This is a genomic window from Actinomycetospora sp. NBRC 106375 (assembly GCF_030269665.1).
GTDB lineage: Bacteria > Actinomycetota > Actinomycetes > Mycobacteriales > Pseudonocardiaceae > Actinomycetospora.
In genome coordinates this window covers 168,661-396,897 of sequence record NZ_BSTS01000001.1, presented here as the reverse complement: position 1 = coordinate 396,897, position 228,237 = coordinate 168,661, and the positions used below count along the sequence as shown (strand labels likewise).

The following is a 228,237-nucleotide window of genomic DNA, read 5'->3' as shown; positions in this document are numbered from 1 at the left end:
GCCACACCCCCGCGCGGTTCTCCCTGCCGTCGGCGACCCAGTCGAGGTCGTCCACCGCGGCGAGGTCGACCGGACCGGGACCGGCGAGGCGGTGGTGCGCGGGCAGCAGGAGGTCGATGACGTCCTCGCAGAGCCGCGCCCGTGAGGTGCCGGGCGGGATGGGGGCGGGGGAGCCCTCCCAGTTCTCGACCACCGCGAGGTCCAGGTCGCCGGCGAGGACCGCCGGGAGGGTCTCCTCGGCCTCCCCGTCGGCGAGCGCGACCCGCAGGTCGGGGTGCGCGGTGCGCAGGCGGGCCAAGGTGGTGGGCGCGAGCGCGTGCACGGAGGTCGGGATCGCGCCGATCCGCAGCTCGCCCACCACCTCGTCGCGCAGACGGTCGAGGTCGAGCCGCGCCGCCGCGACACGGGCGAGGATCTGCGTCGCGTGCTCGGCGAGCATCCGCCCGGCCGGGGTCAGGCGCAGGCCGCGCCCGGCCGGCTCGGTGAGCGGCGCCCCGGCCTCGCGCTCGAGCTTGGCCAGCTGCTGGGACACCGCGGACGGCGTGAGGTGCAGCGACGTGGCCGCGCCGGCCACCGAGCCCTGCGCGGCGAGCGCGTCGAGGGCGCGGAGGTGATCCAGCGCGAACACGGTAGGGAATGTAACGGGTCGAGCGCAGAAATGATCGCTGGTCCTTGACGGTTGCGGAACGCAACATCATGGGCGTGACGCGCTCCCTCGACCGCCGCGCTCCGGCGCCCGGCCCGACCGGGTCCACCGACCGCTCCCGTCTCGACCCGCGCCTCGTCGCCGTCGCGGGCAGCCTCTGCATCGCGTTCTCGCCGATCTTCATCGCGCTCGCGGACGTGAGCCCGGGGACCGCCACGTTCTTCCGTTGCGCGCTGGCGCTGCCGCTGCTCGTGCCGCTGGCGCTGCTCGAGTGGCGCCGCCGGCGCCGCGTCGCAGCCTCCGCCGGCAACCGCCCGGTCGTGCTCCTCGTGGGCGGCGCGCTGCTCGGGCTCGACATGACGCTGTGGGCGGAGTCGGTCCGGGCGGTCGGCGCCGGGGTGTCGACGGTCGTGGTCAACGCCCAGGTCGTGATCCTGCCGCTGCTGGCGTTCCTGGTGCTCGGCGAGCGGGTGCGGCGGACGTTCGTGCTCGCGGTGCCGGTGATGCTGGTCGGTGTCGCGCTGGCGGGCGGGCTGGTCGGCGGCACCGACGCCGTCACGGCGCCCGCCCCGGTGCGCGGGACGGTGACGGCGTTGATCGCCGCGGTCGCGTACGCGGGCTACCTGCTCTTCGTGCGGCTCGGGGCCGGTCCCGGGCAGCGGTTCACGCCCGTCGCGATCGCCACCGTCGGCGCGGCGGCGACGTCCTTCGTCGTCGGCTCGTTCTGGCAGGGCGTCGACCTCGCGCCCGGCTGGCCCGCGCTGGGCTGGCTGATCACGCTCGCGGTCGTCGGGCAGGTGATCGGCTGGGTGCTGATCGCCTCGGCGCTGCCGCGGCTCGCGTCCTCCACCGGCGCCTCGATCCTGCTGCTCCAGCCGGTGGGCGCGGTGCTGCTCGGCGCGCTGGTGCTCGGCGAGGTGCCCGGCGTGCTCCAGCTGGTCGGCTGCGCGGTCGTCCTCGGCGCCGTCGCGGTGGCCGCCCGGACGCGCGCGGCGCCGGAGCCCGCGGGCGAGCCGGCCGGCCCGACCATCCCGGCCGAGCCCGCACCGGAGCGTGGTTGACGCCACCCCGGGCGACGGAGGCTGTCGGGGGCGGGGGCCAGAATGGGTCCGTGTCCGGATCCAGCCACGCCTCCGCCCCGCTCGGCGAGGTGGTGCCCGATCGCGCGGGGTTCCACGCGCTCGCGGCGCACCACCGGGTCATCCCGGTGACGCGGCGGCTGCTGGCCGACGGCGAGACGCCGGTGGGGCTCTACCGCAAGCTCGCGGGGCAGCGGCCGGGCACGTTCCTGCTGGAGTCGGCGGCGCACGGCGAGTCGTGGTCGCGGTGGAGCTTCGTCGGCGCCCGCAGCGCGGCCACGCTCACCGAGTCCGGCGGCCGGGCGACCTGGACGGGCCAGGTGCCGGTGGGGCTGCCCGGCGGGCCGGACGACGAGCACGAGTGGGACGACCCGCTGGCGGTCCTGCGCGAGACGCTGCAGCGCCTGCGCACCGACCCGCTGCCCGGGCTGCCGCCGCTGACCGGCGGGCTGGTGGGCTACGTCGGGTACGACGCGGTGCGCCGGCTCGAGCGCGTGCCCGAGCACGCCGCCGACGACCTGCGGATCCCCGAGACGGTCATGCTGCTCGCCACCGACGTGGCCGCGCTCGACCACCACGAGGGCACGGTCACGCTCATCGCCAACGCCGTGAACTGGGACGACAGCCCCGAGCGCGCCGACGTCGCCTACGACGACGCGCTCGCCCGGCTCGACCGGATGACCGCCGAGCTCGCCGCGCCGGCGCCGTCGACGGTGGCGACGGTCGGCACGCCCGGCGGGCCGGGCGACGTGCGGCGGCGCCGGTCGCCCGCGGAGCACCACGCGGCCATCGAGGTCGCCAAGGAGCGCATCCGCGCCGGCGACGCGTTCCAGATCGTCGTGTCGCAGCGCTTCGAGGCCGAGACCGCGGCCGACGCGCTGGAGGTCTACCGCGTGCTGCGGATGACCAACCCCAGCCCGTACATGTACCTGCTGCGCCTCGCCGACGCCGAGGGCCGGCCGTTCGAGATCGTCGGGTCGAGCCCGGAGGCGCTCGTGACGGTCCGGGACGGGGTCGCGACCACCCACCCGATCGCGGGCACGCGCTGGCGGGGCGCCGACGAGGAGGAGGACACCCTCCTCGCGAAGGACCTCCTCGCCGACGAGAAGGAGCGCGCCGAGCACCTCATGCTCGTCGACCTGGGGCGCAACGACCTCGGGCGCGTCTGCGTGCCGGGCACGGTGACGGTGCGGCGGTTCTTCGAGATCGAGCGCTACAGCCACGTGATGCACCTGGTGAGCACCGTCAGCGGCCGGCTGGCGGCGGGGCGCACGGCGTTCGACGCGGTCGCGGCCTGCTTCCCGGCGGGCACGCTCTCGGGCGCGCCGAAGCCGAAGGCGCTCGAGATCATCGAGGAGCTCGAGCCGACGCGGCGCGGGCTCTACGGCGGCATCGTCGGCTACCTCGACTTCGCCGGTGACGCCGACACGGCCATCGCGATCCGCACCGGTCTCCTGCGCGACGGCGTCGCCTACGTGCAGGCCGGCGGCGGCATCGTCGCCGACTCCGACCCGGTGGCCGAGGACGCCGAGTGCGTCAACAAGGCCCGGGCCGTGCTGGCCGCGGTCGCGGCCGCCGGCACGGTCGCGACGCCGACGCCGACGACGGCCCCCGCCGAGCACGTGCACCGCTCCGATCCCCAGCCGGCCGCGCGATGACCGCCGCGCCCCACCGCCCCGCCGGCGGCCGCTCTCCCGCACACCCGCCGGGTCGGCTGCTCGGGCTGCTGGCGCTGCTGTTGGTGGTCGCGGCGGGCGTGCTGTGGGGGGCCTCGCGGCTGACGTGGGTCAGCCAGGTCGTCGAGGGCGTGACGGGCCAGCGCACCACCACGGCGGACGGCGCGACCGCGGAGCCGATCCTCGTGCCGTGGGCGCTGCTGTGCCTGGCCGCGGTCGGCGGCCTGGTCGCCACCGCCGGCTGGGGGCGCCGGGTCGTCGGCACGCTCGTCGCCGTCGCGGGGCTGTGGGCGGTACTGCGGGGCGCCACCGGGCTGGTGGCGCCCACGGCGGGCGCCCTGCCCGACGGGTTGCGTCCCGGCGACCGCCCGCTGCCGCCCGAGGCCCTCGTGGCGGGGCCGCTGCTGGGGGTGCTCGGCGGCCTGCTCATGGTGGCGGCGGGCCTGCTCGCGGTCCGGTGGGCGGCCGTGCTGCCGCGGATGGGCGCCCGGTACGACGCCCCGGGCGCCGCCGGCGCCGACGGGCGCCGTCCGCGGCCGGCCGACCCCGACCGCGCCTTCTGGGAGGCGCTGGACGAGGGTGAGGACCCCACGCGCGATCCCGTCGAGCACCCGCCGGAGGACGAGCCGTCGTCGGGGCCACGGTCCGGACCGCCCGACGGGGTGGGCGGCGCGCGAGGGGGAGCGGGTTAACATGGAACGAACTCGGACGGGGGAAAGGGGCAGACCCGGCGTGAGCGTCCTGGAGCAGATCCTCGAAGGGGTCCGGGCCGACCTCGCCGCCCGGGAAGCCGCCGTCCCCTTCGACGTCATCAAGGACCGCGCGGCCGCCGCGCCGCCGGCACGCGACGCCCTGGCGGCCCTGCAGGGTCCCGGCATCGGTGTCATCGCCGAGGTCAAGCGCGCCAGCCCCTCCCGGGGCCACATGGTCGACATCCCCGATCCCGCGTGGCTCGCCGGCCGCTACGTCGACGGCGGCGCGCGGATCATCAGCGTGCTCACCGAGGGGCGGTACTTCGAAGGCTCCCTCGACGACCTCGACGCGGTGCGCGCGGCGGTCGACGTGCCGGTGCTGCGCAAGGACTTCGTCGTCGGCACCTACCAGGTGCACGAGGCGCGCGCCCACGGCGCGGACCTCGTGCTGCTCATGTGCTCGGTGCTCGAGCAGAACGCCCTCGACGCGCTCGTCGACCGGGTCGAGTCGCTGGGCATGACGGCGCTGGTCGAGGTGATCAACGAGGAGGAGGCCGACATGGCGCTGCGCGCCGGGGCCAAGCTCGTCGGGGTCAACGCGCGCAACCTCCACACCCTCGACGTCGACCGCGGGGTCTTCGGCCAGATCGCGGCCGGGCTGCCCGGCGAGGTGATCCGCGTGGCCGCCTCCGGAGTGCGTGGTCCGGGCGACCTCATGACCTACGCGGGCCACGGCGCCGACGCGGTCCTGGTCGGCGAGGCGATGGCGACGGCGGAGGACCCGCGGGCCGCGGTGCGCCAGCTCGTCACGGCCGGGTCGCACCCGGCGTGCCCCAAGCCCGCGCGCTGATTCCCCCTCGCTCCGCCTCGTAGCATCTCCGGCGTACGCCCGTCCCCGCGCAGGAAGAAGTCCGTGAGATGACGTCGGCCAGCACGGCCAGCACGGCCAGCACGGCCAGCCAGGGCCTCGCCGGGACCACCCACGAGCCGGACGACACCGGCCACTTCGGGCCCTACGGCGGCCGCTTCATGCCCGAGGCCCTCATCGCCGCCGTGGACGAGGTCGCGGCGGAGTACGACAAGGCCCGCCACGATCCGGCGTTCCTCGCCGAGCTCGACCGGCTCCAGCGCGACTACGCGGGGCGGCCCTCGCCCGTCACCGACGCGCGGCGGCTGTCCGAGCACGCCGGCGGCGCCCGCATCCTGCTCAAGCGCGAGGACCTCAACCACACGGGCTCGCACAAGATCAACAATGTGCTCGGTCAGGCCCTGCTGACCCGCCGCATGGGCAAGAAGCGGGTGATCGCCGAGACCGGGGCGGGCCAGCACGGCGTCGCGACCGCCACCGCCGCGGCGCTCATGGGCCTCGAGTGCATGGTCTACATGGGCGAGGTCGACACCGAGCGCCAGGCGCTCAACGTCGCGCGGATGCGGTTGCTCGGCGCGGAGGTCGTGCCCGTCACCACCGGCTCGCGCACGCTCAAGGACGCCCTCAACGAGGCCTACCGCGACTGGGTCTCCACCGTCGGCCACACCCACTACATCCTCGGGACGGCGGCGGGCCCGCACCCGTTCCCGATGATGGTCCGCGACTTCCACCGCGTGATCGGGCTCGAGGCCCGCGAGCAGGTGCTCGAGGCCTACGGCCGCCTGCCCGACGTGGTCACCGCGTGCGTCGGCGGCGGCTCGAACGCCATCGGCATCTTCCACCCGTTCCTCGACGACGCCGGGGTGCGGCTCGTCGGCTTCGAGGCCGCCGGCGACGGTGTCGACACCGGCCGGCACGCCGCCTCGATCACGGGCGGGTCCCCGGGGGCGCTGCACGGGGCGATGTCCTACCTCCTGCAGGACGCCGACGGGCAGACGCTGGAGACGCACTCGATCTCGGCCGGGCTCGACTACCCGGGCGTCGGCCCGGAGCACGCCTTCCTGGCCGACACCGGGCGCGCGACCTACGAGCCGGTCACCGACGCCGAGGCGATGGAGGCGTTCCGGCTGCTCTGCCGCACCGAGGGGATCATCCCGGCGATCGAGTCCGCCCACGCGATCGCGGGCGCGCTGCGGCTGGGACGCGAGCTCGGGCCCGACGCCACGATCCTGGTCAACCTCTCCGGGCGCGGCGACAAGGACGTCGACACCGCCGCCCGCTGGTTCGGGGTCGTCGACCCGGAGTCGCTGCCGACCGAGGAACCGCTGCCGGCGGCCGACGCCGACGGGGCCGCGGCGAGCGGGGAGCGGGAGCTGTGACCACTTCTGCCGACGCGGAGCGCAGCGGAGCCGGAGCATCGACACTGACGGGCGTGGACCGCCTCGGCGAGCTGTTCGGGACGACCCGGGCCGAGGGCCGCGCCGCGCTCATCGGCTACCTGCCCGCGGGCTACCCGACGGTGAAGGGCTCGCTGGGCCTGCTCACCCAGACCCTCGACGCGGGCGCGGACCTCGTCGAGGTCGGGCTGCCGTACTCCGACCCCGTGCTCGACGGCCCGGTCATCCAGCACGCGGTCGACGCGGCGCTCAAGGCCGGCGTCCGGGTGCGCGACACCCTCGAGGTCGTCGAGCAGCTCTCGGCGCGCGGCGGCCGCGCGGTCGTCATGACGTACTGGAACCCGGTGCTCCGCTACGGCGTCGACGCGTTCGCGCGCGACCTGGCGAACGCCGGCGGGCTGGGGGTCATCACCCCGGACCTCGTGCCCGACGAGGCCGCGGGCTGGCTCGCCGCCGCCGACCGCGAGGGCCTCGCGCCGATCTTCCTCGTCGCGCCGTCGTCCACCGACGAGCGCATCGCCGCGACCGCCGCCGCCACCCGCGGGTTCCTCTACGTGGCCTCGACCATGGGCGTCACGGGCGCCCGCGACGCCGTCTCCGATGCCGCCGCCGGGCTCGTGTCCCGGACGCGCACCCACACCGACCTGCCGCTCGGCGTGGGTCTCGGGGTGCGCAACGGCGCCCAGGCCGGCGAGGTGGCGGGCTTCGCCGACGGCGTCATCGTCGGCTCGGCGCTCGTGAGCGCCGCCGAGCACGGCCGCGCGACCGTCGCCCGCCTGACCACGGAGCTCGCGGCGGGCGTCCGGGGCCAGCACACGGGGCGCTGACCCCGCGTTCCAGCGGAGGGCGCCCCTCGCCCGTCTCGTCGAGCGAAGGTGCCCTTCGCTCAGAGCGGACGCCGGGCCGACGCCCGCTCCCGGCCCCGCAGCACGATCTCGATCTCGTCGGCCGCCACCGCCGCCCCGTCCCGCGCCCGCAGCCGTGCCCCGATCGCGGCCGCGGCACCCCGGTGCGGACCGTCGGCGACGAGCTCCCGCACGGCGTCGCGGATCGCCGGCGGGTCGCTCGCGGCCGGCAGGACCCGCCCTGCGCCGGCGTCGGCGATCGCCGCGCCCACCAGCGGGTGGTCGAGCTGGGGGTGCAGGGGCAGCACGAGCACGGGCAGGTCGTGGGCGAGCGCGAGCATCGCCGTCGAGTGCCCGCCGTGGCTGACGACGAGGGACGCCTGCGGCATCAGCTCGCCGTGCGGGCGGTAGCGGACGATCTCGGCGTTCGACGGGGCGTCGAGGGCGTCGGGGTCGACAGCCGGGCCGGTGGTCACCACCACCCGCAGCGGCAGGGGCGCGAGCGCCTCGAGCAGGCGCGCGAGGAGGTCCTCCTGGCCCGGGTAGAAGATCGTGCTGAGGCTGACGAGCACGAGGGGCTCGGAGCGCACCGCGGCCGGCCGGACCGGTGGCCCGACCGGGCCGACGTAGCGGACGTTGCCGGACAGCGAGCCCGGAGCGCCCGGGTCAAGCACGGGGTCGCTCGCCACCAGCACCCGCCGCGCCGCGTCCCACAGCCGGGTCGGGCGCATGCCGCGCACCGCCGCCGCGAGCCCCATCGGGCCGCGCGCCCAGACCGCGGTGAGGTACCGGCGGAACAGGTGGACGAGCACGACGGTCGGCACGCCGGCCCGCTGCGCCGCCTGCAGGGCCGCGAGGCTCATGGCGTCGGCCAGCACCAGGTCCACGTCACCGACCTCCGCGGCGACGTCGCGCCCCGGCCCGCGGTCGCTGAACAGGGCGACGTAGGCGAGCGCGTGACGCGGCCCCGAGAGCGGGTCGGTCGCCGCCCAGGGGCGGGCGTGCCGATAGGCCACGAACGCCAGACCGGCGGCCTCGACGTCGTCGCGCTGCCCCGCGTGCCCGAGCACCCGCACCTCGTGGCCCCGCCGGACCAGCTGCGTCGCCACACCCAGCAGGGGCGGGACGTTGCCGCCGCCGTCCCACGTCACCGCGAGTACCCGTGCCATCGCTTCCCCCCGGGCGCCGGAACCGGCCGAGGTCATTGGCCCCTCTCACGTTCCCCGCGGGCAAGGCGCCGTTCGCGCGAACCCCGCCGCGTGCCCGGGCCGCCACACGGAGCCACGACGCGCGGGAGATAGCGTGGCCGCCGTGCTCGCCCTGCCCACCTACCTGCCCAGCCCGCCTCAAGGGGTCTGGGAGCTCGGGCCGATCCCGCTGCGGGCGTACGCCCTGTGCATCATCGCCGGGATCGTCGTGGCGATCCTGTGGACCGAGCGGCGCTTCGTCGCGCGCGGCGGCGAGCCGGGCACCGTCACCGACGTCGCGGTGTTCGCGGTGCCGTTCGGCCTCATCGGCGGGCGGCTCTACCACGTGGCGACCGACTGGCGGACGTACTTCGGGCCCGGCGGCAACCCGCTCGCGGCGCTCTACATCTGGCAGGGCGGGCTGGGGATCTGGGGCGCGATCGCGCTCGGCGGCGTCGGGGCGTGGATCGCCTGCCGGCGCCGCGGGGTGCCGCTGACGGCGTTCGCCGACGCCGCCGCGCCCGGCATCGTCACGGCGCAGGCGATCGGCCGGTTGGGAAACTGGTTCAACCAGGAGCTCTACGGCGCCCCGACGACGCTGCCGTGGGGTCTGGAGATCTACCGCCGTGTCGATCCCGCGACCGGTATCCCGGACAACCTCACCGGCGTCGCGGTCGACAGCACACCGGTCGCGATCGTCCAGCCCACCTTCCTCTACGAGCTGGTGTGGAACCTCCTGGTCGCGGCGCTCGTGGTGTGGGCCGACCGGCGCTTCCGCCTGTCCCACGGCCGCGCGTTCGCCCTCTACGTCGCGGGCTACACCGCCGGGCGGTTCGTCATCGAGCTGATGCGCACCGATCCGGCCACGCGGGTGTTCGGCGACGTGCGCATCAACGTGGTCGTCGCGGCCGTGGTGTTCGTCGGCGCGGTCGCCTACATGATCTGGTTCCGCGGCAGGCCGCGCGAGGTGTTCGGCCGCGACGCCGAGACCCCCGACACCGACGGCGGCACGGCCGGTTCGTCGGACGGGGCGTCGGGTACGCCCGCGCCTGTGACGACGAACGACAGCACGGAGGACGAGCGCGCCCGCAACGAGGTCGAGGGTCGCCGCGTCGAGAAGTCGTCGGCGGCGGAGCCGGGCGGCACGGGCGGGGCGTCCAACCCCACCAGTGTCGACGCCGCCCCCGCCGATCCGGCGCAGGAGAACGAGGAGGACGTGACGGCGGAGCCGCCGTCGCGCACCACGAGCTGATCGACCCGGCGGAGCGGGTCGGCCGGGCACGGACGACGCCGGGCGCACGGGCCTGCCCGCGGCGGCGCGACCGTCTAGGATCGGGTGCGCACCGCGCGGGACGTCGGGGTCCGGCGCCGCCGTCGGTGTGTCGTCCCCGTCGTCCGGGACCGAACACGCGCCGTCATCAGGGCCGAGAGGCCGCGCTGCCGGCTGCCGATCGCCGCACCACCGTCCAGGGCCACCGTCGTCCCCGGGTTCCTCCGCACCACCCGCCCGCGCGACGACGAGGAGGCGCCGGATGCCGGCACCGAGCGCACGCCAGGGGCTCTACGACCCCGCCTACGAGCACGACGCCTGCGGCGTCGGCGCGGTCGCGCACGTCCGGGGCGAGCGCAGCCACGCGATCGTGCGGGACGCGCTGGTCGTGCTGCACAACCTGGACCACCGCGGGGCGGCCGGCAGCGAGCCGACCAGCGGTGACGGCGCCGGGATCATGCTGCAGGTCCCCGACGCGCTCCTGCGCGCCACGGTCGACGTCGAGCTCCCCGAGCCCCGGCCGTCCCCGGACGGCGGCGCGCCGGTGCTGGCGTACGCGACGGGCCTGGCGTTCCTGCCGGCCGACCCCGACGACCGAGTCAAGGCGGTCTCGCTGCTCGAACGGATCGCCGCCGAGGAGGGCCTCGACGTCCTCGCCTGGCGGGAGGTCCCCGTCGACCCCGACGGCGCCGACGTCGGCTCCGTGGCGCGCGGCGCGATGCCGCACTTCGGCCAGGTGGTCGTCGCCGCGCCCGACAGGTCGGTGACGGGGATCGCGCTCGACCGTCTCGCCTGGATCGTGCGCAAGCGCGCGGAGCGCCAGTCGCAGGAGGAGGGCTGCGGGCTCTACATCGCGTCGCTCTCCAGCCGGACGATGACCTACAAGGGCATGCTGACCACCGACCAGCTGCCGCTGTTCTTCCCGGATCTGCGCGACGAACGCCTGGTCAGCGCCATCGCCGTGGTCCACAGCCGGTTCTCGACCAACACGTTCCCGAGCTGGCCCCTGGCCCACCCCTACCGCGTCATGGCGCACAACGGCGAGATCAACACCATCCGCGGCAACCGCAACCGTATGCGGGCCCGCGAGGCGCTCCTCGCGACCGACCTGTTCCCCGGCGACCTGCAGCGCGCGATGCCGGTGTGCCCCGAGGACGTGTCGGACTCCGCGAGCTTCGACGAGGTCCTCGAGCTGCTCACGCTCGGCGGCCGCCCGGTCCCGCACGCCGTCATGATGATGATGCCCGAGGCCTGGGAGAACCACGACGAGATGCCCGCCGACCAGCGGGCCTTCTACCAGTTCCACGCGAGCCTCATGGAGCCCTGGGACGGGCCGGCGTGCGTCACCTTCACCGACGGCACGGTCATGGGCGCGACGCTCGACCGCAACGGCCTGCGGCCCTCGCGCTGGTGGCACCTCGACGACGACCGCGTGGTGCTGGCCAGCGAGTCCGGCGTGCTCGACGTGGAGCCCGCCCGGGTGCTGGCGAAGGGCCGGCTGCGCCCGGGCCGCATGTTCCTGGTCGACACCCGCGCCGGGGAGATCGTCGACGACGACGCCTACAAGAGCGGGCTGGCCGCCGAGGAGCCCTACGACGACTGGCTGCGCGCGGGACTGATCCGGCTCGACGAGCTGCCGGCCCGCGAGCACGTGGTGCACACCCACGAGTCGGTGATGCGCCGCCAGCAGACGTTCGGCTACACCGAGGAGGAGCAGCGGATCCTGCTCGTGCCGATGGCGAGCACGGGCGCCGAGCCGCTCGGCTCGATGGGCACCGACACGCCCACCGCGGCCCTCTCGTCGCGGGCCCGCATGCTCTACGACTACTTCGTCCAGCTGTTCGCGCAGGTCACCAACCCGCCGCTGGACGCGATCCGCGAGGAGCTCGTCACCTGCATGGCGCGGGCGATCGGGCCCGAGCAGAACCTGTTCCACCCCGGTCCGGCGTCCTGCCGCCAGGTCGTGCTCCCGGACCCGGTGATCGACAACGACGAGCTGGCCAAGCTCATCCACATCGACGACGACGGCGACATGCCCGGCTTCGCCGCCACGGTCATCGGCGGGCTCTACGAGGTCGACGGCGGCGAGGAGGCCCTGCGCGCTGCGCTCGACCGGGTGCGCCGGGAGTCGTCCGAGGCCATCGCGGCCGGCAAGCGCATCCTCGTGCTCTCCGACCGCGACTCGGACGCGCAGTGGGCGCCGATCCCGGCGCTCCTGCTGGTCTCGGCGGTGCACCACCACCTCGTCGCCACCCGCGAGCGCACCCAGGTCGCCCTCGTCGCGGAGTGCGGCGACGCCCGCGAGGTCCACCACGTCGCCCTGCTGCTCGCATACGGCGCCGCCGCGGTCAACCCGTACCTGGCCTTCGAGTCGATCGAAGACATGATCAACAACGGGTGGCTGCAGGGCGTCGAGTGCGACCGGGCGATCCGGAACTACATCGGTGCCCTGGTCAAGGGCGTGCGCAAGGTCATGTCGAAGATGGGGATCTCGACGATCTCCGGCTACACGGCGGCCCAGGCGTTCGAGGCGCTCGGCCTGTCCCAGGAGCTCATCGACGAGTTCTTCTGGGGGACGTCGTCGAAGCTCGGCGGCGGCGGCCTGGACCTCGTGGCCCGGGAGACCGCCGAGCGCCACCGCCGCGCCTACCCGGACAACCCGGGGGAGCGCACCCACCGCAAGCTCGAGGTCGGCGGGGAGTACGCCTATCGCCGCGAGGGCGAGCTGCACCTGTTCAGCCCCGAGACGGTGTTCCTGCTGCAGCACTCCTCGCGGACGAAGCAGTGGGACGTGTTCAAGCGCTACACGGCCGAGGCGAACCGGCTGATCGAATCCGGCGGGGCCCTGCGGGGCATGTTCCGGCTCCGGACGGAGGAGCGCACGCCCGTCCCGCTCGAGGAGGTCGAGCCCGCCACCGAGATCGTCCAGCGGTTCGCCACCGGGGCGATGTCCTACGGGTCGATCTCCGCCGAGGCGCACACCGACCTCGCGATCGCGATGAACAACATCGGCGGCAAGTCGAACACCGGCGAGGGCGGCGAGGACCCGGTGCGGCTCTACGACCCGTCCCAGCGCTCGTCGATCAAGCAGGTCGCCTCCGGGCGCTTCGGCGTGACCAGCGAGTACCTGGTCAACGCCACCGACATCCAGATCAAGATGGCGCAGGGCGCGAAGCCGGGGGAGGGCGGCCAGCTGGCCGGCCAGAAGGTCTACCCGTGGATCGCCGAGGTGCGGTACTCGACGCCGGGCGTCGGGCTGATCTCACCGCCGCCGCACCACGACATCTACTCGATCGAGGACCTCAAACAGCTCATCCACGACCTGAAGAACGCGAACGAGCACGCCCGCATCCACGTCAAGCTCGTGTCCTCGGTGGGCGTCGGCACGGTCGCGGCCGGCGTGGCGAAGGCGCACTCCGACGTCGTGCTGATCTCCGGCTACGAGGGCGGCACCGGCGCCGCGCCGCTGACCTCGCTCAAGCACGCCGGGGCACCCTGGGAGATCGGCCTGGCCGACACGCAGCAGACCCTCATGCTCAACGGGCTGCGTGACCGGATCACGGTGCAGGTCGACGGCCAGATGAAGACCGGCCGGGACGTCATCGTCGGGGCCCTGCTGGGCGCCGAGGAGTACGGCTTCTCCACCGCACCGCTGGTCGTCAACGGCTGCGTCATGATGCGCGTCTGCCACCTCGACACGTGTCCGGTCGGGGTCGCCACGCAGAACCCGGAGCTCCGCAAGCGCTACACGGGCCGCCCGGAGTTCGTCGAGAACTTCTTCTGGTTCATCGCCGAGGAGGTCCGCGAGCACCTCGCCGAGCTCGGCTTCCGCACCCTCGACGAGGCGATCGGGCACGCCGAGCTGATCGACGGCCGCGAGGCGGTCGAGAACTGGAAGGCCCGCGGCATCGACCTGACGCCGCTGTTCACCGTCCCGGACGTCCCGACCGGCGCGTCCACCGACCGCATCCGGACGACGACCCAGGACCACGGACTCGACCGGGCGCTGGACCGCACCCTGATGCAGCTCGCGGAGGGGGCGCTGGCCGACGGGAGCCCGGTGCGCCTGGAGATGCCGGTCCGCAACGTCAACCGCACGGTCGGCACGCTGACCGGCGCCGAGGTCACGCGCCGCCACGGCCGGGACGGGCTGCCCGACGACACGATCCACGTCGAGTTCCACGGCTCGGCGGGCCAGTCGTTCGGCGCGTTCCTGCCGCCCGGGATGACGCTCGACCTCGTCGGCGACGCCAACGACTACCTGGCCAAGGGGCTCTCGGGGGGCCGGGTGATCGTGCGGCCGCCCGAGGACGCGCCCTTCGCCGCCGGCGTCGAGTCCCGTGGCCAGGACGAGCAGCACGTCATCGCCGGCAACGTCATCGCCTACGGCGCCACCGCCGGCGAGGTGTTCCTGCGCGGGCAGGTCGGCGAGCGCTTCTGCGTGCGCAACTCCGGGGCGCTCGCCGTGGTCGAGGGCACCGGCGACCACGCCTGCGAGTACATGACCGGCGGCCGCGTCGTGGTGCTCGGCGCCACCGGCCGCAACCTCGGCGCGGGCATGTCCGGGGGCATCGCGTTCGTGCTCGACCTGCCCGAGACCCGCGTCAACCCCGAGATGGTCTCGCTGCTCGAGGTCGACGACGAGGACGCGGACTGGCTGCACGGGGCCGTCCTGCGCCACCGCGAGCTCACCGGCTCGCCGCGCGCGGCGGCCCTGCTCGACCGGTGGGACGACGCCGTCCGCCGGTTCACCAAGGTCATGCCCGACGACTTCCGGCGCGTGCTCGACGCGACGCAGCGCGCCCAGGCCGAGGGACGGGACCCCGACGAGGTGATCATGGAGGTGGCGGCCGGTGGCTGACCCGCGCGGTTTCCTCAAGCACGCCCGCGAGGACAACCCGAAGCGTCCGATCGAGGAGCGGCGCACCGACTGGCACGAGCTCTACGCGCCGCTGACCGACCCGGCGGTCCGCGCAGGCACGGAGGTCCAGGCCTCCCGGTGCATGGACTGCGGCATCCCGTTCTGCCACTCCGGCGGCGCGGGCTGCCCGCTGGGCAACCTCATCCCCGAGTGGAACGACCACGTCCGGCGCGGCGAGTGGGCCCGGGCGACCGGCCGGCTGCACGCGACGAACAACTTCCCCGAGTTCACCGGCGCGCTCTGCCCCGCCCCGTGCGAGGCCGCGTGCGTCCTGTCGATCACGAGCCAGCCCGGACCGGTGGCGATCAAGCGCGTCGAGTGGTCGATCGCGGAGAACGGCTGGGCGGACGGCCACATCGAGCCCCAGCCGCCGGCCATCCGCACCGGTCGGCGGGTCGCCGTGGTGGGCTCCGGGCCCGCCGGGCTCGCCGCCGCCCAGCAGCTCACGCGGGCCGGTCACGACGTCACGGTCTACGAGCGCGACGACCGGCTCGGCGGGCTGATGCGCTACGGCATCCCGGAGTACAAGTTCGAGAAATGGGAGGTCGACCGGCGCCTCGAGCAGATGCGCGCCGAGGGCACCCGGTTCGTCGTGAACTGCGAGGTCGGCGGCACCGCGCTGCCCGTCGATCGCCTGCGCGCCGAGCACGACGCCGTGGTCCTCGCGGTCGGCGCGCTCGCCGGCCGCGACGACCGGACCGTCGAGGGGCGCGACCTCGACGGCATCCACCTCGCGATGGAGTACCTCGTGCCCGCCAACCGCGAGCAGGAGGGCGACGGGCCGTCGCCGATCAGCGCCCGCGGCGGCAACGTCGTGATCATCGGCGGCGGCGACACCGGCGCCGACTGCTACGGCACCGCCACCCGTCAGGGCGCGATCGGGGTGCACCAGCTCGACCAGTACCCCCCACCCCCGCAGACCCGCGAGGAGTCCTCGTCGCCGTGGCCGACCTGGCCCTACGTCTTCCGGACGCCCCCGGCCCTGGAGGAGGGCGGCGAGCGGCTGTTCGCCACCGCGGTGCGCCGCTTCGTCGGCGACGACCGCGGCCACGTCCGGGCGGTCGAGCTCTCGTCGGTGGAGGTGCGCCGCGGCGAGGACGGCTCGCGGGAGGTCGTGCCGACCAGCGAGCAGGTGCACGAGATGCCGGCCGACCTCGTGCTGTTCTCCATCGGCTTCACGGGCCCAGACGACACGGCCCTGCTGCCCGCGCTGGGCATCGAGCGGTCCCCGAAGGGCTCCGTCCCGTGCGGGTCGGACTGGCAGACCGACGCCCCCGGTGTCTTCGTGTGCGGCGACGCCCACCGCGGCGCCTCACTGATCGTCTGGGCGATCGCCGAGGGCCGCTCCGCCGCCGCCGCGGTCGACCGCTACCTCGACCCCGACGGCACCACCGACCTCCCCGCCCCCCTCCACCCCGGCGCCCTGCCCCTGAGCCCCGCCGGCTGAGGTGTTGTCAGCGAAGTGCCGTCGCGGACGCTCAGCGTCCGTATCGGTACTTCGATCACCGGCGCGACGGGACGCACCCGCTGTGCACAGCGGCGTCAACCACTCGACACCGGCGTGATGTGGGTGAGCGTGCACCGCCCCCGCCCGTCCCGGCGGACGAAGACGTCCGTGGTCCACTCGTCGGCGTCGATGTCCGCGCCGCCGTACTGCGCGGTGCTCAGGACACGGACGCTGAGCAGCGCCGTGTCCCCGAGCACCCGCACCCGGCGCTCACCCACACCCTCCATCCGCGTGTGCCCCAGCGCGCCCGAGCGGACGAAGGACAGGAAATCGTCCCGGGTCGTGATCCCGGACCACGAGACGATGACCCAGTCGTCGTCCATGTACTCGGCGATGCGGTCGGCGTCGTCGCTGACGATCGCCTCGCTCCAGGCGTCGGTCAGCGCGACGATCTCGTCCTCGGTACCCCGACCCATGCCGGGGACGCTAGGGCGCCACTGGCGCCGGTGACTTGGACGAATCGGAGGTCCGCGGCACCGTTGCCGCCCCCACCGACGCGACGAACGCGACGACGACGTCGTGCACGGCGTCGCGGTCGTGCTCGTTGAGGACGTCGTGCTGGTCGCCCGGGAAGGTGACCACGCACGCGTCCGGGAGCTGGGCCGCCGTGAGCCGCGCGTGCTCCACCGGCACGAGGGGGTCGGCCTCGCCGTGCACGAGCAGCGCCGGCACGTCGGGGCGCCCCGCGGCGAGGCCGTCGGCGATCTCCGGCCAGGTCACCGCCACCGCGGCCAGCGTCTCGCGACGGAAGCCGCCGTGGTGGGTCAGCGGGTCGTGAAGCAGGGTGTCCACGTACTCCGGGTGCGTGCTCAGGCCCTCGCGCGGGTCGTCCATCGGGAGCTCCGGCTCCCCGAGCGCGAGCCACTCCTGGATCCACTCCTGGGCCCGCACAGGCGCCCCGGACAGGACGACGGCGTCGACGATCTCCGGCGACCGCAGCGCGAGCAGTGTCGCGGCCACCGCGCCGCCGGAGTGCCCGACGACGGTCAGCGGGACACCGGGGTGCTGCGCGCGGGCGATGCCGGCGAGCGTGCGGGCGTCGTCGACCAACAGGTCCCACGACGGGATCAGGGCGCGCTCGCCGTCGCTGCGGCCGTGACCGACGGCGTCGAGGTCGTGCACGGCGATGCCGTGCGCGGTGAGCCGGCGGGCGAGCGCGTCGTACAGACCGAGGTGCTCGCCGTAGCCGTGCAGGAGCACGACGACGGCGCGGGCGTCACCGCGCGGCAGCCAGCTGTCGTGGACGACGCGACCGGCGGCGCCGGGGAACGTGGGCATGGCGAGGTCCTCTCGTCGGTCCGCGCCGAGGCCCGGCGCGGTCGCCCGACGGTCGCGGACCCGCGCTGTCAGCCGGCTGCCGGAGCGCTGTCGACCGGTGTCACGGCGTCGGCGTAGCGGGCCGCGAGGTCGCGGACGCAAGCGCATCGGCTCGGACTCCCGGCAGGCCCGGGCGACGGCGGCGACCGTCTCGGGCGCGACGGTGTCGCGGGGGACGCCCTACGGCGCAGGCGGGGCCACGACGGCGCGCTGGATCTGCACCGGGATGCGCGGGGCGCCGCCGCCGGCCTGGTTGGAGCCGTCGTCGCCACCCGCGCCGACCTTGTCGAGCACGGCCAGCCCGTCGGTGGAGATCCGCCCGATCACCGAGTACTCCGGCGGCAGGGCCGAGTCGCCGTAGACGAGGAAGAACTGGCTGCCCGTGGAGCCCGGCTGGGAGCTCTTGGCCATCGCGATCAGCCCGCGGGAGTACGTCGAGGCCTGGCCGCCCGCGCCCGGGAAGGGCGCGAGGCCCTGCGGGGGCTCCTCGGCGTACTGGTAGCCCGGCCCGCCCGCACCGGAGCCGGTCGGGTCGCCGCACTGGAGGACCTCGAGGCTGCCCTTGCTGGTGACCAGGCGCGGGCACGGGGTGTCGTCGTAGAAGCCCTGCTGCGCGAGGCTGACGACCGCGTTGACCGCGCAGGGTGCCGACGCGCGGTCGAGCGTCATCGGGATCGCGCCCTGCGAGGTCTGCAGGGTGACGCCGACTGTGCCGGTCGTCGGCGGGTTCGGCTCGGGCGGGGTGTTGGGCTTCGCCGCCTGCTCGGACGGGTTGTACCGGCACGTCGAGGGCGGCGCCGCCTCGGGCGCGGGCTCGCCGGAGTCGGAGACGAGGAAGTAGATCCCCGCGGCGACCGCGACGACCGCGACGACGGCCACCACGGAGATCACCGTGAGCCGCTGCCGGCGGCGCTTGGCGCGCTCGGCCCGCCGTTCGATCTGGCGTTCCAGCTTGCGCTTGGCGGCTTTCCGGCGCTGCTCGTTCGTCGGCACGGCCGACATCGTGCCGAACCGCGCCGACCGGTCTCCGTGAGGGTCTCGACTAGGGTGGACGGCGCAGGACGACGCGCGAGGAGGACGAGAACGTGCTGGTCGAGGCCTTCGCGGCCGGGGTGTTCCAGACCAACTGCTACGTGGTCGCGCCCGGCCCCGGGGAGTCCTGTGTCGTGGTCGACCCCGGGCAGGACGCCGAGGAGGGGCTGCGCGAGGTGATCGCGCGCCACAAGCTCTCGCCGGTCGCGGTGCTGCTGACCCACGGCCACATGGACCACATGTGGTCGGTGACGCCGGTGTGCGACGGCGACGACATCCCGGCCTGGATCCACCCCGAGGACCGCAGCATGCTCGCCGACCCGTTCGGGTCCGTCGGCCCGATGGGCCAGCAGCTCGCCGCGATGTACCCCGGCCTGGAGTTCCGCGAGCCGCGCTCGGTCGAGCTGCTCACCGAGGGCGCGGAGCTCGACCTCGCCGGCCTGCACCTGACCGTCGACCACACCCCGGGCCACACGCGCGGGTCGGTGGTCTTCCGGTCGGCCACCGAGGACGGCCAGCCGTTCCTGCTCGCCGGCGACACGCTGTTCCAGGGCGGGATCGGGCGCACCGACCTGCCCGGCGGCTCGACCGACGAGATGATGGCCTCGCTGCGCGACAAGATCCTCAGCCTGGCCGACGAGACGGCGGTGCTGCCGGGCCACGGACCGATGACCACGGTCGGTCAGGAGCGTCAGACGAACCCGTTCGTGCAGGGCCTGACGAGCGCGCCGGGACGTCACCTGTGAGCGCGTCGATCCCGCCCGGGGGCTTCGCCGCGCCGAAGGGCATCCCCGAGTACGTCGGCCCGGAGTTCACCGCGATCCGGGACACGTTGATCCGCGAGGCCGACCGCGCCGGCTACGCGCACATCGAGCTGCCGGTCTTCGAGGACACCGCGCTCTACGCCCGCGGGGTGGGCGAGTCGACCGACGTCGTGTCCAAGGAGATGTACTCGTTCGACGACCGCGGCGGCCGGTCGGTGACCCTGCGGCCCGAGGGCACCGCCGGTGTCGTCCGGTCGGTGATCGAGCACGGCCTCGACAAGGGCGGGCTCCCGGTCAAGCTGCGCTACGACGGGCCGTTCTTCCGCTACGAGCGGCCCCAGGCCGGACGGTTCCGCCAGCTCCAGCAGGTGGGCGTCGAGGCCATCGGCGTCGACGACCCGGCGCTCGACGCCGAGGTGCTCGCCGTCGCCGACGCCGGCTTCCGCGCGCTGGGCCTGCGCGGCTACCGGCTGGAGATCACGAGCCTCGGTGACGCGACGACGCGCCCGGACTACCGGAACGCGCTGACGGCCTTCCTCGAGGAGCTCGACCTCGACGAGGCCACCCGCGAGCGTGCGCGGATCAACCCGCTGCGCGTGCTCGACGACAAGCGCCCCGAGGTCCGCGCCCAGCTGGAGGGCGCGCCGCTGATGATCGACCACCTCTCGGACGCCGCGGCCGCGCACCACGCGGCGGTGAAGCGCCACCTCGACGACCTCGGCGTGGCCTACGTCGAGAACCCGTGGATGGTGCGCGGGCTCGACTACTACACGAAGACGACGTTCGAGTTCGTCCACGACGGCCTGGGCTCGCAGTCGGGCATCGGCGGCGGCGGGCGCTACGACGGGCTGATGGCCGAGCTGGGCGGGCAGGACCTCTCCGGCGTCGGCTTCGGTCTCGGCGTCGACCGGGCCCTGCTCGCCTGCCGGGTCGAGGAGGCGGGGCACGCCGCCGCCGCGCGCGTCGAGGTGTTCGGCGTCCCGCTGGGCGAGAAGGCCAAGGACCAGATCGTCGACATCGTCGGGGCCCTGCGCCGCGCCGGCATCCGCGCCGACCTCGCCTACGGCAACCGCGGCCTCAAGGGCGCGATGAAGGCCGCCGACCGCTCCGGAGCCCGGTTCGCGCTCGTGCTCGGCGACCGCGACCTGGAGGCCGGCGAGATCCAGCTCAAGGATCTCGCCGACGGCAGCCAGACCGCGATCGCGCTGGACGACGCGGCGGCGGCCGTCGACCGGGCGCTGCACGACGGTTAGGCCGCCACGGGCTCGCGCTGGGGCGACGGGGGCGCGGCGAGCCGGCGCGACGCGGGCCGGGTCGCCCAGGAGAGCCCGGCGACGACGACCAGCGTCGTGGTCACCACGGGGTGGAAGACCGGGCTGCCCATGACCAGGTGGGACACGGCCGCGCCGCTGAGGTCGAAGACGATTCCGGCGTAGGCCCACTCCTTGAGCCGCGGGTAGCCGGGCACGGTGATCGCCACGGTGCCGAGGAGCTTCCACACGCCGAGAATCGCCGCGAGGTAGGCGGGATAGCCGAGCGCGGTGATGCCGGCGACGGCCCAGTCCGCGCCGAGCAGGTCGGCCAGCCCGCCGGAGAGCAGGACGAATGCGGTGATCGCGGTCGAGATCCAGTAGATGCGCGTGGTCATGGCGGGCTCCTCGGTCGCTCCGGTGTCGCAGGGAGGACCCGCGGCGGCGCACGGATGTGACCGGCTATCGGGCCAGGTGCCGCCGGAGTGCCTCGGTGACGATCTCCGGCGCCTCCTCGGGCAGGAAGTGGCCGCCGGCGACGACGCCCGTGGTCAGATCCGGCGCCCAGCAGGCCCACACCGCGCCGGGGTCGAAGGGCAGCTCGGCGTCGCCCGGGTCCTGCCACAGCGCCAGGGTGGGTGCCGCGACCGTGCGGCCGGCCCGTCGGTCGGCGCGGTCGTGCTCGAGGTCGACGCCGGCGCTCGCGCGGTAGTCGGCGCGGACGGCGTCGATCGACCGCCGGCCCGCCGCCAGGTAGCGGGCCCGCACCTCGGCGGGGATCGCGTCGGGCACGAGGGTCCAGGTGTCGAGGAAGTGCCCGAAGAACGCGTCGGGCGCGGCGGCGAGCATCGTCTCGGGCAGCGGGGCGGGGTGGGCGAGCAGGAACAGGTGGAACGCGAACACCCCGGCCGTGCCGTGGAGGCTGTGCCACAGGTCGAGGGCCGGGAGGACGTCGAGGACGGCGAGACGGGTGACCGCGTCCGGGCGGTCGAGGGCCGCAAGCACCGCGACGAGCGCGCCGCGGTCGTGTCCGGCGACCGCCACGGTCTCGTGCCCGAGGGAACGGGCGAGCTCGGGCGCGACGTGGCGCCAGGCCTCGTGGGTCTGCGGGAACCCGTGCAGCAGCAGGAGCCCGGGGCCGCTCCCGCCGACCCGGGCGACCAGCTCGGTGCCGTGGACCGTCGTCGTGACGCGCTCGAAGGACATGGCGTCACGCTCGCGTCGGTGGCGGACGGGAGCGGTCCGCCTCAGCTCAGCCCGAGCACCCGGACCGCGGTGTCCTTGAGGATGAGCGGCCGCACGTCGTCGGGGATGTCGAGGTCGGCGAAGTCCCGCAGCCAGCGGTCCGGGGTGATCACCGGGAAGTCCGAGCCGAAGAGGACCTTGCCGCGCAGCTGCCGCGACGCGGCGCGGACGAGCTGGGGCGGGAAGTACTTCGGGGACCACCCCGACAGGTCGATGAACACGTTCGCCTTGTGCGTCGCGATCGAGATGGCCGCGTCCTGCCAGGGCACCGAAGGATGGGCGAAGATCATCGTGAGGTCGGGGTGGTCGGCCGCGACGTCGTCGAGCAGCATCGGGTCGGAGTAGCGCAGCTTCAGCCCCGCCCCGCCCGGCAGGCCCGCCCCGATCCCGGTCTGTCCGGTGTGGAACAGCGCGGGGACGCCGGCCTCGGCGATCGCCTCGTAGAGCGGGTAGTACGTGCGGTCGTGGGGCTCGAAGCCCTGCAGCGTGGGGTGGAACTTGAAGCCCCGCGCCCCCTGCGCCACCAGCCGGCGCACCCGTGCGACCGAGGCCCGCCCGCCGTGCGGGTCGACCGAGCCGAACGGGATGAGCACGTCGGGGAACGCGGCGGCCCGCTCGACGATCTCCTCGCTGGACAGCGGCGGGTGCCCGGTCGCGGCCGGGGCGTCGACGGTGAACACGACCGCGGCCATCGACCGCTCGCGGTAGTGCGCGGCGATCGCCTCCACCGTCGGCGTCCGGTCCTGGTCGCTGCGGAAGTACTGCGCCGACGCGTCGAGCAGCTCGTCGGTCAGGGCGAAGCACCCGTGGGCGTCCTGCTCGACGTGGGTGTGGACGTCGATGGCGGTCAGGGCGTCGAGGTCCATCAGGTGCGTGCCTCCAGGGCCGCGCGGATCACCGCGTCGCGGCGGGCGACCAGGTCGTCGGGGTCGGCGGCCACCTCGGTGACCTGGTCGACGAGGCGGGCGGCGAGCTCCGGTGTCATCGTGGGGGATCCGAGGTCGGCCCACAGGGCCTCGGTGCCGGGGTGCAGGTGCTCGAGGACGTGCGCGAGCCCGCCCGCGCCGCCGGAGAGGTGCTGCCCGGTGATCGGGCCGAGCGCGGCCCACCGGAGCCCGGGGCCCTCGGTGATCGCGGTGTCGACGTCGGCGACGGTCGCGACACCCCGCTCGACCAGGGAGTACGCCTCGCGCCACAGGGCGGCCTGCAAGCGGTTGGCGAGGTGGCCCGGCAGCTCGGCGCGCAGGCGCAGGGGCGTGCGGCCGACGCCCGCGTAGAACGCCATCGCCGCGTCCACGGCCGCCTCCGACGTCGCCTCCCCGGGCACGACCTCGACCAGCGGGACGAGGTGGGGCGGGTTGAAGGGGTGCCCGACGAGCACGCGCTCGGGGTGGTGCGGGGCCCCGCGGGCGAGGTCGGTGGGCCGCAGCATCGACGAGCTGCTCGCGATGACGACGTCGGGGCGGGCGGCGGCGTCGAGCACCGCGAGGAGCTGGTGCTTGACCTCGAGACGCTCCGGGCCGTTCTCCTGGACGACGTCCGCGCCGGCGACGGCCTCGGCGGGGTCGTCGGTGAACGCGACCGACCGTCCCAGCGCGTCCTCGAGGCGCTCGCGGGCGCCGGGCGCCGGGTCCGTCGCCACCACGTCGTGCCCGTGCTCGAGGAACAGCCGCGCCCAGCTCGTCCCGATGACGCCCGTCCCGACCACCGCGACCCTCATGGTCGAGCTCCGCTGCGCTTCGTCTCCCGCCTCACCGGGCGAACCCCACGAACGCCGTGAGCGCGTCCGGGTCGACGAGGGAGTCCCGCGAGGCCACGGCGTCGGGGTCGGCCCCGAGCAGGATCCGCTTGGCGGGCACCTCGAGCTTCTTGCCGGTGCGGGTCCGCGGCACGGCCGCGATCGCGTGGATGCGGTCGGGGACGTGGCGCGGCGAGAGCGCCGCGCGGAGCTCGGCGCGGACACGGGCCTCGTCGACCGTGTGGCCCGCGGCCGGCACGACGAACAGCAGCAGCTCGCCGGGACCGCCGCCCGGGTCCTCGAGGTGCACCACGAGGCTGTCGGTGACCTCGGGCATCTCCTCGACGACGGCGTAGAACTCCGCGGTCCCGAGCCGGACCCCGCCCCGGTTGAGCGTGGCGTCCGAGCGACCCGAGACCACGACCGAGCCGGTGGGGGAGAACCGCACCCAGTCGCCGTGGCGCCAGATGCCCGGGTAGGTGTCGAAGTAGGCGGCGTGCCGTCGCGAGCCGTCGTCGTCGCCCCAGAAGAACAGCGGCATCGACGGCATGGGGGAGCGGATGACGAGCTCGCCGCGCTCGCCGACCACCTCGTTCCCGGCCTCGTCGAAGGCGGCGGTGTCGACGCCCAGCTCCCGGCCGGAGATCTCGCCCTCGACCACGTCCTGCCACGGCCCGCCCTGCACGATGCCGCTGCACACGTCGGTGCCGCCGCTGCCGACGAGCAGCAGGACGGCCGGCCCGAACTCCGCGGCCACCCACCGGTAGCCCTCCGGTGGCAGCGGGCTCCCCGCGACGCAGATCTGGCGCAGCGCCGCGAGGTCGTGGTCGCGGGCCGGGTGCACGCCCTCGCTACGGCAGGTCATGAGGAACGCCGGCGAGGTGCCGAAGTGCGTGGCGCGGGCCTGCGCGGCCAGACGCCACTGCCAGGCGAGGTCGGGGTGCAGGGGGTTGCCGTCCACGAGGATCAGCGCGGCGCCGTGGATCAGCCCCGAGAGCAGGGCGTTCCACATCATCCAGGCGGTGGTCGTGAACCAGAGCAGGCGGTCGCCGGGCTGGACGTCCCAGGCGAGGCCGTGGTTCTTGAGGTGCTCGACGGTGATCCCGCCGTGGCCGTGGACGATCGCCTTCGGCGGCCCAGTGGTGCCCGAGGAGAACAGCACCATCAGCGGGTGATCGAACGGGACGGGGTCGTAGGCGGGCTCGGCGGCCGTGCCGACCAGCTCCGACCAGGGGGTCGCGTCGGGCACCGTGCCCGGGCCGTAGGGGATCCCGACGACGTGGCGCAGCGTCGGCAGGGCGGCGCGCAGGGCGGCGACCTCGCTGGTGCGGTCGACGGGTTTGTCGCCGTAGACGTACCCGCCGACGGCGAGCAGGACGGTCGGCTCGATCTGGGCGAAGCGGTCGACGACGCTGCGGGCCCCGAACTCCGGCGCGCACGACGCCCACACCGCGCCGAGGCTCGCCGCGGCGAGGTGGGCGACCACGGTCTCGGGGATGTTCGGGGCGTAGGCGACCACGCGGTCGCCGGCGCGGACCCCGAGGCGCTGCAGGCCGGCGCGGGCGCGGGCGACGGCGTCGCGCAGCTCCGCGCGGGTCCAGGTCTGCTCGTCGCGGGTCTGGGAGTAGGCGAGGATCACGGTGTCGTCGGCGGCGCCGACCCCGGGCGGGCCCTCCACCGCGCGCTCCGCGTAGTTCAGCGTCGCGCCCGGGAACCACACCGCGCCCGGCATCACCGGGTTCTCGAGCACGGCCCGCGGCGCGTCGTGGAACCGCACGGCGAAGAACGCGGCGACCGCCGACCAGAAGCCGTCGAGGTCGGTGACCGACCAGCGCTGCAGGGCGTCGTAGTCGTCGAACGCCAGGCCGCGCTCGCGGGCGAGCCAGTCGACGAAGCGCCCGATCACGGTCCCGGCGGGGGCGGCCATCAGCGGACCTTCCCGGCGCGCCCGTCGAGGAACGCGGACATGCGGCCCTGCGCCTCGGCGCTGCTCGAGGTGATCGCGGCCATGAGGGACTCGAGGAGGAAGCCCTCGTCCTCGCGGGCGGCCGCGATGCGTGGCAGCGCCTGGAGGACGGCGTAGGTGCTGCTCGGCGGGTTGGCGGCGATCCGGTGCGCCAGTTCGAGGGCCTTCGCCGAGGCGCCACCGGGCTCGGTGAGGTAGGTGGAGATCCCGAGCTGCTGGCCCTCGGCGGCGTCGAGGACCCGGCCGGTGAGCATCATGTCGGTCATCCGGGCGACGCCGATGAGCCGCGGGATGCGCACCGACCCGCCGCCGCCGACGAACAGGCCGTGCCGGCCCTCGGGCAGCGCGTAGAACGCGCTCGGGTCGGCGACGCGGACGTGGGTGGCCGCGGCGAGCTCGAGCCCGCCGCCGACGACGGCGCCCTTCAGCGCGGCGACAACGGGCAGCCGGCCGCGTTCGATGCGCTCGAAGACGCGGTGCCAGAACCGGGAGTGCTCGACGCCGGCGACCGCGTCGGTCTCGCCGAGCTCGGCGAGGTCGAGCCCGGCGGAGAAGTGGTCGCCCTCGGCGTCGAGCACCACGGCGCGGACGTCCGCCGGGGGCGAGCCGAAGAAGGTCTCCAGCCCCAGGACGGTCGCGTCGTCGAGGGCGTTGCGCTTGTCGGGCCGCGCGAGGCGCAGCACGGCGACCGGCCCGTCGCGGTGCAGCGCGAGCGACCGCGGCAGGAGGGAGGCCACGGCCTCCACCGGTTCCGGTGCCGCCGGCTCGCCCATCGTGCTCCCTCCTCGGGCGGGCATGTCATGGGTCATGCCCTGTATCAGGGAGCCTGACATTAGGCTGTGGCGCGTCGACGCGAAAGGGAGGGCACCGTGACGCCACCCGGTCCCACGCTGCTCTACGCGATCAAACAGGTGGAGCTCGCCGTCCGTGCCGCGCTCGATGACCTGCTGCGGCCCACGGGGTGCACCGTCCCGCAGTGGACGGCGCTGACGGTCCTGTCCCGTCGCGAGGGCCAGACCGGTGCCGAGCTCGCCCGCAACGCGTTCGTCAGCCCTCAGGCGATGGGCGACCTCCTCGCCGCGCTGGACCGCGGGCACTGGATCACGCGCACTCCCGACCCGTCCCACGGCCGGCGGGTGCTCATCGGCCTCTCCGACGAGGGCCGCGAGCTGCTGGCCCGCGTCGGGCCGGGCGCCGACGCCGTCGAGGAACGCATGATCGCCGGCTTCGGCCCCGACGAGCAGACGGTCCTGCGCGCGATGCTCAACCGCTGCCGGACGAACCTCACCGACTAGTCGACGGCCCCGCCTCTGCCTCGGCCGGCCTCTGCCTCGGCCTCGGCATCGGGCAGGACGTCGAGCGCGGCGACGCCGGCGCGGGCCCCGGGCCCGTACGCGTCGTGGAGCTCGCGGAACAGGGCGTGGGCGGGCTCGGCGGGCCAGTCGCCGGGCAGGTGGCGCCGGGGCAGGCGCGGATCGCGGCGGATCGCCTGGAGCCAGTCGGCCTCCAGCAGCAGCTGCGCGGCCAGGGGGTCCGTCCGGGGCCGCGTGGCCTCGTCGCCCCAGCGGGCCAGGAACGCCTCGTACCGCGCGGCGAGCGCGGGCAGGTCCCAGGCGTCGCGCACGAGGCCGTCGACGTCGGTGGGCTCGAGCGCCCGGGCGGTGAAGGCGCGCAGGCGCCCGTCGAGCCCGAGCCCCTCGCCGAGTTCGCCGAGGTCGGCGCGGCCCGGGGCGATCCACAGCCCGCCCTGCAGCGGCCCGAACCCCGCCCACACCAGCCGGGCGCGCAGCAGGTGGCGCTCGCGCGCCCAGGCGTCGGGCAGCGAGAACGACAGCAGGGTCCAGGAGCCGTCCCATCCCGCGTCGACGACCTCGGAGTGCCACATCCGCGCCTCGCCGCCGAGGAGGATCTCGCGTGTGCCGGGCGTCGGCCCGACGTAGACCTGGCGGCCGCGGCGGGCCCGGTGCAGCTGCCCGCGCCGGGCCATGCGGCTGACCGTCGAGCGCGTGGCGTGCTCCGAGACACCGGCCCGTCCGAGGACGTCGACGAGGCTGCTCGTGGCCACGTGCACCCGGCGCCGCAGCAGGTAGCCGCCCAGGAAGGTCAGCAGGACGGCCTGCGGGCGGGGCGTGTCGACGGCCGCGTCGTCGACGGGCTCGAGGGCCTCGGACACGCCACGAGACTAGCGCTCATGATGTTGGGCACATTGTTGACGGCCGTTCCGCATCTGCCTACATTGAGCGGACTTCCGTGACCCCGACCACACAGGAGAGGTGCGGCGTGGCCGACGCCGACGCGCAGTCCCGGACCCAGCTCCGACGGGCGGTCCTGTCCAGCTATCTGGGCAGCGTCATCGAGTACTACGACTTCCTGCTCTATGCGACCGCGTCGGCCGTGGTCTTCGCGAAGGTGTTCTTCTCGACGCTCGACCCGCTCGTCGGCACGGTGGCCAGCTTCGGCACCCTCGCCACCGGCTACCTCGCCCGCCCGCTCGGCGGGGTGCTGTTCGGGCACTTCGGCGACCGCGTCGGTCGCAAGAAGATGCTGGTCGTGACCATGGTCATGATGGGGACGGTCAGCGTCCTCATCGGCGCGCTGCCGACCTACGCCCAGATCGGGGTCTGGGCCCCGGTGCTCCTGGTGCTCCTGCGCGTCCTCCAGGGTGTCGCGGTCGGCGGCGAGTGGGGCGGCGCGGTGCTGATGTCCGCCGAGCACGCGTCGTCGCGCCGGGGGCTCTGGGCCGGTTTCACCAACGCCGGCGCTCCGAGCGGGATGGTGCTGTCGACCGCCGCCCTCGCCGGGGCCGCCGCGATCGCCGGCGAGGCGGGCTTCCTCGAGTGGGGCTGGCGGCTGCCGTTCCTCGCGTCCGCGGTGCTGCTCGCGGTCGGGCTGTTCGTGCGGGCGCGGGTCGAGGAGACCCCGGTGTTCGCCCGGGCCCGGGCCGAGGCCGGACCCGCGGCGCCCCCGCTGCTCGAGGTGCTGCGTCGTCATCCGCGCAACCTGCTGCTGTCGGTCGGCATCGGCTTCGGGGCCTTCGTCGCGCAGGGCGTGCTGACGACGTTCGTCATCGCCTACGCGGTGCAGGCGGGGATCCCGCGCGCGACCGTCCTGAACGCGTTGACCGTCTCGTCGGTCGTCGCGGTGGTCGGCATCCTCGGCTTCGCCGCGCTGTCCGACCGCGTCGGCAGGCGTCCCGTCGTGCTCGCCGGCGCCCTGGCGATGACAGTGTGGGGCTTCCTGCTCTTCCCGATGGTCGACTCGGGGTCGACGGCGCTGCTCGTGCTCGGTGTGGTCGTCGGGCAGGGCGTGGTGCACGCCGCGATGTACGGCCCGCTCGCCGCGCTGTACACCGAGCTGTTCTCGACGCGCGCCCGCTACACCGGTGCCTCGCTGGGCTACCAGGTCGCCGGTATCGGCGCCGGGCTCGGCCCGGTGGTGTTCGCGGCGCTGTTGCAGGGCACCGGCAGTGCGCTCTGGGTCTCCGTGGTGATCGGGGCCTGCTGCCTGGTCACCGTCGCGTGCGTCATCGCCGCCGGCGAGACCAGCCGCCGCGGCCTCGACGAGGTCGACGCGACGGACGCCGACGCCGAGCGCGCCGCCGTCGGCTGAGCCTCGACGACCGTCGGCGATCGCAACCCGTTCGTCACCCACGGGCTTCACACGTGTCTCACGCTGTGCGTCCACCGGTGGGCGAAAGGGGACGGGGATGGCGGAGCATGTCGAATCGTCCTCCGGGACGGGCGCGTCGAGCGACTACCTCGCCGCGCGCCAGCTGAAGGCCGGATCGGCCAGCTGGGTGCTGCTCGCGGGCCTCGGCGTCGCCTACGTCATCTCCGGTGACTACGCGGGCTGGCACTTCGGGCTCGCCCAGGGCGGCTGGGGCGGGCTCGCGGTCGCCGCCGTCCTCATGGGCGTCATGTACGCCTGCATGGTGCTCGGGCTCGCCGAGATGTCGTCGGCCCTGCCGGCGGCGGGCGGCGGGTACACCTTCGCCCGGGTGGCGATGGGCCCGTGGGGCGGCTTCGCGACGGGCGCGGCGATCCTGCTCGAGTACGCCGTGGCCCCGGCCGCGATCGCGACGTTCATCGGCGGCTACGTCGAGTCGCTCGGGCTGTTCGGGATCACCGACGGCTGGTGGGTCTACCTGACCTGCTACGTCGTCTTCGTCGGCATCCACCTGCTCGGCGTGGGCGAGGCGCTCAAGGCGACGTTCGTCATCACGGCCATCGCGCTCGTCGGGCTGATCCTCTTCGCGGTCGGCGCGATCGGGTCCTTCGACGCCGCCAACCTCACCGACATCCCCGTCACCGACGCGGCCGGCGCGTCGCCGCTGCTGCCGTTCGGCCTGGTCGGCGTGTGGGCGAGCTTCCCGTTCGCGATCTGGTTCTTCCTCGCGGTCGAGGGCGTCCCGCTGGCCGCCGAGGAGGCGCGCGACCCGGTGCGCGCCGTGCCCCGCGGGATCATCGTCGCGATGGCCGTGCTGGTCGTGTCCGCGGCGGCCGTGCTGCTGCTCGGCCCCGGCTCCCAGGGAGCGCAGGGGCTCTCGGAGAGCGACAACCCGCTGGTCAGCGCCCTCGAGGCCGGGGCCGGGGGATCGACGTGGCTGTCGACGGTCGTGAACTACATCGGTCTGCTCGGCCTCATCGCGAGCTTCTTCTCGATCATCTACGCGTACTCGCGGCAGACCTTCGCCCTCTCGCGCGCGGGCTACCTGCCGCGGGCGCTGTCGAAGACCAACGCCCGCAAGGCGCCGACGCTCGCGCTCGTCATCCCCGCCGCGATCGGCTTCGTGCTCGCCGCCACCGGCAACGGCGACATCCTCATCAACCTCGCCGTGTTCGGGGCGACGCTGTCCTACGTGCTGATGATGGTGGCGCACCAGGTCCTGCGCGTCCGCAACCCCGACCTGCCCCGGCCGTACCGCACGCCCGGCGGGCGCATCACCACCGGCGTCGCCCTCGTCCTCGCCCTGGCCGCCGTCGTGGCGACGTTCCTCGTCGACGTCGTCGCCGCGCTCTGCGCGCTGGCGGCCTTCGCCGTGTTCATGGCCTACTTCGGCTTCTACTCGCGGCACCACCTCGTCGCCGCCGCTCCCGACGAGGAGTTCGCGGCGCTGGCGAAGGCGGAGGAGGAGCTCGAATGAGCTGGTCGACGTCGCTGGGCGGGCACTCGTACTCCTTCGCGGACCTCCGGGAGCTGCTCGCGAAGGCCACGCCGCTGCGCTCCGGCGACGTGCTGGCCGGTGTCGCCGCGGCGTCGGCGGCGGAGCGGGTCGCCGCGCAGACGGTGCTGGCCGACCTGCCGCTGTCGCACTTCCTCGACGAGGCCGTCGTGCCCTACGAGGACGACGACGTCACCCGGCTGATCATGGACACCCACGACGCCGCGGCGTTCCGCCCCGTGCGGTCGCTGACCGTCGGCGGGTTCCGCGACTGGCTCCTGTCGTGGGAGGCCGACGACACCGCGCTCGCCGCCCTCGCCCCCGGGCTCACGCCGGAGATGGTGGCGGCGGTCAGCAAGCTCATGCGGGTGGGCGACCTCGTCGCCGTCGCCCGCAAGACCCGGGTCGTCACGGGCCTGCGGACGACGATCGGCCTCGAGGGGCGCCTCGCGACGCGGCTGCAGCCCAACCACCCGACCGACGACGCCGTCGGGATCACCGCGTCGCTGGTCGACGGGCTGCTGCACGGGGCGGGCGACGCGGTCGTCGGCATCAACCCGGCCACCGACCGGCCCTCGACGGTGCGCGCGCTGCTCGACCTCATCGACGACGCGCGGCTGCGGCTCGCGGCGCCGATCCAGTCGTGCGTGCTCACCCACGTGACGACGACCCTGGAGCTCCTCGAGCAGGGCGCGCCGGTGGATCTCGTGTTCCAGTCGGTGGCGGGCACGCAGGCCGCCAACCGGGGCTTCGGGGTGACACTCGACCAGCTGGTCGAGGCCCACCAGGCGGCGCTGGCACTCGACCGCGGCACGGTGGGATCGAACGTGACCTACTTCGAGACCGGCCAGGGTTCCGCGCTCTCGGCCGACGCCCACCACGACGTCGACCAGCAGACGCTCGAGGCCCGGGCGTACGCGGTGTGCCGCCGCTTCGACCCGCTGATCGTCAACACCGTCGTCGGCTTCATCGGCCCGGAGTACCTCTACGACGGCAAGCAGATCTTGCGTGCCGGGCTCGAGGACCACCTCTGCGGGAAGCTGCTCGGCGTCCCCATGGGCGTCGACGTCTGCTACACCAACCACGCCGAGGCCGACAGCGACGACACCGACACCCTGCTGCTCACCCTCGGCGCCGCGGGCTGCGGCTTCGTGATCACCGTGCCGGGCGGCGACGACATCATGCTCAACTACCAGTCGCTGTCGTTCCAGGACGTGCTCCAGGTGCGGCAGACCCTCGGGCTGCGTCCGGCGCCGGAGTTCGAGACGTGGCTCGGCTCGGTCGGGCTCCTCGACGACGCGGGGCGGGTGCCGCAGCTGGTGCCCGAGCCGATCCGGGCGCTGATGGGATGAGCACCGATCCCTGGGAGACCCTCCGCGCCGCCACGCGGGCCCGCGTCGGCCTCGGCCGGGCCGGCGACGGGCTCACCACCGCCGAGAACCTGCGCCTGGCCGCGGCCCACGCGCAGGCCCGCGACGCGGTGCACACGGCGCTCGACACCGACGCCGTCGTCGCGGCGCTGGGGGAGCGCGCCGGGCCTGTCGTGCACTCGCAGGCGGCCGACCGCGCCGAGTACCTGCAGCGCCCCGACCTCGGGCGCCGGCTCTCCCCGGACGCGTCGCTGGAGGCCGGCGACCACGACCTCGCCGTCGTCGTCGCCGACGGGCTCTCCGCGACGGCCGTGGCGGAGCACGCGGTCGGCCTGCTCGACGCGCTGCTGCCGCGGCTCGAGGGGTGGACGGTCGCGCCGGTCGTCGTCGCCGAGCAGGCGCGCGTGGCTCTGGGCGACGAGATCGCGGTGGCGCTCGGCGCCCGGATGGTGCTCGTGCTCATCGGCGAGCGGCCCGGGATGTCCGCACCCGACTCCCTCGGCGCGTACCTGACCTGGGAGCCGCGGCACGGGCGCGTCGACTCCGAGCGCAACTGCGTCTCGAACATCCGCCCGCCCGACGGGCTGACCTACGACGCCGCCGCGGAGGTCCTCGCCGCGCTGATGACGGAGTCCTTCCGCCGGCAGCTGTCGGGTGTCGAGCTCAAGGACACCGGCGCGGCGCTGCCGTCGGCGGCGGGCTGAGCGGTCCGCTGGGGGGCGCGGCGGCTATCAGGAGCGCGTCACCCACCTCTACCGACCCGGTGAGGTGCGTGGTGCGCTCCTGATCTTCGTCGCGGACGCCGATCGCGTGATTGGGCGCTGCTGGGGTGCACGCGGCGTACCAACGGTCGATCTTGAGCGCCCGTTCGGAGGAATTGCCTCGTCACTCGTCTGTGTCCTCTTCGTTACCTCTGAGTTGTGGCTCACACGAACCACATCTCCAAAGGGCGGAAGGACACCACACGGATGGGTCTTCACAGGGCGACACTCGGGCGGCGGGGGATGGTCGCGCTGGCGGCCACCGGGGCCCTGATCGTCGGCGGCGGGGCCGCCGCGATGGTCGGGACGGGCAGCGCGGAACCGCTGCTCCCGGTCCCGGCTCCGGTCGTCGGGACGACGCACGTGCTGCCGGACCTGGCGCCGTTCGCGCAGACCGACGACGACCCGAAGGGCGGGACGGTCGGGGTCGACGACGACCTCACGCCGCCGGCTCCGCCTCTCGGTGGCGACGCCGCGCTCCGGCTCGAGACGCCGGACGGTGACGGGAAGGCCGCCATCGCGAAGGCGGAGGATTCCGCGCTGGGGGAGTGGATCGCGACCGCCGCCTACTCCGCGTACCAGAACGCGGCGGACAACGCCGACCAGTTCCCGAGCATGCAGCTCGTCATCGATTACGACCCCGACTCGTCGGCGGGCTTCTCGACCCTCACCTACGAGCCGATCTACAACGCCGGCGACAGCCGGACGCCGAACGCCTGGCACCGCTACGAGGCCGGCATGGGCCGGTGGTGCTCGACGCGCGCGATCCCGGGTGTGATCGACGAGTCGCAGCGCTCCTGCTCGAACGGCGGTACGAAGCTCCTCAGCGAGTTCGTCGCCGCGCAGCCCGGTATCCGCGTGACCGGTCTCGTGATCAACCAGGGGCGCGGCAACCCCGGTCTCGACGCGGGGGTCGACCTCGTCTCGACGCCGACCACGACCTACGACTTCGAGCTCACGAAGCCGGCCGGTCCCGAGATGCCCGGGAACCCGTGCGAGGAGCCGACCACGCCCCCCGCACACCCCGGTGACGACCACGGCAACGGCGACGACCACCCTCAGGGCGGCGACAACGGCAACAGCGGCCACCCCGAGGGCGGTGACAACGGCCACGAGAAGCCGGACAACGGGGGTCACGAGCCGTCCCACGGCGACGAGCACCCGCAGCCGGACAACGGCGGGCACGAGCAGCCCGGCGACGGCGGCCACGAGCCGCCGCACTGCCCCGGCTCCTAGGATCGGCACGCCGGCCTGACGGTCTACGGTCCGCGGACGAACGAACGGCGCCTTCGCTGCTACCGAAGCAGCGAGGGCGCCGTTCGTTTCTCGGCGGCGGGCGCGCCCTGAGGTGATCAGCAGTCCGAAAGACACCCCGAGTGTCGTCGGGAAGTGCCTCGCGACCTGGTGATCTCCGTTCAGCCCTCGCCGGAGCGCTTCCGGCCCGGGAGACGGTCGACGACCCGCCCGAGACGTTCGGTGGTGCCCTGCAGCGGCGCCAGGGCGTCGGCGAGCACCTTGATCTGCTCGTCGAGGTTGTCGATGCGCCCGGCGAGGGTGCGCAGGTCCGGGCTGACCTTCTGCAGCTCGCCCGCGGCGGTCGCCAGCGCGGCGTCCAGGTTCGCCAGGCGCGGCGGGACGTCCGGGAACGTGGTGTCGGCGTGACGGGCGAGCACCTCGACGTGCCCGATCGCCCCGGTCAGCTTCTCGACCTCGCCGATCGCGCCGGCCATCTGCTCCAGCGCCGGCGCGGCGGCCGCGAGGCGACGCACGTCGTCGACGGCTGCGGCGAGGGCCTCGATCGTCGGCACGGCACCCGCGAGGACCTCGACGGTCGGGACCCCGTCCGCGATCCGCTCGACGGTGCCGGTGGCGCCCGCGATCGTGCGCACGTCGCCGGTGGCGGCGGCGATCTCCTGCAGCGCCGGGACCGCGGCCGCGATCTCGGTGAGGTGCGGTGCCGCGTCACCGAGCTGCTGCAGCGCGGGGGCGGCCTCGGCGAGCCGCTCGAGCGTCGGGGCGGCCGCCCCCAGCTGCTCCAGGGCGGGCACGGCGCGGGCCAGCGCGGCGATGTCGCCGCGCGCCGCGCCGATCTCCTGCAGGGCCGGCACGGCCTCGGCGAGCCGGGCGATGTCGCCCCGCGCCTCGCCGATCCGCTGGAGCGCGGGGACGGCCTCGGCGAGGGCGGCGATGTCCCCCCGGGCCTCGCCGATCCGCTGGAGCGCGGGCACGGCCTCGGCCAGCGCGGCGATGTCGTCGCGCGCCTTCCCGATCTCCTGCAGGGCGGGGACGGCCTCCGCGAGCCGGGCGATGTCGCCGCGGGCCTTCCCGATCTCCTGGAGCGCCGGGACGGCGCGGGCGAGGGTGTGGAGGTCGTCGACGGCGCCGGCGAGCCGGTCGAGGGCGTCGGTCGCGTAGGACAGGCGCGTGAGGTCGGGGCCGAGCTCGGCGAGCGTGTGCTGCAGCCCGGACGCCACGGGCAGGAGCTGCTCCAGCATCGAGACCAGCCGCGGCACGGCGCGCAGGGCGTCGGTGACGAGCGGGCTGAGCTCGGCGGTGGTGCGGGCGCCGTGGGAGGCGATGTCGGCGATGCCGCGCACGATCGCGGGCCCGTGGAGGGTCAGCTCCACGGCCGTGCGCGTCGACGCGACGACGAGGGCGCGGGCGGTGTCGAGGATCCCGCTCGGCGCCGGCTCGGAGGCCCGCGGCAGCACGCGGGGGGCGGGGCGGCTCATGTCGCGCCCCTCGCGCCCCGGGCGCTGATCGCACGGACCACGACGGCGGCCAGCAGCGTCGTCAGCGGCACCGACGCGACGAGCCCGATGCTGCCGACCAGGGTGCGCACGACCTCCTGCGCCACGTCCTCGGCCGTGAGCAGGTCACCGAGACCCCGTCCCGCGAGCGCGAAGAGCAGCAGCAGGGGCAGCGCCGCCCCGGCGTAGGCGAGCACCAACGTGTTCACCGCGGAGGCGACGTGGTCCCGACCGACACGCATGGCGGCACCATAGAGGTCCGCGAGCCGGGCGGCCGGGTTCGCACGGTGCAGCTCCCACACCGCGCTGGTCTGGGTGACGGTGACGTCGTCGAGCACGCCGAGCGCCCCGATGACGACGCCCGCGAGCAGCAGCCCGCGGACGTCCAGCCCGGGACCGAGCACCCCGGCGAGCTCCGAGGCCTCCTCGCCGAGCCCGGTGAGCCGTGACAGGGCGGCGAACAGCAGCGCGAGGACGCCGATCAGGGCGAGGCTCGCGAGCGTCCCGAGCGCGGCGGTCGCCGTCCGGGCGGAGAGCCCGTGGGTCAGCGGCAGCACCACGCCGACGATCAGTCCCGAGGCCGTGAGGGCGACCGGGACCGGGGACGCGCCGTTGGCGAGCGCCGGCAGCACGAAGAGCGCGAGGACCCCCAGCGTGATCCCGAGGGCGGCGAGCGCGGCGAGGCCCTGCCAGCGACCGAGCAGCAGCACCGCCAGCGCGAAGACGCCACCGAGCAGGAGCAGCGGCGGGCCGCGCTGGAAGTCGACGATCGTGTAGGTCAGCGGGTCGGCGGGGTCGCCGCCCGCCCAGCCCAGGACGATCGGGTCGCCGACGGCGAACCGCGGTGAGCCCGCGGTCGCGGGGCTGAGGGTGGTGATCGTCGTGCCGGCGGCCGGGCCGTCCTGGAGGCGGGCCGTGACCGCGAGGCAGCCCTCCCCCGGGCCGGGGGAGGGCAGGTTCGGGTCGGTGCAGTCGGACTCGCCCGCGGAACGCACGACCTCGGCGTCGACCGGGGTCTGCGCGCCCAGCCCGGCGCCCTGTGCCTGCCCGGCGCGGCCCTGCTCGGCGACCTGCCGATACTCGGCGGGCGACGGCGTCAGCAGCACGAGCCCGGCGAGGACGGCGAGCGCGCAGGGCACGAGCAGCAGGGCGAGCAGCCGCCGCACCCGCTGCGCCGACGCCCCCTCGAGCGCCCCGCCGCCGTGCCCGTGACCGTGCCCGTGGCCGTGCGCCGCCGGCGATTCGGCCGGCTCGCGAGTCCCCGCCGCGCGCTGCCGCCGTGGTCGCCCGGGAGTGTCAGCCTGGCGTCCACGTCGGCGTTCGGCGTCAGGAAAGCCATCCGCTCGATCCGCCGGCGCCCGTTCGCGCGTCCGGGCCCCGGTGTCGGGCACCCGGATCGGCCCGGTGGCCGCCTCCGCGCCCTCGTCGGCCGCCTCCGGCTCCGGGAGCGCCCGGGACCGCGCACGGCGTACCGGCGGCCGCGGGGAGGTCACGCGGCCATCATCGCCGGACGCCGACCGGACCCCGGCACGGGGGACCAACCGGACGCGGACGGCCACAGCGGGCGAGCTGGTCAGGTGCCCGGCGAGGCCAGGCGGCCGCCGAGGCGGAGCACGGAGTCCGGGGCCTTCTTCGCCAGCTTGAGGAACGCCTCGCCGGCGCGGGCGCGGGCGAGCGAGCCGTGGCCGAACTTCCGGCTGACGCCGCCGTGGTTGCCGGGGAGGTGGTGGTGCAGCGGCGTCGACGTGGCCTCGGGGTCCGCGAGCGCCCGGCTCATGACGAGGCGCTGGATCTCGCTGGTGCCCTCGAAGATCGTGTAGAGCTTCGCGTCGCGGTACCACTTCTCGACCGGCAGGTCGTCGACGTAGCCCCACCCGCCGCAGGTCTGGACGGCCTGCTCCGCGGCCCGGACGGCGACCTCCGAGGCCTTGAGCTTGGACATCGAGCCCTCGCCGAGCTGGAACGGCACGCCGTTCGCGGCCATCCACGACGCGCGCCAGCACAGCAGCCGGGCGGCGTCGATGTCGGCGGCGAGGTCGGCGAGCGGGAACGAGACGCCCTGGTTGTCGAGGATCGGCCCGCCGAACGCCTCCCGTTCCCGGGCGTACGAGCACGCGTACTCGAACGACGCCCGCGCCACGCCCAGCGCCATCGCCGCGACCATCGGGCGGGTCTGCTCGAAGGTCCCGAGCGCGGCGGGCTTGCCCTCGCCCCGGCGCGCCTTGTCCAGCTTGTGCTCGAGCTTGTCCTCGCCGCCGAGCAGGTGGTCGGCGGGGATGCGGCAGCCGGTGAAGGAGAGCTCGGCGGTGTGCGACGCGCGGTGCCCGAGCTTGTTGAGGCGCCGGACCTGCTCCATGCCCGGGGTGCCCTTCGGCACGACGAACATCGCCTGGCCCTTGGTCCCGAGCGACGGGTCGACGACGGCGTTGACGATGGTGACGTCGGCGATCCCGCCGTTGCCGATCCAGATCTTCTCGCCGTCGAGCACCCAGCCGTCACCCTCGCGACGGGCCCGCGTCTGCAGGTTCGCGACGTCGCTGCCGCCCTGCGGCTCGGAGACCGCGAGCGCCGCGAGCTTGATGTCACCGGGCTCGCCGAACATCTCCGGCGCCCAGCGCGCGACCTGCTCGGGCGTCCCGGCCTGGTTGAGCGCCGAGAGCGCGAGGGCGGGCAGGACGACCGTCAGCCCGATGCCCGCGCAGCCCCAGAAGATCTCCTCGAGGAACAGCGGCAGCGAGAGACCGGTGGGGTCGGCGATGAGGTCGGCGTAGAAGAGCGCGTTGTAGAAGCCCTCCTGCGCGGCCCGGTCGACGATCTCCCAGGGGCACTCCTCGGCCGCGTCGTACTTCGGCGCGGCGGGGCGGATGACGTCCTCGGCGAAGGCGTGCGCCCGGCGCACGAGCTCGTGGTGGGCCGGCGTCAGCTCGAGGGTGAAGGCGCTCATCGGTACTCCGTTCTGGTGTTGTCACCTGGTACCGCGTACCGACGGTACCGAAACCAGAACGAACCGTGACGTCGACCCGTGACGTCGTCAGTGGCGCGGCAGTCCGATCGGGTTGCCGGGCGGGAATGCGTGACCGGCGACGACGGCCGTCGTCAGCGGGTCGAGGAGCTGGGCGAGCCGGTCGGTCCGCTCGCGGCCCAGCACCACCCACGGACGCGCCGCGGCCCGGTCGGTGGCGGTCTCGATCTGCTCGTGACCGGCATGGCCCGCCTCGGTGAGCCCGCCGTCGGCGTCGAGCCACCCACGCTCGCGCAGCTCGGCGGCCCCGGCGGCCCACTCCTCCTCGCCGAACCGGCGCGCCTGGCGGGTCGTGGAGCCGCTGAGCTCGCCCGCGGCCGCCTTGAGCTGATGGGCCGCGACCGGCCCGAGCCCGGACGCGACGAGCACCGCGACGTGCCCGTCGCCCCGGTGCTCCCGCAGCGTCGTCGCCGCCTGCCAGAGGGCCCGCAGCGGCTCGGACGAGCGGGGGAGCGCCTGGTTCCCGGCGCCGAGCACCCGGCCCTCGGCGTCGGCGGCGTCCGCGGCCGCCCCGGCGAGTGCTGCGGCCTCCGCGACCTCGGTGCCCGTGGCGACGTCCTCGCCGAGCAGGCGGCGCAGGGCGGCGTCGGCACCGACCACCCGGGCGTTCAGGCAGGACGCCGGGTCCGCGTACGACCACGCGTCGGGCAGCGCGCGCGTGAGCCGGGCCCGGTGGAACCCGTGGAAGCAGGCGTGCGCGACCTCGGGGCCGACCGCCCCGAGCGGCGCGACGCGCTGGGCGACGTACGCCATCCAGAACCCCTGCAGGCCGGCCGCGTCGGACGCCGTACGCGCCTCCGCGGTGAAGTAGGTGACCGCGTGCAGCGGCTCGTACAGGCTCCAGAGGCGGCGCGCGTCGTCCACGAGCAGAATCGTGCTCCGCCGGAGCGCTTGCCGCACCATCGAACACGTGTTCGAATGGATGGCGTGCGGTGGGACGAGCAGAAGGTGGCCGGGGGCCCGGAGGAGCTGCCGGGGATGCCGGCGCTCAAGGGGCTGGTCCGCAGCGTCCGCACGCCCGAGTTCGCCGGCATCACCTTCCACGAGGTGCGCGCCCGCTCGGTGCTCAACCGGGTGCCGGGCGCCTCGCCGATGCCCTTCTCCTGGACGGTCAACCCCTACCGGGGCTGCAGCCACGCCTGCACCTACTGCCTGGGCCCGGACACCCCGGTGCTCATGGTCGACGGCACCAGCGTGCGGTTGGCCGACGTGCGCGTCGGCGACCTCGTGGTCGGCACCGAGTTCCGCGGCGACACCCGCAGCCTCGTGCCCACCCCCGTGCACGCCGTCTGGAGCACCACGAAGCCCGCGTGGCGGGTGCGCCTCGTCGACGGCACGACGCTGGTGGCGAGCGCGGAGCACCGGTTCCTCACGCCGCGCGGCTGGGTGCACGTGCGCCCGGAGGGTTGCGCCGGCACCGAGCGCCCGCACCTGCGTCGGGGCGACGCGCTGATCGGGGCGGAGTCGCTGGCCGACGAGGCGTTCCGCCGGCCCGGCTCGCCGCCGGTGGCGCCGGCGCCGCCGGACGACGTGCCCGGCGGGCGGGTCGTCGTGACGATCGAGGAGGTGCCGGGCGAGCACGCGCTGGTCGACCTCACCACCGGCACCGGCGACTTCGTGGCCGACGGCGTCATCAGCCACAACTGCTTCGCCCGCAACACCCACACCTACCTCGACCTCGACGCGGGTGACGACTTCGACCGTCAGGTGGTGGTCAAGCTCAACGCCCCGGAGGTGCTCGCGCGCGAGGTCCGGTCTCCGCGGTGGGGTCGCGAGCACGTCGCGATGGGCACCAACACCGACCCGTACCAGCGCGCAGAGGGCCGCTACGCCCTGATGCCGGGCATCATCCGGGCGCTCGGCGGCAGCGGTACGCCGTTCTCGATCCTGACCAAGGGGACGCTGCTGGCCCGCGACCTGCCGGAGCTGACGGCGGCGGCGCGCGACGTGCCGGTGGGCGTGGGGGTGTCGCTGGCGCTCCTCGACCCGGAGCTGCACCGGCGCGTCGAGCCGGGCACGCCGACGCCCCGCGCGCGGCTCGACCTCGTGCGCCGCATCCGCGACGCCGGGCTGCCGTGCGGGGTGTTCGTCGCCCCGGTGCTCCCCGGGCTCACCGACACCGACGAGGCGCTCGACGCCCTGCTCGGGGAGATCGCCTACGCCGGCGCCAGCGGGGCCAGCGTGCTGGCGCTGCACCTGCGGCCGGGCACACGCGAGTGGTTCCACACCTGGCTCGCCCGCGAGCACCCCGAGCTGCTCGAGCGCTACGCCGCGCTCTACCGCCGCGGTGCCTACGTCGACGCCGCCTACCGGCGGGACCTCGCCGCCCGGGTGCGCCCGCTGATCGAGCGCCACGGGCTCACGGGCGGCGGGCACGCCATGGGCGGGCGCCAGGGGTCGTCGCCGGAGGGCCGCGACGACGAGGGCCGCGACGACGAGGGCCGCGAGACGGAGCGGTCCTGGCCCGCCGGGGCGGTCCCCGAGGTCCCGGCGCCGGTCGTCCACACCCCGCCCGAGCAGCTGTCCCTGCTGTGAGCCGCGGCCTAGCCTCGGGTCATGGACCTCGACGAGGCGCGGCAGGTGCTGCGCGAGCAGCACCACGCGGTACTGGCCACCCGGCGCTCCGACGGCGCACCCCAGCTCTCGCCCGTGGCGGTCGGGGTGGACGACGCGGGCGCGGCGACGATCAGCACGCGCGAGACGGCGATCAAGACCAGGAACCTGCGCCGCGAGGGCCGCGCGTGGCTGTGCGTGCTGCCCGACGGGTTCTTCGGCCGCTGGATCCAGGTCGAGGGCGACGTCGAGATCGTCACCCTCCCGGACGCCCTCGAGGGCCTGCGCGCCTACTACCGCCAGGTCGCGGGCGAGCACCCGGACTGGGCCGAGTACGACGACGCCATGCGCCGCGAGCAGCGCGTGCTCCTGCGGGTGCACCTCGACCGCGCGGGCCCGACCGTGAGCGGCTGAGATCGTGCTGGTCGGCGGTCGATAACCTGACGGGGACGTCCCACGGCCCGACCCAGGAGCACCACCACAGATGATGCGCACGCACCCCGCCGGCACGCTGCGCGCCGAGAACGTCGGCGCCACGGTCACCCTCGCCGGATGGGTGGCCCGCCGCCGCGATCACGGCGGCGTCGTGTTCATCGACCTGCGCGACGCGTCCGGCGTCGTCCAGGTGGTGTTCCGCCTCGGCGACGTCGCCGCCGAGTCGCACCGTCTGCGCTCCGAGTTCTGCGTGCAGATCACCGGCGTCGTCGAGCAGCGCCCCGCGGGCAGCGAGAACGCCGACCTGGCGACCGGGGCCGTCGAGGTCAGCGCCACGACGCTCACCGTGCTGTCCGAGTCGGCGCCCCTGCCGTTCCAGCTCGACGAGCACGGCTCCGAGTCGGGGAGCGTCGGCGAGGACGCCCGCTTCCGCTACCGCTACCTCGACCTGCGCCGCGAGGGCCCGGCGTCGGCGATCCGGCTGCGCAGCCGCGCCAACAAGATCGCCCGCGACGTGCTCTCCGACCGCGACTTCGTCGAGATCGAGACGCCGACGCTGACCCGGTCGACGCCCGAGGGCGCCCGCGACTTCCTCGTCCCGGCGCGCCTGAAGCCCGGCAGCTGGTACGCCCTGCCCCAGTCGCCCCAGCTGTTCAAGCAGCTGCTCATGGTGTCGGGCCTCGAGCGCTACTTCCAGATCGCGCGCTGCTACCGCGACGAGGACTTCCGCGCCGACCGCCAGCCCGAGTTCACCCAGCTCGACATCGAGGCGAGCTTCGTCGACCAGGACGATGTCATCGCGCTCGGCGAGGCCGTGATCGCGGCGCTGTGGTCCGAGCTCGGCGGCTACACGATCGAGACCCCGATCCCGCGGATCCCGTACCTCGAGGCGATGGCCCGCTACGGCTCGGACAAGCCCGACCTGCGGTTCGACCTCGAGCTGGTCGAGCTCACCGAGTACTTCGCCGACACCCCGTTCCGGGTGTTCCAGGCGCCCTACGTGGGCGCGGTCGTCATGCCCGGCGGCGCGTCGCAGCCGCGGCGCACCCTCGACGGCTGGCAGGACTGGGCCAAGCAGCGCGGCGCCAAGGGCCTCGCCTACGTGCTGGTCGGCGAGGACGGCACCCTGAGCGGGCCCGTCGCGAAGAACATCAGCGAGACCGAGCGCGAGGGCTTGGCCAAGGCCGCGGGCGCCAACCCCGGCGACTGCATCTTCTTCGGCGCGGGCACGCCGGCCGAGGGCCGCGCGCTGCTGGGCGCGACGCGGGGTGAGATCGCGCGGCGCCTCGACCTCATCCCGGAGGGTTCCTGGTCGTTCGTCTGGGTCGTCGACGCGCCCCTGTTCGAGGCGGCCGGCAGCACCGACGACGTGGCCGTCGGCTCCGGGCAGTGGACGGCGGTCCACCACGCCTTCACCTCGCCGAACCCCGACTGGATCGACTCGTTCGAGGACGACCCGGAGCACGCGCTCGCCTACGCCTACGACCTCGTCTGCAACGGCAACGAGATCGGTGGGGGGTCGATCCGTATCCACGACAAGACCGTGCAGCAGCGGGTGTTCGCCCTCATGGGACTCACCCCCGAGCAGCAGGAGGAGAAGTTCGGCTTCCTGCTCGACGCGTTCGCCTACGGGCCCCCGCCCCACGGCGGCATCGCGTTCGGCTGGGACCGGATCTGCGCCCTGCTCGCCGGGGTCGACTCGATCCGCGAGGTCATCGCCTTCCCGAAGACCGGCGGCGGGTACGACCCGCTGACGGCCGCCCCGGCGCCGATCACGGCCCTGCAGCGCAAGGAGGCCGGCGTCGACGCCCCGGCGAAGCCGGCGGCGCCGGTGAAGCCGCCGGAGCGCCCCGTCCAGTGACACCAGGGGTGACGGACGGGCTCCCGTGAACCGCCTGCGGGTGCTGTGCCCGGACGCCGACACGGGGCTCACCGACCGCGTGCTCGGCGTCCTGGCTGTCGAGCCCGGCGCCGTGCACGTGGTCCGGCTGCGCGGCGCCGCGGTCGATCCCCCGGGCGACGTCGTCGAGGCCGACCTCGCCCGGGAGTCGGTCGACGACGTGGTCGATGCCCTGCGCCGGCTGGGCTGCGCGCAGCGGGGCGGCATCGTGCTGGAGACGCTGGACACCGTGGTCTCCGACGCCGCCGACCACGCCGAGGCGACCGCCCCGGGCGAGGGCGTCGACGCCGTCGTGTGGGCGGAGCTCCTGGCCCGGACGGGGCAGGGCGCCCGTCTGTCGATCACCTTCGTCGTCATGCTGACGATCGCGTGCCTCCTGGGCGCGATCGGCGTCGTCACCAACTCGCCGGTCACCGTGGTCGGCGCGATGGTGCTCGGCCCGGAGTTCGGGCCGCTGGCGGCGCTCGCCGTCGCCGCGGTGCGGCGCGACGGGCCGCTCGCGCGCGAGGCCGGGCTCGCCCTGGGCGTCGGGTTCGGGATCGCGCTGCTCGTGACGGCCGCGGCGGCGGCCGCGCTGCGGGGGATGGGCGCGATCCCGGACGACGCGCTGACCGACCTGTCCGGGGTCGCGTTCGTCTACCAGGTCGGGCCGTTCTCGTTCGTCATCGCGCTGCTGGCCGGCGTCGCCGGCATGGTCGCGCTGGTCGCGGGGGAGGGCTCGGGTGTGCTGGTCGGGGTGTTCATCTCCGTGACGACGGTGCCGGCCGCCGGTTTCGCGGCGGTCGCCGTGGTGCTCGGGGACTGGCCCGGCGCGGGGAGCTCGCTGCTCCAGCTGGTGGTCAACGTCGTCGGCATCGTGGTGGCCGGCGTGCTGGTCCTGCTGCTCGTGCGCGTCACCCGCCGACGCCGCGGCTTGCCCGAATCCCTCCCGACCAGCCGTCCGGGCGGGTAGAGTTCACCGGCTGATGGCTCCCCTGACGACGGACGACGCAGGCACCCCCGACGGTCACACGGCCCGGGCGGGAGGGGAGGGCGACGACGTCGCGCGGGTCGTCGGGCTCGCCGAGGAGCTGCTGACACGGCGCCACGGGGCCACCGTGCGTCTCGCCGACCCCGTGGACCTGGGTGGCAGCACCCGCTCGCTGGTGGTGCGCGTGCGCGTCGCCGAGAACCCGTTCTCGCTGCCCCGGACGCTCGTGGTGAAGCACTACCTCGACGAGGTCGGGGGCGGCGAGCAGAGCGCCGACCGGTTCCGGTACGAGGCCGCCTCGTGCCAGCTGCTCACGGCGATGCCCGCCGAGGAGCGCTCGAGCCCCATGCTCGTCGCGAACGACCCGGACCACCGGCTGCTCGTGCTCGAGGATCTCGGACGGTGCGCCACGCTCGCCGACCGCCTCGACGAACGCGACCCCAAGGGCGCGGAGCGCGCGCTGCTGGGGTGGGCGCGGGCGCTCGGGCGCATGCAGGCCGCCACGGCGGGCCGCGAGGACGACTTCGGGGCCCTGCTGCGCCGCTTCGGCGAGCGCACCTGGCGCGACCCGCTCGCCGACGACGCGCGCGCCGCCCTCGCCGAGGTGCCCGACCAGCTCGCCCAGCTCCTGCGGGTCGAGACGGCGCCGGCCGCCGTGGCCGAGGCCCGCGCGGCCGCCCGGCTGCTCGGCGGCTCGGGCTACCGGGCGTTCAGCCCCGCCGAGGTCCGCCCCGACAACTGCCTCATCACCGGCAGCGGCTCGCGGTTCCTGGACTTCGAGTGGGCGTGCTTCCGCGACGTCGCGCTCACCGGGGCGTCGCTGCGGCTGCCGCTGCCCAGCGGCGGGGCCGCCCACGCGCAGCCGCCCGGCATGGCCGAGGCGATGGTGGCCGCCTGGCAGGCCGAGATCACCCCCGTGTGGCCGGACCTCGCCGACCTCGAGCTGCTCCGGGAACGCCTGCTGCACGCCGAGGTGCTCTGGGTCTGGCTCTCGACCCGTGCCCTGGTGCCCGGCGTCGTCGGGCGCACCGATCGGGAGCGCTCGGCCCGCGTCGTCGTGGCCGACCCGGGCGAGGACGCCCCGGCCGTGCTCACCGCGCTGTGGCGCCGTCTCGGCGTCGACGCCGAGCGCGCGGGCCACGTCGCCACCGCCGAGATGGCGGCCGCGGTCGTCGGGGCCCTCGGGCGCCACGGCGGCGACGTCCCGCTGCCCCCGTACCCGGCGTTCTCGCCGACCGGACGCTGACGCCGGACGCGGGACCCGTCAACCGACGAGCCGCGCCCGGTGCACGAACGCGTCGGCGGCGTCGCCGGACCACGCCGCGGTGCCGTCGGCGGCCAGGGTCTCGGCCGGACACCGGCCCGCGAGCAGGAGCAGCAGCGCGTCCGCGTCGATCTCCACCACGTCCGGCTCGGTCTCCGGCGCCACCGTGCTGCAGCGCCCGTCGACCACGTGCACGGTGCGCTCGAGCGCGGCGCCGCGCCCGGGACGTCGGACGACCAGGCGCACCGTCGCCTCGGTCGGACCCAGCGCGGAGACGATCAGGCGGGGCGCCACGTCGATGATCAGCCGGCAGGCCTCGAGCGCCGCGGTGGCGTGGTGGGCGAGGTCCACCGGCGCCGCGAGGGCCGTCGTCAGGTCGTGGGTGTGCAGGCAGAGATCGAGGCAGTCGGCCCCGCGCACGCGGTCGCCGGCCGGGCGCCCGTCGAGCCGCAGGACGGTGCGGCGACGGGCCGCCGCGAGCGAGGCCGCGAGACGGTCGGGACCCGCGAAGTGGATCCCCGCGTGCATGCCGGCGAGGTGCCCGACGAGGTCACCCACGGTCGGTTCGGGGCCCGGTGCGGGGCGCGACCAGTCGGTCGGGTCCAGGCCCGCCACGGCGTCCTCGGCGACGTCCCACAGCTCGAGCACCGCCTGTGTCGCGTCGTCCATGATTCTCGCCGCCCGTCGGTCGCCCCACCGCACTGCTTGTCGGACCGCTCGCTGGAGAGGACACTATGTGATCACCACCACACGAGCAACGGTCCCTCCACCACCCCGGGGACCGGGGCGGAGTACGCCATGGGCGAGTGCGAACCGCGGAACTTCCTCCGACCCTGCCTCCTCCTGTTGCTCCAGGAACGGCCTGCTCACGGCTACGACCTCGTCGAGCGCCTGCACACCTCGTTCATCGACGACACCGACGCGGGCGGCGTCTACCGGACCCTGCGCTCGTTCGAGCGCGAGGGCCTGGTCTCGTCGTCCTGGTGCCTCTCGGAGTCCGGCCCGGCGCGGCGCACGTACGCGCTGACCGCCGAGGGCAAGGAGGCCCTGCGCCACCAGGTCGAGACGCTCGAGGCGACCCACCACCTCGTCCACGCGTTCCTGGAGCGGTGCGGATCGCTGCCGGCGGGTGCGCGATGAGCTGCCACGACGGGGAGGTCTGCCTGACCTGCTCGGACGAGGCGCTGCCCTTCCCCGTGGTCGCCGTCGACGGCGACCTCGCCCGCGTCGACACCGGTGCCGGGACCGAGGAGATCAGCATCGCCCTCGTCGACGCGGCCGTCGGCGACGTCGTGCTCGTGCACGCGGGGGAGGCGATCGCTCGGCTCGACGACGCAGCGACCCGGAGCTCGACCTCCGGGACGAGCCGGAACGGGCCCGGCGGCGGTCCGGGGGGGCGACCCGGCGTGATGCTCGCGGCCGACACCGTGCGGGCTCGGTTGGTGGTCACCGGGATCGTGCAGGGCGTCGGGTTCCGCCCGTTCGTCCACCGGATGGCGGCGGAGCTCGGGCTGGCCGGGTTCGTCGGCAACGACGCGAGCGGCGTCGTGGTCGAGGTCGAGGGGCCGCCCGCCGCCGTCGACGTCCTCACCGCGGCCCTTCGGGACCGGGCGCCCGCCCTCGCCGTCGTCGAGGCCGTGGCGCGGGAGGACCGGCCACCGACCGGGCGGCCCGGGTTCGTCATCGCCGCGAGCGACCCGGCGGCCGGCGGACCGCGCACCCTCGTCTCGCCCGACACCGCTCCGTGTGCCGACTGCCTCGCCGAGCTCGGCGATCCCGGCGACCGCCGTTACCGGCACCCCTTCGTCAACTGCACGAACTGCGGGCCCCGGCTCTCGATCGTCTGCGACGTGCCCTACGACCGGATGACCACCACGATGGCGGGCTTCGCGATGTGCGCCGCCTGCGCCGCGGAGTACCACGACCCGACCGACCGACGCTTCCACGCGCAGCCCGTGTGCTGCCCCGACTGCGGCCCGACCCTGCGGCTCGACGGCGCCTCACACGGGACATCGGACGGCGCCCTGGCTCGCGCGGTCGCCCGCCTCGCCGCCGGGGAGATCCTCGCGGTGAAGGGTCTCGGCGGCTACCACCTGGCTGTCCGTGCCGACGACGAGACGGCCGTGGCGCGGCTGCGAGCGTCCAAGCACCGCGAGGACAAGCCGTTCGCGCTGCTCGCCGCCGACCTCGACGCCGCCGAGCGCCTCGTCCGTACCGACGCCGTGACGCGCGCGGTGCTCGGCGGGGCGCGGCGTCCGATCGTGCTGCGGCCCCGTCGTGCCGGCGCGGCCGTGGCGCCGTCGGTGGCGCCGTGCACCCGCGAGCTGGGCGTCATGCTGCCCGCGACCCCGCTGCACCACCTGCTGGCCGCCGACCTCGGGTACCCGCTCGTACTGACCAGCGGCAACGTCTCCGACGAGCCCATCGCTCACCGCGACGACGACGCCGCGACCCGGCTCGCCCCGATCGCCGACGGCATCCTCACCCACGACCGGGCCATCCGCACGCGGGTCGACGACTCGGTGGTGCGCACCGCGCGGGGACGGGTCCTGCCCGTGCGCCGGGCCCGCGGGTACGCCCCGGAGCCGGTGCCGCTCGGGTTCGCCGTCGGCCGGCCGGTGCTCGCCTGCGGCGGCGAGCAGAAGGTCACGATCGCCCTCGCCTCCGGGCGGCGCGCCTTCGTGTCGTCGCACGTCGGCGACCTGGAGAACCTGGCGACCCTGCGTGCCTTCACCGACGCGATCTCCCACCTCGGCCGGCTGTTCGCGATCACGCCCGAGGTCGTCGTCCACGACCTGCACCCCCAGTACCGCTCGACCGCCTACGCACTCGAGCGTGACGACCTCGAGCCCGTCGGCGTGCAGCACCACCACGCCCACGTCGCGGCCTGCCTCGCCGAGCACGGCTGGGGCCCCGACGACGGCCCGGTGCTCGGGGTGGCCTTCGACGGCACCGGCTGGGGCCCCGACGGCACGGTCTGGGGCGGCGAGCTGCTGCTCGCGTCGCTCCGCGGGGCCCGCCGCGTCGGGCACCTGCGGACGGTCGGGCTGCCCGGCGGCGCGGCGGCGGTGCGCGCGCCGTGGCGGATGGCGGCCGCGTGGGTCGATGCCCTCGGCCTCGACGCACGCGGGCTCGCCGTCGCCGCGCGGCACCGCGCGGAGTGGGACCCGGTCGTGGCGCTCGCGCGGGCGCCGTCCACGCTCGCGACGTCCAGCGCCGGCCGGCTGTTCGACGCCGTCGCCGCGCTGGCCGGCGTCCGGGACACCACCAGCTACGAGGGTCAGGCGGCCGTCGAGCTCGAGCAGTGGGTGGACCCCGAGGAGCGCGCGGGGTACCCGGTACCCGCCGCCCGCGACGGCGTCCTCGCCGTCGACGCCCTGGTCGCCGCGGTCGTCGAGGACGTGCGCGGCGGGATCGACGCCGGCCGCATCGCGGCGCGGTTCCACCACGGGCTGGCCGACGCGACCGTCGCCGCCGTCGCCGCGGCGGCCGCCGAGCACGGCGTGGAGACCGCCGCACTCTCCGGTGGTGTGTTCGTCAACCTGGTGCTGCTCGAGCGAGTCCGCGCCGGTCTGGAGGCCGCCGGGCTGCGGGTGCTGGTGCACGAACGCGTGCCCTGCACCGACGGCGGGATCAGCCTCGGCCAGGCGGTGGTGGGGGCGAGTGGGGATACAGGGGAGGTGGTGTCGTGAACACCGGTGCGGTGACGCTCACGGCGCGGGACGCGGCGGATGCTGTCCGCCGGCGAGGAGAGCCGACCCGCGCGCTGGCCGGGCAGGACGAGCGGATCGCCGCGGCGTGCCGCGACATGGCGGTCCGCTTCCGGCGCGGCGGGCGGCTGCTCACCTTCGGCAACGGGGCGGCGACCGCCGACGCGGCCCACCTTGCGGTGGAGTTCGTGCACCCGGTCATCGTCGGCAAGCGGGCGCTCCCGGCGCTCTCGCTGGTGGGCGACCCGGCCACGCTGACCGGCATCGCCCGGCGCCGCGGGTTCGACGACATCTTCGCCGCGCAGCTGCGGACGCAGGCCGACCGCGACGACATCGCCGTGGGGATCTCCGCCGACGGCGCCTGCACCAACGTGGCGCGGGCGCTGACGGAGGCCGCCGGTCGCGGTCTCCTCACGGTCGCCCTGGTGGGCGGCGACGGTACGGGCGCGGTGGTTGCCACACCCGGGCTGGACCACCTGCTGGTCGTGCGCTCGACGGACCCCGCGATCGTGAAGGAGCTGCACGTGACGATCTATCACGTCCTCTGGGAGCTCGCGCACGTCTTCCTCGAGCAGACCGAGGACCGGCGGGCGGGAGCCGGGCGGTGAGCGGGATCGAGTCGCTCTACCCGTTCCTCTACGGCGAGGCGGAGGCCACCTCCCCGGCGGGTGACACCGGCGGGTCGGTGTTCGACGACGTGCGCCGCTCGACCCGCGAGAAGGTCGCCGAGATCGCAGCGCTGCGCGAGCAGGTGATCGCCGAGTACGCCGAGGCGCTCGCGTCCTGCGCGATCGCGATCGCGGCCTCGTTCGCCGGCGGTGGTCGCCTGTGGGCGTTCGGCAACGGCGGCAGCAGCACCGACGCGCAGGCGGTCGCCGCCCTCTTCGCCGCACCCGAGACGGAGGGAGCGGTCTGCCTGCCGGCCGTCGCCCTGACCGCGGATGTCGCGGCGCTCACCGCCCTGTCCAACGACGTCTCGTTCGACGTGGTGTTCGCCCGCCCCCTCGCGGCCGCCGGCCGGCCCGGCGACGTCGCCTTCGCCCTGTCGACCAGCGGGGGGTCGGCCAACGTCCTGCGGGGCCTGGCCGAGGCGCGCCACCGCGGGCTGGTGACCGTCGGGCTCGCCGGCTACGACGGTGGCGCCATGGCCGAGCCCGGCGCCGTGGACCATCTGTTCGTCATGCGCTCGAGCTCGGTGCACCGCATCCAGGAGGCCCAGACCACCGTGTACCAGGTGCTGGGCGAGCTCACCCGCCGGGCGCTCGGCGCCCCGGCCGGGCCGGCGACGGACGGCTGAGGGCGGGACACCTCCTGCCCGGCGTCAGCCGCCCTGGTCGCCGGTGGGGAGGTCGGGGCTGCCCTCGGTCACCGGAGGGTTGGGGTGCACCCCGCGGGGCTCGTTCCCGCTCCCGTGGCCGTAGGGGCGCCCGGAGGCCCCCTTCTCCCCGGCCTTCTCCTCGTTCTCCCTCGCGATGTCCTCCGCGCGGGCGTTGATGCTCTCGCCGACCCCGAGCGGCGGCTGGGGAGCGGTCTCGGTGTCGGTCATCCCGTCGCGCTCCTCGCTCGACGGCTCGCGGCCGGGCCCGGGCTCAGGGGCGTTGGTGGCGTCGAACGCCTTGTTCGCGCCCTTCTCGGCGTCCTTCACGACTGTCCTCCTCGTGCTCAGCAGATGCGCGGCAGCGGGTCGCCGACGAGCAGGTCGACGATCCGGGTGCCGCCGAACGCGGTGCGCAGCAGCACCAGCCCCGGCGGGTCGTCGCCGACGTGGCCGATCACGGCGGCGCCCTCGCCCAGCGGGTGGGCCCGCAGGGCGGTCATCACCGCCTCCGTCCGGGACGGGTCGACGACCGCGACGAGCCGTCCCTCGCAGGCCACGTAGAGCGGGTCGATGCCCAGGAGCTCGGCGGCGCCGTTGACCTCCTCGCGCACCGGGACCGCCGCCTCGTCGACGACGATCGCGCCCTGCGAGGCGGTCGCGATCTCGTTGAGGATCGTGGCGACCCCGCCGCGGGTGGCGTCGCGCAGGACCCGGGCCCCGTCGCCGGCGGCGTCGAGCACCCCGGCGGCGAGCTCGTGCATCGGCGCGGTGTCGGACACGACGTCGGCCTCGATGTCGAGCTCCCCGCGCGCGAGCATCACGGTGACGCCGTGGTCGCCGATCGGCCCGGACACGATCACGGCGTCGCCGGGCCGGGCGGCCCCGGCGCTCAGGGTGACGGCGCGCTCGCGGACCCCGATGCCCGCCGTGGTGACGAAGCAGCCGTCGGCCTGCCCGCGGCGCACGACCTTGGTGTCACCGGTGACGATCGTGACCCCGGCCGCGGCGGCGGCGCGGGCCATCGAGGCGGCCACCCGTCGCAGGTCGGCGATCGGGAAGCCCTCCTCGAGGATGAACCCCGCCGACAGGTGCAGCGGCCGGGCGCCGCACACGGCCAGGTCGTTGACCGTGCCGTTCACCGCGAGGTCGCCGATGTCCCCGCCGGGGAAGAACAGTGGCGACACCACGAAGGAATCGGTGGTGAACGCCAGCCGGGCGTCGCCGACCTGCACCGACGCACCGTCCTCGAGCTGCTCGAGCACCGGGTTGCGGAAGGCCTCGACGAACACCGCCTCGATGAGGGTCTGGGTGGCCTTGCCGCCGGCGCCGTGGGCGAGGGTCACACGTTGCTCCCGGACCCGGGGTCTGCGACGGCGGGCCCGCTCGATGCGTTCGAGTACCTGCTCCTCGCTGCGCAGGTGCTCGGCGCCGGCGTGGGTCGCCACCGCCTCCTCGGCCCACCCGGCACGACGCTCGGTGCCGTTCCCGATCTCGTCGGTCATCCCGTTCGTGATCCCGTCCCGCGCGCTCATCGCAACACCACCGGGTCGGCCAGCGGGGTGGGCCCGGCCGAGCCGGCCCGGACCCGCGAACGGCTGAAGCGCCCGAAGTTGTAGTAGGCGGCGCAGGCGCCCTCCGAGGACACCATGCAGGTGCCGATCGGTGTCTCCGGCGTGCACGCGGTGCCGAAGACCTTGCACTCCCACGGTTCGAGGACGCCTTTGAGCACCTCTCCGCACTGGCAGGCCTTCGGATCCGCCACCCGCACGCCCGGCACGGCGAAGACCCGCTCGGCGTCGAAGCGCGCGTACGCCTCACGCACCTGCATGGCGGACTGGGAGATGAAGCCCAGGCCCCGCCACTCGAAATACGGTCGCAGCTCCATGACCTCGCCGATGACCTCGAGGGCCCGGCGGTTGCCGGCCCAGGGCACCACACGGCTGTACTGGTTCTCGACCTCGCAGCGTCCGTCGTGCAGTTGGCGCATCAGCTGGTACACCGACTGGAGGATGTCCAAGGGTTCGAAGCCGGCGGTCACCAGGGGCTTGCCGTGGCGGGCGGCGATGAACTCGTAGGGCCGGCAGCCGATCACGGTCGAGACGTGGCCAGGCCCGAGGAACCCGTCGAGGCGCAGGTCGGGGGAGTCCAGGATCGCCTTGATCGCCGGGATGATCGTCACGTGGTTGCAGAAGACCGAGAAGTTCTCGAGACCTTCGCGGGCCGCCCGGAGCACGGTCATGGCGGTGGAGGGCGCCGTGGTCTCGAAGCCGATGGCCATGAAGACCACGCGCTTGTCCGGATGCGCGCGGGCGATCTTGAGGGCGTCCAGCGGCGAGTAGACCATCCGGATGTCGGCGCCGGCGGCCTTGGCGTCGAAGAACGACCCGTCGCCGCCCGGGACCCGCATCATGTCCCCGAACGCGGTCATGATCACGTCGGGCTCCCCGGCGATGGCGATCGCGTCGTCGACCCGGCCCATGGGCAGCACGCACACCGGGCAGCCCGGGCCGTGCACCAGGCGGATCGACTCCGGCAGGTGGTCCTCGAGCCCGTGCTTGTAGATGGTGTGGGTGTGCCCACCGCACACCTCCATGAAGGCGTAGCGGCGCCCGGGCACGCAGAGCTCAGCGATCCGGGCGGCCAGCGCGCGGGCGGTGTCGGCGTCGCGGAACTCGTCGACGAACTTCATAGTCCCTCCCTCCCGACCGACGAGCCGGTGAACTCCGCGATCTCCTGGTCGTAGGCCGGTCCGAGGCCGTGCAGCATCTCCAGCGCCGCCCGGGCCTCCTCCTCGTCGATCTTGGCCAGCGCGAAGCCGACGTGGATGAGGACCCAGTCGCCGACGGCGAGGTCCTCCTCCTCGGTGATCAGCCCGACGTTGACCCGCCGCCGGACCCCGGCGACCGACACCAGCGCCAGGTCGGTCTCGTCGACGGGCATCTCCACCAGCTCACCCGGGATACCGAGGCACATCAGCCCACCTCCTGCGGTGTCGGAGCGACAGTGATCGATTCCAGGACCAGGTCGTCGCCGGTGACGAGCTCGAGGTCGTGGCCGCCGCAGCCGTCGCAGGTGACGACGAGCTCGTCCGCCCGCGTCGCCGCCCCGCAGTCGCGGCAGCGGACCTCGACGGGCACCTCGACGATCTCGACGCTCGCCCCGTCCGCGACGCCGCCGTCGGCGACGAGGGCGAAGGCCTGGTCGAAGACGGGGCGGTCGACGCGCTGCAGCACCCCGACCTGCACCCGCAGCGCGCGCACGGGCCGTCCGCGCGCCCGGGCCTCGACGGCCTCGAGCAGCGCGGCGGCCACCCCGAACTCGTGCATCGGGAGTTCACATGTCCCGGAGGCGGCGGTAGCGCTCGACGTCCTCGCGGTTGCGGTACACGGCCCACGCCCCGGCGCCGAGGAGGGCGAGCAGCAGAATCTTGATCATCGGATGGCTCCCGTGTCGGTGGTGGCGGTGAAGGGCTCGCCCGCGCGCAGGCGGGCGACGATGCGTCCGAGGACGTCGACGGCGTCGTCGACCGCGGCGGCGACGGGCGGGGTGAGCCCCATGCCGGCGCCCGTGGTCGCGGGCTCGCAGCCGAGGACCAGGACCCGGCGGAGCTCGGACGCGTCGACCCCGCGGGCCAGGGCGCCGACGAGGTCGAGGACGGCGTCGGGCTCCATGCCGTGCGGGTCGAAGGCGGCGTCCCCGCCGGCGCCCGCGAGGTCGTGCTCGTGCAGGGTCAGCGTCCCCGGCGCGCGGCCGCCGGGGTGGGCGTCGACGACGACGAGCACGTCGTAGCCCTCGAGCACCTGGTAGGCGAGGTGCATGCCGCGGATGCCGACGTCGACGACCTCGACGCCGGCGGGGAGGCCGCCGGCCGCGAGGAGGCGCCGGGCGACCTCCGAGCCGAACCCGTCGTCGGAGAAGAAGACGTTGCCGACGCCGGCGACGAGGATCCTCACGACGCCCCGTCCCGATCGCTCCGGCTCCGCTGCGCGTCCCGTCGCACCTCCAGCTCGTCGGGCCGGAAGTAGCGGTGGCGGCCGTGGGTGGCCTGCAGGTCGGCGCCGGGGTCGTCGACGAGCGACACCGCGACGTGCACGCCGCCGTCGACGTCGTGCAGGACGGCCTCGACGGTGGCGGCGGCGCCAGCGAGGAATGAGTCCTGGGCGTCGCCGCCGGGTCCGGGGCGCAGGACGACGGTGCTGCCGCGGGCGATCTCCACGCCGCCGACCAGGGCGGTGTCGGACGACGGGTCCACCGACGCGTCGGCGCCGGGGTCCCACCACGGGGTGCCCGGGGTCGCGAGGGTCGGGACCGGCTCGGCGCGGCCGCCCGGGCGGAACGTCCCGTGCAGCCGCTCGAACATCTCGGGGCCCATGGCGTCGAGCGCGTCGAGCAGGTCGGCGGCGCGCGGATCGGTCGCCCGCGCCTCCCGCTTCTCGGTGTCGGTGAGCGCCAGCGTCCGCAGGCTGAGGATCTCGTCGTTCTCGGTGCCGTCGAACAGGTCGGTCGGGCTCTCGGGCGCGAGCTGCGGGTGGTCGGACAGGATGATCGGCGAGGCGAGGACGAGGCGGGCGGTGCCGGGCGCACCGGCGAGCACCGGCCAGCTGTGCTCGTTGACGCAGTCGGCCACGGCGGGCGCCGCCCACTCCGGCGGGTCGGCGCTGGAGACGAACGCGCCGACGTCGAGACCCAGCACGGTGTGGGTCGCGACGAGCGAGCGCCGCAGGGCCTCGTCGCGGGGCAGGTCCGGGTCGGCCACGGTGTCGTTGACGACGTCGAGCCGCAGGCGCAGGACGCGGTACGGGCCGGGCACGGGCGTGGCGGTGAGCCGGGCGTGCCCCGCGATCGCCCGGGTCCGCCGCACGTACGCGCCCGGCTCGACCCCGCGGGCGTCGTGGATCGGCGTGCGGACCTCGGTGGCCTGCCCCGTGATCGGCATGGTGATCGGGCGCTGCCCCAGCGCGTCGACGGGCACCGCCGCGTGCAGCTCGCGGGTCAGGCCCTCGTCCCAGCCGAAGTGGGGGACGTCGTCGACGGTGAGCCGGTCGCGCACCCGGCCCCCGCGGTCGACGACCACCCGCTCCTGCACCTGCAGGAACCGCACCCGGACGCGCAGCACCGCGCCGGCCCGCGGCTCGAGGAGCAGCTCGGTCCGGCTCCGGGAGGGCTCGGCGAGGCGCTCGGACGTCGCGGGCGGCACCAGCACGCCGAACTGCCAGCGCAGCGCGTTCTTCTGCGCCGACGCCCGGTACGGGTAGAGCAGGTAGCCCTCGAGGAGGACGGCGTCGGCGACGGCGGCGACCTCGGCCAGCGGGTCGCGGGGGTCGGCGGGCGCGCTCACGGGTCACGCTCCAGGAGCGCGTCGACCGTCTGCTCCCAGCTCGGCAGCGCCCGGGCGGCCCGCCAGGCGGCCAGCGCGTCGAACGTGCGTGCGGGCAGCGGCAGCCACGTCGTCCCGCCGTAGTGCGCGGTCATCATCGCCGTCCACACGGCCACCGGGAGCCGGAACGCCGCCTCGCTGCTCCACGGCACGAGACCCACCTGCACGCCGGTGCCCCCGTCGTAGAACACCGTCCCGCTGAACAGGAGCAGCAGCGGGATCTCGCCGGCGTCGAGCCCGCGCAGGTAGCGGGTCGAGGCGATCTCGGCGTCGCTCGTCAGCGGCACCTCGAGGACGGCGCGGTGCTCGCCGGCGAACCCCGGGGTCACGGTCGCGACCGTCGCGAGCTGCATCGGGTTGAGCGTGCGGCCCCAGCGCTCGGGGTCGCCGAACACCTCGACCAGCCGGGCCTGCTCCTCGGCGGCGTAGCGGCGGCGGGCGGGCTCGATGCGGATCTGGGTGCGCAGGGCCAGGGCGTGGATGCGGGTGCCGGTGGTCTCGGTGACGGTGAGGTGCAGGCGCAGGGTCGGGGTCAGCGCGCTCGCGTCGTGGTCGGCACCGGTGACCGCGAAGCGCAGCTCCGGACCGGGGTCGGGGCGGGGGAAGGGCAGGGTCACGGCGTCACCTCGCGGGCGCGCGCGAGGGCGTCGTCGAAGAAGCCGTCGATGTGGGCCCAGGCCTCCGCGCCGCCGTCGAAGCCGCGCCAGTGCCGGCGCACGAGCCCGACGAGCCGGTAGCAGGCGTCGATCGGCACGAGCAGGCAGGCGGCCGGCTCGCGGCGCACGAGCAGGGCCTCGACCTCGGGCTCGAGGAGCCCGGCGAGCGCACCGGCGCCGACGCCGTCGGCCCAGGACGCGAGATCCAGGTCGCTCTCCGTGGCCCCCGCCGGGCTCGGGTAGCAGGCGAGGACCCGGTCGTCGGTGCGCAGGAAGAACGCCAGGCCCACGGGGATCTGCAGGGCGTCCCACTGGGCGTCGGTGAGGACGAAGGCGGGGTCGACGAGGTGGCGGTCGGGCACGCGGCGGTAGCCGCCCGCGCCGTGGTCGAACAGCAGCGCGCAGGCCCGGCAGGCACAGCGCAGCGAGCGCTCGGCCGGGTGGACGAGGTGGGGGTGCTCGGCGGGGACCTCCTCGGCGCACAGCTCGCAGCGCTCCACCGGCGGGGCGGTCACCCGTGGCGTGAGGTACCGGCGCAGCCCGCCCACCTCGGCGGTCATGCCCCGGCCGCCGGGGTGTTCTCGGGCGGCCGCAGCCCGATCTGGAGCAGGGCGGGCCCCGGCTCCCCGGCCGAGAACTCGACGGCCGCGATCTCGGGCGCGAGCTCTGCGACCGCGGTCCGCACGACGTCGCGCACGGTCTCCGAGGAGGCCCCGCACCCGGCGGCGAGGACGACGTGGACCGTGCCGGTGTGGGCGTCGACGCGGTCGAGGGCGACGCCGCTGCCGTGGCTGCCCAGGCGCCGCCGGGCGGTGTCGAGCGCGTGGCCGACGCGGTCGGTGAGCTCGACGGGGTGCAGGTCGTGCAGCGCCAGCAGGGCCGCGACGAGCGGGTCGGCCGCCAGCCGGTGCACCAGCGCGTCGCCGGCCCCGAGGCGCGCGATCGCGACGACCCGCTCGAGTCCCGCCCCGTAGAACTCCATGAGCACGCGCACGAGGTCGTCGCCGATCTCGCGGGCGGCGGGCTGGGCCGACAGCTCGTCGAGCAGCGCGGCGATCTGCTCGGCGACGGCCCCGGGGTCGGGGCTCGCCATCTCAGGGCAGGTTGAGCTGGGTGGGGGAGGTCTCCCGGTGCAGCTGCTTCCCGCCGCCGAGGTACATGTGCACGCCGCAGGGCAGGCACGGGTCGAAACTGCGGACCGCCCGCATGATGTCGATGCCCTTGAAGGTGTCCGGGCTGTTCTCCTCGAAGATCGGGGTGTTCTGCACCGCGTCCTCGTAGGGCCCCGGCGTGCCGAACTTGTCGCGGACGCTGCCGTTCCACGGCGTCGGCGGGTAGGGGTGGTAGTTCGCGATCTTCCCGTCGCGCACGACCATGTGGTGGGACAGGACGCCGCGCACCGCCTCGGTGAAGCCGCAGCTCACGGACTCGTCGGGGACGACGAACGATTCCCAGGTCTTCGTGTGCCCGCCGCGGACCTCGGCCAGCGCCTTCTCGAGGAAGTGCAGCGCGGCCGCCGCGGCGTAGGCCTGGAAGTAGGTCCGGGCGCGGTCGCGCTCGATGGCGTTCGAGAGCGGGCGGCCCTGTTTGTCGGTCGGCGGGGTCCAGGTGAAGGTGCGCTCCGGGCGGTTCACCGTCCGCGGGAGGTTGATGTCGACGCTGTGGCCGGTGGCCGTGACGTAGCCGATGTCGACCAGACCGGCCAGCGCCGTGGCCCAGAGCCGGGCGATCGGGCCGCCGCCGGTGTCGAGCGGGAGGTGGTCGGTGCCGTCGAACCAGCGCGGCGACATCGTCCACGAGTACTTGTCGTCGAAGTCGCGCTTCTGTGGCGCGGGGATCGTGTGCTGGTTCCAGGGGTGGTCCTGCGAGACCGGGTTGCCGAGCGGGTCCTGCCGCACGAACAGCGGCTGGTCCTCCCAGCCCCGGTAGAACGAGCTGCCGAGCAGGATCCGGATCCCGAGGTTGATCTCGACGAGGTCGGTGGTGACCAGCTTCCCGTCGACGACGACGCCCGGGGTGACGAACATCTTGCGTCCCCAGTTCGTCATCGTGCGGTAGTCGAAGTCGCAGTGCTCGGGGTCGTTCAGCGAGCCCCAGCAGCCGAGCAGCACCCGACGGCGCCCGACCTCCTCGTAGCCGGGCAGCGCCTCGTACATGAAGTCGAAGAGATCGTCGTGCATCGGCACGACGCGCTTCATGAACTCGACGTACCACATGAGCCGGGTCATGTAGTCGGTGAACAGCTGGATGGTCGCCACCGTGCCGACGCCGCCCGGGTAGAGCGTCGACGGGTGGACGTGGCGGCCCTCCATGAGGCAGAACATCTCGCGCGTGTACCGGCTGACCTTGAGGGTCTCGCGGTAGAACTCGCCGGTGAACGGGTTGAGCGCCCGCATGATGTCGCCGATGGTCCGGTAGCCGTGCTCGGCGGCGCCGCGGGCCTCGGTGCGGTTCGCGAGCTCCAGCACCCCGGGGTTGGTCTCCGCGATCATCTTCTCGCAGAAGTCCACACCGACCAGATTGTCCTGGTAGAGGTTGTGGTCGAACATGTACTCGGCGGCCTCGCCGAGGTTGATGATCCATTCTCCGAGGTGCGGCGGGCGCACCCCGTAGGCCATGTTCTGGTTGTAGACCGAGCAGGTCGCGTGGTTGTCGCCGCAGATGCCGCAGATCCGGCTCGTGATGAAGTGCGCGTCGCGCGGGTCCTTGCCCTTCATGAAGATGGAGTAGCCGCGGAAGATCGACGACGTGGAGTGGCACTCCGCGACGCGCTTCGCCGCAAAATCGATCTTCGTGTAGATGCCGAGGCTGCCGACGATCCGGGTGATCGGGTCCCACGCCATCTCGACGAGGTCGGTCTTCTGGCCGGTGCTGCTCTTCGGTGCGGTGGCGGTCATGGCGGGCCTCCTCAGAACGCGACGGGCTGGTAGCCGGTCCGCAGCGAACGCCCGGGGGCCCGCCAGCGCGGCTCCTGGTCGACCTTCTTGGCCGTGATGTCGCGCAGCTTGCGGATCGCCACGCCGTAGGCGCCGCTGGCGGCGCCGGAGACCTTGCTGCCGGGCGGGGCGTCCATGAACGGCATGAACTTGTCGGGGAAGCCGGGCATCGTGCAGCCGATGCAGATGCCGCCGACGTTGGGGCAGCCGCCGACCCCGTTGATCCAGCCGCGCTTGGGCACGTTGCACTTCACGACCGGGCCCCAGCAGCCGAGCTTCACCAGGCACTCCGGCGAGCCGTACTCCGTGGCGAACTGGCCCTGCTCGTAGTAGCCGCCACGGTCGCAGCCCTCGTGCACGGTCTTGCCGAACAGCCACGTCGGGCGGCCCGCCTCGTCGAGCGGGATCATCGGCGCCGAGCCGACGGCCTGGTAGAGCAGGTAGAGGATCGTCTCGGAGAGGTTGTCGGGGTGCACGGGGCAGCCGGGCACGTTGACGATCGGCAGGCCGGCCGTGGACGTCCACCCGTGGCCCAGGTAGTCGGCGACGCCCATCGCGCCGGTCGGGTTGCCGGCCATGGCGTGGATGCCGCCGTAGGTCGCGCAGGTGCCGACGGCGAGGATGCCCAGCGCCTTGGGGGCGAGGCGGTCGATCCACTCGCTGGTGGTCATCGGCTGCCCGGTCTCGGGGTTGTTGCCGAACCCGCACCAGTAGCCCTCGGGCTTGATCGCCTCGTTGGGGATCGAGCCCTCGATCACGAGGACGAAGGGGCCGTCGAGCTCGCCGCGCTCGGCGCGGAAGAACCACTCGATGAACGTGTCCGCGCCCTTGTCCGGCCCCGACTCGAAGTCGATCAGCGGCCAGTGCACGGCGACCTTCGGCAGACCGGGCAGGGCGCCGAGCGCGATCTCCTCGATGCTGGGCTGGGTGGCCGCCGTCAGGGCCACCGAGTCGCCGTCGCAGCTGAGCCCGGCGTTGATCCAGAGGATGTGGACCGTGGTGTCGTCGTGCGAGGCGAATGAGGTCACGGCGTTTCCCCCGGCCGGTCGACGGCGGTGGGGCAGGTGGTGGTCCGCCGAGGTCAGCCAGGCTGCCAGCGGCCCCGGGACCCGGTAAGTGACCGGATCACGTAGGGGCCGGACGCAGTGTGGGTGCCCTCTCCCGGGGTACGGGGACCTCCATGAGCACCGCTGACAAGGCCGCCGAGCTCCGGCGCCTGCACACCGATCCCGAGCTGCTCGTCGTCGTCAACGTCTGGGACGCGATCACCGCGACGACGGTCGCGAACACCCCCGGGACGAAGGCCCTCGCCACCGCCAGCCACGGCATCGCCGCGTCGCGCGGCTACCCGGACGGCGAGGTCATCCCGCGCGACGAGATGATCGCCGAGGTCGGCCTCATCGCCCGGCAGACCGAGCTGCCCGTCACCGCCGACCTCGAGGCCGGCTACGGCGATCCGGGCGGCACGATCGCCCGCGCCATCGACGTCGGGATCGCCGGGGCGAACCTCGAGGACCAGCTCAAGCCGCTGCCCGAGGCCGTGGCGGCCGTCGAGGCCGCGGTGGCCGCCGCCGAGAAGGCCGGCGTGCCGTTCGCGCTCAACGCCCGCACCGACGCCTGGGTGCGCGGCGGGGACCGCGACCCGCAGGTCATCCTCGACGACGCGATCGAGCGCGGGCGCGCCTACCTCGAGGCCGGCGCGACCTCGTTCTTCGTGCCGGGCAGGCTGTCCGAGGAGACGATCGAGGCGCTCGTCGCGGCGCTGGGGGAGCGGACGGTCAACGTCATCGGCGTGCCCGGGATGCCGGGGACGCGCCGGCTCGCCGAGCTGGGCGTCGCACGGTGCTCGTTCGGCCCGTGGAGCCAGAACGTCGCGCTCACGGCCCTCGCGCAGCTCGCCGAGGACGCCTACGCCGGCGGCGGCCTCCCCGCGGGCACCCGCAAGTTGAACTGAATCGTATGTGAGCAGTTGGCGCCCCTCCCGGAGCGCCAACTGCTCACGTACGGGAGGCGAGGAAGCGGCCCACGCGCTCGAGGGCCTCCTCGAGGAGGGGGAGGGCGGTGGCGTAGGAGCAGCGGACGTGGCCCTCGCCCGACGGCCCGAAGACGTCGCCGGGCACGACGGCCACCTTCTGCTCGTTCAGCAGCTGCTCGGCGAAGTCCTGCGACGACAGCCCGCTGGCCCGGATCGAGGGGAACGCGTAGAACGCCCCGCCCGGCTCCGGGCACGTCAGGCCGAGCTCGTCGAGGCCCTTGACGAACAGCCGGCGGCGCCGGTCGTAGTCGGCGACCATCTCGGTGACGTCGGCGTCGGCACTCTTGAGTGCCTCGATCGCCGCGACCTGGCTGACGTGCGGGGCGCACAGCATCGTGTACTGGTGGATGCGGTGCATCAGCGCCGCCAGCGGCTCCGGCGCGCACACGTAGCCCACGCGCCAGCCGGTCATCGCGTACGACTTCGAGAAGCCGTTGAGCACGACCGTGCGGTCCCACGCCCCGTCCACCGCCGCCGTGCTCGTGTGCGTGCCGGTGTAGGTCAGCCGGTCGTAGATCTCGTCGCTGATCAGCCAGAAGTCCTCGCGCTGCGCCAGCGCGGCGAGCGCGGTGAGGTCCGCGGCCGACTGGGCCGCGCCCGTCGGGTTCGACGGCGAGCCGAACAGCACGGCCTTGGTCCGCGGGGTCACGGCCTGCGCGATGCGCTCGGCGTCGATCCGGTAGCCCTGCGCCGGGTCGGCGGCCACCGGCACCGGCACGCCGCCCGCGAACGCCACGCACGGCTGGTAGGCCACGTACGACGGCTCCGGGACGATGACCTCGTCGCCGGGGTTGAGCAGCGCCCGCAGCGTGAGGTCGAGCCCCTCGGACACGCCCGACGTCACCAGGCACTCGTCCTCGGGCCGGTAGGTCGTGCCGTGCCGCGCGGCGAGCTCGGCGCAGATCAGCTCGCGCAGCTCCAGCAGCCCGGAGTTGCCGGTGTAGGTCGTGGCGCCGCGGCTCAGCGCGTGGATCGCCGACTCCCGCACGCCCCACGGCGTCGGGAAGTCGGGCTCGCCGACGCCGAGGGTGATGACGCCCTTCATCGTCTGCGCCAGGTCGAAGAACTTGCGGATGCCCGACGGCGGGCAGGCCTCGACGACCCTCGAGAACGGCTTCTGCGGCTTCACGGCATCACCGAGAGACGCTGGTCCGGCTCGGGCTCGGTCAGGAGCTGGCCGTCGTCCTTGTAGCGCCGCAGCAGGAAGTGGGTGCTGGTGGCGGTCACGCGCTCGACGCCCGAGAGCTTCTGAGCGACGAAGTCGGCCACCTCCTTCATCGAGGCGCCCTCGACCTCGACCCGCAGGTCCTGCGCCCCGCTCACCAGGTGCACCGCGCGGATCTCGCGGAACTTCGCGATCCGCTCGGCGACGTCGTCGAACCCGCGGCCGCGCTCGGGGGCGACGGTGACGTCGACGAACGCGGTGACGCGGTCCTCGCCGAGCCGGTCGCGGTCGATCACCGTCTTGTACCGGCGGATGACGCCCTCGGCCTCCCACGCCGCGATCTGCGCGCGGACCTCGTCCTCCGCGATCCCGGTGAGCGCCGCGATGCGGTCGGGTGTCGCACGGGCGTCGGACTCGAGCACGCTGAGGATCTCGCGCATGGCCACCGACCCTAGTCGGCACCCGGGGAGCCCGCGGGACGGCCGGGCCCGGACGACTCGCGGGCCATCAGCCGCGGCCGCAGCCGGACCGAGCGCACCGTCCGGCCCGCGGCGCGGTCGAGCAGGCGCGCCATCCCGACGCGGCCCATCTCGGTCATCGGGGACGCGATGGTGGTCAGCGGGATCGGCAGCTCCGCGGCGAGCGGGACGTCGTTGTAGCCGACCACCGCGACGTCGTCGCCGATGCGCAGCCCGGCCGAGCGCACGGCGCCCATGACGCCGATGGCGGTGAAGTCGTTCACCGCGAACAGCGCGGTCGGGCGCGGCCGCACGGCGAGCAGCGCGTCGGCGACCTCGCGGCCCCCGGACACGTCGTAGCGGCTGGGCAGCACCAGCTCCTCGGGCACCGGGAGGCCGGCCTCGGCGTAGCGCTCGCGGAACCCGCGGGTGCGCTCGACGCCGGTGCTGGAGTAGGTCCGCCCGGCGACCACGCCGACGCGCTCGTGGCCGAGGGCGAGCAGGTGCTCGGCGACCAGGCGTCCCCCGCGCAGGTCGTCGGTGGTCACCGACAGGTGTCCGCGCGAGCGCCGCGAGACGAGCACGTAGGGCAGGCCGTCGGCGGCGAGCCCGGCGAGCAGGTCGTCGTCGGTCAGGCGCGCGTCGCCGAGGACGACGCCGTCGACGCGCCGGTCGCGCAGGGTGGCGAGGCGGCGCCGGCGGGTCTCGGGGTCGTCGCCGGTGTTCGCCACGAACGTCTGGAAGCCGGCCTCCGCCGCGGCGGCGTCCAGCCCCTCGTAGATCGTCGCGAGCACCACGTCGGTGAGGCGGGGGACCAGGACCCCGATGAGCCCGCTGCGCCGCGTGCGCAGGCCGACGGCCGCCGGGTCGGGGCGGTAGCCGAGCTCGTCGGCCACGCGGCGTACCCGCCCGACGGTGTCGGCGGCGATGCCGCTCTCGCCGCGCAGGGCCCGCGAGACCGTCGACGCGTGCACCCCGGCGACCCGGGCGACCTCGGCGATCGTCGGGTGCCGGCGGGGGACGCTGCGGGGGACCACGGACTCGGTTCTACCGGATGCCGCGGGCCCGGCGTCGTCACGCCACGTCACGGGTTCGTCGCTCTCTTGTGTTCATCGCAATCGTTTGCTTAATGTCTGACGAAATCGATTGCAACCGCCGAACGGGAGGTGCGATGTCCGTCCTCCTCGTCGCCACGGGCGGCACGATCGCGAGCACGGCCGACGGCGGCGCCGGGCTCGCGGCCCGCCTCGACGGCGCCCGGCTGCTAGCGGCGGCGGGGGGAGCGCCGGCCGGAGCCGGGCCGGTGGAGGTCCTCGACCTCGCCACCGCGCCGAGCTTCGCGCTCGGGATGGATGACGTGCTGCGCCTGCGCGCGACCGTCGCCGAAGCCCTCGAGAACGGCGCGGCCGGCGTCGTCGTCACCCACGGCACCGACACGATGGAGGAGACCGCCTATGGGCTGGACCTCCTGCTCGACGACCCGCGCCCGGTGGTCCTCACCGGCGCGCAGCGGGCCGCCGACGAGCCGGGTGCCGACGGGCCGGCCAACCTGCGCGACGCCCTCACCCTCGCCGCCGACCCCGGTGTCCGCGACGACGGCGTGCTGCTCTGCTTCGACGGGCGGGCGCACGCCGCCCGCGGCGTCGCGAAGCGCCACACCCTCGCGACCGGGGCGTTCGCGTCACCGCTCGCGCTGCACCGCGTCGTCGACGGCACGGTCCACCGGCTGGCCCGGCCGGTGTCGCGTCCGTCCCTGCCGGTCCCGACGTACGCGCCGCCGCGCGTCGACGTCGTCGCCTGCCACCTCGGCGCCGACGGGACGTTCGTGCGCGCCGCCGTCGCGGCCGGGGCCCGGGGGGTCGTGCTCGCCGCCACCGGCGCCGGCAACGCCACGCCCGCGGTCGTGGACGCGGTCGGCGCGGCGGTGGACGCCGGCGTCACCGTGCTCGTGGCCAGCCGCGTCGCCGAGGGCCCCGTCTCGCCGCGCTACGCCGGCGGGGGCGCCGCCCTGGCCGCGCACGGCGCGCGCTTCGCCGGCGACCTCGGCCCCTGGCAGGCCCGGGTGCTGCTCGCCCTCGCCCTGGCCGCCGATCCCGACGATCCCGGCCGGTTCCTCGACCCCCACCTGTGACCAGGAGGAGAACCCGCATGCCCAAGGACATCCTCGTCGCCCTCGGGACCGACGTCGACGCCGTCGGCGGCTGGCTCGGCTCGTACGGCGGGCAGGACTCGCCCGACGACATCTCGCGCGGCGTGTTCGCCGGCGAGGTCGGCGTGCCCCGCCTGCTCGAGCTCCAGCGCCGCTTCGGCCTGCGCCAGACCTGGTTCTGGCCCGGCCACTCGATCGAGACGTTCCCCGACGAGTTCGACGCCTGCGTCGCCGCCGGCCACGAGATCGGCGTCCACGGCTACAGCCACGAGAACCCGATCGCCATGAGCCGCCAGCAGGAGGAGACGATCCTCGACTACTGCGTCGAGCTCATCGAGCGCCGCAGCGGGCGCCGGCCCACCGGCTACGTCGCGCCGTGGTGGGAGTTCAGCCCGGTCACCAACGAGATCCTGCTCGACCGCGGCATCCGCTACGACCACTCGCTCATGCATCGCGACGTCACGCCCTACTACGTGCGGGTCGGCGACTCCTGGACCCCGATCGACTACGACCAGCCCGCCGAGACGTGGATGAAGCCCCTCGTGCGCGGCCACGAGACCGACCTCGTCGAGATCCCCGCGAACTGGTACCTCGACGACCTGCCGCCGATGATGTTCATCAAGACCAGCCCGAACAGCCACGGCTTCGTGACCCCGCGCGACATCGAGTCGATGTGGCGCGACCAGTTCGACTGGACCTACCGCGAGTGCGACTACGCGGCCTTCACGATGACCATCCACCCCGACGTCTCGGGCCGCCCGCAGGTGCTGCTCGCGCTGGAACGGCTCATCGAGCACATCAACGGCCACGACGGCGTGCGCTGGGCGACCTTCGACGAGATCGCGCAGGACTTCCAGGCCCGGTACCCCCGGAGCGGCTCGTGAGCGCCCCGTGGGAGCGGCCCGTCACCGGCCGCACGATCGCGTTCGTGTCGGCGGTGTGCTTCGCCGCCTGGGTGTTCTCGGTGTACGACTTCACCCTGTTCGGGACCCTGCTGCCGGTCATCGCCGAGGACTTCGGCTGGAGCACCGCGTTCTCGACTGCGGTCAACACCTGGGTCTCGGTCGGCGTCTTCGTGGTCTCGCTGGTGGTCGGGACGCTGCTCGACCGCCAGGGCCGCCGCCGGGCGCTGATCATCACGGTGCTCGGCGCCGCGCTGAGCAGCGGGCTCACGGGCCTCGCGGTCGGCGCGGTCTCGCTGGTGCTCATCCGGTCGCTGTCGGGCTTCGGGTTCTCCGAGGAGGTCGTCAACGCGGTCTACCTCAACGAGATGTACGCGAAGGCCAAGCGGCGCGGGTTCCTCTACAGCCTCGTGCAGTCCGGCTGGCCGATCGGGGCGCTGGTCGCGGCCGGGCTCACCGCGATCCTGCTGCCGCTGCTGGGGTGGCGCTGGACGTTCGTCGTCGCCATGGTGCCGGCGATCCTGGTCGCGGTCGTCGCCTCGCGGCTCCCGGAGTCGCCGGCGTTCCTGGCGCTGAAGGAGGTCCGGCGCCGCCGCGAGGCCGGCGACGAGACCGGCGCGGGCGAGCTCGCCCGGTCCCAGGGCCTCGACGAGGGCGCGACACACGCCGGGGTCCGCGACGTGTTCACGCCGGCGCTGCGCCGGCACACGATCTGCCTCGCCGCGGCGTGGCTGTTCAACTGGATGGCGATCCAGGTCTTCTCGGTGCTCGGCACGACGGTGCTCACCGACGCCAAGGGCATCAGCTTCGACAACTCCCTGCTGATCCTCGTGCTCGCCAACGCCGTCGGCTTCTGCGGCTACCTCGTGCACGGCGCGATCGGCGACCGCCTCGGGCGTCGCCGCACGATCATCGGCGGCTGGCTGCTCGGCGGCCTCGTCAGCCTCGTGATGCTCTTCGGCCCGTCCTCGGCGGGCTTCGTGATCGTCACCTATGCGCTCACGCTGTTCTTCCTCACCGGCCCCTACGCGGCGCTGCTGTTCTACATGGGCGAGTCGTTCCCGGCCGAGGTGCGCGGGGTCGGCACCAACGTCGCGCACGTCATGGGCCCGGTCGGCGGCATCGCCGGCTCCGGGGTGCTCAGCGCGCTGCTCGCCGCGGGCATGACCGCCGGACCGGCCGCGGCGATCGCGGGCTCGGCGTTCCTGCTGCTCTCGGCGGTGGTCATGCTCGGGACGCGCCACGTGCCCGCGCCGGTGGCGGCGCCGGTCGCGCCGGTCGGGGGCGCGGCGTGAGCCCCGCCCGCGACGACGGCCTGGAAGGGCGCGTCGCCCTGGTGACGGGCGGCGCGAGCGGCATCGGGCGGGCCCTGGCCGTGGCCTACGCCCGCGCCGGCGCGCACACCGTCGCCGGCAGCTTCCCCGGTGACCCGCACAACGTGGGCGAGACCGTGGCGGCGGTCGAGGCCGTCGGCACCGGGGCCCGCTGCGTGCCGGTGGACGTCGACGTCGCCGACACCGCCCAGGTCGACGCGCTCGCCCGGCGGGCGGTCACCGAGTTCGGCCGCCTCGACATCGCCGTGGCCGCGGCGGGCATCCTGCGGGTCTCGCCGCTCGCCGAGCTCGACGACGCGTCGTGGAACACAATGCTCGAGGTGGACCTGACCGGGGTCATGCGGACCTTCCGGGCGGCCGCCGCGGTGATGGACGGGCCGGGGGCGTTCGTGGCGACCTCCTCGATCTCGGGCGGCGTCTACGGCTGGGACGACCACGCGCACTACGCCGCGGCGAAGGCCGGGGTGCTCGGCCTGTGCCGGTCGCTCGCCGTCGAGCTCGCCGGGCGCGGCATCCGGGTCAACGCCGTGATCCCCGGGCTCGTGGAGAGCCCCCAGTCGCTGGACCCCGTCAACTCGCTGGGCCCGGACGGGCTCGCCGCGGCGTCGCGGGTCATCCCGGCGGGCCGGCCCGGCACCGTCGACGAGGCGGCGCGGGCGATCCGCTTCCTCACCTCGGACGACGCCGCCTACGTCACCGGCGCCCAGCTGGTGGTCGACGGCGGGCTCACCGTGGGCTGGCCGGCGTGACGGGGCGCCTCGCCGGGCGTACCGCCCTGGTCACCGGGGCGGCGAGCGGCATCGGGGCGGCGACCGCGGCGGCGTTCACGGCCGAGGGCGCGACGGTGGTGGGCGTCGACCGCGCCGAGGTGGACGTCGCCGACGCGGCGTCGGTCGAGGCGCTGGCGACGTCCGTCCTCGCCGACCACCCGGTGGTCGACGTCGTCGTCAACGCCGCCGGCATCCTCGACGAGACGCCCTTCCTCGAGATGGACCCGGCGACCTTCGACCGCACCGTCGCGGTCGACCTGCGCGGGGTGTTCCTCGTGAGCCGGGCGTTCGCCCCGGCCATGGTCGCGCGCGGCGACGGGCGCATCGTCAACATCGCCTCCCAGCTGGGGCTCAAGGGCGGCGAGGGCCTCGCGCACTACTGCGCCGCCAAGGCCGGCGTGCTGGGGCTGACCAAGGCGATGGCCCGCGAGCTCGCGCCGCACGGCGTGCTGGTCAACGCCGTCGCCCCGGGCCCGATCGAGACGCCGATGGTGGCCGGGCTCTCCGACGCGTGGAAGGCCGCGAAGCGCGCGGAGCTGCCCCTGGGCCGGTTCGGGGCCGCGGACGAGGTGGCGCCCACGATCGTCATGCTCGCCGCGAGCCCCGACGGCGACCTCTACGTCGGGCAGACGCTCGGTCCGAACTCCGGGGACGTGATGCCCTGATGTGCGGGGCGTGCGGCTCGGGGCGGGTGCGGGCGCCCTGGGAGGACCTCGTGGGCGCCCCCGGACCGCGCGGTCCCGCCCGTCGTGCGGCGGCACTGACCCGCCTGCTCGCGCCGTGGCGCTGGACGGTCGCGGCGTGGGCGGGCGGCTACACGGTGACCGGACCGACCGGTGCCCTCGCGCCCGCGGGCTCGCTCGACGAGGTCGTGGAGCGGGCGTGGGCGGCGCGGCCGCAGTGCCTGCGGGAGAGGTGGGAGGACACCGCGCCAGCGCAGGAGCTCGGGTTGGCGGACGCAGTTGTTCGGGCCTCAGTAGCGGCGCTGTACCGAGAGCACTTGGTCCTGACCGGGCCGGAGCCCCACGGGCGGCGGTCGCTCGTCGTCCACGGCGACGTCTCCGTCGACGTCGTGCCGCGACCGGGTACGGGGTGGACCCTGGACTGAGACGTAGCTCAGTTCGCGACGATGATTTCGGCTCGTTGCTGGGCGGTGAGGGACTGCGCCGCAGCCTGGGCCGGGGTGAGCACAGTGTTGTGAAGAACGGCAGCGCGCGAGAGGTCGACCCCGCCGATGTCGGCGGTACGGAGATCGACGCCGGAGAGATCGGCACCGGAGAGATCGGCAGGTCCCAGCTGCCAGCACGCGAACGGCGGGTTGGGGCAATACGCCCCCCGACGTCCCGTGTCCGTCGCGCCGAGTCTCGCGCCGGCGAGGTTCGCCTGGGAGAGATCCGCGCCAGACAGGTCGACCCCGGCCAGCCAGGCTCGTGAGAGGTCGGAGCCAGCCAGGGTCGCGTGGGCCAGATTCGCGGCGCGCAGGTCGGCCCCAGAGAAGCGGGAGCCGTCGAGCGTCGCGGAGATCAAGCTCAGCGAAATCCCGACGATGCCGGAGAAGTCGGCGTTCTGCAGGCGAGCGCCACGAAGCGACGTGCCAGCCATGTCCGCGTTGACGAACAGGGCCCGTTGCCCTCCGAGGTCGAGGTTGCGCAAGCAGGTCCCTCCGAGCACGACCCGCCCCGGTAGGTGGTCGGCGAAGATGTCGCGACTACCCAGGGCTGCCATCGCCGCCACGACCTCGGGATAGGGCGCGGAGTTGTCGGGACGACCAGGTGGCATGGGGCAGTCGTCGGGCGTGGGAAGCCAGTAAGAGTTCTGATCTTGCGCACCGCTGCGACCGTGGTTGCGGCCCGACATCCCGTGCGTCGTGATGTATGTCGACAGGACGGTGATGACGACTCGCTGACGTGTCGGGTCGGAAGCCATCACCTGCTGGAGACCGATGACCCCGCCGACGTGCTGCGCCTCGGCCGCGGTGTCGTGTCCATCATCCGAGGACGGCGACACGTCGTTGCTGGGGGTCGCGAACCCGTCGCTGCGTTCCACGAGCGCCTCGAGCGCCGCAGTGAACGATGCACCGACCTGTGCGTCTTTCGCAGTCGCACCCTGTTGTGCCGCGAGGACCAGCGCCACGAACGCCGCGATGCCCGCGAGGGCTGTACCCACCTGCGCCGCGAGTCCGATGCCCTCGACGGCCTTCCGGCGCGTCTCCCCGCCTGTCGACGCTCGGGTTGACGACTCTCCATCTTCCGCCACGAAGCATTCCCCCCGGATGGACCAGACCGCTCGGGCATCGCGGGAACATGGGCCCGCGTTAGCGGGTCGCCGCCGCGAGGTGAGCTGTCGGGGGCGTCAGTACCGTTCGGGGCATGAGCGAGGAGGGGCTGTTCGACGTCGAGGTGCCGGAGGCCCCCGCCCCGGGCCCCGATCCCGACCGCCCCGTCACGCGCGGGGTCGTCGAGGACCGGCCCGCCCCGACCAGCGGGGTGGCGGCGCCCCTGGCGGTCCGGATGCGCCCGGCGAGCCTCGACGAGGTCGTCGGCCAGGACCACCTGCTCGCGCCCGGGGCGCCGCTGCGGCGTCTCGTGGAGGGGGCCGCGCCGGCCTCGGTGCTCCTGCACGGCCCGCCCGGCACCGGCAAGACCACGCTCGCGCGCCTCATCTCCCAGGCCACCGGACGGGCGTTCGAGGCCCTGAGCGCCCTCAACGCCGGGGTGAAGGAGGTGCGCGGGGTCATCGAGGTCGCCCGGCGGCGCCTCGCGGCCAGCGAGCCCCGGCGCACGGTGCTGTTCATCGACGAGATCCACCGGTTCTCGCGGACCCAGCAGGACGCGCTGCTCGCCGCGGTGGAGGACCGCGTCGTCCTGCTGGTCGGCGCCACCACCGAGAACCCGTCGTTCTCCGTCGTGGCGCCCCTGCTGTCGCGGTCGCTGGTGCTCGGCCTGCACGCCCTCGACGACGAGGCGGTCGGCACGCTGCTCGACCGTGCCGTGGCCGACCCGCGCGGGCTCGGGGGCGCGGTGACGCTGCACCCCGACGCCCGCGCGCACCTCGTCCGGCTGGCCGCGGGCGACGGTCGGCGCTCGCTGACCGCCCTGGAGGCCGCGGCGGACGCGGTGGGCGGGGCGGGGGAGGTGGGCCTCGACGACGTCGAGCGGGTGGTCGACGAGGTCGCCGTCCGCTACGACCGCGCCGGCGACCAGCACTACGACGTCATCTCGGCGTTCATCAAGTCCATCCGCGGCTCCGACCCGGACGCCGCCCTGCACTACCTCGCCCGGATGATCGTCGCGGGGGAGGACCCGCGGTTCATCGCCCGACGCCTCGTCGTGCACGCGAGCGAGGACGTCGGGCTCGCCGACCCCACCGCGCTGCCCGCCGCCGTCGCCGCCGCCCAGGCCGTCCAGCTGATCGGCCTGCCCGAGGCGCGGATCAACCTCGCGCAGGTCACCATCCACCTCGCGACGGCGCCGAAGTCCAACGCGGTCATCACGGCGATCGACGAGGCGATGGGCGACGTCCGCTCGGGCGCCGCCGGGCCGGTGCCCCCGCACCTGCGCGACGGGCACTACGCGGGTGCCGAGGCCCTCGGCAACGCGGTCGGTTACGTCTACCCGCACGGCGAGCGCGCCGGCGTCGTCGCGCAGCAGTACCCGCCCGACGAGCTCGTGGGCCGCGACTACTACCGGCCGCCGGGGCGCGGCGACGAGCGCGAGCGCGCCGAGAGGGTCGCTCGATTGCGCGACGTGGTGCGGGGACGGCACCCGGACTGAGGGGTGCCGCGGGCGCGCCCCCCGGCCGCCCGCGGCACCCGACCAGTGTCGGGGAACGATCACAGCGGGGCCGGTCCGGCGCGTCCTGAGGCCGTCCGGGACACCGGCCGGACGCAGGGGTGCGTCGCGCGCCGCCGTGCCGGACGATCGGTCGGGTGCCGGGTCCGGGGGGGGCGTCAGGGGACCGAGGGGGAGTCATCGACGGCGACGGTGCAGGTCAGCAGGGCGGGGTCGTGGAGGACGGCGACTCCGCGGCGCGGTACTGCGCGGACTTCCGTGACGTCCTGCGCGAGCGGGACGTGTCGTTCCGCCGCGCCGAGGAGCTGTCGGGGTGGGGCAAGTCGACGATCGCCGCCGCCACGCGGGGCCCGGGCCTGCCCAACGCCGATCTCGTCGGCGACGTGCTGGGCGCGATCGGGCTCGCCCCGGAGGACGTCGCACGGTGGCGCGAGCGGCACGTGCGTCTGCGCGAGGTCGCGACCGCCCCGCCCGTCCCCGACCCGGCGCGCGACCCGTCGGTCCCACGTCGCTCGTCCCGCCGCCGGGCCGAGATCGCGGTGTTCGCCGCCCTGGTCGTGCTCGTCGTCGCCCTGGCGGCCGCCCTGGTCGTGGTGCTGGCCGCCCGCCCGGCGCCCCCGGCCCGGACCGTCGTGGTGCAGAACCGGGTCGCCATCGGCGACGGCATGCTCGTCGAGGACCGGACGCCCTCGTACCTCGCCACCCGCCCCGTCGCGCACTGCGCGAACATGCCCGACTGCAAGATCGCCGGGACCGAGGTGTGGAGCGGCGCCACGTTCGTCGCCGTGTGCCAGCTGACCGGCGAGGTCATCACCAACGCCGACCTCACGTCCACGAACATCGGGCGGAACCCGAACGCCGCGGTCTCGGAGGTCTGGCTCGGCGCGCGGGCCCCCGACGGCCGGGTCGGCTACATCTCCGAGGTGTACCTCGCGCCGGCCTACCGTGGCGGTCTCGGACTGCCCGCCTGTTGATCAGTGCTGATCATCGCGGCTGACCCCTCGGCGATCGCCGGGGCCGGAGAGGCGGTCGGGGCCGCACGGTAACCTGCCGCCACCTGCGCCAGGTGTCGTCCCGGATACCTCCCACGGGGGGTGTCGGCGGGCGGCGGTCCGGGGACCTGTATCGCACCCAGCACCCGAGGAGGAGACCGTGTCGGTCGGCCAGATCGCGGCGATCGTCGCCGCGGTGGCGTTCGTGATCCTGGTGGTGCTGCTCGCCATCCCGCTGGTCAAGCTCGGGCGCACGCTCGACGAGGCCACCATCGCCATCCGCAAGGCCCACGAGGGCACCGAGCCGCTGCTCTCGGACGCCAACGTCACGCTGACCTCGGTGAACACCCAGCTCGAGCGGGTCGACGGGGTCACCGCCAGCGCCCAGGCCGTCGCGGCCAACACCAAGGCGCTGAGCACGCTGTTCACCGCCACGCTCGGCGGCCCGCTGGTGAAGGTGGCCGCCCTGTCGTACGGGCTGCGCAAGGCCCAGCAGGCCCGCAAGCTGAAGAACGGGCCGCCGGCGAAGAAGAAGTCGAAGCGGAGTGTGCGCGCATGAGGCGTCTGTTCTGGATCGGCGTCGGCGTGGCCGTGGGCGTCACGGCCACCCGCAAGGTCAACGAGGTGACGCAGAAGGCCACCCCGGCGGGCATCGGCACCAGCCTCGGCGAGGGCCTGCGTGAGCTCGGCGCCGGCCTCGGTTCGTTCGGCGCCGAGGTGCGCGCCGGAATGAACGAACGCTCCGAGGAGCTGTACGCGATGGTGGAGGACACGACCGAGATCCCCGTGCGGCCCGACCCGCCGTCGTCGGCCCGTCACGCGCGAGCGCCCCGGCGGGGAGCCTCGCACGCCCGCTGAGGGCTGGTTCCGAGTCAGGCCCCGCGCTCTGCGCCCCCACCCGTACCTCTTTCCGAGCAGGACACCGTGCAGACCCACGAGATCCGCCGACGCTTCCTCGCCCACTTCGAGAACGCCGGTCACACCCCCGTCCCCAGCGCCTCCCTGATCCTCGACGACCCGACGCTGCTGTTCGTCAACGCCGGGATGGTGCAGTTCAAGCCGTACTTCCTCGGTGACGCCCCGGCGCCGTACCGGACGGCGACGTCGATCCAGAAGTGCGTGCGCACCGGCGACATCGAGAACGTCGGCCACACCACCCGCCACAACACGTTCTTCCAGATGGCGGGCAACTTCTCCTTCGGCGACTACTTCAAGGAAGGCGCGATCCGCCACGCCTGGTCGCTCGTGACCGGGAGCCTCGAGGACGGCGGCTTCGGCTTCGACCCCGAGCGCATCTGGGTCACGGTCTACGAGAACGACGACGAGGCCGAGCGCCTGTGGCAGGAGGTCGCCGGCCTGCCGCCCGAGCGCATCCAGCGCCGCGACGGCCGCGACAACTACTGGGACATGGGCGTGCCCGGTCCCGGCGGCCCGTGCTCGGAGATCTACTACGACCGCGGGCCCGAGTACGGGGTCGAGGGCGGCCCGGTCGCCGACGAGGACCGGTACCTGGAGATCTGGAACCTCGTCTTCATGCAGGACGTCCGCGGCGAGGCCAGCCCGAAGTACGGGGCGGCCCCGGTCGGCGAGCTCCCGCAGAAGAACATCGACACCGGGCTGGGCGTCGAGCGCGTCGCCTTCCTGCTCCAGGGCGTCGACAACGTCTACGAGACCGACCTGCTGCGCCCGGTGATCGACCGGACGCAGGAGCTCACCGGGCGTCGCTACGGCGTCTCGGAGGCCGACGACGTCCGCTTCCGCGTCATCGCCGACCACGTCCGCACCGCCGCCATGATCATCGGCGACGGCGCGACGCCGGGCAACGAGGGCCGCGGCTACGTGCTGCGCCGGCTGCTGCGCCGCGTGATCCGCAACGCCCGGATCCTCGGCTGCACCGACCCGCTGCTCGTCGACCTCGTCGGCGTCGTCCGCGACGCGATGGGCCCGTCGTACCCGGAGCTCTACACCTCCTACGAGCGCATCGCGGCCGCCTGCCGCGCCGAGGAGGAGAGCTTCCTCGCCACGCTCGCCACCGGCTCGAAGATCTTCGACAGCGCCGTGGCCGACACCCGGTCCGGGGGCGGCACGACGATCCCGGGCAGCAGCGCCTTCGCCCTGCACGACACCTACGGCTTCCCCATCGACCTCACGCTGGAGATGGCCGCCGAGCAGGGCCTCGACGTCGACGAGGGCGCCTTCCGCTCGCTGATGGAGGAGCAGCGCACCCGGGCCAAGGCCGACGCCGCCGCCCGCAAGACCGGCGGGGGCGACACCCACGCCTACCGCGAGATCCTCGAGCGCTCCGGGCTCACGGAGTTCCTGGGCTACGAGCTGCTCCACGCCGACGCCACGATCGTCGGGCTGATCGTGGGCAGCGAGCCCGTGTTCGCCGCCGGCGAGGGCAGCGAGGTCGAGGTGATCCTCGACCGCACCCCGTTCTACGCCGAGGGCGGCGGCCAGCAGGCCGACACCGGGCGCATCGTCGGCGACGGCTTCGTCATCGCCGTCGAGGACGTCCAGACCCCGGTGCCCGGGCTCGAGGTGCACCGCGGCCGCGTGGTGTCCGGCGAGGCCCTCCGGGACGCCACGGTGCACCCCGAGGTCGACATCGAGCGTCGGCACGCCATCTCGCGCTCGCACACCGCGACCCACCTCGTCCACGCCGGCATGCGCCGGGCCCTGGGCGACGCCGCCGCCCAGGCCGGGTCGCTCAACGCCCCCGGCCGGCTGCGGTTCGACTTCACCTCGCCGGGCGGGGCCGTCCCGGCCTCGGTGCTCACCGACGTCGAGGACGAGGTCAACGCGGTGCTGCTCGGCGACGACGAGGTGCGCCCATACGTCACGTCGATGGACGAGGCCCGCAAGCTCGGGGCCATCGCGCTGTTCGGCGAGCGCTACGGCGACAACGTCCGCATCGTCGACATCGGCGACTACTCCCGCGAGCTCTGCGGAGGCACGCACGTGGGCCGCACCGGGCAGCTCGGGCTGGTCAAGCTGCTCTCCGAGGGCTCGGTCGGCTCCGGGGTGCGGCGCGTCGAGGCCCTCGTCGGCCTCGACGCCTTCCGGTTCCTCGCCCGCGAGCACGTCCTGGTCAACCAGCTCGCCGAGCAGTTCCGCGCCCAGCCCGAGGAGCTGCCCGAGCGCATCTCCGGGGTCGTCGACCGGCTGCGCGCCGCGGAGAAGGAGCTCGAGTCCGTGCGGGCCCGCGAGGTGCTCTCCTCGGCCGGCTCGCTCGCCGACGGCGCCGAGGACGTCGGCGGCGTCGCGGTCGTCGCCGCCCGCACGCCCGAGGGCGTCGGCGGGGGAGACCTGCGCTCGCTGGCCCTCGACGTCCGCGGCCGTCTCCAGGACCGCCCGGGGGTCGTGGCCCTGTTCGCCCCCGACGGCGACAAGGTGTCTTTCGTCGTCGCGACCACCGAGGGCGCCCGCGACCGCGGCCTCGCGGCCGGCGACCTCGTGAAGGCCTTCGCCCCCGCGGTCGACGGCCGCGGCGGCGGCAAGCCCGACCTGGCCCAGGGCGGCGGCAGCGGGGTCGCCGGGATCGACGACGCCGTCGCCGCGCTGCGGGCGGAGGTGGCCCGCGCTGGCGGGTGACGCCGGCCGGCGCCTCGGCGTCGACGTCGGCAGCGTGCGGGTGGGGGTGGCCCTGTCGGATCCCGGCGGGGTCCTCGCCACGCCGCTCGTTACCCTCGATCACGATGCAGGGGCCGGTACCGACCTGGACCGGCTCGTGGCGCTCGTCGACGAGCACGAGGTGGTCGAGGTGGTCGTGGGCCTTCCCCGCACGCTCGCCGGCCGGGACGGCCCGGCGGCGCAGACCGCGCAGACCTACGCGGCCGCGCTCGCCGAGTTGCTCGCGTCGCGTGACGTGCCGGTCGTGCTCTCCGATGAGCGCCTGACCACCGTCGCCGCCACCCGCACCCTGTCCGACCGGGGTGTGAAGGGCCGCAAGCAACGCCGCGTGATCGACCAGGCCGCGGCCGTCGGGATCCTCCAGGGCTACCTCGACGCCCGCCGTGCCCGCCGCGACCCCGATCCCTCGGTGGACTCGTGACCGGACGTCGCGGCGGCCCGGAGGAGGCCTCGTCAGGCGGGTCGGGCGGGTCGTCCAGCCGTGCCAAGCTGGTGCAGATGCAGCCCGTCGTCCGTGGCGGAGGCGCGGGGCGGTCCGCCGGGCCTGCGGCAGCGTCCGGGCCGTCCTCGGTTCCGGGAGCGGCGTCGCCCGCGGGACGGGCCGGGGCGTCGTCGGGGCCGTCCTCGCCCTCGGGACGGGCCGCGTCGACGGGGCCGGCACAGCCGGTGGGGCAGGTCGGGCCGTCCGCCCCGGCGAGGCCGTCGACCCCGGTTCGGTCGCACGGCGCACCGTCCCCGGCGCGGCGGGTCGTCGCCGGGCGCCGTGGGGTCTCGCCGCCGCCCGGCGGCCGCCCGGCCCAGCGCGAGCGTCCGGGCGTCCACCCCGACGCCGAGACCGATCGGCACTACGCGGCCGCCTGGCGGCGCCCCGAGGAACCCGCGGCGGTGGAGACCGATCCCGAGGCCGGAGCCTCCGGCGGTACTGGGTGGTCCGACGGCGACGGACGGGGCGAGCGGGTCGACGAGTCCGGGTGGGGCGAGGCCTCGGCGGCCGACGCGACCGACCGGGACGGCGGGACCGAGCGGGCGGACGGGAGCGAGCGGGCGAACGGGAGCGAGCGAGCCGGCGGGGTCGAGCGGGCGGGCGGGGTCGGGTGGAGCCGCGGGGTCGACGACGCCGAGCCGCCCGGCGGGACCGACGGCGCCGACGCCGGGTGGCTGCTCGGCGACGACCCGCCCGGCGGGGACGCCCGGACCGAGGCCCTGCCCCAGGGACGCCCCCCGCGGCGGCGCCGGTTCCTGTGGCCGGCGGTCGCGGCGGTGCTCGTGCTGGCCCTGGTCGGCGGCGCGTTCCTCGCGCGCGATCTCTGGCCCGTCCTGTTCCCGCCCGACTACGACGGCCCGGGCTCCGGGCGGGTGGTCGTCGAGGTCTCCGAGGGCTCGTCCACCCGCGAGATCGGTGAGGAGCTGGCGACCGCCGACGTCGTCGCCTCGGCCCGCGCCTTCGGCGACGCCGCCGAGGAGAACCCGGACGGGCGCGGCATCCAGCCCGGCTTCTACGAGCTGCGCAAGCAGATGTCGGCGGCCGGGGCGGTCGCGGAGCTGCTCGACCCGGCCAGCCGCGTCGGACGCCTGGAGATCCGCAGCGGGACCCAGCTCGACGACACCGTCGGCGTCGGCGGCGCGGTCGTCCCCGGCGTCCTGTCGCAGATCTCGCGAGCCACCTGCACCGTCGACGACGCGGGCGCCGAGCGCTGCGCCTCCGTCGCGGAGCTGCGCACGGCGATGGCCACCACCGACCCCGCGCAGCTCGGGGTGCCGTCGTGGGCGCTGGACAGCGTGCGCCTCGCCGACCCGAACCGCCGGCTCGAGGGCCTGCTCACCCCCGGGACCTACGACATCGCCCCGGGCACGAACGCGAAGGACGCGCTGACCCAGGTGGTCCGGACCTCGGTGCCGCGCCTCGAGGCGGGCGGGCTGGTGCGCGAGGCCGACGCCCGCGGGGTGAAGCCCTACGACGTGCTCGTCGTCGCCTCCCTGGCCGAGCGCGAGGGCGTCGCGGCGGACTTCGGCAAGGTCGCGCGGGTCATCTACAACCGGCTGGCCGTCCCGATGCGCCTCCAGTTCGACTCGACGGTGAACTATCCCCTCGACCGCCAGACGCTCCTGACCAGCCCCTTCGACCGCGCGCGGCCCGGCCCGTACAACACGTACCTCAACCTCGGGTTGACCCCGACCCCCATCGGCGCCGTGAGCCCCGAGGCGCTGCGTGCCGCGCTGGAGCCCGAGCCGGGCCCGTGGGTGTACTTCGTGAAGTGCCAGACCGACGGGATCTCCTGCTTCGCCGTGACGCCCGCCGAGCACGACGCCAACCGGCGGCTCGCGCAGACGCGGGGGGTCTACTGACGGTGCGGGCCGCCGTCCTGGGCTCGCCGGTCGCCCACTCCCGCTCGCCGGCGCTGCACCGGGCGGCCTACGCGGCGCTCGGGCTCGACGACTGGACCTACGAGGCCGTCGAGTGCACCGCCGAGGAGCTGCCCGCCTACGTGCGCGCCCGGGACGGATCCTGGGCCGGGTTCTCGGTGACGATGCCGGGGAAGCGGGCGGCCCTGGAGATCGCGACCACCGTCAGCCTGCGCGCCCGCCGCGTGGGCGCCGCCAACACCCTCGTGCACCACGGCGACGGCTGGGCGGCCGACTGCACCGACGTCGACGGCGTCGCCGGCGCGCTGCGGGCCGCCGGGGTCCGGGACGTCCCGCCCACCGTGTTCGCCGCCGACGTCGTGGTGCTGGGCAGCGGGGCGACCGCGAGCGCGGCCCTCGGCGGCGTGTACGACGTCGGCTGTGAGGGCGTGACCCTGGTGGTCCGCGACCCGGACCGGGCGGCGGGCACCCTCGACGTCGCGCGCGGCTTCGGCTTCGCCCGCCGGGCCCTGACGTGGGACGACCTGCTGCCGGGCGACCTGTCGTCGGCCAAGGCGCTGATCAACACGACGCCGGCGGGCGCGATCGACCCGGCGGTGGCGGAGCGTCTTGTCGCGGCCCTGCCCACCTGGTCGGTCGTCCTCGACGCCGTCTACCACCCCTGGCCCACGCCCCTGGCCGCCGCGGCCGCCGACCGTGGCCTCACCGTCGCCACCGGCCTCGACATGCTCCTGCACCAGGCGTTCGGGCAGGTCGAACAGTTCACGGGCCTGCCGGCGCCCCGCGAGGCCATGCACGCCGCCCTCGCCGCCACGACCGACGTCACCCTCCTACCCCTGCCCTGACCCCCCGGACGGCCGGGCGGCGTGCGTGGTCCGTGGCCGGCGTGGTTGTCAGCCTGGCGTCCACGCTGACGTCCGACGTCAGAAACCACCCATCTCGAGCGCACGGGTGCGGCGTGTGCGGCGGGGTGGGCGGGTGCGCGGGAACCGCGGGGTCGGCGGGTGCGCCGGAATCGCGAGGTCGCGGGGTCGGCGAGGTCTTCGAGCAATGCGGCTTTGCTGGCGTCTGACGCCAGGATCGCCACAGGCTCGCCGATACGACACGCCGAGTGGGCCCTCCAGGGGCTTCCCAGCGCCCGGGGGAACGGGCGAGGGGCACGGTCGGCATGATCGAGAGGGTTCCCGACCTGCGGAACGTGCCGGTCGCGGCCGACGCGCCGGGAGCCGCCGTGCGAGGGCGGCGTCGCGCATGATCACCGCACGCTGCCGGAGATCCGGGTCGCCCCACGGCGACGGTCGACGCTGCTCGCGGGTGTGGATCGCGCCCGCGTGCTCCGTCCGCCGTCCCCATCCGCCGGATGCGTCCCCAGGGTTCCAGGTTCATCCGTGACGCCGATGCCGACGTCGCCCCACGCTCGTCGGTGTGGCGATGACGGTGCTCCTCGCGGCGGCGGCCGGCGGGGGAGCGGGCGCGCTGACGGGGTGCGGCGTGCGTACCTGGCTCGCGCGGATGCGGCGCGGGGTGCTGGTCCCCGGGCTGCCGTGTGCCGCCGCGCTGGCCGTGCTCTGGGCCGCGTCGTGCGGTGTCGTCGGGGCCGGCGTGGTGTCGGCGCTCTGGCTCCCGGCCTGGTTGGTGCTCGGTGCGCTCGGGGTGGCCGGCAGCGCCACCGACCTCGCTGAGCACCGCTTGCCGGACGCGCTGACCCTGCCCGCGGCGGGGCTCGCCTGCGCGTCCCTCGTCCCGCTCGGCCCGTCGGCGCTGGTCGCCGGCGTGCTCGGGGCGCTGCTGCTCGGCGGGGTGTTCGCGGCGGTGCACCTCGCCGCGCCGCGGGCCCTCGGGGCCGGGGACGTGAAGCTCGCACCGGCCGTGGGCGCGCCGCTGGCCGCGGCGTCGTGGGGTGCGCTCGCGGCCGTCCCGGTGATCGCGGCCGGCGGGGTCCTCGCCCTGCTCGTGGCCTCGTCGCTCACCCGAGACGGCCCCGTTCGCGCCGTGCCCTACGGCCCGCCGCTGCTGCTGGCGGCGTGGTCGGTCCTCACGGTCTCCCTGTCGGGCGGGTGAGCGGTGGCGACGTGGAACGATGGGCGGCGTGTTGCGGTGGTTGACGGCGGGAGAGTCGCACGGTGCGGCGCTCACGGCCCTGCTCGAGGGCATGGTCGCGGGTGTCTCGGTGAGCTCGAAGGAGGTGTCGGCGGAACTCGCGCGGCGCCGCCTCGGCTACGGCCGCGGCGCGCGGATGAGCTTCGAGGCCGACGAGATCGAGATCTCCGGGGGCCTGCGGCACGGTGTGACGCTCGGCAGCCCGGTGGCGATCCGGATCGCCAACTCCGAGTGGCCGAAGTGGGAGACGGTGATGGCGGCCGATCCCGTCGACCCGGCGCTGCTCGACGGCCGCGCCCGCAATGCGCCGCTCACCCGGCCCCGGCCCGGCCATGCCGACCTCGCCGGCATGACGAAGTACGACTTCGACGAGGCCCGCCCGGTGCTCGAGCGCGCGAGCGCCCGCGAGACCGCGGCGAAGGTCGCTCTCGGCGCGGTGGCCAAGGCGTTCCTCGAGCAGGCCCTGGGTGTCGAGGTGCTGTCCCATGTGGTCAGCCTCGGCACAGCCGACGCCACCCCCGAGGCGATCCCGATGCCGGGTGACGGCGAGCGAGTCGACGCGAGCCCGGTGCGCGCGGTCGACGAGGCCTCCACCGCGGCGATGGTGGCCGAGGTCGACGCCGCCAAGGACGACGGCGACACCCTCGGCGGCGTGGTCGAGGTCGTCGCGCACGGGCTGCCCGTCGGCCTCGGCTCGTACGTCCAGGCCGACCGCCGGCTCGACGCCCGCCTCGCCGGGGCGCTCATGGGCATCCAGGCGATGAAGGGTGTGGAGATCGGCGACGGGTTCACCACGGCGCGCCGGCGGGGGTCGGCGGCGCACGACGAGATGCACGTCGCGGCGCGGGGGATCAGCCGGGCGTCCAACCGCGCCGGGGGCATCGAGGGCGGCATGACCAACGGCGAGCCGCTGCGCGCGCGAGTGGCCATGAAGCCGATCTCAACGGTGCCCCGCGCGCTCGCGACCGTCGACACGGCCACCGGCGAGGCCGCGGTCGCCCACCACCAGCGCTCCGACGTGTGCGCCGTCCCGGCGGCCGGTGTCGTCGCCGAGGCGCTGGTGGCCCTGGTGCTCGCGGACGCCGCGCTGGAGAAGTTCGGCGGCGACTCGCTCGGCGAGACCCGCCGCAACGTCGCGACCTACCTCGAGGCGATCGACCCGACCCTGTTGCGGAGCACGGAGTGAGTCCGGTCGCCGTGCTCGTCGGGCCTCCCGGGGCGGGCAAGTCGACGGTCGGCGCTCTCCTCGCCGAGCGGCTCGGGGTGGTGTTCACCGACACCGACACGATCGTCGAGACCACGGCCGGCCGCGCCATCAGCGACATCTTCCTCACCGACGGCGAGCCCGCCTTCCGCACGATGGAGCGCGACGCCGTCGCCGCGGCGCTGAGCGAGCACGACGGGGTGCTCGCCCTCGGCGGCGGCGCCGTGATGACCGAGGCCGTTCGCGACCTGCTCGACGGCCACCCTGTGATCTTCCTCGGGGTCGGACTCGCGGCCGGTGTCCGCCGCGTCGGGCTCTCCACGGCGCGCCCGCTGCTCGCCGGGGTCAACCCGCGCGCGACGTTCTCGTCGCTCCTCCAGGAGCGCCTGCCCGTCTACCGCGCCGTCGCCCGCCACGAGATCGCCACCGACGACCTGGAGCCCGCGGCCGTCGTCGACGCGGTCCTCGCCGCCCTGAGCCCGGAGGCTGCCGACCGTGCCAACGGATAGCTCCACGGGGCAGCGGCTGCACGTCGCCACCGCCTCGCCCTACGACGTCGTCGTCGGCCGCGGGGTCACCGGCGCCGTCGCCGAGACCCTCGCCGGCACCGCGACCGTCGTGATCTGCCACCAGCCCGCGGTCGCCGGCATCGCCACGACCATCCGCGACGCCCTCGACGCCGCGGGCACCCGCACCCACCTGTGGGCGCTGCCCGAGAGCGAGGACGGCAAGGACCTCGCCACCGCGGGGGCGTGCTGGGACGAGTTCGGTCGGCTGGGGCTCACGCGGTCGGACGCGGTCGTCGCCGTCGGAGGCGGTGCCGCCACGGACCTCGCCGGGTTCGTCGCAGCGGGCTGGATGCGCGGGGTGCGGGTGGTGCAGGTCCCTACGACGCTGCTCGCCATGGTCGACGCGGCGGTCGGCGGCAAGACGGGGATCAACACCGCGGCCGGCAAGAACCTCGTCGGCGCGTTCCACGAGCCCACCGCCGTCGTCGCCGACCTGGACGCCCTGCGGACCGTGAGCCGCGCGGAGCTGGCGGCAGGCCTCGCCGAGGTGATCAAGACCGGCTTCATCGCCGACCCGGTGATCCTCGACCTCGTCGAGGCCGACCCCGAGGCCGCGCTCGACCCGGACGGCGACGTCCTCGGTGAGCTCGTCGTCCGGTCGGTGCGCGTCAAGGGCGACGTGGTCGCCGCCGATCTGCGCGAGTCGCACCTGCGCGAGATCCTCAACTACGGGCACACCCTGGGCCACGCCGTCGAGCGCCGCGAGAAGTACCGCTGGCGTCACGGCGAGGCCGTCTCCGTGGGCCTGGTGTTCGCCGCGGAGCTGGCCCGTCGTGTCGGGCGCCTGGACGACGCGACGGCCGACCGCCACGCCGCCGTGCTCCGCTCCGTCGGGTTGCCCACGAGCTATCCCGCCGAGGCGTTCGACGAGCTCGCCGACACCATGCGCCTGGACAAGAAGTCCCGCGGCGCGCTCCTGCGCTTCGTCGTGCTCGACGGCCTCGCGAACCCCGGGCGGCTCGAGGGCCCTGACCCGGCGGACCTCGCCGCCGCCTACGCCGCGCTCGCCGGCTGACCTCCCCCGCGCCCGTCCGCACCGCGCTGCCTGCGTGGACGGACGGAGCGAGGGTCACCCTCGCTCCCCCCGCGCAGCGAGGGACGCCCTCGCTCCCATCGCACAGCGAGGGCGCCGAGCCCCCGACACCGCTCCGCCCGCGAGCATGATCACGGGCGCGTGGTCCACCTGGGCCGACCCGGCGAGGTGCACAGCGCGCTCCTGATCACCACGCGCGGCGCCGCCGCGGCACGCGCGACCCGCGACCGGCACGTTCCGCATCCCGCGGAGCCTGTTGACCATGCGCAACGTGCCGCTCGCCGCGCCCGCCGGCCCGGGCCCCACGCACGCTGAAGGGAGCGAAGGTCACCCTCGCTGCCTCCCGCGCAGCGAGGGACGCCCTCGCTCCCACCGCGGCGCCGAGCACGCCGAGCCCCCCGACACCGCTGCGCCCGCGAGCATGATCACGGGCGCGTGGTCCACCTCGGTGGACTCGGCGAGGTGCACAGCGCGCTCATGATCGCCAGGCGCGGCGCCGCCGCGGCACGCGCGACCCGCGACCGGCACGTTCCGCATCCCGCGGAGCCTGTTGATCATGCGCAACGTGCCGCTCGCCGCGCCCGCCGGCCCGGGCCCCACGCACGCTGAAGGGAGCGAAGGTCACCCTCGCTGCCTCCCACGCAGCGAAGGACGCCCTCGCTCCATCAGGCCCACGCCCACCACCCGCGCGCCGACCGCCCGAATCGGCGTCAGGACTTCGGGCGACGCAGACCGAACTTGCGACGTGGACCCCGCTTCTGCTCCTCCGGTTCCGCGTCCTCGCCACTGACGACCGGCTGCGAACCCGTCGGGTCGAGGCGCCCGCCCGGCATCGGGAAGGACGGCAGGACGGCGACGACCGGGGGGTCGACGGGCTCCGGCACGTCGGAGTCGGTGGGGCGCGGCGCGGAGGCATCCGGCTGCCCGAACGGCGAGGACACGGGAGTGGACGACGTCCCGGACGACGTCTCGGACGGCGCTCCCGCCGCCCGCACCGTCGAGACCCGGCGCTGCTGCGCGAGGCGCGGCGCCTCGGGCATCCGCTCGCGCTCGGCGACCTCGGGGGTCCGGCGGCCGGGGGTGCGGACGCCCGCCACGGACGGTGCCCCCGCGGTCGCCGCGGCCGGGCGCACGCCGGCGCGCGCCGCGGCACGGGCGGCCGCCGCCGCGCGCTCCTCGGCCAGGGGGTCCACGTCGCCGCGGTCGATTGCCGCCTGACGTGCCACGGCCTCGTCGTCGGCGTCGAGGAACGGGTCCTCGGTGCCCTCGCCGTGGCGGCGCATCGACAGCCAGCCGAGACGCGACCCGACGAACACCGCCACCAGGATGAGCAGCGCGACGAACGACGCGCGGCCCACGAGGGCGGTCTGCAGGTCGGCGACGCCGGTCTCGTCGACGAACGCCGCGAGCAGGATCCAGCTCAGCAGGCCGGCCGCCGGCGCCGTGACCAGCGCGGTGATGAACCACGTCCACTCCGGGGGGCGGCGGCCGAGCACGATCTCGGCACCCACCCAGCCGATCACCACGACCGACACCACCAGCAGCAGGACGATGCTCCAGAGCCGCAGCAGGTCGGGCGACCACGAGCGCAGGGCGACGAACAACGCCTCCGCGACGCCGAACACCACGGTGAGCACGAGTGTTCGCAGGACCCAGGGCTGCAGCCGGACCGTCGGGACGGGACGCACCCCGACACCGTACGACCCGCCCTCACCTAGGCTGACGCCCATGCTGACTCCGGGGGTCCCGACCCGTCCGGAGCGTGCCCCCGGCGGTCACGCTCGGCGTCGCGACGCCCTGCGCGCGGCCCTGCGGGAGGCGGGGCTGGACGCGCTGCTCGTCACCGACCTCGTGAACGTCCGCTACCTGTCGGGGTTCACGGGCTCGAACGCCGCGCTGCTCGTCGATGCCGGCGACGACGCCGACCGCGGCGAGGAGCACACGGTGCTCGCCACCGACGGCCGCTACACGACGCAGGCCGCCGCCCAGACGCCCGACCTCCCGGTGCTCGTCGAGCGCGCCTGCGCACCGGCACTGCTGAACGATCGACGAGGACGGATCGGGTTCGACAGCGCCCACGTCACCGTCGACGGGCACGACGCGCTCGTGGCCGCGCTGGAGGACGGGGAGCTCACGCGGGCACCGGGCCTCGTCGAGACGCTGCGGGCGATCAAGGATGCGGGCGAGGTCGACGCCCTGCGCCAGGCCTGCGCCGCCGCGGACGCCGCGCTCGCCGGGCTGATCGCCCACGGGGGCCTGCACGCCGGGCGCACCGAGCGCGAGGTCGCCCGCGACCTCGAGGAGCGCATGCGCGAGGCGGGCGCCGAGGGCCCGTCGTTCGACACGATCGTCGCCGCCGGCGCGCACGCCGCGATCCCGCACCACGAGCCGACCGACGCGCCCCTGGCCGACGGCGACCTGCTGACCATGGACTTCGGCGCGCTCGTCGACGGCTACCACTCGGACATGACGCGCACGGTGGTCGTCGGGACCCCGGCCGGCTGGCAGCGGGACCTGCACGCCCTCGTCGCCGAGGCCGCCGCGGCCGGGCGGTCGGCCCTCGCGCCGGGCACCGCGACACGCGACGTGGACGCCGCCGCCCGCGACGTCATCACCGCGGCGGGGTTCGGCGAGCAGTTCGTGCACGGCCTCGGGCACGGCGTCGGGCTGGTCATCCACGAGGCTCCGGCGGTGTCCGCGACCGCGACCGCTACCCTGGATGCGGGGATGACGGTCACCGTCGAGCCGGGGGTGTACCTGGCCGGGCGGGGCGGGGTCCGGATCGAGGACACGCTCGTCGTCACCGACGACGGTGCCGTGCCCCTCACACAGAGCCCCCGGGACCTCGTGCCCGAGTAGACGACCCGTAGGAGAGAGCGCTCCCGTGGCGACGACGAACGACCTGAAGAACGGCATGGTGCTGCGGATCGACGGCAACCTGTGGTCGGTCACCGAGTTCCAGCACGTCAAGCCGGGCAAGGGCGGCGCCTTCGTCCGCACGACGCTGAAGAACGTCATGACCGGCAAGGTCGTCGACAAGACCTTCAACGCGGGCACCAAGGTCGAGACCGCCAACGTCGACCGCCGCGACATGACCTACCTGTACCGCGACGGCGACGACTTCATCTTCATGGACGCCGCCGACTACGAGCAGGTCCCGGTGAACGCCGCGACCGTGGGCGACCAGTCACGCTTCCTCCTGGAGAACCAGGAGGTCCAGGTCTCCTTCAACGACGGCGTGCCGCTCTACATCGAGCTGCCGGCGTCGGTCGAGCTGGAGATCACCCAGACCGACCCGGGCCTGCAGGGCGACCGCTCGACCGGCGGCACGAAGCCGGCCACGGTCTCGACCGGCGCGGAGATCCAGGTCCCGCTGTTCCTCGAGACCGGCACCAAGGTCAAGGTCGACACCCGTGACGGGCGCTATCTGGGTCGCGTGAGCGGCTGAGGTGTCCGGACCAGCCTCACCCCCCACACCCCGCAAGGGCTCCCGCTCCAAGGCCCGCAAGCGGGCCCTGGACATCCTCTTCGAGTCCGAGGCCCGCGCCGAGGACGCGCAGGAGGTGCTCGCCCGGCGCATCGCGGGCGCCGATGCCCCGCCGGTGTCGGACTTCGCCGCCTCGCTCGTCGAGGGGGTGATCGAGCACCGCGACGAGATCGACGCGGTGATCTCGTCCTACTCGCGCGGCTGGACGATGGCGCGGATGCCGGCGGTCGACCGCATGATCCTGCGCATCGGGGTCTTCGAGATCCGGTACTCCGACGACGTGCCGGACCCGGTCGCCATCGACGAGGCCATCGACCTGGCCCGCGAGCTCTCGACCGACGACTCGCCGCGCTTCGTCAACGGCGTGCTCGCGGGGGTGTCCTCGGGGCAGCCCGGCACGGTGGCGCCGCCGTCGCCGGACCGCGTGGACGTCCCGGCGGGCGTCGAGCTGGCGCCCGCGGACGGGGACGCGCCGGCCGACGACGAGCCCACCGAAGGCTGACGGCGGGGCTGACGGCGGCGCGAACGGGGAGTTCGTGCGCATAGAAGCAGCGAACGTCCACTTGAGCACGCCGATAGGGCGTTCGCTGCGACGACCTCGCCCGCTAGTCCTCCATCGCCCGCGCGACGCGCGCCTCGGGCGGGAGGACGCCCCAGTCGACGAGCTGGTCGGACAGCTCGCCCGGGCTCATGTCGTAGATGATCGCGAGCGAGCGCAGGTCCTCGTTGCGGATGGAGAGGACCTTGCCGTTGTAGTCGCCGCGCTGGCTCTGGATGGCCGCGGCGTAGCGGGCCAGCGGGCCGGCCTTCTCGGCGGGCAGCTGCTGCAGTCGCTCGAGGTTGATCACGATCTTGGCGGCGGGCTCCGAGCCGGAGGGCACGCGGCCCTCGGGGAGCAGCTCGGCCACGGGCACGCCGTAGAAGTCGGCGAGCTCGGCGAGCTTCTGGACGGTCACGGCACGGTCGCCACGTTCGTACGAGCCGACGACGACGGCCTTCCACCGGCCCCCGGACTTCTGCTCGACCCCGTGCAGCGACAGCCCCTGCTGCTGGCGGATGCCCCGGAGCTTCGACCCCAGCGCCTTCGCATAGTCACCCATCTGGCGGACACCCCGTCCTTTCGCGTCGCCCGTGTCGCCCCGCCCGTGCACCCAGCGAAGTCGATACGGAGAGTGATGATGCGCCCCCGGTGCTCACATGGTCAAGCCGGGGATCGTGTGGATCGTCGCCGGTGTGGCTCGTGGCACCTCGTCCGGGCACGGACCACGGGGCGTAGCGCCCGAACGGGCACACCCGGCGGCGAACCGGGTGACACGCCCCAGCGGGCGGGTCCGTCGTCGCTGATAGTGTGCAAGTAGTCCTGACCGACATCCTTTAAGAGCCGTCCGGCGAGGCGGAGAAGGAGGGTCGCCCGCGTGCCGTCACGGCGCCGGGGCGCATCCGGGTCGGGTGACGCGAGTGCCGAGGGTGAGCGCGAGCTCCTCTCGGCGGCCGATCTCGCGCGCACCGTGGCCCGGGTCGCCCACGAGATCATCGAGCGCACCGCCCCCGACGGCGGTACCGATCCCGTCGTCCTGCTGGGTCTGCCGACGCGCGGGACGTACCTCGCCCGCCGGCTCGCCGACCGGATCTCCGAGATCACCGGGGCCCGCGTGCCGGTCGGCACGCTCGATCCCACCCTCTACCGCGACGACCTCCGCCTGCGCCCGACGCGCGCGCTCGCGGAGACCGAGCTGCCCCCGGGCGGCATCGACGAGGCGATCGTCGTGCTGGTCGACGACGTGCTGTTCTCCGGGCGCACCGTCCGCGCGGCCCTCGACGCGCTCCGCGACCACGGCCGCCCCCGCGCGGTGCAGCTCGCCGTCCTCGTCGACCGCGGCCACCGCGAGCTGCCGATCCGCGCGGACTACGTCGGCAAGAACGTGCCGACCAACCGGACCGAGGACGTCGCCGTCCGGCTGGTCGAGGTCGACGGCGAGGACGGGGTGAGCCTGCGATGAGCACCCCGGAGAGCACAGCCCACGACGAGACCGGCATCGGCCTGCGCCACCTCCTGTCGACCGAGGGCCTGCGGCGCGCCCAGGCCGAGGCGCTGCTGGACACCGCCGCGGGCATGGAGCAGGCGCTCACCGGCCGCGCCGTGCGCAAGCTGCCGACGCTGCGCGGACGCACCGTCGTCACGCTGTTCTACGAGAACTCCACCCGCACCCGGGTCTCCTTCGAGGTCGCCGGCAAGTGGATGAGCGCCGACACGATCAACGTCAGCGCCTCGGCGAGTTCGGTCAGCAAGGGCGAGTCCCTGCGCGACACGGCCGCGACGCTCGGCGCGGCCGGCGCCGACTGCCTCGTCGTGCGCCACCCCGCCTCGGGCGCCCCGCACCGCATCGCGGCCTGGCTCGACCGGGTCGGGCACTCCCACCTCGGCCGCGAGGGCCACGTCGCGGTGATCAACGCCGGCGACGGCACCCACGAGCACCCCAGCCAGGCGCTGCTCGACGCGGCCACCCTGCGCACGCGGCTCGGTCAGGTCGACGGCGCGCACGTCGCGGTCGTCGGCGACGTGCTGCACAGCCGCGTCGCCCGCTCCAACGCCCACCTGCTGGCGACGCTCGGCGCCCGGGTGACGCTCGTGGCGCCGCCGACCCTGCTCCCGGTCGGGGTCGCCGACTGGCCGGTGACCGTCGCGCACGACCTCGACGCCGTCCTCGACCAAGGTCCGGACGCCGTCATGATGCTGCGCGTCCAGGCCGAGCGGATGCACGGCGGGTTCTTCCCCTCCGCCCGCGAGTACGCGGTGCGGTTCGGGCTGTCCCAGCCGCGCGCCGACCGCCTGCCCGACCACGCCGTCGTCCTGCACCCGGGTCCGGCCGTCCGCGGCATGGAGATCGCCAGCTCGGTCGCCGACTCGAGCCGCGCGGCGATCACCGAGCAGGTCACCGCCGGGGTGCACGTGCGGATGGCGATCCTCTATCACCTGCTCGCCGGGGAGGACGTGGCGTGACCACCACCAGGATCCGGGGCGCGCGACCGTACGGGGAGGACGCAGCAGACCTCCACGTCCGCGACGGCCTGCTCGTCGACGCGGTGGACGACCCCGACGAGACCCTCGACGCCGACGGCCTGATCGCGCTCCCCGGCCTCGTCGACCTCCACACCCACCTGCGCGAGCCCGGCGGTGAGGAGGCCGAGACCGTCGGGACGGGGTCGGCGGCCGCCGCGCTGGGCGGCTACACCGCCGTGTTCGCGATGCCGAACACCGACCCGGTCGCCGACTCGCCGGTGGTCGTCGAGCACGTCTGGCGCCGCGGACGCGAGGTCGGCCTGGTCGACGTCCACCCCGTCGGCGCCGTCACCGTCGGGCTCGAGGGCGCCAAGCTCGCCGAGATGGGCATGATGGCCGCCTCGCCCGCCCGGGTGCGGATGTTCTCCGACGACGGCCGCTGCGTGAACGACCCGCTGGTGATGCGACGGGCCCTCGAGTACGCCCGCGCCCTGGACGCCGTGGTGGCCCAGCATGCCGAGGACCACCGGCTCACGGTCGGGGCGCAGGCGCACGAGGGTCCCGTCGCGGCGCGGCTGGGGCTCGCCGGCTGGGACCCGGCGGCCGAGGAGTCGATCGTCGCGCGCGACGTGATGCTCGCCGCGGCCGCTGGGGCGCGGCTGCACGTCTGTCACCTGTCGACGGCACGCTCCGCGGAGATCCTGCGGTGGGCCCGGGAGCGCTACGACGTCCGGGTGTCCGCCGAGGTCACCCCGCACCACCTGCTGCTCACCGACACCGCGGCGCAGGACTACGACCCGGTGCACAAGGTCAACCCGCCGCTGCGCCCCGACGCCGACACGCAAGCGCTGCGTCGCGCACTCGCCGACGGGACGGTCGACTGCGTGGCCACCGACCACGCCCCGCACGCCGTGGAGGCCAAGGACTGTGAGTGGTCCGCGGCCCGACCCGGCATGCTGGGGCTGCAGACGGCGCTACCGGTGGTGGCGACGACGATGGTCGCCACCGGCCTGCTCGACTGGCGCGGCGTGGCGCGGGTGTGCAGCGAGGCCCCCGCGCGCATCGCGGGGCTGGGAGACCAGGGCCGCCCCCTGAGGGCGGGCGAGCCGGCGACGCTGACACTGGTCGACCCGGACGCCGCCTGGACGGTCCGGGGCGCCACGCTGGCGAGCCGGGCGGAGAACACCCCTTATGAGGGGACGGAGATGCCGGTCTCCGTGGTGCACACCATGCTGCGGGGCCGGTGGACGGTGCGGGACGGTGCAGTGAACGGAGTGGAGAACCATGGATGAGGCGGTGCTCGTCCTCGAGGACGGCAGCCTCCACCGCGGCGAGGCGTTCGGGGCCCGCGGACGCACGCTGGGCGAGGCGGTGTTCGCCACGGGGATGACTGGCTACCAGGAGACGCTGACCGACCCCAGCTACCACCGGCAGATCGTCGTGGCCACCGCGCCGCACATCGGCAACACCGGGTGGAACGACGAGGACGACGAGTCGGGCGCGATCCAGGTCGCGGGCTACGTGGTGCGCGACCCCGCCCGCCGCCCGTCGAACTGGCGCTCCCGGCGCGGCCTGCCCGAGGAGCTCGCCCGCCAGGGCGTCGTCGGGCTGGCCGGCGTCGACACCCGCGCGATCACGCGGCGGCTCCGCGAGGCGGGCTCGATGCGCGCCGGGATCTTCTCCGGCGACGCGCTCGGCGACGCGACGACGATGCGCGCGGAGGTGCTCGACAGCCCGCCGATGGCCGGCGCGGACCTCGCGGGCGCGGTGACGACCCGCGAGCCCTACACGGTCCCGGCCGCGGGGGAGACCCGCTTCCGCGTCGCGGCGCTCGACCTCGGCATCAAGGCCAACACACCTCGGATGCTCGCCGCGCGCGGCATCGAGACCCGCGTGCTGCCGTCGTCGGCGACCATCGAGGAGCTGTTGGACGGCTCGCCGGACGGCGTGTTCCTCTCCAACGGCCCCGGCGACCCCGCGACGGCCGACCAGGCCGTCGCCCTCACCGCCGAGGTGCTCCGCCGCGAGGTGCCGCTGTTCGGCATCTGCTTCGGCAACCAGATCCTCTCCCGCGCGCTCGGGCTGGGGACCTACAAGATGCGCTACGGGCACCGCGGGATCAACGTCCCGGTCGTCGACCACACGACCGGCGCGGTGGCCATCACCAGCCAGAACCACGGGTTCGCCGTCGCCGGCGAGCCGGGGGCCCGGGTGGACTCGCCGTTCGGCACCGTCCACCTGAGCCACTCCTGCCCGAACGACGGCACCGTCGAGGGCGTGACCTGCGAAGGCGTCCCGGCCCTCAGCGTCCAGTACCACCCGGAGGCCGCGGCCGGTCCGCACGACGCGGCCGACCTCTTCGACCGATTCGCGGATCTGATGGGGAAGTAACGCATGCCGCGCCGCGAGGACATCCACCACGTCCTGGTCATCGGCTCCGGCCCGATCGTCATCGGTCAGGCCTGCGAGTTCGACTACTCGGGCACCCAGGCCTGCCGCGTCCTGCGGGAGGAGGGCCTGCGCGTCTCGCTGGTCAACTCGAACCCGGCGACGATCATGACGGACCCGGAGTACGCCGACGCCACCTACGTCGAACCGATCACCGTCGAGCACGTCACCAAGGTCATCGAGGCCGAGCGGCCGGACGCGCTGCTCGCCACCCTCGGTGGTCAGACCGCGCTCAACACGGCGATCGCCCTGCACGACGCCGGGGTGCTCGAGCGCTACGGCGTCGAGCTGATCGGCGCCGACATCGACGCGATCCAGCGGGGCGAGGACCGCCTCAAGTTCAAGGACATCGTCCGGCAGATCGGCGGCGACGTGCCGCGCTCGGAGGTCTGCCACTCGATGGCCGAGGTCCGGGCCACCGTCGAGGAGGTCGGGCTCCCGGTCGTCATCCGCCCCAGCTTCACCATGGGCGGGCTCGGGTCGGGCCTGGCCTACACCCCCGAGGAGCTCGAGCGCCTCGCCGGCAACGGCCTGGCCGCGAGCCCGGTGCACGAGGTCCTCATCGAGGAGTCGGTGCTCGGGTGGAAGGAGTTCGAGCTCGAGCTCATGCGCGACGGTGCGGACAACGTCGTCGTCGTCTGCTCGATCGAGAACGTCGACCCGATGGGCGTGCACACCGGCGACTCGGTGACGGTCGCGCCCGCGCTGACGCTGACCGACCGCGAGTACCAGGTCATGCGCGACACCGGCATCGCCGTGCTGCGCGCGGTGGGCGTCGAGACCGGCGGCTGCAACATCCAGTTCGCGGTGCACCCGACCACCGGGCGCCTGGTCGTCATCGAGATGAACCCCAGGGTCAGCCGGTCGAGCGCGCTGGCGTCCAAGGCCACCGGCTTCCCGATCGCGAAGATCGCCGCCCGGCTCGCCGTCGGCTACACGCTCGACGAGATCACCAACGACATCACCGGCGAGACCCCGGCGAGCTTCGAGCCGACCCTGGACTACGTCGTGGTCAAGGTGCCGCGGTTCGCCTTCGAGAAGTTCCCCGGTGCGGACCCGACCCTGACCACCACCATGAAGTCGGTCGGCGAGGCGATGGCGCTGGGCCGCAGCTTCGGCGAGGCGCTGAACAAGGCGCTGCGCTCGGCGGAGACCAAGGCGCTGGGGTTCTGGACGCTGCCGGACCCCTCGGACGATCCCGCGCCGGGAGACGAAGGGCCGCGGAGCTCGACCATGGAGGCAGCGCTGCACCAGGCGTCGCTGCCGCGCGACGGGCGGCTCTACGCCGTCGAGCGCGCCCTGCGGCTCGGGGCGAGCGTCGACCAGGTCAGCGAGGCCTCGGGCATCGACGCCTGGTTCGTCGAGCAGATCGAGGGGCTCGTGGCGCTGCGCGCCGAGATCGCCGAGGCCCCCGTGCTCGACCAGGCGCTGCTGCGCCGGGCCAAGCGCTCCGGGCTCTCCGACGCCCAGATCGCCGCCGTGCGCCCGGAGCTCGCCGGCGAGGAGGGCGTCCGGGCCCTGCGCCACCGCCTCGGGGTGCGCCCGGTCTACAAGACCGTCGACACCTGCGCCGCCGAGTTCGCCGCCCGCACGCCGTACCACTACTCGGCCTACGAGTCCGACCCCGCGGCCGAGACCGAGGTCGTGCCGCAGACGGTGAAGCCCAAGGTGATCATCCTCGGCTCGGGGCCGAACCGGATCGGGCAGGGCATCGAGTTCGACTACTCCTGCGTGCACGCCGCGACCTCGCTGCGCGCGGCGGGCTTCGAGACCGTGATGCTGAACTGCAACCCCGAGACGGTCTCCACCGACTACGACACCTCCGACCGCCTCTACTTCGAGCCCCTCACCGAGGAGGACGTGCTCGAGGTGGTGCACGCCGAGCAGGTCTCGGGGGAGGGCGGCCCGGGGCTGGTCGGGGTGGTCGTGCAGCTGGGCGGCCAGACCCCGCTGAAGCTCGCCGCCGGCCTGGAGGCCGCCGGGGTGCCGGTGGTCGGCACGCCGCCCGCGGCGATCGACCTCGCCGAGGAGCGCGGCGCGTTCGGTCGGGTGCTCGACGACGCCGAGCTGCCCGCGCCGCCCTACGGCACGGCCACCAGCTTCGACGGGGCCCGCGAGATCGCCGCGTCGATCGGCTACCCCGTGCTCGTCCGCCCGTCCTACGTGCTCGGCGGGCGCGGCATGGAGATCGTCTACGACGACGAGACCCTCCGCGACTACATCGCCCGCGCCACCGAGGTCACCCCCGACCACCCGGTGCTGGTCGACCGCTTCCTCGACGACGCCATCGAGATCGACGTCGACGCGCTGTGCGACGCCGACGGGGAGGTCTACCTCGGCGGCGTGATGGAGCACATCGAGGAGGCCGGGGTGCACTCCGGCGACTCCTCGTGCGCCCTGCCGCCGATCACGCTCGGCGTCGCGGAGCTCGAGACGGTGCGGGCCTCGACGGTCGCGCTGGCCCGCCGCCTGGGCGTGCTGGGGCTGATGAACGTCCAGTACGCCCTCAAGGACGACGTCCTGTTCGTGCTCGAGGCGAACCCGCGGGCCTCGCGCACCGTCCCGTTCGTCTCCAAGGCCACCGGCGTGCCGCTGGCCGGCGCCGCCTCGCGGATCATGCTCGGGGCGACCGTCGCGGGGCTGCGCGCGGAGGGCGTCCTGCCCGCCCTCGGCGACGGGGCCGACCTGCCCCGCGAGCACCCGGTGGCGGTCAAGGAGGCCGTGCTGCCGTTCCACCGCTTCCGGCGCCCGGACGGGCGCGGCGTGGACTCGCTGCTGGGTCCCGAGATGAAGTCGACCGGTGAGGTCATGGGCATCGACCGCGCCTTCGCGACGGCGTTCGCGAAGTCGCAGGCCGCCGCGTCGGGCCCGCTGCCGGTGCGCGGCACGGTGTTCGTCTCGGTGGCCAACCGGGACAAGCGCTCGCTGATCTTCCCGGTCAAGCGCCTCGCCGACCTCGGGTTCGCCATCCTCGCGACCGCGGGCACCGCCAGCGTGCTCGAGCGAAACGGCATCCCGTGCGAGGTGGTGCGCAAGCACTTCGAGGGCGCCGAGGGGCAGTCGACGATCCTCGACAAGATCGCCGCCGGCGAGGTCGACCTCGTGGTCAACACCCCCGTCGGCCACTCCGGGCCCCGCATCGACGGCTACGAGATCCGCGCCGCGTGCCTGGACCTCGGCATCCCGTGCGTCACGACCGTCCAGGGTGCGGCGGCCGCCGTGCAGGCCGTCGAGGCCGCGATCCGGGGCGAGGTAGCGGTGACGCCGCTCCAGACCTTCCACGAGCGGCTCGCCAAGGCCCGGGCGGAGCGGGTCGCGTCCAACGGCGCCGGGCCGGCGCCGTCGCGGGTCACGGTGGCGGGCTCGTGAGCCCCACCGGTCCGAGGGCGGCGTTCCGCACGCGGCTGCGCGAGGCCGTCGAGGCCCACGGGCCGCTGTGTGTCGGGATCGACCCGCACCCGGGCCTGCTGTCGGCGTGGGGTCTCGACGCCGACCCGGCGGGCGTCGAGCGGTTCGCCCGCGGCGTCGTCGAGGCGCTCGCCGGGCACGTGGCGCTGTTCAAGCCGCAGGTCGCGCTGTTCGAGGTGTACGGGTCCGCCGGCCTCGGCGCCCTCGAGCGCGCGCTGGCCGACGCCCGGGAGGCCGGGGCCCTCACGCTCGCCGACGCCAAGCGCGGCGACATCGGCTCGACGATGGCCGGCTACGCCCGCGCCTGGCTCGGCGACGACGCGCCGCTGGCCGCCGACGCGGTGACGCTCTCGCCCTACCTCGGGGTCGGCGCGCTCGCCCCGGCGCTCGACCTCGCCGTCGCCACCGGCCGTGGCGTGTTCGTCCTGGCCCGGACCTCGAACCCGGAGGCGTCGGGGGTCCAGTCGGCCCAGGCGTGGGTGGCGGGGCCCGGGGGGTCTCCGCCTGACACGCAGCGCAGCGGAGCTGGACATCGCCGCATGCGGGAGGTGGCCCAGTCGGTGGTGGACGCCCTCGCCGACCACAACGCCGCGCACGCGGGCGGGCTCGGCGACGGGTCGGCCGGCGCGGTCGTGGGGCTCACCCGCGGCACGACCGGCCGCGACCACGGCCTGGATCTCGCCGCGCTGGGCGGCCCTGTGCTCGTGCCGGGGCTGGGTGCCCAGGGGGGCACGCCCGCCGACGTGGCCGCGGTGTTCGGAGCCTCGGGTCCGTCCGGCGCGCTCGGGGAGGCCGGTGGACCGGTCGTCCCGGTGAGCGCACGGGAGGTGCTCACCGCCGGCCCCGACCACGGAGCGCTGAGAGCCGCGGTCGGCGCGCTGAACGGGTCGCTCACCGGGTAGACCGTCCGCGTGGGTGCCCTCCGTCCGACGATCACGGCCGGTGGGCGCGACGGCCGTCCGACCTGCGGACACTCCGGCCCCACGGACTGTCGACGTCGGCCGCGCGCGGTACGTTCGCCATCACTGGTCAAGCCATTCGCCACCACGGCGCCCGGTCCGCGAGGGCCGGAGCCCGTCGTCACGACCCCCGGAGGAGAACGTGGCATTACCCGAGCTGACCGAGGAGCAGCGGGCCGCGGCGCTGGAGAAGGCCGCCGCCGCTCGCCGTGCCCGGGCCGAGCTCAAGGAGCGGCTCAAGCGCGGAGGCACCAGCCTCTCGGAGGTGCTCGAGCAGGCCGACTCGGACGAGGTGCTCGGCAAGATGAAGGTCTCGGCGCTGCTGGAGGCCATGCCGGGCGTGGGCAAGGTCCGCGCACAGCAGATCATGGAGCGCCTGGAGATCGCCCCGAGCCGCCGTCTGCGCGGCCTGGGCGAGCGCCAGCGCAAGGCGCTGCTCGACGAGTTCTCCGGCGAGTGAGCCGGTGACCGCACCCCCGGACCACGGGCCCGGCCGGCTGATGGTGCTGGCCGGGCCCTCGGGGGTCGGCAAGAGCACGGTAGTGGCCGAGCTCCGCCGCATCCGTGCGCCGTTGTGGTTCAGCGTGTCCGCGACCACCCGGGCCGCCCGGCCCGGGGAGGTCGACGGGCGCGACTACCACTTCGTCGACGCGGCGGAGTTCGACCGCATGATCACCGAAGGCGAGCTGCTCGAGTGGGCCGAGATCCACGGCGGCATGCACCGCTCGGGCACGCCGCGGGCGCCGGTGGACGCGCACCTGTCCCGCGGCGAGCCGGTGCTGCTCGAGCTGGATCTCGCGGGTGCGCGCGCCGTCCGGTCCCAGCGCCCCGACGCGCTGTTCGTCTTCCTCGAGCCCCCCTCGTGGGAGGTGCTCGTCGGCCGCCTCATCGGCCGGGGCACCGAGGCGACGGAGGTCGTCGACCGCCGCCTGGCCACCGCGCGCGAGGAACTGGCCGCGAGCACCGAGTTCGACGTCACCGTCGTCAACCACGACGTCGGGGAGACCGCGCGGCGGTTGGTAGAGTTGAGCGCTGGTCCTCCCGTCAGCCGCGCCGGCCGGGAGGCCGTGCCGACGGCGTCATCAGCACCGTCGGACCGATCACCATCCGGCGCGACCCCTGCAGGAGCGAGCGAGTGAGCATTTCCACCGGACGGCCCGGCAGCATCCTCGAGGGCCCGGAGGGCATCACCAACCCTCCGATCGACGAGCTGCTGGAGACGGTGAGCTCCAAGTACGCGCTGGTCATCTACGCGGCCAAGCGCGCCCGTCAGATCAACGACTACTACGCCCAGCTGGGCGAGGGCCTGCTCGAGTACGTGGGCCCGCTCGTCGAGCCCGGCCCGCGCGAGAAGCCGCTGTCGGTGGCCATGCGCGAGATCCACTCCGGCCTGCTCGAGCACACCGAGGGCGAGTAGCGGTGGCCGACCCCCGGGAGATCGTCCTCGGGGTCTCGGGCGGCATCGCCGCCTACAAGGCCTGCGAGGTGCTGAGGCGCCTGCGCGAGGCCGGCAACCACGTCCAGGTGGTGGCCACCCGGTCGGCGCTGGAGTTCATCGGCGCCGCGACCTTCGAGGCCCTCTCGGGCCGCCCCGTGCTCTCCGGAGTCTTCGAGAACGTGCCCGAGGTCGAGCACGTCGCCTTGGGGCGGCGCGCCGACCTCGTCGTGCTGGTCCCCGCGACGGCGGACCTGCTGGCCCGCGCGGCCCAGGGCCGCGCAGACGACCTGCTGACCTCGACGCTGCTCACCGCGCGATGTCCGGTGCTCGCCGTGCCCGCGATGCACACCGAGATGTGGGAGCACCCCGCGACGGTCGACAACGTTGCCACCCTGCGCCGCCGGGGCACCGTCGTCCTCGAGCCCGCCTCCGGGCGCCTGACCGGCGCCGACACCGGCCCGGGCCGCCTGCCCGAACCGGCCGAGATCGCCGAGTTCGCCCGCCTCCTGCTCGAGTGGGGCTCGACACAGGGCACGACCGGCGAGCCCTTCCCGCTGCCGCGCGACCTCGAGGGCCGCCGCGTGGTCGTCTCCGCAGGCGGTACGGCCGAGCCGCTCGACCCGGTGCGCACCCTGGGCAACCGCTCGTCGGGGCGCCAGGGCTACGCGCTCGCCCGCGTCGCGGCCCAGCGCGGCGCCGAGGTCACCCTCGTCGCGGGCACCATCGCCGACCTCGAGCCGCCCGCAGCCGTCGCGATTCGCCGCGTGCAGACCACCCGCGAGATGCGTGACGCCGTGCTGGACGCCGCCAAGGCCGCCGACGTCGTGGTGATGGCCGCCGCAGTCTCGGATTTCCGGCCCGCGTCGATGTCCGCCGGCAAGATCAAGAAGGGGGAGGAGGCCCCCTCCATCCCCCTCGAGTTCAATCCGGACATCCTCCGCGAGCTCGTCACCGAGGACGTCCCGCGGCGCCTCGTCGTGGGCTTCGCGGCCGAGACCGGCGACGACCACGGCTCGGTGCTCGAGTACGCCCGCGCGAAGCTCGAGCGCAAGGGCTGCGACCTGCTCGTCGTCAACGCCGTGGGCGCCGGGAAGGCCTTCGAGGTCGAGGACAACGAGGGCTGGCTGCTGGGGGCCGACGGCTCATCCCAGCCCCTCCCGATGGGGTCGAAGGCCGCCCTCGCCGCCCGGGTGTGGGACGCCGTCGCCGAACGGCTGCGCTGAACGGGCCAATCTCACGAACCCGTCCATGAACACAACCGTTCTGTGACAGGCGTGGCATTCACCCAGGTCAGGCCGCTCGCGTTCACCGGGGGAGCCGTTAGTGTGGACGGGTCCCATTGTCGAGGCAGGGAGAGATTGTGCCCGCTAGGCGTCTGTTCACCAGCGAATCCGTCACCGAGGGCCACCCGGACAAGATCTGCGACGCAGTCAGCGACGGCATCCTGGACGCCCTGCTGGCCCAGGACCCCAAGTCGCGCGTGGCGGTCGAGACGATGGTCACGACGGGCCAGGTGCACGTCGCCGGCGAGGTGACCACCAACGCCCAGGTCAACTACGTGGACGTCGTCCGCAAGACGATCCTGGACATCGGCTACGACTCGTCGGCCAAGGGCTTCGACGGCGAGAGCTGCGGCGTCTCGATCTCCATCGGCGCGCAGTCCAAGGACATCGCGCAGGGCGTCGACGAGGGCTACGAGACCCGCGTCGAGGGCTCCGAGGACGAGATCGCCAAGCAGGGTGCCGGCGACCAGGGCCTCATGTTCGGCTACGCCGACGCCGACACCCCCGAGCTGATGCCGCTGCCCATCGGGCTCGCGCACCGGCTCGCCCGCAAGCTGACCGCGGTCCGGCGCGACGGCACGCTGCCGTACCTGCGCCCGGACGGGAAGACCCAGGTCACCATCGCCTACGACGGCGACAAGCCCGTCGGCGTCGAGACCGTGGTCCTGTCGACGCAGCACGCTGCCGACATCGACCTGGACAACCTGCTGGCGCCGGACATCCGGTCCAAGGTCATCAACCCGGTGCTCGAGGGGATCGACCTCGACTCGTCGAACACCCGCGTGCTGGTCAACCCGACCGGCCGCTTCGTCACCGGCGGTCCCATGGGTGACGCAGGCCTGACCGGCCGCAAGATCATCGTCGACACCTACGGCGGCTACGCCCGCCACGGCGGCGGCGCCTTCTCGGGCAAGGACCCGTCGAAGGTCGACCGCTCGGCCTGCTACGCGATGCGCTGGGTGGCGAAGAACGTCGTCGCCGCCGGCCTGGCCAAGCGCGCCGAGGTCCAGGTCGCCTACGCGATCGGCAAGGCCGAGCCCGTGGGTGTCTTCCTCGAGACCTTCGGCACCGCCAACGTCGACCCGGCGAAGATCGAGAAGGCCATCCACGAGGTCTTCGACCTGCGCCCGGGTGCGATCGTGCGCGACCTGCAGCTCCTGCGCCCGATCTACCAGCCGACCGCGGCGTACGGCCACTTCGGCCGCGACGACATCGACCTCCCCTGGGAGCGCACCGACCGCGCGGACGCCCTGAAGTCGATCGCGAGCTGACGAGGCTCGCGGTGTTCGAGCGCTGCGGCTTTCCTGGCGTCTGACGCCAGGATCGCCACATCCTCGCCAGTACGACACGCCGGCCCGGCTCACCCTCGCGGTGCGCCGGGCCGGCGTGTGTCTGCTGTGTCCGCGTGGTCGGCGTGGTCGGCGTGGTCGGCGTGGTCGGCGTCGTCCGGGATGGTCGTGTCGGCCTGGCGTCACGCTGGCGTTCAACGTCAGGAAAGCCACCAGCTCGCGGGCAGGCACCATCGCGGGCCGCTCGAGCCTTCCGCGCGGGCGCGAAGATCAGGGGCGTCACACTGCACCCTCGCGCGTCCACCCGGTGCGTGACGACGCCCGTGATCTCCCACCCGGTGCGTGGCCAGGGCGAGAGGCACCTCGCACATGATCGACAGACCCCGCAAGCTGCGGAACGTGCCGCTCGCGCGGGCGTGACCGGGCACGTCCGACCGCTCTGGTAGACGTGGCGGCGTGACGGGCGAGACGGGCGACGCGCTGTTCGCGGCCCCGCCCGTCCCCGAGAAGAAGCCCGCGCCGGAGACCAAGCCAGGGCCGGAGAAGAAGCCCGCCGAGAAGAAGGCCCGCCGCAACGAGCGCCTGCCGGCCAACGAGCATCCCGTGGCCCGGGTCGCCGTCGACGTCAACCTCGCTCACCTCGACCGCGCCTTCGACTACCAGGTCCCCGAGCAGCTCGCGGCCGAGGCCGTGTCCGGCGCGCGGGTGCGGGTGCGGTTCGCCGGCCGGCTGGTCGACGGGTTCGTGCTCGCGCGCGAGGACACCAGCGAGCACACCGGACCCCTCGGCTGGCTGGAGAAGGTCGTCTCGCCCGAGCCGGTGCTGAGCCCCGAGCTCGCCGGGCTGTGCCGCGCGATCGCCGATCGCTACGCGGGCACGCTCGCCGACGTCCTGCGCCTCGCGGTGCCCCCGCGCCACGCCCGCGTCGAGGCCGAGACACCCCCCGAGCGCCCACGACCGCGGGCCCCGGAGCAGCACGGTTGGCACGCCTACCCGCGCGGGCCCGCGCTGCTCGAGGCCCTCCAGCAGCACCGTCCCGCCCACGCCGTCTGGCAGGCCCTGCCCGGCGAGGACTGGCCCGCGCGGCTCGCGGAGGCCGCCGCGACGACCGCCGCCGCGGGCCGGGGCGCGGTGCTCGTGGTGCCCGACCGCCGCGACCTCGACCGCGTCCAGGCCGCCTGCGAGGCCGTGGCGGGCGCGGACGCCGTCGTCGCCCTCGCCGCGGACCTCGGCCCCGCCGAGCGCTACCGCCGCTGGCTGGCCGTGGCGCGCGGCGACGTCCGCATCGTCGTCGGCACCCGGGCCACGGCGTTCGCACCGATCACCGATCCCGGGCTGATCGCGGTGTGGGACGACGGCGACGACTCGCACGCCGAGCCCCGCGCGCCCTACCCGCACGCCCGCGACGTCGCGATCACCCGCGCGCACCGCGACGGCGCGGCCCTGCTCGTCGGCGGCTTCGCCCGCACGGCGGAGGCCGCGCTGCTGGTGGCCAGCGGGTGGGCGCACGACGTCGTCGCCGACCGCGCGACGGTTCGCGCCCGCGGCCCCCGGGTGACGTCCATCGGGGAGGACGACCGCCAGCTCCTGCGCGATCCCGCCGCCCGCGCCGCCCGCATGCCCGCCGTCGCCTTCGAGGCGGCTCGGCAGGCGCTGCAGAACCACGCCCCGGTGCTTGTCCAGGTCCCGCGCCGGGGCTACCTGCCCGCCGTGGCCTGCGCGACGTGCCGCGAGCCCGCCCGGTGCCGCCGCTGCGCGGGCCCGCTCGCCCTCCCGCACCACGGGGACGCGGTCCCGACCTGCCGCTGGTGCGGCCACCCGGACGCCGCCTACCGGTGCGCGGCCTGCGGGTCGTCGAAGCTGCGTGCCCTCGCCGTCGGCTCCGCCCGCACCGCCGAGGAACTGGGCCGCGCCTTCCCGCAGACGGTCGTGCGCACCTCGGGAGGGGGATCCACGGTGCTCGACACGATCGACGACGGCCCCGCCCTCGTCGTCGCCACGCCGGGCGCGGAGCCGGTCGCCCCGCACGGTTACGGCGCCGCGCTGCTCCTGGACGGCGCCGTCCTGCTCGCCCGGCCCGAGCTGCGGGCGGGGGAGGAGACCCTGCGCCGCTGGTTCGGCGCCGCGTCCCTGGTCCGGCCGACGGGCGACGGCGGACGGGTGGTCGTCGTGGCCGAGTCGTCGAACGCCGCCGTCCAGGCCCTCGTGCGCTGGGACCCCGCCGGGCACGCCGCCACCGAGCTCGCCGCCCGCGAGGAGCTCGCCCTGCCGCCCGCCGTGCGGCTGGCCGCGGTCGACGGCGCACCCGCCGCCGTCGCGGACCTCCTCGCCGCGCTGCCCGACAGCGCCGAGGTGCTGGGCCCGGTCGAGCTCCCGCCGGGGACGAAGCTCCCGGGGGCCGAGGAGCGCACCGAGGGCGCCGAGCGCTGCCTCGTCCGCGTGCCCCGCACCGAGGGCCGCACCCTCGCGAAGGACCTGCATGCCGCCCAGGCGGTGCGCTCGGCGCGCAAGGAGCGCGAGACGGTGCGCGTCCTGCTCGACCCCCTGGACCCGCTGTAGGCGCCGTGCCATTATTCAACTCAAAGGTTGAACAACGAGGAGGCGGCGATGACCGACGAGACCCCCGCGGACCGCCACCGGCGGATCGCGGCCACGTTCACCGACCGGGTGCGCGGCACCACCGACTGGGACGTCCCGACGCCGGTGCCGGACTGGACCGCGCGCGACGTCGTCGAGCACCTGACGACCTGGTTCCCGGGCTTCCTGGCCGGCTCGGGCGTCGCGCTGCCGGACGGCCCGGCCGCGGCTGACGACCCCGTCGCCGCCTGGGTGCACCAGGCCGACGCGGTCCAGGCGCTGCTGGACGACCCGGAGCAGGCGCAGCGGCCGATCGAGAACCCCCACATCGGCGCCATGACCGTCGCCGCGGCGGCCGACATGATCTACACGAACGACGTCTTCATGCACACCTGGGACCTCGCTCGTGCCACCGGTCAGGACGACCGCCTCGACTCCGCCTTCTGCGCCGTGCTCGTCGAGGGCATGGAGCCGATGGAGCAGGTCATCCGGTCGTCGGGACAGTTCGGCCCGCGGGTGCCGGTGCCCGACGACGCCGACGACCAGGCCCGCATGCTCGGCTTCATCGGCCGCGACCCCGACTGGAAGCCGTGATCCCCGCGGGCTCCTAGACTGGATGGTCGAGCGCTCCCATCCCGATGGGTCGAGCTCCGCTCCGCTCCGTCTCCCGCCTAGAGAGAGACCCATGACCGTCCAGCCCCTGCGCCTGTTCGGCGATCCCGTCCTGCGGACGCAGGCCGATCCCGTGGTCGACTTCGACCGCGAGCTCCGCACCCTCGTGGCCGACCTCCACGAGACGATGCGCGAGCAGGGCGGCGCCGGCCTCGCGGCACCCCAGATCGGCGTCGGGCTGCGCGTGTTCACCTTCGGCGCCGACGGCGTCGAGGGGCACATGGTGAACCCGACGTGGAACGCCGTCGACGGCACCGAGCAGCTCGGCCCCGAGGGGTGCCTGTCGATCCCGGGGCTGCGCTTCGACTGCCGGCGCTTCGAGCACGTCGTGGCCACCGGGTGGGACGTGCACGGCGAGCCGCAGACCGTCGAGGGCACGGCGCTGGTCGCCCGCGCCATCCAGCACGAGACCGACCACCTCGACGGCGTCCTCTTCCTCGACAAGCTGGACCCGGAGACGCGGCGGGAGGCGATGAAGGCGATCCGCCAGGCGCCGTGGTTCGACGCCGCCGCGCCGCCGACCGTCAAGACGAGCCCGCACCCGCTCTTCGGGCGAGCCCTGTAGCCCGTGCGCATCGTCTTCGCGGGCACCCCCGAGCCCGCTCTGCCGTCGCTCCGGCGCCTGCTCGACAGCGAGCGCCACGAGGTCGTCGCCGTCGTCACCCGTCCCGACGCGCCCGCCGGACGGTCGCGGCGCCCGCAGCGCAGCCCGGTCGGCGCGCTCGCCGACGAGGCGGGCGTCGCGGTCCTCACGCCCCAGAAGGCCTCGGAGCCGGACTTCCTGCGGCAGCTGACCGACCTGGCCCCGGACTGCTGCCCGGTCGTCGCCTACGGCAACCTGCTGCGCCGCGAGGCGCTCGACGTCCCGCGGCACGGCTGGGTCAACCTGCACTTCTCGCTGCTGCCGGCCTGGCGCGGCGCCGCGCCGGTGCAGGCGGCGATCCGTGCCGGCGACGAGATCACGGGCGCGAGCACGTTCGCGCTCGAGGAAGGCATGGACACCGGGCCGGTCTACGGCACGGTCACCGAGGAGATCGGGCGCCACGACACCGCCGGCGCCCTGCTCGAGCGGCTCGCGACGTCCGGCGCCGCCCTGCTCGCCAGCACGCTCGACGGCATCGAGGACGGCGAGCTCGTCGCGGTGCCCCAGCCCGCCGACGGCGTCTCGTACGCCCCGAAGGTCACCGTCGACGACGCCCGCGTGCCCTGGACCCACCCGGCCCCGGGCGTCGACCGTCTCGTGCGCGCGGTGACACCCGCACCCGGTGCGTGGACGACGTTCCGCGACGCCCGGGTCAAACTGGGCCCCGTGCTGACCACCGGCGAGGGCGGGCTCGACCCGGGCGCGATCCGCGTCGAGCGCCAGCGGGTCCTGGTCGGGACGGCCAGCGCCGTCGTCGCCCTCGGCGACGTCCAGCCCCAGGGCAAGAAGGCCATGCCCGCGGTCGACTGGGCGCGCGGCGTGCGGCCGGAGCCGGGGGAGCGGTTCACGTGACCCGAGCGAGCGCAGCAACGGGGTGCGCATGACCGACAGCTCCGTCCCGCCCGGCGGCCACCGTTCCGGCCGGGGTCCGCGCCGCAAGGACGACCGGAAACGCCGCAGCGGACCGCCCCGCGGACGTCAGGGCCCGGCACGCCCGCCGAGCGGCGACCCCGCGCGCGAGGCAGCCCTCGACACGCTGCGAGCGGTGCGCGAGGACGCCGCCTACGCGAACCTCGTCCTGCCCTCGCTGCTGCGCGAGCGCCGGATCTCCGGGCGCGACGCGGCCCTGGCCACGGATCTCGCCTACGGCGCGTGCCGCGCGCAGGGCCTCCTCGACGCGGTCCTGGCCGCGTGCTGCGACCGCCCGCTCGACAGCCTCGACGGCGTCGTCCTCGACAGCCTGCGGCTCGGCGCCCAGCAGCTGCTGCGCACGCGCATCCCCCCGCACGCGGCCGTGAGCGCCGTCGTCGAGCTGGTCCGCTCCCGGGCGGGGTCGCGTCCCACCGGGTTCGTCAACGCCGTCCTGCGCCGGGTGGGCGAGCACACCGAGCCCGAGTGGGTCGACCGGCTCGCCCCGCCCGACGCCCTCGGCCGGCTCGCGCTCGCGCACGCCCACCCGCGCTGGGTCGCGGAGGTGTTCGCCCGGGCGCTGGGGTCCGAGGACGAGCTGGGCGCCGCCCTCGCCGCCGACGACGCCCGCCCCGCGGTGCACCTCGCCGCGCGCCCGGGAGAGATATCCGCCGAGGAGCTGGCCGCGATCACCGGCGGCGAGGAGTCCCCGTACTCGCCGTACGGCGTGCTGCTCACCGAGGGCGGCGACCCCGGCGACCTCCCGCCGATCAGGGAGGGCCTCGCGGTCGTCCAGGACGAGGGCAGCCAGCTCGTGGCGCTCGTCGCCGCCCGGGCGCCCGTCACGGGCGAGGACACCCGCTGGCTCGACCTCTGCGCCGGCCCCGGGGGCAAGGCCGTGATGCTCGGGGCGCTGGCCGCGATCGAGGGGGCGACGCTCGATGCGGTCGACCGCGCCCCGCACCGCGCGCGGCTGGTCGAGCAGGCGACCGAGGGCCTGCCGGTGCGCGTGCACACCGGCGACGCGCGGGAGATCGCGCTGCCCGAGGAGCGCTACGACCGCGTGCTCGTCGACGCCCCGTGCACCGGGCTGGGCGCGCTGCGCCGCCGGCCCGAGGCCCGCTGGCGCCGGCAGCCCGGGGACGTCGAGGAGCTCGCCGAGCTGCAACGCTCGCTCCTGCACGCCGCGCTGGCCCGCACGCGCTCGGGCGGCGTCGTCACCTACGCCACCTGCTCGCCGCACCCCGACGAGACGACCGCCGTCGTCGCGGCCGTCGCCGCCGAGACCGGCGCCGAGGTGCTCGACACCCCGGCCCTGCTGCCCGAGGTCCCGGACGCGGAGGCCGTCTCCAGGGTCGAGCTCCGCTCCGCTCCGTCTCCCGCGGGCGGTCCCGGTGTCCAGCTCTGGCCCCACCGCCACGGCACGGACGCGATGTACGCGGCGGTGCTGCGGGCGCCGTAGCGACGCCACGGGCCCACCCCGCCCGGCGCAGTGGACGTGCCCGAGCCACTACCATGCGTCACGTGGCGCGCGCCCCGATGATCGCTCCGAGCATCCTGTCCGCGGACTTCGCGCGCCTCGCGGAGGAGGCGGACGCCGTCCCCGGCGCCGACTGGCTGCACGTCGACGTCATGGACGGGCACTTCGTCCCCAACCTCACCCTCGGGCTCCCGGTGGTCGAGGCGCTGGAGCGGGCGACCAGCATCCCGCTCGACTGCCACCTGATGATCAACGATCCGGACCGCTGGGCCCCCGGCTACGCCGAGGTGGGGTCGCGCAACGTCACGGTGCACGCGGAGGCCGCGCACGACCCCCGCGGTTGCGCCCGCGACATCCGCGCCGCCGGCGCGCTGGCCGGCCTGTCGGTCAAGCCGAGGACCCCGCTCGAGGACTGGATCGAGGTCCTGCGGGACTACGACACCCTGCTCGTCATGAGCGTCGAGCCGGGCTTCGGGGGCCAGAGCTTCATGCCCGAGGTGCTCGACAAGGTCCGCACCGCCCGCCGGCTCGTCGACACCGGCCACCTCCACGTCCTCGTCGAGATCGACGGCGGCATCAGCCGGGACACCGTCGAGCAGGCCGCGGAGGCCGGCGTCGACTGCTTCGTCGCGGGGTCGGCGGTGTACGGCGCCGACGACCCGGAGCGTGCGGTCGAGGCGCTGCGCGACCAGGCGGCGCGGGCGTCGGCGCACCTCGGGACGGGATGAGAGCCGGATCACGGCGGCGGTGCTGCCGGGTCAGCGCGTCGTGAGGATGATGGCTGTCGGGTCCGGGCCCGCGACCGACGAGGAGTGTGCAGTGTTCACGGGGATCGTCGAGGAGATCGGCGAGATCGTCGACGTCGTCGCCCAGGACGACGCTGCGCGGCTCCGCGTGCGCGGCCCGGTGGTGACGTCGGACGCGCGCCCGGGTGACTCGATCGCGGTCAACGGCGTGTGCCTGACGGTGGTCGATCCCGCCGACGGCGTGTTCGGCGTCGACGTCATGGGCGAGACGCTGCGCCGCTCCAGCCTGGCGGGCGCCACGGCCGGGACCCGGGTCAACCTCGAGCGGGCCGTCGCTGCCGGCGACCGGCTCGGCGGGCACATCGTGCAGGGCCACGTCGACGGCACCGCGAGCGTGGCCGAGCGCGTCGAGCACGAGGACTGGACCACGGTCCGGTTCGGGGTTCCCGACGGGCTGACCCGCTACGTCGTCGAGAAAGGCTCGATCGCCGTCGACGGCGTCAGCCTCACCGTCACCGAGGTCGACGACGTCTCGTTCGCCGTCGGCCTCATCCCGACCACGCTGCGCGAGACGACCCTGGGGGAGCGGACCGTGGGATCCACGGTCAACCTGGAGGTCGACGTGGTGGCCAAGTACGTCGAGCGGCTCGTGGGAGCCCACAGAGCCCACCAAGGTGCTCTCGACACATCGCACGGGAAGTAGGAGCGCGTGGACGGCTTCGAGCACATCGAGCGGGCGATCGCCGACATCGCGGCGGGCAAAGCCGTGGTCGTCGTCGACGACGAGGACCGCGAGAACGAGGGCGACCTCGTCTTCGCCGCGGAGCACGCCACGCCGGAGCTCGTGTCGTTCATGGTGCGCTACACGTCGGGCTACATCTGCGTCCCGCTGACGGGCGAGGCCTGCGAGCGTCTCGACCTCCCGCCCGCCCACTCGATCAACCAGGACCGGCACGGCACCGCCTACACGGTGTCGGTCGACGCCCGCGAGGGCATCGGCACCGGCATCTCCGGCACCGACCGGGCGCACACGATCCGGGTGCTGGCGAACCCGGAGTCCGGTCCCACCGACCTCGCGCGACCCGGGCACGTCGTGCCGCTGCGGGCCCGCGACGGGGGCGTGCTGCGCCGTCCCGGGCACACCGAGGCCGCGGTCGACCTCGCCCGCCTCGCCGGGCTGGCCCCGGCCGGCGCCATCTGCGAGATCGTGTCGCAGAAGGACGACGGTGACATGGCCCGGTTCGAGGAGCTCCAGATCTTCGCCGACGAGCACGAGCTCTCGCTGATCACGATCAAGGACCTCATCGCGTACCGGCGCCGCTCGGAGAAGCAGGTCGTCCAGGTCGCGCACGCGAACATCCCGACCGACCACGGCACGTTCGTCGCCTACGGCTACGACTCGCTGCTCGACGGCATCGAGCACGTCGCCCTGGTGCACGGCGACCTGGGCGACGGCGAGGACGTGCTGGTCCGCGTCCACTCCGAGTGCCTCACCGGCGATGTCCTGCGCTCGCGGCGCTGCGACTGCGGCCCCCAGCTCGACGCCGCGATGGCCGCGGTCGTCGCCGAGGGCCGGGGCGTGGTGCTCTACGTCCGCGGCCACGAGGGACGCGGCATCGGGCTGATCCACAAGCTGCAGGCCTATCAGCTGCAGGACGCCGGGGCGGACACCGTCGACGCCAACCTCGCGCTCGGCATGCCCGCCGACGCCCGCGACTACGGCACCGGTGCGCAGATCCTCGCCGACCTCGGCATCAAGTCGATGCGCCTGCTCACCAACAACCCCGAGAAGCGGGCCGGGCTCGAGGGATACGGGCTCGAGATCCTCGGCCGCGTGTCCCTGCCCGCCCGCGCGACGCCCGAGAACCTGCGCTACCTGCGCACCAAGCGTGACCGCATGGGCCACGACCTGGAGGGCCTCGACGCCGAGGGCGACGGCGTCGTGGCGCAGCCGGCGTCCGACGGTTCGGAGTCCAGCAGGCCCGCCGTGGGCGGGACCCGGGCATGAGCGGCACGGGCCGCCCGGACGCGACGGTCCCGGACGCGGCCGGCCTGCGGCTGGGCGTCGCCGTGACGCGGTGGAACTCCGAGATCACCGACGTCCTGCTCGAGCGCGCCCTCGACGCCGCCGCGAAGGCCGGAGTCGAGCACCCGACGGTCGTGCGCGTCGCGGGCGCGATGGAGCTGCCGGTCGTGTGCCAGGCCCTGGCCGACGGCCACGACGCGGTCGTCGGGCTCGGCGTCGTCGTCCGGGGATCGACGCCGCACTTCGACTACGTGTGCGACACCGTCACCCACGGGCTGCTCCGGGTCGGGCTCGACGCCCGCACGCCGGTCGGCAACGGCGTGCTGACGGTCAACGAGGAGGCCCAGGCCTGGGAGCGCGCCGGCACCCCGACGTCCACCGAGGACAAGGGCTTCGAGGCGACCGTGGCGGCGCTGGACGCGGCCCTGACCCTGCGATCCCTGGGCCGATGACCGGCCCCGTCGTCCCGCCAGAGTCCCTCGACCTCGGCGAGATCGAGCTCGAGGTCCGCCCGGTGCGCATCCGCTGGGTGGCGTGGATCGTCGCGATCTTCCTGTTCGCGTTCTTCGGCACCGGTGCGCTGCTGGTCTACGTCGGGTCGTCGGGGTTCGTCTTCCGGCCGGCGGACCAGGTCGCGATGGTGGTGCTCGGCGCGCTGCTGGCCGCCGGGGCGCTGCTGTTCGCCCGGCCGCGGCTGCGCGCCGGGCCCGGCGGGGTCGAGGTGCGGGCGGCGATCCTGACCCGCCGCGTGCCGTGGTCGGAGATCGTCGCCGTGAGCTTCCCCGACGGCACCCAGTTCGCCCGCCTGGACCTGCCCGACGACGAGTACCTGACGATCTCGGCGTTGCAGGCCGTCGACCGCGGCCACGCGGCACGGGGTGTCTCGGCCCTGCGGCGCCTGCACGCGCAGTACCGTCCCCGAGGCTGATGAACCCCTACGACCTGCTCTTCCGCCACGTCGCGACCCGGGTGCCGGCGGAGCTGACCCACCGCGTGGGCGTCACCGCCCTGCGTGCGGCGACCCCGCTGCTGCCCGCCGACGGGGCGTCGGTCGGGGCCGCCGAGCCCGTGGAGGCCATGGGTCTGCGGTTCGCGAACCCGCTGGGCGTCGCCGCCGGCTACGACAAGGACGCCGAGGGCGTGCGGGGCCTCGCACGACTGGGCTTCGGGGCGGTCGAGGTCGGCACGGTCACCGCTCGCCCGCAGCCCGGCAACCCGCGCCCGCGGCTGTTCCGGCTGCCCGCCGACCGGGCGCTGGTCAACCGGATGGGCTTCAACAACGCCGGCGCCGACGTCGTGGCCGCCCGGCTCGCGGCGCTGCGCGGCGGCCGCGGCGCCGGCACCGTCGTCGGGGTCAACATCGGGCGCTCGAAGACCGCCGCCGACGCCGTCGCCGACTACCGCTACTCGGCGCGCGTGCTCGGCCCGTACGCCGACTACGTCGTGGTCAACGTCAGCTCTCCGAACACCCCGGGGCTGCGTGACCTGCAGGGCGTCGACGCGCTGGAGCCGCTGCTCGCCGCGGTGCGGGAGGAGATCGGCGCCACCCCGCTGCTCGTGAAGATCACCGCCGACCTCGACGACGAGGGCATCGACGCGGTCGCCGACCTCGCGGTCGCCCAGGGCCTCGACGGGATCGTCGCCACGAACACCACGATCGCCCGCACCGGCCTGGCCTCGCCGGCCGAGCAGGTCGCCGCCACCGGCGCCGGGGGGCTCTCCGGGGCGCCGCTCGTGGGCCCGGCGCGGGCGGTGCTCGCGCGGCTGCGGGACCGCGTGGGCGAGCGGCTGACCCTCGTCTCGGTCGGCGGGATCGACTCGGGCGCCGAGGCCCGCGCCCGCCTGGACGCCGGCGCGACCCTGGTACAGGCCTACACCGGCTTCGTCTACGGCGGCCCGGCGTGGCCCCGGCAGGTGCTCCGCGACCTCACGTGAGTGACATTCACGGTGATGGCCGGGAACATCGCTCACATGGTCGCTCCGGAACGCCGCCCGCAGGTCGTGCTGTTCGACCTCTTCGAGACGTGCCTGCAGCTGGAGGGCCTGCGCCCGCGGATCGAGGCGCTCGGGCGTCCCGGGCACGAGCTGGAGCTGTTCTTCGCCCGGCTGCTGCACCAGGGCATGGCGATGACGCTCGCGGGCGAGGCCCCGCCGTTCGCGGTGGTCGCCGCCGACATGCTGCGCCGCACCTGCGGCCGTGACCTCACCGACGAGCAGGTCGCCTCCGTGCTCGACGGGTTCCGGGCGCTGCCCGTGCACCCCGACGTCGCCCCGGCACTGCGCCGTCTCGCGGAGGCCGGGGTGCCCGCGTACGGGTTCACCCACGGCAGTGCGGAGGTCGCGGGCGCGGCCCTGGAGGCCGGCGGGGTCCGCGGCCTGCTCAGCGACGTCATGTCGTGCGCCGAGCTGAAGATGTTCAAGCCGCCGCCCGCCGTGTACCACTGGGCCTGCGACCGGATCGCGACGCCGCCCGCCCGCACCGCACTCGTCGCCGTGCACTCCTGGGACGTGCACGGCGCCGTCTCGGCGGGCCTGGTCGGCGGGTTCTGCGAGCGTCTCGAGGGCCGGATCCCGGACGCCGTCGCCCGCCCCCACGTCACCGGCCCGGCGCTCGACGACGTCGTCGAGGGCCTCCTCGCTCTCCCCGCGGAGCCCACGCCCTGACCTACGTGAGCGAACTCCGGTGCTATAGCACCGGAGTTCGCTCACATGGGGCCTCACCGGCCGGTGTCGGGGGGCGCGGGCAGACTGGGGTGGACCACCACGTCGTCTCTCGCGGAGGTTCCGTGCCACCCACCGCTCCCTCCCGCCGTACGGTCCTCTGCGGGGTCGCGGCCGCGCTCGCCGCGCCGGGCGCCCTCGCTGCGTGCTCGTCGTCCGAGCCCGGCGAGTACGAGCCAGGCGCCACCACCACGACGTCCGCACCCGCGGGACCGTCCGGCGGCACACCGCTGGCGGAGATCCCGGTCGGCGGCGGCACGATCGTGCGTTCCGGCAACCGGTCGGTCCTCCTCGTGCAGCCCACGGCCGGGACGGTCCGCGGGTTCGACGCGAAGTGCCCCCACGCGGGCACCACCGTCGACCCGCCGCAGGGCGGCGTCATCACCTGCCCCAACCACTTCAGCCAGTTCGACGCCGCCACCGGCGCCCTGCGGAAGGGCCCCGCCGACCGCGGGCTCACCGAGGTGCCCGTCAGCGTCACGAACGGCACCGTCCAGGTGTCCTGAGCACCCGTGCTCGCGCTCCACGCCCTCTGGTCACCCGGCCGCGGCGTCTGCTTGTGGGCCGAGGACACCGAGCTCCCGGCCCGCAGCAGCAGCCGCGCCCGCCGGGGTGCCCGTCCGCACCCGTTCGCGGTGCCGGCCGAGCGCCTGGCCCGGGTGTGGGGCACGAGCACGCCCACGGCGGGCGCCGCGGTGCTCGCGCTGCCCTCGCACGCCGACGGGCCCCGGGACTCCGACGCGCTCGACCGCGGGGAGCACGGCCCCGACGGCGGCGACCCCGTCCTCGCCGACTGGACCGTCCCCGTCCTCGAGCTCGCCCCCGGCGCCGCGCCGCCCCCCGCGCCGCCGGGGACCTCGGTCAGCGCCTCCGTCGAGCACCTCCGCGCCGTCGACGCCCTCGCCGCCGACCTCGTCCGCCGCGGCCGGGTACTGCCCGCCCCCGACGAGGACGGGCCCGGCCTGGTGTGGCGGCCCGTGCTCCAGGGCCCCGACCTCGTCGCCGCCGACACGCTCGCCGCCGCGCTGCCGCCGGTGGTGCGGTGCGAGCGGGTGCCCGGCGAGGAGATGCCCTCGGCCACGGCGGTCGTCGAGGCCGCGCTGGGCGCCGCGGTCGACGCCGGTGCCCGCACGCGGCTGACGGGGTCGCCCGAGCTCGCGGCCGCGCCGGACTGGGCGCACGCCCTCGGTGACGAACCGGTCCTCGGCGAGACGGGCCCGCCCGCCGACCTCGCCGCCGGCCTGCGCCGATGGGCGGTCGTCGGGGCCCCGCACGCCGGGCCCGCGCGGGCGTGCTTCCGCCTCGACGAGGTGGTCGCCGACGAGTTCCACCACGCGCTCGACGATCCCGAGCCGGTCTTCCGGCTGACGTTCGCCGTGCAGTCCGCCCAGGACCCCAGCCTCACCGTCGACGCCGCGACGGTCTGGCGCGACCCCACCGCCCTGCGCCGCTGGCTCGACGACCCCGCCGAGCTGCTGCTCGGCGAGCTCGGCCGCGCCGCCCGCGTCTACCCCGAGATCGGCGACGCCCTGCGCGTCCCACGCCCGAGCGGCCTGGACCTCGACCTCGAGGGCACTCACCACTTCCTCGCCCACGTCGCGGCCGACCTCGACCGCGCGGGCTTCGGCGTGCTCCTGCCGTCGGGCTGGCACGGCGGGCCGGCGCGCCTGGGCCTCGTCGGCTCCGGCGGGCAGCGCCAGGGACCCGAGGGCGTGGTCGACACCGGCGCCAAGATCCGCCGCGACGACCTCGTCGACTTCTCCTGGCGTCTCGCGGTCGACGGGGAGACGCTCAGCGACGACGAGATGGACGCGCTCGTGCGCGCCAAGGCCCCGCTGGTGCGCCTGCGCGGGCGGTGGGTGGCCGTCGACCCGGACCGGCTGCGCGACGGTCTCGCCTTCCTCGACGCCCGACGCGACCGGCCGAGCGTCGGCGACGTCCTGCACCTCGCCGTCACCCACCCCGACGACGTGCCCGCGCCCCTGCCGGTGGAGGAGCTGCGCCTCGACGGCGAGCTGGGCGACCTGCTGGCCGGCGGCAGCACCCTCGAGCCCCTCGACACCCCGGCCGGGGTCGCCGCGACCCTGCGGCCCTACCAGCGGCGCGGCCTGTCGTGGCTGGCGTTCCTCGCCCAGCTGCGGCTCGGGGGCGTGCTCGCCGACGACATGGGTCTGGGGAAGACGCTGCAGGTCCTGGCGCTCGAGTCGCACGAACGGGCCGAGGAGCAGCGCGGGCCGACCCTGCTCGTCTGCCCCACCTCGGTCGTGTCGACCTGGCGTCGCGAGGCCGCACGGTTCGTCCCCGACCTGCGCGTCGCGGTGCACCACGGGGCCGCGCGCTCCGACCCCGCGGCGGCCGCCCGGCAGGCCGACCTCGTCGTCACCTCCTACGGCACCCTCGTCCGCGACAGCGACGCGCTGGCGGACATCGCCTGGCACCGCGTCGTGCTCGACGAGGCCCAGATGGTCAAGAACAACCGGTCGCGGGGCGCGAAGGCGGTCCGGCGCCTCGACGCCGAGCACCGCCTCGCGCTCACCGGGACCCCGGTCGAGAACCGGCTCGCCGAGCTCTGGTCGATCATGGACGCGGTCAACCCCGGTCTGCTGGGCTCGGCGACGGCCTTCCGCGAGCGCTACGCGGTCCCCGTCGAGCGCCACGGCCGCACCGATGTCGCCGAGGACCTCCGCCGCCGTACCCGCCCCTTCCTGCTCCGGCGGCTCAAGACCGACCCCACGGTCGTCGACGACCTGCCCGAGAAGATCGAGACTGTCGAGCGCTGCGGGCTCACCAGCGAGCAGGCCTCGCTGTACCGCACGGTCGTCGACCAGATGCTCGACCGCATCGACGACGTGAAGCCGGGGATGGAGCGGCGCGGGCGGGTGCTCGCGGCCATGACCAAGCTCAAGCAGGTCTGCGACCACCCCGCCCTGCTCCTGCACGACGGATCCCCGATCGGGCGGCGCTCGGGCAAGATCGGGCGGCTCGAGGAGATCCTCGCCGAGGTGCTCGCCGCGGGGGACCGGGCGCTGCTGTTCACCCAGTTCGCCGCGTTCGGCGACATGCTGGCTCCGCACCTCGGGGCCCGTTTCGACACCGAGGTCGCCTGGCTGCACGGCGGGGTCTCCCGGAAGGCCCGCGACACGATGGTCGAGCGGTTCCAGTCCGGCGACGGCCCCTCGCTCTTCCTGCTCTCTCTGCGCGCCGGCGGCACCGGCATCACGCTCACCGCGGCGCAGCACGTGGTGCACCTCGACCGGTGGTGGAACCCGGCCGTCGAGGACCAGGCCACCGACCGCGCGTTCCGCATCGGGCAGCGGCGCACGGTGGGGGTCCGCAAGCTCGTCTGCGCGGGCACGCTCGAGGAGCGCATCGACGACCTCGTCAACGACAAGCGCGCGCTCGCCGACCTCGCGGTCCGCGACGGCGAGGACTGGCTCACCGACCTCTCCACCGACGACCTCGCGCGCGTCCTGCGGCTCGACGACGAGGCCGGGACCGACGCCGACGACGGCCCCGACGACGGCCCCGACGACGGCCCCGACGAGCTTGCCGACGACCCCGACGAGGCCGACTGAGTCAGCTCGACCGAGTCACTCCGACGGATCGAGCCCGGCGCGCCGGCGAGCGAGGAAGCGGCGCTCGGCCGCGGTGGTGGCGAGCCCGATCGCACGGTCGTAGGCGGCGCGGGCGGCCGTCGTGTCGCGGAGCCGGCGCAGCAGCTCGGCGCGGGTGGAATGCCGGTACCGGTAGTCGCCGAGGATCTCGAGGTCGTCGACGATCCGCAGCGCCCGAGCCGGCCCGTCGACCTCGGCGACGGCCACGGCGCGGTTGAGCGCGACGACGGGTGAGCGGGTGAGGCGGAGCAGCCGGTCGTAGAGCGCGACCACGGCCGGCCAGTCGACCGGGTCCTCGGTCTGCCGCGCCGCGACGGCGGCCTGGATCGCGTACGGCCCGTCGCCCCCGGCGCGCTCGGCCCGCGCGAGCAGGGCACGCCCCTCGGCCAGCGCGTCGGGGTCCCAGCGGCGGCGGTCCTGCTCGGCGAGCGGGACCAGTTCCCCGTCGAGGTGGCGGGCGGCCCGGCGCGAGTCGTGGAGCAGCATCAGCGCCAGCAGCGCCAGGACCTCCGGCTCCTCGGGGAGCAGGTCGGCCAGCACACGGCCCAGGCGGATCGCCTCGGCGGCCATGTCGACGCGACCGTCGCCGTAACCCTGGTTGAACACGAGGTAGATCACGGCGAGCACCGGGGCCAGGCGCCCCGCCAGCCGCGGTCGGTCCGGGACGGCGAACGGGATGCCCGCTTCACGGATCTTCGTCCGGGCCCGGGTGAGGCGCCGCTTCATCGTCTCCTCGGACGTGAGGAACGCCCGGGCGATCTCCGGGGTCTCCAGACCGCCGAGGGACCGCAGGGTGAGGGCCACCTGCGCCTCCGGGGCCAGGGCCGGGTGGCAGCAGAGGAAGAGCAGCTCGAGGCGCTCGTCGGGGACGGCCGCGTCGGTACCGGGCACGGGGACGTCCTCCTCGGGACGGAGCCGGTCGAGCCGGCGCAGCTTGTCGGCCAGCACGCGGTCGCGCCGGAGACGGTCGAGCGCCCGCCGCCGTCCGGCGGTCACGAGCCACGCCCGCGGGTGCTCGGGCGGACCGTCGACCGGCCACCGCCGGGCGGCGACCGCGAACGCCTCACCCGCGGCGTCCTCGGCCAGGTCGACGTCGCCGCAGAAGCTCACGAGCGCCGCGAGCACCCGCGCCCACTCCGACCGGAACACGTCCTCCAGCGCCGGAGCCACGGCTACGGTGCCGCGACGGGGCGGATCTCCACGGACCCGCCGAGACGGACCGCGGGAATGCGCCCGGCCAGCTCGAGGGCCGCGTCGAGATCGGGGGCCTCGACGAGGTAGTAGCCCCCGAACACCTCCTTGGTGTCCGCGAACGGGCCGTCAGTGATCAACAGCTCGTCATGGCCCCACCGGACGGTCGTGGCCGTCTCGGCGGGCCCCAGTCGCGCCCCGTCGACCACGCGCGGGTCCTGCCGCAGGGCGGTGTACGCCTCGGTGATCCCGGCCCGCTCGGCGGCGTCGAGCCCGTCGTAGGACCCCGGACGTTCGTTGATCAGCAGGGCGTAGCGCATCCGGGGCTCCTCACGCGGCGGCACGGGCGGCGGGACGGCGGGCGTGGACCTGGCGGACGATGCCGTGTCCGGCGTCCTCGAGCGAGGTCAGCTCGACGTCGATCTGCGGGCCGGCGTCGAACAGGCGGCGCCCGTACCCGAGCACGACCGGGAACACGAGCAGGCGGAACTCGTCGACGAGGTCCGCCGCGACGAGGGCGTCGACGACCGTCCCGCTGCCCGTCACGATCACGTCCTGCCGCTCGCGGCGCCGGGCCACCTCGGTGACGAGGTCGCCGGCCAGCAGGGTGGAGTGCGGCCAGGCGCCGACGTCGGTCAGCGAGCGGGAGACAACGAGCTTCTCCATGGCGTTGAGCCGGCGGGAGAAGGGGTCGTCGCGGTGGGGGAAGATCCGCGAGAACAGCTCCCAGGTCGAGCGCCCGAGCAGTTTGACGCCGGTGTCGAGGGTCGCGCCCAGACGGAACTTGTCGCCGGCGACGGCCTCGGGGTGGCGGAACGCCCAGCCACCGTGCGGCGTGCCGGCCGAACCGTCCGGGTCCTCCGTCCGGCCGTCCAGGGTGACGAACTGTGCGACGACGACCTTGCCCATGATGTCCTCCTCCGTGGTATCGACGGGGAAGAGACGAACGGCGGCGGACCCGGGGGACAGGGAGCTTCTGTGAAGCAGGTCACACATGGTGCGTGAGATGCGCTCGGGCCCCCGCTTCTCGGAGAAGTTCGAGGAGTTCGGCAAGCGCAAGCCCGTCGAGGACGGTGTCGTCGCCCGCAGCCGCCGCGGGGCGATCGGCGAGTCGTGGTGGTCGGGCCGCTTCCTGGCCGTGCTGACGCAGCTCGGCGTCGGTGGACGCCTCGACCGCGGCAAGACCTACGCCCGCGCGGGACAGGTCGTCGACCTCGCCATCGAGCCCGGCGCCATCACCGCGACCGTGCAGGGCAGCCGCGACGAGCCCTACCGCGCCCGCATCGGGCTGCGGCCGTTCGCCGACGAGGCCTGGGACGCCGTGCTCGACGCCCTGGCCGCCGACTCGTGGTTCGCCGCGGCGCTGCTCGCGGGCGAGGTGCCCGACGACCTCGAGGACCTCCTCGGGCGCGTCGGCCTGTCGCTGTTCCCGCAGGGGTCGGGCGAGCTGCCGATGGACTGCTCGTGCCCCGACTGGTCGGTGCCCTGCAAGCACCTCGCCGCCGTGGCGTACCTGGCCGCCGAGGAGTTCGACGTCGACCCGTTCGCGCTGCTGCGCTGGCGCGGCCGCGACCGCGCGACGCTGCTGGCCGCGCTGCGCGACCGCCGCGATGCCGGCGCCGGCTCGCCGACCGCGCTCGAGGACCTGCTCGACCGCTTCCACCGCCCCGGCGTGCCGGTCCCGGACCCGCCGACGCGGGACGCCCGCTCGTCCCCGGCCGACGCCCTGCTCGACGACCTGCCGCCCCTGCGGCTGGGGGGCGAGGACGTCCGCGAGGTGCTGCGCCCGCTCTACGCGCGGCTGGCCGACGGTCCGCCGGAGTAAGTTGACCAGGTGGCGGAAGAGCAGTCCGACGGCGCGACCCTGACGATCCTGATCATGGTCGCGCACCCCGACGACATCGACTTCGGCAACGGCGGCTCGGTGGCCACCTGGACCTCGGAGGGCCACCGTGTCGTGTACTGCCTCATCACCGACGGCGACGCCGGCGGGTTCGACGAGGAGGTCAGCCGCACCGACATGGCGACGATCCGCCGCGAGGAGCAGCGGGCCGCGGCCGCGATCCTCGGGGTGGACGAGCTGCACTTCCTCGGCTGGCCCGACGGGCGGCTCTACGTCACCCACGAGCTGCGCCGCGATCTCGCCCGCGTCATCCGGCAGGTCAAGCCGGACCGGATCGTGACGCAGTCGCCGACGCGCAACGTGCGGTCGATGTACGGCAGCCACCCCGACCACACCGCCGCCGGCGAGGCCGTGATGTGCGCGGTCTACCCGGACGCGCGTAACCCGTTCGCCCACCCCGAGCTCCTCGCCGACGAGGGTCTCGAGGCCCACACCGTCGCCGAGGTGTGGATCAGCCAGATGGGTGAGGGCGCTGACCTCTACGTCGACACGACCGACGCCTACGAGCGCAAGGTCGAGGCCCTCCGCGCCCACAAGAGCCAGACCGCGCACATGGACGATCTCGCAGGCCGGATGTGGGCCTGGGGCCGCTCCCAGGCCAAGTCCGCCGACTTCGGGCCGGAGCGCCTGGCCGAGGGCTACCTGGTCCTCGACACCCGGTAGGACTCATTCGTGCGGGTGAGCGTGGCCACCAGGTGACTCACGCAACGCTGCCGAGGGTTTACTCGCCGTGCCCGGGTACCGATCCTGGAAAGCGTCAGATGGGGACGACGACGCCCCCGGCGCCGGCCGGGTCCGTCACGCTCGACTCCGAGGGCGGACGTCCCGCCGCCGGCGCGCTCCCCGGCGCGAAGGAGAACCCCCATGAGCGACATCCCGTGGCTCGGCAACCGTGTCCAGATCCAGGAGATCGAGGGCACGGATCTGACCTACGTGCAGTGGCGCCGGCCCTGGCACGGCTCCCTGCGCGGCTTCCTGGTCGTGAGCTCCGAGGAGCGCGCGCTCGTCGAGCAGGCGATCGCGGACGCCGAGGCCGGCCGGCGCGAGCACCCGCGGCTCGACGCCGCGGGCCGGCCGACCGACCTCGAGACCTTCCTCGCCGACGTCCTCGGCCGCCGTCCCGGCGATCCCGCTGAGCCGATCGACGTCACCCCCTCCGGCTGACGTCTCGACCCCGACCACGGCCCGCGAGCTCCCGGCTCGCGGGCCGTCGTCGTCTCCGGACCCGACGCTGGATCGCGGCGATGTGCGACCAGCTCCACCAGGGGGCGAGCGACCTGGCGGTGGAGCGGGCGGGTCGCGAGGCGTTGGCCCGGCGCTGACCGCGCCCGCGCCTACTCCGCCAACGCCCCGGACAGCACGGTGTCGAGGATCGCGGAGAGCTCGGCGTCGAGCGCGAACGGCGCCGGCTCGAGGTGGATCCACCGCACGACGGCGGAGTAGTAGCCGAGCGCCAGGAGCCGGCCGACCTGCGCCGGGTCGGTCGAGGGCCGCAGGCGGGCGCCGCTCGCGAGCACGAGGTCGGCCAGGTCACCGGCGAGGACGTGGCCGAGGAAGACGTCGCTGTTGTTGAGCGACAGCCGCATCATCGCCGTGGTCTCGGCGCGCATCTCGGCGTTCACCTCCGCCAGCGCGGCGAAGTAGCGACCCAGCAGCTCGCGCAGGGACCGCCCCGCCGGGTCGGTCTCGCCGAGTGCCCGGGCGGCGCGCTGGCGTCGCCGCAGGGCCCACTCCTCGAGGAAGAGCGCCTTGCGGGAGAAGTGGTTGAACACCGTGGTGCGCGCGAGCCCGGCGCGCGCCGCGATGTCGTCCATCGAGGTCTCGTCGAACCCCTGCTCGACGAAGAGCTCGATCGCCGCGGCGTAGACGCGGTCGCGGCGCTCGAGGCGCTTGCGGGTCCGCGCGGCGATCTCGACCGTCTCCATCGCCGTCAGTAGAGCACACGACGATCACGAACCTGTACTCCAGTATTGATTCACGTCACACCCGAGCGCTAGGTTCCCGACGTCGAACCTGTACCCGAGTACGGATTCGGATCACGACGGTGTGGAGGTGGCTCGTGCGCTGGGTGACCTACGACGGGGGTTCCGGTCCACGGGCCGGGCTCCGGGAGGACGACACGGTCCGGGGGCTCGCCGCGGGCGTGACGGTCCTGTCCCTGCTCGGTGACGACGGCGAGCGGCTCGCCGCGGCGGCGGAGACGGCGCGGCACGACCCGGCCGAGGTCCGCCCGATCGACGAGGTGCGACTGCTCGCCCCGATCCCGACGCCGCCGTCGATCCGCGACGGGCTGTCGTTCCTCGACCACCTCCGCGGCTGCTACCGCGCGCTCGGGCGGCCGCCGGAGCTGCACCCGGCGTGGTCCCAGGCGCCCGCGTTCTACTTCGGCAACCCGGCGGCGGTGGTCGGGCCGTACGAGGACGTGGCGATCGCCCCGGGCTCGCGCATGTTCGACCTCGAGCTCGAGGTGGGGGCCGTCGTCGGCCGCGGCGGTCGCGACCTCGATCCGGAGACCGCCGGTGACCACATCATCGGCTTCACGTTCTTCAACGACTGGACCGCCCGCGACCACCAGATGCGCGACATGGCGCAGGGCATCGGCATGGGCAAGGCCAAGGACATGGCCATCACCCTCGGCCCCGCGCTGGTGACGGTCGACGAGCTCGCGCCCCACGTCACGCCGGACGGCTACTCCTTCGAGGTCGCGGCGACGGTCAACGGCCGCGAGATCGCGAAGGGCTCGCTCGCGGGCATGGACTGGACCTGGGGCGAACAGCTCGCCTACATGTCCCGCGGCACCGACCTGCGGCCCGGCGACGTCATCGGCTCGGGCACGGTGCCCGGCGGCTGCCTGCTCGAGCACGTCGACACCCCGGACCCGTTCGCGTGGACGGGCTGGCTCGCGCCCGGCGACGTGGTCGCGCTGTCGTCGCCGGCGCTCGGCGCGACCCGCCAGGTCGTGCGCGAGGCCCCGCCGATGATCCCCCTGCGCACCGGCTACTGACCCGCGAGCACCACCGAGAGGACCCGCATGAGCACGCTGGACTACCGCAAGGGGCTCCACGACCTCGGGCAGGGCTGCCACGCCTGGCTGCAGCCCGACGGGAGCTGGGGCTGGAGCAACGCCGGCCTGATCACCGGGTCCAGGACCTCGCTGCTGGTCGACACGCTGTTCGACCTCAAGCTGACCCGGGAGATGCTCGACGGCCTCCGGCCGGTCACCGACGCCCACCCGCTCGGGACCCTGGTCAACACCCACTCCGACCCGGACCACGTCAACGGCAACGAGCTCGTCAAGACCCGCGACGTCGAGATCCTCGCGTCCGCGGCGGCCGCCGAGCTGATGACGCAGGAGGCACTCGACACGGTCGCCAAGGTCAAGCACCTCGACGGCGTGCTCGGGGAGTTCGCCCGTCACATCTTCGGGCCGTTCGAGCTCGAGGGGATCACGGCGACGGGTCCGGACCGGACCTTCACCGGCGAGGACAGCGTCGACGTCGGCGGGCGCGAGGTGCGGCTGATCCAGGTCGGGCCCGCGCACACCCCGGGCGACGCGATCGTCCACGTGCCCGACGCCCGCCTGCTCTACGCCGGCGACATCCTCTTCGTCGGCGGCACCCCGATCGCCTGGGCCGGCCCCATCGACCGCTGGATCGCCGCGCTGGACCGGATCCTCGACATGGACGTCGATGTGATCGTCCCGGGCCACGGCCCGGTGAGCGGCAAGCCCGAGGTCTCCGTGATGCGGGAGTACCTCGCGTCGGTCGAGGCGCAGGCGGTCAGGCGTTTCGAGGACGGCCTCGACGTCGACGACGCCATCGCCTCGATCGAGCTCGGCAAGTTCGCCGACCTCCCCGAGCACGGCCGCCTCGCGCAGAACGTGCTCAACGTCTACCAGCAGCTCGACCCGTCCATCCCGCGCCCGGACCGGCTCACCGTGCTCACCAAGATCGCCGCACTCGAGGGCTTCACGCCCGCGCAGGCCGAGTCGTTCGTCAACCCCTGACAGAACAGGACCCTCGCCATGACCGTCCGCACCACCCACGTGGGCAGCCTGCCGCGTCCCGAGGCGCTGACCCGGCTGATGTACCTCCACCAGGAGGGGCGGGGTGACGCTGATTCCACTGTCGAGCTCGAGGCCGCCGTCACCGACGCCGTGCACGACGTGGTCGCCATGCAGCACGGCGCGGGGATCGACGTGGTCTCCGACGGCGAGATGGGCAAGCCCGGCTTCGTCAACTACGTCCGCGAGCGTCTCGACGGCTTCGGCGGCCAGGCCGGGGCGTGGAGCATCGACGACCTCGAGGCCGCGCCCGAGCTCGCGATCGCGCAGTACGGGGGCGAGGCCGGCGCGCACATCATGCCGGCGAACTGCGAGGGCCCCGTGAGCTACGTCGGCGCCGCGGCCGTCCAGCGCGACATCGACACCCTGAAGCTGGCCCTCGACAAGACGGGCCACACCGCCGACGGCGGCGCGTTCGTCCCGGCCGCGTCGCCGGGCTGCATCTCCACGTGCAGCCCGAACCTGCACTACCCGGACTACGACAGCTACCTCGACGCGCTCGCCGACGCGATGGCCCACGAGTACCGGGCGATCGTCGACGCGGGCCTGATCCTCCAGCTGGACTGTCCGGACATCCCGATGGCCGGCCACACCCGGTTCTGGTGCGGCGACGAGGTCGAACGGCGCGGGATCGTCGGGTTCGCCGAGCGCCACATGGCGGCGATCGACCGGGCCCTCGAGGGGATCGACCCGTCGCGGGTGCGGCTGCACCTGTGCTGGGGCAACTACGAGGGCCCGCACCACCTCGACGCCCCGCTCGCCGAGCTGCTCCCGCCCGTGCTGGCCGGCCGGCCGCAGACGATCTCGTTCGAGGCCGCCAACCCGCGCCACGAGCACGAGTGGGCCGACGTCGCCGAGATGACGATCCCCGGCGACAAGGTCCTGCTGCCCGGCGTGGTCGACACCCTGAACAACATCGTCGAGCACCCGCGCCTCATCGCGCAGCGCCTCGAGCGGTTCACCCGCGTCGTCGGCCCCGACCGCGTCATGGCCGGCACCGACTGCGGCTTCGGGACGTTCGTGGGGTTCGGCCGGGTCGGCCCGACGGTCGCGGAGATGAAGCTGCGCGCGATCGCGGAGGGCGCACGGCTGGTGGGGGCCTAACGCCTCGGCACGGCGCGGCGTGACGCCGACACGCCGGGACACGCCGCGCGACACGCCGATTCCACCCATCCGGGTGCACGCCGGGTCGCCGGACGGACGCGCCTACGCTGGGGGTCATCATGGCCGACCCGCAGACGTACCGACCCGCGCCGGGGAGCATCCCGGAGGCGCCCGGCGTGTACCGGTTCTCCGACGAGAACGGCCGGGTCATCTACGTCGGCAAGGCCAAGAGCCTGCGGAGTCGGCTCAACTCCTACTTCGCCGACATCGCCGGGCTGCACCCGCGGACGCGGCGGATGGTGACGTCCGCTGCGGCAGTGCAGTGGACGGTGGTCCACACCGAGGTCGAGGCCCTCCAGCTCGAGTACAACTGGATCAAGGAGTACGACCCGCGGTTCAACGTCCGCTACCGCGACGACAAGACCTACCCGGTCCTCGCGGTGACGCTGAACGAGGAGTACCCGCAGCTGCGGGTCTACCGGGGGCCCCGGCGCAAGGGCGTCCGGTACTTCGGGCCCTACGCCCACGCCTGGGCGATCCGCGAGACGGTCAAGCTGCTCACGCGGGTGTTCCCGGCGCGCCAGTGCTCGGGCGGGGTGTTCAAGCGCCACGGCCAGATCGGGCGCCCCTGCATGCTCGGCTACATCGACAAGTGCGCGGCGCCCTGTGTCGGGCGTGTCAGCGCCGACGAGCACCGCCAGATCGTGCTCGACTTCTGCGACTTCCTCGCCGGCCACACCGACCAGCTCATCGGGCGCATCGAGAAGGACATGCAGGTCGCCGCGGCCGACATGGACTTCGAGAAGGCGGCCCGCCTGCGCGACGACGCCGGCGCGCTCAAGCGGGTGGTCGAGAAGCAGGCCGTCGTGCTCGGCGACGGCACCGACGCCGACGTCGTCGCCTTCGCGACCGACGAGCTCGAGGCCGCGGTCCAGGTGTTCCACGTCCGCGGCGGGCGCGTGCGGGGCCAGCGCGGCTGGGTGGTCGAGACCGAGGCCGACAGCGACGTGCCCGACCTCGTGGGCCAGTTCCTCGCCCAGTTCTACGGCGAGCAGGCCGCCCTCGCGGGCTCCGCGGACGACGCCGTGCAGCCGGTGCCGCGCGAGGTGCTGGTCCCGGCGATGCCCGAGGACGCGTCCGCGCTGACGCAGTGGCTCACCGCGCTGCGCGGGTCGCGGGTCTCGCTGCGCGTGGCCCAGCGCGGCGACAAGCGCACGCTCGCCGAGACCGTCGAGCGCAACGCGCGGGAGGAGCTCACCCGGCACAAGCTCCGGCGCGCCGGCGACCTCACCGCCCGCAGCGCGGCGCTCGAGGAGCTCCAGGAGCAGCTCGGGCTCGACACCGCGCCGCTGCGCATCGAGTGCACGGACGTCTCGCACGTCCAAGGGTCGGACGTGGTCGCGAGCCTCGTGGTCTTCGAGGACGGGCTGGCGAAGAAGGCCGACTACCGGCGCTACGCGATCCGCGGCGGCGCGGAGGGCGGCGACGTCGCGGCGATCGCCGAGGTCGTGCGCCGGCGGTTCGCCCGCTACCTCAAGGAGACCGAGCAGGAAGCGCCCGACCACACCGACACGGCGTGCGCGGGGGAGACCAGCGACGGGGCCCCGGCGTCGGGCGAGGTCGACCCCGCCGACGACGGCCCCCTGCCCGGCATCGACCCGACCACCGGGCGCCCCCGGAAGTTCGCCTACCCGCCGAACCTGCTGGTCGTCGACGGCGGCGCCCCGCAGGTCGCGGCGGCCGCGGAGGTGCTGAGCGAGCTCGGCATCACCGACGTCGCGGTCGTCGGGCTCGCCAAGCGCCTCGAGGAGGTGTGGCTCCCCGGCGAGGAGGACCCGGCGATCCTGCCGCGCCAGAGTGAGGCGCTCTACCTGCTCCAGCGCGTGCGCGACGAGGCGCACCGCTTCGCCATCACCTACCACCGCCAGAAGCGTTCGACGCGGATGACGACGTCGGCGCTCGACGGGGTGCCCGGGCTGGGCGAGGCCCGCCGCACCGCGTTGATCAAGCACTTCGGCTCGGTGAAGAAGCTGCGGGCGGCCACGGTCGAGCAGATCACCGAGGTGCCCGGGGTAGGCCGGCGCACCGCGGAGGCCGTCCTGGACGCCCTGGACGACGGGGGGAGCTCATGACGGGACGTGCGGAGGTGCCCCAGGTGGCCCCGCACCCGGGCGGGATCGAGGTCGCGATCGTCTCCGGCCTGTCCGGGGCGGGGCGCAGCACGGCGGCCAAGGTGCTCGAGGACCTCGGCTGGTTCGTGGTCGACAACCTGCCGCCCGAGCTGATCGAGACGATGGTCGACCTGGGCGCGCGGTCGTCCGGGCAGATCACCAGGATCGCCGTGGTCATGGACGTGCGCAGCCGCGCGTTCACCGCCGACCTGGGCGCGGTGATCAAGGAGCTGGACGCGCGCGGCCACCGCCCCCGGGTGCTGTTCCTCGACGCGTCCGACGCCGTGCTGATCCGCCGCTTCGAGGCGAACCGGCGCTCGCACCCGCTGCAGGGCGACGGCCGGCTCTCCGACGGCATCGCCGCCGAGCGCGAGCTGCTGGCCCCGCTGCACGACCAGGCCGACCTCGTGGTCGACACCTCGAACCGGTCGGTGCACCAGCTGCGCGGGGCGATCGAGAGCGCCTTCGCCGACTCCGTCAGCGAGGTCACCCACAACGTCACGGTCGTGTCGTTCGGCTACAAGCACGGCCTGCCGCCCGACGCCGACCTCGTGGTCGACATGCGCTTCCTGCCCAACCCGCACTGGATCCCCGAGCTGCGCGAGCACGACGGTCGCGAGGCCGAGGTCCGCGACTACGTGCTCTCGCAGGAGGGCGCCGAGGAGTTCCTCGACCGCTACCTGGGCCTGCTGCGCCTCGTGGGCGCGGGCTACCGCCGCGAGGGCAAGCGCTACCTGACCGTCGCCGTGGGGTGCACGGGCGGCAAGCACCGCAGCGTGGCCATCGCCGAAGAGCTCGCCCGCCGCATGTCCGGCGAGGACGACGTGCAGGTCACCGTGTCCCACCGCGACGTGGGGCGCGAGTGACGGGCCCGGAGCGGCCGCTGCGGGCCGTGGCCCTCGGCGGGGGCCACGGGCTGCACGCGACGCTCTCGGCGCTGCGGCGGCTCACCGACGACATCACCGCGATCGTCGTGGTCGCCGACGACGGCGGGTCGTCGGGACGGATCCGCCGCGAGCTGGACATCCTGCCGCCCGGGGACCTGCGCATGGCGCTCGGCGCGCTCGCCGGCCAGGAGCACCCGGGGCCGGAGAACACGCTGTGGCAGCGGGTCTTCGAGCACCGCTACGGCGGGCACGGCGCCCTCGCGGGCCACGCCGTCGGGAACCTCCTGCTCGCCGGCCTGCTCGAGGTTCTCGACGACCCGGTGGCCGCCCTCGACCAGGCGTGCGGCCTGCTCGGCGTGCGGGGGCGGGTGCTGCCGATGAGCCCGCACCCCGTCGACATCGAGGCCGACGTCACGGGCATCCGGGGCCCATCGGGCGGCGACAGCGCCGATCGGGGGGACCGCGACGTCGCCCACCGCATCCGCGGGCAGGTCGCCGTGGCGACGACGCCGGGACGGGTGCAGCAGGTGCGCCTCGACCCGCGGCGTCCCAAGGCGTGCCCCGAGGCGTGCGAGGCGCTGCGGGCCGCCGACGTCATCACCCTGGGGCCCGGCTCGTGGTTCTCCAGCGTCCTGCCCCACCTGCTCGTCCCCGAGCTGTTCGCCGCGCTCGCCGAGAGCGAGGCGCGCAAGGTGCTCGTGCTCAACCTCGAGCCACAGCCCGGCGAGACCGCGGGCTTCTCGCCCGAACAGCACCTCGAGGTGCTCGCCGCCCACGCGCCGCGGCTGCGCCTCGACACCGTCGTGGCCGACACCGTCGCCGTCCCCGAGCCCGACCTCCTGCGCCGCGGCGCGGAGGCGTTCGGCGCGGAGACCCTGCTCACCGCCGTCGGGGCCCCCGACGGCAGCCCCCGGCACGACCCCGAGGCTCTCGCCGAGGCGCTCGCCGAGGCCGCCCACCACCGTGTCCCGCTGCGCGATGCCGCGGCGCTGCACGGCCCGGCCGGCAACGGCGTGTCCGCCGCGGGAGCCGACCCCGCCCGCCCGCACCAGGAGGAGGACCGAAGGTGGCCATGACCGCAGCGGTCAAGGACGAGCTGAGCCGGCTCGCGGTGACGAAGACGTGCTGTCGACGCGCCGAGGTCGCCGCGCTGCTGCGCTTCGGCGGCGGCCTCCACATCGTCGGCGGCCGTGTCGTCGTCGAGGCCGAGCTCGACACGGGCGCCGGGGCGCGCCGCCTGCGCGGGGAGATCCACGATCTCTACGGGCACAACCCCGAGGTCCACGTCCTCTCCCAGGGCGGGCTGCGCAAGGGCACCCGCTACGTCGTGCGGGTCGCGACCGACGGCGACTCCCTGGCGCGCCAGACCGGGCTGCTCGACCCCCGGGGACGACCCGTGCGCGGGCTGCCGCCCCAGGTCGTCTCGGGCGGCGTGTGCGACGCGGAGGCCGCATGGCGCGGGGCGTTCCTCGCCCACGGCTCGCTCACCGAGCCCGGACGCAGCTCCGCGCTGGAGATCACGTGCCCGGGGATGGAGGCGGCGATGGCGCTGGTCGGCGCCGCCCGCCGGCTCGGCGTCGTCGCGAAGGCCCGCGAGGTCCGCGGCGCCGACCGCGTCGTGGTGCGCGACGGCGACGCGATCGGGGCGCTGCTGACGCGCCTCGGAGCGCACACCTCGGTGCTGGCCTGGGAGGAGCGCCGCATGCGCCGCGAGGTGCGCGCGACGGCCAACCGGCTCGCGAACTTCGACGACGCGAACCTGCGCCGGTCGGTGAAGGCGGCCGTGACGGCCTCCGCCCGGGTCAACCGCGCGCTGGAGCTGCTGGGCGACGAGGTCCCCGACCACCTGGTGCAGGCGGGGCGCCTGCGGGTGGAGCACGAGCAGGCGTCGCTGGAGGAGCTCGGCCAGCTCGCCGACCCGCCCATGACGAAGGACGCGGTGGCGGGGCGCATCCGCCGCCTGCTGGCCATGGCGGACAAGAAGGCCAAGGACATGCGCGTCCCGGACACGTCCTCGGTGGTCACCGAGGAGATGGCGGAGATGGCCGACCACTGATCCCCCGGCCCGCGAGCGGGGGAACGTGACCTCGTTCGCGGCGCCCGGAGAGCGGGGCCGGATTCGTTAGGGTGGCGCCCCGAGTGGGAACGCTGCCGACCGGCGCAGCGTGGCGACGATCCGTGAACCGGGAAGGCAGGGCGAGGCGCAGTGACGATCCGCATCGGGATCAACGGGTTCGGTCGCATCGGACGCAACGTGTTCCGGGCGCTGGAGAAGCAGCGCGCGGCGGGCACCGCGGACATCGAGGTGCTCGCGGTCAACGACATCACCGACAACAAGACGCTGGCGCACCTGCTGCGCTACGACTCCGTGCACGGTCGCTTCGACGGCACCGTCGAGCACACCGACGACGCGCTGATCGTCAACGGCGCCACGGTGAAGGCGTACGCGGAGAAGGACCCGGCGTCGCTGCCGTGGGGCGACCTCGGCGTCGACGTGGTCATCGAGTCGTCCGGGATCTTCACCGACGCCGACTCGGCCGGGAAGCACCTCAAGGCCGGCGCCAAGAAGGTCGTCATCTCCGCCCCGGCCAAGGGCGAGGACCTGACGGTCGTCATGGGCATCAACGACGGGTCGTACGACGGCAGCCAGAACATCCTCTCCAACGCCTCGTGCACCACCAACTGCGTGGCGCCGATGCTCAAGGTGCTCAATGACACCTTCGGCGTCGAGGCCGGCTTCATGTCGACGATCCACGCCTACACCGGCGACCAGCGCGTCCACGACGCCCCGCACAAGGACCTCCGCCGGGCCCGCGCCGCCGCGGTCAACATCATCCCCACCACCAGCGGCGCCGCCGAGGCCACCGCGCTGGCGCTGCCGGAGCTGCAGGGCAAGGTCACCGGCATGGCGTACCGGGTGCCGGTCAGCGACGGCTCCGTCACCGACCTCACCGCCACGCTGAGCAGCGACGCGACCGTCGAGTCGATCAACGCCGCCTTCCAGCAGGCCGCGGACGGCGAGCTGTCCGGCGTGCTGGTCTACACGGAGGACCCGATCGTCTCGACCGACATCGTCGGCGCGCCCGCGTCGTGCACGTTCGACGCCGGCATGACGAAGGTGCTCGGCACCCGGACCGTGAAGATCGTCGGCTGGTACGACAACGAGTGGGGCTACTCGAACCGCGTCGTCGACCTGACCACGCTCGTGGGCTCCAAGCTCTGATGAGGACGCTCGACGACCTCATCGCCGACGGGGTGGCGGACCGCTTCGTCCTGCTCCGGGCCGACCTCAACGTCCCGCACGACGGCTACACGATCACCGACGACGGCCGGATCCAGGCCGCGCTGCCGACGGTCCGGCGGCTCCGCGAAGCCGGGGCGAAGATCGTCGTCATGGCGCACCTCGGGCGCCCGGAGGGCGGCCCGCCGCCCGGGCGCGACCCGCTGGAGAGCCTCACGGCCGTCGCCGGACGGCTCGGCCAGCTGCTCGACGAGCGGGTCCACCTCGCCAAGGACGTCGTCGGCGACTCCGCCGAGGCGATGGTCGGGCGCCTCGGGCCCGGCGGCGTCGCCATGCTGGCCAACGTGCGCTGCGACGCGCGGGAGACCGGCTCGGCGCAGGAGCGCGAGGAGCTCGCCGGCGAGCTCGCGGCGCTCGTCCCGGGCGGCGCGTTCGTCTCGGACGGGTTCGGCGTCGTGCACCGCGAGCAGGCGTCGGTGGTCGAGGTGGCGCGCAGGCTCCCGGCCTACGGCGGCGACCTCGTCGCCCGCGAGACCGAGGTGCTGCGCCGCCTGGTCGGCGACCCCGACCGCCCGTACGTCGTGATCCTGGGCGGGTCGAAGGTCTCCGACAAGCTCGGCGTGCTGTCGAACCTCCTGCCCAAGGTCGACAAGCTGCTGGTCGGCGGGGCCATGTGCTTCACGTTCCTCGCCGCCCAGGGCCACGACGTGGGCGGCTCGAAGCTCGAGTCCGACCAGGTCGACACCTGCTCCGAGCTGCTGGGCAAGTACGCCGACACCCTCGTGCTCCCGTCCGACGTGGTGGTGGCGAGCGAGTTCGCCGAGAGCGCGGAGACGCGGACGGTGCCGGTGTCGGAGATGCCCGAGGGCTGGCTGGGTCTCGACGTCGGCCCGGAGACGGTGGCGGCGTTCGGCGCCGTGCTGGCCGACGCGGCGACGGTGTTCTGGAACGGGCCGATGGGCGTCTTCGAGATGGCCCCGTTCGCCGCCGGCACCACCGGTGTGGCCGAGGCCGTCGCGGACTCGCCGGCGTTCAGCGTCATCGGCGGCGGCGACTCGGCGGCCGCCATCCGCGCGGCGGGCCTCGACGAGGACCGCTTCGGCCACATCTCGACCGGCGGTGGGGCCTCGCTGGAGTTCCTCGAGGGCCACGTCCTGCCCGGCATCGCTGTCCTCGAGGAGTCCTCCTGATGGCCCGCAAGCCGCTCATCGCCGGCAACTGGAAGATGAACCTCACCCACCTCGAGGCCATCGGGGTGACCCAGAAGCTCGCCTTCGCGCTGCCCGGCAAGTACTACGACAAGGTCGACGTCGCGGTGCTCCCGCCGTTCACCGACCTGCGCAGCGTCCAGACGCTCGTCGACGCCGACTCGATGCCGATCACCTACGGCGGCCAGGACCTCTCCCCGGAGGACTCCGGAGCGTTCACCGGCGACGTGTCCGGGGTGATGCTGGCCAAGCTTGGCTGCACCTGGGTGGTCGTCGGGCACTCCGAGCGCCGCACCATCCACGGCGAGGACGACGCGCTGGTCAACCGCAAGGTGCACGCCGCCCTGCGCCACGGCCTCACGCCGATCCTGTGCCTGGGGGAGGGCGAGGAGGTCCGCGAGGAGGGCGGCCACGTGCCGCACTGCACCGGGCAGCTCGACGGCGCGCTCAAGGGCCTCTCGGCCGACGACGTCGCCAAGATCGTCATCGCCTACGAGCCCGTGTGGGCGATCGGCACGGGCAAGACCGCCGGTGTCGGCGACGCCCAGGAGGTGTGCCACGCGCTGCGCGAGCGCCTCCGCGAGGTGCACGGCGGCGACGTGGCGGACGGCGTCCGGATCCTCTACGGCGGCTCGGTGAAGGCCAACAACGTCGCCGACCTCGTGCGGTCCGACGACATCGACGGCGCGCTCGTCGGCGGGGCCAGCCTCGATCCCGAGGGGTTCGCCGAGCTCTGCGCCCTCGCCGCGGGCGGACCGCTGCCGTAGCGGGCCGCGGTCGCGACGCGCCAGACCGCTGGGTCGTGGCAGGGCTGTGACGAGGGACGGGTATCGTTCCCTCTACGCACCGATCCCGCACGGCGGGACGGTCAGAGCCCCGCCCGCCCGGGTGGGGTCGGCACCCGGAGGTCACGGACACCGACATGCGACTGTTCCTCGACATCCTGCTCATCGCGTCCAGCGTCCTGCTGGTGCTGCTGGTGCTGCTGCACCGCGGGCGCGGCGGCGGGCTGTCGTCGCTGTTCGGCGGCGGTGTCCAGTCGAGCCTCGCCGGGTCGAGCGTCGTGGAGAAGAACCTCGACCGGCTCACCCTGTTCGTGGGTGCCATCTGGCTGATCTCGATCGTCGGCACGGGGCTGCTCGTCAAGATCGAAGGTTGACGGGTGGCCCGGGTGCCGTGCGCCCGGCCGCCCCTGGACACGGAGGTACTCCGGCGATGGCGACTGGCAACGCGATCCGAGGCACCCGGGTGGGGTCGGGCCCCATGGGGGAGTCCGAGCGCGGCGAGAGCGCGGCGCGCACCGTGGTCTCCTTCTGGTGCTCCAACGGGCACGAGACCCGCCCGTCGTTCGCGATGGACGCCGAGATCCCCACGTCGTGGGACTGCCCCCGCTGCGGTCTGCCGGCCAACACCGACGAGAAGAACCCGCCGCCGGCGAAGCGCACCGAGCCCTACAAGACCCACCTCGCGTACGTGAAGGAGCGCCGCTCCGACGCCGACGGCGAGGCGCTGCTCGACGAGGCCCTGGCCAAGCTGCGCGCGCGCCGCGGCGAGAGCTGACACTTCACCCGCGGCGCCGACGCTGGGACGATCCCCGGCATGGCGGCCCCCACCGAAGTCACCGACACCCGCTTCTCGCTCCCGCAGTCCGCGCTGCCGACGGCGTGGTTCAACGTGGCACCCCACCTGGCGTCGCCGCTGGACCCGCCGCTGCACCCCGCGACGCGGGAGCCCGTCGGACCCGATGACCTGGCCCCGCTCTTCGCCCAGGAGCTGATCGGCCAGGAGATGTCGGGCGACCCCTGGATCGACATCCCCGGCGAGGTCCTCGACGTCCTGCGCCTCTGGAGGCCGACCCCGCTCGTGCGGGCCCGGCGCCTCGAGGCCGCGCTCGGCACCACGGCGCGCATCTACTTCAAGGACGAGTCGGTGTCGCCGGCCGGGTCGCACAAGCCGAACTCGGCGGTGCCCCAGGCGTTCTACAACGCCCAGGAGGGCATGACGCGCCTGTCCACCGAGACCGGGGCGGGCCAGTGGGGGACGGCACTCGCGTTCGCGTGCGCCCAGTACGACCTCGAGTGTGCGGTCTACATGGTGCGCAAGAGCTTCGAGCAGAAGCCCTACCGCAAGGTGATCATGGAGACGTGGGGCGGCACCGTCGTGCCGTCGCCGATCGACGAGCCCGGCCACCCCGGGTCGCTCGGCGCTGCGATCTCCGACGCCGTCCGGGACGCGGTGGGCCGCGACGACACCCACTACGCGCTCGGCTCGGTGCTCAACCACGTGCTCCTGCACCAGACGGTGATCGGTCTCGAGGCCCAGCAGCAGCTCGCGGCCGCGGGGGAGACCCGGCCCGACGTGGTCGTCGCCCCGTGCGGCGGCGGCTCGAACCTCGGCGGCGTGGCCCTGCCGTTCCTGCCCGACGCCTCGGTGCGCCTGCTCGCCGCCGAGCCGGCGTCCTGCCCGACCCTGACCCAGGGGCGGTACGAGTACGACTTCGGCGACACCGCAGGGTTCACGCCGCTGATGAACATGTACACGCTCGGCCACGACTTCGTGCCGCCCGGCATCCACGCCGGCGGGCTGCGCTACCACGGCGACTCGCCGATCATCTCCAAGCTGGTGCACGAGGGACGGATGGAGGCGGTCGCGCACCGCCAGCGTGCCGTCTTCGAGGCCAACGTGCTGTTCGCCCGCGTCGAGGGCAAGGTCCCGGCGCCCGAGGCCGGGCACGCCATCGCCTCGGTGATCCAGGAGGCGAACGACGCCACGGCCAAGGGCGAGGACCGCGTGATCCTCTTCAACTACTGCGGCCACGGCCTGCTCGACCTCTCCGCGTACGAGGAGTACCTCGCCGGCGACCTCGTCGACGAGCCGTAGGGGTTCCGGGCAGCGGGAGACGCCTCGCGTGCCGTCGGCGGCCGTGGTGGGCTCGGCGGTATGACCACCGTGCGCGAGGCGTCCCTGGCCGTGCTGCGCTCCCACGGCATCACGACGATCTTCGGCAATCCCGGCTCGACCGAGCTGCCGATGTTCCGCGACTTCCCCGACGACTTCCGCTACGTGCTGGGCCTGCAGGAGGGCGTCGCCGTCGGGATGGCCGACGGGTACGCGCAGGGCATGGGGCGGGCGGCGCTGGTCAACCTGCACTCCGCGGCCGGGGTCGGGCACGGCCTGGGCAACGTCTTCACGGCCTTCCGCAACCGCACGCCGCTGGTGCTCGTGGCCGGGCAGCAGGCGCGGTCGCTGCTCACCGGCGAACCGTTCCTCTTCGCCGAGCGCCCCGCCGAGTTCCCCGAGCCGTACGTGAAGTTCAGCCGGGAGCCCGCCCGCGCCGAGGACGTGCCCGCGGCGCTGGCCCGCGCGATCCACGTCGCCACGACGCCACCCTGCGGGCCGGTGCTGCTCTCGGTGCCGGTGGACGACTGGGACCGGCCGGCCGAGCCGGTGCCGCCGCACCGCGTGGCCGGATCGGTCGCCGGCGACCCGGACGTGCTCGCGGAGATCGCGGGTCGCCTGGCCGCCGCCCGCGCCCCCGCGCTCGTCGTCGGCGGCGAGGTCGACCGCGACGGGGCCTTCGGCGACGTCGTCGCGCTGGCCGAGCGCCACCGGGCGCGCGTGTACGTCGCGCCGATGTCCCCGCGCTGCGGCTTCCCCGAGACCCACCCGCTCTTCGGCGGCTTCCTGCCCGCCGCCCACGACGGCATCCGCGCGGCCCTGGACGGCCACGACCTCGCCCTCGTCCTGGGCTCGCCGGTCTTCCCGTTCCACACCGAGGGCGCGGCGCCCGGCGACACGTCCGTGCCCGACGCCACGGAGCTCGTCCAGCTCACCGAGGACCCCGCCCACGCGGCGTGGACGCCGGTCGGGACCTCGGTCGTCACCGGCCTGCGGCACGGGGTGCGGGCGCTGCTCGCCGGCCCGGTACCCGCCGACCGCGCCGCACCGGAGCCGCGCGAGCGGACCCCGCGCGTGGGCGCCGACGGGGACGTCATCACCGAGGAGCTCCTGCTCCAGACCCTCGCCGACCTGCGGGCGGCCGACGCGGTGGTCGTCGAGGAGGCCCCGGCCACCCGCGGCCCGATGCACGACCACCTGCCGTTCGACCGGCCGGCGAGCTTCTACACGTGCGCGAGCGGCGGCCTGGGCCACGGCCTGCCCGCGGCGGTCGGCATGGCGCTGGCGCGGTCGGAGGACGTCGTGGCGCTGATCGGGGACGGGTCGGCGATGTACGGGATCCCGGCGCTGTGGTCGGCGGCGCAGCTCGGCGTCCCGCTGACCGTCCTCATCGTGCACAACGCCCGCTACCGCGCCCTCGACCAGTTCGCCGAGCACTTCGGCATCACCAAGCCCGTGGGCACCGCCCTGCCCGGCCTCGACTTCGTCGCCCTCGCCGCGGGGCAGGGGGTCCCGGGCACGCGGGTCGAGCACCCGGGTGACCTGGAGAAGGCGCTGGCCGAGGCGCTGGCGTCGCCCGGCCCGGTGCTGCTCGACGTCCTCGTACGCTGACCGGCGTGCCGCTGATCGCGATCGAGGAGCACTGGGTCCTGCCCGGCGTCACCCGCGCCTGGAAGGCCCTCCCGCCCGGCCGGATCGACGAGAGCATCGCGTTCAACGAGCGCGGCGACCACCTCGCGCGCCTCGAGGACCTCGATGACGGCCGGCTCGCGGCGATGGACGCCCAGGGCATCGACCTCGCGGTGATCTCCCACGCGCCGCCGGGCACGCAGGGGCTCCCGGCGGCCGAGGCGGTGCCGCTCTGTCGCGAGGCCAACGACGCGGCCGCCGACGCCGTCGGCCGGCACCCGGCGCGGCTGCGGGCGCTGGCGACCCTCCCGCTGTCGGCGCCCGGGGCCGTCGCCGGCGAGCTCGAGAGGGCGGTGGGGCTCGGCCACGTCGGCGCGATGGTCCACGGCCGCAGCGGCGACCGGCACCTCGACGACCCCGTCCACGACGACCTGTTCGCGGCCGCCGCGGCGCTGCGCGTCCCCCTGTTCGTCCACCCGCAGATCCCGCCGGACGCGCTGCGCGACGTCGCCTACCGGGGCCTCGACCCGCTGACCGACCTCGGGCTCGCGACGTTCGGCTGGGGCTGGCACCTCGAGGCGGCGACGGCCGCGCTGCGGCTCGTCCTGCGGGGCACCTTCGACCGCCACCCCGACCTGCAGATCGTCCTGGGGCACTGGGGCGAGCTGCTGCTGTTCTGGCTCGACCGCGCCGACGGGCTGGCGCAGCTGCGCGGGCTGCCGCGGTCGGTCTCGGACTACGTGCGGTCGCACGTGCACGTCACGAGTTCCGGGATGTTCAACCCGGCCCTGCTCCGGCACGTCCTGTCCGTGACGACGCCGGACCGCCTCCTCTTCTCGACCGACTACCCGTTCCAGCAGCCGGGCGCGGCGGAGATCGCTGCCTTCCTGGGCGAGCTCGGATCGGACGCGGACCGGGAGGCGTTCTGCTCCGGGAACGCGCGGGCCCTGTTCGGGATCGGGACCTGACCGGTCACTCCCGGACGACCACCACGGTGCAGTCCGCGTGGATCACGGCGCTGAGGCCGACCGAGCCGATGACCCGGCTGGCGAGCCCGCCCCGCCCGCGGTGACCGACCACGAGGACGGCCGCACCCCGCGAGTGGTGGAGCAGGACGGTCGACGCCGGCCCCATGGCGATCTCGGTGGTGACCTCCGGGACGGCCTCGCCCCGGGCGCGTCGCGCGGACGAGACCTCCTCGACGACCGCGGCCACCTCGCGCGCCGCGGCGTCGTGCAGGACCCGGGCGTCCGGGGGCACGACGCCCTCTGCGGTGGTCCAGACGTCGGGACCGCCGTAGGCCAGCAGGGCCGTGACGGGCGCGCCCCGGCGGACGGCCTCGTCCATGGCGTACCCGAGGGCGGCCTTCGAACCGTCGCTGCCGTCGACCCCGACGACCACGGCACCCGGCGTGGGCTCGGACATCTCGCGCTCCTCCCGCCGCTGATCAGACACCGCGATCATGCCGCGCGGAGGGCGCTCAATCCACCGGGAGCATGTTCCGGGGCTCGACGGGCGTGGACTTGATGACCGACGTGACGGTCGACGCGTGCTCCTGCCAGCCCTCGAGGACACGGTCGAGGTCGGCGACGTCGCGCACCTGTACCCGCATGAGCAGGCAGTCCTCGCCGGTGATCTTGTGGCACTCGACGACCTCGGGCTGGCGGGCGGCGATCTGCTCGGCGATCTTCCCGTGCCCGAGGGCGGGGCGGACCCGCACCCAGGCGGCGATCGGGTAGCCCAGCGCGCCGGGGTCGATGTCGAGGCGGTACCCGCGGATGACGCCCGTGCGCTCGAGACGCTGCACCCGCTCGGTGACCGCCGGCGCGGACATCCCGATCCGCCGTCCCAGCGCCGACATGCTCTGCCGGGGGTCGTCGGCGAGCTCCGTGAGGATGCGCTGGTTGGTCTCGTCGAGCAGCTTGTCGTTCTCCAGGCGAGTGGCGCCCCTGGCTTCCGATACTGCAGTCATGTCGCCACTATCCCCGTGAGAACGCCATGGAGTCCAGGGCCAGCGCCTTCGAGAATTGTCCTCCGACGGACAACGGGCCGAGGAGATGGTCGAGATGGTGACGTTCTGGGGAGTGCTGCTGGTCGTGGGGTTCCTGGCGGTCGCGCGTTACGGCGTGGACTCGCGCGGTGAGGCGGATCCGACCGGGCGCGATCCCGCCTGGCCGGTGACCCGCCGCCCGCACACGCTGCGCGGCGACGCGGTGCTGTTCGCGGAGCTGGCGCACCGGGCGGCGGCGCACGGCCGGCTGTGGGCGGCCTACGACGCGAGCCTGCGCCCCTGGGAGAGGGACCTCACACGACGGTCGTGAGGGTCGGGGCGCCCGCGCCGAGGGTGTCCCACGCCTCGGCGAGCCGGGCGACGGCGTCGTCCAGCGCGTCGGGGGAGAGGGTGTAGGGCAGGCGCAGGTACTGCTCGAACGCCCCGCCGGTGCCGAAGCGGGGGCCGGCGGCCAGGTGGATGCCGGCCCGCGCCGCCGCCTCGACGAGGGCGCTGGAGCGCGGCACCCCGAGGTCGATCCAGAGGCTGAAGCCGCCCGGCGGCCGCGGTGTCCGCCACTCGGGCAGGGCACGGGCGAGGGCGTCGCGGAGGTGCTCCCGGCGGTGCACCAGCACGCGCCTGCTCTCGGCGATGATCTCGTCGAGACGGTCGAACAGCGCGACGGCGACGAGCTGCTCGAGCACCGGGGTCGAGATGTCGTCCGAGGCCCGGGCTCCCGCGATGCGCCGCAGGAGCGTCCGCGGGGCGCGCATCCAGCCGATGCGCAGCCCGCCCCACACGGTCTTCGACAGCGACCCGGTGGTGATGACGGGGGTGCCGCCCCCGACCGACCAGGCCCCGAGCGGCGGCGGGGTGGGGGCGTCGAGCCACATCTCGCGCAGGCAGTCGTCGACGACGAGGGGGACGCCGTGCCGGGCCGCCGCGGCCACGACGGCTGCGCGGGTCTCGGCGCTCATGACGGCGCCGGTGGGGTTCTGGTGGTCGGGCACCAGGTAGCCGACCGCGGGGGTCGAGGCCCGCATCGCCGCGGCGATCGCCTCGACGTCCCAGCCCGGCGTGCCGTCGTGCTCCGTCATCGCCACGGGCACCGGTCGCGCCGAGGTGTGGCGCACGAGGTCGATGGCGCCGGGGTAGGTCGGCTGCTCGAGCAGGACCCGGTCGCCCGGGCGGACGAGGGCGCGCGCGACGAGCGCGTGCGCGTGCTGCGCCCCGGCGGTGATCATGATCTCGTCGGCGGTGGTGCGCAGGCCCTGGGCGCTCAGGCGTGCGGCGACGGCCTCGCGCAGGGCGGGCAGGCCGAGGACGTCGTAGCCGCTGCCGGCGAGGTGCATCGGCAGCTCGGCGAGCGCGCGGGCACCGGCCTCGGCCATCGCCTCCATCGGCGCCCAGGGGGCGGCGTGGGCGAGGTCGATGACCTCGCGGCCCCAGGCCTGCGCGGGCGGGGCGCCCATGGCCCCGATCGGGGCGAAGGGCGCGAACCCGGTGGCGCCGACGTGCAGGGCGCCGTCCAGCGGGGCCGGGGCGGCGTCGGTCCTGCTCACCGGGGCGGACGGCTGGGAGGTCCACGTGCCCGACCCGCGCCGGCGGACCAGGTAGCCGCCCTCGCGGAGCTCCTCGTAGGCGGCCGCCACCGTGCCGCGGCCGACGTCCAGGGCGGTCGCGAGCTCGCGCTCGCTCGGGACCCGGGTGCCGACGGCCAGGCGGCCGTCGGCGAGCAGCGCGGAGATGCGGGCGGCCAGCGCCGCTTGGGCGCTGGTGCCCGCGCCGGCGCCCTCGCGCCAGCCGCGGAGCAGGCGCGCGAGGCTCCCGGCGCCGAGGTGCTCGTCCATGCCCGGCATTCTGCCACTTCTGCCAGTTCGGGTGCCACTTCCGGCGAAGTGGCCCTGGCAGAGCCTGCCACTGGGGGCCACTGTGGAGGGCAGCAACCAGCCACTCCCGGAAGGAGAGTCCGATGATCCTCACCATCGTCCTGCTCGGCGCCCTCGCCGCCGGCCTCGCCCTCGTCGTCCGCTACGGCGCGGACTCTCGCGGCACCGGCGACCCGACGGGCCGCGACGCCGCGTGGCCCTCGACCCCGACCCGGGAGCACACGCCCCGCGAGGACGTCGCCCTCGTCCGGGCCGTGCTCGCCCGCGCCGCCGCACAGGTCCGGTGCTGGCAGCTCTTCGAGAGCTCGCTGCGCCCCTGGGACGCGCCGACGGCGGTGCGAACGGGGAGTTCGCGCGCGTAGAAGCAGCGAACAAGGCGTTCGCTGCGGAAGGCGCTAAGCCAGGTCCCGCGCGGCGTCCTCGTCGAGCAGCCACAGCGTCCGCTCGGTGCCGCGCAGTCCGGCGAGGGGGACGTCGACCTCGGAGGCGCCGGCGTGGGCACGGGCGAGCACCTCGGCCTTGCCCGCGCCGGTGGCCACCAGCCACACCTCGCGGGCCGCGCGGGCCGCGGGGAGCGTCAGGCTCACGCGGGTCGGCGGCGGCTTGGGGCAGTCGCGCACCCCGACGACGCCGGCGTCGGCCGCGTGGACCGCGGGGGAGTCGGGGAAGACCGACAGCACGTGGCCCTCGGGCCCGCAGCCGGCCAGCAGCACGTCGAACGCGGGGATCGCCGCGCCCGACCCGGCCCGCGACGCCGCCGCCGAGAGGATCTTGGCGTAGGCGTCGGCCGCGAGGTCGGGGTCGCCGCCACCGGCGTCCTCGGGCGCGTCGGACGACGCCATGGGGTGCACGCGGGCGGGGTCGAGCGGCAGCGCGTCCAGCAGGGCCTCGCGGGCCTGGGCGTCGTTGCGCTCGGCGTCCCCGGCGGGGACGAAGCGCTCGTCGCCCCAGAAGACCTCGACCGATCCCCAGTCGACGGCGTCACGCCGTGCGGACGACGCGACGGCACGCAGCATCGCGATGCCGACCCCGCCGCCGGTCAGCACCACCGAGGCCGAGCCCCGCGCGGCCTGCGCCGCCGACAGCGCGGTGAGCAGTCGCTCGCCCGCGTCGGTGGCGGTGGTGTCGGTGTCGGGGTGGACGACCACGTCCGGGCCCGTGCTCATGCGCTCACCTTCTTCGTCGCGCGCCCGCGTCCCGTCGGCATCGCGTCGAGCGCCTCGGCGAAGATGTCGTCCGGGTCCAGCCGGCGCAATTCCTCGGCGAGACACTCCCGGGTGGTCCGCCGGGACAGCGCGACGCGCCGGTCCGGCTGCCCGGGCTGCGAGAGCACGGCGCTCTTCGCGTCGACACGGCGCAGCTCCACCGGTCCGCCCGGACGGTCGAGGCGCACCGCGGCGATCTGCCCGCCCTCGCCGCCGGGCACGTCGGCGCTCCTGCGGGTGACGGGGCAGTGCAGGCGCGACGACAGCCAGCCCGCGAGCAGGTCGGTCGACGCGGAGTCGGCCGCGCCCGACACCGACGCCGCCGTGATGCGCTCGTGCGGCGGCTGGTCGAGCGCCGCCGTGAGCAGCGCACGCCAGCTGGTGATGCGGCTCCACGCGAGATCGGTGTCGCCCGGGTGGTAGCGCTGGCGCAGCTTGCCGATCGCCTTCGCCGGCGACTTCGCCGACGACGCGTCGGTGATCCGCCGCCCGGCCACGCTGCCCACCGGGTCCTCGGCCGGGCTCGTCGGCGCCTCGCCGGGCCACCACGCCACGATCGGCGCGTCGGGCAGCAGCAGCGGCACCACGATCGCCCCGCCCTGGTCGGCGAGCGGACCGTACATGCGCAGCACGATGACCTCGCTGGCCCCGGCGTCGCCGCCGATGCGGATCTGCGCGTCGAGGCGCGAGGCCGCCCGCTTCACCCCGCGCGCGAGGACGAGCACGCGGCACGGGTGCTCGCGGCTGGCGTCGTTGGCGGCCTGGATGGCGGCCTCGGCCTCCGGCCCGTCCTCGGTGATGATCAGCAGCGTGAGCACGCGCCCGAGCGCCACGGCCCCGGCGCTCTCGCGCAGGTCGACCATCGTGCGGTTGACCGCCGACGTGTCCGTCGACGGCAGGTCCACGATCACGGTGAAGCCCTTTCTCGGGGGATCAGGGCCGGCGCCACTGGCGGCCGGTGCGCTCGAGCAGCACGTCGGCCGACCGCGGGCCCCACGTCCCGGCCGGATAGCTGTCGGGGGAGCCCTCGCGGTGCCACTTGTCGATCACCGGGTCGAGGATCCTCCACGACAGCTCGACCTCGGTGTTGGTGGGGAAGAGCGACGGCTCGCCGAGCAGGACGTCGAGCAGCAGGCGTTCGTAGGCCTCGGGGGAGGCCTCGGTGAACGCCGTGCCGTAGCCGAAGTCCATCGTGACGTCCCGTACCTCCATGCCCGAGCCCGGCACCTTCGACCCGAACCGCAGGGTGACGCCCTCGTCCGGCTGCACGCGGACGACCAGCGCGTTCTGGCCGAGCTCCTCGGTCATGGTCTGGTCGAACGGCAGGTGCGGGGCGCGCTTGAAGACCACCGCGATCTCGGTGACGCGGCGACCCAGCCGCTTGCCGGTGCGCAGGTAGAACGGCACCCCGGCCCACCGGCGCGTGTTGACGTCGCACGTGATCGCCGCGTAGGTCTCGGTGACCGAGTCGGGCGGGAAACCCTCCTCCTGCTGGAGGCCCTTGACCTCGCTCGACCCCTGCCAGCCGGCGCCGTACTGGCCGCGGGCGGTGGTCTCGTCGAGCGGCTCGGCGAGCGTCGTCGCCGACAGGACCTTGATCTTCTCCTCGCGCAGGTCGTGCGGCGAGAAGGAGACCGGCTCCTCCATCGCCGTCAGCGCGAGCAGCTGCAGCAGGTGGTTCTGGATGACGTCGCGGGCGGCGCCGATCCCGTCGTAGTAGCCCGCGCGCCCGCCCACGCCGATGTCCTCGGCCATCGTGATCTGCACGTGGTCGACGTGGTGGGCGTTCCAGATCGGCTCGAACAGCTCGTTGGCGAACCGCAGGGCGAGCAGGTTCTGGACGGTCTCTTTGCCGAGGTAGTGGTCGATGCGGAAGACCGCGTCCTCGGGGAAGACGTCGTTGACGATGCCGTTGAGCTCGCGCGCCGAGCGCAGGTCGTGGCCGAAGGGCTTCTCGATGACGACGCGGCGCCACACGTCGCCCTCGTCGTCGGCGAGACCCGACCGGGAGAGCTGCTTGCACACCGTCGGGAACGCGGACGGCGGGATCGACAGGTAGAACGCGTGGTTGCCGTTCGTGCCGCGCTCGGCGTCCAGCTCGGCGACGCACGCGGCCAGGCGGTCGAAGGCCTCGTCGTCGTCGAAGGTGCCCTGCACGAAGCGCAGCCCCTCGGCGAGGCGGTCCCAGACCTCCTGCCGGAACGGGGTGCGGGAGTGCTCGCGGACGGCGTCGTGGACGACCTCGGCGAAGTCCTCGTCCTCCCAGTCGCGCCGCGCGAACCCGACCAGCGCGAAGCCCGGCGGCAGGAGCCCGCGGTTGGCCAGGTCGTAGATCGCGGGCATGAGCTTCTTGCGCGCCAGGTCGCCCGTGACGCCGAAGAGCACCAGGCCCGAGGGCCCGGCGATGCGCGGCAGGCGCTTGTCGCGCGCGTCGCGCAGCGGGTTGGTCCAGTCCCCGTAGGTGTCGCGGTGCGTGTGCCCCGACGATGGGGTCACCGACTCACCTCCCGGACGGCGTTCGCGAGCGCCACCAGTCCCGCCGCCCTGTCGGCCAGGTGCAGGCGCAGGACGGGGCGCGCGGTGCCGCCGTTCTTCGGCGCGGCGAGCACGCCCGCGTCGCCGCGCGCCTGGGCGTGCTCGAGCGTGCCGAACGAGAACGGCTGCCCCGGGATGGCGAGGTCGTCGGCCACCGAGCCCGTGATCTGCAGGAACACGCCGTTCTGGTGCCCGCCCTTGTGGTACTGGCCCGTGGAGTGCAGGAAGCGCGGCCCCCAGCCGAAGGTCGTCTGCAGCCCGGTGGCCGTGGCGAGCTCCGGGCGCAGGGTCGCGAACGACGCGTCGTCGAGCCGGTCGAGGTAGGCCTGCACGGCGATGTAGCCGCCGTCCGGGGCCGCGTTCACCAGCGCCTGGATCGCGTCGATCACCGTGTCGGGCCGGCCGAGCCAGCTCGCGTCGCCCGCGGCGCGGATCTCGATGACGCCGTCGGTGGCGATGGGGGAGTCGTCGGCCGCGGCGTCGGAGGACCCGTCCGACGCGGCCGCGAGCAGGTCGCGGGTGGCCTGCTTCGCCGATTCGACGTCGGGCTGGTCGAACGGGTTGATCCCGATGAGGCGCCCGGCCAGCGCGACCGCGGTCTCCCACAGCAGGAACTGCCCGCCCAGGGTGCCGGTGACCACCACCTGCGCCGCCGAATCCGCGGGCCCGACCGCGACCGCGGTGGCGTCGCCGCGGTGGTCGGCGAAGCCCGGCGCGTCGGGGCCCTCGACGACCACTGGGAGCAGGCCGGTGCCCTGCTTCCCGGTGGACTCGGCGATCAGCTGCTCGGCCCAGTTGCCGAAGCCGACGAGCCCGGAGCCGGTGTCGGCGAGCACCACCTTCTCGGCGCCCGCGTTGTGGGCGGCGGCCATCGCGGCCGCCAGCACGACGGCAGGGTTGTCCGCGCTGTCGCGCCCGAGCTCCGGAGCCGCGGCGGCGGCCTCGTCGAGCAGCTCGGCGATGTCGACGCCGGCCAGCGCGGAGGGCACGAGCCCGAACGCCGTCAGCGCCGAGTACCGCCCGCCGACACCCGGGTCGGCCTCGACGAGGGCGCGGTAGCCCTCGTCGCGGGCGAGGTCGCCGAGCTTCGTGCCCGGGTCGGTCACGACGACCATGCGGGACGCCGCGTCGATGCCGTTGGCCTCGAAGACCTGGGCGAACACCCGGCGCTGGCTGTCGGTCTCGACGGTGCCGCCGGACTTCGACGACACGACGAGCACCGTGCGGGTCAGGTCGCCCGCGAGCGCGTCCGAGACCTGCATCGGGTCGGTCGTGTCGAGCACGACGAGCGGGAACTCGCCGCCCACCGCCCCGCCCGAGCGCGTCGCGCAGATGACCTCGGGAGCCAGCGACGAGCCGCCCATGCCGGCGAGCACGACGCGGTCGACGCCGTCCTCGTGCAGCGACCGGCGCAGCGACGCGAGCTCGTCGACCAGCGGGCGGGACGTCTCGTGCAGGCTCACCCAGTCCAGGCGCTTGCTGGCCTCGGGCTCGGCGTCCGGACCCCACAGGGTGGCGTCCTTCGCCGCGAGCTTGGACGCGGCGCCGTCACCGACGAGCTTCTCGACCAGGGCCTCCGACGCGTCGGCGAGGCCCCGGTCGACGACACGGACCGCGATGGGGTCACTGCTGCCGGCGCTCACTGCTGCTCCGGGCTGCGGCGCGACAGCTGGTCGGAGACGGTCGTGGTCAGCTCGGACCAGGAGTCGTCGAACTTCTTGACGCCCTCGTCCTCGAGTACCTGGTAGACGTCGTCGACGTCGACACCGACGTGGGCGAGCCCGGCGAACACCTCGCGGGCGGCGTCCTCGGTCCCGGTGATGGCGTCGCCGTGCAGGGTGCCGTGGTCGGCGAAGGCCCGCAGGGTCGCCTCCGGCATCGTGTTGACCGTGTTCGGCGCGGCCAGCTCGGTGACGTAGAGCGTGTCCGGGTAGGCCTTGTTCTTCACGCCGGTCGAGGCCCACAGCGGGCGCTGCGGCTTGGCGCCTGCGCCCTTGAGCGCCGCCCAGCGCTCGGTGCCGAACACCTCGAGGAACGCGGCGTAGGCCAGCCGCGCGTTGGCGATGGCCGCGGTACCGCGCAGGTTCAGCGCGGCGTCGGTGCCGATCTTCTCGAGCCGCTTGTCGACCTCGCTGTCCACGCGGGAGACGAAGAACGACGCGACGGAGGCCATCGGGGCGAGGTCGTGCCCGTTCGCGCGGGCCTGCTCGAGCCCGGCGAGGAAGGCGTCCATCACCTGGCGGTAGCGGTCGACCGAGAAGATCAGCGTGACGTTGACGCTGATGCCCTCCGCGAGCGTCCGCGTGATCGCCGGGATGCCCTCCGGGGTCGCCGGAATCTTGATCATCAGGTTGGGCCGGTCGACCGTCTTCCAGAGGTCGACGGCCTCGGCGACCGTGGCCTCGGTGTCGTGGGCCTTGCCCGGGTCGACCTCGAGGGACACGCGCCCGTCGACGCCGTCGGTCCGCTGCCAGACGCCGCGGAACACGTCGCACGCGCGCCGCACGTCACCGGTGGTGAGCTCCCGGATCGCGTCCTCGACCGAGGTGCCGCGGGCGGCGAGCCCGTCGAGGTCCTCGGCGTAGTGGTCCGCGTCGGCGAAGGCGCTCGCGAAGATCGTCGGGTTGCTGGTGACGCCGACGACCTCGTCCTCCTCGATGAGCGAGGCGAGGTTGCCGGACTCGATGCGCTGGCGCGACAGGTCGTCGAGCCAGATCGAGACGCCGGCGGCGGAGAGGTCGGCGAGGGGGGTGTTGGTGGCCATGAGGGTCCTCCTCGGAACTCAGGCGGAGTGCTCGGCGGCGCGGGCGAGCGAACGGCGTCCGGCCTCCACCACGTGCTCGCTGGTGAAGCCGAACTGCTGGAACAGCGTCTTGTAGTCGGCGCTGGCGCCGAAGTGCTCGATCGAGACGCACTCGCCGTCGTCGCCGACGAACTGGTGCCAGGTCAGGGCCACGGCGGCCTCGACGGAGACCCGGGCCTTGACCTCGGGCGGGAGCACGTGGCGGGTGTACGAGCGGTCCTGCGCCTGGAACCACTCGACGCACGGCATGCTCACCACCCGGGTGGGAACGCCCTCGGCCTCGAAGACCTTCCGGGCCTCCACCGCGAGCTGCACCTCCGAGCCGGTGGCGATGAGGATCAGCTGCGGCTGCCCGCCGGTGGCGTCCTGGAGGACGTAGCCGCCGCGGGCGACGCCGTCGGTGTCGGTGCCCTCGAGGATCGGCAGGTTCTGCCGCGTGAGGGCGAGGCCGGCCGGGCCGGTCGGGTTGTCGAGGACGTGGCGGACGCACGCGGCGGTCTCGTTGGCGTCCGCGGGCCGCACGATCGACAGGCCGGGCACCGCGCGCAGCGAGGCCAGCTGCTCGATCGGCTGGTGGGTGGGCCCGTCCTCGCCGAGACCGATCGAGTCGTGGGTCCAGATGTAGGTGGTCGGCAGCTTCATCAGCGCCGCGAGCCGGACCGCGGGCCGCATGTAGTCGGAGAAGATCAGGAACGTGCCGCCGTAGACGCGGGTGCCGCCGTGCAGCGCGATCCCGTTGAGGATCGAGCCCATCGCGTGCTCGCGGACGCCGAAGTGCAGCGTGCGGCCGTACGGGCTCATCTGGCCCCACATGGTCGTGGAGACCGTCGACGGGCCGAACGAGTCCGCGCCCTTGATCGTCGTGTTGTTGCTCTCCGCGAGGTCGGCCGACCCGCCCCACAGCTCGGGGAGCACGGGGCCGATCTCGCCGAGGATCTTCTGCAGCGCCTTGCGGGTCGCGACGGCGTCGCCGCCGACCTCCCAGGTCGGCAGCTTGTCGTGCCACCCGTCGGGGAGCTGGCGACGGGCCATGCGCTCCAGGAGCGCGCGACGCTCGGGGTTGGCCGCCGCCCAGTCGGCGAACTGCTTGTCCCACTGCTCGTGCTCGGCCTTGCCGCGCTCGCCGACCGATCGCGCGTGCGCGAGCACGTCCTGGTCGATGTGGAAGTGGACGTCCGGGTCGAAGCCGAGGGCTTCCTTGACCTTCCGGACCTCGTCCTCGCCGAGCGCGGCGCCGTGCGCGGCGCCGGTGTTCATCTTGTCCGGCGCCGGATAGCCGATGATCGTGCGCAGGGCGATGAAGCTGGGGCGCCCGGTCTCGGCCTTGGCGTTGGCCAGCGCCTCACGGATGCCGACGACGTTCTCGCCGCCGCGCACCACCTGGGTGTGCCAGCCGTAGGCCTCGTAGCGCTTCACCACGTCCTCGGAGAGGGCGACGGTGGTGTCGTCCTCGATCGAGATGTGGTTGTCGTCGTAGATCACCACGAGGTTGCCGAGCTGCTGGCGGCCGGCGATCGAGCTCGCCTCGGCCGTCACGCCCTCCTCGATGTCGCCGTCGGAGGCGACGACGTAGACGAAGTGGTCGAACGGGCTCTCGCCCCGCGGGGCGTCGGGGTCGAACAGCCCGCGCTCGCGCCGGGCGGCCATCGCCATGCCCACGGCGGACGCGAGGCCCTGGCCCAGCGGGCCGGTGGTGATCTCGACCCCGGGGGTGTGGCTGTACTCGGGGTGGCCCGGCGTCGCCGAGTCCCAGGTGCGCAGCTCCTCGAGATCGCGCATCTCGAGGCCGTAGCCGGCGAGGAACAGCTGCAGGTAGAGCGTCAGGCTCGAGTGCCCACAGGACAGCACGAAGCGGTCGCGGCCCTGCCAGCCCGGGTCGGAGGGGTCGTGGCGCATCGTGTGCTGGAAGAGCGTGTACGCCAGCGGCGCGAGCGACATCGCCGTGCCGGGGTGGCCGTTGCCGACCTTCTGCACCGCGTCGGCCGCGAGCACGCGGATGGTGTCGACCGCCTTCTGGTCGAGGTCCGACCAGTCGTCGGGTCGGTGGGGGGTCAGCAGCGCCTGGATCTCGTCGGGGTCCTCGCTCGCGGGCTGCGTGCTGCTCACATCGGTGGCGGTCACGAACGCTGCCTTCCTTCGTGTCTCGGACGCCGTGAGCGCGAGGCCACGACGCGTCTCTCCTCCTGCCCGGGTGCCGGTGTCACCCGGCCCGGGCGATGCTCCCACGGGATCGATTCCGGTCCCGCCGGACCTGCGCTGATCCTCGGGCATCGCGTGCCCCGACGGATACCCTCCGGCCCCATCAGGGACACCGGCCACCTATCATCCTCGCGTCGTTCGGCGGACCGTCCGCGTCGTGCCGTCGGGGTGTCACCCGGCCGTGACGTGGCGGACACCGCACCACCCGGAGGACGCCCCCCGCGCGCGGGCGGGGCCGCGAGGGTGCAGACTTCGCCGACGACAGCGTGTAGGAGACGCCGTTCCCGACCGAAGCAGTTCCAGCCACCACAGCGAGGTGCCACTTCAGTGAGCACGGCGGTCGGCCCGGTCCCCGCGACGCGGCGGGGCGGTCTCCTCGCCACCCTGCGGGCCTACCTGGCGCTGACCAAGGCGCGGATCATCGAGCAGCTGCTCGTGGTCACGGTGCCGGCGATGATGCTCGCCCAGCGGTCGGTCCCGTCCCTGTGGCTGGTGCTCGCGGTCCTCGTCGGCGGTGCCGGCGCTGCGGCGAGCGCCCACGCGCTGAACTGCGTCGTCGACGCGGACATCGACGCGAAGATGGCCCGCACCAGCAAGCGCCCGCTGGCCCGCGACGCCGTCCCGCGCTCGCACGCCCTGGTGTTCGGGCTCGTGCTGGGGGCCGCCTCCGCCGTCTGGCTCGGGCTGACGGCGAACTGGGTCGCGGCCGGTCTCGCCGTCGCCGCGATCGCGTTCTACATCCTCGTCTACACCCTGCTGCTCAAGCGGCGGACCTCCCAGAACATCGTCTGGGGCGGCGCCGCGGGCTGCATGCCGGTGGTGATCGGCTGGGCCGCGGTGACGGGCAACGTCGGCTGGCCCGCCCTCGTCCTCTTCGCGATCATCTTCTTCTGGACGCCGCCGCACTTCTGGGCGCTCGCGATGCGCTACCGCGACGACTACGCCGCCGCCGGCATCCCGATGCTCCCCGTCGTCGCCTCCCCCCGGCGGGTGAGCCGCCAGATCGTCGCCTACTCGTGGGCGATGGTGGCGTGGTCGGCGCTGCTGATCCCCGCGACGTCATGGATCTACCTCGGCGCCGCGGCCCTCGGCGGCACTTGGTTCCTCGTCGCCGCCCACCGCCTCGACGCCGCCGTGAAGCGCGACGAGGTCGTGCAGTCGATGCGCCTGTTCCACCTCTCGAACACCTACCTGACGGGCCTCTTCGTCGCCGTCGCCGTGGACTCCGCGTTCGGGTGGCCGGCCCTCGGCTGGCCGTTCTAGTCCCAGACCTTCGGACGCGTCGGTCGGCGCGGGTACCGCCCGCGGAGGTTCGGCAGGTCCCGCCATCGCAGCCGGTCGACGCGCACCAGGAACGTGACGACGTCCGCCACCACCTCGGCGACGGGCTGCTCACCCTGGCGGCCGAGCGACGCCACCTCCCAGCCGTGCGCGAGCATCTCCTCGGCGCACAGGCGGGCCTGGGCGGGGTGGCGGTCGAGGAGCACGCCGCTGCAGGTGTCGGGCCACCCGAGGTCGAGCGCGCCGACGGTCCGACCGCTCGCGGTGTGCGTCACGAGCGCGTCGACGGACGGGGCCGGTAGCCGGGCGAGCAGGACGCCGAGACGCACCCGCGTGCGCCGCGGGGTGTCGCTGCGCGGGTCCATGAGCGCTGCGGTCGCCCGCACCCTCGCCATACCCCGCTCGCGGGCATGCCGGTCGGCCAGCGCGACGACGTCGATGGGCGTGATGCCGGTGCGGCGGGCCAGGGCGTCGGCGACGACCACGGCCTCGAGCGTCGGCACCCGCCGGGCGACCTCGAGCACCGTGCGCGCCGGCGAGGTGAGCCGCAGGACATCGCCGTCGGCACCGTCCCGCCAGGTGACGACCTCGTCGTCGGCGAGCTCGGCGCGCCGGACATCGAAGCTTCCTCGCCCGCGAACCCCGGCGCCGGGAACGAGCACCTCGGTCGTGCCGAGATCCTCGGGAAGCGTGGCGTCGACGTCGGCGACGGCCGTCCCGGCGCCCCAGAGCACCGCGGCGGCCAGCCCCGTCACGGCGCCGTCGGGATGGCGCAGCATCGCGGCACGCGCCAACGTCACCTGGTCCACGGGCACGCCGGCCGTCACGTACACGTCATGGCCCAGGGGGACGAATCGGGGCCCGCGCAGCTGTCCCTTGGTGATCTCACCGCGGGTGATCGCCGCCGACCCACGGAACGGTCGATCGAGGTCCATGCCGGGTTCGACGCCGCCCGAGCCCGGCTGGTTCCGGCCCCTGCGGTGCTCGCCAGTTCGATCTCGCGAGAGTGTCAGGGGTGCAGTGCAACCACGTCACTCTCGTGAGATCGAGATGGAGAGCTGCCCGGACCGACTCAGCTCGGGAGGCCGGCTCCACCTCGAAGCGCTCAGGGCAGCAGCAGGAGCTTCCCCGTCGTGCGCCGGGACTGGAGGTCGCGCTGGGCGTCCGCGGCGGCGTCGAGGGGGTAGCGGCCCCCGATGCGCACCGACAGGTCTCCCGCGGCCACGGCCGAGAACACCGCACCGGCGCGCGCGGCCAGTTCCGACGGAGTGCGCACGTGCCACGCGAGGGAGGGCCGCGTGAGGTACACGGAGCCGGCGCTGTTGAGGCGCTGGGGGTCGACGGGGGGCACGGGGCCGCTGGCGGCGCCGTAGAGCGCCAGCACGCCGCGCACGCGCAGGCTCGCCAGCGACGCGTCGAACGTCGACGCGCCGACGCCGTCGTACACGACCGCGACGCCCCCGCCGTCGGTCAGCGCCCGCACCCGCTCGGCCAGGTCGTCCCCGTAGCGCAGCGTCTCGTGGGCGCCGGCCTCGCGGGCCAGCGCGTCCTTCTCCTCCGAGGAGGTCGTGGCGATGATGCGGGCGCCCTTCGCGCGCAGCATCTGGCACAGCAGCAGTCCCATCCCGCCGGCGGCGGCGTGCACGAGCACGTCCTCGCCCGCGGCGACGGGGTGGGTGTCGTGGACGAGGTAGTGCGCGGTCATGCCCTGCAGCGAGACGGCGGTCGCGGTCTCGAGGTCGATCGTGTCGGGGACGACGACCAGCTCCGCGGCGGGTGCGACGACGAGCGTCGCGTAGCTGCCGAGCACGTTCGTCCACGCGACGCGATCGCCGGGCGCGACGGTCGTGACACCCGGGCCCACCGCGCGCACCGTCCCGGCGCCCTCGAGCCCGGGTACGAGGGGGAGCGGGGCGGGGTAGATGCCCTCGCGGAAGTAGGTGTCGATGAAGTTGACGCCCACGGCGGCGAGCTCCACGAGGACCTGCCCCTCGCCCGGCTCGGGATCGGGCAGGTCGACGGGCTCGAGGACCTCGGGTCCGCCGTGGCGGGGGATGCGGACGGCGTGCACGTCAGTACCTCCCGGCCAGCGCGGGGGCGGGCACCTCGCCGGGCGTCGACGCCACGGGGTCGGGCTCCGCCGTCGCCGCCCACAGCCAGGCCGCCGCGGCCACGGTGACGGCGGCGCCGAGCACGTGGAACGCGACCAGCACCTCCGGGACACCGAGTGCGTACTGGATCCCGCCGAGCGCCCCCTGGGCCAGGGTCACCACGACGAGGACCCGCAGCCGCACGATCACCGCTCGCGGCACCGTCACCGCGTGCGCCAGGAACCCGACGCCGACGAGCAGGCCGAGGAAGGCGAAGAGCAGGTGCGCGTGGGCGGTCGCCAGCGAGGGGAGCGGGACGGCGGCGAGGCGCGGGGTGGCCGCGTCGCCGCCGTGCGGGCCGGCCGCGGTGACGAGGGTGCCCGCGACGACGAGGGCGACCAGCACGACCGACGTGACGGCGAGCAGCCCGCGCAGCGCGTGCGGGACGGCGGGGCGCCACGGCGTGCCGGGCGGGGCGGCCATCGCGGCGGGGGAGGACTCGCGCACGAGCAGCACGGCGAGCCAGATCAGCGGGATCGTGACGAGGAAATGCGGGGCGACCGTGTACCAGGCGAGCCCCGCGAGCACGGTGATCCCGCCGATGACGGCCTGCGCGACCACCCCGAGGGGCATGGTCGCCGCGAGCCACACGAGCCGGCGACGGTGCGGACGCACGTTCAGCGCGGCGAGCAGGCAGGCCCCGGTGATGACGACGAGGGCGATCCCGAGCAGGCGGTTGCCGAACTCGACCCACTGGTGCAGCACGGCGACCTCGGGGTGCGGGACCGGGACGAGGCTGCCGGGGAAGCACTGCGGCCAGGTCGGGCAGCCGAGCCCGGACCCGGTCACGCGCACCACGGCGCCCGTCACGGCGATCCCGGCCTGCCCGACGACGGCGGCCATCGCCAGGCCGCGCATCAGCCGGGGCGGGGTGGCGGGGAGACGCTCCAGCACGCCGCCGATCCTACGACGGGCCGTAGGGGATCAGCTCCAGCGCACGGTGCGGGTGGCGACCGCCCCGGCGACCAGCGCCCACAGCAGCAGGACGACGAGCTGGCCGGGCGTCGGCCCGCCCCCGAGCAGCGTGGCGCGCAGCCCCTCCGCGAGCGCGCCCGAGGGCAGGAGGACGACGACGGCCGCGAGCGGGCCGGGCAGCGCGGCCGCGGGCACGAGGACCCCGCCGGCGAAGAGCAGCACGAACCAGACGATGTTGGCGACGGCCAGCACCAGCTCCGCGCGCAGGCTCCCGCCGAGCAGCACGCCGACCGCGCCGAACGCCGCCGTGCCGAGCACCACGAGCAGCAGCACGGCCCCGAGCGAGCCCGGGTCGGGCCGCCAGCCGAGCGCGAGCGCCACCGCGCCGAGCACCACGAGCTGGACCAGCACCACCGCGGCCATCCCGCCGAGCCGGCCGAGGACGATGAGCCACCGGGGGATCGCGGTCGCCGCGAGCCGGCGCATCACGCCGTACCGGCGGTCGAAGCCGAGGGAGATCGCCTGGCTCGTGAACGCCGTCGACATCACCGCGAGCGCCAGGACCGTGCCGAGCGCCGCCGCCGGCCGCGGCTCCGGGAGCGGCACCACGCGCAGCAGCGACAGGCCGACGAGCAGCGCCAGCGGGATGATCAGCGTCAGCAGCACCTGCTCGCCCTGGCGCAGCGCGAGCCGGGTCTCGAGCCCGACCTGCGTGGCGAGCATCCGTCCCAGCGGGCCGCGCCCGGGTGCGGGGGTGAAGGTGCCGGCCTCGAACGACGTCATGATCGCAGCTCCCGCCCCGTGAGCTCGAGGAACACGTCCTCGAGACTGCGGCGCGCCACGCGCAGGTCGTCGGCCAGCACGCCCTGGCGCGCGCACCACGACGTCACCGTCGAGAGGACCTGCGGGTCGATGGCGCCCTCCACGAGGTAGCTGCCGGCCGTCGGTTCCGAGGCCGTGCAGCCCTCGGGCAGGGCGGCGGCGAGCAGGTGCAGGTCCATGCCCGCGGCCGCCCGGAACCGCAGCTCGCGGTCGGCGCCCGCCGCCGTGAGCTCGTCCGGGCTGCCCTCGGCGACCACGCGGCCGTGGTCGACGATCACGATGTGGTCGGCGAGCGTCTCGGCCTCCTGCATGAGGTGGGTGGTCAGCAGCACCGCGACCCCGTCGGCGCGCAACGCCCGCACGAGGTCCCAGACGAGGCGGCGGCCCTGCGGGTCGAGGCTCGCGGTGGGTTCGTCGAGGAACACCAGCTCGGGGCGTCCGACGACGGCGCACGCGAGGGCGAGCCGCTGCTGCTGGCCCACCGACAGCCGCTTGTAGGGCTTCCGGGCGCAGGAGGTGAGCCCGAGGGTGTCGACGAGCCAGTCGGGGTCGAGCGGGTCGGCCGCGCAGGAGGCGACCAGGCCGACCATCTCCCGGACCCGCACGCCGGGGTAGGCGCCGCCGCCCTGGAGCATCACGCCGACGCGGGCCCGCAGGGAGTCCGGGGCGCCGGCGGGGTCGACGCCGAGCACCCGCACCTCGCCCTCGTCGCGGTCGCGCAGCCCCTCGCACACCTCGACGGTGGTGGTCTTGCCGGCGCCGTTGGGCCCGAGCAGGGCGAGCACGGAGCCGGGGTCGAGCGACAGGTCGAGGCCGTTCACGGCCGCCTGGCCCCCGTAGCGCACGACGAGGCCGCGCGCCTCCAGCGCCCCCGCCTGTCCCGACACGCCCGCCAGCCTAGGTGGCGGTCTCAACGGGTCGAGCTCCGCTCCGCTCCGTCTCCGGAGTCCGCGGCACGCGCCCGTGCACGGCCCACAGCGGGACCAGGGCGAGCAGCGCCGCGGCGGTGATCGCCATGGGCAGCTGGTAGGTGCGGAACGAGAAGTCCGCCCCCGTGGGCGGCACGAGCAGCGCCACGATCGCGCAGACGGCGACCGCGAACCCGCGGATGCGGGGGTTGCGCACCGAGGCGGCCAGCGGCACCACGGCCCACAGCAGGTACCAGGGGTGCAGCACGGGCCCGGCGAGGAACACGGCGCCGAAGCCGTAGCCCATGCCCGCCACGGCGTGCAGGCGTCCGTTCAGCACCATGACCACGAGGATCACGCAGACGATGCCGGCCACCCCGAGGCCCGCGGCGCGGGTGAGGTCGAGCACCGCGTCGGTGTGGTCGCCCAGGCCGAGGATCCCGCCGAGCCAGCCGCCCAGCACCCCGAGGTCCGTGGTGACCGAGAGCCAGCTGCGCAGGAGGTTGGGCACGGCGAGCGCCGGAATCCACCCGAAGCCCAGCCCGCTGCCGACCGAGACGGCCGCGACCATCCCGAGCCCGATCCCGGCGCACCCCGCGCCGTAGCGGATCAGCCGCGCGTAGCCGCCGCCGCGCTGGTGCGCGACGTAGGCGGCGAGGAAACCCAGGGCGACGACCGCGGGGATCTTCCCGGAGGCGCCGAGCCCGATGAGCATCGCGCCGAGCACCCACGAGCGCCGCATGCCGATCTCCATGCCGGCGAGGACGACCCCGAGCATGATCGCGTCGTTGTGGATGCCGCTGACCAGGTGGAACAGCACGAGCGGGCTGATCGCGAGCCACAGCGCGGCGATCGGCTCGACGCCGGCGCGGCGGGCGAGGTGGGGCACCGCCCAGATGACGAGGCCGAGCGCCGCCAGCGCGAGCGCCCGGTGCAGGTAGACGCCGAGGACGATGTCGTCCCCGGCGATCCCGGTGATCAGCCGCCCGAACGTCAGGAAGCCCGGGCCGTACGGCGACGGCGTCGTGCGCCAGATCGTCGGGATGCTCGCGACCAGCGGGTCGGACAGCCCCAGGGCCTGCGCCGCGCCGTAGACGTAGGGGTCGAACCCGCGGGAGACGACCTCGGCCTGCGAGAGGTAGCCGTAGACGTCGGTGGAGAACAGCGGCGGCGCGACGGCCAGCGGCGCCATCCACATGACGAGGATGCGCGTGAGCTGGCGGACCGAGAGCCGCACGCGGCCCGGCCACGCGAGCCGCCCGAGCCAGAGCCAGGCGAGCACGAGCATGCCCATGCCGATGTAGGCGAGCGTGAGCGACACCGTCGGCATCCGGCCCCAGAGCCCGAGGACCCGCGTGCCGAGCAGGGGGTTGTAGGCGGGCGCGGGCGTGGCGCCGCAGCCGAGCGCGCCGACGGCCATGAGCAGCGAGCCGGTGGTGCCGAAGCGGCGCACCGTGCGCAGGCGGCGGCGCTCGTCGGGCGTCGGCGGGGGCGGCGTCGCCCCGGGGGGCGTCACCGCGACCGCGTCCGCTCGCGGGGCCTGCGCCGTCCCGGTCACGGGTCGGGACGATACCGAGGCGCACCGACGCCCCCGTCGCCGTACCCGGTGCCGGGCCGGGACTCCGGGCGGTGCGATCAGGTGAGGTGACCCTTCGTGAGGGCGATCACCATCCCGATCCGGGGGCCCGCTTTGCCCGTCGTCGAGAAATACGCAAGACTGGTGTTGTCAAAAAGAAGGTTCCCCTAAGACGAGCGCTCAGGAGGTGAGGACCATGGTCGCTGCCGACGGGCACGACGGCCGCACGCGGGACCTCATCGTCCGGCGGCTCCTCGAGCACGGCCCGACCACGGCGATGGACCTCGCCGGGATGCTGGGCCTGTCGGGGGCCGCGGTGCGCCGCCACATCGACGCCCTCGTCGCCGACGGCACCGTCTCCACCCGCGACGCACCCCGCGCCGCCGGGCGGGGGCGCGGCCGACCGGCCCGCGAGCACCTGCTCACCGAGCAGGGCCGCCGCCGGGCGGGTGCGGGTGAGGACGACGTCGCCGGGCTGGCCGTGGCGGCGCTGCGCGAGCTGTCCGACGTGGTGGGGGAGGACGCGGTCCGCGCGTTCGCCCGCCGCCGCGTGCTGGGCATGCTCGCCGAGGACGGCGACCGGATCGGCACGCACGCCGACCGGTCGGCCCGGGTCGAGGCGCTCGCGGGCGCCCTGTCCCGGGAGGGCTATGCGGCCTCCACGCGCGCCACCTCGGCGGGCGAGGCCCTGTGCCAGCACCACTGCCCGGTGGCCGGCGTGGCCGCCGAGTTCCCACAGCTGTGCGAGGCGGAGACCGAGGTCTTCGCCGAGCTCCTGGGCACCCACGTCCAGCGGCTGTCCACGATCGCGCGGGGCGACGCCGCGTGCACCACCCACGTGCCCCGACAGCCGGGACCGCAGGACCCCACCACCACCGACGTCAAGGGAAGGCAGGTCGTATGACCACCTCCGCGGAGCGGACCACCCCCGCCGCCCCGAGCACCGAGCTCACCCAGGAGGAGACCCTCGCGTCGCTCGGGCAGTACCAGTTCGGATGGCACGACAGCGACGTCGCCGGGGCGAGCGCGCAGCGCGGCCTGAACGAGGCGGTCGTGCGCGACATCTCGGAGAAGAAGAGCGAGCCGGACTGGATGCTCCAGTCGCGGCTCAAGGCGCTGAACACCTTCGAGAAGAAGCCGATGCCGCAGTGGGGCTCCGACCTCTCGGGCATCGACTTCGACAACATCAAGTACTTCGTGCGCTCCACGGAGAAGCAGGCCGCCACCTGGGACGACCTCCCCGAGGACATCAAGGCGACCTACGACAAGCTCGGGATCCCCGAGGCCGAGAAGGACCGCCTGGTCGCCGGCGTCGCGGCGCAGTACGAGTCCGAGGTCGTCTACCACCAGATCCGCGAGGACCTGGAGGCGCAGGGCGTCATCTTCATGGACACCGACACCGGTCTCCGTGAGCACCCGGAGCTGTTCGAGGAGTACTTCGGCTCGGTGATCCCGGCCGGCGACAACAAGTTCTCCGCGCTGAACTCCGCGGTCTGGTCCGGCGGCTCGTTCATCTACGTGCCCAAGGGCGTCCACGTCGACATCCCGCTGCAGGCCTACTTCCGGATCAACACCGAGAACATGGGCCAGTTCGAGCGGACGCTGATCATCGTCGACGAGGACGCGTACGTGCACTACGTCGAGGGCTGCACGGCGCCGATCTACTCGTCGGACTCCCTGCACTCCGCGGTCGTCGAGATCGTCGTGAAGAAGGGCGGCCGCTGCCGCTACACGACCATCCAGAACTGGTCGAACAACGTCTACAACCTGGTCACCAAGCGCGCCAAGGCCGACGAGGGCGCGACGATGGAGTGGGTCGACGGCAACATCGGCTCCAAGGTGACCATGAAGTACCCGGCCGTCTGGCTCACCGGGCCGCACGCCAAGGGCGAGGTGCTCTCGGTGGCGTTCTCCGGCGAGGGCCAGCACCAGGACGCGGGCGCCAAGATGGTGCACCTCGCGCCGCACACGTCGTCGACGATCATCTCGAAGTCGGTGGCACGCGGCGGCGGGCGCACCTCGTACCGCGGACTCGTGCGCGTCAACAAGGGCGCGCACCACTCCCGGTCGACGGTGAAGTGCGACGCGCTGCTGGTCGACACGATCAGCCGCAGCGACACCTACCCGTACGTCGACGTCCGCGAGGACGACGTGACGATGGGCCACGAGGCGACCGTCTCGAAGGTCAGCGAGGACCAGCTCTTCTACCTGATGTCCCGCGGCCTCACCGAGGACGAGGCCATGGCGATGATCGTGCGCGGGTTCGTCGAGCCCATCGCGCGCGAGCTGCCCATGGAGTATGCGCTCGAGCTCAACCGCCTGATCGAGCTGCAGATGGAGGGCGCTGTCGGATGAGTGAGCCCGTGGCTCAGTCCGGGGGCGGCGTGATCGACGCCCCCGACGCCCCGGTCCTCGACGTGGACCCGGGCATCAAGACGGCCTTGTCGCCGAAGATTGCTCCCTGGGAGGAGCGGCACACCTCGTACGACGTCGAGGCCTTCGAGGTCCCGCGCGGGCGCGAGGAGCAGTGGCGCTTCACGCCGCTGCGCCGCCTGCGCGGGCTCCACGACGGCTCGGCGTCGGCCACCGGGCGGGTCGAGGTCGCGGTGCGCACCGGATTCGGTGACAGCGCCGACGACCTGACCGGGTCCGGCACCCGCCACGAGGTCGTCGGGCGCGACGACGCACGCCTCGGCGACGGCGGCATCCCCGCCGACCGTGTCGCGGCGCAGGCGTGGTCGGCGTTCCCGTCGGCCCACGTGGTGTCGGTGAACGAGGCGCGCTCCGACGATGCGCCGCTCACGGTCACGATCACCGGGCCCGGCGAGGGCCAGGTGGCGTTCGCCCACCTGCAGCTGCGCCTCGAGCACCACGCCGAGGCCGTGGTGGTGCTCGACCACCGCGGGTCGGGCACCGTGGCGGCGAACACCGAGCTCGTCGTCGCCGACGGCGCGAAGCTCGAGGTCGTCGAGGTGCACGACTGGGCCGACGACGCGGTGTACGTCGGCGCCCAGCACCTCTCGGTCGGGCGCGACGCGACGATCCGGCACACCTCGGTGACCCTCGGCGGCGACCTCGTGCGCCTCTCGCCGGTCATCAACTACCGGGCGCCCGGCGGCGACGTCGAGCTCGACGGGCTGTACTTCGCCGACGGCGGGCAGCACTTCGAGCAGCGACTGCTCGCCGACCACTCGGTGGCGAACTGCCGCTCGCGCGTCATGTACAAGGGCGCGCTGCAGGGCGAGGAGGGCGGGACGGCGGCCCACACCGTCTGGATCGGCGACGTCCTGATCCGCAAGGCGGCCGAGGGCACCGACACCTACGAGCTCAACCGCAACCTGCTGCTCACCGACAACGCCCGCGCCGACTCGGTGCCGAACCTCGAGATCGAGACGGGCGAGATCGTCGGCGCCGGCCACGCGAGCGCGACCGGAAGGTTCGACGACGAGCAGCTGTTCTACCTGATGGCCCGCGGGATCCCCGAGGCCGCGGCGCGCCGGCTCGTGGTCCGCGGGTTCTTCGGCGAGGTCATCCAGAAGATCCGCGTCCCCGCGCTGCGCGACCGGCTCGAGGCGGCCATCGAGGCCGAGCTCGAGGCCATCGGTTCCTGATCACCACCTAGACGTCCCGAAAGAGGCTTGATGTCCACCCTCGAGATCCGCGACCTGCACGTCGAGGTCGAGACCGAGTCCGGTCCCAAGGAGATCCTGCGCGGCGTCGACCTGACCGTGAGCTCGAACGAGACCCACGCGATCATGGGTCCGAACGGCTCCGGCAAGTCCACGCTCGCGTACTCCATCGCCGGCCACCCGAAGTACACCGTGACCAAGGGCCAGGTGCTCCTCGACGGCGAGGACGTCCTGGAGATGGCCGTCGACGAGCGCGCCCGCGCCGGGCTGTTCCTCGCGATGCAGTACCCCGTCGAGGTGCCCGGCGTCTCGATGTCGAACTTCCTGCGCTCGGCCGCCACCGCCACGCGCGGCGAGGCGCCGAAGGTGCGGCACTGGGTCAAGGAGGTCAAGGGCGCGATGTCCGACCTCGAGATCGACCCGGCGTTCGCCGAGCGCAGCGTCAACGAGGGCTTCTCCGGCGGCGAGAAGAAGCGCCACGAGGTCCTGCAGATGGCGCTGCTCAAGCCGAAGATCGCGATCCTCGACGAGACCGACTCGGGTCTCGACGTCGACGCACTGCGCGTCGTGAGCAAGGGCGTCAACGACTACAAGGCGGACTCGGACGTCGGGATCCTGCTGATCACCCACTACACCCGCATCCTGCGCTACATCGCGCCGGACAAGGTCCACGTGTTCGTCAACGGCCGGGTCGCCGAGTCCGGCGGCCCCGAGCTCGCCGAGGAGCTCGAGGAGAACGGCTACGTGCGGTTCACGGGCGCTGCGGCCGACAAGGAGGAGCAGCCGGCATGACCGCCATCGCACCCTCCACCACGGGTGCGACCCTGGATGTCGCGAAGATCCGCGCGGACTTCCCCATCCTGAGCCGCACCGTCCGCGACGGGAAGCCGCTGGTCTACCTCGACTCCGGCGCGACGTCGCAGCGCCCGCGCCAGGTGCTCGACACGGAGCGGCACTTCCTCGAGACGTCCAACGCCGCGGTGCACCGGGGGGCGCACGCCCTCGCGGAGGAGGCCACCGACGCCTACGAGTCCGCGCGCGAGCGGATCGCGGCGTTCGTCGGCGCGGACGTCGGCGAGATCGTGTTCACCAAGAACGCCACCGAGGGCATCAACCTCGTGGCGTACGCGATGGGCAACGCGTCGGTCGGCGAGCGCGTCGACCCGGCGGCGGAACGCTTCCGGCTCGGCCCGGGCGACGAGATCGTCACCACCGAGATGGAGCACCACGCCAACCTCGTGCCCTGGCAGGAGCTCTGCCGGCGGACCGGGGCGACGCTGCGCTGGTTCTCCGTCACGCGCGACGGCCGTCTCGACCTCGACTCCGACGAGGCGCGGACGGTGATCAACGAGCGGACGAAGGTCGTCGCGTTCACCCACCAGTCGAACGTGCTCGGCACGGTGCCGCCGGTCTCCGAGCTCGTCCGCCGGGCGCGCGAGGTCGGGGCGTACACGGTGCTCGACGCCTGCCAGTCGGTGCCGCACGCGCCGGTCGACCTGCACGCGCTCGGTGTCGACTTCGCGTCCTTCTCCGGGCACAAGATGCTCGGACCGTCGGGCATCGGCGTGCTCTACGGGCGCGCCGAGCTGCTCGAGGCGCTCCCGCCGTTCCTCACCGGCGGCTCGATGATCGAGCTGGTCCGCATGGAGGGCTCGACCTACGCCCCGCCGCCGGCCAGGTTCGAGGCCGGCGTGCCGATGACGTCGCAGGCCATCGGCCTGGGCGCGGCCGTCGACTACCTCTCGGCGATCGGTATGGACGCGGTGAAGGCCCACGAGCAGTCGCTCACCGAGGCGGCGCTGGTGAAGCTGCAGGACCTGCCGGGCGTGACGATCATCGGCCCCCGCACCACCGAGGCCCGCGGCGGCGCGGTCGCCTTCGAGATCGAGGGCATCCACCCCCACGACGCCTCGCAGGTGCTCGACGACTCCGGCATCGCCGTGCGCGTCGGCCACCACTGCGCGTGGCCGCTGCACCGTGCCTTCGGCGTCCAGTCGTCGATCCGCGCGAGCTTCCACGTGTACAACACGATGGAGGAGGTCGACACGCTGGTGGCGGGCGTGCGACGGGCACAGGAGTTCTTCGGGACGGTGCAGCCGTGAAGCTCGACTCGATGTACCAGGAGATCATCCTGGACCACTACCGCAACCCGCACGGCCGCGGGCTGCGCGACCCGTTCGAGGCCGAGGTCCACCACGTGAACCCGACCTGCGGCGACGAGGTGACCGTGCGCGTGCACCTCTCCGGCGGGGAGGGTCGCGACGCGAAGGTCGAGGATCTCTCCTACGACGCGCTGGGCTGCTCGATCAGCCAGGCCGCGACGTCGGTGGCGCACGACCTGCTGGTCGGGCACACGGTCGGCGAGGCCTTCGACACGCTCGACGCCTACCAGGCGATGGTGCAGGGCCGCGGCAAGGTGGAGCCCGACGAGGACGTGCTCGACGATGCGGTCGCCTTCGCCGGCGTGGCCGCGTACCCGGCGCGCGTGAAGTGCGCACTGCTGGGCTGGCTGGCGTTCAAGGACGCGGTGGCCCAGGCTCAGGCTGGAGGTAGCTCATGACCGAAGAGACCGTGCAGCGCGGTGCGGCCGGGATGCCCGAGGCCCCCGCCGACACCGGTGACCTGCCCTCGATCGACGACCTCGAGGAGGCCATGCGCGACGTCGTCGACCCCGAGCTGGGGATCAACGTCGTCGACCTCGGCCTGCTCTACGGCATCGACGTCCACGACGGCTCCGACGACGGGACCGGCCCGGTGGTCACCCTCGACATGACGCTGACGTCCGCGGCCTGCCCGCTGACCGACGTCATCGAGGACCAGGCCCGCGCGGCGCTGACCCAGGGCCCGGGCGGGGGTCTGGCCAAGGACGTCCGTATCAACTGGGTCTGGATGCCGCCGTGGGGTCCGGACAAGATCACCGACGACGGGCGCGAGCAGCTCCGCGCGCTCGGCTTCACCGTCTGACCGGACCTGCACGCTCATCCGGACGCGATCGCGTTCCGGGAACGAACGGCGCTCTCGCTGCTTCGCAAGCAGCGAGGGCGCCGTTCGTTTCTCGGGCGGGCCGGCGTTCGGAGGTTCCGCTGTGATCAACGGGGACTTCGCGCGCATAGAAGCAACGAACAGCGCGTTCGCCGCTACCTCTTCTCGCGGACCACGTGGGGGCGCAGGTGGCGGTAGCCGCGCACGGAGATCTGGGGGACCGCGCGGATGTCGAGGTCGAGGTCCGTCCGCCGCAGGGCGTCGGTGAGATCCTCGTCGACGAGGACGGTGCCGGGGCGCGCCTCCGAGGTGAGGCGGCTGGCGATGTTCACGACCGGGCCGTAGACGTCGCCGTAGCGGGGGAGGACCTCGCCGAGCGCGAGGCCCACACGCAGGGAGAGGCGCTCGTCGTCGCCGGGCACGTCCTCGTGGAGGCGGAAGGCGATGTCGACGGCGTCCTCGACGCGCTCGCAGACGAAGAGGATCTCGTCGCCGAGGGTCTTGACGATCCGCCCATGGCGGCGGGCGACGACCTCGGTGCACACGGTCTCGAAGCGTTCGAGCAGGGAGCGCAGCTCGACGTCGTCGATCTTCCGACTCAGGCTGGTGAAGCCGACGATGTCGGCGAAGCCCACGACGACGCGGTTCTCGGAGAACTCCTCGTCCTCGGGCCGGGCGAGGCTCGACAGCATGCGGCCCGCGGTGACGGCGAGGTGGCGGCGCCAGACGTAGGTCTGCAGCCGCTCCAGCGAGGGCACGAGCCGTTCGACGGCGGCGACGACGGCGTCCGGGTCGTCGGCGTGGCCGGTGTCGGCGATCGTGCGGCGCACCAGGGTGGCCTGCCACTCCGCGAGCCGCCCGAGGCCCTGCCCGAGGGCGCGGGCGACGGCGAGCTCCTCGGCCTCGTCGAACGTGTCCTCGTCGAGGAGCCGGCCGGACAGCGCGAGGGCGTCCAGGTCGGCGTCGGCGAACGCGCGGACGTCGTCGGGCGTGCTCGGGAAGCCGAGCGCGCTCCACAGCCGCGAGGTGTGCTCCGGCGAGAGCCCGGTGCGCTCGTGGACCTCGCCGCGCGTCATGCTCCGGGGCCCGCCCAGGAGCAGCTCCTCGATCTGCTCCCGGGCCCGCGACCACCGCTCCGGGTCGGCCCGGTCCGGGTCCGGGCCGCCCGTCACGTGGTGTGGACGATGAGGACGTCGCTGCCGGCGCGCCGGGAGATGCCCTGGGGCACGGAGCCGAGCAGGCGTCCGGCGAGGCTGTTCAGACCGCGGTTGCCGACGACGACGACGTCGGCCTTGCGGTCGGTGACGACCTCGATCACGCGCTCGATCGGGTCGCCCTCGACCGCGACGGTGTCGATGTCGACCGAGCCCTTGGCCGCGGCCCGCTCGCGGGCGTCGCGCAGCGTCTCCTCGGCCGGCGTGGAGCCGACGACGTGGAACGCGGCGTCCTCGCCGAGCGCCTGCTCGGCCTCGCCGGTCGACTTGGCCGCCTTGTAGGCGCAGATGATGAGCAGCGTCGCCTTGCTGTCCGCCGCGATCCCGGCGGCGCGGTCGACCGCGCGGAACGACGACTCGGAGCCGTCCGTGCCGACGGCCACGATCTGGTAGGCACCCATCGCGGAGTACTCCCTCCGTCGGTGGCGGGTCACGAACCCGTCACGATTTCGGTTCACGAGCGTACCGCTACTGCTCCGTTCGGACGCTCCGGGCCCCGAGCACCGTTCCCCTGATCAGGTGGAGCCGGAGGCGGGGCGACAGTCGACCGAACAACGAGGTCATCGCCGCCAACGATGCGGTGACGTCCTCGCGGGCGTCGAGATACGCCCGGCGGTGGACGGGCGGCAGCGCGAAGAAGCGGTCGAAGAACGCCGGCACCTCGCCCGGCGGCAGCGTGAGCAACGTCTCCAGCCCGCGCAGGCGCAGCGCGTGGACGGTGAGGGCGGCGGGGGAGCGGACGACCGCGCGGGCCGCGCGGGCGACGTCGGCCGGGTCGTGGCCGCCGCGCAGCGCGTCGCCGAGCACCGCGGCCAGGCGCGGCGCCATCCGCAACGAGGTCGCGAGGCTGAAGCCCGAGGCCGGGTGCACGACGGGGTCGGCGGCCCCGATGGCGACCACCCCGGCCGGCGAGCGGTGCCGCGGCGAGTCGACGGGGAAGCGGACCTTCTCGACGTCGGCGGGGTCGTCGGGGATCTCGGCGTCGGACAGGCCCGCGGCCCGGAGCCGGGCCCGGAGCCGGTCGCGCAGCTCCGGCATCGCGAGCCCGGGACGGCGGGCGAGCGAGGTCTCCTCGAGCAGCACCCGTTCGGCGTCCAGGGGGACGGCGTAGAGGAAGGTCGGCCAGCCCGGGCGGCCGTGCGCCGGGCGCCAGTCCATGAACAGCAGGCGGTCGCCGCTGACCCGGGCGGCGACCGCGCGCGGCACCACCACGCCGTAGGCCGTCTGCTCGGCGCGCGGCCGGCCGCCGTCGAGCCCGCGGGCCGCGCCGCGCCGGGCCAGGGCCTGGCGCGCGCCGGTCGCGTCGACCACCACCCGACCGGTCGCCGCGGTGCCGTCGTCGAGCAGGACCGCGGGATGGCGCCCGGGCCCGACGGGCACGGCGCCGACGGCACGCCCCCGCCGCACGGCCACGGCCGGATCGCTGAGGTGCTCCTGGAGCGCGGCGGTGTCGAGCACGGCGTACTCGTCGTCGAGCTCGTGGGTGCGCCGCGCGATGGCGACCCCGCGCCCGCGGGCGGCGACGACGTCGACGGGCAGGTCGGCGGGCAGCTCGTGGGCCCACGCGCCGTAGGTGTGCGTCCAGGCCCGGTGCGGGCGCGGGTCGACCAGCAGCGTGCGCAGGTCGCGCGCGGCGCAGGCGCGGGCGAGCGACCGCCCGGCCGGTCCGGCCCCGGCGATCACGACGTCGGCGACCGGTGCGGGGGTCACCGGTCGCGGTCGTCCCGGCGGTCGGACTCCGCGCGGGCCATCTCCTCGAGCGCGGCCCGGTCGGCCTTGGCCCGGGCGTTCCAGGCGCGCATCTCCGGCGGGTAGCCGGTGACGGTGACGTCGTGGCAGGCCACCTTCACCGAGCGCGCGAGCTTCTCCGCCGCCCGGGGCGTGCCGACCCGCCGCCGCGTCCACTCACCGTCGAACGCGACCGCGACGACCGTCGTGTCGGTGGCCGTCGTCTCGGGCTCGATGTAGAACGCGACGCCCTCGCGGGTCTTCGCGAAGGCCCGGAGGTGCTCGAGGTCGGCCGGCCCGCCCTCACGGTCGAGCACCTGGCGGAAGCCGCCACCGCCCACACCGCTCGCGCCCCCGCCGCGGCGGAACCTGTCGAAGAGCCCCATGCGAGATCACCTCCCGATCACCATCATTGTGCCCGTGTCCGGTTGAGGTGGCCGTTGCGTTCACGTGTGGCCGGTGGCGAGCATCCCGCCGTCGACCCGCACGGTCTCCCCGGTGATCCACGACGCGGCGTCAGAGACCAGGAACCCGACGAGCGCCGCGACGTCCTCGGGCGTCCCCAGGCGCTTCATGGGGTACCGCGACGCGACCTCGTCCTCGCCGTGCGCGTAGAGCGCCTCGGCGAAGCGCGTCTTGACCACGGCCGGGGCCACCGCGTTGACGCGGATCGCGGGCCCGAGCTCCCAGGCGAGCTCCTCGGTGAGCCGGATCAGCGCGGCCTTCGAGGCCCCGTAGGCGCCGATCACCCCGCTCGAGCGCAGGCCGCCGACCGAGGCCATGTTGACCACCGCGCCGCCGTGGTCGCCCATCCACGCCCGGTGGGCCTCCTGCACGAAGCCGAGCGCCGCGATGACGTTCACCTCGAAGATCTTGGAGACGGCGGCGAGGTCGGCGTGCACCAGCGGCCCGTACTGCGGGTTGATGCCGGTGTTGTTGACCAGCACGTCCAGCGAGCCGAAGCGCTCGACGGCGGCGTCGACGGCGGCGGTCCGGTGGGCCGCGTCGCCGGAGTTGCCCGCGACCGCGAGGACCCGGTCGGGCGCGCCGAGGGACGCGGCGGCCTCGTCCAGCGCCTCCTGCTTGCGGGCCGTGATGGTCACGCGGGCACCGCGGTCGAGCAGGTGGCGGGCGACGCCCAGGCCGATGCCCCGGCTGGCGCCGGTGACGAGCGCGGAGCGTCCGGCGAGATCCGGGGCGGGGGCAGTGGGCTCGGTCATGGCCGCACCCTAGAGCGGCGGGTCGGGGAAGGCCGTCGCCTACACTGGAGGGGTCCGCGGGGCGCCCCGTCCGCCCGCCACGACCTCCTCGGAGACCCCTCCCCGTGATCACCGCGTCCGATCTCGAGCTGCGCGCCGGCTCCCGCGTCCTGCTCGCCGGGGCGACGCTGCGCGTCCAACCGGGCGACCGGATCGGGCTGGTCGGCCGCAACGGCGCGGGCAAGACGACGACGCTGCGCTGCCTCGCCGGGATCGGCGAGCCCTACGGCGGCACCGTGCGCTCCACCGGCCCGGTCGGCTACCTGCCGCAGGACCCGCGCGAGGGCGACCTCACCGTGCTGGCCCGCGACCGCGTGCTCTCGGCCCGCGGTCTCGACGAGCTGCTGCGCGACATGGAGAAGACGCAGACCGCGATGGCCGAGATGGCCGACGACGCGGCCCGCGACCGCGCGATCGCCCGCTACGGGCGCCTCGAGGAGCGCTTCGCCGACCTCGGTGGCTACGCCGCCGAGAGCGAGGCCGGACGGATCTGCTCGAACCTCGGGCTGCCGGGCCGGGTCCTCGCCCAGCCGCTGGGCACGCTCTCCGGCGGCCAGCGCCGGCGCGTGGAGCTGGCGCGCATCCTGTTCGCCGCCAGCGGCGACACCGGGGGCAACGCGGGCACGACCCTGCTGCTCGACGAGCCCACCAACCACCTCGACGCCGACTCGATCGGCTGGCTGCGCTCGTTCCTGCAGGCCCACGAGGGCGGGCTCGTGGTGATCAGCCACGACACCGAGCTCATCGGCGACGTCGTCAACAAGGTCTGGTTCCTCGACGCCACGCGCGGCGAGCTCGACGTCTACAACATGGGCTGGAAGAAGTACCAGCAGGCGCGGGCCGACGACGAGGCCCGGCGCCGCCGGGAGCGGGCGAACGCCGAGAAGAAGGCGGGCGCCCTGCAGGCCCAGGCCGCGAAGATGGGGGCGAAGGCCACGAAGGCCGTCGCCGCCAAGCAGATGGCCCGTCGCGCGCAGGCGATGCTCGACGGTCTCGACGAGCAGCGCGTCGACGACAAGGTGGCGCACATCCGCTTCCCGGCCCCGGCGCCGTGCGGTCGGGTGCCGATGACCGCCGAGGGGCTGTCGAAGACCTACGGCTCGCTCGAGGTGTTCACCGGCGTCGACCTCGCCGTCGACCGCGGGTCGCGCGTCGTGATCCTCGGGCTCAACGGTGCCGGCAAGACCACGCTGCTGCGCATCCTCGCGGGCGCCGAGACGCCCGACACGGGCGAGGTGGCCGCCGGTCACGGCCTGCGCACCGGCTACTTCGCCCAGGAGCACGACACCCTCGACATGGACCGCACCGTCTGGGAGAACGCCCGCAGCGCGGCCCCCGACACCCCGGAGCAGCAGCTGCGCACGCTGCTGGGGGCGTTCATGTTCTCGGGCGAGCAGCTCGAGCAGCCCGCCGGGACGCTCTCGGGCGGCGAGCGCACCCGTCTCGCGCTCGCGGGCCTCGTGTCGAGCGCGGCCAACGTCCTGCTGCTCGACGAGCCGACCAACAACCTCGACCCGGCCAGTCGCGAGAAGGTGCTCGACGCCCTGCGCCGTTTCGAGGGCGCGGTCGTGCTCGTCACCCACGACCCGGGTGCCGTCGAGGCCCTCGAGCCCGAGCGCGTGATCCTGCTGCCCGACGGCACCGAGGACCATTTCTCGGCCGAGCACCTCGAACTGGTCGAGCTCGCCTGACCACGGCCCGTGGGCTCGTTATCGCAGCTAACCAAGGCTGTCCTGCGAACGGACGTCGATCACTCCGATCGGCCCAACCGCTTACCGATCACGAGAAATGTGCCGTGGCGCACACCCCACTCGGCGATCATCATGGGTCGACCGGACCTGCGGTCGGACGAGGGGTGAGATCGAGATGGCCGATCTGAAGAAGGGTGCGCGGATCACCGGCACCCAGCGGGACAAGCTCGCCACGGATCTGAAGAAGAAGTACGAGAAGGGCGCGAGCATCCGTTCCCTGGCCGAGTCCACCGGCCGGTCGTACGGATTCGTGCACCGCGTGCTGTCGGAGTCCGGTGTCACGCTGCGCGGGCGCGGAGGCGCCACGCGCACGAAGAAGAAGTAGCGCGAGGGCCCCTCGCCCCCGAGGGGTATCCCCGCTCCCGGAGGACCCGGTTGACACCACCAGCCGGCTCCGTGGCGTCCGCTTGACCTCGACCATGGTCGAGGTCGCACGCTCGGAGTAGACGAACCTCACGAAGGACGGGAGCGGGCAGCCATGGACGCCTGGTCGTTGATGCAGTCCGCAGCCCGGGCGGACAGCCTGCCGCGGTCGGTGCCCACGGGCACGCTGCCGCGCATCTGGCGTTTCGCGCGCCGACACCACCGCGCCCTGGCGGTGTTCCTCACGCTGGCCACGGCGTCGGCCGTGGTCGGCGTCGCCGTGCCGGTGCTGGCCGGGCGCGTGGTCACCGCGATCACGAACCGTGAGCCGGGGTCGGTCGTCGTCGGCATCGCGCTGGTCATCGCCGGCCTGGCCGTGCTCGACGCGGGGCTCACGCTCGGCGAGCGGTGGCTCTCGTCCCGGATCGGCGAGGGCCTGATCTACGACCTGCGCCTGGCCGTGTTCTCCCACGTCCAGCGCATGCCGCTCGCGTTCTTCACGCGCACCCGCACCGGCTCGCTCGTCAGCCGTCTCAACAACGACGTGATCGGGGCCCAGCGCGCCTTCACCTCGACGCTCTCGGGCCTCGTCACCAACGTGATCCAGCTGGTCCTGGCCGTCGTCGTCATGGTAGCGCTCGCCTGGCAGGTCACGGTGCTCGCGCTGATCCTGCTCCCGATCTTCGTCCTGCCCGCCCGGCGGATGGGACGGCGGATCGCGGCCCTGCAGCGTGAGTCCGCGAACCTCAACGCGGCGATGACCGGGCAGATGACCGAACGGTTCTCCGCGGGCGGCGCGACGCTGGTCAAGCTCTTCGGGCGCCCCGAGGCGGAGGCCGACGAGTTCGGCGCGCGCGCCGACCGGGTACGCGCGGTCGGGGTCCGGACGGCCATGGTCAACCGGGTCTTCCTGACCTGCCTGACGCTCGTGGCGGCGCTGGCCCAGGCGCTGGTCTACGGGCTCGGCGGCTGGCTCGCGGTCACCGGCACGCTCGACGCCGGCATCGTGGTGAGCCTCGCGCTGCTGCTCACCCGCCTGTACTCCCCGCTGACCTCGCTCGCGAACGCCCGCATCGACGTGATGAGCGCCCTCGTGAGCTTCGAGCGGGTCTTCGAGGTGCTCGACCTGCAGCCCGCCCTCACCGAACCGGAGCACCCGACCCCGCTGCCCGCGGGCCCGCTGGGGCTCGCGGTCCGCGACGTCCGGTTCACCTACCCCGCGGCGTCCGCGGTGTCCCTCGCCTCGCTGGAGGAGGTCTCGCGCCTCGACGACCGGGCCGGGCACGAGATCCTGCACGGCGTCGACCTCGCGGTCGGGCCCGGGCGCATGCTCGCACTGGTGGGGCCGTCGGGGGCGGGGAAGTCGACGATCGCCTCGCTGCTGCCGCGGCTCTACGACGTCGACTCGGGCGCGATCGAGATCGGCGGCGTCGACGTGCGCGCGCTGGCGTTCGCCGACCTGCGCGGTGCGGTGGGCGTCGTCACGCAGGACGGGCACCTGTTCCACGACACGGTCCGGGAGAACCTGCGCTACGCCGCGCCGGACGCGACCGACGGGCAGCTGCGCGACGCGATGGTCCGCGCCCGGCTGGGGGAGCTGCTCGACGAGCTGCCCGCGGGCCTCGACACGGTGGTGGGGGAGCGGGGACACCGGCTCTCGGGCGGCGAGCGCCAGCGCCTGACGATCGCCCGCCTGCTCCTGGCCTCGCCGCGCGTGGTCATCCTCGACGAGGCGACCGCGCACCTGGACTCCGAGTCCGAGCACGCGGTGCAGGAGGCGCTGACCGAGGCGCTGGTCGGCCGGACCGCCGTCGTCATCGCCCACCGGCTCTCGACCGTCCGGGCGGCCGACGTCATCGCGGTGGTCGAGCACGGCCGGGTGGTCGAGTCCGGGACGCACGACACGCTGCTGGAGCGGGGCGGCCGGTACGCCGACCTGTACCACACCCAGTTCGCGACGTCGCGCTCCGCGGCGTGAGCCATCACGCACGGTGATCTTCGCGGCGGGTCCGGTCGGCGCCGGACCCCTGCGAGGCGCCGAACGCGCGTGTAGCGTCGCTGAGCGTCCGTGTGCGGCCGTCGAGACCCGACGGCGGTCGCCGGAGTCGGTCGACCTGGGAGGCTTCGTGCCGGTTCCGACACCGTCGGCGCGCCGCGACGACGCCGCCGACGTGTCCCGCGACCCGGCCGGCCCCGCCGTCCCGTCCGCGCGGCGCCGGGTGGCCCTGGATCCGAACGCGCCCCTGCCCGACCGCGCGACGGCCGAGGCGTACGTGGCCTCGGTGTGCTTCAAGCACGGGCCGCCGCGTCTCGTCGGCACCGAGCTCGAGTGGCTCGTGCGCCACGTCGACGACCCCGCCCGCCCCCTCGACCCGGCCGTGCTCGCCCGTGCTCTCGGCCCGCACGCCCCCGACACCCTCACCCTCTCCGCCGCAGCGGCTGTCGATCCGGTCAACGCCCTGGCCCGCGATCCGGCCTCCGGCCCACCCCTTCCCCGCGTCGCGCCCCTCGCGCTGCCGGCGGGTGGCACCCTCACCGTCGAGCCCGGCGGGCAGGTGGAGATCGCCAGCCCGCCGCTGCCCGGCGTCGGCGCCCTGATCCGCGGTGTGCACACCGACGTGGCCGCCCTGCGCACGCTGCTGGCGAACGAGGGGCTGGCGCCCGTGCCGCGGGCCAGCGACCCGCTGCGGCCCCCGCGGCGCCTGCTCCAGGTGCCCCGCTACGCCGCGATGGAGGCGGCGTTCGACCGCATCGGTCCGCACGGGCGCACGATGATGTGCTCGACGACGGCCGTGCAGGTCTGTGTCGACGCCGGCGAGGGCGAGGACGTCGCCGCGCGGTGGGCCGCGCTGCACGAGCTCGCGCCGGTGCTGCTCGCCGCGTTCGCCAACTCCCCGGTCGTCCACGGACGGCGCACCGGCTGGAAGTCGTCGCGGTGGGCGGCCTGGATGGCCCTCGACCCCCAGCGCACCAGCCCGCCGGCGGAGCTCGGCGACGACCCGGCCCGCGAGTACGCACGGCGCGCGCTCGACACCCGTCTGCTGTGCCTGCGACGCGACGACGACCCCGACACGTCGTGGGCGGCCCCCGACGTCACGTTCGCCGAGTGGATCGACGGGCGCCTGGACACGCCGCCGACCCGGTCGGACCTCGACTACCACCTGACGACGCTGTTCCCGCCGGTGCGCCCGCAGGGCCACCTCGAGGTGCGCTACCTCGACGAGCAGCCCGGCGACGAGTGGGTCGTCCCGCTCGTGGTGGTCGCCGCGCTCCTGCACGACCCGCGCACGGTCGAGCGGGCCCGGGCCGCGGCGGAGCCCGCCGCGGACCGCTGGACGGCCGCGGCCCGCCACGGCCTCGCGGACCGCGTGATCCGCCGGGCCGCGGGCGATGTGTTCTCGCAGGCCCTCCGGACACTCGCCGGCCCGGACTTCGACGACGTCGACCCCGACGTCCGCGAGCTGGTCGACCGGGTCGTCACCGAGCGGATCCTGCGGGGTCGCTGCCCGGCCGACGAGCCGCTCGACGACGCCGAGACCCGTCTGCGTCCCGACCCGGACGCGGACCCACCCGACGTGGACGACCTCCCGTCGTCGGGACGCCGAACCCTCCTCGGAGGTGAACGACCGTGACCGCCACCAGCCCCGCTCCGGGTGCCCCCGGCGACACCGGCCCGGACCGCGCCGCCCTGCGGCGCCGCCTGGCCGACGAGCTCGCCGCCGCCCGGGCCCGCACCCGCGCGCTGACCCACGACGCGTTCGCCGCGGACGACCCCGACCTCACCCGCCAGCACTCCCCGCTGATGTCGCCGCTGCACTGGGACGTCGCGCACATCGCGAACATGGAGGACTTCTGGCTGGTGCGCCGCGGGGCGCCGGACGCCGACGTCGTCGCCGGCGTCCGGGAGGACCTCGACCACCTCTACGACGCTTTCACCAACCCGCGCTCCGGTCGTCCCGACCTGCCGCTGCTCGACCCGACCGAGGCGCGCGTCTACGGCGACCGGGTGCGGGAGATGGCGCTCGCCCACCTCGAGGCCGGCCGGCTCGACGAGCGCCGCGCGCTCGCCGACGGCTTCCTGTTCGGGATGATCGTCCAGCACGAGCAGCAGCACGTGGAGACGATGCTCGCCACCCACCAGCTGCGCTCCGGCGCGCCGGCGCTGCACGCCGACCCGCCGCCGCCCGCGGTCGTGCCCGGGCTCGCCGGCACCGAGGTGTTCCACGAGGGCGCGGAGTTCCTGCTGGGGACGTCCCGGGAGCCGTTCGCCCTGGACAACGAGAAGCCCGCGCACCCCGTGCGCGTCGACTCCTTCCTGCTCGACGCCGCCCCGGTGACCAACGGCGAGTTCGCCCGGTTCGTCGACGCCGGCGGCTACGCCGACCGCGCGCACTGGTCCGAGGCCGGCTGGGACCACATCACCGCCGAGGGCTGGAGCGCTCCCATGACGTGGGAGCAGGTGGACGGGCGGTGGCACCGCACGTCGTTCGGCGTCCGCGAGGCGATCAGCGACGTCGCCGACCAGCCGGTGCTGCACGTGTCCTTCCACGAGGCCGCGGCGTACGCGGCGTGGGCGGGCAAGCGCCTGCCCACCGAGGTGGAGTGGGAGTTCGCGGCGCGCTACGACCACGCCTCCGCCACGACCCGCCGCTTCCCCTGGGGCGACGAGGACCCGACGCCCGAGCGCGCCAACCTCGACCAGCGCCACCTGCAGCCGGCCCCGGTGGGGGCGTACCCCGCGGGAGCGTCCCCGCTCGGCGTGCACCAGTTGATCGGTGACGTCTGGGAGTGGTGCGACTCCGGCTTCGAGGGCTACCCGGGCTTCGAGCCGTTCCCGTACAAGGAGTACTCCGAGGTCTTCTTCGGCGGCGACTTCCGGATGCTGCGCGGGTCGTCGTTCGGCGTCGGGACCCCCAACGCCCGCACGACGTTCCGCAACTGGGACCTGCCGATCCGTCGTCAGATCTTCTCCGGCTTCCGCTGCGCGCGGGACGCCTGAGCGACGTGTGCCGACACCTGGCCCGCCTGGGCCCCGCACCGGTCACGCTCGCCTCGGTCGTGACCGAGCCGCCGCACTCGCTGCTGGTGCAGAGCTACGCCCCCGCCGACATGCGCGGCGGCGGCACCGTCAACGCGGACGGGTTCGGGGTGGGCTGGTACGTGAGCGAACCTCCGGGCTATAGCACCGAAGTTCGCTCACGTACGGCGCTGTACCGCCGCGACGACCCGATGTGGACCGACGCGTCGTTCCTGGACCTCGCGCGGGCGGTCGAGACCACGGCGCTCGTCGCCGCGGTGCGCTCGGCGACGGTGGGGATGCCGGTGTCGACCGCGGCGTGCGCACCGTTCCGCGGCGAGGCCGGCGGGCGCACGTGGCTGTTCAGCCACAACGGCGTCGTCCGCGGGTGGCCGCACAGCATGGCCGGGCTCGCCGCGACCCTCCCGCCCGTCGACCTGCTGACCCTCGAGGCCGCCACCGACTCGGCGCTGCTCTGGGCCTTGGTGCGGGCGCGGATCGCCGCCGGCAAGGACCCCGCCGACGCCGTCGCCGGGGTCGCCTCCGACGCCCTGGCCGCCGCGCCGGGCTCACGGCTCAACCTCCTGCTCTCCGACGGCGACCAGGTCATCGCCACCGCCGTCGACCACGCCCTGTCCCACCGCGTCGATCCCGACGGCGCGGTGACCGTGGCCTCCGAGCCGCTCGACGACGACCCCGCCTGGGCCCCGGTTCCCGAGGGCTCCCTGCTCGCCGCCCGCCCCGGCGGGGTCCACGACCCGCCCGTGGTCACGGTCGCGGCCCTCTAGCCGCGGCCCCTTCGTTCCCGACGCCGTGAACAGCAGCGCGCCCTCACGAGGACGCGCGCCCCGACCCCAGGACGTGAACCGACACCGATGAGCCTGCCCGCGCTCGACATCCATCTCACCGCCGACGACGCCGACGCCGCCCTGCGCCGGGACGCCCGCCGCGGGCTCACGTCGAGCCCCAAGGTGCTGACCCCGCAGTGGCTCTACGACGCGCGTGGCAGCGAGCTGTTCGAGCAGATCACGGCGCTGCCCGAGTACTACCCCTTCACCGCCGAGCGGGAGGCGCTGACCGGGAACGCCGACGCCATCGCCCGCATCGCGGACGCCGACACGCTCGTCGAGCTCGGCTCCGGGTCGTCGTCGAAGACCCCCGTGCTGCTCGACGCGATGCGCGACGCGGGCACGCTCGCGCGCTACATCCCCGTCGACGTGTCCCCGTCGGCGCTCGAGGAGGCCGTCCCGGGGTTGATCGAGGCCTACCCGGGCCTCGACGTGCACGGCGTCGTCGCCGACTTCACCCAGGACCTGCGCAGCGTCCCGCGCGACGGGCGCCGCCTCGTGGCGCTGCTCGGGGGGACGCTCGGCAACTTCGAGCCCGCGGACCGCCAGCACTTCCTCGAGGCGCTCGCGGACGCGCTCGACCCGGGCGAGGCGTTCCTCGTGGGAACGGACCTGGTCAAGGACGAGGCGACCCTCGTCGCGGCGTACGACGACTCCTCGGGCGTGACGGCCGCCTTCAACCTCAACGTGCTCGCGGTGCTCAACCGCGTGCTGGGCGCCGACTTCGACCGCTCGGGCTTCGACCACCTCGCGGTGTGGGTGCCCCAGGCCGGGCGGATCGAGATGCGGCTGCGCGCCCGGCGTCCCATGCACGTGCGGGTGCCGGAGCTGGACCTCGAGGTCGACTTCGCCGAGGGCGAGGAGATGCGCACCGAGATCTCGACGAAGTTCACCCGCGAGCGCATCCGCGGGGAGCTGGCCGCCGCGGGGTTCTCCCACGACGGGTGGTTCACCGACCCGCAGGGCCGGTTCGCGCTGTCGCTGGCCGTCCGTCGCTGAGCGGGACGAGCGGCGAGGACAGCTCCGCCGCGAGCCCCGGCACCAACGGGGACGCCACCGACGACACCGTGCCGGAGAGCGCGGTGGTCGCGGTGGTGGGTTCCGGTGCGCCGCGCGGCGCCATGGCCGAGAGCGGTGCGGCGCCGCCGAGCGGGGCCGGCTCCTCGACCGCGGGCTCGTCCCCGGGGTCCTCGGCCGGGGCGACGGGCGCGGGGTCGTCGACCACCCAGCTGCCGTCGACGGGGCGGCGCGCGAGCGTGGGGCCGGCGGTGAGGGCCTCCACCGAGACGGTGCGCAGGCGCAGGCGCGCCCGGGTGACGTGACGGGGGGAGCCGTGCACGACGACGGCCACCACCAGCCGCTCGCCGTGCGGGTCGGGCACGGCGTGGAGCAGGTGGTGGTGGCCGTCGTCGGTGCTCACGGTGAGCTCGGCGAGCTGCGGGCCGGCGACGACCGCCGCCGCCCGGACCATGTCGGCGTGGGCGGCGCCGAGCAGCTCGACGTCGGCGAGCGTGGGGTGCTCACCCGGGTCGTCGACGTAGCCGTCGAGGACCAGGCCGCTGTCGACGTCCACGAGGGTGGCGGCGACGATGCGGCGGTCGTCGAGCAGGGGCGTCAGCACCGCCGACAGCCCGTCCGACCGCACGCACGTCAGGTGGCGGTGTCGACCCACCCTCGCCGCTCCCGTCCGCGGACCGGCGTCAGCGCCGGCCGGCCTGCTGGTAGTAGCCCTGGTCCTGCGCGGGCACGGCCGGGGCCGACGACGGGTCGTCGAGGTAGAAGCGCTGGCCGATGACCTTGAGGTCGCGCCGGGCCATCGCGAGGTTGGCCTGCTGGCGGTTGAGGACGAGGTAGAAGAACATCTTGTCCTCGGGGTTGCCGTAGATCGGCCGGATCAGGTGGTACTGCGTGTCGAGCGTGATCAGGATGTCCTCGATCGTCTCGCGCAGGCCCAGCTTCTGCATGACGTCGAACTTCGCGCGCACGACCTCGGAGTTGCCGGGGGCGGCGACGTCGAGGTCGAACTCGGCACTGCCGCCGCGGGAACCCAGGGTCATGCCGCTGTCGTAGTCCACGATCGCCACGGCGAACGCGCCCTTGATGTTGGCGGCCGCGTTGAGGGCGTACTCGATGTCGCTCATTCTCTGTTCCTCCGTGTCGGGGTCGCTCCGGGAGAGCGGGGAGTGGTGGTCGGGTCGGCGCCCTCCGGGGCGCCGGTGAGCGCGGGCTGCGGGGTGCGCCCGAGGCGGAGCAGGCCCGCCAGCACACGGCGCAAGGTGTCCGGGTCGGAGCGCCAGCGCTGACCGAGCACGCCGGCGCTGTCCGGCGTGACCCGACGCGGTGCGGCGTCGGGGGGCGGGATCGGCGCGGCCGGGGCCGCCGCCGGGACCGACGGTCCGGGTGGGCGCCGGGGTGCCGGGAGCACCGGCGGTCCCGCGGGCGCCGCCGCGGCGACCGGGCCGGCGTCGGCGGTCGTCCGGGTCCGTCCGGGGACCCGGGTCGGCCAGGGTGCCGACGGCGCCGAGGGTGACGCCGGCACCGCTGATGCCGGCGACGATGCCGGCGTCCGCGCCGGCACGGGAGCCGGCGCGGAGGTCGAGCGAGTCCGGCGGTCGCGCGTCGCGGGGGACGACGGGGACGGGGGCGCGGACAGGGGCGCGGGCGCAGCCGCGGACACGGGTGCGGACAGGGGCTCGGAAGCAGGCGTGGACACGGGTGCCGCGGCGGCGGGGATCGCGGGCGCCGGCGGGCGCGGCACGGGATCGGGAGCGGGCGTCCGGGCCGGCTCCAGCGCGAGGGTGCGCACCACGCCGACCGCGGCGAGGCGGCGCCGGGCGAGCGCGAGGTTGCCCTGGTCGCGGCGGACGCGCAGGTACACCCAGGCCCCGGGTGCGGCCGGGGTGTCGAGCCGGCGCAGGAGGTGGTGCGCCACGTCGGTGGTGACGATCAGGTCGTCGAGGACGAGCTCGCGGTCGACGGCGACCGTCGCGGCGCGGCGCCCCCAGGCGAGGACCGCGGCGACGGTGTCGTCCCGGGTGCCCTCGTCGTCACCGAGGTCGGCGATCACGTGGTCGCCCGAGGCGTCGATGAGGGTCGCCCGCGTCAGGCCGGGCAGCTCGTGCAGGGGTTCGAGGAGGCCGCCGCGGGGTGGCGCCGCCGGCGTCCCGGGGGTGGTGACCACCCGGGGCGGGGCCCCCGTGGGGACCGCCGTGGACGTCGCGGCTCGGATCACGAAACCCTCTCGCTGGACTCTCGCTGAGATCACGAGCGTAGGACCGTGTTATACGGAGAGCAATTAGCCGTTCGGCTGACGCGACACCTGTACGGGTGACGCAACGACCGTCCGTAGACGGAGTGACTACGCTACGCCGAACGGTCGCTGCGCCTGGCGATCGGGTGGTCCCCCGTCGGCGCTACCACCGATCGGGCGATCCGGACCTCTCAGGCGGAGGCGCGCGGGACGAGGCGCGACCACAGGCTGCCCCCGCGCCGGTCGTCGGCGCGCGCCGCCCCGGGAGCGGGCTCGTCGGCGACGTCGGCGCAGGACGTGCAGCGGCCGGCCGGGGGAGCGGCGAGGGACGACGCCCACACGGTCGCGCGGCAGAGGGCCTCGAAGCGCCCGTCGCCGCCCTGGGCGGCCAGGAACGCGGCGTCGGAGACCGCGTGGTCGGCGCCGTCGACGGCGCACGTCAGCCACATGAGCCGGGAACCGTCGCCGCGCCTCACGAGGCCGGCTCCGGAGCGCCGTCCGCGCCGAGCAGGTCGTCGTACGCGCCGAGCAGGTCGTCGTACGCGCCGCCCTTGATGTCGGCGAGGAACGCCGTCATCTCGGCGACGGAGAAGACGAGGGCCGGACCCTCGGGGAAGCGGGAGTTGCGCACCGCGACCCCGCGGCGGCTGACCGGCGCCAGCTCGACGCAGTTGCCCTGCTTGCCCGACCGGGCGCTCTTGCGCCAGATGACGTCCGGCAGGGCGAGCTGTGCATTCGCCACCTGGCCCATGCGACCGCCTCGATCATCTGCACGTGCATCCGACAGTGCACGAACGATAGCAACCGTGCGGATCATCTGCACGTGCAGATGCCGGTTCCGGCGGGTCGCAGGAGCGGGATCACCCCGCCCGCGACGGACCCGTCAGGCGGGCCGGCGCTCGGCGGCGAGCTTCGTGAGGTACTGCCGGGTCTCGTCGGGCGTCAGCGCGTCGACGGCGACGCGGTCCATGACCCGGCTGTAGGCCTCGACCTCCGGGCGCTTGTCCAGGTAGGACGCCCCGGTCAGGTGCTCCTGGTAGACGAGGTCGGGCAGCTCCGGCTCGGCGAACCGCAGGATGGAGAACGTGCTCTCCGCGGCGTAGCCGGACAGCGTGAAGGGCAGGATCTGCACCACGACGTTGGGCAGCGAGGAGAGCTCGAGCAGGTGCTCGATCTGGTCGACCAGGGCGCCGTGACCGCCGATCGGGCGGTGCAGCACGGCCTCGTCGACGATCGCCCAGACCGTCGGCGCGTCGCGGCGGCCCAGCGTCTGCTGACGGCGCATGCGCACGGCGAGGCGACGCTCGTCGTCGGAGCTCGCGCGTTCCGGGTGGCCCGACGTGATGATCGCCCGCGCGTACGCCTCGGTCTGGAGCAGGCCGGGAACGAACAGCAGCTCGTAGGTCTGGATGCGCGAGGCGCTCATCTCCAGGCCGACGTAGTCCTCGAACCAGTCGGGCAGCACGTCGCCGTAGGGCTGCCACCAGCCGGGCTCGTTGCTGCGCCGGGTCATGTCGAGGAGCAGCTCGCGCTCGTCGTCGTCGGTGATCCCGTACATCGTCAGCAGGTCGGCGACGTCGCGCTCCTTGAAGCCGACCTTGCCGGCCTCGAGGCGGCTCATCTTGGAGTCCGACCCGCGGATCGACCACGCCGCGTCCGACCGCGCCACCTGGGCGCGCTCCCGCAGCCTGCGCAGCTGTGCGCCGAGGATGATCCGTCGTGCAGTGGGTCCGGCGCCCTCGGGCTCCTGCTGCTCCCGTTCGGTCACGCTCGTGCGCTCCCCAGCTCTGCTGTCCGGCCCGATCCCCGGCGCGGCCCGCGGACGTGCACTCCGCCGCGAGGTCGAGACGTTACACGGCGCGAGGCCGCCCTGTCCGCTCGCCGACCCGTGACCGTCTCGTTCCGCGTACTCTCCTAGGGTGATCGTCCGTCCGTGACGTACCTCGCGATTGGTTGCCGATGACCGCTGCGCACTCCTCGTCCCGCTCGGGGTCCGCTCCTGCCTACATCGACACGAGCAGGGCGAGCATCGCGCGCGTGTACGACACGGCCCTCGGCGGCAAGGACAACTACCCCGCGGACCGCGAGGTCGTCGACAAGCTGCGCCAGGTCGCGCCGGAGATCGAGCAGTTCACGGTCGACCACCGCGCCTTCCTCGTCCGCGTCGTGCGGTTCCTCGCCGGCCAGGCCGGGATCGACCAGTTCCTCGACCTCGGATCGGGCCTGCCGACCGCGGAGAACACCCACCAGGCCGCCCAGCGGCTGTGTCCCGAGGCCCGCGTGGTCTACGTCGACAACGACCCGTCGGTCGTCGCGCACGGGCGCGCGCTGCTGGAGGAGAACGACCAGACGTTCTTCTCCCCGGGCGACCTCACGCACCCGGCCGAGGTGCTCGAGGACCCCGTGGTCACGCGGAACATCGACTTCTCGCGCCCGCTCGCGCTGCTGCAGATGGGGACGCTGCACCACTACGACGAGTCCGACCTGTCCTGCGCCGAGATCATGAAGCAGTACGTCGACGCACTGCCCTCGGGCTCGTACGTCGCGCTGAGCCACTTCCTCGACCCGCAGGACGACGACAGCGTGGTCGCCCGGCGCATGGAGGACGTCTTCCTCCACAGCCCGCTGGGCACCGGCCGCTTCCGCACCCGCGACCAGATCCTCGCGATGATGCCGGGGCTCGACCTCGTCGAGCCCGGGCTCGAGCTGTGCGTGAAGTGGTGGCCGGACGGCCCGATGCTGAGCCCGCTCGTGCCGGCGCAGCGCTGCATCGCGGGTGTCGTGGGCCGCAAGCCCTGAGCCCGGGAGACAGCGGACGAGCGAGCACGCCGACAGGGGAGCTCGACCCGGTGAGCGGGGCCGACCGGGACCGCTGGGACGCCCGGTTCGCCGGTCTCGGGCCGGCCGAACCGGGTCCACCGGACGCGCTCGTCGGCCGCGAGGTTCTCGTGCCCGCCACGGGGCGCGCGCTCGACCTCGCCTGCGGCCGCGGCCAGGTCGCGGTGTGGCTCGCACGCCGCGGCCTCGACGTGGACGCCGTCGACGTCTCGCCCGTGGGCCTCGCCGCGGGCCGCGCCCTGGCGCCCGACGTGCGATGGATCGCGGCGGATCTCGACGAAGGGCTGCCCGTCGCGGTCACCCGCCTCCGGCGCGGCAGCTCCGCTGCGCTCCGTGCCGCCGGCCCGTACGACATCGTCGTCTGCCAGCGCTTCCGCGACCCGGCGCTCTACCCGGCCCTGGTCGATGCCCTCGCCCCGGGCGGGCTGCTCGTGATCAGTGTGCTGTCGGAGGTCGGGGACGAGGGCGGACCCTTCCGCGCCGCACCGGGCGAGCTGCTCGCGGCGTTCGGTCACCTCGACGTCGTCGACCACGACGAGGGCCGCGGGCGCGCGAGCCTCGTCGCGCGTACTCCGGACAGGCGGCGCGGGCCGTCGCGCTAGTCCGATCGGCGCCCGTCGATCGGCTGCTGCGCCGCGTGTGGCGGCTGTCAAGGCGTGGTGCGATCGCTAGGAGAAGGTCGATACTCGTCGGGCCCTGGCACAGGGCCGTCCGGGTGACGACGGGGAGGGGAATCCGGCTGTGGCGGAGCTGTTCATCGACGGAGCGTGGACGTCGGCCGTCGACGGAGGGAAGCGCGAAATCCGGTCACCGGCCGACGGGCACCTCGTCGCCGAGGTCGACGAGGCCGGGGCGAAGGACACGGAGCTGGCCATCGGGGCCGCCCGCCGCGCGTTCGACGACGGCCGGTGGACCTCGGTGCCCGCGCCGGAGCGGGGCGGGCTGCTGCTGCGGGTCGCGGATCTCATGGTCCGCGACAAGGCGCGCCTCGCGCGGGCCGAGACCGACGACACCGGCAAGCGGGTCGCCGAGTCCGAGATCGACATGGACGACATCATCAACTGCTTCCGGTGGTTCGGGCACCTCGCGGCGTCCGACGACGGGCGCCTGGTCGACACGGGCATCCCGGCCGCCCGCAGCAAGGTCGTCCACGAGCCGGTCGGTGTCTGCGGGCTGATCACGCCGTGGAACTACCCCTTGCTGCAGACCGCGTGGAAGGTGGCCCCGGCGCTCGGCGCGGGCTGCTCGTTCGTCCTCAAGCCCAGCGAGCTGACGCCGCACACGGCGATCATCCTCATGGAGCTGCTGGCCGAGGCCGGGGTGCCCGACGGCGTCGCGAACCTCGTGCTCGGGGCCGGGGCCGCCGCGGGCGCGCCGCTCTCGACCGACCCCCGCGTCGACATGGTCAGCTTCACCGGCGGCCTGGTGACCGGGCGGCGGATCATGGAGTCCGCGGCGCCGACGGTGAAGAAGGTGGCCCTCGAGCTCGGCGGCAAGAACCCGCTCGTGCTCTTCGCCGACGCCGACCACGAGACGGCCGTGGACAACGCCCTCACCGCGATCTTCCTGCACTCCGGGCAGGTGTGCTCGGCCGGGGCGAGGCTGGTGGTCGAGGAGTCCGCGCACGACCGGATCGTCGACGACCTGGTGCGCCGTGCCGAGCGCATCCGGATGGGCGGCCCCGACGACCCGGAGACCGAGACCGGGCCCCTGATCTCCGCCGCGCACCGCGACAAGGTCGAGGCCTACGTGGCCGCGGGCGTCGCCGAGGGCGCCGTGCTGCGCTGCGGCGGCGAGCGCCCGACCGACCCGAAGCTCCGGGACGGGTACTTCTACCCGCCGACGATCCTCGACCGCTGCACCCAGGACATGACGGTGGTCCACGAGGAGTCCTTCGGGCCGGTGCTCACCGTCGAGACGTTCACCGACCTCGACGACGCCGTCCGCATCGGCAACGACACCTCCTACGGCCTCGCCGGCGCGGTGTTCTCGTCCGACCACGGCACGTGCGAGGAGGTCGCGGCCCGGCTGCGCCACGGCACGATCTGGATCAACGACTTCGGTCCGTACGTCCCGGCCGCCGAGTGGGGCGGCTTCGGCCACTCCGGGGTCGGCCGGGAGCTCGGACGGGCCGGCCTGGCCGAGTACCAGGAGCCGAAGCACATCTGGACCAACACCCGGCCGGGCCCGACCGGGTGGTTCCCCTCCTCCACACAGCATGGGAGTGGTTCATGAGCACGAGCCACGAGAAGGAGCACAAGCAGGCCAGCGCTACGGACGCCGAGGACATCGACGAGTTCGGCTACAAGCCGAGCCTCGTGCGGTCCCTCGGGAGCTTCCACACCTTCGCGGCCGGCATCAGCTACATCTCGATCCTCACCGGCACGTTCCAGCTCTTCTACCTGGGGCTGGGCACCGGGGGCCCGTCGTACTGGTGGTCCTGGCCGCTGGTCTTCGTCGGGCAGCTGATGGTGGCGCTGTGCTTCTGCGAACTGGCCGCGCGCTTCCCGGTGGCCGGGTCGATCTACAACTGGAGCAAGCGGCTCTCGAACCACGGCGTCTCGTGGCTCGCGGGGTGGACGATGCTCACCGCGTCGATCGTCTCCATCGCCGCCGTGGCGCTGGCGCTGCAGGCGACGCTGCCGGAGATCTGGTCGGGCTTCCAGTTCATCCCCGAGGACACCACCAACGCCGAGGCGCTCAACGGCGTCATCCTGGCCGCGGCCCTGATCGTCTTCACCACTGTGATCAACGCCTTCGGCACCAAGCTGATGGCGCAGATCAACTCGACCGGGGTGTTCATCGAGCTGATCGCGGCGGTCCTGCTGATCATCCTGCTGGCGATCAACATCGTCCGCGGGCCGCAGGTCGTGCTCTCGAACGGCGGGATCGACACGAGCGGGCGCCCCCTCGGGTACGCCGGCGCCTTCCTCGTGGCGATGTTCGCCTCGCTCTACGTCATGTACGGCTTCGACACGGCGAGCTCGCTGGCCGAGGAGTCGCACGACCCGCGGCGCAACGCGCCGAAGGCCATCCTGCGGGCGCTGTTCTTCTCGTTCCTGCTCGGCGGGCTGATCCTGCTGTTCGCGATCATGTCGGCGCCGGACCTCGCCGACCCGACGTTCAGCCAGCTCGGCGGGCTGCAGGCCCTGGTCCTCGCGGTGCTCGGCCCCTTCGGCGGCACCATCATCCTCGTCGCGGTCGCCGTGGCCGTCGTGGTCTGCGCGCTCGCCGTGCACGCCGCGGCGATCCGGCTCGCGTTCGCGATGAGCCGGGACAACAACCTGCCCGCGGGCACGAAGCTGTGCACGATCAGCCCGCGCTTCGGCACCCCGGTGGTCTCGTCGGTGACGATCGGGGTCATCGCGATCGTCCTGCTGCTGGTCACCTTCAGCCCGCAGATCTACACGGTGGTCACGTCCATCGCGATCATCATGATCTACACGGCCTACCTGCTGGTCACCGTGCCGATGCTCTTCCAGCGCCTCCGCGGCACCTGGCAGCCCCGTCCCGACGGCTTCTCGCTGGGCCGCTGGGGGCTCCCGGTCAACATCCTGGCGATCATCTGGGGCGGCCTGATGACCGTGAACCTCGCCTGGCCGCGCAACGAGATCTACAACGCCAGCGAGCCCTTCCACTGGTACCTCCAGTGGGGCGGCGCGCTGCTGCCGGGGATCATCCTCGGCGCCGGGTTCGCGTACTACTGGTTCGTGCAGCAGCACAAGACGGGCGTCGTCGCCGAGCACGCCCGCGTCGACACCCCGACCGACAAGCCCGTCCAGGAGGCGTGATGGCCGGCCCACAGAGCTCCGGGAACGAGTTCGACTACGTCGTCGTCGGCGGGGGGACGGCCGGATGCGCCGTCGCCTCGCGGCTGTCCGAGGACCGGGACGTCTCGGTGTGCCTCATCGAGGCCGGCCCCTCCGACGTCGGCGACGACGCGATCCTCGACCTGAGCCGCTGGATGGAGCTGCTCGAGTCCGGCTACGACTGGGACTACCCGATCGAGCCGCAGGAGTCGGGCAACTCGTGGATGCGGCACGCCCGCGCGCGGGTGCTGGGGGGCTGCTCGTCGCACAACTCGGCGATCGCCTTCTGGGCGCCGAAGGAGAACCTCGACGACTGGGCCGCCGGCGGCGCGACGGGGTGGACCGCCGACGAGTGCTACCCCTTCTACCGCAAGCTCGAGACCGCCCTCGACACGACCGCGGAGGCCGAGGCGCCGGGCCGGGGCACCGACGGGCCGGTCACCATCCGCACCGTCGGGGACAAGGACCCCTGCGGCGAGGCGCTGCTCGAGGCGTGCGAGCAGGTCGGGCTCCCCGTGACCCCGTTCAACACCGGTCGCACGGTGCACCGGGGCGCGAACTGGTTCCAGGTCAACGCGAAGACCGACGGCTCGCGGTCGTCGGCGTCGGTGGCCTACATCCACCCGAACCTGGACCGTCCCAACCTCACGCTCATGACCGGCTACCGGGCCGAGAAGCTGAACCTCGACACGTCCGGGGCCCGTCCGCGGGCGACCGGCGCCCGCCTGCGCACGCCCGACACCCGCCACGCCGTCGACGTGACCGCCCGGCGCGAGGTGATCCTCTCCGCCGGGGCCATCGACGGGCCCAAGCTGCTGATGCTCTCGGGCATCGGGCCGGCCGCGCACCTGCGGGACATCGGCATCGACGTCGTGGTCGACGCCCCCGGCGTTGGGGAGAACCTGCAGGACCACCCCGAGGGCCTCGTGCAGTGGGAGGCCCTGCAGCCGATGCCGACGGCGTCGACGCAGTGGTGGCAGATCGGGATCTTCGCCGGCGCCGAGGGCCGGGCGACCCCCGACCTGATGTTCCACTACGGGTCGGTGCCCTTCGACATGAACATCGTCCGTCACGGCTACCCGACCGCGGACAACACGTTCTGCCTCACGCCGAACGTCACCGGGGCGCAGTCGAAGGGCACGGTCCGGCTCTCCTCGCGCGACTTCCACGACAAGCCCAAGGTCGACCCGCGCTACTTCAGCCACGACCACGACCGCGAGGTCATGATCCGCGGCATCAAGGTGGCCCGCGAGATCGCGGGGGCACCGGCGCTGAAGGAGTGGGTGGGCACGGAGCTCGCGCCGGGGGACGCCGCGCAGTCCGACGAGGAGCTCTTCGAGTACATCAAGAACACCCACAACACCGTCTACCACCCGTCGTGCACGGTGAAGATGGGCGCCGATGGCGACCCGCTGGCCCCGGTCGACCCGCAGCTGCGCGTCCGGGGCGTCGACGGCCTGCGGGTCGCCGACGGTTCGATCATGCCCGACCTGATCACGGTCAACCCGTGCATCACCACGATGATGATCGGCGAGCGCTGCGCGGACTTCATCAAGAACCCGCGGTAACCGGCCGACGCCCCCACGCCGGGCCCGCCCTGACCTGTTGGACGGGGCGGGCCCGGCGTGATCATCGCTACGGTTCACCCCCGTGGGTGGGGACGTGCTCGGCGGGCGGGGGATCGACGAGATCGTCGATCCGCGGCGCCATCCCCTCGACGACCCCGACGACCCGGTCTGGCGCGACGTCGTCGATCGCGCCAGGGCGCAGCTGCGCGCCGAGGGGTGCACGGTTCTGCGCGACGTCGTGCGCCCCGAGCGGCACGACCTGCTGCGGGCGCAGGGTGACGCCGTCGCCGGAGCGGCACACACCGATGTCGCCGACGTGAACGTCTACAACACGGACCCGGACCCCACGCTGCCCGACGACCACCCGGCCCGCGTCGTGCTGCAGCGGCGCAACGCGTTCGTCGCCCGCGACCGCATCCCCGCCGACCACATCGTCGCGCGGCTCTACGCCCACCCCGGCCTGCACCGGCTGCTCGCCGCGTGCTTCGAGGTCCCCGAGGTGCACCCGCTGGCCGACCCGTACGCGGGCCTGACGCTCAACGTCGTGGCCCCCGGCGGCGACCACCCGTGGCACTTCGACACCAACGAGCTCGCCGTCAGCCTGCTCACCCGGGCGCCCTCGTCGGGCGGCCAGTTCGAGTACTGCCCGGGCATCCGTGCCGCCGGCGACGAGAACCTCGCCGGCGTGCGGGCCGTGCTCGACGGCGACCGCACGCCGGTGCGCCGCGTCGAGCTGCGCCCCGGCGACCTGCAGCTGTTCCGGGGACGCTTCGCGCTGCACCGCGTGGCGAGGGTGGAGGGCCGCTCGCCGCGGCACGCCGCGATCCTCGCCTACAGCGAGCGCCCCGGCGTCGTCGGTTCCCCGACGCGGACCCGCCAGCTCTTCGGCCGCGTCGCCCCCGAGCACCTGGCGGGCGCGACCGTCCGGGGTGACACGCTGCAGGACTGACCCCGATCACCGGCGAGAGGACCAGCATGACCGGGACGTTCGACGCCGAGGACGGCCTGCCCCGGGTCCCGGTGCCGGCCCTGGCCGACAGCGCCACCCAGTTCCTGGAGTGGTGCGACCCGCTGCTCGACGCCGATCAACGGGCCGAGACGCGGGCCGCCGTCGACCAGCTGCTGCGTCCCCACGGCCCGGGCCCGGTGCTCCAGGCCGCGCTCGAGGCCTACGACGCCGCACCGACCACGCACAGCTGGCTCGACGACTTCTGGGAGTCGCGCTACCTCGGACGGCGCGACAGGATCGCGCTCAACGCCAACTTCTTCTTCCTGTTCACCGACACGGCTGAGCACGACCAGGCCGCGCGCGCCGCCGCGCTCGTGCTCGGCGCGCTCGAGCACAAGCACCAGGTCGACAGCGGGGCGCTGCCGCCGGCGACCCGCAAGGGCGCGCCGATGACGATGGAGCAGCACCGCTACCTGTTCTCGTCGACGCGCATCCCCGGCGACGAGCAGGACACGGCCCGCACGCCGTACACCGAGCAGTGGCCGGGACCGTCGCGGGCCCGGCACGTCCTGGTGTTCGTGCGCGGGCACGCGTTCCGTCTGGACGTGCTCGGCCCCGACGGCACCGCCCACACGGCGACGGAGATCGCCGAGGGGCTCCGTGCGGTGCAGGAGCAGGCGGGGTCGCAGCCCGGTCCCGGCGTCGGTCGGCTCACCACCAAGGCCCGGGCGGAGTGGGCCGCGAGCCGCCGGGCGCTGCTCGACGAGGGCAACGAGGCCGCGCTCGACGACGTCGAGACCGCGCTGTTCGCGGTGGCGCTCGAGGACGTCGCGCCCGACGACGACCGGGCGCGGGGCGCCCAGCTGCTCGGCGGCGACAGCACCAACCGCTGGTTCGACAAGTCGCTGACCTTCGTCGTCTTCGCTGACGGCGCCGCGGGCATCAACACCGAGCACTGCCGCCTGGACGGCACGACCGTGCTCGCGCTGGTCGACGGCGTCCTCGGGGCGAGCACGGACGAGCACGCCGAGCGTCTGGGGGCCCGCGCCCAGGGCGTCCCCGCGCCCTCGGAGCTCCCGTTCGTGGTCACCGACGAGCGGGCCGCCGACATCCGGGCGGCGGGGGAGGACTTCGCCGCCTACGCCGGGTCGATCGCGACCCAGCTGGTGCTGTTCGACGACCTCGGCAGCGACCGGATCAAGAAGCTCGGCGCCTCGCCCGACGCCTTCGTGCAGATGGCCTACCAGCTGGCCCACGTGCGGGCGAAGGGCTTCGTGGGCGCCACCTACGAGTCGATCGCGACGCTGCAGTTCCACCACGGGCGCACCGAGGCGATGCGCGTCGTGACGCCCGAGATCCTCGCGTTCACCGCCGCCATGGACGACCCGGGCGCCGACGACGCCGCGCGTCGCGAGGCGTTCGAAGCAGCGGCGGCGGCGCACGTTCGCCGTGCCCAGGACTGCCAGGCCGGGCGGGCGCCCGAGCAGCACCTCTGGGAGCTCTCGCTGATCCAGCAGCGCCGGGGGGCGTCGTTGGGTGCCGCGGAGCCGCTCGAGGTCGTCGACTCCCCGGGCTGGCGCGTCATGCGCGACGACTACCTGTCGACCAGCTCCGCGCCGTCGCAGCACGTGCGCGTCTTCGGCTTCGGCTCGACGAGCACCCACTGCATCGGCGTGGCCTACGTGCTGCTGCCCGGCCGGCTGGTCGTGCACCTGTCGACGCCGGCCGCGGTCGGGGAACAGATGGAGCGCTTCGCGACCGAGCTGCGGCGGGCCGTCGACGGGATCGCTGCGCTCCTCGAGGGCTGACGCACACGATCGTGTGACCTGGGAGCGACGATCGTCACCGTGGGCTCCGGGTGAAGCGTCGCTCAGTGAGCCGTAGCCTCGACGTGATGATCGCGCCACACGGCCGGGGAGCCGCGTCGGCACGCCCCGCTCGCAGGAGGGCCACGTGACGGCCAGGCCCGGGACGCAGGAGTCGCCCGCGACCCCGTTCGATCCGCCGGAGGAGTCGGACGGGCAGGCCCACCGGAACGGCAACGGGAACGGGCACCGCGGCGGCTCGACCGTCACCACCACCGCGCCGGCGCCGGCTCAGCCCGCGCCCGCTCCGGCCGCGGCCCCGGCTCCACCCGAGCCCGTCGAGGCGCCGGTGTCCGGCGGCTCGTCGAACTGGGTCGTGGCGCTGCTGGTGCTCGTCGCCGGCATGTTCATGTCGGTGCTGGACATCAGCATCGTCAACGTCGCGATCCCGGTGATGCAGAACGACTTCGGCGTCACCACCGAGGACATCTCGTGGATCTCGACCGCGTACTCGCTCGCCGAGGGCGTCATCGTCCCGGCCAGCGCCTGGCTGGGCCTGCGGCTCGGGCTGGGCCGCGCGTACATCGTCGCCATGATCGGCTTCGCGATCGGGTCGGTGCTGTGCGGGCTCGCGTGGGACCTCAACTCGATGATCGCGTTCCGCATCCTGCAGGCGATCCCCGGCGGCGTCATCCCCGTCGTGGCGCTGACGATGCTCTACAAGATCGTCCCGAAGGACCGGCTCGGCGCGGCGATGGGCATGTACGGCCTGGGCATCGTGTTCGCGCCGGCGATCGGCCCGACGCTCGGCGGCTACCTCGTCGAGTACGTCGACTGGCGGCTGATCTTCTTCATCAACGTGCCGATCGGCGTGGTCGGCACGATCGCCGCGATGATCTGGCTGCCGAACTTCGGGCCCGCGAAGGCGCAGCGCTTCGACCTCTGGGGCTTCGTCACCATCGCGTCAGGCCTGTTCGCCCTGCTGCTCGGGCTGCACGAGGGCGAGGACTGGGGCTGGACGTCCTACCCCGTCATGATCCTCCTGACCTACGGGGTGCTCGCCCTCGCCGCGTTCGTGGTGATCGAGCTCGAGGTGGAGAAACCGCTGCTCGACGTGCGGGTGTTCGCCACCTGGGCGTTCTCGAACTCCCTGATCCTCATCGCGGTGATCTCGGCGGGCCTGTTCGGCGTGCTCTTCTACATCCCGCAGTCGCTGCAGCAGAACCAGGGCCTCGGCGCGTTCGAGACGGGCCTGCTGCTGTTGCCGCAGGCGCTGGTGATGGCCGTGATCATGCCGCTGGCCGGGCAGATCTACGACCGGATCGGCGCCCGCTGGCCCGCCGTCGCGGGCTTGATCATCACCGCCTACGGCACGTGGCTGCTGCGCGACCTCACGATCGACACGTCCCACACCGAGCTCGCCTGGATCCTCGCGTTCCGGGCGGCGGGCATCGGGCTGGCGATGATGCCGATCATGACCGGCGGCCTGTCGTCGCTGCCCCCGAACCGGATCGACGGCGCCAGCGCGTTCAACACCGTGGTGCAGCGCTCGTCCTCGGCGATCGGGCTGGCCGCCATGACCGCCCTGATGACCGGCGTGCAGTCCCAGGGCTACGCCGACCGCGCCGGCCTGATGCCGACGGACGCGGCGGGGTCGGGGTCGTCGTCGGGGTCCTCGGGGTCCTCGATGAGCTCGGTGCTCGGCGACTACCAGATGTACAGCCAGCTGCAGACCCGCGTCTTCGACACATCGTTCGGCGACCTGATGCTCGTCACCACGGCGCTCACGGCGGCCGCCGTGCTCCTCGCCCTCCTCCTGCCCAGCGGGCGCCCGGCGCCGAGCGAGGGCCCGCGGGTGATGGAGTAGCGGTCTTCAGCCGTTCTTGTGGATGTTGACCTCGACGTTCATGCCGGGGATCAGCTCCAGGCCCTGGAGGTCGTCGATCGCGATCTTCACCGGGATCACCTGGGTGACCTTCTGGAAGTTCCCCGAGCTGTTCGACTGCGGCAGCGGCGAGAACACGCCCGCGGCGCCGCCCTGGACCTCGCGGACCGACCCGGTGAACGTCCGGTCGCCGTAGGCGTCGACGGTGAAGTCGACGGTCTGGCCGGGACGCACGTCGTTGATGTCGGTCTCGTCGATCCGGGCGGTGACGTACACGTCGCCCGGGTCGTAGGCGATCGCCAGCTGCTGGCCGGCGGTGACGTAGGCGCCATCGGTGGTGTCGCTGGTCGCGACGGTGCCCGCCGCGGGCGCGCGGATGGGGCGCTGGGGCCGCACGTAGCCGCCGTCGATCTCCACGCGCCCCACGACCTGCTCCGGGCGGAGCACGGCGCCCTGGGTGCCGGTCCAGCCGACGAGGGTGCCGCTGGTGGGCGCCACGATCGGGATCTGGGTCCCGTCGACCTGCGCGTTGTCGGTCGAGACGTACTGGCGCGCGTCGAGGAAGTAGCTCAGCGTGAAGCCGATCGCGGCGAGCACCGCGACCAGCAGGATGATCGCGAGCGCGATCCTGGTCCGCCGGCTCATGGAGCGGCGGCCACCGCCCTCGGTGCTCTCGCCCTCGCCGCTCTCCGTGGCCTCGGACGTCTGCGTGGCGACGGAGCCGGTGTCGGCACCGTCGGTCCCGGGACGGTCGGTGCCGCCGGGGCCGGCGCTCACCGGCGCGCCGTCAGCAGGACCTGCTGACCCTCGACGAGACCGCTGCGGACCTCGGTGCGGTCGGCACCCACGAGGCCGGGCACGAAGGGCATGGGCACCTGCGTTCCGTCGGACTGGACGACGACCACGGAGGTGCGGTCGCCCTGCCTGATGATGGCCGAGTTCGGGACGCTCAGCGCGTTCGTCCCCTCGCCCGTGATCACCGACGTCTGGGCGGTCTGACCGTCCTTGAGACGCGGGTCGGGGCGCGCCACGGCGACCGTGACGTAGTAGTTGATGACGTTCGCGATGTCGGTCGACGCCGGCGACACCGCCAGCACGGTGCCCTCGATCGTCACGTCCGGCAGGGCGTCGAGGGTGACGTGGGCGGGCTGGCCCGGGCGCAGTGCGGCGGCGTCGATCTCCTGGAACGGCGCGACCACGGAGAAGCCCGAGGTGCTCTGCAGCATGATCAGTTCCTGGCCGCCGGGCCGGCTGGGGGAGGCGCCGCCTCCCGCTCCGGCGGACGCGGCCGCCGCCCCCGCTCCCGCGGCCGCCGCCCCGGGGATGGCGGCCGTGCCGCCGGGCGCCTGCGGCGTCAGCCCGGAGCTCGGCTGGGTGTACTCGCCGACGGCCCCGTTGATCGCGGTCACGACGCCGTCGACGGGCGCCGTCAGCGTCGTGTTGTCGAGTGCGCGCTGGGCGTTCTCCACCCCGACCCGCGCGCCGTCGACCTGCGCCTGCGCGCCGTCGAGCTGGTGGGGCCGGTCGGCGCGCGTCGCGTCGAGCTGGTTCTGCACCTGGACGAGACCGTTGCGGGCCTGGGCGATCTGGACCTGCCCGGCGGCCTCGTCGAGGTTCTTCTTGCTGCGCGCCTGCTGGACCTGGCCCTCGGCCTGCGCGGCGGCCTGCTGCGACTGAGCGGCCTGGCTCTGCGCGCCGGGGAGGAGGATGCAGGCGTTCGGGTTGCTAGCCGGAGGCGTCAGCGGGGGGAACATCCGCGGCGCCCCGTACGAGCTGGCGCCACCTTGTGCCGCGCAGTCCGCCTGGGTCTGCGCGAAGTTCGCCTGCGCTGCCGTCGCGCCTTGCTTGGCCTGATCCGCCGCCTGTTCGGCAGCGTGGATCGCGTCGTCGTCGGCGTCGAGTGTCGCGTCGACCTGGTCCTCGGTGGCCTGCACGACCCGCCGCGCCGAGGCCACGGAGTTGCCGGCGCCGTCGACGGCGGTGTTGTCGAGCGCCTGCTCGTACGCCGCTTCCTGGCCGTCCAGCGCGGCCTCGGCCTGCGCGAGCTGCTGGCGGGCGTTGAAGTCGTCGATCTTCGCGAGCACCTGGCCCGGCCGGACCTCGTCACCGACCGACACGTTCAGCTCGGTGAGCTGGCCCCCCGAGCCGAAGCCGAGGTTGTTGGTCGCCGTCGCGGAGATCGATCCCTGCGCCGAGACGCCCGTCTCGACCGCCGCCCGCGACACCGGCACCGTGCGCGGGGGCGGCGATCCGCCGCTACTGCACCCCGCCGCCGCCACCATCAGCGTGATCATTGCCATGGCCCCGACGGCCTTCCGGGGGGAGCGGAAGATCATGCTCGGGCCAACGACCTTCAAGCAGCTGAGTGACGATTCATCGGTCGCCCGTGCGGCTCATGTCACACGGTCGATCGGCGGAGTCTTCGTCACCCGTCCGCCGCAGCACGCCCGGTGACCACCCCGTCGAATTCCGAGCGACGGGCACCTTCGCTCGGCCCATCCGAGCGACGGCGCCCTCCGCTCCGCGCCGCACGGCCCCTCCTCCCGCACGAGAAGCACGTTCCGCAGCCCGGCACCCCTGTCGATCATGCGAAAGGTGCCTCTCGCGGGGGCGGGCTCTCCCGGACCCGGTGCTCAGGACGCGGCACGCTCCGCGTCACGGCTCCACTCGCCGCGGTTGGCGGCGCCGGTGACGCGCAGGCGCTCGGCGAAGGCGTCCTGGGCGGCCGCGACGTTCTCGTCGGCGCCCGCCCACACCGACATCGGGCGGCTCTGCAGCGCGCGGGCGTAGGAGAAGCTCACGATCCACGGCTGGGGGCCGCGGCGGGCGATGGCGTCGAGGTTGGCGTTCGCCTGCTCGTCGGCCTGGCCGCCGGAGAGGAACACGATCCCGGGCACGGCCGCCGGAATGGTGCGCCGCAGCACCGCGAGGGTACGGTCGGCGACCTCGTCGGGGCCGGCCTGGTCGGCGCCGGCGTAGCCCGAGACCACCATGTTGGTCTTCACCAGCACGCCCTCGAGCGCCACCCGCTGGCGCCGCAGCGCCTCGACGGTCGCCGCGAGCACCTGCTCGGTGACCTCGGCGGAGCGGTCGATCCCGTGGGCCCCGTCCATGATCGACTCAGGTTCGACGATCGGCACGAGGCCGGCCTCCTGGGCCAGGGCGGCGTAGCGCGCCTGGCCCTCGGCGTTGAGCGCGATCGCCGTGGCGGTCGGCAGGGTGTTCGACACGGTGATCACCGAGCGCCACTTGGCGAAGCGCAGCCCGAGGTCGGCGTACTCGGCGAACCGTTCGCGCAGCCCGTCGAGACCCTCGGTGACCTTCTCGTCCGGGAAGCCCGCCAGGTCCTTGGCGCCGGCGTCGACCTTGATCCCGGGCAGGACGCCGCGGCGGTGCAGCAGCGCGACCATCCCCGTGCCGTCGAGCGCGTCCTGGCGCACCGTCTCGTCGTAGAGGATCACGCCGCCGAGGTGCTGCTCGACGTCCTTGGTGGTGAACAGCAGGTCGCGGAAGCGCCGGCGGGTCTCCTCGGTGGACTCCACACCGACGGCCTCGAGCCGCTTGGTGATCGTCCCGGTGCTCTCGTCGGCGGCCAGGATGCCCTTGCCGTCGGCGAGGATCTCGCGGGCGGTCTCCTGGAGCGCAGGTGTCGTCATCGTCGTCTCCTTCCCTCCGCGCCCAGAGGATTGACGGTGCGGGCCCCGGTCATGCGGGTGCCCGCCCGCCCGTGTCCGAGTTAGGGTCACCTCACTCGATCACGGCAGGGGAAGGGGGACGGGTGACGACGGCGTCGACGACACGTCCGGAGGTCCGGGTCCGGCGGGCGGTCGTCCGGGGCGTGGAGCGCCCGACTCCGCGGGTGGTCCGGGTGACGCTGGCCGGGCCCGAGCTCGCCGACCTGCCGGTGGTGGCCCCGGACGGTTATCTCAAGCTGTTCTTCCCGCGGCCCGGCGAGATGGTCCCGCAGGTGCCGACGCTCGACGATGGCGACGTGGGCTCCTGGTTCCGCCGCTACCTCGCGATGCCCGACGACGTCCGCCCGCCGATGCGGACGTTCACGCTGCGCCGCCGGCGGGAGGACCCGGTGGAGATCGACGTCGACTTCGTCCTCCACGACGAAGGCCCCGCCCGCGACTGGGCGCTGCGCGCCACGCCGGGCGAGCACCTCGCGTTCACCGGCCCCTACGGGCTCTACGCGCCGCGCGAGGACCACGACGCGGTGGTGCTGGCCGGGGACGAGACGGCGGTGCCGGCGATCGGCGCGATCGTCGAGGGCCTGCCGCCCGGCCGGCGGGTGACGGTGCTGGCGAGCGTCCGGGACGTCACCGAGCAACAGGTGTGGGCGACCGACGGGGACGTCACGGCGCACTGGACGGCGCCCGAGCGGCTCGCCGAGCGCCTGCGCGACCTCGACCTCCCCGGCGAGCGCCCCTACGTCTGGCTCGCCGGCGAGGCCTCGGAGGTGAAGGCGATGCGCCGGCACGTCGTCCGCGAGCGCGGCGTCGACAAGCGCGACGTGTGCTTCACCGGCTACTGGCGTCGCGGGCGCACCGAGGAGCAGGAGGTGCGCGCCGCGATGGACGGCACCGCGGACCCCGCCGAGGACTGACGCTCGCCCGTCCAGAGCCTCGGCGACGCCCGGATGCGCACCCCCGTGACGAACGAACGGCGCTCTCGCTGCTTCGGTAGCAGCGAAAGCGCCGTTCGTTCGGGAACACCACGCGCACCCAGCGGAGCGCGCTGCGCAGGTCAGCCCAGCATCTTGCGCAGGACGTAGGGCAGGATGCCGCCGTTGAGGTAGTACTGCGCCTCGCCCGGGGTGTCGATGCGCAGGCGCGCGTCGAACTCCACCGCGGAACCGCCGTCCGCGGGCGTCGCCGTGACGTGCACGGTGTCGGGCACCTCGCCCTCGTTGAGCGCCGTGACCCCGCTGATCGCGAAGGTCTCGGTGCCCGTCAGGCCGAGCGAGTCCGCGTCCTGGCCCTCCGGGAACTGCAGGGGCAGCACGCCCATCCCGACGAGGTTCGAGCGGTGGATCCGCTCGTAGGACTCGGCGATGACGGCGCGGACGCCGAGCAGCGTCGTGCCCTTGGCCGCCCAGTCGCGCGACGAGCCCGAGCCGTACTCCTTGCCCGCGAGGACGACGAGCGGGGTGCCCTCGGCGGCGTAGTTCTGCGCGGCGTCGTAGACCGCGGCCTGCTTGCCGCCCTGGGTGAAGTCGGCGGTGTTGCCGCCCTGGTCGAGCGCGCCACCGTCACCGGTCGGCAGCAGGTTCCGCAGCCGGATGTTGGCGAACGTGCCGCGGATCATGACCTCGTGGTTCCCGCGGCGCGAGCCGTAGGAGTTGAAGTCCTTGCGCTCGACGCCGTTCTCCTTGAGGTACCGGCCGGCCGGCGAGTCCTCCTTGATCGCCCCGGCGGGGGAGATGTGGTCGGTGGTCACCGAGTCGCCGAGCTTCAGCAGCACTCGCGCGCCCGACAGGTCCGACACCGACGACGGCTCGCGGGACATGCCCTCGAAGTACGGGGGCTTGCGCACGTAGGTCGAGGTCTCGTCCCACGTGAACGTCTCGCCCTCGGGGGTGGGCAGCGAGGTCCACCGCTCGTCGCCGGCGAACACGTCGGCGTAGCCCTGGGTGAACTGCTCGGGCGAGAGCGCCGAGGTGATCGTCTCCTGGATCTCCTGCGGCGATGGCCAGATGTCCTCGAGCGTCACCGGCCCGCCCTGCGGGTCGTGCCCGAGGGGCTCGGTGGCGAGGTCGAGGTCCATCGTCCCGGCCAGCGCGTAGGCGACGACCAGCGGCGGGCTCGCCAGGTAGTTCATCTTGACGTCGGGGTTGATGCGGCCCTCGAAGTTGCGGTTGCCCGAGAGCACCGCGGCGACGGCGAGGTCCTCGTCGTTCACGGCCTTCGAGATCTCTTCGGGCAGCGGGCCCGAGTTGCCGATGCACGTGGTGCAGCCGTAGCCGACGAGGTTGAAGCCGAGCTTCTCGAGGTAGGGCAGCAGGCCCGAGCGCTCGTAGTAGTCCATGACGACCTTGGACCCGGGCGCCAGCGAGGTCTTCACCCACGGCCGGCGCGCGAGGCCCTTGTCGACCGCGTTCCGCGCGAGCAGCGCCGCGCCGATCATGACCGACGGGTTCGAGGTGTTGGTGCACGAGGTGATGGCCGCGATCGTCACCGCGCCGTGGTCGAGCTCGAGCTCGGTGCCGTCGGAGAGGGTGACCGGCGTCGGGTGCGACGGGCGCCCGCTCGGGTCGGCCGGCTGCTTGTGCACGACCGGCCGGTCGAACTCCTCGTTCCGCGTCTCGGCCGGCGGGTCGGAGGCCGGGAAGGACTCGACGTCGGACTCCTCGGAGCCCGCCTTCGGGTCACCCCCGTTGTCCACGTAGTCCGGCAGCGACTGGCGGAACGACTCCTTGGCCGCGTCGAGGCGGATCCGGTCCTGCGGGCGCTTCGGGCCGGCGATCGACGGCACGACCGTCGACAGGTCCAGCGACAGCGTCTCCGAGTAGTCCGGCTCCGCCGACGGGTCGTGCCAGAGGCCCTGCTCCTTGGCGTAGGCCTCGACGAGCGCGACCTGCTCGTCGTCGCGGCCGGTGAAGCGCAGGTAGGTCAGCGTCTCGTCGTCGATCGGGAACATCGCCGCGGTGGAGCCGAACTCCGGGCTCATGTTGCCGATCGTGGCGCGGTTGGCCAGCGGCACCGCGCCGACGCCCTCGCCGTAGAACTCGACGAACTTCCCGACGACGCCGTGCTCGCGCAGCATCTCGGTGATCGTCAGCACGAGGTCGGTGGCCGTCGCGCCCGCGGGCAGCTCGCCGGAGAGCTGGAAGCCCACCACCTTGGGGATGAGCATCGAGACCGGCTGGCCGAGCATGGCCGCCTCGGCCTCGATGCCGCCGACGCCCCAGCCGAGCACGCCGAGGCCGTTGACCATCGTGGTGTGCGAGTCGGTGCCGACGAGCGTGTCGGGGTACGCCTGGCCGTTGCGGGTCATCACGACGCGCGCGAGGTGCTCGATGTTGACCTGGTGCACGATGCCGGTGCCCGGGGGGACGACCTTGAACTCGTCGAACGCGGTCTGGCCCCAGCGCAGGAACTTGTAGCGCTCCTCGTTGCGCTGGTACTCGAGCTCGACGTTGCGCTCGAACGCGTCGGGCGTGCCGAACAGGTCGGCGACGACCGAGTGGTCGATCACGAGCTCGGCGGGCGCCAGCGGGTTGACGTTCTGCGCGTCCCCGCCCAGCTCGGTGACGGCCTCGCGCATCGTGGCGAGGTCGACGATGCAGGGGACGCCGGTGAAGTCCTGCATGACGACGCGGCCGGGCACGTACTGGATCTCGGTGTCCGGCTCGGCGGTCGGGTCCCACTCCGCGAGCGCGCGGATCGACTTCTCGGTGGTGACGAGTCCGTCCTCGGTGCGCAGGAGGTTCTCCAGCAGCACCTTGAGGCTGAACGGCAGACGCTGCGAGCCCTCGACCGCCGACAGGCGGAAGATCTCGTAGGACTGCCCGCCGACCTCGAGGGTGCCCTTTGCACCGAACGAATCAGCGGATTGGTCTGGCGAGCTCTCGGACACGTTCCTCCTCGTTCCTCGCGGGCGCGGCCCTGTGGTGGTCGGCCGCGACCGGGGTCGCTACGGTTCCCGGCGGCGTCGCCGAGACGGTCCGGCCCGGTGCCCGCTGTCGTGCGGGTCCGGACGGCCTGTCCTCCGGTGGTGGTCCGGTCGGCACAGCTCGTGCCTCCCGACGCCGGAGACGACGCTCGACCCGGGGGTCGGCCGGGAGTCTCGCGCACCCTCGCGGGCGCCGCACTCCCGCCCTCACCAGCGTACGGCGGACGCCCCGGCCAGGTGCCCCGTGACGGGCCCGGTCACCGGCCCGCACCCCACCCGGCCGGGCGATTCGCGCCACACCGGTGCGTGTCGCAGCCGGGTGACGGGGCCCGCGGCGGCCAGGCTGCCAGCGCCCGAGACCGACGGCACCCGTTCTTCGATTCCAGCCGGCGTGAGGAGGACGACGCGTGCGCACCTCCGGGACCGTCGCCGCCGCGGTCCTGGTCGCGGTGCTCACGGTGCCCGTCCTCGCCCCGGCGGCGACGGCCGGACCGGCCGTGCCCACCCCGAGCCCCACCCCGACCCCCACCCCGGCCCCGACGACGACCGGCACGCCGGCGCCGGGCGACGACCCTGCCGGCGAGGCGGGCTCGCTCGTCGCGCAGATCGCGACGGCGCGGACCGACCTCGACCGGCTCACCGCCGACCTGAACCACCGCCAGGAGCTCGCGAACCGCGCCCTCGCCGACGACACCGCGGCGCGCTCCCGCGCCGACGAGGCCCGCCGGGCCGCCGAGCAGAGCCGGCACGACGCCGACGCGGCGGCCGCCGCCGCCGAACGCGCCCGGGCCGACGTCGACCGCTGGGTCACCGCCTGGTTCCAGCAGGCGGACGTGCTCGGCCCGCTCTCGGTGCTCTCCGGCTCGACGGGGCCCGAGGACGTCGCCGCGCGCGCCCACCTGCGCGACGTCGTCAGCGCCGACCAGCGCGCCGCGCTCGACGGCGCCGAGCGCACCCGCATCGAGGCGGCGAACGCCGATTCCCGCGCCCGGGCCGCCCGGATCGAGGCCGACGCCGCCGCCGCGCGCGCCGCACAGGCCCGCACCGCCGCGGACGCCGAGGTCGTCCGGGTGCGCACCGACACCGACGCCCAGGAGGCCCGGGTCCGCGACCTGATCGCCCGGCGCGACGCGGCGGCGGCCCGGCTGCGCACGCTCGAGGACGCCGACCCGGCCCTGGCCGCCCAGCAGAGCCGCGCCGAGGCCTTCGACGACGCGGCGACCCGCCGGGACACCGAGCGCGATGCCCGGGTCCGCGACGCGGCCGCGAGCGGGCTCGCCGCCCGCTCCTCCCGCGCCGCGGCCGACCCGGGCGACTCCGGTGACCCGGGGGACGGCGGCGACGGCGGCGACGGCGGCGACGAGCAGGGTGAGGACCCGCTCGCCGCCGCCGGGATCGACACGAACGAGATGTCCGACGGCGTGAAGACGGTGCTCGAGCGCGCGCTCTCGCAGCTCGGCGTCGTCTACGCGTGGGGCGGCGGCGACACCGCGGGCCCCACCAAGGGCGTCCACGACGGCGGGGTGGCCGACGAGAACGGCGACTTCGACAAGACCGGCTTCGACTGCTCGGGGCTGATGATCTACGCCTTCGCCGCCGCCGGGAAGGACCTGCCGCACTACAGCGGCTACCAGGCCGAGGCGGGCCAACGGGTGCCGCTCGCGGAGCGCGAGCCCGGGGATCTCCTGTTCTGGGCCGACGACGACGGCGCGGGCCCCGTGCACCACGTCGCGCTCTACCTCGGCGACGACCAGATGGTGGAGGCACCGGAATCGGGCAAGAACGTGCGCATCGCCCCCGTGCGCTTCACCGACGAGCTCGTCCCGACCGTCACGAGGCTCGTCTGACTGGCGGGGTGGCGGGTGTTCACGGCGCTCTCACCGGTCGCCGAGTTGCCTGGTGGACCGGCAGGTACCGTGCCGCCCCGGGACGCCCACGGCCGGTGCCGGCCGGGGGAGAGCGAGGAGTCGGGGAGGGACGCGGGTGAGCGAGCCGGCGAGCGAGGCGGAGCGCGGCGGGGCTCGACCCTCCGAGGCGGAGACGCAGCGCACCGAGAAGACGCAGGGCCAGGGCCCCGCGACGCCGGCGCACGACGCCGAGCAGCTCGAGCGCACGGTGCTCGAGGTCAAGCGCGTGATCGTCGGCCAGGACCGTCTGGTCGAGCGCATGCTCGTCGGCCTGCTGGCGCGCGGGCACCTGCTGCTCGAGGGCGTGCCCGGCGTGGCGAAGACCCTCGCGGTCGAGACCTTCGCGCGCGTCGTGGGCGGGTCGTTCGCCCGCATCCAGTTCACGCCCGACCTCGTGCCCGCCGACATCCTCGGCACGCGCATCTACCGCCAGGGCCGCGAGGAGTTCGAGGTCGAGCTGGGCCCGGTGGTGTCGAACTTCGTGCTCGCCGACGAGATCAACCGCGCGCCCGCCAAGGTGCAGTCGGCGATGCTCGAGGTGATGGCCGAGCGGCACGTCTCCATCGGTGGCGAGACCACACCGATGCCCGACCCGTTCCTCGTGCTGGCCACGCAGAACCCGATCGAGAACGAAGGCGTCTACCCGCTGCCCGAGGCGCAGCGCGACCGCTTCCTGTTCAAGATCCTCGTCGAGTACCCGACGGCCGACGAGGAGCGCGAGATCGTCTACCGGATGGGTGTCAGCCCGCCGCAGCCGCACCGGGTGCTCGACCCCGCCGAGCTGCGCCGGCTGCAGGACGTCGCCTCGCAGGTGTTCGTGCACCACGCGCTCGTCGACTACGTGGTCCGCCTCGTGATCGCGACCCGCTCCCCGGCCGAGCACGGGATGGCCGACGTGGGCGGCTGGGTCGCGTACGGGGCCTCGCCGCGCGCCTCGCTGGGCATCATCGCGGGCGCCCGGGCGCTGGCGCTGGTCCGCGGGCGGGACTACGTGCTGCCCCAGGACGTCGTCGACATCGCGCCGGACGTGCTGCGCCACCGCCTCGTGCTGTCCTACGACGCGCTCGCCGACGGCGTCCCGATCGACCACGTCGTCACCCGCGTCCTGCAGACCGTCCCGCTGCCCCAGGTGTCGGCCCGGCCCGTGGGGATGGGTCCGGCGCCGATGCCGGCGGCGGGCCGGTGACACGACGCCAGTGACACAGCCGGACGACACCCCGGCGGCGCGGGTCCCCGAGCCCGGGTCGCTCCCGCCGGCCGCGCCGCCGGCGACGACGCCGGACGGCGACCCCCGCCCGGCGTGGGCGCCGCCTCCGACCTCGCCGGTGCCGTCGGGGCCCGAGGAGGTCGCGGGGGAGCGCACGCACGCCCGGCTCCAGGCCTCCCTGCGGACCCTCGAGCTCTCGGTGCGCCGGCGCCTCGACGGCCTGCTGCAGGGCAACCACCTCGGGCTCGTGCCCGGGCCGGGCACCGAGCCGGGGGAGCCGCGGCCCTACCAGCCCGGCGACGACGTCCGCCGCATGGACTGGGCGGTCACGGCCCGCACCACCGAGCCCCACATCCGCGAGACGATCGCCGACCGCGAGCTCGAGACCCAGCTCGTCGTCGACCTCTCGCCGAGCCTCGACTTCGGCACGGCGGCCTGCGAGAAGCGGGACCTGGCGATCGCCGCGTGCGCCGCGGTCGTGCACCTGACCCGCGGCGGCGGCAACCGGGTCGGCGCGGTGGTCGCCACCGGCGCGCGCACCGACCGCCTGCCCGCCCGCGGCGGGGAGACCGCGGCGCGCGAGCTGCTGCGCCGGATCGCGGCGACCCCGCCGGCGCCCGAGGGCACGCGGGGCGACCTGGCGGCCGCGCTCGAGGCGCTGCGCCGGCCGCCGCGGCGCCGCGGGCTCGTGGTCGTCGTGTCGGACTTCCTCGGCGACGTCGACTGGGAGCGCGCGCTGCGGGCGCTGCGGGCGCGCCACGAGCTGCTGGCGATCGAGGTCGTCGACCCCCGCGACGAGGAGCTGCCCGACGTCGGCACGGTCGTGCTCGCCGACCCCGAGTCGGGGCACCGCCGCGAGATCACGACGACCCCGACCCTGCGCCGGCGCTTCGCCGCCGAGGCCGCCGCCCACCGCGAGCGGGTCGCGACGGGCCTGCGCGGGGCCGGCGCCGGGCACCTCGTGCTGCGCACCGACCGCGACTGGATCGCCGACGTCGTCCGCTTCGCCGTCGCGCGCAAGCGCGGGTGGTCCGGCGGCGCGACGACCGGGCGGGTCCCCGCCGCGGCCGACCCCGTGCGGGGGCGGTGAGCCGTGTTCGCGCACCCCTGGTGGTTCCTGCTGCTGCTGGTCGTCGCCGCGCTCGCGGTCGGCTACTGGTGGATCAACCGCCGCCGTCAGCGCTACACGATGCGCTTCACCAACCTCGCCCTGCTCGAGCGCATCGCGCCGCGCGGGCCCGGCCGGTGGCGCCACGTGCCGATGGCACTCATCCTCGTCGCGCTGGTGATCATGACGATCGCGCTGGCCGGCCCACAGGGCACCGCGCAGGTCCCGCGCAACCGCGCGACGGTGATGCTGACGATCGACGTGTCGCTCTCGATGCGCGCCACCGACGTCGAGCCGTCGCGCCTGCAGGTCGCCCAGACGGCCGCGTCCGCCTTCGCCGACCAGCTGCCGGCCGGGATCAACCTCGGCCTGTCCTCGTTCGCCGCGACGCCGAGCACCCTGGTCACGCCGACCACCGACCGGCAGGCGGTGAAGAACGCGATCGGCAGCCTGCAGCTCGCCGAGTCCACGGGCACCGGCGACGCGATCCGGGCGAGCCTCGCCGCGATCCGCGCGTTCGGCAGCCAGATCCGCGGCCCCGAGGGCCCGCCGCCGGCCCGGATCATCCTGCTCTCCGACGGCAAGCAGACGACCCCGACCACCGATCCCGCCGACGACCGCGGCGCCTTCCCGGCCGCCCAGGAGGCCCGGGCGGCCGGCGTCCCGATCTCGGCGATCTCGTTCGGCACCGAGTACGGCGAGATCGAGATCGACGGCCGGCCGGTGTCGGTCGCCGTCGCCGACGACCAGATGCGCGAGATCGCCGCGCTCTCCGGCGGCGACTTCCGCCGCGCGTCCACCGAGCTGGACCTGCGCGAGACCTACGCGAACCTCGCCGAGCAGGTCGGCTACGAGGAGCGCACCGTCGACCTCTCGGGCCGGTGGTTCCTCGCGGCGACGGTCCTCGTGCTCCTCGGCGCCGCCGCCGCGATCGTCACGGGTCAGCGGCTGCCCTAGTCCTGCCTAGTCGTGCACCACGTCCAGCCGGTCGACGAAGGCGCGGATGTCGGCGATGGCCGCGCGGTGCTCGCCCGGCAGCGCCTGGCGGAAGATCATCTCGGCGCCGTGGACGATGCCGAGGTTCATCCGGCCCTCCACCGGGACGCCGGCCCGGAGGAGCTTGCGGTAGTAGGCGAGGCCCTCGTCGCGCAGCGGGTCGAGCTCGTTGACCGAGATGACGTGCGGGGGCAGGCCCGCGAGGTCGTCGTCGGTCGCGAACAGCGGCCACGCCAGCGGGTCCTCGGTGTGCCGGCCGTGCGGGTCGTACGCGGCGACGAGGAGGTCCATCAGCGCGCAGTTGATGAAGTAGCCGTCGTTCTCGATCATCGACGGGAGCTCGCGGAGCTTGCGGGCGTCGTCCCACGCGTAGCCGCCGCTGACGTAGGGCACCGAGGCGTACACGCCGTCGATCGCGTCGAGGTCGCCGGAGCGCTTGGCCCGCAGCGTCGTGGCGAGCACGAGGTTCGCGCCGCCCGACTCGCCCTGCAGCACGATGCGGGTCAGGCCCAGCTCGCCGCGCTGGTCGTCGAGCCACCGCAGCGCCGCGGCGCAGTCGTCCAGGCCCGCCGGGAAGGGGTGCGCGCCGAGCGCGGTCCACGCGTTGCGGAACCCGACCCGTGCCGCGACGACGCCGGTGAGGGCGAGCTCGCGGCACCAGCGGTCGTGCACGCGGGTCTCGGCGTCGAGGATCACCATCCCGCCGCCGTGGATGTACACGACGCACGGCAGCGGCCCGGAGACGCCGGCAGGCCGGTAGAGGACCAGGGGCACGACGTGACCGTCGGGCGATGCCACCGACGTCTCGGTGACCTCGACGGCGTCGTCGGGCGCGTCGCCGGGCAGGTCGAGGGGGACGGCGGCGTAGACGGCGCTGAACCCGTCGTGCAGGGCGCCGACCGCCTCGCTCACCGCCGCGGGACCGTCGGCACGGGTGACCGGCGGCGGCGCCGCGGGCCCGTCCAGCCCGAACGCGGCGAGCGCCGCGACGAGGTCCGGCTTCGCCCGCGGGTCGGTGCGCAGGTCGAGCGAGGGGTCGCCGAGGCGGCCCGGGAGGGTCGGCGGGACGTCGGTCGCGGTCATGGGTCCTCCGGGACGGGCGGTGTTCACGGCGGCGGTGCCGTGATCAAGCCTATGAACCACGCCACACCCCGCAAGGCGCCGTTCGGCGGTGCTACCAGCGGGTTCGGTGGGCTGCGGACCGGTCGAGTCGGTAGCCTTCCGCCGCCGTCCGCCCGGATGGGTCCCGACCGAGAGGAACCGCGTGAGCCGCGTCGTACTGGTCACGGGAGGCAACCGCGGGATCGGGCTCGCCTCGGCGCGCGAGCTCGCCGACCGCGGGAACACGGTGGTGGTGACCCACCGCTCCGGCGAGCCGCCGGAGGGCCTGCACGGCGTGCAGGCCGACGTCACCGACTCCGCCGCCGTCGACGCCGCGTTCTCGCAGGTCGAGTCCGAGCACGGGCCGATCGAGGTCGTCGTGGCCAACGCCGGCATCACCCGCGACGGGCTGCTCATGCGCATGCCCGAGGACGCGTTCACCGAGGTGCTCGACGCGAACCTCACCGGCGCCTGGCGGGTCACCCAGCGCGCGATCCGCGGCATGGTCAAGGCCCGCTTCGGCCGGCTGATCTACATCTCGAGCGTCGTCGGGCTCACCGGCGCGCCCGGCCAGGCGAACTACGCGGCCTCCAAGGCGGGCCTGGTCGGGCTGGCGCGCTCGACGGCCCGCGAGCTGGGCGGGCGCGGGATCACCGCCAACGTCGTCGCGCCCGGCTACGTCGACACCGACATGACCGCCGAGCTCACCGACAAGCGGCGCGAGGAGATCCTCAACTCGATCCCGCTCGGCCGGACCGCGGCGCCGGAGGACATCGCCAAGGCCGTCGCCTGGCTCGCCTCCGACGACGCCGGCTACATCACCGGCGCCGTGCTGCCCGTCGACGGCGGCATCGGCATGGGCCACTGATCTCCCGGACCACCGCGAAAGGTAGGACATGAGCGGACTGCTCGAGGGCAAGCGCATCCTGGTCACCGGGATCATCACCGACGCGTCGATCGCGTTCCACGCGGCCAAGGCCGCCCAGGAGGCCGGCGCCACCGTCGTCCTCACCGGCTTCGGGCGCCTGTCGCTGGTGCAGCGCGTGGCGAAGCGCCTGCCCAGCGAGGCACCGGTCATCGAGCTCGACGTGCAGAACCAGGAGCACCTCGACACGCTCGCCGACAACGTGCGCGAGCACGTCGACGGCCTCGACGGGGTCCTGCACTCGATCGGCTTCGCGCCGATGGACGCGCTGGGCGGCAACTTCCTGCAGACGGAGTGGAAGGACGTCGCGACGGCCGTCGAGGTCTCCGCCTACTCGTTCAAGTCGCTGGCGATGGCCTGCAAGCCGCTGCTGGGACCCGGCTCGTCTCTGGTCGGCATGGACTTCGACAACACCGTCGCCTGGCCGGGCTACGACTGGATGGGCGTCGCCAAGGCGGCGCTGGAGGCGACCACCCGCTACCTGGCGCGCGACCTCGGGCCCGAGGGCATCCGCGCGAACCTCGTCGCCGCCGGGCCCGTGCGCACGATGGCCGCCAAGTCGATCCCCGGCTTCGACACGTTCGAGGAGGCCTGGGTGCAGCGCTCGCCGCTGGGCTGGGACCTCGCCGACCCGACGCCGGTCGCCAGGACCATCTGCGCGCTGCTCTCGGACTGGATGCCGGCCACGACGGGTGAGGTCGTGCACGCCGACGGGGGCTATCACGCGATGGGTGCCTGAGCGGGGCATCCTGGGGGCGTGCCGTCGTTCGATGCCCTGCTGTTCCTGTCCTTCGGTGGGCCCGAGGCGCCCGACGAGGTGCGTCCCTTCCTGGAGAACGTGACCCGGGGACGCAACGTGCCCCCGGAGCGCCTCGACGAGGTCGCCGAGCACTACCACCACCTCGGCGGGCGCTCGCCGATCAACGACCTCAACCGCGAGCTGATCGCGGCGCTGGAGCCGCGCATCGACCTGCCGATCTACTTCGGCAACCGGAACTGGCACCCGTACGCCGAGGACGCCGTCGAGCGGATGGCGCGTGACGGCGTGCAGCGCGCCCTGGTGTTCGCCACGAGCGCCTACGGCGGGTACTCGGCCTGCCGCCAGTACCACGAGGACATCGCCCGGGCCCGCGAGGCGGCGATCGCCCGCACCGGCGCCGCGCCGGACCTTGTCAAGCTGCGCCACTTCTTCGACCACCCGCTGTTCGTCGCCGCCGTCGCCGACGGCGTGCGAGAGGCGCAGGAGCGCGTCGGGACGGACGCGCGGGTGGTGTTCACCGCCCACTCGATCCCCGAGTCGGCCGACGCGACCGCGGGCCCGCCGGGGGAGGGCGGGCACCGCTACTCCCGCCAGGTCGCCGAGGCGTCCCGGCTCGTCGCCGCCGACGTCGGCCTCCGCGACCACGACCAGGTGTGGCAGTCCCGCTCCGGGCCGCCGCGGATCCCGTGGCTCGACCCCCAGGTCGAGGACCACCTCGACGCGCTCGCCGAGGGCGGCGTCACTGACGTCGTCGTCAGCCCGATCGGGTTCGTGTCCGCGCACGTGGAGGTCGTCTTCGACCTCGACGACGAGCTCGCCGAGCGCGCGGAGAAGCTCGAGGTCGGCTTCAGGCGCGCCGCGACGGCGGGGGCGGATCCGCGTTTCATCGACATGATCGTCGAGCTCGTCGCGGAGCAGACCGAGGGGGTGGAGCCCCGGGGTCTCGGCGCCGTCCCGCGGGCCGGCGCGGGGTGCAACGGTGCCCTGTGCCACCCCGGGTGCTGCGAGCCGGCGCAGCGTCCGGGGACCTAGCGCCACGGCCTGGCAGCAACCCGTCGCGGGCCACTGGCGAGCGGCGGACCCGGCTGTTGCCGATGATCGTCAGCGTGGCTAGTGTCCGGCGTCACGTGGTCGGTGATGCATGCATCACTGGTGCAGCGGTTCCCGGCCGCGTCCCCCGACGGCACGCGGCATTGCGGAGGAGCGCTGATGGCTGCGAGTGGCGAGATCAAGGTGAGCATCCTGGACTGCGGTCAGATGACCGCGGACCTGACGTGGTTGCTGCTCAAGCCCGGGCGCTCGATCCGCCCCCGCCAGCAGCGGGACCAGCCCACCGAGTGGGCCGACGTCCCCACGCACTGCGTGCTCGTCGAGACCCCCGACGGCACGATCCTGTGGGACACCAGCTGCCCCCGTGACTGGGAGGAGCGCTGGGGCCCGACGGGCCTGCAGGACTTCTTCCCGTACGAGAAGGTCAGCGACGAGGAGTACCTCGACTCGCGCCTGCAGCAGATCGGCGTCGGGGTCGACCAGATCGACTACGTGGTGCTCTCGCACCTGCACTTCGACCACTGCGGCAACGCGAACCTGTTCAAGGACTCGAGCGCGAAGCTCGTCTGCTCCGACAAGGAGAAGGACTGGGCGTTCGGGTTCGACGGCCTGTTCAACGGCGCGCACCTCAAGACCGACTACGAGGAGCTGACCTGGGAGACGGTCTCGGGTGACACCGAGTTCCTGCCGGGCGTCACGCTGCTCCAGACGCCCGGGCACACCCCCGGCACGATGTCGATGCAGGTCGACCTGCCCGACACCGGCACGATGATCTTCACGTCGGACGCCGTCTACATGGGCGAGAGCTACGGCCCGCCCACGACGCCGGCCGCGATCGTCAACGACATGGGCCAGTTCTACTCGTCGGTCGAGAAGATCCGCGGCGTCGCCGAGAAGACCAACGCCACGGTGGTGTTCGGGCACGACGCCGAGCAGATCCACCAGCTCAAGACCGTGGGCAACGGCGGCCACTACACCTGATCGGAAGGCCCTCCATGACGGTCCCCCCGGTTCCCACCGAAGAGTCGGTCTTCACCTGGGGCGCCCCGCCGCTGAAGTTCGGCGCGGGTGCCTGCGACGAGATCGGTTTCGACCTCGCCCAGTACGGCGCGAAGCGCATCCTGCTGATCACCGACCCGGGCATGCAGCAGACCGGTCTGCCCGACCGCATCGCCGACCAGATCCGCCGGTACGACATGACCGTCGAGATCTTCGACGGCGTCCACGTCGAGCCGACCGACGACTCGATGAACAAGGCCGTCGGCTACGCCCAGCAGCAGGGGCCGTGGGACGGGTTCGTCGCGGTCGGCGGCGGCTCGTCCATCGACACCGCGAAGGCCGTCAACCTCCTGACGACCTTCCCCGGCGAGCTGATGGACTACGTCAACAAGCCGGTCGGCAACGCCCAGGCCCCGCCCGGGCAGCTCAAGCCGCTGATCGCGGTGCCGACCACGGCCGGCACGGGCTCGGAGTCCACCGCGATGTGCGTGCTGGACATCCTCTCGCTGCGGGTGAAGACGGGCATCAGCCACTGGCGGCTGCGGCCCACGCTCGCGGTGGTCGACCCGCTGCTCACGATGACCCTCCCGCCGGAGGTCACCGCCGCGGCCGGCATGGACATCGTGTGCCACGCGCTCGAGTCGTACACCGCGCGCTGGTACACGACGTTCGACCGCAAGAAGCCCGAGGAGCGGGTGACCTACTGCGGGTCCAACCCGGTCTCGGACCTCTGGTGCGAGAAGTCGATGGCGCTGCTCGCGCGCTCGTTCCGCACCGCGGTCGAGCGGGGCGAGTCCGACGTCGACGCCCGCATGGACATGATGATGGCGGCGACGTTCGCCGGCATGGGCTTCGGCAACTCCGGCGTGCACATCCCGCACGCCAACGCCTACCCGATCGCCGGCCAGGTCCGGGACTTCCACCCCGCGGGCTACCCCTCGGACGAGGCGATGGTGCCGCACGGGATGTCGGTGTCGCTGACGGCGCCGGAGGCGTTCCGGTTCTCGTTCGAGGCGGCGCCGGACCGGCACATGGCGGCGGCGAAGCTGCTCGGCCCGACCGCGGACACCCAGAGCGACGCGTCGGAGCAGCTGCCGCACGTCGTCACCGAGCTGATGCGCGACATCCGCATCCCCAACGGGATCGGCGAGGTCGGCTTCGGCGAGGGCGACATCCCCGACCTGGTGGACGGGACGCTCAAGCAGCAGCGGCTGCTCGCGACCTGCCCGAAGACGCCCACCGAGGACGACCTCGCGGACATCTTCCGCAAGTCGATCGAGAACTGGTAGCCGCGTGCCGATCTACGACTACCGCTGCGGCTGCGGCGTGCGCTTCGAGGCGCTCGTCGGCCGCGACGCGCCGACCCCGCCGTGCCCGGGGTGCGGCGGGGAGGCGCGGAAGGTCCCGTCGCGTCCCGCTCTGCACGGCACGGCCGACCCGGGCCCCTCCCAGGAGATGATGCCGCAGACCTGGAAGGGCACGTACCGCGGCAACCGGGAGTACGTGACCGGACTGCAGCGCCAGTGGGACCAGCGCCAGAAGCTCGAGGCGAAGCACCCCGAGCTCCGCGGGGACTCCCGCCCCGTCGTGGCCCACGAGGGCCGCTACGAGCAGGCGCCGCTGCGGGCGGGGGAGCCGTACCTGGGGCACACGAAGCCCTCCGGGTCGGATTCCCCGTCCGGTGAGAGCCCGTCCCACGGTCATGGCCACGGACATGGTCACGGCCACGGGCACGGCCACTAGGCGGCGGTGAGCGCCCGGACGGTCTCGGCGACGGCCGCGACGCGGGCGGCGCGGACGGCGGTGGCCAGCGGGCGCAGGGCGTCGGTGCGGGCGAGCGCGGCGGAGGCGGACACCGCCCCGCCGGGCTCGTCCCCCGACGCGGCGACGAGGATCGCCTCGACCTCGTCGGCGTGCTGGAGCACCCGCAGGGGCCGGCCGGGCGTCCCGGTCGGCCAGGTGGGGCGGGGTCGCCGGCGCAGGCTGTCGGCGATCTCCTCCCGCACGCCCGCCCGGGGCTTGGCGACGTCCATGGCCGCGAGCGTGTCGGCGGCGTCGCGCACCGAGCTGCGCAGGTCGTGCTCGGCGTCGGGCAGGCTCGGGTGCGCCGACGGCGGCACGTCGTCGACGAGGTGCACGGTCCAGCGCAGCACGCCGTCGGCGACCGGCGCCGGGACCGCGGCCAGCGCCGGGCCCGCCAGCACGGCGCACTCCCCGGCCGCCATCGCGGCGGTCCGGAGCTCTGCGGGCCCCGGGAGCCCCCGGACGTCCCCGGCCACGGGCATCACGAGCCGCGCGTCCGGCCCCGTCGGCACGCTGCGCTGACGGGCCAGGACCAGCAGCGCGGCGAGGCCCGCCCCCGCCCGGTCCGGGGTCGGCAGGTCGGTCACGGCGGCCGTCGCGGCGTCGGCGGCGACCACGTCGTGGGCCTCGGACCACGGGGCCAGCGCGTCCAGGACGTCGTCGGCCGCGGCGGCGCAGGCGAGCCACGCCGCGCTCCAGACGGCCAGGGAGGCACTCGCGCAGGGCACCCGATCACGATACGGGCGGTGCGGGCGGGGACGCCGGGGGAGCGGCACGGGGCGACCGCTCGGCGCTCTCCATGTCGATCTCGCGAGAGTGTCACCAGCGTCGCGGCGCGCACGATCTCCACCTGGTGAGCGATCGCTCCGGTCAGCGGAGCATTCGCTCACCAACTCGAGATCTTCACCGTCGACGGCCGCGCCGGGCCCGGGGTGACGGAGATCAGGAGAGCGTCGTGCACCGCCGACGCGCGCACATCGTCGATGAGGTGCCCCTGATCATCCGCGCCGGCCGGTCGGCCGCGCCCCCAGGGAGCGAAGGACGCCCTCGCTGCATGGGACGCATCGAGGGCGCCCCTCGCTCCGCGCGGCGCTCGCGCGCCAGATCGCGAGAAGCACGTCCGGCCGGTGCCAGGGCCTCTCGATCATGCGCAACGTGCCCCTCGCCGGCGCATCCCTGACTACCGGGTCGCCAGGCCCACGCCACCACACGGACGGCTCACGGGCGTGTCGGGCCCGGACGATCACCGCGCGCCGTTAACGTCGCCGGCCGTGGCGAGAACGCAGGGCCGGGGCATGCACGGATCGTCGGGAGACCCCGGGTTCCGCTCGACCGGCGGGGCCGTGCGGGCGCCGGGTCGCGGCGGCGCGCCGTCGTCGGGGTCGGGGCGCACCGGCGGGCTGCCGGGGATGGCGCCGCACACGCCGAAGCGCGAGGTCGTCTCCGTCGTCGCCGAGCCCGGGCTGGTCGTCGAGGACGCCGCCGAGACGTTCTGCGGCGCGGTGATCCGGGCCGACGTGCGCGAGGTGGTGCTGGAGGACGCGGCCGGGCGCCGGCGGCTCTTCCCGAACAAGCCCGCCGCGTTCCTGCACGAGGGCCGCCCCGCGACGCTGGTCCCGCCGCAGCGCGCGGCGGGGCCGGACGAGACGGCGCACCGGTCGGCGTCGGGGTCGCGCCGCGTGGAGAGCGTCCGGGCCCGCACCGCCCTCCCGCACCGGATCTGGGTCGAGGGCCTGCACGACGCCGAGATCGTCGAGCGGGTGTGGGGCCACGACCTGCGCGTCGAGGGCGTCGTCGTCGAGCCCCTGCACGGCGCGGACGTGCTGGTCGAGGCGGCACAGGGGTTCGGACCGGGTCCGGACCGCCGTCTCGGGGTGCTCGTGGACCACCTCGTGACCGGGTCGAAGGAATCGCGGATCGCCGAGGGTCTGCGCCGGGACCTGGGCGCGGCGTCCCAGCACGTCCTCGTCCTCGGTCACCCCTACGTCGACATCTGGGAGGCCGTGAAGCCCCGCGCGGTGGGGATCGAGGCCTGGCCGTCGGTGCCCCGGGGCATCGACTGGAAGCGCGGGGTGTGCGAGGCGCTCGGCTGGGGCGACGAGCGGGCCGGCGCCCGGCGCGTCCTGAGCTCGGTGTCGACGTGGACCGACCTCGAGACGCCCCTGATCACGGCCATGGAGCAGTTGATCGACTTCGTGACGGTGGGCGCCTGAATCGCCTCTCCGGCGCAGTGGCGTCTGGCACACTCGGCGGTGTGATCCCGCTGCTGTGGGCGATCGCGGGGGTGGTGCTGATCGCGGTCGAGCTCGTGTCCGGCACCTTCGTCCTCCTCATGCTCGGGCTCGCCGCGCTGGTCACGGCCGGTGCCTCGGCCCTGGGCGTCCCGCTCGGCGCCGACGTCGTCGTGTTCGGCGTGGCGTCCGCCGCGCTGGTCCTGCTCGCCCGCCCCGCGCTGCAGCGGCGGATGCGTGCCCACGACGCCGACGGTTCCGTCAACGCCGGCCCCGCGGCCCTCCTGGGCGCCGAGGCCGAGGTCGTCGAGCCGATCACCGGCCACGACGCGGGCACCGTGCGCATCGGCGGCGCGCTCTGGACCGCCACGGCGCTGCACGAGGGCGCCGCACTCGCCTCCGGCGACCCCGTGGTCGTCGTCGACATCCGCGGGGCGACGGCCGTGGTCACGGCGGCCTCCGCCGGCCCGGCGCCGTCCCGCCCACCCCTGCAGGGAGAGAGCTGATGGACCCGATCACGCTCGTGCTCTACGTGGTGATCGCCGCCGCGCTCATCCTCATCATCACCGCGGTGGTCAAGAGCATCACCGTCATCCGCCAGGCCGAGGCCGCCGTCATCGAGCGGCTCGGGCGCTACCAGCGCACCGCCGCCCCCGGGCTGACGTTCCTGGTGCCGTTCATCGACCGCATCCGCGAGCGGGTGGCGCTCTGGGAGCAGGTCGTCTCGTTCCCGCCCCAGCCGGTGATCACCCAGGACAACCTGACGGTCTCGATCGACACGGTCGTCTACTACCAGGTCACCGAGCCCCGCAACGCCGTCTACGAGATCAACGACTACATCAACGGCGTCCAGCAGCTCACCACGACGACGCTGCGCGACGTGGTCGGCGGCATGAGCCTGGAGCAGGCGCTGACCTCGCGGGAGACGATCAACACCGGGCTGCGCCGTGCCCTCGACGACGCCACCGGGCCCTGGGGCCTGCGGGTCGTGCGCGTCGAGCTCAAGGCGATCGACCCGCCGCCGTCGATCCAGGACTCGATGGAGAAGCAGATGCGCGCCGACCGCGAGAAGCGCGCCATGATCCTCACCGCCGAGGGCCACCGCGAGGCCGCCATCGCCGAGGCGCAGGGCAACAAGCAGGCCGCGATCCTGTCGGCGGAGGGCGCCAAGCAGGCGGCGATCCTCGAGGCCGAGGCCGACCGGCAGTCGACGATGCTGCGCGCCCAGGGCGACCGGGCCGCGCAGTACTACCAGGCCCAGGGCGAGGCCAAGGCGATCGAGAAGACCTTCGCGGCGATCAAGGCGGGACGACCGACCCCGGAGATGCTGGCCTACCAGTACCTGCAGACGCTGCCGCAGATGGCGCAGGGCGAGGCCAACAAGATGTGGGTGGTGCCCAGCGACTTCGGCAAGGCGCTCGAGGGCTTCACCAAGATGCTCGGGGCGCCCGGCGAGGACGGCGTCTTCCGTTACCAGCCGACGCCGGACGACGGCACATCCGCCACGCGGCCCGGCGAGACCGACGACGACGTCGCCGACTGGTTCGACACGAGCACCGATCCCGAGATCGCGAAGGTCGTCGCCGCGGCCGAGCAGCGCGCCGAGGCGGCCAGTTCGGAGCCGACGGCCAACGGCGCCGGGCGGCACGCCAGCGACATCCCGCCCGACGACGTCGTGTAGCTCAGGGGACGAGCACGATCTTGCCGCGCGTGTGCCGGCGCTCGACCCGCGTGAACGCCTCGCGCACCTGCTCGAGCGGGTACGTCGCGGCGATCTCGACCCGCAGCTCGCCCCGGGCGACGAGGTCGGCGAGGAACGCCACCGTCTCGGCGCTGCTGGCCGACCCGGCGCCCTCGCCCTGCACGCCGCCCACGCCGACCTCGGCGAAGTCGATGAGCGTGTCGATCCGCGGGCCGGGCACGCCCAGCTCGCGGGCCAGTGCGACGTACCCGCCGCCGAACGCGTCGACCACGGCGTCGACGCCGTCGGGCGCGAGCCTCTCGATCGCGTCCCGCAGATCGTCCCCGTACGCCACGGGCTCGATCCCGAGGCCGCGCAGCCACGCGTGGTTCGGCGCCGACGCCACCCCGATCACCCGCGCCCCGGCCCGGCGCGCGAGCTGGGCCGCGATCGAGCCGACGCCGCCGGCGGCACCGCTGACCAGCACCGTCTCGCCGGGCTGCGGGTCCACCGCCCGGACGGCCCCTACGGCGGCCGCACCGGCGACGTAGAGCGCGCCCGCGACCTCGAAGGGCACCGCGGCCGGCTTGCGCACGAGGTGGTCCGCGGGCACGGTCACCAGCTCGGCGTGGCTGCCGCGGCGGTCGGTCCAGCCCAGGACCTCGTCGCCCACGCGCCAGTCGCCGGCGTCCTCGCCGACCGCGCTGACGACGCCCGCGAGGTCGCTGCCCTCGCCCGAGGGGAACGTCCCGGGCAGCCGCGAGTGGTAGCCGCCGGAGCGGATGATGCTCTCGCCCGGGTTGATGCCCGCGGCCCGGACGCGGACCTGCACCTCGCCGCGCGAGGGCGGCGGGACCTCGACCTCACGAACCTCCAGGACGTCCACGTCGCCGTAGGCGTCGAACCGGACCGCGCGTGCCGTGTCGGTCATCCTGACCACTCCCCATCGCGAGAACCGTGACGTGGAGCGCGGCGGGGCGGCGCGTGCTTCCCCGGCGGGACGTCTCGTGGGTCACGCACGAGGCCACCTCGTAGCCTGGGCACATGCTCGATCGCGCCCTCGTCGACGGCCTGTTCCCGGCCGACCTGCCCGAGCCCGCCGAGCTCGAGGAGCGCTACCCCCCGCGTGAGCTGGCCGAGGGCGCGCTCGTGACGCGCTTCGGACCCAGTCCGACCGGGTTCGTGCACGTCGGCGGGCTCTACACGGCGATGGTCTCGCGCGACCTCGCCCACTCGACCGGCGGCGTCTACGTGCTGCGGATCGAGGACACCGACCAGAGCCGCGAGGTCGAGGGCGCCGACGCGCAGTTCCGGCGGGCCTTCGAGGCGTTCGACCTGATGCCCGACGAGGGGGACATCCCCGCGCCCAGCGGGGCGTACGGGCCGTACCACCAGTCGGCGCGGGCGGCGATCTACCAGGCCTACGTGCGCGAGCTGATGCGCGAGGGCAAGGCCTACCCCTGCTTCGCCACCAAGGAGGAGCTGGCGGAGATCTCCGACGCCCAGCGCACCCTGAAGCTGCCGACCGGCTATTACGGCCGGTGGGCGCCGTGGCGCGACGCCTCGGCCGAGGACGTGGCGGCGGCGCTGGACGCCGGGAAGCCGTGGGTGGCGCGGTTCCGGTCTCTGGGCCTGGTGGGGGAGCGGTTCGCGTTCACCGACCGCCTGCGCGGCCGCGTCGAGGCCGAGGACAACCACAACGACGTGGTCATCCTCAAGACCTCGGAGAACCCGGTGCGGCTGCCGACCTACCACTTCGCGCACGCGGTGGACGACCACCTCATGCGCACGAACCTCGTCGTCCGCACCGAGGAGTGGCTCTCGTCGGTGCCGGTGCACCGCCAGCTCTTCGCCGCGCTGGGCTTCGACCCGGTCGACTACGCGCACCTGGCCCCGCTGATGAAGCAGGAGGGCGGGTCCAAGCGGAAGCTCTCCAAGCGCAAGGACCCCGAGGCGTCGGTCGACTTCTACCTCGAGGCCGGCTTCCCGGTGCCCGCCGTGCAGTACTACCTGCGCGGGCTGGCCAACCCGCGCCTGGCGGAGATGCCGCTGGCCGAGGCCCTGGCGACCCCGCTGCGCCTCGACGAGTTCGGGCTCGCCGGGCCGCTGGTCGACACGGTGAAGCTCTCCGACATCTCCGCCGACCACATCGCGACGCTGCCCGGTCCGGACGTGCTCGCCGGCGTGCGCACCTGGGCCGCCGAGTACGACCCCGAGATCGTCAAGGTGCTCGACGCGAACCCCGAGCTGGCGCTCGCCGCGATCGACGTCGAGCGGGTCGGCGTGGAGAACCCGCGCAAGGACCTCGCGAAGTGGTCGGACTTCCGTGACGCCTACGGGTTCTTCTTCCCGGAGCTGTTCACCGACGTCACCGACCCGGCCGACGAGCGCTTCGGCGAGCTGGACCCGTCGCTCGTGCGCACGGTCGCGGCCGACCTCGCCGACACCTACACCCACGAGGGCGACCAGCCGACCTGGTTCCAGCAGATCCGCGACCTCGCCGCCCGGCACGGCTTCGCGCCGAACCCGAAGACGTACAAGAAGGACCCCGACGCCTACCCGGGCATGCTGCGCGACGCCGCCAACGTCGCCCGGGTCGCGATCACGGGGGCGCAGCGCAGCCCGGACCTCTACGAGGTCACCCGGGCGCTCGGCGCCGACGAGGTCGTCCGGCGCCTGCGGGCCGTCACCGGCTGAGGGTCCGCCCGGAACATTCCGCTCCTTCCGGACCGTCGGAGCGGGCATGATCGCCCTTCGCCGTTCCCCGACCGGCGCCCTGGTCCTGGCCGTCCTCGCGGGCTGCCCGCTCGCCGGCTGCAGCGGCGGCTCCAGCACCTCGGTCAGCTGCAGCGGCAGCACCTGCCGCGCGACGGTCAGTGGCGCACCCGTCGAGGTCACCCAGCCGGACGCGAACCAGTCGACGCGGACGCGCAGCAGCACGCCACGGCGCCCGCCGCGGAACAACGACGGGGTGGACTTCGGCGTGAACGCGATCGGGCCCGGCTGGGTGGACGTCGAGGACGACGGCACCGTGACCCGCATCCCCCAGGGCGGGTCGTTCGTCGAGGACTCCTCGACGGTGCGTCTCGAGTCGTCCGACGGGCGCACGGCCGTCTTCACCTTCACGAAGCGATGAGACGGGGCCCCCGCCCGGTGCTCCTCCGCGATCTTCTTCCGTCGCGGCACCCGCGCGCGGGACGATGGTGGCGATGAACGCCGTCCCGAGCACGCCCCTGCCCGTCCGCCTCGACCTCGGCCCGTACGCCCCCACCGCCGGGGTGGATCTCTCCGGGGTGGCCGTCGTCGGCGACACGATGTTCCTCGCGCCCGACGAGGGGTCCGGGCTGCTGCGGCTGCGACGGGTCCCGGGCGGCTCGCTGGATTGGGAGCTGCCCGAGGAGGTGCCGCTGACCGACGCGGTGGACCTCAAGGGCGGCCCGGAGGACGAGGTCGACGCCGAGGGCCTCGACGTCGTCGACGGATACCTCTGGGTGGCGGGCTCGCACAGCGCGAAGCGCAAGCGGATCAAGCCCGGCACCGCGCCCGCCGAGGTCGGGCCCCGGCTCGCCGACGTCGACCCGCAACCGTCCCGCAGCGTGCTGGCCCGCCTGCCGCTGAAGGACGGGCCCGAGGGGCCGCACACCGTCCGGGCCGGCAAGGAGGTCTCGGGGCTCGGCGAGGCGGCCCGGCTGCCCGCCGGGAAGAAGGGACTCCTCGCGGCCCTGGCCGACGACGAGCACCTCGCCCCGTTCCTCGACATCCCCGGCAAGGACAACGGCTTCGACGTCGAGGGCGTCGCGGTGCGCGACGCCCAGGCGGGCGGCGCCGTGGTGCTCGGGCTGCGGGGCCCGGTGCTGCGCGGGTGGGCGGTGCTGCTCGAGGTCGCGGTGCACGCGGACGGCGGCAAGCTCGTGCTCGACGGCGTGACCAAGCACTTCGTCGACCTCGAGGGCCTCGGGGTGCGCGACCTCGCCCGCGAGGGCGACGACCTGCTGATCCTGGCCGGGCCGACGATGGTGCTCGACGGCCCGGCCCGCATTGTGCGCCTGCCCGGTGGCGCGGCGGGCCCGCTGCCGCCCGCGATCACGGGCGACGAGGTCGCGCTGGTCACCGAGGTGGCGGTGGGCCGGGGCTGCGACCGCCCCGAGGGCCTCGCCGTCCTGCCCGAGGGTCTGCTCGTCCTGCACGACACCCCGGCCCCGCACCGCCTCGACGGCACCCGTCTCGTCGGGGACCTGTGGCCTGCGGCCATGTGAGCAGTTCGGCCAGTCATAGCTGGCCGAACTGCTCACGTGCGCGCAGCGCACCTCACACGTTCATCGCCACGTACTTGATCTCCAGGTACTCGTCGATGCCGACGCTGCCGCCCTCACGGCCCAGGCCCGACTGCTTGACGCCGCCGAACGGGGCGCCGGCGTTCGAGACCATGCCCTGGTTGAGGCCGACCATGCCGGCCTCGAGGCGCTCGGACAGGCGGATCGCCCGGGTCAGGTCGTTCGTGTACAGGTAGCTGACCAGGCCGAACTCGGTGTCGTTGGCGGCGCGCACCGCGTCCTCGTCGTCGGTGAAGGTGAAGATCGGCGCGACCGGGCCGAAGATCTCCTCCTTGGCCAGGCGGGCCGAGGTGGGGACGTCGGCGAGCACGGTGGGCGGGTAGAAGTAGCCGGCGCCGGACGGGATCTGCCCGCCGGTGCGCACGGTGGCGCCCTTCTGCACGGCGTCGTCGACGAGCTCGGCGACCTTGTCGCGCTGGTCGGACTCCACCAGTGGGCCCACCTCCACGCCGTCCTCGGTGCCGCGGCCGACCCTCATGTCGCCCATCCGCTCGGTGAGCTTCTTGGTGAACTCCTCGGCGACGTCGGCGTGGACGTAGAAGCGGTTGGCGGCGGTGCAGGCCTCGCCGATGTTGCGCATCTTGGCGAGCATCGCGCCCTGGACGGCCTCGTCGACGTCCGCGTCGGCGCAGACCACGAACGGGGCGTTGCCGCCGAGCTCCATCGAGGTCTTGAGCACCTGCTCGGCCGACTGCTCGATGAGCTTCCGGCCGACCTCGGTGGAGCCGGTGAACGAGAGCTTGCGGATGCGCCCGTCGCGGATCAGCGGCTCCATCACCTTGCCCGTGGACGAGGTGGTGACGACGTTGAGCACGCCGTCGGGCAGGCCGGCCTCGGCGAGGATGTCGGCGAGCTTGAGGATCGTCAGCGGCGTCAGCCCCGCCGGCTTGATCACCATCGTGCAGCCCGCGGCGATCGCCGGGCCGATCTTGCGGGTGCCCATCGCGAGCGGGAAGTTCCACGGCGTGATCAGCAGGCAGGGCCCGATCGCCTGGCGCATGACGAGCACCCGCCCGTTGCCGGTGGCGTTGACCTTCCACTCGCCGCTGATGCGCACGGCCTCCTCGGAGAACCAGCGGAAGAACTCGGCGGCGTAGGTGATCTCGGCCTTCGACTCGGCGAGCGGCTTGCCCATCTCGAGGGTCATGAGCAGAGCGATCTCGTCGGCCCGCTCGGTGACCAGCTCGAAGGCGCGCCGCAAGATCTCCCCGCGCTCGCGCGGGGCCGTGGCCGCCCACGCGGGCTGGGCGGACGCCGCGGCGTCGAGCGCGGCCATCCCGTCGGCCGGCGAGGCGTCGGCGACGTCGCAGAGGATCTCCCCGGTCGAGGGGTCCTCCACGCCGAACGTCCGCCCGTCGGTCGCGTCGCGCACCGACCCGCCGATGATCAGTCCCTTGGTGACGTCCTCGATCACTCGGCGTTCGCGGTCGGTCTCGGCCATGGGTCCCCTCCCGTCAGCGCGCCCCGCCGTGCGGGACCGGTCGGACGGCGGAGTGCCCTCGGGCCCCGGCCGCTACGCGTGGACCGCGTGCAGACCCGGCAGGAGCTGCTCGAGGTGCCCGACCTCCTCGATGTTGTGGGCGATCCAGGCGTCGAGCATGTCGTCGGGGAGGCGTCGTCGCAGGACCCGGTTGACGGGCGCGAACGCGATCGACCGGGCGCCGACGTCGAGGACGCTGACGTAGTGCGTGCCGTCGGCCCCCGCCGACCAGGTGTGCTCGAGCTGCACCACCACCACGCCGGCCACGCGCTGCACGAGGCGGATGCCGGTCTCGTCGAGCTTCTCGACCCGGTCGACGCCGTCGTAGCGGTACTCGGGGCGCCGGTCGAACGCCTCGACGATGTGGAAGCAGGCGCCCTCGGCCGCCCCGCCTCCGGGAGCCTCCCGGGCGAGGCTCCAGGCGATGTGGTCGCGCGGGTGCCACGCGAGATAGCGGGGGAGCGTCTCGCCGCCGTAGGTCATGGATTCGCCGATGTGGGAGAACCAGTCCAGGAGCATGGCGGGCGTGACCCCGGCCAGGGGGCGGTGGTCGATGACGGCGGCGACGGCCGTGCGGGTGCCGCTCGACGCGGGTGAGCCGCGCGGAGGAGCGGTCGCGCAGCGGGTGGAGCACGGGACGCGCGGGCGGGATCACGAGCACGGGAGCCTCCCCAGGATACGGTGGCGTTTCCTGTAGGGTGAGGCCGGCAGCCAAGAAACGCAACCGTTTCTCCGGGAGGACGTGGTGGCGACGGCGACGCGACGCCGGGGCGCGGAGCTCGAGGGCGCGATCCGGGACGCGGTGCTCGACCTCGTCCGGGACCGCGGGGTCTCGGCGGTGACGATGGAGGCGGTCGCGGCCCGGGCCCGCACCAGCAAGCCGGTGCTCTACCGGCGGTGGCCCGACCGCGCCGCGCTCCTGCGCGACACGCTGCTCACGGCGGCCACCGAAGCGATCCCGCACGCCGACACCGGGAGCTACCGGTCGGACATGCTGGCGGTGCTGCGCGGCTGGGCGGCCGCCATGACCGGCGATCTCGCGCCGGTGCTCGTCGCCGTCATCGCCGCGACCGCCGAGGACCCCGAGCTCGCGGCGGCGTTCCGCGACGGCGTGATCGGCTGGCGCAAGCAGGAGATGGGCGAGCTGATCGCCCGGGCGGTGGCGCGCGGCGAGGCGCGCCCCGACGTGCCGGTGCACCTCGTCCGCGAGCTGGGCCAGTCGGTGCTGTGGCACCGCCTGCTCGTCAGTGGCGACCCCATCGACGACGCGCTGGTGGTGGCGATCGTCGACGAGGTGCTGCTGCCCGTCGTCCGGGGCTAGCCGGACCTAGAGGGCCATCCGGTGGCGGTCGGCGCCGGCCCAGCCCTCCGCGAGCGGTACCGAGTAGTCGATCTCCAGGGCGACGCGCGCGAACATCCACGCGCCGTCGACGCGCGCGTACGTGTCCGCGAAGCGCCCGGACAGCACGAAGCTCTGCCCGTGGTAGATCGGGGTGGCGAACAGGAAGCTCGTCCCGGTCGCGCGGTCACCGTCGACGGTGACGTCGTGCCCGTGGATGAACTGCCGCACGAACGGCTTGCCGGCCTCCTGCCCCGGTCCGGCGGACAGGAGCCGCGGGATCGCCGCGAAGAACTCCGTGATCGCCGCCCGCCCCGACGCCGACCCGAGGTAGGAGTAGTCGAGCTCGGCGTCCGGCGCGAACAGCCCGCCGATCTCGTCCCACCGGTCGGTGTTCACGAACTCGTGGAACCGGTTGCGCAGCCGGTGCAGCGCCGACTCCGCCTCGAGGACCTCGAGGCGGAGCCGGAGCTCCTCGAGCTCGGTCACCGGGCGGTGAACGTCAGCGGCAGGCGCTGCATGCCGTGCATGACGTAGCTCGGGTCGTAGCGCGGCACGAAGCCGGGCTCGGCGAGCGCGATGTCGTCGAGGCGCTCGAGCAGCACCTCGACCGCGATGCGGGCGACGGAGCGGGCCAGCGGCGCGCCGATGCAGGAGTGCGGGCCGTGGCCGAACGCCTGGTGCGAGCGCAGGTGCGCCCGGTCCGGGTCGAACGACTCCGGGGCGTCGAAGACCTCCTCGTCGCGGTTGCCGGAGGCGTAGACGACCCACACGTGGGCGCCCGCCGGGATCGCGACGCCGCCGAGCTCGGTGTCCTCGGTGGCGACGCGGAAGAGCCCCTGCACCGGCGACTCCAGCCGCAGCGCCTCCTCGAGGTAGCGGGGGAGCTCCTCGGGGCGGGACCGCACCTGGGCCATGAGGTCCGGGTTCTCGCAGAGCATCAGCACGAACGACGCGATCAGCTTCGTCGTCGTGTCCGCGCCGGCGCCGATGAACTGGCTGCAGAAGCCGACCATCTCGTTGCGCGTCAGCGGCTCGTCACCCTCGTCGCGGGCCCGCACGATCGCCGAGAGCAGGTCGTCGCCCGGGTCCCGCTCGCGGTCGGCGATCTCGTTCTCGAAGAAGGTCCAGAACTCGATCTGGGTCTCGAGCGTCGCGAGCAGCGCCTCGTCGGTCATGGTGGTGCCGATGGCGGCGTTGATGGCGTCGGCCCAGCGCGCGAAGTCACCGGACTTCTCCACCGGGACGCCGAGCAGGGTCGCGAGCGCCTGCACCGGCGCGGGGGAGCAGAAGGCCGGCACGAGGTCGACCTCGCCCGGGTCGCCCGACACCGCGAAGCCGTCGACGAGCCCGTGGCAGAGCTCGCGGATGCGCGGCTCGATCCGCGTGACCGACCGCGGGGTGAAGGCCTTGGCGAGGATCCGGCGGTGGCGCGTGTGGTCGGGCGGGTCCTGGGTGAACAGGACGTCGCCGCGGCTCATCACGACCCGCACGCGCTCGGCGAATTCCGGGGTGGCGTCGGAGAGCGCCCGGCCCACCGCCGCCACCGCCCCCGAGACGGTCGGGCCCATCGGGTTCTGGCTGGAGAACAGGCGCGGGGCGGTGTTGACGCGCTCGATGTCGGCGTGGCGCGTGACGACGTAGATGTCGTGCTCGGTGTCGTGGAAGACCGGGGCCTCGTGCCGCAGCCGGGCGTAGTGCGGGTACGGGCACCGCATCGCGTCCGGTTCCTGGTCGAAGATCGGCTGGGTCGGTCGCGTCGCGGTGCTCATCGGTGCTACTTCGCCCCCTGTCCGGCATCGACGCGCAGGATGTGCCCGGTGATCTGGTCGGCGTTGTCCGACGCCAGGAACAGCACCGAGTCGGTGATGTCGGAGACCTCGGTGCGCCACTTCTCCCCGGGCATGTTGCCGGCCGCGGAGAACATCTCGTAGGCGTCGTCGGGCGCCATCCCGACCTCGCCCGCGAGACCCAGCACCATGCCGGAGCCCTGGCCCTCGCCCGGCTTGATGGTGGCCGGCGCGATCGCGTTGACGTTGATGCCGAACTCGGCGAGCTCGAAGGCCCAGGCCGACGTCAGGCCCTGGATCGCGTGCTTGGCGGCGACGTAGTGCGACAGCTGGGCGTGCCCGGAGCCGGTGACCCCGGACGAGATGTTGATGATCTTGCCGGCGCCCCGGCCGATCATGTTCGGCACCACGTACTTCGCGAGGTACATGTGGCCCTTGACGATCGTGTCGATCACGGCGTCCATGACGTGCGGCCGCATGCCCTGGATGGTGTCGAGGGCGGCGACGCCGGCGTTGTTGACGAGCACGTCGATGCGCCCGTCGAAGTAGTCGAGCGCCTTGGCCACCGAGGCCTCGACCTGGCTCTCGTCGCGGATGTCGCAGGGCAGCGGGAGGCACCGGCGACCGGACTTCTCCACGGCCTGGACGGTGTCCTCGAGCATCTGGCCCGTGGCGAGCGGATAGATGTCGGGGATCGGGTCGGTGATGTCGAGCGCGGCGATGTCGGCCCCCGCGTCGGCGAACGCCAGCGCGTGGCTGAGCCCCTGGCCCTTCGCCGCGCCGGTGATCAGGACGTGCTTGCCCTCGAGCCCCCGCAGTACTGCCGCCATCGAACGCCTCCTCGAGTCCTGTGACGCCGCTCATGCGTCGTGAGGACGCTAACGCCGCTCGATCGCGCCGGGCAAGGCTCAGCCGGTCTCGGGCTCCTTCCGGACGACCCAGGTCCACCCGTCGCGCGGGCCGCCCTCGACCAGCGCGGCCTCGATCCGGCGCTCGGCGATCCGCCACGCGCCGTCCGAGCGCACCAGCACGTCGACGTAGCGCAGGCCCACGCGCCACTGCGTCCCGTCGTGGTGCTCGTGCCCCGCCGAGCAGGACGACACCGCGTGCACACGCCCGTCGGCTTCCTCGGTGATGCGCACCTGGCCGAGGTGGTGGTGCGTCCGCCGGAACCCGCCCTGACCGCCCGCGAACCGCGCCCGCAGCGCCGCGCGGCCGCGCAGCACCCCGCCGCGGCCGGGGCCGAAGTCCATGACGGCGTCCGCGGTGAACAGGTCCACGACGGCATCCACGTCGTAGGAGTCGATCCGCTCGCAGTACAGCGCCAGAACGTCGGTGATCGCGGCGCGGTCGTGGGCGGCACGCAGAGCAGCGGAGCTGCCGCGCCGAAGGCCGAATACCGGGTTCACGATGCCTCCGGGGAGCGCAGACGGGGAAGCACCCGCTCGCCGACGGTCGCGACGCGGGTCAGGGCGGTGTCGAGGTCCGGCTCGGCGAAGAGCAGGCGGATCACGAGGTGGGCGCGCGACCAGGCCGCGAGTCCCGCTACCACGGCCCGCAGGCCGGCGACGACCTCGTCGACGTCGCCGCGGACCTGGAGGTGGGCGTCGGTGTCGGACGCCGCGACGGGCTCCGCGAGCCCCGCGTAGACCGCGCGCCCGCGCTGGATGTCCTCGTAGGCCTGCTGGGCGCGGGCGAAGCCGGCGCGGGCCTGCGCGGCGCCGCCGCCGGGCGCGTCCAGCACGCAGGTGACGACGACGCCGCGGACGAACGTCGGGTCGGCGGGGTCCCGGACCCCGGCCAGCGTCCGCGAGGCGGCCTCGACGATCGCCGGTTCGCCGCGCCCGACGAGGTGCCCGTCGGCCAGGCGCCCGGCCCGCGCGACGGCCCGGTCGGCGTAGCCGCCGAGCCACAGCGGGATCGGGCGCGCCGGCGTCGGCGTGACCCGCACGTCGTGCAGCCCCAGCGCCGGGGCGGAGAACGGCTCGCCCGTCCCCGCCGCGCGCAGCGCGCCCACGAGCGCCTCGAGGCGCTCGCCGCGGCGCGAGGGGTCGACGCCGAACGCCCGGTACTCGTGCTCGGCGTACCCGAGCCCGAGGCCGAGCAGGAGCCGCCCGCCGCTGAGCCGGTCGACGAGCGCGGCGTCCTCGGCGAGGCGCAGCGGGTGGTGCAGCGGGGCGAGCACCACGCCCGTCGCCAGCTCGATGCGGGAGGTCGCGGTGGCGCAGGCGGCCAGGACGGTCAGCGGCGAGGGCAGGTAGCCGTCGGGCAGGCCGTGGTGCTCGGTGACCCAGAACGCGTCGAAGCCGGCGTCCTCGCCCGCCCGGGCGAGCGCGACCGCGTCGGTGGGGTCGCCGTGCTGTCCGCTCCAGAGCCCGAGGCCGATCCGCAGGTCCTCTGTCATGGCCTGTCCGTCACAGCGTCAGCACGGCGCCGAGGCGGGCCCGCCACTCGCCGAGGTCCACGTAGTCGCGGACGCCGGTGATGAGGTCCCGCACGGGGTCGACCTCGACGACGCCGTGGCACGCGACGGCGTACTCCTCGCCGTCGATGCCGAAGCGGTCGACCCGCTCCAGCCATGACCGCTCGGGGGTGTGCGCGGCGGTGACGACGTCCCAGCGCACCCACTCCGACCGCGCGAGGATCGGCGCCAGCATGTCCCGCACGCCCGCCGGACCGACCACCGGCGGGTGCGGGACGTTCGCCCACATCGCGTCCTCGGCGAAGCAGGCGCCGGCGGCCTCGGCGTCGCGGGCCTCGACCGCGGCGAGGAACCGGCCGATCACCGGCGCCATCACGGGCTCGTGCCGATGGTCGAGCTCCCCTATCGGCGTGCTCCCCTTCATGCTTCGTCTCCGAACACGACGGGGTAGGACGCGAAGTGGTCGCGCGCCGAGTGCGGGTCGCGGCGCGGCGGCGCCGCCGGGTCCGGTCGGGCCCCCGCGGCGAGCAGGGCGTCGAGCATGAGGGTGACGGTGCCGAGGACCTGGGCGCCCTCGGCCGAGCCCGCGGCCGGCACCCCGCCCGCGAGCTCGGTGCCGATGCAGGCGTGCATGCCGCCGCCGAACGCGTGCCCCCAGCGCGGGACGTCGGACGGGACGTCGCGGGCCGGGTCGTACTCCGCGGGCCGGTCGAAGACCTCCGGATCGCGGTTGGCCGCGGCGATGTCGAGGACGACCTCGGACCCCTCCGGGATGTCGGTGCCGCCGCGCAGCGAGATCGCCGCCAGCGCGCGGCGGCGTGCCACGGGGCTCGCCGGGTGCAGCCGCAACGTCTCGTACACGCACGCCTGCAGCAGCGCGGGGTCGTGGCGGGCCTCCTCGGCGGCCTCGGGGTCGCGGGCCCGCCACGCGAACCAGTCGTCGACGGCGTGGGAGAACGCGTCGGCGGTGCTGTGGGAGCCGGCCTGCAGGTAGAAGGCGACCTCGCGGCGCAGCATGTCCCGGTCGAGGCCGAGATCGTCGCGGTGCCGCAGCAGCGCGGTGAGGACGTCGCGCGGCAGGTCGTCCTCGGGGACCTCCCCGGCCGCGAGCCGGTCGAGCAGCGCCTCGCGGCGGGCGATCGAGGGCGTCAGGAAGATCCTGTCGAACTCGTCGAGCGCCGCCGCGACCTCGGCGCGGACCTCGGCGGGGTCGCGCGTGGTGTGCACCAGCGTCGCGCCCT

At 74.3% G+C, this 228,237-nt stretch carries 216 protein-coding genes and 2 pseudogenes (2 of these 218 cut by a window edge); 136 read left to right on the top strand and 82 right to left on the bottom strand.

Annotation, left to right across the window (positions count from 1 at the left end; all coding sequences use genetic code 11):
- A protein-coding gene (locus QSK03_RS01920) for a LysR family transcriptional regulator (RefSeq protein WP_285648262.1) crosses the window boundary here: on the bottom strand, positions 1-628 show its 5' portion. Its footprint begins 365 nt before the window's first position; the window shows 628 of its 993 coding nt (coding positions 1-628); its start codon is at positions 626-628; its stop codon lies off the left edge, out of view.
- 74 nt (positions 629-702) lie between these two features.
- Here QSK03_RS01920 and QSK03_RS01915 point away from each other — a divergent pair, with 74 nt between their 5' ends.
- The 6 genes from QSK03_RS01915 (at position 703) to trpA (ending at position 7,185) form a co-directional block, all read left to right on the top strand.
- Positions 703-1,707, top strand: a complete 1,005-nt coding sequence (locus QSK03_RS01915) for a DMT family transporter (RefSeq protein ID WP_285648261.1) — start codon at positions 703-705, stop codon at positions 1,705-1,707.
- A 50-nt stretch (positions 1,708-1,757) separates the two neighbouring features.
- Positions 1,758-3,383 (top strand): anthranilate synthase component I, encoded by a 1,626-nt coding sequence (locus QSK03_RS01910; protein WP_285648260.1) that lies wholly within the window; start codon positions 1,758-1,760, stop codon positions 3,381-3,383.
- Entirely contained in the window at positions 3,380-4,093 is a 714-nt protein-coding gene (locus QSK03_RS01905; RefSeq protein ID WP_285648259.1) for a TIGR02234 family membrane protein, read from the top strand. Before QSK03_RS01910 ends, QSK03_RS01905 begins: the two co-directional genes overlap by 4 nt.
- A gap of 40 nt (positions 4,094-4,133) precedes the next feature.
- A complete protein-coding gene (gene trpC, locus QSK03_RS01900; RefSeq protein WP_285648258.1) occupies positions 4,134-4,943 on the top strand; it encodes an indole-3-glycerol phosphate synthase TrpC in 810 nt (269 codons plus the stop codon).
- 68 nt (positions 4,944-5,011) lie between these two features.
- Positions 5,012-6,340, top strand: a complete 1,329-nt coding sequence (trpB, locus tag QSK03_RS01895) for a tryptophan synthase subunit beta (protein WP_285648257.1) — start codon at positions 5,012-5,014, stop codon at positions 6,338-6,340.
- A gap of 53 nt (positions 6,341-6,393) precedes the next feature.
- Positions 6,394-7,185: a tryptophan synthase subunit alpha gene (trpA, locus tag QSK03_RS01890; RefSeq protein WP_285648256.1), complete on the top strand. Its 792-nt coding sequence runs from the start codon at positions 6,394-6,396 to the stop codon at positions 7,183-7,185.
- A 59-nt stretch (positions 7,186-7,244) separates the two neighbouring features.
- Here trpA and QSK03_RS01885 read toward each other — a convergent pair whose 3' ends face one another.
- A complete protein-coding gene (locus QSK03_RS01885) occupies positions 7,245-8,372 on the bottom strand; it encodes a glycosyltransferase (RefSeq protein WP_285648255.1) in 1,128 nt (375 codons plus the stop codon).
- Between the two features lie 133 nt (positions 8,373-8,505).
- Between QSK03_RS01885 and lgt the strand changes: the two genes are divergently transcribed.
- The 3 genes from lgt (at position 8,506) to QSK03_RS01870 (ending at position 16,028) form a co-directional block, all read left to right on the top strand.
- Positions 8,506-9,642, top strand: a complete 1,137-nt coding sequence (lgt, locus tag QSK03_RS01880) for a prolipoprotein diacylglyceryl transferase (RefSeq protein ID WP_285648254.1) — start codon at positions 8,506-8,508, stop codon at positions 9,640-9,642.
- 280 nt (positions 9,643-9,922) lie between these two features.
- A complete protein-coding gene (gene gltB, locus QSK03_RS01875) occupies positions 9,923-14,521 on the top strand; it encodes a glutamate synthase large subunit (RefSeq protein ID WP_285648253.1) in 4,599 nt (1,532 codons plus the stop codon).
- A complete protein-coding gene (locus QSK03_RS01870) occupies positions 14,514-16,028 on the top strand; it encodes a glutamate synthase subunit beta (RefSeq protein ID WP_285648252.1) in 1,515 nt (504 codons plus the stop codon). Before gltB ends, QSK03_RS01870 begins: the two co-directional genes overlap by 8 nt.
- Before the next feature lie 95 nt (positions 16,029-16,123).
- Here QSK03_RS01870 and QSK03_RS01865 read toward each other — a convergent pair whose 3' ends face one another.
- From QSK03_RS01865 to QSK03_RS01855, 3 genes are all read right to left on the bottom strand, one after another.
- The gene (locus QSK03_RS01865) at positions 16,124-16,504 is read right to left on the bottom strand and encodes a nuclear transport factor 2 family protein (RefSeq protein WP_285648251.1); all 381 of its coding nucleotides are present in this window, start codon (positions 16,502-16,504) and stop codon (positions 16,124-16,126) included.
- Positions 16,505-16,514: 10 nt separating this feature from the next.
- Complete coding sequence (locus tag QSK03_RS01860) at positions 16,515-17,366, bottom strand: alpha/beta fold hydrolase (protein WP_285648250.1); 852 nt, start codon at positions 17,364-17,366, stop codon at positions 16,515-16,517.
- Positions 17,367-17,585: 219 nt separating this feature from the next.
- Positions 17,586-18,398, bottom strand: coding sequence for a peptidylprolyl isomerase (locus QSK03_RS01855; RefSeq protein WP_285648249.1), 813 nt, complete (start codon positions 18,396-18,398; stop codon positions 17,586-17,588).
- A gap of 92 nt (positions 18,399-18,490) precedes the next feature.
- On the opposite strand from QSK03_RS01855, the gene QSK03_RS01850 reads away from it, so the two are divergent.
- Together QSK03_RS01850 and hisS are read left to right on the top strand one after the other, a co-directional pair.
- Positions 18,491-19,183, top strand: coding sequence for an MBL fold metallo-hydrolase (locus QSK03_RS01850; RefSeq protein ID WP_285648248.1), 693 nt, complete (start codon positions 18,491-18,493; stop codon positions 19,181-19,183).
- The gene (hisS, locus tag QSK03_RS01845) at positions 19,180-20,454 is read left to right on the top strand and encodes a histidine--tRNA ligase (protein ID WP_285648247.1); all 1,275 of its coding nucleotides are present in this window, start codon (positions 19,180-19,182) and stop codon (positions 20,452-20,454) included. Before QSK03_RS01850 ends, hisS begins: the two co-directional genes overlap by 4 nt.
- On the opposite strand, the gene QSK03_RS01840 is transcribed toward hisS, so the two are convergent.
- From QSK03_RS01840 to QSK03_RS01815, 6 genes are all read right to left on the bottom strand, one after another.
- Complete coding sequence (locus QSK03_RS01840; RefSeq protein ID WP_285648246.1) at positions 20,451-20,849, bottom strand: DoxX family protein; 399 nt, start codon at positions 20,847-20,849, stop codon at positions 20,451-20,453. The two genes, hisS and QSK03_RS01840, sit on opposite strands and share 4 nt — an antisense overlap.
- 64 nt (positions 20,850-20,913) lie before the next feature.
- A complete protein-coding gene (locus tag QSK03_RS01835; RefSeq protein WP_285648245.1) occupies positions 20,914-21,657 on the bottom strand; it encodes an alpha/beta fold hydrolase in 744 nt (247 codons plus the stop codon).
- A 41-nt stretch (positions 21,658-21,698) separates the two neighbouring features.
- Positions 21,699-22,562 carry an amidohydrolase family protein gene (locus QSK03_RS01830; RefSeq protein ID WP_285648244.1) on the bottom strand — a complete coding sequence of 288 codons (864 nt, stop codon included), beginning with the start codon at positions 22,560-22,562 and terminating at the stop codon, positions 21,699-21,701.
- On the bottom strand, positions 22,562-23,416 hold the full coding sequence (locus tag QSK03_RS01825; protein WP_285648243.1) for a 3-hydroxyacyl-CoA dehydrogenase NAD-binding domain-containing protein: 855 nt from the start codon (positions 23,414-23,416) through the stop codon (positions 22,562-22,564). Before QSK03_RS01825 ends, QSK03_RS01830 begins: the two co-directional genes overlap by 1 nt.
- Positions 23,417-23,447: 31 nt before the next feature.
- Positions 23,448-25,361, bottom strand: coding sequence for an acetoacetate--CoA ligase (locus QSK03_RS01820; RefSeq protein ID WP_285648242.1), 1,914 nt, complete (start codon positions 25,359-25,361; stop codon positions 23,448-23,450).
- Positions 25,361-26,173, bottom strand: coding sequence for a crotonase/enoyl-CoA hydratase family protein (locus QSK03_RS01815; protein ID WP_285648241.1), 813 nt, complete (start codon positions 26,171-26,173; stop codon positions 25,361-25,363). Before QSK03_RS01815 ends, QSK03_RS01820 begins: the two co-directional genes overlap by 1 nt.
- A 96-nt stretch (positions 26,174-26,269) precedes the next feature.
- Here QSK03_RS01815 and QSK03_RS01810 point away from each other — a divergent pair, with 96 nt between their 5' ends.
- Positions 26,270-26,695: a MarR family winged helix-turn-helix transcriptional regulator gene (locus tag QSK03_RS01810; protein WP_285648240.1), complete on the top strand. Its 426-nt coding sequence runs from the start codon at positions 26,270-26,272 to the stop codon at positions 26,693-26,695.
- On the opposite strand, the gene QSK03_RS01805 is transcribed toward QSK03_RS01810, so the two are convergent.
- Positions 26,692-27,573, bottom strand: a complete 882-nt coding sequence (locus QSK03_RS01805) for a PaaX family transcriptional regulator (RefSeq protein WP_285648239.1) — start codon at positions 27,571-27,573, stop codon at positions 26,692-26,694. The genes QSK03_RS01810 and QSK03_RS01805 overlap by 4 nt on opposite strands.
- Before the next feature lie 107 nt (positions 27,574-27,680).
- Here QSK03_RS01805 and QSK03_RS01800 point away from each other — a divergent pair, with 107 nt between their 5' ends.
- The 5 genes from QSK03_RS01800 to QSK03_RS01780 all read left to right on the top strand — a co-directional run bounded on the left by QSK03_RS01800 (position 27,681) and on the right by QSK03_RS01780 (position 33,928).
- Positions 27,681-29,009, top strand: a complete 1,329-nt coding sequence (locus QSK03_RS01800) for an MFS transporter (RefSeq protein ID WP_285648238.1) — start codon at positions 27,681-27,683, stop codon at positions 29,007-29,009.
- Between the two features lie 97 nt (positions 29,010-29,106).
- Positions 29,107-30,543, top strand: a complete 1,437-nt coding sequence (gene eat, locus QSK03_RS01795) for an ethanolamine permease (protein ID WP_285648237.1) — start codon at positions 29,107-29,109, stop codon at positions 30,541-30,543.
- Positions 30,540-31,913, top strand: coding sequence for an ethanolamine ammonia-lyase subunit EutB (locus QSK03_RS01790; RefSeq protein ID WP_285648236.1), 1,374 nt, complete (start codon positions 30,540-30,542; stop codon positions 31,911-31,913). The genes eat and QSK03_RS01790 overlap by 4 nt, the downstream gene beginning before the upstream one ends.
- Complete coding sequence (eutC, locus tag QSK03_RS01785; protein ID WP_285648235.1) at positions 31,910-32,635, top strand: ethanolamine ammonia-lyase subunit EutC; 726 nt, start codon at positions 31,910-31,912, stop codon at positions 32,633-32,635. The genes QSK03_RS01790 and eutC overlap by 4 nt, the downstream gene beginning before the upstream one ends.
- A 264-nt stretch (positions 32,636-32,899) precedes the next feature.
- Positions 32,900-33,928 carry a hypothetical protein gene (locus QSK03_RS01780; RefSeq protein ID WP_285648234.1) on the top strand — a complete coding sequence of 343 codons (1,029 nt, stop codon included), beginning with the start codon at positions 32,900-32,902 and terminating at the stop codon, positions 33,926-33,928.
- 179 nt (positions 33,929-34,107) lie between these two features.
- Here QSK03_RS01780 and QSK03_RS01775 read toward each other — a convergent pair whose 3' ends face one another.
- From QSK03_RS01775 to QSK03_RS01760, 4 genes are all read right to left on the bottom strand, one after another.
- Positions 34,108-35,424, bottom strand: coding sequence for a hypothetical protein (locus QSK03_RS01775; RefSeq protein ID WP_285648233.1), 1,317 nt, complete (start codon positions 35,422-35,424; stop codon positions 34,108-34,110).
- Entirely contained in the window at positions 35,421-36,608 is a 1,188-nt protein-coding gene (locus tag QSK03_RS01770) for a YibE/F family protein (protein WP_285648232.1), read from the bottom strand. The genes QSK03_RS01775 and QSK03_RS01770 overlap by 4 nt, the downstream gene beginning before the upstream one ends.
- Positions 36,609-37,015: 407 nt before the next feature.
- Positions 37,016-38,386 (bottom strand): acyl-CoA dehydrogenase family protein, encoded by a 1,371-nt coding sequence (locus QSK03_RS01765; RefSeq protein ID WP_285648231.1) that lies wholly within the window; start codon positions 38,384-38,386, stop codon positions 37,016-37,018.
- An 87-nt stretch (positions 38,387-38,473) separates the two neighbouring features.
- Entirely contained in the window at positions 38,474-39,328 is an 855-nt protein-coding gene (locus QSK03_RS01760) for an SCO6745 family protein (RefSeq protein ID WP_285648230.1), read from the bottom strand.
- A 63-nt stretch (positions 39,329-39,391) separates the two neighbouring features.
- Between QSK03_RS01760 and QSK03_RS01755 the strand changes: the two genes are divergently transcribed.
- From QSK03_RS01755 to QSK03_RS01735, 5 genes are all read left to right on the top strand, one after another.
- Positions 39,392-40,999, top strand: coding sequence for an Rv2578c family radical SAM protein (locus QSK03_RS01755; protein ID WP_285648229.1), 1,608 nt, complete (start codon positions 39,392-39,394; stop codon positions 40,997-40,999).
- Positions 41,000-41,020: 21 nt separating this feature from the next.
- Positions 41,021-41,431: a PPOX class F420-dependent oxidoreductase gene (locus QSK03_RS01750; RefSeq protein ID WP_285648228.1), complete on the top strand. Its 411-nt coding sequence runs from the start codon at positions 41,021-41,023 to the stop codon at positions 41,429-41,431.
- Between the two features lie 70 nt (positions 41,432-41,501).
- Entirely contained in the window at positions 41,502-43,313 is a 1,812-nt protein-coding gene (gene aspS / locus QSK03_RS01745) for an aspartate--tRNA ligase (protein ID WP_285648227.1), read from the top strand.
- Between the two features lie 25 nt (positions 43,314-43,338).
- Positions 43,339-44,304 carry a DUF389 domain-containing protein gene (locus QSK03_RS01740; RefSeq protein WP_285648226.1) on the top strand — a complete coding sequence of 322 codons (966 nt, stop codon included), beginning with the start codon at positions 43,339-43,341 and terminating at the stop codon, positions 44,302-44,304.
- A 13-nt stretch (positions 44,305-44,317) separates the two neighbouring features.
- Positions 44,318-45,568, top strand: a complete 1,251-nt coding sequence (locus QSK03_RS01735; protein ID WP_285648225.1) for a hypothetical protein — start codon at positions 44,318-44,320, stop codon at positions 45,566-45,568.
- A gap of 18 nt (positions 45,569-45,586) precedes the next feature.
- Here QSK03_RS01735 and QSK03_RS01730 read toward each other — a convergent pair whose 3' ends face one another.
- Positions 45,587-46,255 carry a hypothetical protein gene (locus QSK03_RS01730; protein WP_285648224.1) on the bottom strand — a complete coding sequence of 223 codons (669 nt, stop codon included), beginning with the start codon at positions 46,253-46,255 and terminating at the stop codon, positions 45,587-45,589.
- A gap of 129 nt (positions 46,256-46,384) precedes the next feature.
- On the opposite strand from QSK03_RS01730, the gene QSK03_RS01725 reads away from it, so the two are divergent.
- Genes QSK03_RS01725 through QSK03_RS01710 form a run of 4 tightly spaced genes read left to right on the top strand, consistent with a single transcriptional unit; the run spans position 46,385 to position 50,593 of the window.
- Positions 46,385-46,726 carry a helix-turn-helix transcriptional regulator gene (locus QSK03_RS01725; RefSeq protein ID WP_285648223.1) on the top strand — a complete coding sequence of 114 codons (342 nt, stop codon included), beginning with the start codon at positions 46,385-46,387 and terminating at the stop codon, positions 46,724-46,726.
- Positions 46,723-49,278 carry a carbamoyltransferase HypF gene (gene hypF, locus QSK03_RS01720; protein ID WP_285648222.1) on the top strand — a complete coding sequence of 852 codons (2,556 nt, stop codon included), beginning with the start codon at positions 46,723-46,725 and terminating at the stop codon, positions 49,276-49,278. The genes QSK03_RS01725 and hypF overlap by 4 nt, the downstream gene beginning before the upstream one ends.
- A complete protein-coding gene (locus tag QSK03_RS01715; protein ID WP_285648221.1) occupies positions 49,275-49,904 on the top strand; it encodes a D-sedoheptulose-7-phosphate isomerase in 630 nt (209 codons plus the stop codon). Before hypF ends, QSK03_RS01715 begins: the two co-directional genes overlap by 4 nt.
- Positions 49,901-50,593: a D-sedoheptulose-7-phosphate isomerase gene (locus QSK03_RS01710; RefSeq protein WP_285648220.1), complete on the top strand. Its 693-nt coding sequence runs from the start codon at positions 49,901-49,903 to the stop codon at positions 50,591-50,593. Before QSK03_RS01715 ends, QSK03_RS01710 begins: the two co-directional genes overlap by 4 nt.
- A gap of 24 nt (positions 50,594-50,617) precedes the next feature.
- On the opposite strand, the gene QSK03_RS01705 is transcribed toward QSK03_RS01710, so the two are convergent.
- The 13 genes from QSK03_RS01705 to QSK03_RS01650 form a co-directional block, all read right to left on the bottom strand.
- Positions 50,618-50,941 carry a hypothetical protein gene (locus QSK03_RS01705; protein ID WP_285648219.1) on the bottom strand — a complete coding sequence of 108 codons (324 nt, stop codon included), beginning with the start codon at positions 50,939-50,941 and terminating at the stop codon, positions 50,618-50,620.
- A 17-nt stretch (positions 50,942-50,958) separates the two neighbouring features.
- Positions 50,959-52,032, bottom strand: a complete 1,074-nt coding sequence (gene hypE, locus QSK03_RS01700) for a hydrogenase expression/formation protein HypE (protein ID WP_285648582.1) — start codon at positions 52,030-52,032, stop codon at positions 50,959-50,961.
- 110 nt (positions 52,033-52,142) lie between these two features.
- Entirely contained in the window at positions 52,143-53,303 is a 1,161-nt protein-coding gene (gene hypD, locus QSK03_RS01695; protein WP_285648218.1) for a hydrogenase formation protein HypD, read from the bottom strand.
- Positions 53,300-53,587, bottom strand: coding sequence for a HypC/HybG/HupF family hydrogenase formation chaperone (locus tag QSK03_RS01690; protein ID WP_285648217.1), 288 nt, complete (start codon positions 53,585-53,587; stop codon positions 53,300-53,302). Before QSK03_RS01690 ends, hypD begins: the two co-directional genes overlap by 4 nt.
- Positions 53,587-53,940, bottom strand: a complete 354-nt coding sequence (locus QSK03_RS01685) for a hydrogenase maturation nickel metallochaperone HypA (protein WP_285648216.1) — start codon at positions 53,938-53,940, stop codon at positions 53,587-53,589. Before QSK03_RS01685 ends, QSK03_RS01690 begins: the two co-directional genes overlap by 1 nt.
- 7 nt (positions 53,941-53,947) lie before the next feature.
- Positions 53,948-54,049: a DUF6893 family small protein gene (locus QSK03_RS33380; protein ID WP_502872108.1), complete on the bottom strand. Its 102-nt coding sequence runs from the start codon at positions 54,047-54,049 to the stop codon at positions 53,948-53,950.
- Positions 54,046-54,567 carry a hydrogenase maturation protease gene (locus tag QSK03_RS01680; RefSeq protein WP_285648215.1) on the bottom strand — a complete coding sequence of 174 codons (522 nt, stop codon included), beginning with the start codon at positions 54,565-54,567 and terminating at the stop codon, positions 54,046-54,048. The genes QSK03_RS33380 and QSK03_RS01680 overlap by 4 nt, the downstream gene beginning before the upstream one ends.
- Positions 54,564-55,952, bottom strand: a complete 1,389-nt coding sequence (locus QSK03_RS01675; protein ID WP_285648214.1) for a hypothetical protein — start codon at positions 55,950-55,952, stop codon at positions 54,564-54,566. Before QSK03_RS01675 ends, QSK03_RS01680 begins: the two co-directional genes overlap by 4 nt.
- Entirely contained in the window at positions 55,949-56,608 is a 660-nt protein-coding gene (locus QSK03_RS01670) for a DUF6084 family protein (RefSeq protein WP_285648213.1), read from the bottom strand. The genes QSK03_RS01675 and QSK03_RS01670 overlap by 4 nt, the downstream gene beginning before the upstream one ends.
- The gene (locus tag QSK03_RS01665) at positions 56,605-57,207 is read right to left on the bottom strand and encodes a DUF5947 family protein (protein ID WP_285648212.1); all 603 of its coding nucleotides are present in this window, start codon (positions 57,205-57,207) and stop codon (positions 56,605-56,607) included. The genes QSK03_RS01670 and QSK03_RS01665 overlap by 4 nt, the downstream gene beginning before the upstream one ends.
- On the bottom strand, positions 57,204-57,740 hold the full coding sequence (locus QSK03_RS01660; RefSeq protein WP_285648211.1) for a NifU-related iron-sulfur-binding protein: 537 nt from the start codon (positions 57,738-57,740) through the stop codon (positions 57,204-57,206). Before QSK03_RS01660 ends, QSK03_RS01665 begins: the two co-directional genes overlap by 4 nt.
- A 1-nt stretch (position 57,741) precedes the next feature.
- Positions 57,742-59,544: a nickel-dependent hydrogenase large subunit gene (locus tag QSK03_RS01655; RefSeq protein WP_285648210.1), complete on the bottom strand. Its 1,803-nt coding sequence runs from the start codon at positions 59,542-59,544 to the stop codon at positions 57,742-57,744.
- Positions 59,545-59,555: 11 nt separating this feature from the next.
- On the bottom strand, positions 59,556-60,611 hold the full coding sequence (locus QSK03_RS01650; protein ID WP_285648209.1) for an NADH-quinone oxidoreductase subunit B family protein: 1,056 nt from the start codon (positions 60,609-60,611) through the stop codon (positions 59,556-59,558).
- A 152-nt stretch (positions 60,612-60,763) separates the two neighbouring features.
- Between QSK03_RS01650 and QSK03_RS01645 the strand changes: the two genes are divergently transcribed.
- On the top strand, positions 60,764-61,537 hold the full coding sequence (locus QSK03_RS01645; RefSeq protein ID WP_285648208.1) for an isocitrate lyase/PEP mutase family protein: 774 nt from the start codon (positions 60,764-60,766) through the stop codon (positions 61,535-61,537).
- A gap of 43 nt (positions 61,538-61,580) precedes the next feature.
- On the opposite strand, the gene QSK03_RS01640 is transcribed toward QSK03_RS01645, so the two are convergent.
- From QSK03_RS01640 to QSK03_RS01630, 3 genes are read right to left on the bottom strand one after another with little or no spacing between them, the layout of a single operon-like run.
- Entirely contained in the window at positions 61,581-62,747 is a 1,167-nt protein-coding gene (locus QSK03_RS01640; protein ID WP_285648207.1) for an aminotransferase class I/II-fold pyridoxal phosphate-dependent enzyme, read from the bottom strand.
- Positions 62,744-63,223, bottom strand: coding sequence for an Lrp/AsnC family transcriptional regulator (locus QSK03_RS01635; protein WP_285648206.1), 480 nt, complete (start codon positions 63,221-63,223; stop codon positions 62,744-62,746). Before QSK03_RS01635 ends, QSK03_RS01640 begins: the two co-directional genes overlap by 4 nt.
- Positions 63,224-63,234: 11 nt before the next feature.
- Positions 63,235-64,278 carry a LacI family DNA-binding transcriptional regulator gene (locus QSK03_RS01630; RefSeq protein WP_285648205.1) on the bottom strand — a complete coding sequence of 348 codons (1,044 nt, stop codon included), beginning with the start codon at positions 64,276-64,278 and terminating at the stop codon, positions 63,235-63,237.
- Between the two features lie 134 nt (positions 64,279-64,412).
- On the opposite strand from QSK03_RS01630, the gene QSK03_RS01625 reads away from it, so the two are divergent.
- The 6 genes from QSK03_RS01625 to QSK03_RS01600 are packed head-to-tail and all read left to right on the top strand — an operon-like array spanning position 64,413 to position 69,504.
- Complete coding sequence (locus tag QSK03_RS01625; protein WP_285648204.1) at positions 64,413-65,372, top strand: asparaginase; 960 nt, start codon at positions 64,413-64,415, stop codon at positions 65,370-65,372.
- A gap of 17 nt (positions 65,373-65,389) precedes the next feature.
- Positions 65,390-66,274: a polysaccharide deacetylase family protein gene (locus tag QSK03_RS01620; protein WP_285648203.1), complete on the top strand. Its 885-nt coding sequence runs from the start codon at positions 65,390-65,392 to the stop codon at positions 66,272-66,274.
- Positions 66,271-67,587 carry an MFS transporter gene (locus QSK03_RS01615; RefSeq protein WP_285648202.1) on the top strand — a complete coding sequence of 439 codons (1,317 nt, stop codon included), beginning with the start codon at positions 66,271-66,273 and terminating at the stop codon, positions 67,585-67,587. The genes QSK03_RS01620 and QSK03_RS01615 overlap by 4 nt, the downstream gene beginning before the upstream one ends.
- Complete coding sequence (locus QSK03_RS01610; protein WP_285648201.1) at positions 67,584-68,375, top strand: SDR family NAD(P)-dependent oxidoreductase; 792 nt, start codon at positions 67,584-67,586, stop codon at positions 68,373-68,375. Before QSK03_RS01615 ends, QSK03_RS01610 begins: the two co-directional genes overlap by 4 nt.
- On the top strand, positions 68,372-69,061 hold the full coding sequence (locus QSK03_RS01605) for an SDR family NAD(P)-dependent oxidoreductase (RefSeq protein WP_285648200.1): 690 nt from the start codon (positions 68,372-68,374) through the stop codon (positions 69,059-69,061). Before QSK03_RS01610 ends, QSK03_RS01605 begins: the two co-directional genes overlap by 4 nt.
- A gap of 50 nt (positions 69,062-69,111) precedes the next feature.
- Positions 69,112-69,504: a hypothetical protein gene (locus tag QSK03_RS01600; protein ID WP_285648199.1), complete on the top strand. Its 393-nt coding sequence runs from the start codon at positions 69,112-69,114 to the stop codon at positions 69,502-69,504.
- 8 nt (positions 69,505-69,512) lie between these two features.
- Here QSK03_RS01600 and QSK03_RS01595 read toward each other — a convergent pair whose 3' ends face one another.
- Positions 69,513-70,529 carry a pentapeptide repeat-containing protein gene (locus QSK03_RS01595; protein WP_285648198.1) on the bottom strand — a complete coding sequence of 339 codons (1,017 nt, stop codon included), beginning with the start codon at positions 70,527-70,529 and terminating at the stop codon, positions 69,513-69,515.
- A 236-nt stretch (positions 70,530-70,765) separates the two neighbouring features.
- On the opposite strand from QSK03_RS01595, the gene QSK03_RS01590 reads away from it, so the two are divergent.
- The 12 genes from QSK03_RS01590 to aroB all read left to right on the top strand — a co-directional run bounded on the left by QSK03_RS01590 (position 70,766) and on the right by aroB (position 84,064).
- Positions 70,766-72,169, top strand: coding sequence for a replication-associated recombination protein A (locus tag QSK03_RS01590; RefSeq protein ID WP_285648197.1), 1,404 nt, complete (start codon positions 70,766-70,768; stop codon positions 72,167-72,169).
- Between the two features lie 233 nt (positions 72,170-72,402).
- The gene (locus tag QSK03_RS01585) at positions 72,403-73,161 is read left to right on the top strand and encodes a hypothetical protein (RefSeq protein WP_285648196.1); all 759 of its coding nucleotides are present in this window, start codon (positions 72,403-72,405) and stop codon (positions 73,159-73,161) included.
- Positions 73,162-73,339: 178 nt separating this feature from the next.
- Entirely contained in the window at positions 73,340-73,738 is a 399-nt protein-coding gene (locus QSK03_RS01580) for a DUF948 domain-containing protein (RefSeq protein ID WP_285648195.1), read from the top strand.
- Entirely contained in the window at positions 73,735-74,037 is a 303-nt protein-coding gene (locus QSK03_RS01575) for a hypothetical protein (protein ID WP_285648194.1), read from the top strand. Before QSK03_RS01580 ends, QSK03_RS01575 begins: the two co-directional genes overlap by 4 nt.
- Before the next feature lie 66 nt (positions 74,038-74,103).
- Positions 74,104-76,773: an alanine--tRNA ligase gene (gene alaS / locus QSK03_RS01570; protein ID WP_285648193.1), complete on the top strand. Its 2,670-nt coding sequence runs from the start codon at positions 74,104-74,106 to the stop codon at positions 76,771-76,773.
- The gene (gene ruvX, locus QSK03_RS01565) at positions 76,763-77,233 is read left to right on the top strand and encodes a Holliday junction resolvase RuvX (protein ID WP_285648581.1); all 471 of its coding nucleotides are present in this window, start codon (positions 76,763-76,765) and stop codon (positions 77,231-77,233) included. The genes alaS and ruvX overlap by 11 nt, the downstream gene beginning before the upstream one ends.
- A 245-nt stretch (positions 77,234-77,478) precedes the next feature.
- Positions 77,479-79,158, top strand: a complete 1,680-nt coding sequence (locus QSK03_RS01560; RefSeq protein ID WP_285648192.1) for an endolytic transglycosylase MltG — start codon at positions 77,479-77,481, stop codon at positions 79,156-79,158.
- Positions 79,159-79,160: 2 nt separating this feature from the next.
- Positions 79,161-80,021: a shikimate dehydrogenase gene (locus QSK03_RS01555; RefSeq protein WP_285648191.1), complete on the top strand. Its 861-nt coding sequence runs from the start codon at positions 79,161-79,163 to the stop codon at positions 80,019-80,021.
- Between the two features lie 586 nt (positions 80,022-80,607).
- Positions 80,608-81,237, top strand: a complete 630-nt coding sequence (locus QSK03_RS01550) for a prepilin peptidase (RefSeq protein WP_285648580.1) — start codon at positions 80,608-80,610, stop codon at positions 81,235-81,237.
- A 28-nt stretch (positions 81,238-81,265) separates the two neighbouring features.
- Entirely contained in the window at positions 81,266-82,462 is a 1,197-nt protein-coding gene (aroC, locus tag QSK03_RS01545) for a chorismate synthase (protein ID WP_285648579.1), read from the top strand.
- Positions 82,459-82,989 carry a shikimate kinase gene (locus QSK03_RS01540; RefSeq protein ID WP_285648190.1) on the top strand — a complete coding sequence of 177 codons (531 nt, stop codon included), beginning with the start codon at positions 82,459-82,461 and terminating at the stop codon, positions 82,987-82,989. Before aroC ends, QSK03_RS01540 begins: the two co-directional genes overlap by 4 nt.
- Positions 82,976-84,064, top strand: coding sequence for a 3-dehydroquinate synthase (gene aroB, locus QSK03_RS01535; protein WP_285648189.1), 1,089 nt, complete (start codon positions 82,976-82,978; stop codon positions 84,062-84,064). Before QSK03_RS01540 ends, aroB begins: the two co-directional genes overlap by 14 nt.
- Before the next feature lie 728 nt (positions 84,065-84,792).
- On the opposite strand, the gene QSK03_RS01530 is transcribed toward aroB, so the two are convergent.
- Positions 84,793-85,770, bottom strand: coding sequence for a hypothetical protein (locus QSK03_RS01530; protein ID WP_285648188.1), 978 nt, complete (start codon positions 85,768-85,770; stop codon positions 84,793-84,795).
- A gap of 40 nt (positions 85,771-85,810) precedes the next feature.
- Here QSK03_RS01530 and QSK03_RS01525 point away from each other — a divergent pair, with 40 nt between their 5' ends.
- From QSK03_RS01525 to nusB, 3 genes and pseudogenes are all read left to right on the top strand, one after another.
- Positions 85,811-86,941: a M24 family metallopeptidase gene (locus QSK03_RS01525; RefSeq protein WP_285648187.1), complete on the top strand. Its 1,131-nt coding sequence runs from the start codon at positions 85,811-85,813 to the stop codon at positions 86,939-86,941.
- A gap of 25 nt (positions 86,942-86,966) precedes the next feature.
- Positions 86,967-87,530 (top strand): elongation factor P, encoded by a 564-nt coding sequence (gene efp / locus QSK03_RS01520; RefSeq protein WP_285648186.1) that lies wholly within the window; start codon positions 86,967-86,969, stop codon positions 87,528-87,530.
- Position 87,531: 1 nt separating this feature from the next.
- A pseudogene (nusB, locus tag QSK03_RS01515) lies at positions 87,532-87,987 on the top strand (transcription antitermination factor NusB); the annotation flags it as partial.
- Between the two features lie 187 nt (positions 87,988-88,174).
- Here the strand turns inward: nusB and bldD are convergent.
- Positions 88,175-88,669, bottom strand: coding sequence for a transcriptional regulator BldD (gene bldD / locus QSK03_RS01510; RefSeq protein WP_285648184.1), 495 nt, complete (start codon positions 88,667-88,669; stop codon positions 88,175-88,177).
- A gap of 315 nt (positions 88,670-88,984) precedes the next feature.
- Between bldD and pyrR the strand changes: the two genes are divergently transcribed.
- The 25 genes from pyrR to QSK03_RS01385 all read left to right on the top strand — a co-directional run bounded on the left by pyrR (position 88,985) and on the right by QSK03_RS01385 (position 116,744).
- On the top strand, positions 88,985-89,569 hold the full coding sequence (gene pyrR / locus QSK03_RS01505) for a bifunctional pyr operon transcriptional regulator/uracil phosphoribosyltransferase PyrR (protein WP_285648183.1): 585 nt from the start codon (positions 88,985-88,987) through the stop codon (positions 89,567-89,569).
- Between the two features lie 41 nt (positions 89,570-89,610).
- Complete coding sequence (locus QSK03_RS01500; RefSeq protein ID WP_285648578.1) at positions 89,611-90,570, top strand: aspartate carbamoyltransferase catalytic subunit; 960 nt, start codon at positions 89,611-89,613, stop codon at positions 90,568-90,570.
- Entirely contained in the window at positions 90,567-91,862 is a 1,296-nt protein-coding gene (locus QSK03_RS01495) for a dihydroorotase (RefSeq protein WP_285648182.1), read from the top strand. Before QSK03_RS01500 ends, QSK03_RS01495 begins: the two co-directional genes overlap by 4 nt.
- On the top strand, positions 91,855-92,961 hold the full coding sequence (carA, locus tag QSK03_RS01490; protein WP_285648181.1) for a glutamine-hydrolyzing carbamoyl-phosphate synthase small subunit: 1,107 nt from the start codon (positions 91,855-91,857) through the stop codon (positions 92,959-92,961). Before QSK03_RS01495 ends, carA begins: the two co-directional genes overlap by 8 nt.
- A gap of 3 nt (positions 92,962-92,964) precedes the next feature.
- Positions 92,965-96,387 (top strand): carbamoyl-phosphate synthase large subunit, encoded by a 3,423-nt coding sequence (gene carB, locus QSK03_RS01485; RefSeq protein WP_285648180.1) that lies wholly within the window; start codon positions 92,965-92,967, stop codon positions 96,385-96,387.
- Positions 96,384-97,328: an orotidine-5'-phosphate decarboxylase gene (gene pyrF, locus QSK03_RS01480; protein WP_285648179.1), complete on the top strand. Its 945-nt coding sequence runs from the start codon at positions 96,384-96,386 to the stop codon at positions 97,326-97,328. Before carB ends, pyrF begins: the two co-directional genes overlap by 4 nt.
- 199 nt (positions 97,329-97,527) lie before the next feature.
- Positions 97,528-97,845: an integration host factor, actinobacterial type gene (gene mihF, locus QSK03_RS01475; protein WP_133830239.1), complete on the top strand. Its 318-nt coding sequence runs from the start codon at positions 97,528-97,530 to the stop codon at positions 97,843-97,845.
- A gap of 40 nt (positions 97,846-97,885) precedes the next feature.
- The gene (gene gmk, locus QSK03_RS01470; RefSeq protein WP_285648577.1) at positions 97,886-98,524 is read left to right on the top strand and encodes a guanylate kinase; all 639 of its coding nucleotides are present in this window, start codon (positions 97,886-97,888) and stop codon (positions 98,522-98,524) included.
- Complete coding sequence (gene rpoZ, locus QSK03_RS01465; RefSeq protein WP_285648178.1) at positions 98,521-98,802, top strand: DNA-directed RNA polymerase subunit omega; 282 nt, start codon at positions 98,521-98,523, stop codon at positions 98,800-98,802. Before gmk ends, rpoZ begins: the two co-directional genes overlap by 4 nt.
- Positions 98,803-98,804: 2 nt before the next feature.
- Complete coding sequence (gene coaBC, locus QSK03_RS01460; RefSeq protein ID WP_285648177.1) at positions 98,805-100,046, top strand: bifunctional phosphopantothenoylcysteine decarboxylase/phosphopantothenate--cysteine ligase CoaBC; 1,242 nt, start codon at positions 98,805-98,807, stop codon at positions 100,044-100,046.
- 134 nt (positions 100,047-100,180) lie between these two features.
- On the top strand, positions 100,181-101,377 hold the full coding sequence (metK, locus tag QSK03_RS01455) for a methionine adenosyltransferase (protein ID WP_285648576.1): 1,197 nt from the start codon (positions 100,181-100,183) through the stop codon (positions 101,375-101,377).
- 474 nt (positions 101,378-101,851) lie between these two features.
- Complete coding sequence (locus tag QSK03_RS01450) at positions 101,852-103,954, top strand: primosomal protein N' (RefSeq protein WP_285648176.1); 2,103 nt, start codon at positions 101,852-101,854, stop codon at positions 103,952-103,954.
- 48 nt (positions 103,955-104,002) lie between these two features.
- Positions 104,003-104,566, top strand: a complete 564-nt coding sequence (locus tag QSK03_RS01445) for a TIGR03086 family metal-binding protein (protein ID WP_285648175.1) — start codon at positions 104,003-104,005, stop codon at positions 104,564-104,566.
- Positions 104,567-104,657: 91 nt separating this feature from the next.
- Entirely contained in the window at positions 104,658-105,209 is a 552-nt protein-coding gene (def, locus tag QSK03_RS01440) for a peptide deformylase (RefSeq protein WP_285648174.1), read from the top strand.
- Between the two features lie 3 nt (positions 105,210-105,212).
- The gene (gene fmt / locus QSK03_RS01435) at positions 105,213-106,139 is read left to right on the top strand and encodes a methionyl-tRNA formyltransferase (protein WP_285648173.1); all 927 of its coding nucleotides are present in this window, start codon (positions 105,213-105,215) and stop codon (positions 106,137-106,139) included.
- Positions 106,140-106,167: 28 nt separating this feature from the next.
- Positions 106,168-107,658 carry an RsmB/NOP family class I SAM-dependent RNA methyltransferase gene (locus tag QSK03_RS01430; RefSeq protein ID WP_285648172.1) on the top strand — a complete coding sequence of 497 codons (1,491 nt, stop codon included), beginning with the start codon at positions 106,168-106,170 and terminating at the stop codon, positions 107,656-107,658.
- Between the two features lie 77 nt (positions 107,659-107,735).
- Positions 107,736-108,404 carry a ribulose-phosphate 3-epimerase gene (rpe, locus tag QSK03_RS01425; RefSeq protein WP_285648575.1) on the top strand — a complete coding sequence of 223 codons (669 nt, stop codon included), beginning with the start codon at positions 107,736-107,738 and terminating at the stop codon, positions 108,402-108,404.
- Positions 108,405-108,495: 91 nt separating this feature from the next.
- Positions 108,496-109,125: a riboflavin synthase gene (locus QSK03_RS01420; protein ID WP_285648171.1), complete on the top strand. Its 630-nt coding sequence runs from the start codon at positions 108,496-108,498 to the stop codon at positions 109,123-109,125.
- Between the two features lie 6 nt (positions 109,126-109,131).
- Positions 109,132-110,430, top strand: coding sequence for a bifunctional 3,4-dihydroxy-2-butanone-4-phosphate synthase/GTP cyclohydrolase II (locus QSK03_RS01415; protein WP_285648170.1), 1,299 nt, complete (start codon positions 109,132-109,134; stop codon positions 110,428-110,430).
- Positions 110,427-110,900 carry a 6,7-dimethyl-8-ribityllumazine synthase gene (gene ribH, locus QSK03_RS01410; protein ID WP_285648169.1) on the top strand — a complete coding sequence of 158 codons (474 nt, stop codon included), beginning with the start codon at positions 110,427-110,429 and terminating at the stop codon, positions 110,898-110,900. The genes QSK03_RS01415 and ribH overlap by 4 nt, the downstream gene beginning before the upstream one ends.
- The gene (locus tag QSK03_RS01405) at positions 110,897-111,376 is read left to right on the top strand and encodes a PH domain-containing protein (protein ID WP_285648168.1); all 480 of its coding nucleotides are present in this window, start codon (positions 110,897-110,899) and stop codon (positions 111,374-111,376) included. Before ribH ends, QSK03_RS01405 begins: the two co-directional genes overlap by 4 nt.
- Positions 111,376-112,383, top strand: a complete 1,008-nt coding sequence (locus QSK03_RS01400) for a quinone-dependent dihydroorotate dehydrogenase (protein ID WP_285648167.1) — start codon at positions 111,376-111,378, stop codon at positions 112,381-112,383. Before QSK03_RS01405 ends, QSK03_RS01400 begins: the two co-directional genes overlap by 1 nt.
- 36 nt (positions 112,384-112,419) lie before the next feature.
- Complete coding sequence (locus QSK03_RS01395; RefSeq protein ID WP_285648166.1) at positions 112,420-113,112, top strand: HAD family hydrolase; 693 nt, start codon at positions 112,420-112,422, stop codon at positions 113,110-113,112.
- Positions 113,113-113,234: 122 nt separating this feature from the next.
- The gene (locus tag QSK03_RS01390) at positions 113,235-113,675 is read left to right on the top strand and encodes a Rieske (2Fe-2S) protein (protein ID WP_285648165.1); all 441 of its coding nucleotides are present in this window, start codon (positions 113,235-113,237) and stop codon (positions 113,673-113,675) included.
- A 6-nt stretch (positions 113,676-113,681) separates the two neighbouring features.
- A complete protein-coding gene (locus tag QSK03_RS01385; protein ID WP_285648164.1) occupies positions 113,682-116,744 on the top strand; it encodes a DEAD/DEAH box helicase in 3,063 nt (1,020 codons plus the stop codon).
- Positions 116,745-116,759: 15 nt separating this feature from the next.
- On the opposite strand, the gene QSK03_RS01380 is transcribed toward QSK03_RS01385, so the two are convergent.
- The 3 genes from QSK03_RS01380 to QSK03_RS01370 are packed head-to-tail and all read right to left on the bottom strand — an operon-like array spanning position 116,760 to position 118,883.
- Positions 116,760-117,953: an RNA polymerase sigma factor gene (locus tag QSK03_RS01380; protein ID WP_285648163.1), complete on the bottom strand. Its 1,194-nt coding sequence runs from the start codon at positions 117,951-117,953 to the stop codon at positions 116,760-116,762.
- 2 nt (positions 117,954-117,955) lie between these two features.
- Entirely contained in the window at positions 117,956-118,294 is a 339-nt protein-coding gene (locus tag QSK03_RS01375; protein WP_285648162.1) for a YciI family protein, read from the bottom strand.
- A gap of 10 nt (positions 118,295-118,304) precedes the next feature.
- Entirely contained in the window at positions 118,305-118,883 is a 579-nt protein-coding gene (locus tag QSK03_RS01370) for a dihydrofolate reductase family protein (RefSeq protein ID WP_285648161.1), read from the bottom strand.
- Positions 118,884-118,980: 97 nt separating this feature from the next.
- Here QSK03_RS01370 and QSK03_RS01365 point away from each other — a divergent pair, with 97 nt between their 5' ends.
- From QSK03_RS01365 to QSK03_RS01355, 3 genes are all read left to right on the top strand, one after another.
- Positions 118,981-119,799, top strand: coding sequence for an SWIM zinc finger family protein (locus QSK03_RS01365; protein WP_285648160.1), 819 nt, complete (start codon positions 118,981-118,983; stop codon positions 119,797-119,799).
- Between the two features lie 9 nt (positions 119,800-119,808).
- The gene (locus tag QSK03_RS01360) at positions 119,809-120,540 is read left to right on the top strand and encodes a PIG-L deacetylase family protein (RefSeq protein WP_285648159.1); all 732 of its coding nucleotides are present in this window, start codon (positions 119,809-119,811) and stop codon (positions 120,538-120,540) included.
- 201 nt (positions 120,541-120,741) lie between these two features.
- Entirely contained in the window at positions 120,742-121,041 is a 300-nt protein-coding gene (locus QSK03_RS01355; RefSeq protein ID WP_285648158.1) for a hypothetical protein, read from the top strand.
- A gap of 170 nt (positions 121,042-121,211) precedes the next feature.
- On the opposite strand, the gene QSK03_RS01350 is transcribed toward QSK03_RS01355, so the two are convergent.
- Positions 121,212-121,802 carry a TetR/AcrR family transcriptional regulator gene (locus QSK03_RS01350; RefSeq protein ID WP_285648157.1) on the bottom strand — a complete coding sequence of 197 codons (591 nt, stop codon included), beginning with the start codon at positions 121,800-121,802 and terminating at the stop codon, positions 121,212-121,214.
- Positions 121,803-121,936: 134 nt separating this feature from the next.
- On the opposite strand from QSK03_RS01350, the gene QSK03_RS01345 reads away from it, so the two are divergent.
- From QSK03_RS01345 to QSK03_RS01275, 15 genes are all read left to right on the top strand, one after another.
- Positions 121,937-122,881 (top strand): fumarylacetoacetate hydrolase family protein, encoded by a 945-nt coding sequence (locus QSK03_RS01345; RefSeq protein ID WP_285648156.1) that lies wholly within the window; start codon positions 121,937-121,939, stop codon positions 122,879-122,881.
- A 27-nt stretch (positions 122,882-122,908) separates the two neighbouring features.
- Positions 122,909-123,883, top strand: a complete 975-nt coding sequence (locus QSK03_RS01340; RefSeq protein ID WP_285648155.1) for an MBL fold metallo-hydrolase — start codon at positions 122,909-122,911, stop codon at positions 123,881-123,883.
- A gap of 18 nt (positions 123,884-123,901) precedes the next feature.
- The gene (locus tag QSK03_RS01335) at positions 123,902-125,044 is read left to right on the top strand and encodes a cobalamin-independent methionine synthase II family protein (RefSeq protein WP_285648154.1); all 1,143 of its coding nucleotides are present in this window, start codon (positions 123,902-123,904) and stop codon (positions 125,042-125,044) included.
- 119 nt (positions 125,045-125,163) lie between these two features.
- Positions 125,164-127,176, top strand: a complete 2,013-nt coding sequence (gene uvrC / locus QSK03_RS01330; RefSeq protein ID WP_285648153.1) for an excinuclease ABC subunit UvrC — start codon at positions 125,164-125,166, stop codon at positions 127,174-127,176.
- Positions 127,173-128,081, top strand: a complete 909-nt coding sequence (rapZ, locus tag QSK03_RS01325) for an RNase adapter RapZ (RefSeq protein WP_285648152.1) — start codon at positions 127,173-127,175, stop codon at positions 128,079-128,081. Before uvrC ends, rapZ begins: the two co-directional genes overlap by 4 nt.
- A gap of 17 nt (positions 128,082-128,098) precedes the next feature.
- Positions 128,099-129,178, top strand: a complete 1,080-nt coding sequence (locus QSK03_RS01320) for a gluconeogenesis factor YvcK family protein (protein WP_285648574.1) — start codon at positions 128,099-128,101, stop codon at positions 129,176-129,178.
- A complete protein-coding gene (gene whiA / locus QSK03_RS01315; protein ID WP_285648151.1) occupies positions 129,169-130,158 on the top strand; it encodes a DNA-binding protein WhiA in 990 nt (329 codons plus the stop codon). The genes QSK03_RS01320 and whiA overlap by 10 nt, the downstream gene beginning before the upstream one ends.
- 150 nt (positions 130,159-130,308) lie before the next feature.
- A complete protein-coding gene (gene gap, locus QSK03_RS01310) occupies positions 130,309-131,325 on the top strand; it encodes a type I glyceraldehyde-3-phosphate dehydrogenase (protein ID WP_285648150.1) in 1,017 nt (338 codons plus the stop codon).
- Entirely contained in the window at positions 131,325-132,533 is a 1,209-nt protein-coding gene (locus QSK03_RS01305) for a phosphoglycerate kinase (protein WP_285648149.1), read from the top strand. The genes gap and QSK03_RS01305 overlap by 1 nt, the downstream gene beginning before the upstream one ends.
- The gene (gene tpiA / locus QSK03_RS01300; RefSeq protein WP_285648148.1) at positions 132,533-133,318 is read left to right on the top strand and encodes a triose-phosphate isomerase; all 786 of its coding nucleotides are present in this window, start codon (positions 132,533-132,535) and stop codon (positions 133,316-133,318) included. The genes QSK03_RS01305 and tpiA overlap by 1 nt, the downstream gene beginning before the upstream one ends.
- A 155-nt stretch (positions 133,319-133,473) precedes the next feature.
- Positions 133,474-133,710, top strand: a complete 237-nt coding sequence (gene secG, locus QSK03_RS01295) for a preprotein translocase subunit SecG (RefSeq protein WP_116707491.1) — start codon at positions 133,474-133,476, stop codon at positions 133,708-133,710.
- A 56-nt stretch (positions 133,711-133,766) separates the two neighbouring features.
- Entirely contained in the window at positions 133,767-134,111 is a 345-nt protein-coding gene (locus tag QSK03_RS01290) for an RNA polymerase-binding protein RbpA (RefSeq protein ID WP_285648147.1), read from the top strand.
- Between the two features lie 39 nt (positions 134,112-134,150).
- Positions 134,151-135,431 (top strand): TrpB-like pyridoxal phosphate-dependent enzyme, encoded by a 1,281-nt coding sequence (locus QSK03_RS01285; protein ID WP_285648146.1) that lies wholly within the window; start codon positions 134,151-134,153, stop codon positions 135,429-135,431.
- 60 nt (positions 135,432-135,491) lie between these two features.
- Positions 135,492-137,060: a benzoylformate decarboxylase gene (gene mdlC / locus QSK03_RS01280; protein ID WP_285648145.1), complete on the top strand. Its 1,569-nt coding sequence runs from the start codon at positions 135,492-135,494 to the stop codon at positions 137,058-137,060.
- 5 nt (positions 137,061-137,065) lie between these two features.
- On the top strand, positions 137,066-138,046 hold the full coding sequence (locus QSK03_RS01275; RefSeq protein WP_285648144.1) for an amidohydrolase family protein: 981 nt from the start codon (positions 137,066-137,068) through the stop codon (positions 138,044-138,046).
- 4 nt (positions 138,047-138,050) lie between these two features.
- On the opposite strand, the gene QSK03_RS01270 is transcribed toward QSK03_RS01275, so the two are convergent.
- Positions 138,051-138,503 (bottom strand): universal stress protein, encoded by a 453-nt coding sequence (locus tag QSK03_RS01270; RefSeq protein WP_285648143.1) that lies wholly within the window; start codon positions 138,501-138,503, stop codon positions 138,051-138,053.
- Positions 138,504-138,558: 55 nt separating this feature from the next.
- A complete protein-coding gene (locus QSK03_RS01265; RefSeq protein WP_285648142.1) occupies positions 138,559-139,050 on the bottom strand; it encodes an Lrp/AsnC family transcriptional regulator in 492 nt (163 codons plus the stop codon).
- Between the two features lie 85 nt (positions 139,051-139,135).
- On the opposite strand from QSK03_RS01265, the gene QSK03_RS01260 reads away from it, so the two are divergent.
- Positions 139,136-139,399 carry a hypothetical protein gene (locus tag QSK03_RS01260; RefSeq protein ID WP_285648141.1) on the top strand — a complete coding sequence of 88 codons (264 nt, stop codon included), beginning with the start codon at positions 139,136-139,138 and terminating at the stop codon, positions 139,397-139,399.
- On the opposite strand, the gene yczR is transcribed toward QSK03_RS01260, so the two are convergent.
- Complete coding sequence (gene yczR, locus QSK03_RS01255; RefSeq protein WP_285648140.1) at positions 139,383-140,918, bottom strand: MocR-like transcription factor YczR; 1,536 nt, start codon at positions 140,916-140,918, stop codon at positions 139,383-139,385. The two genes, QSK03_RS01260 and yczR, sit on opposite strands and share 17 nt — an antisense overlap.
- A gap of 122 nt (positions 140,919-141,040) precedes the next feature.
- Between yczR and QSK03_RS01250 the strand changes: the two genes are divergently transcribed.
- The gene (locus QSK03_RS01250; RefSeq protein WP_285648139.1) at positions 141,041-141,319 is read left to right on the top strand and encodes a hypothetical protein; all 279 of its coding nucleotides are present in this window, start codon (positions 141,041-141,043) and stop codon (positions 141,317-141,319) included.
- A gap of 33 nt (positions 141,320-141,352) precedes the next feature.
- Here the strand turns inward: QSK03_RS01250 and pgl are convergent, their stop codons facing one another.
- The 6 genes from pgl to tkt are packed head-to-tail and all read right to left on the bottom strand — an operon-like array spanning position 141,353 to position 149,621.
- The gene (gene pgl / locus QSK03_RS01245; protein ID WP_285648138.1) at positions 141,353-142,123 is read right to left on the bottom strand and encodes a 6-phosphogluconolactonase; all 771 of its coding nucleotides are present in this window, start codon (positions 142,121-142,123) and stop codon (positions 141,353-141,355) included.
- Positions 142,120-143,073, bottom strand: a complete 954-nt coding sequence (locus tag QSK03_RS01240; RefSeq protein WP_285648137.1) for a glucose-6-phosphate dehydrogenase assembly protein OpcA — start codon at positions 143,071-143,073, stop codon at positions 142,120-142,122. Before QSK03_RS01240 ends, pgl begins: the two co-directional genes overlap by 4 nt.
- 22 nt (positions 143,074-143,095) lie before the next feature.
- On the bottom strand, positions 143,096-144,658 hold the full coding sequence (gene zwf / locus QSK03_RS01235) for a glucose-6-phosphate dehydrogenase (protein ID WP_285648136.1): 1,563 nt from the start codon (positions 144,656-144,658) through the stop codon (positions 143,096-143,098).
- Complete coding sequence (locus QSK03_RS01230; protein ID WP_502872107.1) at positions 144,655-146,340, bottom strand: phosphoglucose isomerase-related protein; 1,686 nt, start codon at positions 146,338-146,340, stop codon at positions 144,655-144,657. The genes zwf and QSK03_RS01230 overlap by 4 nt, the downstream gene beginning before the upstream one ends.
- Positions 146,337-147,461 (bottom strand): transaldolase, encoded by a 1,125-nt coding sequence (gene tal / locus QSK03_RS01225; RefSeq protein ID WP_285648135.1) that lies wholly within the window; start codon positions 147,459-147,461, stop codon positions 146,337-146,339. The genes QSK03_RS01230 and tal overlap by 4 nt, the downstream gene beginning before the upstream one ends.
- Positions 147,462-147,479: 18 nt before the next feature.
- Positions 147,480-149,621 (bottom strand): transketolase, encoded by a 2,142-nt coding sequence (gene tkt, locus QSK03_RS01220; RefSeq protein ID WP_502872106.1) that lies wholly within the window; start codon positions 149,619-149,621, stop codon positions 147,480-147,482.
- Between the two features lie 405 nt (positions 149,622-150,026).
- Between tkt and QSK03_RS01215 the strand changes: the two genes are divergently transcribed.
- Positions 150,027-150,962: a heme o synthase gene (locus tag QSK03_RS01215; RefSeq protein WP_285648134.1), complete on the top strand. Its 936-nt coding sequence runs from the start codon at positions 150,027-150,029 to the stop codon at positions 150,960-150,962.
- Here the strand turns inward: QSK03_RS01215 and QSK03_RS01210 are convergent.
- The 6 genes from QSK03_RS01210 to mptB form a co-directional block, all read right to left on the bottom strand.
- Complete coding sequence (locus tag QSK03_RS01210; RefSeq protein ID WP_285648133.1) at positions 150,959-151,915, bottom strand: hypothetical protein; 957 nt, start codon at positions 151,913-151,915, stop codon at positions 150,959-150,961. The two genes, QSK03_RS01215 and QSK03_RS01210, sit on opposite strands and share 4 nt — an antisense overlap.
- Positions 151,916-152,085: 170 nt before the next feature.
- Positions 152,086-153,051, bottom strand: coding sequence for a quinone oxidoreductase family protein (locus QSK03_RS01205; RefSeq protein ID WP_285648132.1), 966 nt, complete (start codon positions 153,049-153,051; stop codon positions 152,086-152,088).
- 1 nt (position 153,052) lies between these two features.
- On the bottom strand, positions 153,053-154,024 hold the full coding sequence (locus QSK03_RS01200; RefSeq protein WP_285648131.1) for a COX15/CtaA family protein: 972 nt from the start codon (positions 154,022-154,024) through the stop codon (positions 153,053-153,055).
- Positions 154,025-154,054: 30 nt separating this feature from the next.
- The gene (locus QSK03_RS01195) at positions 154,055-154,828 is read right to left on the bottom strand and encodes an ABC transporter permease (RefSeq protein WP_285648130.1); all 774 of its coding nucleotides are present in this window, start codon (positions 154,826-154,828) and stop codon (positions 154,055-154,057) included.
- The gene (locus tag QSK03_RS01190; RefSeq protein ID WP_285648129.1) at positions 154,825-155,754 is read right to left on the bottom strand and encodes an ABC transporter ATP-binding protein; all 930 of its coding nucleotides are present in this window, start codon (positions 155,752-155,754) and stop codon (positions 154,825-154,827) included. The genes QSK03_RS01195 and QSK03_RS01190 overlap by 4 nt, the downstream gene beginning before the upstream one ends.
- A gap of 10 nt (positions 155,755-155,764) precedes the next feature.
- On the bottom strand, positions 155,765-157,333 hold the full coding sequence (gene mptB, locus QSK03_RS01185) for a polyprenol phosphomannose-dependent alpha 1,6 mannosyltransferase MptB (protein WP_285648128.1): 1,569 nt from the start codon (positions 157,331-157,333) through the stop codon (positions 155,765-155,767).
- Between the two features lie 214 nt (positions 157,334-157,547).
- Between mptB and QSK03_RS01180 the strand changes: the two genes are divergently transcribed.
- From QSK03_RS01180 to QSK03_RS01150, 7 genes are read left to right on the top strand one after another with little or no spacing between them, the layout of a single operon-like run.
- Positions 157,548-158,255, top strand: a complete 708-nt coding sequence (locus QSK03_RS01180) for a helix-turn-helix transcriptional regulator (RefSeq protein ID WP_285648127.1) — start codon at positions 157,548-157,550, stop codon at positions 158,253-158,255.
- Positions 158,252-159,706, top strand: coding sequence for a Fe-S cluster assembly protein SufB (sufB, locus tag QSK03_RS01175; protein WP_285648126.1), 1,455 nt, complete (start codon positions 158,252-158,254; stop codon positions 159,704-159,706). Before QSK03_RS01180 ends, sufB begins: the two co-directional genes overlap by 4 nt.
- Positions 159,703-160,962: a Fe-S cluster assembly protein SufD gene (gene sufD, locus QSK03_RS01170; RefSeq protein WP_285648125.1), complete on the top strand. Its 1,260-nt coding sequence runs from the start codon at positions 159,703-159,705 to the stop codon at positions 160,960-160,962. The genes sufB and sufD overlap by 4 nt, the downstream gene beginning before the upstream one ends.
- Before the next feature lie 30 nt (positions 160,963-160,992).
- Complete coding sequence (gene sufC / locus QSK03_RS01165; RefSeq protein ID WP_285648124.1) at positions 160,993-161,772, top strand: Fe-S cluster assembly ATPase SufC; 780 nt, start codon at positions 160,993-160,995, stop codon at positions 161,770-161,772.
- Positions 161,769-163,082, top strand: a complete 1,314-nt coding sequence (locus QSK03_RS01160) for a cysteine desulfurase (RefSeq protein WP_285648123.1) — start codon at positions 161,769-161,771, stop codon at positions 163,080-163,082. Before sufC ends, QSK03_RS01160 begins: the two co-directional genes overlap by 4 nt.
- Entirely contained in the window at positions 163,079-163,540 is a 462-nt protein-coding gene (gene sufU, locus QSK03_RS01155) for a Fe-S cluster assembly sulfur transfer protein SufU (protein WP_285648122.1), read from the top strand. Before QSK03_RS01160 ends, sufU begins: the two co-directional genes overlap by 4 nt.
- Positions 163,537-163,944, top strand: coding sequence for a metal-sulfur cluster assembly factor (locus QSK03_RS01150; protein WP_285648121.1), 408 nt, complete (start codon positions 163,537-163,539; stop codon positions 163,942-163,944). Before sufU ends, QSK03_RS01150 begins: the two co-directional genes overlap by 4 nt.
- A gap of 173 nt (positions 163,945-164,117) precedes the next feature.
- Here QSK03_RS01150 and QSK03_RS01145 read toward each other — a convergent pair whose 3' ends face one another.
- From QSK03_RS01145 to QSK03_RS01125, 5 genes are all read right to left on the bottom strand, one after another.
- Positions 164,118-165,134 carry an adenylate/guanylate cyclase domain-containing protein gene (locus tag QSK03_RS01145; RefSeq protein WP_285648120.1) on the bottom strand — a complete coding sequence of 339 codons (1,017 nt, stop codon included), beginning with the start codon at positions 165,132-165,134 and terminating at the stop codon, positions 164,118-164,120.
- Positions 165,131-165,577, bottom strand: coding sequence for a universal stress protein (locus QSK03_RS01140; protein ID WP_285648119.1), 447 nt, complete (start codon positions 165,575-165,577; stop codon positions 165,131-165,133). Before QSK03_RS01140 ends, QSK03_RS01145 begins: the two co-directional genes overlap by 4 nt.
- A 67-nt stretch (positions 165,578-165,644) precedes the next feature.
- Positions 165,645-166,886, bottom strand: a complete 1,242-nt coding sequence (locus tag QSK03_RS01135) for a lycopene cyclase family protein (RefSeq protein WP_285648118.1) — start codon at positions 166,884-166,886, stop codon at positions 165,645-165,647.
- The gene (locus QSK03_RS01130) at positions 166,883-167,290 is read right to left on the bottom strand and encodes a hypothetical protein (protein WP_285648117.1); all 408 of its coding nucleotides are present in this window, start codon (positions 167,288-167,290) and stop codon (positions 166,883-166,885) included. The genes QSK03_RS01135 and QSK03_RS01130 overlap by 4 nt, the downstream gene beginning before the upstream one ends.
- 60 nt (positions 167,291-167,350) lie before the next feature.
- Positions 167,351-168,124: an SDR family oxidoreductase gene (locus QSK03_RS01125; RefSeq protein ID WP_285648116.1), complete on the bottom strand. Its 774-nt coding sequence runs from the start codon at positions 168,122-168,124 to the stop codon at positions 167,351-167,353.
- A gap of 134 nt (positions 168,125-168,258) precedes the next feature.
- Between QSK03_RS01125 and QSK03_RS33375 the strand changes: the two are divergent.
- The 8 genes and pseudogenes from QSK03_RS33375 to egtD form a co-directional block, all read left to right on the top strand.
- A pseudogene (locus tag QSK03_RS33375) lies at positions 168,259-168,804 on the top strand (ATP-binding cassette domain-containing protein); the annotation flags it as partial.
- 75 nt (positions 168,805-168,879) lie between these two features.
- A complete protein-coding gene (locus QSK03_RS33370) occupies positions 168,880-169,854 on the top strand; it encodes an ABC-F family ATP-binding cassette domain-containing protein (RefSeq protein ID WP_502872118.1) in 975 nt (324 codons plus the stop codon).
- Positions 169,855-170,029: 175 nt separating this feature from the next.
- On the top strand, positions 170,030-170,239 hold the full coding sequence (locus QSK03_RS01115; RefSeq protein ID WP_116707459.1) for a helix-turn-helix domain-containing protein: 210 nt from the start codon (positions 170,030-170,032) through the stop codon (positions 170,237-170,239).
- 153 nt (positions 170,240-170,392) lie between these two features.
- Positions 170,393-172,255, top strand: coding sequence for an ABC transporter ATP-binding protein (locus QSK03_RS01110; RefSeq protein ID WP_285648114.1), 1,863 nt, complete (start codon positions 170,393-170,395; stop codon positions 172,253-172,255).
- Between the two features lie 148 nt (positions 172,256-172,403).
- Positions 172,404-173,909 (top strand): ergothioneine biosynthesis glutamate--cysteine ligase EgtA, encoded by a 1,506-nt coding sequence (gene egtA / locus QSK03_RS01105; RefSeq protein ID WP_285648113.1) that lies wholly within the window; start codon positions 172,404-172,406, stop codon positions 173,907-173,909.
- A complete protein-coding gene (gene egtB, locus QSK03_RS01100) occupies positions 173,906-175,276 on the top strand; it encodes an ergothioneine biosynthesis protein EgtB (RefSeq protein ID WP_285648112.1) in 1,371 nt (456 codons plus the stop codon). The genes egtA and egtB overlap by 4 nt, the downstream gene beginning before the upstream one ends.
- 5 nt (positions 175,277-175,281) lie before the next feature.
- Complete coding sequence (gene egtC, locus QSK03_RS01095) at positions 175,282-176,082, top strand: ergothioneine biosynthesis protein EgtC (protein WP_285648111.1); 801 nt, start codon at positions 175,282-175,284, stop codon at positions 176,080-176,082.
- A gap of 87 nt (positions 176,083-176,169) precedes the next feature.
- Positions 176,170-177,141 (top strand): L-histidine N(alpha)-methyltransferase, encoded by a 972-nt coding sequence (gene egtD / locus QSK03_RS01090; protein ID WP_285648110.1) that lies wholly within the window; start codon positions 176,170-176,172, stop codon positions 177,139-177,141.
- Here egtD and QSK03_RS01085 read toward each other — a convergent pair.
- The 6 genes from QSK03_RS01085 to QSK03_RS01060 form a co-directional block, all read right to left on the bottom strand.
- Positions 177,092-177,814 carry a hypothetical protein gene (locus QSK03_RS01085; protein WP_285648109.1) on the bottom strand — a complete coding sequence of 241 codons (723 nt, stop codon included), beginning with the start codon at positions 177,812-177,814 and terminating at the stop codon, positions 177,092-177,094. The genes egtD and QSK03_RS01085 overlap by 50 nt on opposite strands.
- 28 nt (positions 177,815-177,842) lie before the next feature.
- Positions 177,843-178,283, bottom strand: coding sequence for a hypothetical protein (locus QSK03_RS01080; protein ID WP_285648108.1), 441 nt, complete (start codon positions 178,281-178,283; stop codon positions 177,843-177,845).
- Positions 178,280-179,374, bottom strand: coding sequence for a hypothetical protein (locus QSK03_RS01075; protein WP_285648107.1), 1,095 nt, complete (start codon positions 179,372-179,374; stop codon positions 178,280-178,282). Before QSK03_RS01075 ends, QSK03_RS01080 begins: the two co-directional genes overlap by 4 nt.
- A 209-nt stretch (positions 179,375-179,583) precedes the next feature.
- Complete coding sequence (locus QSK03_RS01070) at positions 179,584-179,868, bottom strand: hypothetical protein (RefSeq protein WP_285648106.1); 285 nt, start codon at positions 179,866-179,868, stop codon at positions 179,584-179,586.
- Positions 179,865-180,143, bottom strand: a complete 279-nt coding sequence (locus QSK03_RS01065) for a DUF397 domain-containing protein (protein WP_285648105.1) — start codon at positions 180,141-180,143, stop codon at positions 179,865-179,867. Before QSK03_RS01065 ends, QSK03_RS01070 begins: the two co-directional genes overlap by 4 nt.
- Before the next feature lie 132 nt (positions 180,144-180,275).
- On the bottom strand, positions 180,276-181,160 hold the full coding sequence (locus QSK03_RS01060) for a Sco1979 family transcriptional regulator (protein ID WP_285648104.1): 885 nt from the start codon (positions 181,158-181,160) through the stop codon (positions 180,276-180,278).
- Positions 181,161-181,351: 191 nt separating this feature from the next.
- On the opposite strand from QSK03_RS01060, the gene QSK03_RS01055 reads away from it, so the two are divergent.
- The 8 genes from QSK03_RS01055 to QSK03_RS01020 all read left to right on the top strand — a co-directional run bounded on the left by QSK03_RS01055 (position 181,352) and on the right by QSK03_RS01020 (position 192,228).
- Entirely contained in the window at positions 181,352-182,191 is an 840-nt protein-coding gene (locus tag QSK03_RS01055; protein ID WP_285648103.1) for an SAM-dependent methyltransferase, read from the top strand.
- Positions 182,192-182,241: 50 nt separating this feature from the next.
- Positions 182,242-182,832 (top strand): class I SAM-dependent methyltransferase, encoded by a 591-nt coding sequence (locus tag QSK03_RS01050; protein WP_285648102.1) that lies wholly within the window; start codon positions 182,242-182,244, stop codon positions 182,830-182,832.
- Between the two features lie 139 nt (positions 182,833-182,971).
- Positions 182,972-184,465 carry an aldehyde dehydrogenase family protein gene (locus tag QSK03_RS01045; RefSeq protein ID WP_285648101.1) on the top strand — a complete coding sequence of 498 codons (1,494 nt, stop codon included), beginning with the start codon at positions 182,972-182,974 and terminating at the stop codon, positions 184,463-184,465.
- Positions 184,462-186,021 (top strand): APC family permease, encoded by a 1,560-nt coding sequence (locus tag QSK03_RS01040; RefSeq protein WP_285648100.1) that lies wholly within the window; start codon positions 184,462-184,464, stop codon positions 186,019-186,021. The genes QSK03_RS01045 and QSK03_RS01040 overlap by 4 nt, the downstream gene beginning before the upstream one ends.
- The gene (locus QSK03_RS01035; protein WP_285648099.1) at positions 186,021-187,607 is read left to right on the top strand and encodes a GMC family oxidoreductase; all 1,587 of its coding nucleotides are present in this window, start codon (positions 186,021-186,023) and stop codon (positions 187,605-187,607) included. Before QSK03_RS01040 ends, QSK03_RS01035 begins: the two co-directional genes overlap by 1 nt.
- 82 nt (positions 187,608-187,689) lie before the next feature.
- Positions 187,690-188,556, top strand: a complete 867-nt coding sequence (locus QSK03_RS01030) for a HalD/BesD family halogenase (RefSeq protein ID WP_285648098.1) — start codon at positions 187,690-187,692, stop codon at positions 188,554-188,556.
- Positions 188,557-188,582: 26 nt separating this feature from the next.
- The gene (locus QSK03_RS01025) at positions 188,583-190,364 is read left to right on the top strand and encodes a choline/carnitine O-acyltransferase (RefSeq protein WP_285648097.1); all 1,782 of its coding nucleotides are present in this window, start codon (positions 188,583-188,585) and stop codon (positions 190,362-190,364) included.
- Between the two features lie 145 nt (positions 190,365-190,509).
- Positions 190,510-192,228, top strand: coding sequence for a DHA2 family efflux MFS transporter permease subunit (locus QSK03_RS01020; RefSeq protein ID WP_285648096.1), 1,719 nt, complete (start codon positions 190,510-190,512; stop codon positions 192,226-192,228).
- 6 nt (positions 192,229-192,234) lie between these two features.
- Here the strand turns inward: QSK03_RS01020 and QSK03_RS01015 are convergent, their stop codons facing one another.
- Together QSK03_RS01015 and QSK03_RS01010 are read right to left on the bottom strand one after the other, a co-directional pair.
- The gene (locus QSK03_RS01015) at positions 192,235-193,023 is read right to left on the bottom strand and encodes an efflux RND transporter periplasmic adaptor subunit (protein WP_285648095.1); all 789 of its coding nucleotides are present in this window, start codon (positions 193,021-193,023) and stop codon (positions 192,235-192,237) included.
- Positions 193,020-194,363, bottom strand: a complete 1,344-nt coding sequence (locus tag QSK03_RS01010; protein WP_285648094.1) for an efflux RND transporter periplasmic adaptor subunit — start codon at positions 194,361-194,363, stop codon at positions 193,020-193,022. The genes QSK03_RS01015 and QSK03_RS01010 overlap by 4 nt, the downstream gene beginning before the upstream one ends.
- 10 nt (positions 194,364-194,373) lie before the next feature.
- Between QSK03_RS01010 and QSK03_RS01005 the strand changes: the two genes are divergently transcribed.
- Positions 194,374-194,700: a hypothetical protein gene (locus QSK03_RS01005; protein WP_285648093.1), complete on the top strand. Its 327-nt coding sequence runs from the start codon at positions 194,374-194,376 to the stop codon at positions 194,698-194,700.
- 179 nt (positions 194,701-194,879) lie between these two features.
- Here QSK03_RS01005 and QSK03_RS01000 read toward each other — a convergent pair whose 3' ends face one another.
- On the bottom strand, positions 194,880-195,902 hold the full coding sequence (locus QSK03_RS01000) for a class I fructose-bisphosphate aldolase (RefSeq protein WP_285648092.1): 1,023 nt from the start codon (positions 195,900-195,902) through the stop codon (positions 194,880-194,882).
- Positions 195,903-196,024: 122 nt separating this feature from the next.
- Here QSK03_RS01000 and QSK03_RS00995 point away from each other — a divergent pair, with 122 nt between their 5' ends.
- A complete protein-coding gene (locus tag QSK03_RS00995; RefSeq protein WP_285648091.1) occupies positions 196,025-196,855 on the top strand; it encodes a siderophore-interacting protein in 831 nt (276 codons plus the stop codon).
- A gap of 140 nt (positions 196,856-196,995) precedes the next feature.
- On the opposite strand, the gene QSK03_RS00990 is transcribed toward QSK03_RS00995, so the two are convergent.
- A complete protein-coding gene (locus QSK03_RS00990) occupies positions 196,996-199,827 on the bottom strand; it encodes an aconitate hydratase (protein ID WP_285648090.1) in 2,832 nt (943 codons plus the stop codon).
- Positions 199,828-200,270: 443 nt separating this feature from the next.
- Between QSK03_RS00990 and QSK03_RS00985 the strand changes: the two genes are divergently transcribed.
- The 4 genes from QSK03_RS00985 (at position 200,271) to QSK03_RS00970 (ending at position 205,042) form a co-directional block, all read left to right on the top strand.
- Complete coding sequence (locus QSK03_RS00985) at positions 200,271-201,710, top strand: NlpC/P60 family protein (protein WP_285648089.1); 1,440 nt, start codon at positions 200,271-200,273, stop codon at positions 201,708-201,710.
- 136 nt (positions 201,711-201,846) lie between these two features.
- Positions 201,847-202,956, top strand: a complete 1,110-nt coding sequence (locus QSK03_RS00980; protein ID WP_285648088.1) for an AAA family ATPase — start codon at positions 201,847-201,849, stop codon at positions 202,954-202,956.
- Between the two features lie 139 nt (positions 202,957-203,095).
- Positions 203,096-204,067 carry a DUF58 domain-containing protein gene (locus QSK03_RS00975; protein WP_285648571.1) on the top strand — a complete coding sequence of 324 codons (972 nt, stop codon included), beginning with the start codon at positions 203,096-203,098 and terminating at the stop codon, positions 204,065-204,067.
- 3 nt (positions 204,068-204,070) lie between these two features.
- On the top strand, positions 204,071-205,042 hold the full coding sequence (locus QSK03_RS00970) for a VWA domain-containing protein (protein WP_285648087.1): 972 nt from the start codon (positions 204,071-204,073) through the stop codon (positions 205,040-205,042).
- Between the two features lie 6 nt (positions 205,043-205,048).
- Here QSK03_RS00970 and QSK03_RS00965 read toward each other — a convergent pair whose 3' ends face one another.
- On the bottom strand, positions 205,049-206,164 hold the full coding sequence (locus QSK03_RS00965; RefSeq protein WP_285648086.1) for an alpha/beta hydrolase fold domain-containing protein: 1,116 nt from the start codon (positions 206,162-206,164) through the stop codon (positions 205,049-205,051).
- Positions 206,165-206,345: 181 nt separating this feature from the next.
- On the opposite strand from QSK03_RS00965, the gene QSK03_RS00960 reads away from it, so the two are divergent.
- The 6 genes from QSK03_RS00960 to QSK03_RS00935 all read left to right on the top strand — a co-directional run bounded on the left by QSK03_RS00960 (position 206,346) and on the right by QSK03_RS00935 (position 211,659).
- Positions 206,346-207,050, top strand: a complete 705-nt coding sequence (locus QSK03_RS00960; RefSeq protein ID WP_285648085.1) for a beta-ketoacyl-ACP reductase — start codon at positions 206,346-206,348, stop codon at positions 207,048-207,050.
- A gap of 28 nt (positions 207,051-207,078) precedes the next feature.
- Positions 207,079-207,846 carry an enoyl-ACP reductase FabI gene (gene fabI, locus QSK03_RS00955; RefSeq protein WP_285648084.1) on the top strand — a complete coding sequence of 256 codons (768 nt, stop codon included), beginning with the start codon at positions 207,079-207,081 and terminating at the stop codon, positions 207,844-207,846.
- Between the two features lie 18 nt (positions 207,847-207,864).
- On the top strand, positions 207,865-208,899 hold the full coding sequence (locus QSK03_RS00950; RefSeq protein ID WP_285648083.1) for a ferrochelatase: 1,035 nt from the start codon (positions 207,865-207,867) through the stop codon (positions 208,897-208,899).
- 177 nt (positions 208,900-209,076) lie between these two features.
- Positions 209,077-209,898: an N-acyl homoserine lactonase family protein gene (locus QSK03_RS00945; RefSeq protein WP_285648082.1), complete on the top strand. Its 822-nt coding sequence runs from the start codon at positions 209,077-209,079 to the stop codon at positions 209,896-209,898.
- Positions 209,899-209,912: 14 nt separating this feature from the next.
- On the top strand, positions 209,913-211,205 hold the full coding sequence (locus tag QSK03_RS00940; RefSeq protein WP_285648081.1) for a hydroxyacid-oxoacid transhydrogenase: 1,293 nt from the start codon (positions 209,913-209,915) through the stop codon (positions 211,203-211,205).
- A gap of 4 nt (positions 211,206-211,209) precedes the next feature.
- Positions 211,210-211,659, top strand: coding sequence for an FmdB family zinc ribbon protein (locus QSK03_RS00935; RefSeq protein WP_285648080.1), 450 nt, complete (start codon positions 211,210-211,212; stop codon positions 211,657-211,659).
- Here the strand turns inward: QSK03_RS00935 and QSK03_RS00930 are convergent.
- Positions 211,656-212,447, bottom strand: a complete 792-nt coding sequence (locus tag QSK03_RS00930; RefSeq protein ID WP_285648079.1) for an Rv1486c family protein — start codon at positions 212,445-212,447, stop codon at positions 211,656-211,658. The two genes, QSK03_RS00935 and QSK03_RS00930, sit on opposite strands and share 4 nt — an antisense overlap.
- A 681-nt stretch (positions 212,448-213,128) precedes the next feature.
- On the opposite strand from QSK03_RS00930, the gene QSK03_RS00925 reads away from it, so the two are divergent.
- The 3 genes from QSK03_RS00925 to QSK03_RS00915 are packed head-to-tail and all read left to right on the top strand — an operon-like array spanning position 213,129 to position 215,631.
- On the top strand, positions 213,129-213,932 hold the full coding sequence (locus QSK03_RS00925; RefSeq protein ID WP_285648570.1) for a DUF3097 family protein: 804 nt from the start codon (positions 213,129-213,131) through the stop codon (positions 213,930-213,932).
- A gap of 41 nt (positions 213,933-213,973) precedes the next feature.
- Positions 213,974-214,456: an NfeD family protein gene (locus QSK03_RS00920; protein WP_285648078.1), complete on the top strand. Its 483-nt coding sequence runs from the start codon at positions 213,974-213,976 to the stop codon at positions 214,454-214,456.
- Positions 214,456-215,631, top strand: coding sequence for an SPFH domain-containing protein (locus QSK03_RS00915; RefSeq protein ID WP_285648077.1), 1,176 nt, complete (start codon positions 214,456-214,458; stop codon positions 215,629-215,631). Before QSK03_RS00920 ends, QSK03_RS00915 begins: the two co-directional genes overlap by 1 nt.
- A gap of 1 nt (position 215,632) precedes the next feature.
- Here the strand turns inward: QSK03_RS00915 and QSK03_RS00910 are convergent, their stop codons facing one another.
- Entirely contained in the window at positions 215,633-216,562 is a 930-nt protein-coding gene (locus QSK03_RS00910) for an NADP-dependent oxidoreductase (protein WP_285648076.1), read from the bottom strand.
- Positions 216,563-216,675: 113 nt separating this feature from the next.
- On the opposite strand from QSK03_RS00910, the gene QSK03_RS00905 reads away from it, so the two are divergent.
- The 3 genes from QSK03_RS00905 to QSK03_RS00895 all read left to right on the top strand — a co-directional run bounded on the left by QSK03_RS00905 (position 216,676) and on the right by QSK03_RS00895 (position 219,887).
- The gene (locus tag QSK03_RS00905) at positions 216,676-218,328 is read left to right on the top strand and encodes a glutamate--tRNA ligase (protein ID WP_285648075.1); all 1,653 of its coding nucleotides are present in this window, start codon (positions 216,676-216,678) and stop codon (positions 218,326-218,328) included.
- A gap of 46 nt (positions 218,329-218,374) precedes the next feature.
- A complete protein-coding gene (locus tag QSK03_RS00900; protein ID WP_285648074.1) occupies positions 218,375-218,767 on the top strand; it encodes a hypothetical protein in 393 nt (130 codons plus the stop codon).
- A gap of 73 nt (positions 218,768-218,840) precedes the next feature.
- Entirely contained in the window at positions 218,841-219,887 is a 1,047-nt protein-coding gene (locus QSK03_RS00895) for a DUF3616 domain-containing protein (protein WP_285648073.1), read from the top strand.
- A 52-nt stretch (positions 219,888-219,939) separates the two neighbouring features.
- Here the strand turns inward: QSK03_RS00895 and QSK03_RS00890 are convergent, their stop codons facing one another.
- Both QSK03_RS00890 and QSK03_RS00885 read right to left on the bottom strand, forming a co-directional pair.
- Positions 219,940-221,406 carry an NAD-dependent succinate-semialdehyde dehydrogenase gene (locus QSK03_RS00890; protein WP_285648072.1) on the bottom strand — a complete coding sequence of 489 codons (1,467 nt, stop codon included), beginning with the start codon at positions 221,404-221,406 and terminating at the stop codon, positions 219,940-219,942.
- 72 nt (positions 221,407-221,478) lie between these two features.
- On the bottom strand, positions 221,479-221,964 hold the full coding sequence (locus tag QSK03_RS00885; RefSeq protein WP_285648071.1) for a hypothetical protein: 486 nt from the start codon (positions 221,962-221,964) through the stop codon (positions 221,479-221,481).
- A 226-nt stretch (positions 221,965-222,190) separates the two neighbouring features.
- Here QSK03_RS00885 and QSK03_RS00880 point away from each other — a divergent pair, with 226 nt between their 5' ends.
- Positions 222,191-222,766 (top strand): TetR/AcrR family transcriptional regulator, encoded by a 576-nt coding sequence (locus QSK03_RS00880; RefSeq protein WP_285648070.1) that lies wholly within the window; start codon positions 222,191-222,193, stop codon positions 222,764-222,766.
- 6 nt (positions 222,767-222,772) lie between these two features.
- On the opposite strand, the gene QSK03_RS00875 is transcribed toward QSK03_RS00880, so the two are convergent.
- The 7 genes from QSK03_RS00875 to QSK03_RS00845 form a co-directional block, all read right to left on the bottom strand.
- The gene (locus QSK03_RS00875; protein WP_285648069.1) at positions 222,773-223,273 is read right to left on the bottom strand and encodes a nuclear transport factor 2 family protein; all 501 of its coding nucleotides are present in this window, start codon (positions 223,271-223,273) and stop codon (positions 222,773-222,775) included.
- Positions 223,270-224,556 carry a cytochrome P450 gene (locus tag QSK03_RS00870; RefSeq protein ID WP_285648068.1) on the bottom strand — a complete coding sequence of 429 codons (1,287 nt, stop codon included), beginning with the start codon at positions 224,554-224,556 and terminating at the stop codon, positions 223,270-223,272. The genes QSK03_RS00875 and QSK03_RS00870 overlap by 4 nt, the downstream gene beginning before the upstream one ends.
- Positions 224,557-224,561: 5 nt before the next feature.
- Entirely contained in the window at positions 224,562-225,404 is an 843-nt protein-coding gene (locus tag QSK03_RS00865) for an SDR family NAD(P)-dependent oxidoreductase (protein ID WP_285648067.1), read from the bottom strand.
- A 78-nt stretch (positions 225,405-225,482) separates the two neighbouring features.
- A complete protein-coding gene (locus QSK03_RS00860) occupies positions 225,483-225,983 on the bottom strand; it encodes a nuclear transport factor 2 family protein (protein WP_285648066.1) in 501 nt (166 codons plus the stop codon).
- Positions 225,980-226,978, bottom strand: coding sequence for an LLM class flavin-dependent oxidoreductase (locus QSK03_RS00855; protein ID WP_285648065.1), 999 nt, complete (start codon positions 226,976-226,978; stop codon positions 225,980-225,982). Before QSK03_RS00855 ends, QSK03_RS00860 begins: the two co-directional genes overlap by 4 nt.
- A gap of 10 nt (positions 226,979-226,988) precedes the next feature.
- The gene (locus tag QSK03_RS00850; protein WP_285648064.1) at positions 226,989-227,420 is read right to left on the bottom strand and encodes a nuclear transport factor 2 family protein; all 432 of its coding nucleotides are present in this window, start codon (positions 227,418-227,420) and stop codon (positions 226,989-226,991) included.
- Positions 227,417-228,237, bottom strand: the 3' portion of a protein-coding gene (locus tag QSK03_RS00845) for a cytochrome P450 (protein WP_285648063.1). The gene runs 382 nt beyond the window's last position; 821 of the gene's 1,203 nt are visible here — the last part of the coding sequence; its start codon lies off the right edge, out of view; it ends in the stop codon at positions 227,417-227,419. The genes QSK03_RS00850 and QSK03_RS00845 overlap by 4 nt, the downstream gene beginning before the upstream one ends.

What these genes read in the sequence shown, in the direction of transcription:
- QSK03_RS01905 (WP_285648259.1), top strand. Translation starts at nt 3,380, where the DNA reads ATGACCGCCGCGCCCCACCGCCCCGCCGGCGGCCGCTCTCCCGCACAC.
- trpB (WP_285648257.1), top strand. Translation starts at nt 5,012, where the DNA reads ATGACGTCGGCCAGCACGGCCAGCACGGCCAGCACGGCCAGCCAGGGC.
- QSK03_RS01885 (WP_285648255.1), bottom strand. Translation starts at nt 8,372, where the DNA reads ATGGCACGGGTACTCGCGGTGACGTGGGACGGCGGCGGCAACGTCCCG.
- gltB (WP_285648253.1), top strand. Translation starts at nt 9,923, where the DNA reads ATGCCGGCACCGAGCGCACGCCAGGGGCTCTACGACCCCGCCTACGAG.
- QSK03_RS01865 (WP_285648251.1), bottom strand. Translation starts at nt 16,504, where the DNA reads ATGGGTCGGGGTACCGAGGACGAGATCGTCGCGCTGACCGACGCCTGG.
- QSK03_RS01860 (WP_285648250.1), bottom strand. Translation starts at nt 17,366, where the DNA reads ATGCCCACGTTCCCCGGCGCCGCCGGTCGCGTCGTCCACGACAGCTGG.
- QSK03_RS01840 (WP_285648246.1), bottom strand. Translation starts at nt 20,849, where the DNA reads ATGACCACGCGCATCTACTGGATCTCGACCGCGATCACCGCATTCGTC.
- QSK03_RS01835 (WP_285648245.1), bottom strand. Translation starts at nt 21,657, where the DNA reads ATGTCCTTCGAGCGCGTCACGACGACGGTCCACGGCACCGAGCTGGTC.
- QSK03_RS01830 (WP_285648244.1), bottom strand. Translation starts at nt 22,562, where the DNA reads ATGGACCTCGACGCCCTGACCGCCATCGACGTCCACACCCACGTCGAG.
- QSK03_RS01825 (WP_285648243.1), bottom strand. Translation starts at nt 23,416, where the DNA reads ATGAGGGTCGCGGTGGTCGGGACGGGCGTCATCGGGACGAGCTGGGCG.
- QSK03_RS01820 (WP_285648242.1), bottom strand. Translation starts at nt 25,361, where the DNA reads ATGGCCGCCCCCGCCGGGACCGTGATCGGGCGCTTCGTCGACTGGCTC.
- QSK03_RS01815 (WP_285648241.1), bottom strand. Translation starts at nt 26,173, where the DNA reads ATGGGCGAGCCGGCGGCACCGGAACCGGTGGAGGCCGTGGCCTCCCTC.
- eat (WP_285648237.1), top strand. Translation starts at nt 29,107, where the DNA reads ATGGCGGAGCATGTCGAATCGTCCTCCGGGACGGGCGCGTCGAGCGAC.
- QSK03_RS01790 (WP_285648236.1), top strand. Translation starts at nt 30,540, where the DNA reads ATGAGCTGGTCGACGTCGCTGGGCGGGCACTCGTACTCCTTCGCGGAC.
- eutC (WP_285648235.1), top strand. Translation starts at nt 31,910, where the DNA reads ATGAGCACCGATCCCTGGGAGACCCTCCGCGCCGCCACGCGGGCCCGC.
- QSK03_RS01780 (WP_285648234.1), top strand. Translation starts at nt 32,900, where the DNA reads ATGGGTCTTCACAGGGCGACACTCGGGCGGCGGGGGATGGTCGCGCTG.
- QSK03_RS01775 (WP_285648233.1), bottom strand. Translation starts at nt 35,424, where the DNA reads ATGAGCCGCCCCGCCCCCCGCGTGCTGCCGCGGGCCTCCGAGCCGGCG.
- QSK03_RS01765 (WP_285648231.1), bottom strand. Translation starts at nt 38,386, where the DNA reads ATGAGCGCCTTCACCCTCGAGCTGACGCCGGCCCACCACGAGCTCGTG.
- QSK03_RS01750 (WP_285648228.1), top strand. Translation starts at nt 41,021, where the DNA reads ATGGACCTCGACGAGGCGCGGCAGGTGCTGCGCGAGCAGCACCACGCG.
- aspS (WP_285648227.1), top strand. Translation starts at nt 41,502, where the DNA reads ATGATGCGCACGCACCCCGCCGGCACGCTGCGCGCCGAGAACGTCGGC.
- QSK03_RS01735 (WP_285648225.1), top strand. Translation starts at nt 44,318, where the DNA reads ATGGCTCCCCTGACGACGGACGACGCAGGCACCCCCGACGGTCACACG.
- QSK03_RS01730 (WP_285648224.1), bottom strand. Translation starts at nt 46,255, where the DNA reads ATGGACGACGCGACACAGGCGGTGCTCGAGCTGTGGGACGTCGCCGAG.
- QSK03_RS01725 (WP_285648223.1), top strand. Translation starts at nt 46,385, where the DNA reads ATGGGCGAGTGCGAACCGCGGAACTTCCTCCGACCCTGCCTCCTCCTG.
- hypF (WP_285648222.1), top strand. Translation starts at nt 46,723, where the DNA reads ATGAGCTGCCACGACGGGGAGGTCTGCCTGACCTGCTCGGACGAGGCG.
- hypD (WP_285648218.1), bottom strand. Translation starts at nt 53,303, where the DNA reads ATGAAGTTCGTCGACGAGTTCCGCGACGCCGACACCGCCCGCGCGCTG.
- QSK03_RS01690 (WP_285648217.1), bottom strand. Translation starts at nt 53,587, where the DNA reads ATGTGCCTCGGTATCCCGGGTGAGCTGGTGGAGATGCCCGTCGACGAG.
- QSK03_RS01685 (WP_285648216.1), bottom strand. Translation starts at nt 53,940, where the DNA reads ATGCACGAGTTCGGGGTGGCCGCCGCGCTGCTCGAGGCCGTCGAGGCC.
- QSK03_RS33380 (WP_502872108.1), bottom strand. Translation starts at nt 54,049, where the DNA reads ATGATCAAGATTCTGCTGCTCGCCCTCCTCGGCGCCGGGGCGTGGGCC.
- QSK03_RS01665 (WP_285648212.1), bottom strand. Translation starts at nt 57,207, where the DNA reads ATGACCGCCGAGGTGGGCGGGCTGCGCCGGTACCTCACGCCACGGGTG.
- QSK03_RS01660 (WP_285648211.1), bottom strand. Translation starts at nt 57,740, where the DNA reads ATGGCGAGCCCCGACCCCGGGGCCGTCGCCGAGCAGATCGCCGCGCTG.
- QSK03_RS01655 (WP_285648210.1), bottom strand. Translation starts at nt 59,544, where the DNA reads ATGACCGCCACCGCACCGAAGAGCAGCACCGGCCAGAAGACCGACCTC.
- QSK03_RS01645 (WP_285648208.1), top strand. Translation starts at nt 60,764, where the DNA reads ATGAGCACCGCTGACAAGGCCGCCGAGCTCCGGCGCCTGCACACCGAT.
- QSK03_RS01635 (WP_285648206.1), bottom strand. Translation starts at nt 63,223, where the DNA reads ATGCGCGAGATCCTCAGCGTGCTCGAGTCCGACGCCCGTGCGACACCC.
- QSK03_RS01625 (WP_285648204.1), top strand. Translation starts at nt 64,413, where the DNA reads ATGTCCGTCCTCCTCGTCGCCACGGGCGGCACGATCGCGAGCACGGCC.
- QSK03_RS01620 (WP_285648203.1), top strand. Translation starts at nt 65,390, where the DNA reads ATGCCCAAGGACATCCTCGTCGCCCTCGGGACCGACGTCGACGCCGTC.
- QSK03_RS01590 (WP_285648197.1), top strand. Translation starts at nt 70,766, where the DNA reads ATGAGCGAGGAGGGGCTGTTCGACGTCGAGGTGCCGGAGGCCCCCGCC.
- QSK03_RS01575 (WP_285648194.1), top strand. Translation starts at nt 73,735, where the DNA reads ATGAGGCGTCTGTTCTGGATCGGCGTCGGCGTGGCCGTGGGCGTCACG.
- QSK03_RS01550 (WP_285648580.1), top strand. Translation starts at nt 80,608, where the DNA reads ATGACGGTGCTCCTCGCGGCGGCGGCCGGCGGGGGAGCGGGCGCGCTG.
- QSK03_RS01525 (WP_285648187.1), top strand. Translation starts at nt 85,811, where the DNA reads ATGCTGACTCCGGGGGTCCCGACCCGTCCGGAGCGTGCCCCCGGCGGT.
- bldD (WP_285648184.1), bottom strand. Translation starts at nt 88,669, where the DNA reads ATGGGTGACTATGCGAAGGCGCTGGGGTCGAAGCTCCGGGGCATCCGC.
- carA (WP_285648181.1), top strand. Translation starts at nt 91,855, where the DNA reads ATGGATGAGGCGGTGCTCGTCCTCGAGGACGGCAGCCTCCACCGCGGC.
- carB (WP_285648180.1), top strand. Translation starts at nt 92,965, where the DNA reads ATGCCGCGCCGCGAGGACATCCACCACGTCCTGGTCATCGGCTCCGGC.
- gmk (WP_285648577.1), top strand. Translation starts at nt 97,886, where the DNA reads ATGGTGCTGGCCGGGCCCTCGGGGGTCGGCAAGAGCACGGTAGTGGCC.
- QSK03_RS01445 (WP_285648175.1), top strand. Translation starts at nt 104,003, where the DNA reads ATGACCGACGAGACCCCCGCGGACCGCCACCGGCGGATCGCGGCCACG.
- def (WP_285648174.1), top strand. Translation starts at nt 104,658, where the DNA reads ATGACCGTCCAGCCCCTGCGCCTGTTCGGCGATCCCGTCCTGCGGACG.
- QSK03_RS01430 (WP_285648172.1), top strand. Translation starts at nt 106,168, where the DNA reads ATGACCGACAGCTCCGTCCCGCCCGGCGGCCACCGTTCCGGCCGGGGT.
- rpe (WP_285648575.1), top strand. Translation starts at nt 107,736, where the DNA reads ATGATCGCTCCGAGCATCCTGTCCGCGGACTTCGCGCGCCTCGCGGAG.
- ribH (WP_285648169.1), top strand. Translation starts at nt 110,427, where the DNA reads ATGAGCGGCACGGGCCGCCCGGACGCGACGGTCCCGGACGCGGCCGGC.
- QSK03_RS01405 (WP_285648168.1), top strand. Translation starts at nt 110,897, where the DNA reads ATGACCGGCCCCGTCGTCCCGCCAGAGTCCCTCGACCTCGGCGAGATC.
- QSK03_RS01400 (WP_285648167.1), top strand. Translation starts at nt 111,376, where the DNA reads ATGAACCCCTACGACCTGCTCTTCCGCCACGTCGCGACCCGGGTGCCG.
- QSK03_RS01395 (WP_285648166.1), top strand. Translation starts at nt 112,420, where the DNA reads ATGGTCGCTCCGGAACGCCGCCCGCAGGTCGTGCTGTTCGACCTCTTC.
- QSK03_RS01375 (WP_285648162.1), bottom strand. Translation starts at nt 118,294, where the DNA reads ATGCGCTACGCCCTGCTGATCAACGAACGTCCGGGGTCCTACGACGGG.
- QSK03_RS01370 (WP_285648161.1), bottom strand. Translation starts at nt 118,883, where the DNA reads ATGGGCAAGGTCGTCGTCGCACAGTTCGTCACCCTGGACGGCCGGACG.
- QSK03_RS01365 (WP_285648160.1), top strand. Translation starts at nt 118,981, where the DNA reads ATGCGCTCGGGCCCCCGCTTCTCGGAGAAGTTCGAGGAGTTCGGCAAG.
- QSK03_RS01355 (WP_285648158.1), top strand. Translation starts at nt 120,742, where the DNA reads ATGAGCGACATCCCGTGGCTCGGCAACCGTGTCCAGATCCAGGAGATC.
- QSK03_RS01350 (WP_285648157.1), bottom strand. Translation starts at nt 121,802, where the DNA reads ATGGAGACGGTCGAGATCGCCGCGCGGACCCGCAAGCGCCTCGAGCGC.
- QSK03_RS01340 (WP_285648155.1), top strand. Translation starts at nt 122,909, where the DNA reads ATGAGCACGCTGGACTACCGCAAGGGGCTCCACGACCTCGGGCAGGGC.
- QSK03_RS01335 (WP_285648154.1), top strand. Translation starts at nt 123,902, where the DNA reads ATGACCGTCCGCACCACCCACGTGGGCAGCCTGCCGCGTCCCGAGGCG.
- uvrC (WP_285648153.1), top strand. Translation starts at nt 125,164, where the DNA reads ATGGCCGACCCGCAGACGTACCGACCCGCGCCGGGGAGCATCCCGGAG.
- rapZ (WP_285648152.1), top strand. Translation starts at nt 127,173, where the DNA reads ATGACGGGACGTGCGGAGGTGCCCCAGGTGGCCCCGCACCCGGGCGGG.
- QSK03_RS01305 (WP_285648149.1), top strand. Translation starts at nt 131,325, where the DNA reads ATGAGGACGCTCGACGACCTCATCGCCGACGGGGTGGCGGACCGCTTC.
- tpiA (WP_285648148.1), top strand. Translation starts at nt 132,533, where the DNA reads ATGGCCCGCAAGCCGCTCATCGCCGGCAACTGGAAGATGAACCTCACC.
- secG (WP_116707491.1), top strand. Translation starts at nt 133,474, where the DNA reads ATGCGACTGTTCCTCGACATCCTGCTCATCGCGTCCAGCGTCCTGCTG.
- QSK03_RS01290 (WP_285648147.1), top strand. Translation starts at nt 133,767, where the DNA reads ATGGCGACTGGCAACGCGATCCGAGGCACCCGGGTGGGGTCGGGCCCC.
- QSK03_RS01285 (WP_285648146.1), top strand. Translation starts at nt 134,151, where the DNA reads ATGGCGGCCCCCACCGAAGTCACCGACACCCGCTTCTCGCTCCCGCAG.
- mdlC (WP_285648145.1), top strand. Translation starts at nt 135,492, where the DNA reads ATGACCACCGTGCGCGAGGCGTCCCTGGCCGTGCTGCGCTCCCACGGC.
- QSK03_RS01270 (WP_285648143.1), bottom strand. Translation starts at nt 138,503, where the DNA reads ATGTCCGAGCCCACGCCGGGTGCCGTGGTCGTCGGGGTCGACGGCAGC.
- QSK03_RS01265 (WP_285648142.1), bottom strand. Translation starts at nt 139,050, where the DNA reads ATGACTGCAGTATCGGAAGCCAGGGGCGCCACTCGCCTGGAGAACGAC.
- QSK03_RS01260 (WP_285648141.1), top strand. Translation starts at nt 139,136, where the DNA reads ATGGTCGAGATGGTGACGTTCTGGGGAGTGCTGCTGGTCGTGGGGTTC.
- yczR (WP_285648140.1), bottom strand. Translation starts at nt 140,918, where the DNA reads ATGGACGAGCACCTCGGCGCCGGGAGCCTCGCGCGCCTGCTCCGCGGC.
- QSK03_RS01250 (WP_285648139.1), top strand. Translation starts at nt 141,041, where the DNA reads ATGATCCTCACCATCGTCCTGCTCGGCGCCCTCGCCGCCGGCCTCGCC.
- pgl (WP_285648138.1), bottom strand. Translation starts at nt 142,123, where the DNA reads ATGAGCACGGGCCCGGACGTGGTCGTCCACCCCGACACCGACACCACC.
- tal (WP_285648135.1), bottom strand. Translation starts at nt 147,461, where the DNA reads ATGGCCACCAACACCCCCCTCGCCGACCTCTCCGCCGCCGGCGTCTCG.
- QSK03_RS01210 (WP_285648133.1), bottom strand. Translation starts at nt 151,915, where the DNA reads ATGGACCTCGATCGACCGTTCCGTGGGTCGGCGGCGATCACCCGCGGT.
- QSK03_RS01195 (WP_285648130.1), bottom strand. Translation starts at nt 154,828, where the DNA reads ATGACGTCGTTCGAGGCCGGCACCTTCACCCCCGCACCCGGGCGCGGC.
- QSK03_RS01180 (WP_285648127.1), top strand. Translation starts at nt 157,548, where the DNA reads ATGGTCGCTGCCGACGGGCACGACGGCCGCACGCGGGACCTCATCGTC.
- sufB (WP_285648126.1), top strand. Translation starts at nt 158,252, where the DNA reads ATGACCACCTCCGCGGAGCGGACCACCCCCGCCGCCCCGAGCACCGAG.
- sufD (WP_285648125.1), top strand. Translation starts at nt 159,703, where the DNA reads ATGAGTGAGCCCGTGGCTCAGTCCGGGGGCGGCGTGATCGACGCCCCC.
- sufC (WP_285648124.1), top strand. Translation starts at nt 160,993, where the DNA reads ATGTCCACCCTCGAGATCCGCGACCTGCACGTCGAGGTCGAGACCGAG.
- QSK03_RS01160 (WP_285648123.1), top strand. Translation starts at nt 161,769, where the DNA reads ATGACCGCCATCGCACCCTCCACCACGGGTGCGACCCTGGATGTCGCG.
- QSK03_RS01150 (WP_285648121.1), top strand. Translation starts at nt 163,537, where the DNA reads ATGACCGAAGAGACCGTGCAGCGCGGTGCGGCCGGGATGCCCGAGGCC.
- QSK03_RS01140 (WP_285648119.1), bottom strand. Translation starts at nt 165,577, where the DNA reads ATGGGTGCCTACCAGATCGTGGCCGTCGGCACGGACGGCTCCGAGTCG.
- QSK03_RS01130 (WP_285648117.1), bottom strand. Translation starts at nt 167,290, where the DNA reads ATGGGGCTCTTCGACAGGTTCCGCCGCGGCGGGGGCGCGAGCGGTGTG.
- QSK03_RS01125 (WP_285648116.1), bottom strand. Translation starts at nt 168,124, where the DNA reads ATGACCGAGCCCACTGCCCCCGCCCCGGATCTCGCCGGACGCTCCGCG.
- QSK03_RS01115 (WP_116707459.1), top strand. Translation starts at nt 170,030, where the DNA reads ATGGCCGATCTGAAGAAGGGTGCGCGGATCACCGGCACCCAGCGGGAC.
- QSK03_RS01110 (WP_285648114.1), top strand. Translation starts at nt 170,393, where the DNA reads ATGGACGCCTGGTCGTTGATGCAGTCCGCAGCCCGGGCGGACAGCCTG.
- egtD (WP_285648110.1), top strand. Translation starts at nt 176,170, where the DNA reads ATGAGCCTGCCCGCGCTCGACATCCATCTCACCGCCGACGACGCCGAC.
- QSK03_RS01080 (WP_285648108.1), bottom strand. Translation starts at nt 178,283, where the DNA reads ATGAGCGACATCGAGTACGCCCTCAACGCGGCCGCCAACATCAAGGGC.
- QSK03_RS01065 (WP_285648105.1), bottom strand. Translation starts at nt 180,143, where the DNA reads ATGGGCCAGGTGGCGAATGCACAGCTCGCCCTGCCGGACGTCATCTGG.
- QSK03_RS01055 (WP_285648103.1), top strand. Translation starts at nt 181,352, where the DNA reads ATGACCGCTGCGCACTCCTCGTCCCGCTCGGGGTCCGCTCCTGCCTAC.
- QSK03_RS01040 (WP_285648100.1), top strand. Translation starts at nt 184,462, where the DNA reads ATGAGCACGAGCCACGAGAAGGAGCACAAGCAGGCCAGCGCTACGGAC.
- QSK03_RS01035 (WP_285648099.1), top strand. Translation starts at nt 186,021, where the DNA reads ATGGCCGGCCCACAGAGCTCCGGGAACGAGTTCGACTACGTCGTCGTC.
- QSK03_RS01025 (WP_285648097.1), top strand. Translation starts at nt 188,583, where the DNA reads ATGACCGGGACGTTCGACGCCGAGGACGGCCTGCCCCGGGTCCCGGTG.
- QSK03_RS01000 (WP_285648092.1), bottom strand. Translation starts at nt 195,902, where the DNA reads ATGACGACACCTGCGCTCCAGGAGACCGCCCGCGAGATCCTCGCCGAC.
- QSK03_RS00965 (WP_285648086.1), bottom strand. Translation starts at nt 206,164, where the DNA reads ATGACCGCGACCGACGTCCCGCCGACCCTCCCGGGCCGCCTCGGCGAC.
- fabI (WP_285648084.1), top strand. Translation starts at nt 207,079, where the DNA reads ATGAGCGGACTGCTCGAGGGCAAGCGCATCCTGGTCACCGGGATCATC.
- QSK03_RS00945 (WP_285648082.1), top strand. Translation starts at nt 209,077, where the DNA reads ATGGCTGCGAGTGGCGAGATCAAGGTGAGCATCCTGGACTGCGGTCAG.
- QSK03_RS00940 (WP_285648081.1), top strand. Translation starts at nt 209,913, where the DNA reads ATGACGGTCCCCCCGGTTCCCACCGAAGAGTCGGTCTTCACCTGGGGC.
- QSK03_RS00925 (WP_285648570.1), top strand. Translation starts at nt 213,129, where the DNA reads ATGGCGCCGCACACGCCGAAGCGCGAGGTCGTCTCCGTCGTCGCCGAG.
- QSK03_RS00915 (WP_285648077.1), top strand. Translation starts at nt 214,456, where the DNA reads ATGGACCCGATCACGCTCGTGCTCTACGTGGTGATCGCCGCCGCGCTC.
- QSK03_RS00910 (WP_285648076.1), bottom strand. Translation starts at nt 216,562, where the DNA reads ATGACCGACACGGCACGCGCGGTCCGGTTCGACGCCTACGGCGACGTG.
- QSK03_RS00905 (WP_285648075.1), top strand. Translation starts at nt 216,676, where the DNA reads ATGCTCGATCGCGCCCTCGTCGACGGCCTGTTCCCGGCCGACCTGCCC.
- QSK03_RS00900 (WP_285648074.1), top strand. Translation starts at nt 218,375, where the DNA reads ATGATCGCCCTTCGCCGTTCCCCGACCGGCGCCCTGGTCCTGGCCGTC.
- QSK03_RS00895 (WP_285648073.1), top strand. Translation starts at nt 218,841, where the DNA reads ATGAACGCCGTCCCGAGCACGCCCCTGCCCGTCCGCCTCGACCTCGGC.
- QSK03_RS00890 (WP_285648072.1), bottom strand. Translation starts at nt 221,406, where the DNA reads ATGGCCGAGACCGACCGCGAACGCCGAGTGATCGAGGACGTCACCAAG.
- QSK03_RS00885 (WP_285648071.1), bottom strand. Translation starts at nt 221,964, where the DNA reads ATGCTCCTGGACTGGTTCTCCCACATCGGCGAATCCATGACCTACGGC.
- QSK03_RS00870 (WP_285648068.1), bottom strand. Translation starts at nt 224,556, where the DNA reads ATGAGCACCGCGACGCGACCGACCCAGCCGATCTTCGACCAGGAACCG.
- QSK03_RS00865 (WP_285648067.1), bottom strand. Translation starts at nt 225,404, where the DNA reads ATGGCGGCAGTACTGCGGGGGCTCGAGGGCAAGCACGTCCTGATCACC.
- QSK03_RS00855 (WP_285648065.1), bottom strand. Translation starts at nt 226,978, where the DNA reads ATGACAGAGGACCTGCGGATCGGCCTCGGGCTCTGGAGCGGACAGCAC.
- QSK03_RS00850 (WP_285648064.1), bottom strand. Translation starts at nt 227,420, where the DNA reads ATGAAGGGGAGCACGCCGATAGGGGAGCTCGACCATCGGCACGAGCCC.